At 52.3% G+C, this 230,686-nt stretch carries 213 protein-coding genes and 2 pseudogenes; 167 read left to right on the top strand and 48 right to left on the bottom strand.

Going from position 1 to position 230,686, the window contains the following annotated elements; translation table 11 throughout:
- The first annotated feature begins 86 nt into the window (after nt 1-86).
- The 20 genes from PCH05_RS01060 (at nt 87) to PCH05_RS00965 (ending at nt 21,632) form a co-directional block, all read left to right on the top strand.
- Complete coding sequence (locus PCH05_RS01060; protein WP_127599772.1) at nt 87-1,607, top strand: sugar ABC transporter ATP-binding protein; 1,521 nt, start codon at nt 87-89, stop codon at nt 1,605-1,607.
- 37 nt (nt 1,608-1,644) lie between these two features.
- Entirely contained in the window at nt 1,645-2,679 is a 1,035-nt protein-coding gene (locus PCH05_RS01055; RefSeq protein ID WP_246049310.1) for an ABC transporter permease, read from the top strand.
- A gap of 3 nt (nt 2,680-2,682) precedes the next feature.
- Nucleotides 2,683-3,666 (top strand): ABC transporter permease, encoded by a 984-nt coding sequence (locus PCH05_RS01050; protein ID WP_127599768.1) that lies wholly within the window; start codon nt 2,683-2,685, stop codon nt 3,664-3,666.
- 95 nt (nt 3,667-3,761) lie between these two features.
- Nucleotides 3,762-4,832: a rhamnose ABC transporter substrate-binding protein gene (gene rhaS, locus PCH05_RS01045; protein WP_246049319.1), complete on the top strand. Its 1,071-nt coding sequence runs from the start codon at nt 3,762-3,764 to the stop codon at nt 4,830-4,832.
- A 115-nt stretch (nt 4,833-4,947) separates the two neighbouring features.
- Nucleotides 4,948-6,207 carry an L-rhamnose isomerase gene (rhaA, locus tag PCH05_RS01040; protein ID WP_127599764.1) on the top strand — a complete coding sequence of 420 codons (1,260 nt, stop codon included), beginning with the start codon at nt 4,948-4,950 and terminating at the stop codon, nt 6,205-6,207.
- Between the two features lie 35 nt (nt 6,208-6,242).
- The gene (locus PCH05_RS01035; protein WP_127599762.1) at nt 6,243-7,715 is read left to right on the top strand and encodes a rhamnulokinase; all 1,473 of its coding nucleotides are present in this window, start codon (nt 6,243-6,245) and stop codon (nt 7,713-7,715) included.
- Between the two features lie 41 nt (nt 7,716-7,756).
- Nucleotides 7,757-8,077: an L-rhamnose mutarotase gene (locus tag PCH05_RS01030; protein ID WP_164766496.1), complete on the top strand. Its 321-nt coding sequence runs from the start codon at nt 7,757-7,759 to the stop codon at nt 8,075-8,077.
- Between the two features lie 135 nt (nt 8,078-8,212).
- Nucleotides 8,213-9,712 carry a spore germination protein gene (locus tag PCH05_RS01025; RefSeq protein ID WP_307719494.1) on the top strand — a complete coding sequence of 500 codons (1,500 nt, stop codon included), beginning with the start codon at nt 8,213-8,215 and terminating at the stop codon, nt 9,710-9,712.
- Nucleotides 9,709-10,845 carry a Ger(x)C family spore germination protein gene (locus PCH05_RS01020; RefSeq protein WP_127599756.1) on the top strand — a complete coding sequence of 379 codons (1,137 nt, stop codon included), beginning with the start codon at nt 9,709-9,711 and terminating at the stop codon, nt 10,843-10,845. The genes PCH05_RS01025 and PCH05_RS01020 overlap by 4 nt, the downstream gene beginning before the upstream one ends.
- Nucleotides 10,772-11,647 carry a GerAB/ArcD/ProY family transporter gene (locus PCH05_RS01015; protein ID WP_127599754.1) on the top strand — a complete coding sequence of 292 codons (876 nt, stop codon included), beginning with the start codon at nt 10,772-10,774 and terminating at the stop codon, nt 11,645-11,647. Before PCH05_RS01020 ends, PCH05_RS01015 begins: the two co-directional genes overlap by 74 nt.
- Nucleotides 11,648-11,996: 349 nt before the next feature.
- Nucleotides 11,997-12,557, top strand: coding sequence for an ECF-type riboflavin transporter substrate-binding protein (locus PCH05_RS01010; RefSeq protein ID WP_127599752.1), 561 nt, complete (start codon nt 11,997-11,999; stop codon nt 12,555-12,557).
- A 38-nt stretch (nt 12,558-12,595) separates the two neighbouring features.
- A complete protein-coding gene (locus PCH05_RS01005) occupies nt 12,596-14,302 on the top strand; it encodes an ABC transporter ATP-binding protein (protein WP_127599750.1) in 1,707 nt (568 codons plus the stop codon).
- Nucleotides 14,295-15,125 (top strand): energy-coupling factor transporter transmembrane component T family protein, encoded by an 831-nt coding sequence (locus tag PCH05_RS01000; protein ID WP_127599748.1) that lies wholly within the window; start codon nt 14,295-14,297, stop codon nt 15,123-15,125. Before PCH05_RS01005 ends, PCH05_RS01000 begins: the two co-directional genes overlap by 8 nt.
- Nucleotides 15,126-15,170: 45 nt before the next feature.
- Complete coding sequence (locus PCH05_RS00995; RefSeq protein ID WP_127599746.1) at nt 15,171-16,139, top strand: quinone oxidoreductase family protein; 969 nt, start codon at nt 15,171-15,173, stop codon at nt 16,137-16,139.
- 159 nt (nt 16,140-16,298) lie between these two features.
- On the top strand, nt 16,299-16,988 hold the full coding sequence (locus PCH05_RS00990) for a response regulator transcription factor (RefSeq protein WP_127599744.1): 690 nt from the start codon (nt 16,299-16,301) through the stop codon (nt 16,986-16,988).
- Nucleotides 16,981-18,084, top strand: coding sequence for a sensor histidine kinase (locus PCH05_RS00985; RefSeq protein ID WP_127599742.1), 1,104 nt, complete (start codon nt 16,981-16,983; stop codon nt 18,082-18,084). Before PCH05_RS00990 ends, PCH05_RS00985 begins: the two co-directional genes overlap by 8 nt.
- A gap of 85 nt (nt 18,085-18,169) precedes the next feature.
- Nucleotides 18,170-18,961 (top strand): COG4705 family protein, encoded by a 792-nt coding sequence (locus PCH05_RS00980; protein ID WP_127599739.1) that lies wholly within the window; start codon nt 18,170-18,172, stop codon nt 18,959-18,961.
- A 40-nt stretch (nt 18,962-19,001) separates the two neighbouring features.
- Nucleotides 19,002-19,760, top strand: coding sequence for a TrmB family transcriptional regulator (locus tag PCH05_RS00975; RefSeq protein ID WP_127599737.1), 759 nt, complete (start codon nt 19,002-19,004; stop codon nt 19,758-19,760).
- 156 nt (nt 19,761-19,916) lie between these two features.
- Nucleotides 19,917-21,086 carry an MFS transporter gene (locus PCH05_RS00970; protein WP_127599735.1) on the top strand — a complete coding sequence of 390 codons (1,170 nt, stop codon included), beginning with the start codon at nt 19,917-19,919 and terminating at the stop codon, nt 21,084-21,086.
- A 24-nt stretch (nt 21,087-21,110) separates the two neighbouring features.
- Nucleotides 21,111-21,632: a hypothetical protein gene (locus PCH05_RS00965; protein WP_127599733.1), complete on the top strand. Its 522-nt coding sequence runs from the start codon at nt 21,111-21,113 to the stop codon at nt 21,630-21,632.
- Between the two features lie 114 nt (nt 21,633-21,746).
- Here the strand turns inward: PCH05_RS00965 and kduD are convergent, their stop codons facing one another.
- From kduD to kduI, 3 genes are all read right to left on the bottom strand, one after another.
- Nucleotides 21,747-22,499 (bottom strand): 2-dehydro-3-deoxy-D-gluconate 5-dehydrogenase KduD, encoded by a 753-nt coding sequence (gene kduD / locus PCH05_RS00960; RefSeq protein ID WP_127599731.1) that lies wholly within the window; start codon nt 22,497-22,499, stop codon nt 21,747-21,749.
- Nucleotides 22,500-22,529: 30 nt separating this feature from the next.
- Entirely contained in the window at nt 22,530-23,294 is a 765-nt protein-coding gene (locus PCH05_RS00955) for a DeoR/GlpR family DNA-binding transcription regulator (RefSeq protein WP_127599729.1), read from the bottom strand.
- Between the two features lie 68 nt (nt 23,295-23,362).
- Entirely contained in the window at nt 23,363-24,196 is an 834-nt protein-coding gene (kduI, locus tag PCH05_RS00950; protein WP_127599727.1) for a 5-dehydro-4-deoxy-D-glucuronate isomerase, read from the bottom strand.
- 408 nt (nt 24,197-24,604) lie between these two features.
- On the opposite strand from kduI, the gene PCH05_RS00945 reads away from it, so the two are divergent.
- From PCH05_RS00945 to PCH05_RS00845, 21 genes are all read left to right on the top strand, one after another.
- The gene (locus tag PCH05_RS00945) at nt 24,605-27,154 is read left to right on the top strand and encodes a diguanylate cyclase domain-containing protein (protein ID WP_127599725.1); all 2,550 of its coding nucleotides are present in this window, start codon (nt 24,605-24,607) and stop codon (nt 27,152-27,154) included.
- Nucleotides 27,155-27,443: 289 nt separating this feature from the next.
- Nucleotides 27,444-28,634, top strand: coding sequence for a glycine C-acetyltransferase (locus tag PCH05_RS00940; RefSeq protein ID WP_127599723.1), 1,191 nt, complete (start codon nt 27,444-27,446; stop codon nt 28,632-28,634).
- 37 nt (nt 28,635-28,671) lie between these two features.
- On the top strand, nt 28,672-29,634 hold the full coding sequence (locus PCH05_RS00935; RefSeq protein ID WP_127599721.1) for an L-threonine 3-dehydrogenase: 963 nt from the start codon (nt 28,672-28,674) through the stop codon (nt 29,632-29,634).
- A 257-nt stretch (nt 29,635-29,891) separates the two neighbouring features.
- Nucleotides 29,892-31,688: a S9 family peptidase gene (locus tag PCH05_RS00930; protein WP_127599719.1), complete on the top strand. Its 1,797-nt coding sequence runs from the start codon at nt 29,892-29,894 to the stop codon at nt 31,686-31,688.
- 284 nt (nt 31,689-31,972) lie between these two features.
- Nucleotides 31,973-33,079 (top strand): GntR family transcriptional regulator, encoded by a 1,107-nt coding sequence (locus PCH05_RS00925; protein ID WP_246049309.1) that lies wholly within the window; start codon nt 31,973-31,975, stop codon nt 33,077-33,079.
- A gap of 419 nt (nt 33,080-33,498) precedes the next feature.
- Complete coding sequence (locus tag PCH05_RS00920) at nt 33,499-34,920, top strand: ABC transporter substrate-binding protein (RefSeq protein ID WP_246049318.1); 1,422 nt, start codon at nt 33,499-33,501, stop codon at nt 34,918-34,920.
- 89 nt (nt 34,921-35,009) lie between these two features.
- Nucleotides 35,010-37,961: an extracellular solute-binding protein gene (locus tag PCH05_RS00915; protein ID WP_127599714.1), complete on the top strand. Its 2,952-nt coding sequence runs from the start codon at nt 35,010-35,012 to the stop codon at nt 37,959-37,961.
- Between the two features lie 82 nt (nt 37,962-38,043).
- Nucleotides 38,044-38,952 carry a carbohydrate ABC transporter permease gene (locus PCH05_RS00910; RefSeq protein WP_127599962.1) on the top strand — a complete coding sequence of 303 codons (909 nt, stop codon included), beginning with the start codon at nt 38,044-38,046 and terminating at the stop codon, nt 38,950-38,952.
- A 3-nt stretch (nt 38,953-38,955) separates the two neighbouring features.
- A complete protein-coding gene (locus PCH05_RS00905) occupies nt 38,956-39,828 on the top strand; it encodes a carbohydrate ABC transporter permease (RefSeq protein ID WP_127599712.1) in 873 nt (290 codons plus the stop codon).
- Between the two features lie 15 nt (nt 39,829-39,843).
- The gene (locus PCH05_RS00900) at nt 39,844-41,901 is read left to right on the top strand and encodes a YIP1 family protein (RefSeq protein ID WP_127599710.1); all 2,058 of its coding nucleotides are present in this window, start codon (nt 39,844-39,846) and stop codon (nt 41,899-41,901) included.
- Between the two features lie 22 nt (nt 41,902-41,923).
- Entirely contained in the window at nt 41,924-44,527 is a 2,604-nt protein-coding gene (locus PCH05_RS00895; protein ID WP_127599708.1) for a DUF5696 domain-containing protein, read from the top strand.
- A 1-nt stretch (nt 44,528) separates the two neighbouring features.
- On the top strand, nt 44,529-45,428 hold the full coding sequence (locus PCH05_RS00890) for a carbohydrate ABC transporter permease (RefSeq protein WP_127599706.1): 900 nt from the start codon (nt 44,529-44,531) through the stop codon (nt 45,426-45,428).
- A gap of 16 nt (nt 45,429-45,444) precedes the next feature.
- Nucleotides 45,445-46,398, top strand: a complete 954-nt coding sequence (locus PCH05_RS00885; RefSeq protein WP_127599704.1) for a carbohydrate ABC transporter permease — start codon at nt 45,445-45,447, stop codon at nt 46,396-46,398.
- 21 nt (nt 46,399-46,419) lie between these two features.
- Nucleotides 46,420-47,448, top strand: coding sequence for a family 20 glycosylhydrolase (locus tag PCH05_RS00880; RefSeq protein ID WP_164766495.1), 1,029 nt, complete (start codon nt 46,420-46,422; stop codon nt 47,446-47,448).
- A gap of 58 nt (nt 47,449-47,506) precedes the next feature.
- Nucleotides 47,507-50,305, top strand: coding sequence for an alpha-mannosidase (locus tag PCH05_RS00875; protein WP_127599700.1), 2,799 nt, complete (start codon nt 47,507-47,509; stop codon nt 50,303-50,305).
- Nucleotides 50,306-50,533: 228 nt separating this feature from the next.
- A complete protein-coding gene (locus tag PCH05_RS00870) occupies nt 50,534-52,366 on the top strand; it encodes a sensor histidine kinase (RefSeq protein ID WP_127599960.1) in 1,833 nt (610 codons plus the stop codon).
- On the top strand, nt 52,359-53,948 hold the full coding sequence (locus PCH05_RS00865) for a response regulator transcription factor (protein WP_127599698.1): 1,590 nt from the start codon (nt 52,359-52,361) through the stop codon (nt 53,946-53,948). The genes PCH05_RS00870 and PCH05_RS00865 overlap by 8 nt, the downstream gene beginning before the upstream one ends.
- 169 nt (nt 53,949-54,117) lie before the next feature.
- Nucleotides 54,118-55,509 (top strand): carbohydrate ABC transporter substrate-binding protein, encoded by a 1,392-nt coding sequence (locus PCH05_RS00860; RefSeq protein ID WP_127599696.1) that lies wholly within the window; start codon nt 54,118-54,120, stop codon nt 55,507-55,509.
- A 118-nt stretch (nt 55,510-55,627) separates the two neighbouring features.
- Nucleotides 55,628-56,512 (top strand): carbohydrate ABC transporter permease, encoded by an 885-nt coding sequence (locus PCH05_RS00855; RefSeq protein WP_127599694.1) that lies wholly within the window; start codon nt 55,628-55,630, stop codon nt 56,510-56,512.
- Nucleotide 56,513: 1 nt separating this feature from the next.
- Nucleotides 56,514-57,404 (top strand): carbohydrate ABC transporter permease, encoded by an 891-nt coding sequence (locus tag PCH05_RS00850; protein ID WP_127599692.1) that lies wholly within the window; start codon nt 56,514-56,516, stop codon nt 57,402-57,404.
- A 132-nt stretch (nt 57,405-57,536) separates the two neighbouring features.
- The gene (locus PCH05_RS00845) at nt 57,537-59,294 is read left to right on the top strand and encodes a glycoside hydrolase family 35 protein (RefSeq protein WP_127599690.1); all 1,758 of its coding nucleotides are present in this window, start codon (nt 57,537-57,539) and stop codon (nt 59,292-59,294) included.
- A 75-nt stretch (nt 59,295-59,369) separates the two neighbouring features.
- Here the strand turns inward: PCH05_RS00845 and PCH05_RS00840 are convergent, their stop codons facing one another.
- The 5 genes and pseudogenes from PCH05_RS00840 to PCH05_RS00820 form a co-directional block, all read right to left on the bottom strand.
- On the bottom strand, nt 59,370-60,038 hold the full coding sequence (locus PCH05_RS00840; protein WP_127599688.1) for a hypothetical protein: 669 nt from the start codon (nt 60,036-60,038) through the stop codon (nt 59,370-59,372).
- Nucleotides 60,039-60,152: 114 nt separating this feature from the next.
- Nucleotides 60,153-61,049, bottom strand: a complete 897-nt coding sequence (locus tag PCH05_RS00835; protein ID WP_127599686.1) for a cation diffusion facilitator family transporter — start codon at nt 61,047-61,049, stop codon at nt 60,153-60,155.
- Nucleotides 61,050-61,357: 308 nt separating this feature from the next.
- Nucleotides 61,358-62,542, bottom strand: coding sequence for a hypothetical protein (locus PCH05_RS00830; protein WP_127599684.1), 1,185 nt, complete (start codon nt 62,540-62,542; stop codon nt 61,358-61,360).
- Nucleotides 62,543-62,684: 142 nt separating this feature from the next.
- Nucleotides 62,685-63,332, bottom strand: coding sequence for a metal-dependent hydrolase (locus PCH05_RS00825; RefSeq protein WP_127599682.1), 648 nt, complete (start codon nt 63,330-63,332; stop codon nt 62,685-62,687).
- Nucleotides 63,333-63,483: 151 nt separating this feature from the next.
- Nucleotides 63,484-63,708: pseudogene (locus tag PCH05_RS00820) on the bottom strand (helix-turn-helix domain-containing protein); the annotation flags it as partial.
- Nucleotides 63,709-64,015: 307 nt separating this feature from the next.
- Between PCH05_RS00820 and PCH05_RS00815 the strand changes: the two are divergent.
- From PCH05_RS00815 to tdh, 20 genes are all read left to right on the top strand, one after another.
- A complete protein-coding gene (locus tag PCH05_RS00815; RefSeq protein WP_127599679.1) occupies nt 64,016-64,747 on the top strand; it encodes a tyrosine-protein phosphatase in 732 nt (243 codons plus the stop codon).
- 51 nt (nt 64,748-64,798) lie between these two features.
- Nucleotides 64,799-65,545, top strand: a complete 747-nt coding sequence (locus PCH05_RS00810; RefSeq protein WP_127599677.1) for a YveK family protein — start codon at nt 64,799-64,801, stop codon at nt 65,543-65,545.
- Between the two features lie 13 nt (nt 65,546-65,558).
- Nucleotides 65,559-66,215: a CpsD/CapB family tyrosine-protein kinase gene (locus tag PCH05_RS00805; RefSeq protein WP_371860498.1), complete on the top strand. Its 657-nt coding sequence runs from the start codon at nt 65,559-65,561 to the stop codon at nt 66,213-66,215.
- A 241-nt stretch (nt 66,216-66,456) separates the two neighbouring features.
- A complete protein-coding gene (galU, locus tag PCH05_RS00800) occupies nt 66,457-67,356 on the top strand; it encodes a UTP--glucose-1-phosphate uridylyltransferase GalU (protein ID WP_127599673.1) in 900 nt (299 codons plus the stop codon).
- A gap of 19 nt (nt 67,357-67,375) precedes the next feature.
- The gene (gene wecC / locus PCH05_RS00795) at nt 67,376-68,641 is read left to right on the top strand and encodes a UDP-N-acetyl-D-mannosamine dehydrogenase (protein ID WP_127599671.1); all 1,266 of its coding nucleotides are present in this window, start codon (nt 67,376-67,378) and stop codon (nt 68,639-68,641) included.
- Nucleotides 68,642-68,881: 240 nt separating this feature from the next.
- A complete protein-coding gene (locus PCH05_RS00790; protein WP_164766494.1) occupies nt 68,882-70,630 on the top strand; it encodes a heparinase II/III family protein in 1,749 nt (582 codons plus the stop codon).
- A gap of 30 nt (nt 70,631-70,660) precedes the next feature.
- Nucleotides 70,661-71,995, top strand: a complete 1,335-nt coding sequence (locus PCH05_RS00785) for a hypothetical protein (RefSeq protein ID WP_488168503.1) — start codon at nt 70,661-70,663, stop codon at nt 71,993-71,995.
- Nucleotides 71,992-73,110: a glycosyltransferase family 4 protein gene (locus PCH05_RS00780; protein ID WP_127599665.1), complete on the top strand. Its 1,119-nt coding sequence runs from the start codon at nt 71,992-71,994 to the stop codon at nt 73,108-73,110. Before PCH05_RS00785 ends, PCH05_RS00780 begins: the two co-directional genes overlap by 4 nt.
- Nucleotides 73,100-74,575: a lipopolysaccharide biosynthesis protein gene (locus PCH05_RS00775; protein ID WP_127599663.1), complete on the top strand. Its 1,476-nt coding sequence runs from the start codon at nt 73,100-73,102 to the stop codon at nt 74,573-74,575. Before PCH05_RS00780 ends, PCH05_RS00775 begins: the two co-directional genes overlap by 11 nt.
- Nucleotides 74,576-74,895: 320 nt before the next feature.
- Nucleotides 74,896-75,720: a GNAT family N-acetyltransferase gene (locus PCH05_RS00770; protein WP_164766493.1), complete on the top strand. Its 825-nt coding sequence runs from the start codon at nt 74,896-74,898 to the stop codon at nt 75,718-75,720.
- A gap of 111 nt (nt 75,721-75,831) precedes the next feature.
- Nucleotides 75,832-76,989, top strand: a complete 1,158-nt coding sequence (locus PCH05_RS00765; RefSeq protein WP_246049307.1) for a hypothetical protein — start codon at nt 75,832-75,834, stop codon at nt 76,987-76,989.
- Complete coding sequence (locus tag PCH05_RS00760) at nt 76,986-78,221, top strand: glycosyltransferase family protein (protein ID WP_127599657.1); 1,236 nt, start codon at nt 76,986-76,988, stop codon at nt 78,219-78,221. Before PCH05_RS00765 ends, PCH05_RS00760 begins: the two co-directional genes overlap by 4 nt.
- 466 nt (nt 78,222-78,687) lie before the next feature.
- Nucleotides 78,688-79,677 carry an O-antigen ligase family protein gene (locus tag PCH05_RS00755; protein WP_371860500.1) on the top strand — a complete coding sequence of 330 codons (990 nt, stop codon included), beginning with the start codon at nt 78,688-78,690 and terminating at the stop codon, nt 79,675-79,677.
- On the top strand, nt 79,574-80,962 hold the full coding sequence (locus tag PCH05_RS00750) for a glycosyltransferase (RefSeq protein ID WP_127599653.1): 1,389 nt from the start codon (nt 79,574-79,576) through the stop codon (nt 80,960-80,962). The genes PCH05_RS00755 and PCH05_RS00750 overlap by 104 nt, the downstream gene beginning before the upstream one ends.
- Before the next feature lie 166 nt (nt 80,963-81,128).
- Entirely contained in the window at nt 81,129-81,470 is a 342-nt protein-coding gene (locus tag PCH05_RS00745) for an acyltransferase (protein WP_218030505.1), read from the top strand.
- 98 nt (nt 81,471-81,568) lie between these two features.
- Entirely contained in the window at nt 81,569-82,669 is a 1,101-nt protein-coding gene (locus PCH05_RS00740; protein WP_127599649.1) for a right-handed parallel beta-helix repeat-containing protein, read from the top strand.
- 28 nt (nt 82,670-82,697) lie between these two features.
- Nucleotides 82,698-83,906, top strand: coding sequence for a beta 1-4 rhamnosyltransferase Cps2T (cps2T, locus tag PCH05_RS00735; protein WP_127599647.1), 1,209 nt, complete (start codon nt 82,698-82,700; stop codon nt 83,904-83,906).
- Complete coding sequence (locus tag PCH05_RS00730; RefSeq protein WP_127599645.1) at nt 83,887-84,987, top strand: glycosyltransferase; 1,101 nt, start codon at nt 83,887-83,889, stop codon at nt 84,985-84,987. Before cps2T ends, PCH05_RS00730 begins: the two co-directional genes overlap by 20 nt.
- The gene (locus tag PCH05_RS00725; RefSeq protein ID WP_127599643.1) at nt 84,965-86,251 is read left to right on the top strand and encodes a glycosyltransferase; all 1,287 of its coding nucleotides are present in this window, start codon (nt 84,965-84,967) and stop codon (nt 86,249-86,251) included. Before PCH05_RS00730 ends, PCH05_RS00725 begins: the two co-directional genes overlap by 23 nt.
- A 48-nt stretch (nt 86,252-86,299) precedes the next feature.
- Nucleotides 86,300-87,400, top strand: coding sequence for an L-threonine 3-dehydrogenase (gene tdh, locus PCH05_RS00720; RefSeq protein ID WP_127599641.1), 1,101 nt, complete (start codon nt 86,300-86,302; stop codon nt 87,398-87,400).
- A 167-nt stretch (nt 87,401-87,567) separates the two neighbouring features.
- Here the strand turns inward: tdh and PCH05_RS00715 are convergent, their stop codons facing one another.
- The 4 genes from PCH05_RS00715 to PCH05_RS00700 form a co-directional block, all read right to left on the bottom strand.
- A complete protein-coding gene (locus PCH05_RS00715; protein ID WP_127599958.1) occupies nt 87,568-88,572 on the bottom strand; it encodes an ABC transporter ATP-binding protein in 1,005 nt (334 codons plus the stop codon).
- Between the two features lie 46 nt (nt 88,573-88,618).
- Nucleotides 88,619-89,419 carry an ABC transporter permease gene (locus tag PCH05_RS00710; protein WP_127599639.1) on the bottom strand — a complete coding sequence of 267 codons (801 nt, stop codon included), beginning with the start codon at nt 89,417-89,419 and terminating at the stop codon, nt 88,619-88,621.
- On the bottom strand, nt 89,416-90,192 hold the full coding sequence (locus PCH05_RS00705) for an ABC transporter permease (RefSeq protein ID WP_127599637.1): 777 nt from the start codon (nt 90,190-90,192) through the stop codon (nt 89,416-89,418). The genes PCH05_RS00710 and PCH05_RS00705 overlap by 4 nt, the downstream gene beginning before the upstream one ends.
- Before the next feature lie 143 nt (nt 90,193-90,335).
- Nucleotides 90,336-91,151, bottom strand: a complete 816-nt coding sequence (locus PCH05_RS00700; RefSeq protein ID WP_127599635.1) for a hypothetical protein — start codon at nt 91,149-91,151, stop codon at nt 90,336-90,338.
- Between the two features lie 372 nt (nt 91,152-91,523).
- Here PCH05_RS00700 and rhaD point away from each other — a divergent pair, with 372 nt between their 5' ends.
- From rhaD to PCH05_RS00685, 3 genes are all read left to right on the top strand, one after another.
- On the top strand, nt 91,524-92,357 hold the full coding sequence (gene rhaD / locus PCH05_RS00695; protein WP_127599956.1) for a rhamnulose-1-phosphate aldolase: 834 nt from the start codon (nt 91,524-91,526) through the stop codon (nt 92,355-92,357).
- A gap of 349 nt (nt 92,358-92,706) precedes the next feature.
- Nucleotides 92,707-93,966, top strand: a complete 1,260-nt coding sequence (locus PCH05_RS00690) for an MFS transporter (protein ID WP_127599633.1) — start codon at nt 92,707-92,709, stop codon at nt 93,964-93,966.
- 313 nt (nt 93,967-94,279) lie between these two features.
- Nucleotides 94,280-95,704, top strand: coding sequence for an NAD-dependent succinate-semialdehyde dehydrogenase (locus PCH05_RS00685; RefSeq protein WP_127599631.1), 1,425 nt, complete (start codon nt 94,280-94,282; stop codon nt 95,702-95,704).
- A gap of 109 nt (nt 95,705-95,813) precedes the next feature.
- Here PCH05_RS00685 and PCH05_RS00680 read toward each other — a convergent pair whose 3' ends face one another.
- From PCH05_RS00680 to PCH05_RS00665, 4 genes are all read right to left on the bottom strand, one after another.
- The gene (locus tag PCH05_RS00680) at nt 95,814-96,998 is read right to left on the bottom strand and encodes a peptidylprolyl isomerase (protein WP_127599629.1); all 1,185 of its coding nucleotides are present in this window, start codon (nt 96,996-96,998) and stop codon (nt 95,814-95,816) included.
- 190 nt (nt 96,999-97,188) lie between these two features.
- Nucleotides 97,189-98,199 carry a stage V sporulation protein AD gene (gene spoVAD, locus PCH05_RS00675; RefSeq protein WP_127599627.1) on the bottom strand — a complete coding sequence of 337 codons (1,011 nt, stop codon included), beginning with the start codon at nt 98,197-98,199 and terminating at the stop codon, nt 97,189-97,191.
- Nucleotides 98,200-98,206: 7 nt separating this feature from the next.
- Complete coding sequence (gene spoVAC, locus PCH05_RS00670) at nt 98,207-98,689, bottom strand: stage V sporulation protein AC (protein WP_127599625.1); 483 nt, start codon at nt 98,687-98,689, stop codon at nt 98,207-98,209.
- Between the two features lie 14 nt (nt 98,690-98,703).
- Nucleotides 98,704-99,564, bottom strand: coding sequence for a DUF421 domain-containing protein (locus PCH05_RS00665; protein ID WP_127599622.1), 861 nt, complete (start codon nt 99,562-99,564; stop codon nt 98,704-98,706).
- A gap of 130 nt (nt 99,565-99,694) precedes the next feature.
- Here PCH05_RS00665 and PCH05_RS00660 point away from each other — a divergent pair, with 130 nt between their 5' ends.
- From PCH05_RS00660 to PCH05_RS00650, 3 genes are all read left to right on the top strand, one after another.
- Nucleotides 99,695-99,901 (top strand): DUF1657 domain-containing protein, encoded by a 207-nt coding sequence (locus tag PCH05_RS00660; protein WP_127599620.1) that lies wholly within the window; start codon nt 99,695-99,697, stop codon nt 99,899-99,901.
- A gap of 177 nt (nt 99,902-100,078) precedes the next feature.
- Nucleotides 100,079-100,729 (top strand): phosphatase PAP2 family protein, encoded by a 651-nt coding sequence (locus PCH05_RS00655; protein ID WP_127599954.1) that lies wholly within the window; start codon nt 100,079-100,081, stop codon nt 100,727-100,729.
- 134 nt (nt 100,730-100,863) lie between these two features.
- Nucleotides 100,864-101,928, top strand: coding sequence for an AI-2E family transporter (locus PCH05_RS00650; protein WP_307719493.1), 1,065 nt, complete (start codon nt 100,864-100,866; stop codon nt 101,926-101,928).
- 198 nt (nt 101,929-102,126) lie between these two features.
- On the opposite strand, the gene PCH05_RS00645 is transcribed toward PCH05_RS00650, so the two are convergent.
- Entirely contained in the window at nt 102,127-102,630 is a 504-nt protein-coding gene (locus PCH05_RS00645) for a CDK-activating kinase assembly factor MAT1 (RefSeq protein ID WP_127599616.1), read from the bottom strand.
- A gap of 252 nt (nt 102,631-102,882) precedes the next feature.
- On the opposite strand from PCH05_RS00645, the gene PCH05_RS00640 reads away from it, so the two are divergent.
- Nucleotides 102,883-103,932, top strand: coding sequence for an aromatic acid exporter family protein (locus PCH05_RS00640; protein ID WP_127599614.1), 1,050 nt, complete (start codon nt 102,883-102,885; stop codon nt 103,930-103,932).
- Nucleotides 103,933-104,013: 81 nt separating this feature from the next.
- On the opposite strand, the gene PCH05_RS00635 is transcribed toward PCH05_RS00640, so the two are convergent.
- The 5 genes and pseudogenes from PCH05_RS00635 to PCH05_RS00620 all read right to left on the bottom strand — a co-directional run bounded on the left by PCH05_RS00635 (nt 104,014) and on the right by PCH05_RS00620 (nt 106,769).
- Entirely contained in the window at nt 104,014-105,102 is a 1,089-nt protein-coding gene (locus tag PCH05_RS00635) for a sensor histidine kinase (protein WP_246049306.1), read from the bottom strand.
- A 1-nt stretch (nt 105,103) separates the two neighbouring features.
- Entirely contained in the window at nt 105,104-105,802 is a 699-nt protein-coding gene (locus tag PCH05_RS00630) for a response regulator transcription factor (protein WP_127599610.1), read from the bottom strand.
- Between the two features lie 27 nt (nt 105,803-105,829).
- A complete protein-coding gene (locus PCH05_RS27860) occupies nt 105,830-105,955 on the bottom strand; it encodes a hypothetical protein (protein WP_281278726.1) in 126 nt (41 codons plus the stop codon).
- Between the two features lie 39 nt (nt 105,956-105,994).
- Nucleotides 105,995-106,087 (bottom strand): annotated as a pseudogene (locus PCH05_RS28070) (hypothetical protein); the annotation flags it as partial.
- Nucleotides 106,044-106,769, bottom strand: a complete 726-nt coding sequence (locus PCH05_RS00620) for a D-alanyl-D-alanine carboxypeptidase family protein (protein ID WP_164766491.1) — start codon at nt 106,767-106,769, stop codon at nt 106,044-106,046. The gene PCH05_RS00620 and the pseudogene PCH05_RS28070, both read right to left, overlap by 44 nt.
- Before the next feature lie 200 nt (nt 106,770-106,969).
- On the opposite strand from PCH05_RS00620, the gene PCH05_RS00615 reads away from it, so the two are divergent.
- Entirely contained in the window at nt 106,970-108,793 is a 1,824-nt protein-coding gene (locus PCH05_RS00615; protein ID WP_127599604.1) for an adenine deaminase, read from the top strand.
- A 205-nt stretch (nt 108,794-108,998) separates the two neighbouring features.
- Nucleotides 108,999-111,356, top strand: coding sequence for an RNA polymerase recycling motor HelD (gene helD, locus PCH05_RS00610; protein WP_127599602.1), 2,358 nt, complete (start codon nt 108,999-109,001; stop codon nt 111,354-111,356).
- Between the two features lie 83 nt (nt 111,357-111,439).
- Here the strand turns inward: helD and PCH05_RS00605 are convergent, their stop codons facing one another.
- On the bottom strand, nt 111,440-112,375 hold the full coding sequence (locus tag PCH05_RS00605) for an AraC family transcriptional regulator (protein WP_127599599.1): 936 nt from the start codon (nt 112,373-112,375) through the stop codon (nt 111,440-111,442).
- A 136-nt stretch (nt 112,376-112,511) separates the two neighbouring features.
- On the opposite strand from PCH05_RS00605, the gene yicI reads away from it, so the two are divergent.
- Both yicI and bcbE read left to right on the top strand, forming a co-directional pair.
- Nucleotides 112,512-114,830: an alpha-xylosidase gene (yicI, locus tag PCH05_RS00600; RefSeq protein WP_127599597.1), complete on the top strand. Its 2,319-nt coding sequence runs from the start codon at nt 112,512-112,514 to the stop codon at nt 114,828-114,830.
- A gap of 166 nt (nt 114,831-114,996) precedes the next feature.
- On the top strand, nt 114,997-116,268 hold the full coding sequence (bcbE, locus tag PCH05_RS00595; protein ID WP_127599595.1) for a bacillibactin exporter BcbE: 1,272 nt from the start codon (nt 114,997-114,999) through the stop codon (nt 116,266-116,268).
- Between the two features lie 97 nt (nt 116,269-116,365).
- On the opposite strand, the gene PCH05_RS27130 is transcribed toward bcbE, so the two are convergent.
- The gene (locus tag PCH05_RS27130) at nt 116,366-116,527 is read right to left on the bottom strand and encodes a hypothetical protein (protein WP_164766490.1); all 162 of its coding nucleotides are present in this window, start codon (nt 116,525-116,527) and stop codon (nt 116,366-116,368) included.
- Nucleotides 116,528-116,734: 207 nt separating this feature from the next.
- Between PCH05_RS27130 and PCH05_RS00590 the strand changes: the two genes are divergently transcribed.
- The 5 genes from PCH05_RS00590 (at nt 116,735) to PCH05_RS00570 (ending at nt 122,799) form a co-directional block, all read left to right on the top strand.
- Entirely contained in the window at nt 116,735-118,801 is a 2,067-nt protein-coding gene (locus PCH05_RS00590) for a bifunctional aldolase/short-chain dehydrogenase (protein WP_127599593.1), read from the top strand.
- 148 nt (nt 118,802-118,949) lie between these two features.
- Nucleotides 118,950-119,699, top strand: coding sequence for a (Fe-S)-binding protein (locus PCH05_RS00585; protein WP_127599591.1), 750 nt, complete (start codon nt 118,950-118,952; stop codon nt 119,697-119,699).
- On the top strand, nt 119,677-121,182 hold the full coding sequence (locus PCH05_RS00580; RefSeq protein ID WP_127599589.1) for a LutB/LldF family L-lactate oxidation iron-sulfur protein: 1,506 nt from the start codon (nt 119,677-119,679) through the stop codon (nt 121,180-121,182). The genes PCH05_RS00585 and PCH05_RS00580 overlap by 23 nt, the downstream gene beginning before the upstream one ends.
- Nucleotides 121,179-121,904, top strand: a complete 726-nt coding sequence (locus PCH05_RS00575) for a LutC/YkgG family protein (protein WP_127599587.1) — start codon at nt 121,179-121,181, stop codon at nt 121,902-121,904. Before PCH05_RS00580 ends, PCH05_RS00575 begins: the two co-directional genes overlap by 4 nt.
- A 127-nt stretch (nt 121,905-122,031) precedes the next feature.
- On the top strand, nt 122,032-122,799 hold the full coding sequence (locus PCH05_RS00570) for a DeoR/GlpR family DNA-binding transcription regulator (protein WP_127599585.1): 768 nt from the start codon (nt 122,032-122,034) through the stop codon (nt 122,797-122,799).
- A gap of 166 nt (nt 122,800-122,965) precedes the next feature.
- Here PCH05_RS00570 and PCH05_RS00565 read toward each other — a convergent pair whose 3' ends face one another.
- Both PCH05_RS00565 and PCH05_RS00560 read right to left on the bottom strand, forming a co-directional pair.
- Nucleotides 122,966-124,840: an LTA synthase family protein gene (locus PCH05_RS00565; protein WP_127599582.1), complete on the bottom strand. Its 1,875-nt coding sequence runs from the start codon at nt 124,838-124,840 to the stop codon at nt 122,966-122,968.
- 117 nt (nt 124,841-124,957) lie between these two features.
- Nucleotides 124,958-125,578 (bottom strand): TetR/AcrR family transcriptional regulator, encoded by a 621-nt coding sequence (locus tag PCH05_RS00560; RefSeq protein WP_246049304.1) that lies wholly within the window; start codon nt 125,576-125,578, stop codon nt 124,958-124,960.
- Between the two features lie 151 nt (nt 125,579-125,729).
- On the opposite strand from PCH05_RS00560, the gene PCH05_RS00555 reads away from it, so the two are divergent.
- The 5 genes from PCH05_RS00555 (at nt 125,730) to PCH05_RS00535 (ending at nt 129,331) form a co-directional block, all read left to right on the top strand.
- Nucleotides 125,730-126,614, top strand: a complete 885-nt coding sequence (locus PCH05_RS00555; RefSeq protein WP_127599578.1) for an ABC transporter ATP-binding protein — start codon at nt 125,730-125,732, stop codon at nt 126,612-126,614.
- A 1-nt stretch (nt 126,615) separates the two neighbouring features.
- Nucleotides 126,616-127,428 carry an ABC transporter permease subunit gene (locus tag PCH05_RS00550; RefSeq protein WP_127599577.1) on the top strand — a complete coding sequence of 271 codons (813 nt, stop codon included), beginning with the start codon at nt 126,616-126,618 and terminating at the stop codon, nt 127,426-127,428.
- Between the two features lie 46 nt (nt 127,429-127,474).
- Nucleotides 127,475-128,218 carry a nucleotidyltransferase family protein gene (locus tag PCH05_RS00545; RefSeq protein WP_127599575.1) on the top strand — a complete coding sequence of 248 codons (744 nt, stop codon included), beginning with the start codon at nt 127,475-127,477 and terminating at the stop codon, nt 128,216-128,218.
- Nucleotides 128,219-128,312: 94 nt separating this feature from the next.
- Entirely contained in the window at nt 128,313-128,774 is a 462-nt protein-coding gene (locus tag PCH05_RS00540) for a DinB family protein (protein WP_127599572.1), read from the top strand.
- The gene (locus PCH05_RS00535; protein WP_127599570.1) at nt 128,771-129,331 is read left to right on the top strand and encodes a GNAT family N-acetyltransferase; all 561 of its coding nucleotides are present in this window, start codon (nt 128,771-128,773) and stop codon (nt 129,329-129,331) included. The genes PCH05_RS00540 and PCH05_RS00535 overlap by 4 nt, the downstream gene beginning before the upstream one ends.
- A gap of 98 nt (nt 129,332-129,429) precedes the next feature.
- On the opposite strand, the gene PCH05_RS00530 is transcribed toward PCH05_RS00535, so the two are convergent.
- Entirely contained in the window at nt 129,430-130,407 is a 978-nt protein-coding gene (locus PCH05_RS00530) for a quinone oxidoreductase family protein (protein ID WP_127599568.1), read from the bottom strand.
- Between the two features lie 224 nt (nt 130,408-130,631).
- On the opposite strand from PCH05_RS00530, the gene PCH05_RS00525 reads away from it, so the two are divergent.
- The 10 genes from PCH05_RS00525 (at nt 130,632) to PCH05_RS00480 (ending at nt 141,579) form a co-directional block, all read left to right on the top strand.
- Nucleotides 130,632-132,728 carry a glycosyltransferase family 39 protein gene (locus PCH05_RS00525; RefSeq protein ID WP_127599566.1) on the top strand — a complete coding sequence of 699 codons (2,097 nt, stop codon included), beginning with the start codon at nt 130,632-130,634 and terminating at the stop codon, nt 132,726-132,728.
- Between the two features lie 14 nt (nt 132,729-132,742).
- Complete coding sequence (locus PCH05_RS00520) at nt 132,743-133,705, top strand: glycosyltransferase family 2 protein (RefSeq protein WP_127599952.1); 963 nt, start codon at nt 132,743-132,745, stop codon at nt 133,703-133,705.
- Nucleotides 133,706-133,712: 7 nt separating this feature from the next.
- Nucleotides 133,713-134,591 (top strand): UTP--glucose-1-phosphate uridylyltransferase GalU, encoded by an 879-nt coding sequence (galU, locus tag PCH05_RS00515; RefSeq protein ID WP_127599564.1) that lies wholly within the window; start codon nt 133,713-133,715, stop codon nt 134,589-134,591.
- A 118-nt stretch (nt 134,592-134,709) separates the two neighbouring features.
- Complete coding sequence (locus PCH05_RS00510) at nt 134,710-135,660, top strand: GNAT family N-acetyltransferase (protein ID WP_164766489.1); 951 nt, start codon at nt 134,710-134,712, stop codon at nt 135,658-135,660.
- A 138-nt stretch (nt 135,661-135,798) separates the two neighbouring features.
- Entirely contained in the window at nt 135,799-137,658 is a 1,860-nt protein-coding gene (locus PCH05_RS00505; RefSeq protein WP_127599560.1) for an anaerobic ribonucleoside triphosphate reductase, read from the top strand.
- A 65-nt stretch (nt 137,659-137,723) separates the two neighbouring features.
- A complete protein-coding gene (nrdG, locus tag PCH05_RS00500) occupies nt 137,724-138,215 on the top strand; it encodes an anaerobic ribonucleoside-triphosphate reductase activating protein (RefSeq protein WP_127599950.1) in 492 nt (163 codons plus the stop codon).
- 248 nt (nt 138,216-138,463) lie between these two features.
- Entirely contained in the window at nt 138,464-139,381 is a 918-nt protein-coding gene (locus PCH05_RS00495; protein WP_127599558.1) for an EamA family transporter, read from the top strand.
- Nucleotides 139,382-139,605: 224 nt separating this feature from the next.
- A complete protein-coding gene (locus PCH05_RS00490; RefSeq protein ID WP_127599556.1) occupies nt 139,606-140,130 on the top strand; it encodes a GNAT family N-acetyltransferase in 525 nt (174 codons plus the stop codon).
- 39 nt (nt 140,131-140,169) lie between these two features.
- Nucleotides 140,170-140,604: a hypothetical protein gene (locus tag PCH05_RS00485; protein WP_164766488.1), complete on the top strand. Its 435-nt coding sequence runs from the start codon at nt 140,170-140,172 to the stop codon at nt 140,602-140,604.
- Between the two features lie 105 nt (nt 140,605-140,709).
- The gene (locus tag PCH05_RS00480; RefSeq protein ID WP_127599552.1) at nt 140,710-141,579 is read left to right on the top strand and encodes a GNAT family N-acetyltransferase; all 870 of its coding nucleotides are present in this window, start codon (nt 140,710-140,712) and stop codon (nt 141,577-141,579) included.
- A gap of 18 nt (nt 141,580-141,597) precedes the next feature.
- Here PCH05_RS00480 and PCH05_RS00475 read toward each other — a convergent pair whose 3' ends face one another.
- Entirely contained in the window at nt 141,598-141,795 is a 198-nt protein-coding gene (locus tag PCH05_RS00475) for a hypothetical protein (RefSeq protein WP_127599550.1), read from the bottom strand.
- Nucleotides 141,796-141,908: 113 nt separating this feature from the next.
- On the opposite strand from PCH05_RS00475, the gene rpiA reads away from it, so the two are divergent.
- Both rpiA and PCH05_RS00465 read left to right on the top strand, forming a co-directional pair.
- The gene (rpiA, locus tag PCH05_RS00470; RefSeq protein ID WP_127599548.1) at nt 141,909-142,583 is read left to right on the top strand and encodes a ribose-5-phosphate isomerase RpiA; all 675 of its coding nucleotides are present in this window, start codon (nt 141,909-141,911) and stop codon (nt 142,581-142,583) included.
- Between the two features lie 123 nt (nt 142,584-142,706).
- Nucleotides 142,707-143,171, top strand: a complete 465-nt coding sequence (locus tag PCH05_RS00465; RefSeq protein WP_127599546.1) for a MarR family winged helix-turn-helix transcriptional regulator — start codon at nt 142,707-142,709, stop codon at nt 143,169-143,171.
- 106 nt (nt 143,172-143,277) lie between these two features.
- Here PCH05_RS00465 and PCH05_RS00460 read toward each other — a convergent pair whose 3' ends face one another.
- Nucleotides 143,278-143,577, bottom strand: a complete 300-nt coding sequence (locus tag PCH05_RS00460) for a hypothetical protein (RefSeq protein WP_127599544.1) — start codon at nt 143,575-143,577, stop codon at nt 143,278-143,280.
- A gap of 28 nt (nt 143,578-143,605) precedes the next feature.
- Nucleotides 143,606-144,466: a helix-turn-helix transcriptional regulator gene (locus PCH05_RS00455; protein ID WP_127599948.1), complete on the bottom strand. Its 861-nt coding sequence runs from the start codon at nt 144,464-144,466 to the stop codon at nt 143,606-143,608.
- Nucleotides 144,467-144,607: 141 nt separating this feature from the next.
- Between PCH05_RS00455 and fabF (PCH05_RS00450) the strand changes: the two genes are divergently transcribed.
- The 3 genes from fabF (PCH05_RS00450) to PCH05_RS00440 all read left to right on the top strand — a co-directional run bounded on the left by fabF (PCH05_RS00450) (nt 144,608) and on the right by PCH05_RS00440 (nt 147,163).
- On the top strand, nt 144,608-145,846 hold the full coding sequence (gene fabF, locus PCH05_RS00450) for a beta-ketoacyl-ACP synthase II (RefSeq protein ID WP_127599542.1): 1,239 nt from the start codon (nt 144,608-144,610) through the stop codon (nt 145,844-145,846).
- A 105-nt stretch (nt 145,847-145,951) separates the two neighbouring features.
- Nucleotides 145,952-146,347, top strand: a complete 396-nt coding sequence (locus tag PCH05_RS00445) for a zinc-ribbon domain-containing protein (RefSeq protein ID WP_164766487.1) — start codon at nt 145,952-145,954, stop codon at nt 146,345-146,347.
- Nucleotides 146,348-146,446: 99 nt separating this feature from the next.
- A complete protein-coding gene (locus PCH05_RS00440) occupies nt 146,447-147,163 on the top strand; it encodes a class I SAM-dependent methyltransferase (RefSeq protein ID WP_127599538.1) in 717 nt (238 codons plus the stop codon).
- Nucleotides 147,164-147,229: 66 nt separating this feature from the next.
- On the opposite strand, the gene PCH05_RS00435 is transcribed toward PCH05_RS00440, so the two are convergent.
- Nucleotides 147,230-148,429: an MFS transporter gene (locus tag PCH05_RS00435; RefSeq protein ID WP_127599536.1), complete on the bottom strand. Its 1,200-nt coding sequence runs from the start codon at nt 148,427-148,429 to the stop codon at nt 147,230-147,232.
- A 203-nt stretch (nt 148,430-148,632) separates the two neighbouring features.
- On the opposite strand from PCH05_RS00435, the gene PCH05_RS00430 reads away from it, so the two are divergent.
- The 5 genes from PCH05_RS00430 (at nt 148,633) to PCH05_RS00410 (ending at nt 153,126) form a co-directional block, all read left to right on the top strand.
- Complete coding sequence (locus tag PCH05_RS00430; protein WP_307719492.1) at nt 148,633-149,076, top strand: GNAT family N-acetyltransferase; 444 nt, start codon at nt 148,633-148,635, stop codon at nt 149,074-149,076.
- A gap of 68 nt (nt 149,077-149,144) precedes the next feature.
- Complete coding sequence (locus PCH05_RS00425) at nt 149,145-149,765, top strand: RNA polymerase sigma factor (protein WP_246049303.1); 621 nt, start codon at nt 149,145-149,147, stop codon at nt 149,763-149,765.
- Nucleotides 149,738-150,094, top strand: coding sequence for a hypothetical protein (locus PCH05_RS00420; RefSeq protein ID WP_127599532.1), 357 nt, complete (start codon nt 149,738-149,740; stop codon nt 150,092-150,094). Before PCH05_RS00425 ends, PCH05_RS00420 begins: the two co-directional genes overlap by 28 nt.
- Nucleotides 150,072-152,366, top strand: coding sequence for a carboxypeptidase-like regulatory domain-containing protein (locus PCH05_RS00415; RefSeq protein WP_164766486.1), 2,295 nt, complete (start codon nt 150,072-150,074; stop codon nt 152,364-152,366). The genes PCH05_RS00420 and PCH05_RS00415 overlap by 23 nt, the downstream gene beginning before the upstream one ends.
- Before the next feature lie 127 nt (nt 152,367-152,493).
- Nucleotides 152,494-153,126, top strand: a complete 633-nt coding sequence (locus PCH05_RS00410; RefSeq protein ID WP_246049302.1) for an SGNH/GDSL hydrolase family protein — start codon at nt 152,494-152,496, stop codon at nt 153,124-153,126.
- 73 nt (nt 153,127-153,199) lie between these two features.
- Here the strand turns inward: PCH05_RS00410 and PCH05_RS00405 are convergent, their stop codons facing one another.
- The 3 genes from PCH05_RS00405 to PCH05_RS00395 all read right to left on the bottom strand — a co-directional run bounded on the left by PCH05_RS00405 (nt 153,200) and on the right by PCH05_RS00395 (nt 156,467).
- The gene (locus PCH05_RS00405) at nt 153,200-153,865 is read right to left on the bottom strand and encodes a tetratricopeptide repeat protein (RefSeq protein WP_127599526.1); all 666 of its coding nucleotides are present in this window, start codon (nt 153,863-153,865) and stop codon (nt 153,200-153,202) included.
- Between the two features lie 42 nt (nt 153,866-153,907).
- Nucleotides 153,908-155,893, bottom strand: coding sequence for an elongation factor G (locus tag PCH05_RS00400; RefSeq protein WP_127599524.1), 1,986 nt, complete (start codon nt 155,891-155,893; stop codon nt 153,908-153,910).
- A 139-nt stretch (nt 155,894-156,032) separates the two neighbouring features.
- A complete protein-coding gene (locus PCH05_RS00395) occupies nt 156,033-156,467 on the bottom strand; it encodes a hypothetical protein (RefSeq protein WP_127599522.1) in 435 nt (144 codons plus the stop codon).
- Nucleotides 156,468-156,683: 216 nt separating this feature from the next.
- On the opposite strand from PCH05_RS00395, the gene PCH05_RS00390 reads away from it, so the two are divergent.
- The 7 genes from PCH05_RS00390 to PCH05_RS00370 all read left to right on the top strand — a co-directional run bounded on the left by PCH05_RS00390 (nt 156,684) and on the right by PCH05_RS00370 (nt 161,075).
- Nucleotides 156,684-158,354, top strand: coding sequence for a glycoside hydrolase family 13 protein (locus PCH05_RS00390; protein WP_127599520.1), 1,671 nt, complete (start codon nt 156,684-156,686; stop codon nt 158,352-158,354).
- 133 nt (nt 158,355-158,487) lie between these two features.
- A complete protein-coding gene (locus tag PCH05_RS00385; RefSeq protein WP_127599518.1) occupies nt 158,488-159,078 on the top strand; it encodes an HD domain-containing protein in 591 nt (196 codons plus the stop codon).
- A gap of 193 nt (nt 159,079-159,271) precedes the next feature.
- On the top strand, nt 159,272-159,454 hold the full coding sequence (locus PCH05_RS00380) for a helix-turn-helix domain-containing protein (protein ID WP_246049301.1): 183 nt from the start codon (nt 159,272-159,274) through the stop codon (nt 159,452-159,454).
- Nucleotides 159,455-159,465: 11 nt separating this feature from the next.
- A complete protein-coding gene (locus PCH05_RS27855) occupies nt 159,466-159,594 on the top strand; it encodes a hypothetical protein (protein ID WP_281278725.1) in 129 nt (42 codons plus the stop codon).
- Between the two features lie 62 nt (nt 159,595-159,656).
- Nucleotides 159,657-160,463, top strand: coding sequence for a glycoside hydrolase family 25 protein (locus PCH05_RS00375; protein ID WP_164766485.1), 807 nt, complete (start codon nt 159,657-159,659; stop codon nt 160,461-160,463).
- A 117-nt stretch (nt 160,464-160,580) separates the two neighbouring features.
- Entirely contained in the window at nt 160,581-160,691 is a 111-nt protein-coding gene (locus PCH05_RS27540; RefSeq protein ID WP_201452276.1) for a sporulation protein YjcZ, read from the top strand.
- A 138-nt stretch (nt 160,692-160,829) separates the two neighbouring features.
- On the top strand, nt 160,830-161,075 hold the full coding sequence (locus PCH05_RS00370; RefSeq protein WP_246049300.1) for a YczO family protein: 246 nt from the start codon (nt 160,830-160,832) through the stop codon (nt 161,073-161,075).
- A gap of 128 nt (nt 161,076-161,203) precedes the next feature.
- Here the strand turns inward: PCH05_RS00370 and PCH05_RS00365 are convergent, their stop codons facing one another.
- The 3 genes from PCH05_RS00365 to PCH05_RS00355 all read right to left on the bottom strand — a co-directional run bounded on the left by PCH05_RS00365 (nt 161,204) and on the right by PCH05_RS00355 (nt 162,910).
- Complete coding sequence (locus PCH05_RS00365) at nt 161,204-161,533, bottom strand: SPW repeat protein (protein WP_127599513.1); 330 nt, start codon at nt 161,531-161,533, stop codon at nt 161,204-161,206.
- Between the two features lie 189 nt (nt 161,534-161,722).
- Nucleotides 161,723-162,016, bottom strand: a complete 294-nt coding sequence (locus tag PCH05_RS27535; RefSeq protein ID WP_176587446.1) for a hypothetical protein — start codon at nt 162,014-162,016, stop codon at nt 161,723-161,725.
- A gap of 300 nt (nt 162,017-162,316) precedes the next feature.
- Nucleotides 162,317-162,910, bottom strand: coding sequence for a hypothetical protein (locus PCH05_RS00355; RefSeq protein ID WP_127599511.1), 594 nt, complete (start codon nt 162,908-162,910; stop codon nt 162,317-162,319).
- A 153-nt stretch (nt 162,911-163,063) separates the two neighbouring features.
- Between PCH05_RS00355 and PCH05_RS00350 the strand changes: the two genes are divergently transcribed.
- Nucleotides 163,064-163,303: a hypothetical protein gene (locus tag PCH05_RS00350; RefSeq protein ID WP_127599509.1), complete on the top strand. Its 240-nt coding sequence runs from the start codon at nt 163,064-163,066 to the stop codon at nt 163,301-163,303.
- A gap of 209 nt (nt 163,304-163,512) precedes the next feature.
- Complete coding sequence (locus PCH05_RS00345) at nt 163,513-165,069, top strand: FAD-dependent oxidoreductase (RefSeq protein WP_127599507.1); 1,557 nt, start codon at nt 163,513-163,515, stop codon at nt 165,067-165,069.
- A 116-nt stretch (nt 165,070-165,185) separates the two neighbouring features.
- Here PCH05_RS00345 and PCH05_RS00340 read toward each other — a convergent pair whose 3' ends face one another.
- Nucleotides 165,186-165,728, bottom strand: a complete 543-nt coding sequence (locus PCH05_RS00340; RefSeq protein WP_127599505.1) for a hypothetical protein — start codon at nt 165,726-165,728, stop codon at nt 165,186-165,188.
- Between the two features lie 152 nt (nt 165,729-165,880).
- Between PCH05_RS00340 and PCH05_RS00335 the strand changes: the two genes are divergently transcribed.
- A complete protein-coding gene (locus PCH05_RS00335) occupies nt 165,881-166,213 on the top strand; it encodes a WGxxGxxG family protein (RefSeq protein ID WP_127599503.1) in 333 nt (110 codons plus the stop codon).
- Nucleotides 166,214-166,334: 121 nt separating this feature from the next.
- Here the strand turns inward: PCH05_RS00335 and PCH05_RS00330 are convergent, their stop codons facing one another.
- Nucleotides 166,335-167,159, bottom strand: coding sequence for an alpha/beta hydrolase family protein (locus tag PCH05_RS00330; RefSeq protein WP_246049299.1), 825 nt, complete (start codon nt 167,157-167,159; stop codon nt 166,335-166,337).
- Nucleotides 167,160-167,691: 532 nt separating this feature from the next.
- Between PCH05_RS00330 and rsmD the strand changes: the two genes are divergently transcribed.
- Nucleotides 167,692-168,306, top strand: coding sequence for a 16S rRNA (guanine(966)-N(2))-methyltransferase RsmD (rsmD, locus tag PCH05_RS00325; RefSeq protein WP_127599499.1), 615 nt, complete (start codon nt 167,692-167,694; stop codon nt 168,304-168,306).
- Nucleotides 168,293-168,793 carry a pantetheine-phosphate adenylyltransferase gene (gene coaD / locus PCH05_RS00320; protein WP_127599497.1) on the top strand — a complete coding sequence of 167 codons (501 nt, stop codon included), beginning with the start codon at nt 168,293-168,295 and terminating at the stop codon, nt 168,791-168,793. The genes rsmD and coaD overlap by 14 nt, the downstream gene beginning before the upstream one ends.
- Here the strand turns inward: coaD and PCH05_RS00315 are convergent.
- Nucleotides 168,790-170,022, bottom strand: coding sequence for a nucleoside recognition domain-containing protein (locus tag PCH05_RS00315; RefSeq protein WP_127599495.1), 1,233 nt, complete (start codon nt 170,020-170,022; stop codon nt 168,790-168,792). The two genes, coaD and PCH05_RS00315, sit on opposite strands and share 4 nt — an antisense overlap.
- A gap of 114 nt (nt 170,023-170,136) precedes the next feature.
- Here PCH05_RS00315 and PCH05_RS00310 point away from each other — a divergent pair, with 114 nt between their 5' ends.
- Nucleotides 170,137-171,168: a SepM family pheromone-processing serine protease gene (locus PCH05_RS00310; RefSeq protein WP_127599493.1), complete on the top strand. Its 1,032-nt coding sequence runs from the start codon at nt 170,137-170,139 to the stop codon at nt 171,166-171,168.
- Here the strand turns inward: PCH05_RS00310 and PCH05_RS00305 are convergent.
- Nucleotides 171,165-172,403 (bottom strand): nucleotidyltransferase, encoded by a 1,239-nt coding sequence (locus tag PCH05_RS00305; RefSeq protein ID WP_127599491.1) that lies wholly within the window; start codon nt 172,401-172,403, stop codon nt 171,165-171,167. The genes PCH05_RS00310 and PCH05_RS00305 overlap by 4 nt on opposite strands.
- Nucleotides 172,404-172,590: 187 nt before the next feature.
- Here PCH05_RS00305 and PCH05_RS00300 point away from each other — a divergent pair, with 187 nt between their 5' ends.
- The 12 genes from PCH05_RS00300 to ftsY all read left to right on the top strand — a co-directional run bounded on the left by PCH05_RS00300 (nt 172,591) and on the right by ftsY (nt 185,105).
- Complete coding sequence (locus tag PCH05_RS00300) at nt 172,591-173,100, top strand: YceD family protein (protein ID WP_127599489.1); 510 nt, start codon at nt 172,591-172,593, stop codon at nt 173,098-173,100.
- A gap of 64 nt (nt 173,101-173,164) precedes the next feature.
- A complete protein-coding gene (gene rpmF / locus PCH05_RS00295; RefSeq protein WP_036645943.1) occupies nt 173,165-173,338 on the top strand; it encodes a 50S ribosomal protein L32 in 174 nt (57 codons plus the stop codon).
- A 207-nt stretch (nt 173,339-173,545) separates the two neighbouring features.
- A complete protein-coding gene (fapR, locus tag PCH05_RS00290) occupies nt 173,546-174,124 on the top strand; it encodes a transcription factor FapR (RefSeq protein WP_127599487.1) in 579 nt (192 codons plus the stop codon).
- 1 nt (nt 174,125) lies between these two features.
- The gene (gene plsX, locus PCH05_RS00285; protein WP_127599485.1) at nt 174,126-175,127 is read left to right on the top strand and encodes a phosphate acyltransferase PlsX; all 1,002 of its coding nucleotides are present in this window, start codon (nt 174,126-174,128) and stop codon (nt 175,125-175,127) included.
- Between the two features lie 4 nt (nt 175,128-175,131).
- On the top strand, nt 175,132-176,121 hold the full coding sequence (locus tag PCH05_RS00280) for a beta-ketoacyl-ACP synthase III (protein WP_127599483.1): 990 nt from the start codon (nt 175,132-175,134) through the stop codon (nt 176,119-176,121).
- Between the two features lie 48 nt (nt 176,122-176,169).
- Nucleotides 176,170-177,093, top strand: a complete 924-nt coding sequence (gene fabD, locus PCH05_RS00275; RefSeq protein ID WP_127599481.1) for an ACP S-malonyltransferase — start codon at nt 176,170-176,172, stop codon at nt 177,091-177,093.
- A gap of 48 nt (nt 177,094-177,141) precedes the next feature.
- Nucleotides 177,142-177,891 carry a 3-oxoacyl-ACP reductase FabG gene (gene fabG / locus PCH05_RS00270; RefSeq protein WP_127599479.1) on the top strand — a complete coding sequence of 250 codons (750 nt, stop codon included), beginning with the start codon at nt 177,142-177,144 and terminating at the stop codon, nt 177,889-177,891.
- 99 nt (nt 177,892-177,990) lie between these two features.
- Nucleotides 177,991-178,224 (top strand): acyl carrier protein, encoded by a 234-nt coding sequence (gene acpP, locus PCH05_RS00265; protein ID WP_019638123.1) that lies wholly within the window; start codon nt 177,991-177,993, stop codon nt 178,222-178,224.
- A gap of 138 nt (nt 178,225-178,362) precedes the next feature.
- Nucleotides 178,363-179,601, top strand: a complete 1,239-nt coding sequence (fabF, locus tag PCH05_RS00260; protein ID WP_127599477.1) for a beta-ketoacyl-ACP synthase II — start codon at nt 178,363-178,365, stop codon at nt 179,599-179,601.
- A 12-nt stretch (nt 179,602-179,613) separates the two neighbouring features.
- Nucleotides 179,614-180,312, top strand: a complete 699-nt coding sequence (rnc, locus tag PCH05_RS00255) for a ribonuclease III (protein WP_127599475.1) — start codon at nt 179,614-179,616, stop codon at nt 180,310-180,312.
- A 171-nt stretch (nt 180,313-180,483) separates the two neighbouring features.
- Nucleotides 180,484-184,053, top strand: a complete 3,570-nt coding sequence (gene smc, locus PCH05_RS00250) for a chromosome segregation protein SMC (RefSeq protein WP_127599473.1) — start codon at nt 180,484-180,486, stop codon at nt 184,051-184,053.
- 35 nt (nt 184,054-184,088) lie between these two features.
- On the top strand, nt 184,089-185,105 hold the full coding sequence (gene ftsY / locus PCH05_RS00245; RefSeq protein ID WP_127599471.1) for a signal recognition particle-docking protein FtsY: 1,017 nt from the start codon (nt 184,089-184,091) through the stop codon (nt 185,103-185,105).
- Between the two features lie 130 nt (nt 185,106-185,235).
- On the opposite strand, the gene PCH05_RS00240 is transcribed toward ftsY, so the two are convergent.
- The 4 genes from PCH05_RS00240 to PCH05_RS00225 are packed head-to-tail and all read right to left on the bottom strand — an operon-like array spanning nt 185,236 to nt 187,959.
- Nucleotides 185,236-185,439, bottom strand: coding sequence for a hypothetical protein (locus PCH05_RS00240; protein ID WP_127599469.1), 204 nt, complete (start codon nt 185,437-185,439; stop codon nt 185,236-185,238).
- 14 nt (nt 185,440-185,453) lie between these two features.
- Entirely contained in the window at nt 185,454-185,876 is a 423-nt protein-coding gene (locus PCH05_RS00235; protein WP_127599467.1) for a hypothetical protein, read from the bottom strand.
- A 33-nt stretch (nt 185,877-185,909) separates the two neighbouring features.
- Entirely contained in the window at nt 185,910-186,911 is a 1,002-nt protein-coding gene (locus tag PCH05_RS00230) for a polysaccharide pyruvyl transferase family protein (protein WP_127599465.1), read from the bottom strand.
- A gap of 28 nt (nt 186,912-186,939) precedes the next feature.
- The gene (locus PCH05_RS00225; protein WP_127599463.1) at nt 186,940-187,959 is read right to left on the bottom strand and encodes a glycosyltransferase; all 1,020 of its coding nucleotides are present in this window, start codon (nt 187,957-187,959) and stop codon (nt 186,940-186,942) included.
- A 314-nt stretch (nt 187,960-188,273) separates the two neighbouring features.
- Here PCH05_RS00225 and trhA point away from each other — a divergent pair, with 314 nt between their 5' ends.
- The 11 genes from trhA to PCH05_RS00170 all read left to right on the top strand — a co-directional run bounded on the left by trhA (nt 188,274) and on the right by PCH05_RS00170 (nt 198,136).
- Nucleotides 188,274-188,921: a PAQR family membrane homeostasis protein TrhA gene (gene trhA / locus PCH05_RS00220; protein ID WP_127599461.1), complete on the top strand. Its 648-nt coding sequence runs from the start codon at nt 188,274-188,276 to the stop codon at nt 188,919-188,921.
- A gap of 159 nt (nt 188,922-189,080) precedes the next feature.
- Nucleotides 189,081-189,437, top strand: a complete 357-nt coding sequence (locus PCH05_RS00215; protein ID WP_127599459.1) for a putative DNA-binding protein — start codon at nt 189,081-189,083, stop codon at nt 189,435-189,437.
- A 24-nt stretch (nt 189,438-189,461) separates the two neighbouring features.
- A complete protein-coding gene (gene ffh / locus PCH05_RS00210; protein ID WP_127599457.1) occupies nt 189,462-190,844 on the top strand; it encodes a signal recognition particle protein in 1,383 nt (460 codons plus the stop codon).
- Nucleotides 190,845-190,887: 43 nt separating this feature from the next.
- Nucleotides 190,888-191,160, top strand: coding sequence for a 30S ribosomal protein S16 (gene rpsP / locus PCH05_RS00205; protein ID WP_127599456.1), 273 nt, complete (start codon nt 190,888-190,890; stop codon nt 191,158-191,160).
- A gap of 22 nt (nt 191,161-191,182) precedes the next feature.
- Entirely contained in the window at nt 191,183-191,413 is a 231-nt protein-coding gene (locus PCH05_RS00200; RefSeq protein WP_127599454.1) for a KH domain-containing protein, read from the top strand.
- Nucleotides 191,414-191,712: 299 nt separating this feature from the next.
- On the top strand, nt 191,713-192,231 hold the full coding sequence (gene rimM, locus PCH05_RS00195) for a ribosome maturation factor RimM (RefSeq protein WP_127599452.1): 519 nt from the start codon (nt 191,713-191,715) through the stop codon (nt 192,229-192,231).
- A 4-nt stretch (nt 192,232-192,235) separates the two neighbouring features.
- Nucleotides 192,236-192,985, top strand: coding sequence for a tRNA (guanosine(37)-N1)-methyltransferase TrmD (gene trmD, locus PCH05_RS00190; RefSeq protein WP_127599941.1), 750 nt, complete (start codon nt 192,236-192,238; stop codon nt 192,983-192,985).
- A gap of 65 nt (nt 192,986-193,050) precedes the next feature.
- The gene (locus tag PCH05_RS00185) at nt 193,051-194,406 is read left to right on the top strand and encodes a dipeptidase (RefSeq protein WP_127599450.1); all 1,356 of its coding nucleotides are present in this window, start codon (nt 193,051-193,053) and stop codon (nt 194,404-194,406) included.
- 303 nt (nt 194,407-194,709) lie between these two features.
- A complete protein-coding gene (locus PCH05_RS00180) occupies nt 194,710-195,669 on the top strand; it encodes a GNAT family N-acetyltransferase (RefSeq protein WP_127599448.1) in 960 nt (319 codons plus the stop codon).
- Between the two features lie 37 nt (nt 195,670-195,706).
- On the top strand, nt 195,707-197,854 hold the full coding sequence (locus PCH05_RS00175; protein WP_246049316.1) for a metallophosphoesterase family protein: 2,148 nt from the start codon (nt 195,707-195,709) through the stop codon (nt 197,852-197,854).
- Between the two features lie 33 nt (nt 197,855-197,887).
- Nucleotides 197,888-198,136, top strand: coding sequence for a hypothetical protein (locus PCH05_RS00170; protein ID WP_127599444.1), 249 nt, complete (start codon nt 197,888-197,890; stop codon nt 198,134-198,136).
- Between the two features lie 55 nt (nt 198,137-198,191).
- Here the strand turns inward: PCH05_RS00170 and PCH05_RS00165 are convergent, their stop codons facing one another.
- Both PCH05_RS00165 and PCH05_RS00160 read right to left on the bottom strand, forming a co-directional pair.
- A complete protein-coding gene (locus PCH05_RS00165; RefSeq protein WP_127599442.1) occupies nt 198,192-198,740 on the bottom strand; it encodes a winged helix-turn-helix domain-containing protein in 549 nt (182 codons plus the stop codon).
- A gap of 95 nt (nt 198,741-198,835) precedes the next feature.
- Entirely contained in the window at nt 198,836-200,119 is a 1,284-nt protein-coding gene (locus tag PCH05_RS00160; RefSeq protein WP_127599440.1) for an MFS transporter, read from the bottom strand.
- Between the two features lie 415 nt (nt 200,120-200,534).
- On the opposite strand from PCH05_RS00160, the gene rplS reads away from it, so the two are divergent.
- The 9 genes from rplS to PCH05_RS00110 all read left to right on the top strand — a co-directional run bounded on the left by rplS (nt 200,535) and on the right by PCH05_RS00110 (nt 208,598).
- Nucleotides 200,535-200,879, top strand: a complete 345-nt coding sequence (rplS, locus tag PCH05_RS00150) for a 50S ribosomal protein L19 (protein ID WP_127599436.1) — start codon at nt 200,535-200,537, stop codon at nt 200,877-200,879.
- Between the two features lie 153 nt (nt 200,880-201,032).
- Nucleotides 201,033-201,653: a signal peptidase I gene (lepB, locus tag PCH05_RS00145; RefSeq protein WP_127599434.1), complete on the top strand. Its 621-nt coding sequence runs from the start codon at nt 201,033-201,035 to the stop codon at nt 201,651-201,653.
- A 50-nt stretch (nt 201,654-201,703) separates the two neighbouring features.
- Entirely contained in the window at nt 201,704-202,570 is an 867-nt protein-coding gene (ylqF, locus tag PCH05_RS00140) for a ribosome biogenesis GTPase YlqF (protein ID WP_127599939.1), read from the top strand.
- Nucleotides 202,571-202,735: 165 nt separating this feature from the next.
- Nucleotides 202,736-203,908: a polysaccharide deacetylase family protein gene (locus PCH05_RS00135; RefSeq protein WP_127599432.1), complete on the top strand. Its 1,173-nt coding sequence runs from the start codon at nt 202,736-202,738 to the stop codon at nt 203,906-203,908.
- 115 nt (nt 203,909-204,023) lie between these two features.
- Nucleotides 204,024-204,644, top strand: a complete 621-nt coding sequence (rnhB, locus tag PCH05_RS00130) for a ribonuclease HII (RefSeq protein WP_127599430.1) — start codon at nt 204,024-204,026, stop codon at nt 204,642-204,644.
- A gap of 79 nt (nt 204,645-204,723) precedes the next feature.
- On the top strand, nt 204,724-206,679 hold the full coding sequence (locus PCH05_RS00125) for a TP0910 N-terminal domain-containing protein (protein WP_127599428.1): 1,956 nt from the start codon (nt 204,724-204,726) through the stop codon (nt 206,677-206,679).
- The gene (locus PCH05_RS00120) at nt 206,676-206,981 is read left to right on the top strand and encodes an EscU/YscU/HrcU family type III secretion system export apparatus switch protein (protein WP_127599426.1); all 306 of its coding nucleotides are present in this window, start codon (nt 206,676-206,678) and stop codon (nt 206,979-206,981) included. Before PCH05_RS00125 ends, PCH05_RS00120 begins: the two co-directional genes overlap by 4 nt.
- Nucleotides 206,975-207,361 (top strand): YraN family protein, encoded by a 387-nt coding sequence (locus PCH05_RS00115; RefSeq protein WP_127599424.1) that lies wholly within the window; start codon nt 206,975-206,977, stop codon nt 207,359-207,361. Before PCH05_RS00120 ends, PCH05_RS00115 begins: the two co-directional genes overlap by 7 nt.
- A 211-nt stretch (nt 207,362-207,572) precedes the next feature.
- Nucleotides 207,573-208,598: an alpha/beta fold hydrolase gene (locus PCH05_RS00110; RefSeq protein ID WP_164766484.1), complete on the top strand. Its 1,026-nt coding sequence runs from the start codon at nt 207,573-207,575 to the stop codon at nt 208,596-208,598.
- A 98-nt stretch (nt 208,599-208,696) separates the two neighbouring features.
- On the opposite strand, the gene PCH05_RS00105 is transcribed toward PCH05_RS00110, so the two are convergent.
- Complete coding sequence (locus PCH05_RS00105; RefSeq protein ID WP_127599421.1) at nt 208,697-210,286, bottom strand: YifB family Mg chelatase-like AAA ATPase; 1,590 nt, start codon at nt 210,284-210,286, stop codon at nt 208,697-208,699.
- A 313-nt stretch (nt 210,287-210,599) separates the two neighbouring features.
- On the opposite strand from PCH05_RS00105, the gene PCH05_RS00100 reads away from it, so the two are divergent.
- The 20 genes from PCH05_RS00100 to PCH05_RS00005 all read left to right on the top strand — a co-directional run bounded on the left by PCH05_RS00100 (nt 210,600) and on the right by PCH05_RS00005 (nt 230,624).
- Nucleotides 210,600-211,073, top strand: a complete 474-nt coding sequence (locus PCH05_RS00100; RefSeq protein ID WP_127599419.1) for a MarR family winged helix-turn-helix transcriptional regulator — start codon at nt 210,600-210,602, stop codon at nt 211,071-211,073.
- A gap of 197 nt (nt 211,074-211,270) precedes the next feature.
- Entirely contained in the window at nt 211,271-212,431 is a 1,161-nt protein-coding gene (gene sucC, locus PCH05_RS00095) for an ADP-forming succinate--CoA ligase subunit beta (protein WP_127599417.1), read from the top strand.
- Between the two features lie 36 nt (nt 212,432-212,467).
- Entirely contained in the window at nt 212,468-213,397 is a 930-nt protein-coding gene (gene sucD, locus PCH05_RS00090) for a succinate--CoA ligase subunit alpha (RefSeq protein ID WP_127599416.1), read from the top strand.
- Nucleotides 213,398-213,512: 115 nt separating this feature from the next.
- The gene (dprA, locus tag PCH05_RS00085; protein ID WP_127599414.1) at nt 213,513-214,631 is read left to right on the top strand and encodes a DNA-processing protein DprA; all 1,119 of its coding nucleotides are present in this window, start codon (nt 213,513-213,515) and stop codon (nt 214,629-214,631) included.
- 145 nt (nt 214,632-214,776) lie between these two features.
- Nucleotides 214,777-216,879 carry a type I DNA topoisomerase gene (gene topA, locus PCH05_RS00080; RefSeq protein ID WP_127599412.1) on the top strand — a complete coding sequence of 701 codons (2,103 nt, stop codon included), beginning with the start codon at nt 214,777-214,779 and terminating at the stop codon, nt 216,877-216,879.
- Nucleotides 216,880-216,913: 34 nt separating this feature from the next.
- Nucleotides 216,914-218,248, top strand: a complete 1,335-nt coding sequence (trmFO, locus tag PCH05_RS00075; RefSeq protein ID WP_127599410.1) for an FADH(2)-oxidizing methylenetetrahydrofolate--tRNA-(uracil(54)-C(5))-methyltransferase TrmFO — start codon at nt 216,914-216,916, stop codon at nt 218,246-218,248.
- 26 nt (nt 218,249-218,274) lie between these two features.
- The gene (hslV, locus tag PCH05_RS00070) at nt 218,275-218,817 is read left to right on the top strand and encodes an ATP-dependent protease subunit HslV (protein ID WP_127599407.1); all 543 of its coding nucleotides are present in this window, start codon (nt 218,275-218,277) and stop codon (nt 218,815-218,817) included.
- A gap of 12 nt (nt 218,818-218,829) precedes the next feature.
- Entirely contained in the window at nt 218,830-220,233 is a 1,404-nt protein-coding gene (gene hslU, locus PCH05_RS00065) for an ATP-dependent protease ATPase subunit HslU (protein ID WP_127599405.1), read from the top strand.
- A gap of 498 nt (nt 220,234-220,731) precedes the next feature.
- Nucleotides 220,732-221,139, top strand: coding sequence for a flagellar basal body rod protein FlgB (gene flgB, locus PCH05_RS00060; protein ID WP_127599403.1), 408 nt, complete (start codon nt 220,732-220,734; stop codon nt 221,137-221,139).
- 7 nt (nt 221,140-221,146) lie between these two features.
- Entirely contained in the window at nt 221,147-221,602 is a 456-nt protein-coding gene (flgC, locus tag PCH05_RS00055) for a flagellar basal body rod protein FlgC (protein WP_127599401.1), read from the top strand.
- Between the two features lie 41 nt (nt 221,603-221,643).
- Nucleotides 221,644-221,955, top strand: coding sequence for a flagellar hook-basal body complex protein FliE (gene fliE, locus PCH05_RS00050; RefSeq protein WP_127599399.1), 312 nt, complete (start codon nt 221,644-221,646; stop codon nt 221,953-221,955).
- A gap of 38 nt (nt 221,956-221,993) precedes the next feature.
- Nucleotides 221,994-223,568 (top strand): flagellar basal-body MS-ring/collar protein FliF, encoded by a 1,575-nt coding sequence (gene fliF / locus PCH05_RS00045; protein ID WP_127599397.1) that lies wholly within the window; start codon nt 221,994-221,996, stop codon nt 223,566-223,568.
- A 12-nt stretch (nt 223,569-223,580) separates the two neighbouring features.
- The gene (gene fliG, locus PCH05_RS00040) at nt 223,581-224,597 is read left to right on the top strand and encodes a flagellar motor switch protein FliG (protein WP_127599395.1); all 1,017 of its coding nucleotides are present in this window, start codon (nt 223,581-223,583) and stop codon (nt 224,595-224,597) included.
- Nucleotides 224,590-225,438 (top strand): FliH/SctL family protein, encoded by an 849-nt coding sequence (locus tag PCH05_RS00035; protein WP_127599393.1) that lies wholly within the window; start codon nt 224,590-224,592, stop codon nt 225,436-225,438. The genes fliG and PCH05_RS00035 overlap by 8 nt, the downstream gene beginning before the upstream one ends.
- Nucleotides 225,425-226,744 (top strand): flagellar protein export ATPase FliI, encoded by a 1,320-nt coding sequence (fliI, locus tag PCH05_RS00030; RefSeq protein WP_127599391.1) that lies wholly within the window; start codon nt 225,425-225,427, stop codon nt 226,742-226,744. Before PCH05_RS00035 ends, fliI begins: the two co-directional genes overlap by 14 nt.
- Nucleotides 226,745-226,754: 10 nt before the next feature.
- The gene (fliJ, locus tag PCH05_RS00025; RefSeq protein ID WP_127599389.1) at nt 226,755-227,198 is read left to right on the top strand and encodes a flagellar export protein FliJ; all 444 of its coding nucleotides are present in this window, start codon (nt 226,755-226,757) and stop codon (nt 227,196-227,198) included.
- A gap of 46 nt (nt 227,199-227,244) precedes the next feature.
- Entirely contained in the window at nt 227,245-228,171 is a 927-nt protein-coding gene (locus PCH05_RS00020; protein ID WP_246049298.1) for a MotE family protein, read from the top strand.
- 44 nt (nt 228,172-228,215) lie between these two features.
- Nucleotides 228,216-229,667, top strand: coding sequence for a flagellar hook-length control protein FliK (locus tag PCH05_RS00015; protein WP_246049297.1), 1,452 nt, complete (start codon nt 228,216-228,218; stop codon nt 229,665-229,667).
- 16 nt (nt 229,668-229,683) lie between these two features.
- Nucleotides 229,684-230,244: a flagellar hook capping FlgD N-terminal domain-containing protein gene (locus PCH05_RS00010; protein ID WP_127599387.1), complete on the top strand. Its 561-nt coding sequence runs from the start codon at nt 229,684-229,686 to the stop codon at nt 230,242-230,244.
- Nucleotides 230,241-230,624 (top strand): TIGR02530 family flagellar biosynthesis protein, encoded by a 384-nt coding sequence (locus PCH05_RS00005; protein ID WP_127599385.1) that lies wholly within the window; start codon nt 230,241-230,243, stop codon nt 230,622-230,624. Before PCH05_RS00010 ends, PCH05_RS00005 begins: the two co-directional genes overlap by 4 nt.
- Nucleotides 230,625-230,686 lie beyond the last annotated feature (62 nt).

Genomic DNA, 230,686 nt, shown 5'->3' with positions numbered 1-230,686 from the left:
AGATTTGTCACCTCTGCATGACGGGAATAAAGCGCTATCATAAACCTACGCACAAGAGAACAGCTTCTGGTATAGGGGGGACCGTCATGTCCGAATACGTGCTTGAGCTTAAAGGTATCACCAAAATCTTCCCCGGCGTCAAGGCGCTGGATGATGTCTACTTTAAACTCCGGCCGGGCGAAATTCACGCCTTGATGGGCGAAAACGGAGCCGGCAAATCCACCTTCATTAAGGTGATCACCGGCGTGCATGCGCCGGACGGCGGAGAGATGTACCTGAACGGGAACAAAGTATCCTTCAAAAATCCGACGGAGGCGCAGAAAGCGGGCATCGCAGCCATCTATCAGCATGTTACATGCTACCCTGACCTGAGCGTGACCGAAAATATTTTCATGGGTCATGAAATGACGTCGAAGGTGACCAAGCGGATTTTATGGAACGAGATGCATGCGGAAGCGCAGCGGCTGCTGTCGGAGCTCGGAGCTTCATTCAGCCCGAAAACGCAGATGGGTGCGCTCAGCGTAGCCGAACAGCAGATCGTGGAGATTGCCAAGGCGCTGTCGATGGACGCGAAGATCATCATTATGGATGAGCCGACCGCCGCCCTTACGAAAAACGAAAGCGAGGATCTGTACCGGATAGCGGAACGGCTTCGCGATAAAGGAAATTCGATCATTTTCATCTCCCACCGGTTTGAGGACATGTACCGGCTGGCGAGTATGGTGACTGTGTTCCGGGATTCCAGATACATCGGAACATGGAGAGTCGACGAAATTTCGAATCCGGATCTGATCGTGGCCATGGTTGGACGCGAAATTACCCAGCTGTTCCCGAAAAAAGAAACCGAGATTGGCGAAGAGCTGCTGCGGGTGGAGCATTTGGGGAGGACCGGTTATTTTGCTGATATCAGCTTCAATCTGCATCGAGGTGAAATTCTGGGGCTTACCGGCTTGGTTGGTTCAGGACGAACGGAAGTATGCGAATCAATCTTCGGCATTCACCGCTACGACCAAGGAATGATCAGCTTCAAAGGAAAAAAGCTGCGGATCAAGAATCCGCTGCAGGCGATGGGGCTTGGCATCGGCTACTTACCGGAGGACCGGCAGAAGCAAGGCCTGGTGCTGCAGTGGAGCATCGCCCAGAACATTACGCTGCCCTCCCTGGAGAAGTATGCGGCAAAAGGCATGCTTAGCGGGAAGCTCGAAGCCCAATCATCCAAAAGCCTGGCGGAAAAGCTCGGTGTGAAAGCCGGCAGCGTATTTGATCTTGTCAGCTCGCTGTCGGGCGGCAACCAGCAAAAGGTGGTTTTCGCCAAGCTGCTCACCGCCGATCTGGACGTGATTATCCTGGATGAGCCGACCAAAGGCGTCGATGTCGGGGCGAAATCGGCGATCTACGATATCATCAGCGAGCTTGCCGGCAGCGGATACGGCATTCTGTTGGTTTCGTCCGAAATGCCTGAGATCATCGGGATGTCCGACCGCGTTGCCGTCATGAGGGAAGGACGCATGACCGCTATGCTGGAGCGGGGCGAGCTGACGCAGGAAGCGATTTTGAAAGCCGCCATGGTCGATGCGGATGCGATCCATGGTCCTGTAAGCCTGTGAACAAGGAGTGAGACTAACGAATATGAGGCATAAGGAAATGAATTCTGATCTGGCGCTCGGGCAGGCGCCGAAGCAGCAGGCGGGCAAAGCTTCCCTTAGCGCGAATTTTGCCAAGTTCAGGGAGATGGGACTGCTCGTCTTTATCATCCTATTGTGCGTAGGCGTTCAACTGCGGAACCCGAGCTTTCTGACTTGGGAAAATATCAATGATATCGCGACGAACACGGCGATCCTGGCGATCCTGGCCGTAGGCATGATGCTCGTCATTATTACCCGGGGCATCGACTTATCCATCGGGGCCACGCTGGCACTGTCGGGCATGACCGCGGCGCTGGCCGTCAAGGAGATGCCGGATCTGCATCCGCTCCTGGCCTTGCTGCTCGGCACGGCGGTGGGTCTGGTCTGCGGCATGGTGATCGGACTTTTGGTCGCCCGCATCGGCATCCTGCCCATCATCGCGACGCTCGGCATGATGAACGTATTTCGGGGGTTGACCTATGAAGCGAGCGGCGGGAAGTGGGTCAGCGCCCACCAGATGCCGAACTCCTTCAAAGGAATCGCCTCCGGCTCGCTGTTAGGTATCAATAACTTGATTGTCATCGCCGTCCTGATCTATATTGCGGCCTATTATTTCGTCAATCATACGCGTACCGGAAGACGGATCTATGCGGTGGGGAGTAACCCGGAATCGGCCGAAATCAGCGGCATCAAGTCCAAACGGATTCTATGGCTCGTCTACTCCGTCATGGGCGGCTTGGCGGGACTCGCGGGCGTGCTCTGGGTATCGAAGTTTGCATCCGCTCAAGGAGACACCGCATCAGGCTACGAATTGAACGTCATCGCGGCCTGCGTGTTGGGCGGGGTCAGCATCGCCGGCGGCTCGGGCAAAATCTCCGGGATCATTCTCGGCTCCGTGCTGCTTGGCATTCTGAACAATGCGCTGCCGATGGTGAATGTGTCGCCGTTTTGGCAGAACTGGATTCAAGGGATGATCATCGTGATTGCCGTGATCATCAATGCGTTGGTTAAGCGCGGAATCGACCGCAATAACCTGATAAGGAGGAAGATGTAAGTCATGGAACCCCGAGTGCTGCATAATGACAAACCTTTCACCCTTAAAGGGTTCTTTCTTCAGTGGGAATGGCTGCTCGTTTTGCTCTTTCTCGCCGTGATCGTCCTGAACGTGAACCTGTCGGACTACTTCTGGGATTATGACAATCTGCGGGATGCCACGATGGGATTTCTGGACAAAGCATTCATCGTGCTTCCGATGGCGCTGATTATTATCATGGCGGATATCGATATCTCCGTCGGCTCCATCGTGGCGCTGTCATCGGTCATCATGGCTGATCTATATAAGCACGGCGTGCCGATGTGGCTGGCGATGATCATATGCCTGCTGGTGGGGACGGCTTGCGGAGCCATCAACGGACTGCTGATTGTGAAATTCAAAGAGCTGTCCGCGGTCATCGTCACGCTGTCGACGATGATCATCTACCGGGGCATCGCCTATATTTTGCTTGAAGATCAGTCTGTCGGCAAATTTCCGGCATGGTTCAAATATTTGGGATGGGGTTATGTCGGCGGCATCCCGTTCATTCTGATCGCATTTATCGTCTGTGCACTTCTGTTCGGTGTTCTTCTTCACAAGACGAAATTCGGAAGACGCGTCTACGCCATCGGCAATAACCCCACCTCCAGCCGCTACTCCGGCGTGCGGGTAGACCTGATCAAGGTGATCGTGTTTACGCTTGCCGGATTCATGGCAGCCGTGACCGCATTGTTCCTGACCTCCCGGATGGGCAGCACCCGTCCGAACATTGCTTCGGGCTATGAGCTTGACGTCATCGCCATGGCCGTACTCGGCGGGATCAGCACGGCTGGCGGTAAAGGACGGATGCTTGGCGCCGTACTGGCGGTGTTCCTGATCGGTTACTTGCGCTATGGGCTTGGGCTCGTCAATGTATCGGCACAATCGCTTCTGATTATCATCGGTCTGCTTCTGATTGTGGCCGTTATGGTACCGAAGCTGAAGCTCAAACTGAAACTGAAACGTTAGAACCGCATGCATGACCGAGTTACTCTTCAGCCGTTTCCGGCTGATTGGTATATGAAGATGATCCATTTTTTAAGGGGGAAAACAAATTGAAAAAGATGCTCACGTTAGGTTTAACGGCAGTCATGGCCCTCTCGCTGATGGCGGGATGCGGCACCAAGGATGGAGCAAGCTCAGGAAGCGATAACGGCGGCTCCGCCAAAACGGCGGATGCCGGTGGAAGCGGGGATACAGGCGGTAAGAAAAAATTTGCCATCATCTTTAAAAATACGGGGAATCCGTATGGCGAAAAAATGATGGAGGGCTTCAAGAAAGCCATTGAAGAAAAAGGCGATGAAGCCATCCTCAAGGCTCCGGACCAACCGACAGCCGAAGCGCAAATCCAGATGATCGAAGAACTGATTTCCCAAAAAATCGATTCGATCTCCGTTGTCGGCAACGATCCGGATGCGCTGCAACCTGCGCTGACGAAGGCCATGAATGCGGGCATCAAAGTGTCCTCGCTTGATTCCGCCGTCAATAGTGAAAGCCGTCTGACGCATGTCAATCAGGCGGATCCGGAACGCATTGGCCGGACGTTGATCCAGGGCGTATCCGAAATGATCGGCGGCGAGGGCGAAATTGCCATCTTGAGCGCAACCTCCCAGGCGACGAACCAAAACACGTGGATCGAATGGATGAAAAAAGAGCTGGAGGACGCCAAATACGCGAACATCAAGCTGGTTAAAGTGGCATACGGCGATGATCTGCGCGACAAGAGCGTTTCCGAAACGGAAGCCCTGCTGAAATCCTATCCGAATTTGAAGGCGATCATCGCGCCGACGACCGTCGGCATTGCGGCTGCGGGCAAAGTTCTGACTGACAAAGGCTTAAAGGATAAAGTCAAGCTGACGGGCCTCGGTCTTCCAAGCGAAATGGCCGAATATATTGAAAGTGGAATTTGTCCATGGATGTATCTCTGGAATCCGATTGACGTCGGCTATCTGGCCGGATACACGGCCGAGTCCCTCGTGAAAGGCGACATTACGGGCGCGGTAGGAGAGAAGTTCACGGCAGGCACACTGGGTGAAAAGGAAATCGTTGCCGATGGCGACGGAACCCAGATCATGCTGGGCGATCCATTCAAATTTGATGCAAGCAACATTGCGGAATGGAAAGACGTTTACTAAGCCTCTAACGCAAGGAGAGAGAGTGGATGGCTTTCCACTCTCTTTGTCATCGCAAGCGAGGGAAAACAACAGGAAAGCATAGAACAGATCATGACCACATCCGGGAGGGTTCAAGATGTCGAACGAGATTGAAACCGCTTATAAACAAGCAAGAGAGCAGTACGCCAAGCACGGCACGGATACGGACCTGATCCTTGAGCGGCTGGCAAAGATCAAAATTTCCGTCCACTGCTGGCAAGGAGACGATGTCCGCGGGTTTTTGTTTCAGGATCAGGATTTGAGCGGCGGCATTTCCGTAACGGGCAGCCACCCGGGGGCAGCGCGGAGCGCAAGCGAGCTGCGCCAGGATCTTGAAGAGGCCTTCAGCATGATTCCGGGCAAGCATAAAGTCAATCTGCATGCCATTTACGCGGATACAGACGAAAAACCGGATCTGAATGAAATCAAGCCGCATCATTACGAGCCTTGGGTCGCATGGGCGAAGGAGCAAGGGCTGGGACTTGATTTCAACCCGACCTGCTTCTCGCATGAAAAATCGGAGGACGGCTTCACACTGAGCCATCCGGATGAGAAGATCCGTAAGTTTTGGATCGACCACTGCAAAGCGGCCCGCCGCATCGGGGCTTACTTCGGCGAGCAGCTCGGGCAGACCTGTGTGACGAATATCTGGATTCCGGACGGATACAAGGACAATCCCGTGGACCGTATGGCGCCCAGAAAACGGCTCTTGGATTCGCTGGATGAAGTGTTCGCGGAACCGCTGGATTCCGCCTACAATCTGGATGCGGTCGAAAGCAAGCTGTTTGGCCTCGGATCGGAAGCCTATGTGGTCGGATCGCATGAATTCTATATGGGCTACGGCATCAAGAACGATAAGCTGATATGCCTGGATGCCGGCCACTTTCATCCGACCGAGACCCTTTCCGGCAAGCTGTCCTCGCTCGCGCTGTTTACCAGCGGCCTGCTGCTGCATGTGAGCCGCCCGATGCGATGGGATAGCGATCATGTCGTCGTCATGGATGACGAGACGCTCGAAATTGCGCGGGAGTTGGTACGGCATGAGCTGCTGGATACCACGCATATCGGGCTGGACTTCTTTGACGCCAGCATTAACCGGGTGGCGGCCTGGGTTATTGGAACCCGCAGCACGATTAAAGCGCTGCTTCGCGCCATGCTCGAGCCGACCGAAATGCTGAAGCAAGCCGAACTGGAAGGGGATTATACCACGCGCCTTGCGCTTACCGAAGAGTTTAAAAGTTATCCTTTTGGCGCGATTTGGGACTATTACTGCCTGAAATCCGGCGTGCCGGTGCGTGAAACCTGGCTGGATCAGGCGAAGGAATATGAGCGGAATGTGCTTTTGCAGCGGGGATAGAACGCCTCATAGGAGGTTGAGTGGGAGGCGTATTCATGAGCATTATTGCATTTGATCTGGGAGCCAGCAGCGGCAGAGTCATTCTCGGCCGCCTGAAGGGAAGCCGGATCGAGACCGAAGAGATTCACCGTTTCGCGAATGGTCCCGTTAACCGTGCCGGCCATTTGCATTGGGATCTGGACCATTTGTTTACTCAGATGCAGCTGGGCTTGGCCAAGGCGAAAGCGCTGGGTAGCGAGCCCAGCAGTCTCGGAATCGATTCCTGGGCGGTCGATTACGGATTAATAGGGAACGGCCGGCTCCTGCAGGCGCCCTATCATTACCGGGATCATCGTACGGACGGGATGATGGATCGCGTCACGGCAAAGCTCGGCAAAAGCGAGATTTTTGGAAGAACGGGCATTCAGTTCCTGCCCTTCAACACCATCTATCAGCTGGCGGCCGGGATGGAGCAGGAACCGGAGCTGCTGGCCGAGGCGGATCGTTTCCTGATGATCCCGGAGCTGCTGAGATACCTGCTCACTGGAGAGATGATCAGCGAATTCACCAACGCGACCACCACCCAGCTGATTCATGCATCCACGCGCACATGGGATGATGAATTGATATCCCGGCTGAGTCTGAAAGAGTCTCTGTTTGGGCCATTGGCAATGCCCGGTACGCCCGCAGGAAGGCTTACAACTTCCATCGGAGCCGAAACCGGATTGGGCAGGGTCCCCGTGTTTGCCGTCGGGGAGCATGACACCGCATCCGCGGTAGCGGCGGTGCCAGCTGCGGAACCAACCTTTGCCTACTTAAGCTGTGGGACATGGTCCCTGCTGGGGACCGAAGTGGATCAGCCGGTCACAACCCGCAGGGCCATGGAGCTGAACTTCACGAACGAAGGCGGCGTCGGGGGCAAATATCGGCTGCTGAAAAATATTATGGGCTTATGGATTCTGCAGGAGCTGAAGCGCGAGTGGGACGGGAAAGGTCAAACCTATTCTTTCGCGGAATGGGTGGAGCTTGCCCGGCAAGCGCCGGCCTTTGCGGCCTGGATCGACCCGGATGATCCGGTCTTTCTTGCTGCCGGTGATATGACCGTCCGCATCCGGGAGTTCTGCGTGAGCACAGGGCAAAGAGCGCCGGAGCAGCCGGGCGAGCTTGCGCGCTGTATCCTCGAAAGCCTGGCTTTGCAGTATCGGCATGTACTGGAGCAGACCGAGCAATTGTCCGGTCAGCATTATCCGGGGCTTTACATGGTAGGGGGCGGCATTCAGAACGAGCTGCTGTGCCAGTGGACCGCGAACGCTTTGGGCAAGCCGGTATGGGCCGGCCCGATCGAGGGAAGCGCCATCGGCAATTTGGCCGTGCAGTGGATTGGCGCCGGCGTGATCCGGGATCTGGAAGAAGCGAGAGCCATCATCCGAAGCTCCTTTGCGATCAAGGAATACGAACCCCGGGAGGTGGCGACGTGGCAGGAGGCTTATGCGCCTTTTAGAGATATGTCTCGAAGCCACAAGCCATGAGACATCGGAAAGGATCTGGAGAGAACAAGGAGGAATCGGCTATGGAGCATGTTTCATTCGTGCTTAGAATCGATCCCGCGGACGAAGCGGAATACTTCAGCCGGCACGGGCGCGTGTATCCCGAGCTTGAGGAAGCATTTCGGCAGGTCGGGATTCACCGGTATCATATTTTCTATCATGAGGGACTGTTGTTTGCTTACATGATGGTGGAGGATTACGAAGCGGCGATGAAGACGCTGGCGGATCATCCCGCTAATGCCAAATGGCAAAATTTCATGCGTGATATGCTGCTGCCATGGGAGAATGGGGAGACATCCAAACCCATCAAGGAAGCTTATCGTTATGTCCGCCCTGAAGCTTGATCAAGAAGAAAGCCGTCCGGAAAGCTCCGGGCGGCTTTCTTTTTTCTTGGCTCATGCACCTTTCCGATGACCGGACCCTGTCCTGTTAAGGAAACAGGTGCATGGAATTCCGAATAATTCCTAACCGGATCAGCCATGCTAGAAACAAAATTCGGAACAGGTCAGGGGGCAGGCTCCGTGATGAATGATGCGAAAGAAACCGTTTCTTCGCAAATGAAAAATCTGCTTGCAACAAGCGAGGATGTCGTATTCCAGCCGTTCCATGTCCATGGCCGGTCCTGCACGCTGATATATATTTGTTCCATCATCAATATGTCCATGATGCAGGAGAAGATCGCCGAGTTTCTGATCGAGGAATCGGCCATGGCGGAGGCGGCGGAGGATTGGGCCGCCCGGATCGAAAGGGGAACCTTTTTTCCGCTCCCGTCCACCAAGGCTCGGACGTTGGAGGAAGCCCTCAACCAGCTTGTTCAGGGAAAGGTCATCCTTTGCCTCGACGAGAGCAGCGAAATCTTCATGTTTGACTTGGTCAAATACGAGAAAAGGTCCGTCACCCAATCCCAAAACGAAATGGTGGTCATCGGTCCTCAGGAGGCATTCATTGAGGACATCGAAACGAACCTTTCTTTGCTGAGGCATAAAATCAAGCATCCGGACCTGAAAACCGTCCGTTATGAAATCGGCAGATACACGAAAACCATCGTTTACGTGGTATATCTTGAAGGGGTGTGCGAGCCGAAGGTCGTTACGGAGCTGGACCAGGAGCTGCGGAGCATAGACACCGACGGTATATTCGGCATCAGTTATATCGCCGAGCAGATGAAAAAGGGGAACCGCACGCCCTTCCCCCTGTTTCACTATACGGAGCGGCCGGATTCCGTAGCCGCTTCGCTGCTTGAAGGGAGGGTAGGAATGATGCAAGACGGAACGCCTTCCGCGCTTATCGTTCCGGTTACCTTCTTATCCCTGATTCAATCCTCGGAGGATTATTATCAAAGCTTCTGGTCCGCGAGCTGGATTCGCATGATCCGGATCTTTTTTTTCGTGTTGTCGATGCTGCTCCCTTCGCTGTACGTCGCCATCACGACCTTTCAGCCCGAAATGATTCCGACCGACCTGCTGCTGACGATCACGGCGGCAAGGGAAAACGTCACGTTCTCCGCGCTCACGGAAGCCTTGATCATGGAGCTCACGTTCGAAGGATTGAGGGAAGCCGGGACCCGGATCCCCAAACCCGTCGGACAGACGATCTCCGTTATTGGCGCCATCGTGATCGGTCAGGCGGCGGTGCAGGCCGGGATCGTGTCATCCCCGATGGTTATCGTCGTCTCGATCACCGGCATCGCTTCCTATATCATTCCTCACTTTGAACTGGGGCTCGCGCTGCGCCTGCTGCGGTTTCCGCTCCTGCTGGTCGGAGGTACGACGGGGCTGTTAGGGGTGTTTTTGATGACGTTTCTCGTATTCGGCCATCTGGCGAATCTGCGGACATTCGGTTCTCCCTATATGCAGCCGCTTGCTCCCCTGATTTTTAAGGACTGGAAGGACATTTTCGTGCGCGTACCTTCGCCCGCGATGAAAAGCCGCAGCTCAGCTTACACCACTCGCAACGTGAGGAGACAAAAAACGAAATGAGATGTTGGAAACGGCTGCTGCATGCCATCATGTGCGCCGGATTACTTCTGCAAACCGGCTGTTGGTCTAAAGTGGAAGTGGACGAGGAGCTTTTTGTTCTGGCGTTGTTTGTGGATAAAGGGGAGAAGCCCGGCACAGTCGAGGTGACGATCAGCAGCCCGCTGCCCAACCGCATGATGTCCGGTCAACCGGCGAGCGGCGGGAGCAGCGGAAAATCTTATACCATGGTGACCCGAACCGATCTGACGCTGCCCGACACGATCCGATCCATTCAGAAGGATTTGACGCGGCGCATAAACTTTGGGCATACTCGCGAAATCGTTGTCGGTAGGGATTATGCGAAAGACGGGATCGCCGATTTGTTGGACTGGATTCATATGGAGCCGAGCCTCCATATCAGCACGTTCCTGACGACGGCCCCGGGAAAAGCGAAGGAAGTCGCTAAACTGACCCCAGTTTATGAGCAGCTGCCGTCCGAGGTGCTGCGGAAGATGATGATGCAGCATACGCTATTCAGCACCAAGCTAAAGGAAAGCCTCATTGCCCGCTTTTCGAAAGTCGGCTACGCAACCAATCTGATGTATATGACTGAAGCACCGTTGGAGAGCGATGACGATTCATCCCAACAATGGGCGGGTATTCAGGGAGCAGCCGTTTACCAGGAGGACAGGCTAAGCGGAACCCTCCCTTTGCGAGAAGCCAGAGCGCTAGCCTGGGGGAGCGGCACGTTGGGGAAACAGGTATACACGGTTTACTGGGATGAGGGCAAAAGCCATGCCAGCGTTCTGTTTACGAGCTTCGACGCGCACCGGAAAGTGAACATGACGAAGCAAGGTCCTCAGTTCACGATTTATCTGCAGGCTACCGGAAACATGGTGAACCGGATGGACGCCAAGCATCGCAATGCCACGGAGATGACTCAACTCGTCACCGATCTGTTGAACAAAAAAGCGGTGGAGGAACTGGAATCCGCCATCAACATGACACAGGATATGAGAGCGGACGCGCTTAAGCTGGGGCTGCTGCTCGAATGGAAATATCCCGGATATTGGGACCGGGATGGCCGGCAAGTGGGGGCATCGGATCTTCCTTGGCATTCTGGTGCTCTGGAGCATTTATTACGTATCTCTTGATATCGAGCAGTTTACCTTGTTCTATGAATTTCTGTACATGCGGGACACGCCTCAATGGTTCATACAGCTGCTGATTGGCGTGGCTATATGTCTGACGGCGCGCTGGGGGTTCACGACGCTGGTGTATATTGCGGATGGCTTGTTCATCATCATTCTGGTATCCATCATTTTTCTGATCGTCATGCTTTCGGGAGATGCGGAATTTCAGATGATGTCGGCTTTGTTTACACATATCGATATCCGGAGGGTTCCTTATAATGTCGTCAACATTCTCTGCTGGATCGGGGAGTGGTTCGTATTTCTTTTTATGACACCGCAGTTTTCCTTCGATAAAAGAATGCTTCGCAACCTGCTGCTTGCTAACGCGCTGGTTATACTCGCCGTGCTGTTCACGTGGATGCTCGTCATTTTGAATTTCGGACCTCATTACGGCAGCCAGTTGAAGTATCCCATTCTGCAATTGATCCGCAGCACCTCCTTTACCGGATTGGTCGGCAACGCCGATCCCATTTTCATCGGCCTATGGATTACTTCAATGCTTGTCCATGACGCATTTTTGGTCTATGTCGGCGTATCGTGCATGGGCCGTCTGTTCAAGATCGAGGAGCATAAGCCATTGATTACGCTGCTCATGGGTACGGTTACCGTTACGGCTTTTCAGTATACGCGCAACCCGACGATTTATCAGAAGGTTGAATCAGAACCGGGATTCATCGTGTTTTGGATGATCATCAACGGTATTCCGGTGTATTATTTGCTGCTGAGCACGATTCGCAGCCGCCTGGGAAGCAGGAAGGGTTAGCGATCGAGGTGTCCGATGTTTATGAAGGCAGGATGCATACAAACGAGGGTTCGTCATGGGACGGACCCTTTTTCGTGCGTACAGATGCTCCGGCAGGATGATTCCAAAGGCAAACAATAGAGTTTAAAAACATATTTCCGATGAGTTAAATGGGTATTTGAAAGAGGAACAGCAAGATATTCGCTTCTATCAACGCTTTTACACCGAAAAAATTAGATGTGTTTTCCAAAAAAATGCGTTGCCTTCATCCTTCGCTGCCCTTATATTAAGAGTACGATTAACGTTTAATGTTCGCTTCTGGGGCATGAACGATGGTTGAATACATCTGTTTCGGAAAGGTGGCTCCGCTTTGAAAAAATCCATTTTTCAATTAAACACACGAACTGTGGTGACCATAGGCATCGGCGCGGCTCTCTATGGAGCGACCAGCTTTATCGGCATTCCCGTGGGACCCGATACTTCGCTGCGGCCAGCGATTGCGCTGCTGGCGATTTTTGGAGCCCTGTTCGGTCCGGTAGTCGGCTTTATCGCCGGGCTCATCGGCCATGTATTAAACGATGTGCTGACAAGCGGGACGGTATGGTGGGGCTGGGCGCTGGGCTCGGGCATTACCGCCGCGTTTATGGGACTCATTTATGTATCCAAGGGATTCGATCCGCAAAACGGCGCCTATAAAGGCAAACATATCGGTTTGTTTATTTTCTACGGGATCGTAGGTATCATCTTGTCCCTGCTGTTCTCCGGCTGGTTCGATATCGCCTTCATGGGCGAACCGTCCGACAAGCTGGTTGTACAGGTCACTGCGGCTTCGATTTCGAATATCATCGTATTCCTGGTGCTCGGCGTGCCCGCGGTGATCGGTTTTGCGAGAAGAAACGCCAAAGTCAGCAATTTGAGCGTCAATGAGTAGGCGCGGTCAACGCCGAAAGATAGGAGTTTTAAAAGTTTATGCAGCCAATCATCTCGTTTCAACAATATGGATTTAAATATAAAAATCAGTCGGAGCCTACGCTGAAGGACATTACGCTGGATATTTATCCGGGTGAGAAAATCTGGATCGCCGGCCCCAGCGGCTCCGGCAAATCGACACTGGCCCATTGCATGAATGGGCTTATTCCTTTTACATACGGCGGAGAAGCGACAGGAAGCTTGAGGATTGGCGGTCAGAACCCGGCCGAGCGGAGCATTTTCGAGCTAAGCCGTGTGGTCGGCACCATTTTGCAGGACCAGGATGCCCAGTTTGTCGGGCTGAACGTGGCCGAAGATGTCGCTTTTGTCCTGGAAAACAAGGCGATGGACAGACCGCAGATGAAGCAAGAGGTGGAGACGGCGCTGAACCTGGTCGGCATGCTCGATTATATCGAGCACAGCCCGTATGAGCTCTCCGGGGGGCAGAAGCAGCATGTATCGCTGGCGGGTGTATTGTCCACCGACGCCGAGGTGCTCCTCTTCGACGAGCCGCTTGCGAATCTTGATCCGGCCAGCGGCCGCAAGGCCATGCAGCTTATCGACGATATCCACCGCAAGAGCGGAAAAACCGTCATCATGATCGAGCACCGCGCCGAGGATGTTCTGCAGCAGGCGGTAGACCGGATCGTGCTCATGAACGAAGGACGGATCGTCTCGGTCGGGACGCCGGATGAGATATTGTCCTCCGGCATCCTGCGCAGCTATGGCCTTCGGCCTCCGCTGTATGTCGATGCGCTGGAGCTTGCAGGCGTACCGATAGCGGAACTGAAAGGACTAAGCTCTCCGCGGAAGCTGGATATGCCCGGATTGAAGGACAAACTCGACGCGTGGAGCGAACAGGCGGGGATGAAGGAGGAAACTGCGATTTCCCCGGCGTTGCTGGAAGTGCGTGATATGACTTTCGGTTATGATCCGCTTCATCCGGTGATCGACCGGGTTTCCCTTCAGGTTGGATCGGGCGAAATCGTAGCCTTGCTCGGAAACAATGGAGCGGGGAAATCCACGCTTTCGCAGCTGATTACGGGAATTTTGAAGCCGCAGTCCGGCGGGTTGTTCTACGAGGGTCAGGACATGGGCTCCTGGTCAATCCGCCGCCGCGGCGAAGCGATTGGTTACGTTATGCAGAATCCGAACCGGATGATCACGCAGCATATGATTGCCGAAGAGGTTGGACTCGGACTGAAGGTCCGCGGCCTGAGCGCAGCGGTAATCAAGGAAAAGGTCGAAGCCGCACTGCGGATTTGCGGGCTGTATCCGTTCCGTAACTGGCCGGTTTCAGCCCTCAGCTACGGGCAGAAAAAACGACTTACGATCGCATCCATTCTGGTGCTGGAGCCCAAAATCATCATTTTGGATGAACCGACCGCAGGCCAGGATTATGAGCATTACAAGGAGTTTATGGATTTCATCGCATCCTTGTCCCGCCGCGGCATGGGGTTCTTGCTCATCACCCATGACATGTATCTGGCACTGGAATATGCGCCGCGGGCCGTCGTTCTAAGCGGCGGACGCGTCATGGCGGAGGATTCGGTGACGGCCGTGCTCGGCAGCCCGGACATTACGGAGGCGGCCCATCTGAAGGAAACCTCGCTATCCCTGTTTGCCAAAGCGAACGGTTTGGCTTCGCCGGAGAAGTTCGTGCAGGCCTTTATCAACGAAGAGAAAAAGGGGAAGGGCCATGAATAGAACGGGAAGCCTCTATGTAACGGGGAGCTCGCTGTTTCACCGGCTGGACGGAGCGGTCAAGCTGGTGTTGTTTATGGCCTGGACGGTCATGACTTATATGTTTTTGGATCTGCGTGTGTTCGTGCCGATGCTTGCGGTTGGCATTGTGCTGTTAATTACCGCAGGTATTCCTTTTAAAAGAATGGCGTTTTTATTCTGGCTGATGATTATTTTCACGGTCCTCAACGCCATCTTTATCCTGCTGATCACGCCGACGTTTGGAACGAGGTTAACCGGGACGGATACGCCGGTCATTCCGGTCGGCTATAACACGATCAACGCAGAGACCTTATTCTACGTATTGACGCTGTCCGCGAAATACCTGACGCTGCTGCCGATTTCGATCCTGTGTATCTTCACGACGCAGCCCAGCGCCTTTGCAAGCAGCCTGAACCGCATCGGAATTCCGTACAAGATCGCTTACGCCGTGAGTATCGCCCTCCGGTACATCCCGGACTTGACGGAAGAATTCCGAAGCACCCTGAATTCGATGCAGGCCCGCGGCATGGGGATTTCCAAGGAGGACGGCAGCATCAAGCAGCGGCTGCGCAATTTGGCGGCGGTGGTGGTGCCGGTCCTCCAATCGGCGCTGCACCGGATCGATTCGGTCACGAATGCGATGGAGCTCAGGGGATTCGGGACGCAAAAAAAGCGCAGCTGGTATAGCGGCAAAGACATGGAACCGATGGACTGGACGTTTGCAGTCTTGGCGCTAGTCCTTCTGGGTGTGGGAATTTGGCTGAAGGTCGCCATGCTGAAGGGCTTTTGGTATCCATTTTCATAACATGGTACAATGATCGGATCTGATACCAGAAGAGGGGGCACGCGCATGAAAGCATTAGTATTCGACCGTTTTGGCGGACCGGAAGTGCTGGATTACAGGGAGATTCCGGATCCCGTAGTGACCGGCGGCCATGTGATAGTGAGTATGAAGGCGATCGGCCTGAACTTTGCTGATATTTACCGCAGAAAAGGGAATTACCATCTGCAAGGAACACCTCCATTTATCCTTGGCTATGAAGGGGCAGGAGTAGTAGAGCAGGTAGGTCCGGGGGTCGATGGCCTGCGTGCGGGCGACCGGGTTGCGTTTACCGATGTACCGCATGCCAATGCGGAGAAGGTGCTTGTCCCCGCGGATCGCGTCATTCCTTTGCCGGATGACATTTCGTTCGAGCAAGCTTCTTCCGTCCTGCTGCAGGGACTCACGGCCCATTATCTGGTCCATGACAGCTACCGGGTGAAGCCGGGGGACGAGATCGTTGTTCATGCGGCTGCAGGAGGCGTCGGACAGCTGCTGACACAGCTGTGCAAAGCGAAAGGTGCCCGTGTCTTCGGCCTGACTTCGAGCGAAGACAAGAAGAAGGTGGCGCTCGCCGCAGGTGCGGACGAAGTGATGCTGTATCATGAGGACTGGACGGGCGCTGTACCGGGGTGGTCCAAGGATGGCGAGGGTGCTGACGCGGCATATGACTCTGTCGGGTCCACGCTGATGGACAGCTTCTCCGTCGTCCGGACCCGGGGCGCTGTCGTCTTTTACGGCATGTCGGGCGGCGACCCAGCGCCGGTCGATCCGAGAATGCTGATGGATACTTCCAAGACGCTCACCGGCGGCGATCTGTGGAACCATGTCACTACCAAAGAAGAGCGCATTCGACGTGCGGACGCCCTCTTTGCCGAGATTCGGGAAGGCCGGCTGCGCTTGTCGGACCCGTCGTTATATGAGCTGCGGCAGGGCGCGGAGGCCCACCGGTTTCTGGAAAGCCGCCAAAGCACCGGCAAGATTCTACTTATACCATGAACGGGGATTGCCGGCCTCTTCGCCCGTTACGCACGGGTTGAAGGGCTGTGTATTCAACTGCAATGAACGGCTCGCTCATGGCCGCTGGAATGGTCGGATTCCAGCGGCTTTTGTCATGCTCAGACCTCTTGTGTTAAGTTGTTAGGAGGAGGAGATATCATGAGTCGTATTACCATTTTGATCGCGGATGATGATCCGGAAATCGCAGACCTGATCGCGCTGCATCTCGAAAAGGAAAAATATCATTGCATTAAAGTACATAACGGACAGGATGCGATTCAGGCCGTCCATACGCAGCCGGTGGATCTGGCGATTTTGGATATCATGATGCCCAAGTTCGACGGTTACGAGGTGACGAGACAAATCCGGGAGAAATATTATTTCCCAATCCTGTTTTTGAGCGCCAAAGCCTCGGATCTGGATAAAATAGAAGGCTTGGTACGCGGGGCGGATGACTACATGACCAAGCCGTTTAACCCGATGGAGCTGGTCGCGCGCGTGAACGCGCATCTTCGGCGCACGGAGCAGCTGACCCGAATGGCCGCTTCGAGCAAGCCGATCATTGAAGTGGGCGGTCTCGTCATTTATCCGGAGCAGCGTTCCGTCGACCTGTATGGCAAATCGATCGAGCTTACGCCGAAGGAATTCGATATTTTGTATCTGCTGGCCAGACATCCGAAAAAGGTGTTCAGCGCCGAAAACATATTTGAGCAGGTATGGGGCGAGGATTATTTCGAAGGAGGAAACACGGTGATGGTGCACATCCGTACCTTGCGCAAAAAGCTCGGAGAAGATAAAAACAAATTCATCAAAACCGTTTGGGGGGTAGGTTATACGCTGCATGCGTAAAATCATAAACAGCTTTCGAACCCGCATGATCCTGCTCTTGATGCTCAGCATGCTGGCATCCGGAGGGATTACCTTCGGGATCTATAAAGTGCTGCAGCTTTATTACCGGTCTGAGGTGCTGTATGAGAATCCGTTGACCCGGATCCGGTATTTCATGAGAGACGTCGGCGACGTAAACGCGTTTCTGATTATTTTCGTCCCGCTGGCCATCCTGTTTTTTTTCCTGTTTACGAAGTCTTATGCCACCTATTTCAAGAAAATATCGCAAGGCATCCATCATTTGGCGGAAGGGGATTTTTCGCACAAGGTTCAGATTTCATCCAAGGACGAGTTCGGCAAGATCGGGACGGACATCAATCTGGCGCTGCAAAAACTGCAGGAAGCGATCGAAAAAGGGAATGAAGCGGAGCTCAGCAAGGATCGCCTGGTTCTGAACCTTGCGCATGATCTGCGCACGCCGCTCACCTCGGTCATCGGTTATTTGGATTTTATTTTACGGGACGACGGCATATCGGCAGAGCAAGCCCGGCATTATACGAACATTGCCTATACCAAATCCCGGCGTTTGCAGAAGCTGATCGACGAATTGTTCGAGATTACGCGTATGAATTACGGCCGGATGAATCTCGACAAGCAGCCGTTAGACATCAGCGAGCTGCTGATGCAGCTATGCGAAGAGCTGTTCCCTGTGTTCGAAAATAGCGACATGACCGTTCATGTAGAAACAGATAAGCCGTTGAACATCGCCGGAGACGGCGAGCTCATCGCGCGCGTATTCGAAAATCTGCTGACGAATGCGGTTCGCTACGGAAAAGAAGGCCGAAGCATTCATATCCGCGGGTTTGTCGACGGCAAGGATGTGGTCGTTCAGGTGATCAATTTCGGACCGAGCATCGATCCGAAGGATCTTCCCCATATTTTTGACATGCTGTATACCGGGGATGAGTCAAGGACGCATACGACAGACAGCACGGGAATCGGGCTGTTCATTACCAAAAATATCGTGGAACAACATGACGGGACGGTAACTGCCCAAAGCGATCCGAAGAGGACCGTGTTTGAAGTCAGGTTTCCGTTGCTCAACATGAATATGTAGACCAAGATCACGAATTCTCATGAGGTTCTCATTTTATGCATGTATCTTTAGGGAAAATGCTGAGATTCATGAGGAGGATGATCGTATGGGTGATCGTAGTCTTCAACAGGACAACCTGCTGCTCAACAAAGTTCCGCAAGTCACGATTTTTTTCTGGATCATCAAAATTATGGCGACAACGGTTGGCGAGACAGCTGCAGATTTCTTGACCTTCAATCTGAACTGGGGGTTATCAACCACTTCGATTGTGATGGCCATCCTATTGCTGGCGGTACTGTTTTTTCAGATCAGAAGCGGAAAATATGTTCCGTCGCTTTACTGGCTCACGGTCGTTCTGATTAGCGTAGTGGGTACACTGGTGACCGATAATCTGGTCGATCATTTCGGCATGCCGCTTTCCACGGCCACGGTCCTATTTAGCGTAGCGCTGCTTGCCACCTTTACGGCATGGTATGCGAATGAAAAGACGCTATCCATTCACGCGATTAACACACGCAAGCGCGAGCTTTTTTATTGGCTGACGATTCTATTTACATTCGCTTTGGGAACAGCTGCCGGCGATCTCATGGCGGAGGGGCTGAATTTGGGTTACATCGTTTCCGCTATTATTTTTGCAGCGCTGATCGGAGCGGTCACATTTGCTTTTTACCGTTTCAAGCTCAATGGAGTCTTTGCCTTCTGGTTTGCTTACATTCTTACCCGCCCATTCGGTGCCTCCGTAGGCGATTATTTGTCTCAAGCCCGGGATGATGGTGGGCTGGGTCTTGGCACCACGGTCACCAGTATGGTGTTTCTCGTGATCATCCTCGTCCTCGTTGTCTATCTGACGATTTCGAAGGTGGACGAACTGAACATTTCTCACAATCCGGATTTATGATACAGTAATACCAAGTTCGATAGATCGGGGTTGGAAGAGGTTGCTGCAAAAATTCGGATTCTCTCAATATGAAAGCAAAGTATACGAATCCCTCGCTGCGACGATGCAGCCGATGGATGCGTCGATGATCGTAAAGCAGTCGGGCGTGCCGAAAGCGAAAATATACGAGGTCATTTCCCGGATGGTTGAGAAGGGGATGGTGCTGGAGTCGATATCGGAGAAAAAAAAGCTGTATACGGCTTTGGCGCTGCCGCTGGTCATCGAAAAGCTGACGGCCGAGTTTCAATCCGACATTCAGGAGCTGGAGCAGCAGAGACTGCAAAAGGAGATCGTGGATGACCGGGTATGGAGCCTGAAGGCGGATGCTTCCATCGAAGCGCAAATCCGGCAGCTGCTGCTGGAGGCGAAGGTGTCGATCCGTTACTCGTCCTGGAAGGATGACTTTCAGAAGTGTTTACCCATTCTGGAGGAAAAGGAACGGGCAGGCATTCAGGTGGAGGCGCTGGCTGTCGGGGAAGTGCTGTGCAGTCTGAAGAACCTGGTCATTATGGAGCCGAGTGAGGAGCATGTGTCGCTTGAACGCTTCAGACTACTCATTGTCGATGATGCGGAAGTGGTCTTTGCTGGCGTGGAACAAAATGCGTGGCAGGCGATCAAGACGAGGTCGCAGCCCTTCGTCAGGGTATTCACCGACTACTTCTACCATGACATGCTGCTGAGTAAAATCACGAACAGATACAAGGACATACTCATGAACGACAAGGAAATCATGAACCAGCTGCTGCAGCTGCGTTACTAAGAAGGCTGCGCCCATTCCGGTATGGCGGATAGAGAACATTCTCTATCCGTTTTTTTTGTGTCTGAAATTTCTCCTTGAACCGGCTATGTTTATAAGTTACTATTACGGTAGTAACCAATGAGACAACATCTTAGAGAAGGGAGCATCCTTAGGCAAATGAACTATAAAATTTACATTTTGGCTGTCGCCTGCTTTGTTACAGGCATGGTGGAGCTGATCGTCGGTGGGATTCTTGATCTGATTTCGGGTGATCTTCATATTTCGTTAAGTGCGGCCGGACAGCTGATTACGCTGTACTCCATTGTGTTCGCGTTGTCGGGCCCGCTGCTGCTGACGGCGACCGCGCGCATGGAGCGGAAGAGACTGTATCAATTGGCCCTGCTTGTTTTTATCGCCGGTAATGTGCTCTCCTCGTTAAGCCCCAATTTTACGATGATGGTCATGGCCCGGATTCTTTCGGCCGCGAGCAGCGCGCTGATTACCGTCCTGTCGATCACAATGGCTTCACGGATGGCGGAAGAGCCTTATAAGGCCAGAGCGATCGGCGTCATCTTCATGGGTGTCAGCGGCTCGCTCGTGCTCGGAGTACCGATTGGCATGATGCTCGGCAATGCATTCGGATGGCGGGCTCCGTTTATGATGATCACGGCCTTGGCCGTCGTATCACTGATCGCCATATCGCTGTTGATCCCCAAAACACAGCCGGAGGCGGCTATTCCGCTGCGGCAGCAGCTGGCCTCCCTGAAGAACGGCAAAATCATTTTCGGCCAGCTGATATCGGTACTGATGCTGACCGGTCATCTGACGCTGTATGCGTATCTGACGCCGTTTCTGCAGGAAACGCTGCATTTGGGAGCCTCGGCGCTCAGCATGTTTTATTTGATCTTCGGAATCGCCGCGGTTTTGGGCGGCGGCTTAGGCGGTTGGGTCACCGATAAATTCGGTGCGGAAAAGAGCATTCTGTCCATCGTGAGCCTATTTGCCGTGGTGATGTTCCTGATGCCGATTTCGACCTTTTCGGTATACATCTGCCTGATTGTCATGATTGCATGGAGCGCCTTAAGCTGGTCGATCTCTCCATCCCTGCAAAGCTATTTGATCCAATCAGCGCCCGAGTCGGCGAATATCCAGCAAAGCTTGAACAGTTCGGCCTCCCATGTCGGCATCGCGCTCGGCTCGGCAATCGGAGGCATCGTCATCGATGGCGCCTCGGTATATTACAACGCTTGGGCCGGTGTCATCTTCGTGATTTTGGCTTTGGGCTCCGCCCTGCTGTCGATCAAGTGGAAGCGCCGGCGCCAAGCCTCCGAAACCCCGGCATCCTAGTCTGTAATATTCGAGGTGGGAAAAATGAACGGAGCCTATCTGTTCGAATCGGCCAAATGCATGGCCTTGACGCTTCAGCTGATGCAGGGCGGTCCGGTAAGTGATATGGATGATGAACAGGGCATGAACCATGTGTATTCGGTGAATGAATACAAGACGGAAATGAAGCGGACGCATATACCGGCGGTCTCCGCTTCTCCCGTAGATCAAGCATCGGTGAGGGGACAGGGAGAAATCAGCCGCGATTCCCTGCTCGAGTTCTATGAACAGCTTGCCTTGCTCCGCAAGGATCCCGTAATCAACCGACTGCTGGCTACCGGGGAGTTTCGGCTGGCAGCGCCGGAAGATGCCCATGTCTTTGCATATGAACGGGCACTAAGCGGTAGGCGCTTCTTGATCGCAGCCAACTGGAGCAAGGAAAATCAGGCTTATGCGCTGGATAAAGATTTTGAGGCCGGCGACATTCGGGTGTCGGTATATCCGGAAGTCGTATTATCCCAGTATATGCTCCTGCGGCCATACGAGGCATTCGCAGTTCTGATATGAGACGACTGGTTGTTGTCTAAGAGCAGCAGGGAACTTCGATTGTATTTGTCTCTTTCACACAACGAAAAGACCGTACCCTCCGGTAAGAGGGTACGGTCTTAGTTTTGCACTTCTTTATCTCGCCATCCAGCCGCCGTCCACGCAAAGGATATGCCCGTTGACATAGTCCGATGCGGACGAAGCGAGAAACACGGCCGCACCCTGCAGGTCTTCAGGCGTTCCCCATCGTCCGGCGGGAATGCGTTCGGTGATGGAGGCCTTACGTTTCTCGTCAGCCTGAATCTGGGCCGTATTGTCGGTAATCATATATCCGGGAGCAATGCCGTTAACCTGGACGCCGCTTGCGGCCCATTCGTTGGCAAACGCTTTGGTCAGACCGGCCACGCCGTGTTTGCTGGCCGTATAACCCGGCACATTGATGCCTCCCTGGTATGACAGCATGGAGCAAATATTGATGATTTTGCCGCTGCCGCGTTCAATCATATGTCTGCCGGCCATCTGCGAAAGCAGGAAGACGGTGTTCAGATTCAAGTCGATGACATCGAACCAATCCTTCTCGCTATGGTCCTTGGCAGGCGTGCGCCGGATCGTGCCGGCGTTGTTGACGAGAATGTCGATTTGTCCCGTAAGTGTCAAGGCCTGATCGAATATGCTGCTAAGACGGGTGGCGTCGCTCAGGTCGGCTTGGATGGCAAGGGCCTTGCGGCCCATGGCCTCGGCCATGTCGACAGCCTCACGCGAAGAACTCCGGGCCACGCATACAATGTCAGCCCCTGCTTCGGCCAGTCCGACAGCGATGCCTTGTCCCAAACCGCCGGATGTACCGGTGACCAGCGCCGTTTTGCCCTTGAGATTAAACAGATTCATATCGTTATCCGCTCCTCCAATAGGATGGGATCAATGGACGCCGCTCAGTTCAATCGGAACATCGGCGTTTCGGAACTGCGCAAGCGTGTCTTCCGGCAGCCCATTGTCCGTAATCAGCGTGCTTAGCTCATGCAGCTCGGCAAAGGTGCGGAGCGCAGTCTGTCCGAATTTATGGTGATCGATCACCGCGATCGTTTCCCTTGCGGTATCGATCAGCGCGCGTTTGAATGCAATTAATTCGCCGGTATATATCGTGAGTCCATGCTCCAAATGTACACCGGTAGCTGATATGAATGCCTTATGAATATTGAGCTCCTTCACGTACGCGACGGCTTCCGGGCCGGTCAGCATGTTGCGGACCCTATAGCCTCCGGGAACGACGAGATTGACTTTATCTTTTTTGGACAGCTCGCTGATGATGTAAACGTCATTCGTGATCACCGTCAGCCGTTGATTGGGCAGAAGGCGGGCAATCTCAAGCGTGGTGCTGCCGCCGTCCAGTGCAATGACATCTCCCGGGAGAATTCGTTTGATGGCTTCTGCCGCGATGCTTCGCTTCATGTCCAGATGTCGCGACAGCGGCTCCTTCGAAGGCAGAATGCCGAATTGGTCCGCCTGGGCAAGCACGGCGCCGCCATGAATGCGGCGGATCAGCCCCTGCTCCTCCAGCCGGGTCAGGTCTTCACGAATCGTTTTGCCCGTGACGTTCAGGATGTCGCTCAGTTCGGTCACGGAAACCTCTTTGTTGTTCAGCAGGACTTCCATAATCTTCTCGTGCCGCAGGATCGGATTCATATAAACAAGCCTCTTTTCAATCAGGGTAAACAAAGTTTTCAGTTCCATTGATATCGGAACGCATATTGCTATTTTAATGCCTTCATATCAACGGGGTCCATATCGGAATAAATTTTGTTGTCGCCGGCCATGCCCCAAATAAATGTATAATTGCTCGTGCCGACTCCGCTGTGGATGGACCAGCTTGGCGAAATGACGGCTTGCTCGTTCCGCATGACGATATGCCGGGTTTCAGACGGTTCGCCCATCAGATGGAAGACGACTGATTCATCAGGAAGATCAAAGTACATATATGCCTCCATCCGCCGGGGATGTACATGGGCGGGCATGGTGTTCCACATATTCCCGGTTTTGAGCAGGGTCATACCCATCACGAGCTGCGAGCTTTGAATGCCGTTCTGGTGAATGAAACGGTAAATGGTGCGGTCATTGGAATTTTCGATCGAACCGAGATCCGCCGATTCGGCATCGGCCAGCGTCGCTTTTTGTGTCGGATATGCCTGATGCGCCGTTGCGGAGTTCAGATAGAACTTGGCCGGATGCGAGGCATCCACGCTTTTGAAAATAACCTCTTGATTGCCCATCCCGACGAATAGGCACTCCTTGTGATCCAGCGCGTAGTCCTTCCCTTCAACGGTAACGATGCCTTTACCTCCCACGTTAATGATTCCGATCTCGCGGCGTTCCAGGAAAAAGCCGACGCCGAGCTCTTTAACATCCGTGTCCAGTTTGATCTCCCGGCTTACAGGATGGGCTCCGCCTATAATAAGACGGTCTTCATGGGTGAGTACCAGCTCGAGTCGGTCAGGTGTAAATAACACAGGGATATGAAACTCTTCGCGCAGGCGCTCCGTGTCGAATTGTTTAACTTCCCTGGGATGCGAAGCATATCTTCTTTCCATGAAAGACACTCCTTTTTAAGTTCATTTATGTTCATATAAGTTCATAATAAACCCTATTTTGAACAGAATGCAACCTCTTTTTCAGATGAATTCAAGTATGAACCGAGTATCTGATAGACATTTTTCCCATGCGGATGCTCGTGAAATGCCTCAAGAGAATAGGAACAAAGATGTCATTGCTCCGAGTATTTGATAAAATATTTATTTGTAGCAGCCAGAGATCATTTGCGGATCGCCCGGAGGCAGTCTCTCCCATGAGTTCAATGGTTCCTTCAGCTCAATTTGACACGGGAAGACGAGGTAACTTCCGGAATCCGAAAAACGTTTGAGTTTATGTATAACTGCTGATATAAGACGGACGGCTTTTGACCGCAAAAAAAATAATATATTAGGAAAGGTTCTGGTACGATGCCAAACCAGCCGAGAAAAGAAAAGGATTTGTTAAACCGCACCTTGCTGACGGAAGGGGATTTCTTGTTAAAAGGCTCCGTCGACATCACGAATTGCGACAAGGAACCGATCCATATCCCTGGAAGGATCCAGCCGCACGGCATGCTGCTGGCCGTCTCGAAGGAAGCCCGTCACGAAATTGTCCAGTGCAGCACCAATGTAGAGGCTTTTATCGGTATCCCGTATGAGGAGCTGCTCGGCATGTCCATCGAGTCGATCATCGGGTCCAGGCTGCAGGAGGACATGCTGGAGAAGATCCAAAACATGAGCGCCGAGCCTTCGAAAGTCCACTATATGAATTTCCCCATCGATGTGGCCGGAGAAGCTGTTGACTTTTACGGTATTCTTCACGAAAGCGACGGTCTGATCATCCTGGAACTGGAGCCTGCCTGCGAAGATTCCGGGCCGATGCTGAACGACTTTGAAATGATCCAATCCTTTTTCGGAAAAATGAAACAGACGGACAGCCGCGAGGAAGCCAGTATGCTGGCGGCGGAACAGATCAAGGAAATGCTCGGCTACGATCGGGTCATGATTTATGAGTTTGATTCCCGGTGGAACGGCAAGGTGATCGCCGAAGCGAAGGAGGAGGGGCTTGAGCCGTATCTCGGTCATCATTATCCCGCTTCCGACATTCCCAAACAGGCCCGGGAGCTGTATTTGCGCAATTGGCTGCGGACGATCGTGGACATGGATTATACGCCGGTGGACATCGTGCCTGCCTTGCATCCTTCCACGGGAAAGCCGCTCAATCTAAGCTTATCCGTTCTGCGCAGCGTATCCCCGATGCATATCGAATATATGAAAAATATGGGCGTCGGCGCGACGCTGACCATATCGCTGATTCATGAAAACCAGCTCTGGGGAATGATCGCCTGCCATCATCATTCCAGAAAATACGTCTCGCACAGAGTTCGCAATTTATGCAATTTTCTTGGGGCCTTTTTTTCAAGCGAGCTATATCAAAGGGAACAGCTGGACGATTTTCAATCGGAATTGTCGCTGAAAACGTTGGCGAACCGGATCTCCAGCATCTTTATCGGCAACACGTCCGCAAGCCGCGTCATCAAGCAGATTCGGGAAGAAGAAGCGAACATTCTCGCGATGATGGACGCCGCAGGCGCCGCGGTTCATTATCATGGACAGCTCGTACTGCTTGGGCAGACGCCTTCGTCGGCTGAGGTGCGCGGGCTTGCAGATTGGATCGCGGAGCGTTTGTCCGATTATTCGTACCATTCCTCCTGCCTGAGCCTCGATTACGAACCGGCCAAATGGTTCAAGAAAGAAGCTTCGGGCGTTATGCTTATGTCTCTGTCTCCGGACGCCCAAGACTATATTGCCTGGTTCCGGCCGGAAGTGATCCAAGTCGTGAAGTGGGCCGGCGATCCGGAGAAAGCCGTGCTGAAGGAGACGGACGGAGACCGTTTGTCTCCGCGCAAATCTTTCGAGCAGTGGAAGCATACGGTGGAGTCCACGTCGCTCCCATGGAAGGCTCGGGAGCTGCGTACACTAACGGACTTGAAGTCGGTCGTTCTGATACGGACGGAGAATCAGATGCGTCAAGCCGAGGAACAGGCGAAGCAAAACGCACGCATCATGAGGGAAAACGAGAAGCGTTATTTGCAGCTGATGGATATTTCGCCTACAGCATTTTTCGCGCTGACGGACGGAGAGATCGTGTATGTGAATCCTTGCGCGCTGGCGCTTTTTAAAGCAGACGGGCCTGAGGCGATGATCGGACGAAGATGGGCCTCCCTCGCTTCAGACGCTTCGAGGAAAAGCCTGCTGCGTTCCATGATTGGGCTGGAGCATTCCGTCGAGCCGCTGGCAACCGTGGAGGAGGAGTTTATGGCTCTGGATGGTAAGGTTCTGCATTTGGAGATCAGCATGGCTCATGTAAACTATGCGAATAAGCCCGCGATTTTTGCGATTGTGAGGGAGATGTCGGCGGATAACGCCCCATTCGGGGATTTTTACGAGGTCTCGGGCCAGCTAGAGCATTTCGTGAACACGGATACGCTTACGGACGTTCCGAGCCGGCGTTATTTCGAAAACTCGCTCAGCCGGGAATGGGAGCAATGCAAAATCCACGGCGCGCCAATCTCTGTCATTATTCTTGATATCGACAATTTCGGGACGTATAATATGCTGTTCGGAGTTCAAGGCGCCGATAACTGCCTGCAATGGATTGCCGACGTCCTGAATGCCTTCGGCAGCCCGAAAGGCGCTGTCATCGCCCGCTTCAATGGCGGTACCTTCGCGCTTCATTTAACGAATACATCCCTGGAGAAAGCGATGGATATTGCCGAACAGATCCGACAGGCTGTTCTTTCGATGCAAATTTCTTTGAGTCTGTCCGGCTCTCCGGATTACTTGACGGTCAGCCTGGGCGTGAGCTCCGCGCTGCCACACCACCCGGGGAATTCCTCCCGGCAGCTGGTGAATGAAGCGGAAAAGGCTTTGATAAAAGCGAAAAATGAAGGTAAAAATTGCGTCGCCATGCTGTAAATAACAGCGTTTCAGCATCCATATCAATCTTTTTATGCGAAGCAAGCCCCCGTGCCCGTCAATAACGGAGCCGGGGGCTTGTAGTATATAAACAGCAGAAATGCTCATCTTACGATTAGGACTTTTTTAATGATTCATAAAATTTTATGGATTTTGATGTCCGTGGTGGATGTACAAATCAATTAAAAGATGCTACATTGAAGATAAATAATCTCTTGTAACGTAAGGGTTTTTAATAATATTAATGTCCTCTGTATGGAGACAACTGTATATTTAGGAGGGATTCGCCATGTCCAGTCATGCATTGAATCAGTTTTTAACGGAGAATATCGAGGATTTGAAGAGCAAGGGGTTATACAACGTCATTGACCCGCTGCAGGGTCCAAACGGCCCGACTATTCTCATTGAAGGAAAAACATTGATTAATCTGTCCTCCAACAACTATCTGGGATTGGCTACCGACGAGCGTCTGGTGGAAGCATCGGTTCAGGCAACGAAGAAATACGGTGCCGGTGCCGGCGCTGTCCGAACGATCAACGGAACGCTGGATCTTCATCTGGAGCTCGAACAGAAGCTGGCCGAGTTCAAGCATACGGAAGCGGTTATTACCTACCAATCCGGATTTAACTGCAACATGGCTGCCATTTCCGCGGTCATGGATAAGAACGATGCCATTCTGTCCGATGAGCTGAACCATGCTTCCATTATTGACGGATGCCGTTTGTCCAGAGCCAAGACGATCCGTTTTAAGCATTCGGATATGGAGGATCTGAGAGCGCAGGCCAAGGCAGCCAAGGACTCCGGACTTTACAACAAAATCATGGTCATTACCGACGGCGTGTTTTCCATGGATGGCGACATCGCGAAGCTGCCTGAAATCGTGGAGATTGCCGAAGAATTTGATCTCATCACGTATGTGGATGATGCTCATGGATCCGGCGTTCTAGGCGGAGGAGCGGGTACGGTGAAGCATTTCGGTTTATCGGATCGCATTGACTTCCAGATTGGCACGCTCTCCAAAGCGATTGGCGTTGTCGGTGGATACGTGGCCGGTACGAAGAAGCTTATCGAATGGTTAAAGCTCAGAAGCCGTCCATTCCTCTTCTCGACGGCGATGCCGCCCGCATCGGTAGCTGCATGCATTGCTTCCGTGGATATTCTGATGAACGACAGCACCCTGATCAAAAAGCTTTGGGAGAACGGCGATTTCCTGAAAAGCGAGCTGAAGAAGCTTGGCTTTGATGTTGGCCATAGCGAAACGCCGATCACGCCTTGCATCATCGGTGACGAAGTGAAGACGCAGCAGTTCAGCAAGCGTCTGTATGAAGAGGGCGTTTACGCCAAAGCGATCGTCTTTCCAACGGTCCCTAAAGGAACCGGGCGGATCCGCAACATGCCTACGGCGGCCCACAGCAAAGAGATGCTGGAGCAGGTTGTTTCCGTCTACGAAAAGGTAGGCAAGGAACTGGCCATCATCTAAACCGTCTGCCGGGAAGCCATATGGGGAGGAATAACAAATGAAAAAAATTTTGGTGACAGGCGCATTAGGCCAGATTGGATCGGAACTGGTCGCCAAATTGAGACAAATATACGGGGCGGATCAAGTTATTGCCACCGATGTGAGAAACAACGGGCATGAAATCACGAGGTCCGGGCCTTTCGAAACGCTGGACGTGACCGATGGCAAGGCGATGTTCGAAATGGCGAAGAAGCATCAGGCCGATACGATGATTCATCTGGCCGCGCTGCTGTCCGCTACGGCGGAAGAAAAGCCGCTGTTGGCCTGGAATCTGAATATGGGCGGACTGGTGAATGCGCTGGAAGTATCTCGAGAGCTCGGATGCCAGTTTTTTACGCCAAGCTCCATCGGAGCATTTGGTCCTTCGACGCCCAAGGACAACACGCCGCAGGATACGATTCAGCGTCCGACAACGATGTACGGCGTCAACAAGGTGTCCGGCGAGCTGTTGTGCGACTACTATTTTCATAAATATGGTCTCGACACCAGAGGCATCCGGTTTCCTGGACTCATCTCCTACGTCACCCCTCCGGGCGGGGGCACGACGGATTATGCCGTCGAGATTTATTATGCGGCGGCGAATCAAGGACGTTATGCTTCATTCATCGATAAGGGCACCTATATGGATATGATGTACATGCCGGATGCGCTCCATGCGATCGTGCAGCTGATGGAAGCCGATGCTTCCAAGCTGCAGCACCGGAACGCGTTCAACGTAACCGCGATGAGCGTGGACCCGGAAGCGATTTCGGCTTCGATCCGCCAGGTGATGCCTTCCTTCGTTCTGGAGTATGAGGTTGATCCGAAAAGGCAGGCGATCGCCGAAAGCTGGCCGAATTCCATTGACGCCTCGGCAGCGGCTCGTGAATGGGGCTTTAAGGCGAGCTATGATCTGGATGCGATGACCAAGGATATGCTGGCTCAGCTGAGCTCGAGAGAAAGGCTTGCCAAGAAAGCATAGACGATCTATCGAAAAAGTTGTTTTCATATAAGGCGGTCTGCCTCATCCGACGCGGGATGATGGCAGACCGCTTTTTGGGTTTGTTTTCCTTTCTGAAACGAGACCTTGTACCCATGAACCTTGGTCTATGATTTATCCTGGATATGGATATGGATATGGAAATGGAAGCGACAGGTAACTTATAATGGAGTTTAAGCCTTCGCGTATGCGTATAAAGCCTGGGCTTAATTTCCGGGAGATGAGGAGTTGTTTGTTCCATGATACGATTTCCGAAGCCAGATGTAGAGCAATTTTTCCAGACCTATTTAATCCGTTCCTTCGGCGTGAGCAGTGACGAGTCAAGGCTCGTATTCAGCAGCACGATCAGCGGCAAATTCAATTTATGGGCTATGGATTTGCAAGGGGAGACCTCCTATCCGTTCCCGCTCACGTATAATGATCAGATGTGCAGCTTTATCAAGCTGGATCCGCAGGGAAGGCATATATTGACGGCGTTTGACAACGACGGAAATGAGAATTACCAGCTGAATGCCCTGAGGTGGAACGGCGGCGAGCCGTTGCCTCTGTTCGAAGGGATATCTCCGGAAGATAAGCATGAATTTGTTCATCTCTCCGAGGACGGCAAGCGGATCTATTATTCGACGTCCAAAGATAATCCTAATTATCTGAACTCGCGCGTCTACCATCTGGAGACAGAGGAAGACCGGCTGCTGATCGAAGGCAGAGATACGACGACCGAGCTCGCTGCCGTGAGTCCGGATGAGCAAACGCTGGCCTATACTAAAATGTATGCGAATACATATTATGTGAGTTATATCCTTCGGCCGGACGGACAGGAGATCTGCTTGACGCCATCTCCGGAGCAGGTGCATACTGCGGGAAATGTGCAGTTTCTGGACAATGAAAACGTCATTTTTGCAACGGATTTCGACTCGGAGTTTACATATTTGGCCCATTTCCATATCCCTTCGGGAACCTTCAAGCAGCTGCGCGGGATTGACAAGGAGTCGGTATCGCTGCTCCGCCTGCACAAGGAAACAGGCACGGTGTACATCATTACGGAAAAAGGCGTGGAAGACCGGCTTTACGCCTATTCGCTGGAGAGCGGCGAGCTGGAGCCGATTCCGCTCCCGGTCGATATCCTTGAGCAGCTGGTGGTTGCCCGTTCCGGTCAAGTATACGTATTGGGACGCGGCGCGGTGAAGCCGCTCAATATTTACCGCTATGACGGCAGCCGCTGGGCGATGCTGACGAAGAACGTCATGACCGGGCTTGCGGAGGAGGATATGGTGTCGCCGGAGGTGGTAACCTACACATCCTTTGACGGCATGCAGATCGAGGCGCTGCTCTTCCGCGCGAAGGAGCAGCATGCGAACGGCTGCACGGTATTCTGGCCGCATGGAGGTCCGCAGGCTGCGGAGCGCAAACAGTTCCGTGCGATGTTCCAGTACATTATTGCCCGGGGCTACAACATTTTTTGCCCGAATTTCCGCGGCAGCACCGGTTATGGCAGCTCATTCGTCAAGCTGGTGGAGCAGGATTGGGGAGAAGGCCCGCGCAAAGACTGTCTGGCCGGCATGGATTGGCTGTTCGAGCAGGGCATTTCGAGCCGGGACCGGCTATTCGTGCTCGGCGGCAGTTACGGCGGTTATATGACGCTGCTGCTTGCCGGCCGGAATCCGGAATATTTCAAGGCGGCGATCGATATTTTCGGCGTGAGCAATCTCTTTACCTTCTACAACTCGGTGCCGGATCATTGGAAGCCGATCATGGAGCAGTGGCTTGGCGATCCGCAGCGGGACCGCGAGCGGTTCATCAAGGATACGCCGATTACGTATCTAGACAACATGGTGAACCCGATGCTGATTATTCAGGGGGCCAACGATCCGAGAGTCGTCAAGGCCGAATCCGACCAGATCGTCGAGGCGCTGCGGGCGAAAGGCCGTGACGTGGAGTACATCGTCTTCGATGACGAAGGCCATGGCATTACGAAGAAGGCTAATGAAAAGATCGCTTACGCCCGCATGGTGGAGTTCCTGGACCGCTGCCGGTAAAAGAGTCGTTTAAAGTCACAAGCTGATGATGCACCCTGGTGAGAGCTCATATTCATCGGCAAATGCACAATGATTTATCTTGAACAACTATATATCTGCTTCTTCTGAAAATGGAGGCCGCTATATGTCTAACGATATAGAATGGCCTCATTTTTTGCATATTTGGTATATTTGTTTGCACGTGTGGTCAATAATTTGATATAATCAATTCGAATATGTGAATAAAGGGACAGACTGGACGTGAGTATATGCAGTCAAACCACAAACCATTGTACATGGTTATCATGGAAGATTTGAAAGAAAAAATACTTTCCGGTGAGTATAAAGATGATCAGCAGCTTCCGACCGAGGTCGAGCTCGCCGAGCAATCAGGCGTCAGCCGGATTACATCGAAGCGAGCCTTGATTGAGCTTGAGCGGGAAGGCTTGATCTACCGCAAGCGCGGCAGCGGCAGCTATGTCAAGAAGCAGGAGCAAAGAAGTGCATCAGGGGAGCACGTCGCGGCTTCTCAGACTCCGATCATCTCGATGGTTTTGCCTTATATGGCGACGAGCGAGCTGGATTTCATCAAGGGAGCAACCGATTATTTGGATACGAAGGGGTATTACCTCAGCATCCATAACAGCAATTGGAGCAAGGACAGAGAGCGCGAATTTTTGTCCCGCATTCCGAAAAACGGGGCGAGCGGCATCATTCTGTATCCGATCAGCACGATCAGCAATATCGACATGCTGAACGCGCTTTATTGGAATGAATTTCCGCTCGTCATGATCGATCAGTATGTCGAGAGCCTGCCGATCACGAGCGTTGTATCCGACAATATCAGCGGCGGTTATTTGGTCGCGAAGAAGCTGATTGAGCTCGGGCATGAGCGGATCGCTTTTGTGTCGAGCATCAGCATCGAATTCCGAAGCTCGGTGCGGGACCGGTACCAGGGCTACTGCAAAGCGCTGCGGGATCACGGGCTTACTGTCGATCCGGAGCTTGTCATCGCGGATTTTTACCGCGAAGCCGATCAGGATACGAGCAACACCTTTTATAAAAACATGATTCGGCGGATCATGGATCTTGGCGTGACGGCGGTGCAGGTGGAGCATGACCATCTGTCCGTCGATCTGCTGAGAAGCGCGCTGGAGCTGGGAATTCAAGTGCCAGGCCAGCTGTCCATCGCCGGATTTGATGATCATATGATATCCAGCCTTGTTGAAGTGCCGCTGACGACGGTGGCCCAGGATTACAATGAAATCGGACGCAAAGCAGCGGAGCTGATCGTACAACAGATCGAAGGACAGGATAAGGCTCCCGAGCAGGTCCTCATTCCGGTCAGACTGATCGAAAGATCCTCCACGGCCGTATTGTCGGAAGCCTATTCCGTCCAGGAACAGATGTAGACCGTTAAGCTGCGTAACGAAGACCAGTCCTCTTGAGGGCTGGTCTTTTTTGGCCTTTGTTACCCTGTAGTTCGAAGGTCATCCTCATGTTAGATATAATTAATAAACCATTATTTAATAATAAGATATATTCACTATTTACAAAATATAGGCGCCAGATTATAATAACTCGTGTAAGCGGTATATAAGATATATCTAATATGATATATGAAGCTACATATTCTGATGTTTTTCTCTCAGGATGCAAGCGTATCGCTTATTTGAAGAAGGCGTTTATGTAAGCGCATTCTTTTTGATGGATTTTGGATGACGGCAAAGGGGTGATCGGTTTTATTGCTTAAGGTTTCATTGGTCTTTTCTGTATTCAGGTTCAACAATTCAATCCGAAACGGAAAACGGGGGATGAACGCGTGAAGAAAATGAAGGTACTCTCCATGCTGCTCGTAGTCATGCTTTTTGTATTTACCATTGCCGGCTGCTCGGGCGGCGCCAAAGAAAGCAGTTCCAATGAAAGCAATAAAGCCGCGCAGCAGGAGCCTGCGAAAGAGGCGGAAACAGAGCCTGCGAAGGAGCCTGAGAAGGATCAGGCGGCTGCGCCGGAAGAGCCGAAGATCGACCTGGGCGGCGACACGATCAAGATCGGCGTATGGTACGACGATGCCGACCCGAGACAGGTGAAGGAAAAAGGCCCGGCGGAAGAAGAGCAGATCAAACTGATCGATGAAGTGGAAAAGAAGTACAACTGCAAAATCGAATTTGTGAAATTCGGCGATTACGGCAAATACGTTGAAAACTTCACCACGACCTCCCTCTCCGGCACGCCGTTTGCCGATATCGTCCTCCTGGAGCTGTTCTGGGCTTTCCCGACGCTCGCCAACAAGGATTTTATTCAGCCGGTAGACGACAAGCTTGATCTGAACGATCCGAAATACATCGATTGGATGAAAAAGGGCGGCAGTTTTAAAGGCAAGCAGTATGGCATGACCGACTCTTCTCCATCGCCCTACGGCATTTTCTACAACAAAACACTCGTGAAGAAGCTGGGTTTGGAAGATCCGTATGAATTGCAGCAAAAAGGCGAATGGACGTGGGATACATTCCGTGATTTCGCGAAAAAAGCAACCAAAGACACCAACGGCGACGGCAAAACGGACATTTATGGCATCGCCGGAGCTTACGGCAAAATCAACTCCTTCACGGAGCAGCTGATTTACTCCAATAAAGGCTCGGTCGACAAGGATGCGGAAGGCAACATCAAATTTTCGCTGAACAGCGAAAATTCGATGGAGGCGCTCCAGTTCGTATCCGACCTGTATAACAAGGATAAATCGATCATGCAGCCGATTCCGGAGGATGCGAGCAAGGAGTTCGTCGCAGGCAAGGGCGTCATGTACGGCGGATTCAGCTGGGAGCTGGGCGGATTGCTGGACAACATGAAAAACCAGGAAATCGGGTATGTCTTCTTCCCGAAAGGTCCGAAATCGGATAAATACGTGTCTTATACACCTTTCGGCAATATGTTCATGGTAGCCAAGTATTCCAAGCATGCAGATGTGGCCGCGAAAATTATGGATGAAATCAGCCTGCATGATGCCGGCAGAAAGCTGTCACAGCAGTCGTGGGAAAGCTCCTATCCGAACAAGGAGTCCCTGGATACGCGCAAGCAAATGGCTGAAAGCATCGACTACATTTCGTATTACGCGATTCCAGACGGCGGCAAGCTGTTTGAAGGCGTCGTCAAGGATATCACGACAGGCAAAATCTCGCCGTCCACCGCAGTCGATAAAGTCAAACCGCAGTTCGAAGCCAATATCAACAAGCTGCTTCAGGACAGCAAGTAAGATCCCGGAAGCATAGCAGCTCTGAGCCCTACCCCTGTATCATCGATGGCGGATGAGCAGGGGTGCGGCCCAAGAGAAAGGGGGAGCTCATGCAAAGACCGATATTCAAGGCAGTATCCATGCTGCTTCTAGCGTCTCTGATCGCAGGCATTGCAGCTATTGGACAGGGTGCATCTTCCCGCGAGGCATCCGCTTCGTCCGCGCAAGCGCCGATGCAGCTGGACCTTAGCGGAATCAAAGCATCGATAAAACCTGGCGGATACGAAGAGTACATGGCGAAGCATAAGTCGGCCGCCGCTGCGGGCGAAGATATCGTCATCGAAGGGGATGCCTTCAGCAAGTCTGAAGGAATGGACGTTTCCTTGCTGCAGGACCATGAAGGCATGAAGGGAAGGTCCATTCTCACCCGGGATTCCGGTACGGTAACGTGGGACTTCGATGTGAAGCAGGCCGGGCTGTACAATATACGCTTGAATTACTACACGGAACCGGGAAAGGATTCGGATATTGAACGGGAGCTGGCCATCGATGGAACCGTTCCGTTTACGGAAGCCAAAAGCCTGGTGTTCAACCGGGTATGGAAAAATGAATCCGGCACGTTTGAACAGGATGAACGGGGCAACGATCTTACGCCGGCCCAGGTGGAGGAGCATTTGTGGCAGGAAACGGCGCTCAAGGACAGCACTGGGGCATACGAGGAACCGTTTTTGTTTTATTTTTCAGAAGGCAGGCATCAAGTGTCTCTGACTTCGATCAAGGAACCGCTGGTCATCCGGCAAATTAAAATATCGGCGCCCTCCCAGGTGCCGGCATACAAGGACGTCGAAGCCGCGTACGCGCAGGAGGGGCTGAAGCCGACATCAGGCGTATTCATCAAAGTCCAGGCCGAGCAGGCTCTCTATAAATCTTCTCCGAGCCTTCTTCCTTACAACGACCGGTCCAATCCTGCTGTGGAACCTTATCATGTCTCCAAGCTGCGCAACAACGCCATGGGCGGATATGCCTGGAGGCTGCCAGGCCAGTGGTTGGAATGGGAGATTGACGTGCCGCAGGACGGTTTGTACCAGATCGCTTTTAAAAATCGGCAAAATTATCTGCGGGGTCTTTCCGTGCTCCGTTCGATTTACATAGACGGTAAGCTGCCGTTCAAGGAAATGCAGACCGCCATGTTCCCGTACGGGAGCGGCTGGCAGATGAACCTGATCGGGCCCGGCGGCAGCGAGCCGTATCTGTTTCATTTGACCCCGGGCAAGCACCGGATCCGGATGGAGGTTACGCTCGGCGATATTGCGCCGATCCTTCGTTCGGTGGAATCCGCCATCCTGGACTTGAACGCGATGTACCGCCAAATCATCAGCTACACCGGCACGGTTCCCGATACGTTCCGGGACTATAACCTTGAGCAGCGGATTCCGGAGATGACCCGGGTATTCCGGGAATCCAGCGAGCAGCTGTACAGCATCGCCAAATCGATTGAAGGCCCTTCCGGACAGAGCGATGAACGGACATCGATTATCAACACGGTTGCTTATCAGCTGAAAGATATGGCGGATAAACCGGAATCCGTGCCTTCGCGCATCGAGGCGTTCAAGGCGAACGTTGGGGCGCTGAGCTCCTGGATGCTGACCGTGAACGAGCAGCCGCTGTCCCTGGATTACCTGATCGTGAGCTCGCCGGGAAGCAAGCTGCCTCAGCCCCAGGCCGGCGCGTGGAAAAAGCTAACCTCCGGCACGGAAGCGTTTTTCGCTTCTTTTTACGAAAATTACGATGACTTCTCGAGCAGCAGCGACAGCAGCCATACCGTTACCGTATGGGTCAGTTCCGCGCGGGATCAGGCGCAGGTCATTAAAAGGCTGATCGACGATCAATTCACGCCCAAAACCGGCATTCATGTCAATCTGAAGCTGGTCGCGTCGGATGTTATTCTTCCATCAACGGTGGCAGGCAAAGGGCCGGATGTCGCGATGCAAATCGGTAACGATTTGCCGGTGAACTACGCGAGCCGCAGCGCGCTGCAGGATTTGTCCGCTTTCCCCGATTTTGAGACGGTGAAAAGCCAGTTTAACGCGAGCGCTCTCGTGCCTTACGAATACAGAGGCTCTTATTATGCGCTGCCGGAGCAGCAGACGTTTCCGATGCTCTTTTACCGGAAGGACATTCTAGAGGATGAGCTGCATCTGAAAGTACCGCAAAGCTGGGATGACGTCTACGAAATGCTGCCGGTGCTGCAGAAGCATAACCTGCAGTTCGGCCTGCAGCAGAAGCCGCTGGATTCCCTCGGCAACGAAGCGGCGAACACCAATATCGCCACGATGCCGCCAAATCCGGCCTTCGCGATGTTCCTTTACCAGAATCAAGGGCAATTTTATAAGGATGGCGGCGCGGCCGTTGATCTCGATTCGGAAATCGGAATCAAGGAATTCAAGCAGTGGACGGATTTTTATGTCAACTATAAGCTCCCGATCAGCATCGACTTTGCCAACCGTTTCCGTACAGGCGAAATGCCGATCGGCATCATCGATTACACGATGTATAACAAGCTCAGCGTGTTTGCGCCGGAAATCAAAGGGCTGTGGTCTTTTGCGCCGGTGCCCGGCTCGCTGGGGAGCGACGGCAAGCTGCACCGGGAAACAGGCAGCGGTGGCTCGGCTACCGTCATGTTCAAGCATACCGCGAACAAGGATGCAGCGTGGCAGTTTATGAAATGGTGGACCGGCAAGGATACGCAGATTGCATATGGCCGGCAGATGGAAATCCGGATGGGGGCTTCAGCCCGTTATCCGACCGCCAACAAGGACGCGCTGACCCAGCTTCCATGGCCGACCCAGGATCTGCGCAAGCTGCAGGAGCAGATGCAGTGGGTGCGAGGGATTCCGGAGGTTCCCGGCGGCTATTTGACCGGGCGGAACATCGACAACGCCTTCCGGCGCGTCGTCGTGCAGGGTGAGGATCCGCGCGAGACGATGGAAAATTACGTCCGGGCGATGAATGAGGAAATTACGATCAAGCGAAAAGAATTTAATCTCCCTACAGAGAAATGAGGGACTTTCCATGAAGCAGCAGATTGCCGAACGTCCCGTCATCACGGGGGCGAACGTCCCCGGCCGCGGCGCGCCGGGGCGCATGCTACGGCGCAGGGCCGCGCGGGTATGGACGGAAATGAAGAAGAACAGGCATGCCTATGTGCTGATGGCGCCTTACTTTATTATTTTTTGCACCTTTACGGTCATTCCGGTGCTTTTGTCCTTTATCCTTAGCTTCTCGAATTTCAATCTCCTGGAGCCGCCCAAGTGGATCGGCTGGCAAAATTACGCGAGATTGTTCGTGCAGGACGACATTTTTCTCATTGCCTTGAAAAATACGCTGCTGTTCGCAGCGATCACAGGTCCGATCAGCTATATTGCCTGTTTCATGTTCGCCTGGCTGATCAATGAGCTTCCACCGAAGCTGAGGGCGCTGCTGACGCTGGTGCTGTATGCCCCGTCCATATCGGGCAACACGTATTTGATCTGGACGCTGCTCTTCGCGGGCGATTCGTACGGCTTCGCCAACTCGTTTCTCATGAAATGGGGCTTTATCATGGAGCCGATCCAGTGGCTTCAGGATTCCAGGTACGTGCTGATGATTCTGATCCTGGTGCAGCTGTGGCTGAGTCTTGGCACCTCCTTTCTGGCCTTTATCGCCGGACTCCAGAACGTGGACCGGACAATGTATGAAGCGGGAAGCATTGACGGCATCCGTAACCGCTGGCAGGAGCTATGGTTCATTACGCTGCCGGCCATGCGGCCGCAGCTGATGTTCGGCGCGGTTATTCAGATCGCTTCCGCGTTTTCCGTGGCGGAAATTTCGATCTATCTCATCGGTTTCCCGAGCGTCGATTACGCGGCGCATACGATCGTAACGCATCTGGTCGACTACGGCACGATCCGGTTCGAAATGGGCTATGCCTCGGCGATCGCCACCGTCCTGTTTACGATCATGCTGACGGTGAACCTGGTAACCCAGAAGCTTCTTGGAAAAGTAGGTGAGTGACGCATGAAAATGGTTCTGAAAATACCGAAACGGCTTAACCGTTCGTTGGGCGTGGATCTGCTGCTGTTCGTGCTGCTGGGCGGAGTGGCCTGCTTTATGGCGCTTCCGCTTGTATTTACCATCAGCAACGCATTCAAGCCGATCGATGAGATTTTCACCTTTCCGCCCAAGCTATTCGTACGCAATCCCACATTCAAAAACTTTACCGATCTGGTCGGCATCTTCAGCGATTCCTGGGTACCGTTTTCCAGGTATGTATTCAACACGTTTTTCATCGCCATCGTCGGGACGGCGGGACATGTGATTTTGGCCTCTGCGGCGGCGTATCCGCTTGCGAAGCTCCGGTTTCCGGGCAAAAAGCTGATGTTTAACATCGTCGTGCTGTCGCTCATGTTTACGGTATATGTGACGCAGGTGCCGAACTACATGATGATATCGTATCTGGGCCTGATCAATACCTACTGGGCGATTCTGCTTCCGGCGTTCGGGATGACGCTCGGGCTGTACCTGATGAAGCAGTTCATGGAGCAGATTCCCGATGCGCTGCTGGAGGCGGGAAAGATCGACGGGGCCAGCGAGTACCGGATATACTGGCAGATCGTTATGCCGATCGTCAGACCCGCATGGCTCACGTTGATCATCTTCTCCTTGCAGAACCTTTGGACCAACGGTTCGGTGACGAGCCACAAATATATTTACAGCGAGCAGCTGAAAACCGTGGACTACGTATTCGGTCAGATTCAAAACGGCGGTCTGGTGAGGACGGGTCCGGTTGCGGCGGTGACGCTGCTCATGATGATCGTGCCGATCACCGTGTTCATCGTCACGCAGAGCAGCATCATTCAAACGATGTCCACATCGGGCTTGAAGGAATAACGGGGGGACAGGCAGATGAAGAAAGGGTTCGCATTATTCTTGGTTGTGCTGCTGCTGGCCGCGGGTACCGGTGCCGCGCCGGTATCCGCCGGCGATGCCTATAACTACTCCTACTGGGGAACCCCGGTTCCGGCGCCGGAGCCCTATTCGCTGGATCAGGTGCTGTACGGCAGCGACTGGAGCATCGGGGCGCTGTCCTCGCCTCAGGACATGTATGCCGGAGAGGATGGACGTCTCTATATTGCCGATACCGGCAACAGCCGGATCGTGATATTGGACCGGGATTTCCAGCCTGCCGGCATCATTTCGAAGTTTGAGCATGACGGCAAAGAGGACGCTTTGAACCAGCCTCAAGGGGTGTTTGTAGATACGGATCAGCATATTTATGTCGCGGATACGGATAACCGCCGCATCGTTGAGCTGGATTCGAACGGAAAGCTGGTGCGGGTCATGAACGAGCCGAAGTCGACCCTGCTCCGCGAGGGCTTTCAGTATCTTCCGGTCAAGCTGGCGGTGGATAAGGCCAAACGGCTGTACGTGATCAGTCAAGGCAGCTACGAAGGCATTATGGAGTTCGACTCGGACGGCGTATTCAACGGATTTATCGGGACCAACCGCGTCAAGTTCAGTCCCGCGGACCTGTTCTGGAAGCGGGTCTCGACCAAGGCGCAGCGTGATCAGATGCAGCAGTTCATTCCGATTGAATTCAACAATCTGGACGTGGACGAAAACGGCTTTATTTACACGTCCACCTCGGAGGAGAATTCCGATCAGCCGCTGAAGCGCCTGAATCCTTCCGGCACGGACGTCCTGCGCAGTAAAGGTTATTTCCCGCCGAAAGGAGACGTTGGCAACCTGGAGGGCGGAAGCATGACCGGAAGCTCCATATTTGTGGACGTCATTCCGGATCAGGGCGGCATGTATAGCGCGCTGGATTCGAAACGGGGACGTATTTTCACCTACGACAAGGACGGCAATCTGCTGTATGAATTCGGCGGATTAGGAAGCCAGCAGGAGAACTTCCGGACGCCGTCCTCGATTGAAATGCTGGGAGAACGGCTGCTCGTGCTCGACAAGGACAACAACCGGCTTTCGGTGTTCAGCCCGACGACTTACGGCAGCCTGATCCGCGGCGCGGTGAAGGCGCTGAATGAAGGCAAATCCGAAGAGTCCACGGCAGACTGGAAAAAGGTACTCCAGCTCAATGCCAACTTTGACGTCGCCTACATCGGCATCGGCAAGTCGCTTCTGAAGCAGGGGGACAACCGCGAAGCGATGACCTATTTCAAGCTCGGCAACAGCCGCGAGTATTACTCCGAAGCCTTTAAGCGGTACCGCAAGGAAGTGGTGTTCGACCACTTCGGGACGATCGTGCTCGCGCTTGTACTGTGCATCGCGGTCGTGATCGCTGGCGTCAAGCTGGCGAACCGCAAGACCCAAGGCCAATTTTACCGGGAGTTCGGCATTATCCGGAATCCGTTTTATACGATGCTTCATCCTTTTAACGGGTTCTGGGAGATGAAATATGAGCGCAAGGGCAGGCTCAGCGTCGCCTTTGTCATTATGGTGCTGCTTGTGGTGGCCATGATCGTAAAGCGCCAGTTTAACGGCTTCGTCATCAATTTCAACAACCCGGAGCAGCTGAGCAGCCTGGATGAGCTTAAGTTCATCGTGCTTCCTTTCCTGCTCTGGTGCATCGCCAACTGGTCGCTCACGACGTTGATGGACGGGGAAGGCAAATTCACCGAAATTATCATCGCGACGGCTTACTCTTTACTGCCGCTGGTGCTGATCTATTTTCCGCAGGTTCTCTACAGCAATGTCATCACGGCGGATGAGAGTTCCTTTTATTATTTGCTGAATACGATCGCCATGATCTGGTTCGTCTGGCTCCTGTTTACGGGCACGATGACCGTCCATCAATATTCGGCAGGAAAAACGGTTATCACGATGCTGCTGACGCTGGTCGTCATGGGGATCATCATTTTCCTCGGCGTATTGTTCTTCAGCATGCTGCAGCAAATGATCAATTTCGTCAGCTCCATCTACAAGGAAATTTCATTCAGGATGTAGCCGCCATAAGGAGGGATGGAACGTGGGCATACGCAAAAAACAAGCCGCAGGCATCCTGTGCGCACTGATCCTGGCTGCGGGTATCGCCGGTACCGGCCTTGGCGCGGTGCAGGGCGAGGGGAATGCTGCACCCGAAGCTCCGCTAACCGAAGCCGCGGGTTCTTCAGCCCAGGGTCAGGACATGGCGCAGTCTTCAGAGCGGGTGGCCGAGGCGCCGGCGGCGGGGCTTCCGGCATCCAAGAACACGCCACAGGAGCTGGAAGCGCTGGCCACCATGGAAAAGGCAGCAGAGAACGACCGCTTAAGCCTTTACGTGAATAAGGAGACCGCCGAAATTGCCGTGCAGGAAAAGCAGAACGGTTATATCTGGTTCTCCAATCCGGCCGGACGCAGTGAAGATCCTAAAGCGTCTCCGCTGTATCAGTCGGAGCTGTCCGCGCAGGTACTGCTAACCTATTACAACGATAAGGGGCAGATCAACGCGTTCAACAGCTATGACGACAGCGTCGCCAAAAAGCAGTTCAAGGTCACGCCTCAAGATACCGGCATCCGTGTGGATTACCATATGGGGAACGTGGCCCAATCCTTCGCCAACATACCGAAGGCGATCAGCCAAGAGCGTTTTGAAAAGGAAATTTTGGAACGCATTCCGGATGCGGATCAGCGTGAGGACGTAAAGTTCAAATTCCGCCTGGATGCAAAGAAACAGGTGTATGAAGTCCGCAAGCTTCAGGATTACGTCGCGGAGGAGCTCTCCGCCGTTTTGGAGGCGGCTGGTTACACGGCAGAGGATGCGGCGCAGGACAACAAGGAGAACGGGGTGGGAGAGGCAGCCGCTTCCGAGGAGGCGGAATTCACCGTACCCGTTGTATATTCGCTCGATGGCGGTAACCTTGTCGTCACCGTACCGGCCAAGGAGCTGAAATCGAGCAAATCCTATCCGATCGCGTCCCTGCAGATTTTGAAATTTTTCGGCGCGGCGGATACCGGCAAGAAAGGATACATCTTTGTGCCCGACGGTTCAGGCGCCCTCATTCATTTGAACAATCAGAAGCTGAACGCGGAGCCTTACAGCCTGCCTGTGTATGGGAATGACGGCACCTTCGACGTGAAGGAGCGGATTCAGACGAATGAGGCCTCCCGTCTTCCGGTATTCGGCTTGAAGCAGAATGATCACGCGCTGCTTGGCATCATCGAGGACGGCGAAGCCGGTGCAAGCATCAGCGCCGATATCAGCGGCCGCAATGATTCCTATAATACGGTCAGCAGCAAATTTCAGGTTACCGCTATGGATTATTACACCTTGTCCTCCGGTACCAAAACCAGCGCGGTTCCGATGTTTCAATCCGGCAGGTACCAGGGCAGCCTTCAGATCCGCTATGCGTTTCTCTCCGGCAGTTCCGCGGATTATACGGGCATGGCCACCGCGTACCGGATCTATCTTGCAGACAAATTCCAGCTGAAAAAGCTGGATGCTTCAACCCCGGCTCCGTTCGTGTTGGAGCTGGTGGGCGCTTTCCGTAAAAGCAAATCCATCCTCGGCATTCCTTACGAAGCCACGGAGTCGCTAACGACCTTCAGCGAGGCCGAAGGAATCCTCGGGCAGCTGAAGGAGGCAGGCGTCGCCAGCATTGATCTTCGGCTTGTCGGCTGGTTCAACGGCGGCATCCGCCATGCGTCCCCGTCGGATATTTCCGTCACCGGAGTGCTGGGAGGCAGGAAGGGTTTCCTGAAGCTGGCCGACTATGCGCAGAAGAACGGAGTCAGCTTGTTCCCGGATGCCGCCTTTGTGGAGAAATACAAAGGCTCGTCCGGAACGGCAACGCTTTTGGACCGCAGCAAGGCGGCGGTGTATGCCTATAATCCGGTCACTTATGCCAAGGATACAAGCAGGTTTTCCCATTATATCCTGTCTCCGCGCCAGCTGCCGAAGCAGGTGGAAGGATTCCTGAAAGATTACGCCAAACTGGGTGTTCCGGGTCTGTCGCTGCGTGATCTAGGCCGGGAGGTCAATTCTGACTTTGATCCCGGCCATCCCGTCAGCCGCCAGGATTCGCTGTTGACGTCGGTGAAAGAAATGGAGCTTTTGCGCCACGGCACAGGGCCGCTCATGGTCGACGGCGGCAACGCCTACAGCCTGCCATACGCCGGAATCGTCGTGAATGCGCCGGCACGCAGCAGCCGGCTGAATATCACCGACGAGGAAATTCCGTTTTACCAGATTGCCCTGCACGGTTACGTCGATCTCGCGGGCGCCCCATACAACATGGATGCGCTTCAGAATCCGCGGCTTTCGATGCTGAGGTCGCTGGAAACAGGGTCGATGGTGTACTATCAATGGTTCGCCAGCGATGCTTCGAAGGTGAAGGATACGGACTACAACGGCATGTATGCGCTCAATTACCGGGATTGGTTTGAAGAAGCAGTAAGGCTGTATCAGGAAGCCGGTCCGATCCTGTCCAAGGTTCGGGATCAGGCCATCACCGGCCACAGCCTGGTTGCGCCGGGCGTTGTCAGGACCACCTATCAGAACGGGGTAAGCATAACGATCAATTACAACGATACGGCGGCAGCCGTGGACGGCCTGCAGCTTCAGCCGCAGAGCTATCATGTAGGCGGTGAATAATATGTTCAGAAAATCTCTTACCTTGTCCCAAAAAAAGCAGTGGTACGGCGTCTTGTTCGTAACGCCGCTTCTCCTGGGTCTTGTCATGCTGTTTCTGCTGCCGCTCATCCAGTCCTTCCGGTTCAGCCTGAGCTCGATTCATCTGGTCGAAGGCGGCTTTGCCGTCGATTATAAAGGCTGGTCCAACTACAGCCAGCTGTTCACGACCAATCCGGACTATCCGCGGAGGCTGACGGAGTCGGTCATCAACATGGTCGTCAACGTGCCGATCATTATCATCTTCAGCCTGTTTGCGGCGGTGCTGCTGAACCAGAAATTCCGCGGCCGGGCACTGGCCAGGGCGATCTTTTTCCTGCCGGTCATTCTAGCCTCGGCAGCGATCGCGAATCTGGATATCAGCAGCTTTGTCGGAGGCGCAAGCTTGTCCGGTACAGGCGGAGGCGAAGGCGGCGGAGGCCTGCTGCAGAGCTTCGAGCTGAAGAAAATGCTGACCGAATCGGGCCTCGCTCCGGTATTCGTCAACTACATCACCGGAGCGGTGGACCGCATTTATGAAATTATCAGCTCCTCCGGCGTGCAGATCCTGATTTTCCTGGCCGGACTGCAGTCGGTGTCGCCTGCCTTATACGAGGCATCGCGCATTGAAGGTGCGACCGGCTACGAAATCTTCTGGAAGGTCACCTTTCCGATGATGACGCCGCTCATTTTGACCAATATCGTGTATTCGATCATCGATTCGTTCAGCCATAATTCAATCAATTCCCTGATTTCCGAGACCGCGTTCAAATCGTTCGAGTTTGGCCAAAGCGCGGCCATGTCCTGGGTCTATTTTGCCGTCGTGACCGCGATTCTGGGCATTTCAACGGCGATCATTTCCAGAAAGGTGTTCTACTACGACTGATAAGGAGGAGAAGGCTATGAAATCGCCTGCCGCATACGCGGACATCATCCAGTACCGATTCAACCCTCTGGAAAAATCCAAGCTCTGGCTCTGGATCGTGGTGCGCACCGTCCTGATTGCCGGGTTCTGCTTTATCATCTTGTTCCCGCTTTTCTTGCGCCTGTCGGTGGCCTTCCGCAGCAAAGTCGATATTTATGACCCGACCGTGCTCTGGATCCCCAGACATTTCACGTTCGATAACATCAAGATTGCCATGGAAGCAACCCATTATTTTTCGGCGCTCCTGAATACGTTTCTGATCTCGGCAGGGACAACGGTCGTTCAGCTTGCTTCCTGCGCACTAGCGGCATATGCCTTTGCCCGGTTGAAGTTCAAGGGGAGCGGCCTGCTGTTCGGGCTCGTTATTTTTACGATCGTCGTGCCGCCGCAGACCATCATGATTCCGCTGTATCTTACGTACCGCTATTTTGATTTGTTCGGCCTGATCAAGCTGTTTACGGGCAAATCTAGCCTCAACCTGATTGATACGTTCTGGCCGTTTCTCATTTCGTCGTCTACCGCCATGGGGCTGAAAAATGGGCTGTATATCTATATTTTCCGCCAGTTTTTCCGGGGAATCCCGAAGGAAATCGAAGAGTCGGCGTTCGTGGACGGGGCGGGCGTGCTGAAGACCTTTTACCGGATCATGCTGCCCAATGCGGTGCCGGCCATCGTCACCGTGGTGCTGTTTTCGTTTGTATGGCAGTGGAATGACAGCTATTACGTGTCGCTTTTCCTGAGCAAGGTCAAGGTGCTGTCCACGCAGCTGATGGACATGGGCTCGGCGCTCGGCAAGGAACCGGATCTGGTCTATCAGTCCATGCTGCTGAACACCGGCGTGCTGCTGCTGACCGCGCCGCTGATAATTTTATATTTGTTTGTGCAGCGGTACTTTGTCGAAAGCGTAGAGCGCACGGGCATTGTCGGCTAATTTCGAGACAGGGGGATGAACATGGGAAATCTAACGACGGAGACGCTAAGAGGCTTTCACCTGCGCTTCAGCAATCATGAAGAGATGGAGCTTTTGAAAAAGGTGATTACGGACGCGCTCGTTCCGATGGGGGTGAACGTGCTCATTCTTGAGTGCAATACCGGATTTCAATTCACTTCCCATCCGGAGGTGGCAGGCGGTTCGCTGACACGAGAGGATGCCAGGGAGCTCTCCCGTGTATGCAAGCAGAGCGGTATCCGGCTGATTCCGCTGTTCGAATGTTTGGGGCATCAGGGCTGGGGCGGCGGACGAAACTCGCTGCTCCAGGCTTATCCGGAATTCGATGAGACGCCGCATGTACCGGCAGATGCCAAGTGGCCGGAATTTTACTGCCCGAGCTGGTGTCCTTCGCACCCGGACGTAAACCGGATCGTGTTCGATCTGATGGATGAGCTGCTTGAAGCATTCGAGGCGGATGCGCTCCATGTCGGCATGGATGAGGTGTTCGCGATTGCCGATGAGCACTGTCCGCGCTGCAGGGGGAAGAAGAAGGATGAGCTGTTCGCGAAGGCGGTCAACGATTATTACGGCCATTTGATCGTAAAACGCGGTGTGCAGATGCTGATGTGGGCAGACCGGCTGATCGACGCGAACGGCATGGGCTATACACAGTGGGACGGGGATGTGTATGGGATCTGGCCGGCGGTGGACCGGATTCCGAAGGATATTATTCTCTGCGATTGGCATTACGACAAGCTGGATCAATATCCGTCGGTCGGACATCTGCTGGAGAAGGGATTCACCGTATGGCCGTCGTCCTGGAATATGCCGGAGGCTGCGCTGGACTTGCTGGAACAGTCGTATGCTCAAGCAGGGAAGCTGGGTGCGGACGAACGGATGCCCGGGATGCTGGTGACGGGGTGGAATGCAACCGGACGTACATTGGCGGCCGCGCTGCTCGGCGAAGGCAAGCTTGGGGAGGATCAGGGCAATATCCGGGGCATCGCCCAGACCCTGCAGGCGGTCATGGAGCGGCTCAAGTCGAAATAGCAGAAAAATGCAGCAAGCCTAAAGACAAAAAACACGGGCGAGAATGGGGAGCAGAATATTGACACAATCCAAGACAGTACATATCATTTCGCATACGCACTGGGACCGGGAATGGTATCTGCCTTATGAAAAGCATCATGTGCGGCTGATCCGGCTGATGGACACCTTGCTCGCTGCGCTGGAAGAGGATCCGGATTTTAAAAGCTTTCATCTCGACGGCCAGACGATCATCCTGGAGGATTATTTGCAGATTCGTCCGGAAAAGAGGGTGCTGCTCGAGCAGTTCATCCGGGAAGGCCGCATTCACGTCGGCCCATGGTACGTTCTGCAGGATGAGTTTCTGACCAGCAGCGAGGCCAACGTGCGCAATCTGCTGTACGGTTTTCAGGATGCCGCCAAGTTCGGCGCCGTGAGCAGGACCGGATATTTTCCGGACTCCTTCGGCAACATGGGGCAGGCTCCGCAGCTTCTGCGGCAGGCCGGCATCGGAAACGCCGTGTTCGGCCGGGGCGTCAAGCCGACCGGCTTTAACAACGAGGTGAGTGAGTCGGCTGCCTATGAATCTCCGTATTCGGAAATGATCTGGGAGGCGCCCGACGGCTCGCGCGTGCTTGGCATCCTTTTTGCGAACTGGTACAGCAACGGCAACGAGATTCCGGCGGATCCGGCCGAGGCGCAGGCATACTGGAATCGGAAGCTGAAGGAGGCGGGGAGCTTCGCTTCCACGCCGCACTTGCTCCTGATGAACGGATGCGACCATCAGCCGGTGCAGCGGAACGTGACGGATGCCATCAAGACGGCAGAAAAGCTGTTCCCGCAGCACCGCTTTATCCATTCCAACTTTACGGAATACATTGAAGCGGTGTCCGCCGCCGTTCCCGAGAACCTGTCGGTCGTACGCGGCGAGCTCCGCAGTCAGCATACGGACGGCTGGTCCACGCTGGTCAATACGGCATCCTCACGCGTGTACCTGAAGCAGTTAAACAACCGGGGACAGACGCTGCTCGAGAAGGTAGCCGAACCGCTGGCGGTATTCGCCCACCTGACGGGAAAAGCGTCGTATCCGCATCATCTGCTGGAATACGCCTGGAAAACTTTGATGCAAAACCATCCGCATGACAGCATTTGCGGCTGCAGCGTGGATGAGGTCCACGAGGAGATGGTCACCCGCTTCGCCAAAAGCAGGCATGTTGCAGAAGCCATTGCTGGTGACAGCCTGGCCGTATTGGCGGAGGAAACGGATACTCATATGGTGGCTAAGTTTCTGCAGGCGGATGAAGGGGCATATCCTTTTGTCGTGTTCAATACGACAGGCTGGAAGCGTTCGGGAATGGTGACGGCGGATATCGAGCTTGAGCGAATATATTTCGGCAGCGGCCAGAGCTTTCCTGTGATGAAAAACAAGCTTCGCCAGCTACCGCTAGGCCAGCTTCTCCTGCTTGATCCGGATGGGGCAATCATTCCGTTCAGCTATGAGGACCAGGGCATCGCGTTCGGTTACGACCTGCCGGAGGACCGCTTCCGCCAGCCTTATTTCACGAGAAAAATCACATTGATGTTTGAGGCGGAGGACGTGCCTGCTCTCGGACAAAAAGCGTATGTTCTGATCCGGGGCGGACAGGAGGCTGACACAGCCGGAGATGGCTCCGCAGCCGATCCACCCAAAACTCACCGTCCCGCCTCGCTCGTGACCGGCCGGCGCAGCATGGAGAATGAATATTTGGCGGTGACCATCGAGGCTAACGGGTCTGTCACGCTCAAGGATAAAACGACGGGAAGCACCTTCAGGGACCTGTGCATCTACGAGGATTCCGGCGATATCGGCAACGAGTATATGTACAGACAGCCGGACGGGGATGTGCCGATCACCACCCGAAACGCCCTCGCTTCCATCAGCCTGGCTGAGGATGAACCGTACCGGGCATCTTTTGACATCCGGCATACGCTTCATCTTCCGGTGTCCGCCGAAGACAAACTCGGCCAAGAGCAGCGTGAGCTGGTATGGTTTACCGGACGAAACGCATGCCGATCCTCGAAGACCCTGGAATTTTGCATCCATACCCGAGTTACGCTCGAACGCGGCGGAAGAGGTCTGGAGGTGGAATCGTCGTTCGTCAATGAAGCCGATGACCACAGGCTGCGCATGCTTTTTCAGACGGGAATTGCCTCACCGGTACATAAGGCGGACTCCGTCTTTGAAGCTGCAGAGCGGAGCAACCTGCCGGCAGCGGAATGGGCGAACCCGAGCAACTGTCATCATCAGCAGTCGTTTGTTTCGATCCGGGATGAACGTCATGGTTTGACGGTTGCCAACCAGGGTCTGCCGGAATATGAGATCATTCCGGATGAGACCCCGATTATTGCCGTGACGCTTCTGAGAGCGGTCGGCGAAATGGGCGATTGGGGACATTTTCCGACGCCCGGCGCACAGTGCCACGGCAAGCATACGGTCCGGCTGAAGGTCATTCCGTTCGGAGAGTCCTCCCGGGAGGGCGGGATGGGGCCGATCGACGAGACTGTCTCCATGATTCATGCACAGCAGTTTCAGGTTCCTTGGTCTGTGCAGCAAACGGGAGTTCATGGCGGCAGCCTTCCGGCCGTCCATTCTTATCTGGACTGGACAGGAGAAGACTTGATCTTCTCGGCGCTGAAGATGTCCCGGGATACGGGCTGCATCATTGCCCGCTGGTATCATATCGCGCATTCGGCAAGCACACTGACCGTTAAGCCCTCGTTCATGTTCCGTGAGGCAAGGCGGAGCAATATCATGGAGGCTCCGCTGGAACCGTCCAGCCTGGATGCAATCACGGTGCGGCCGGCGGAAATCATCACGCTCAGCCTGGCCCTTTCGGAATAAGCATTCGCATGATCGTAAGCCTCCTAACCGCAGCGGAAAGCATACGCTTTCTCGCCTGCGGTTTCTTTCGTTTCAGGCGGATCTCGTTTCGGCGCCAGGCAAGGCAAACTGTTTGTGGTCCGTCCGCGGGTACGCCAATCTCAGTTGACTGATTTTGACGGACGCAGTTATTGTATAGGTACAACTACGGGCTGAAGCAGTCCGGTTGAGGACATAACCCATAAGGTGATGAAGGTGCATAAGGACTCGTTCTATTCCCGGCTTAAAAGCAAGTCTTTCATTCTCAGGCGGCTGTCAATCAAGAACAGGCTGCTGGCAGCCTTTATCGTTACCTCTCTGCTGCCGGTCGTGTTCGTAAGCGTTTACTCCAACATGAAATACGAGACCTCGGTGACGAATAAAATCAGCGCCTATTCCATGCAAATCCTGGATGAATTGTCGCAGAACGCGACGCGTGAGCTAGAGCAATACGAGACATTAAGCGAGAATATTATCATTAACCATTTGATCCAGAACGGGCTGCCGAAGTTTGACGCGATGAGCGACTATGAGAAAAATCAGCTTCAGACCCAGATCGGGGATGATTTGGGTCAGCAGATTTTCCAGCTTGGAAATATCAGCAACGTCATGATCCTGACGAACAGCGGTGAGTCGTTTTTTGACCTTGGCTTCGAGCTGTATCCGGCGAAACAAATCCAGTCGATGCTCGAAGAGACGAAGAAGTCCTTCGGGAACGCTTATTGGACGTACCTGCGCTCGGGACGCGGAACCAACACGATTGCGCTCAGCCGCCGGATTTACGCGGAGGATAAGCTGAACAAGCAGCTCGGGTATCTGATTATTTTTATCGATGAGAAGGTATTCTCCCGTAATATTTACAAATTCGTCAACCTTGGCGCAGGAAGCAGCATTTATATCTCCGATGCGGGCGGCATGGTCATTTCCTCCCTGACGGACGACATCCCCAAAGGAAACCCTTTTGCGGAAAAGGAAATCTTCAGTCCGATCGACAACCAGTTTCATCTGGAGCAAAAGCTGACGGCATTTCATGCGGACGTGAACAACCATCCGTTTTTGGTGGCGAGTTCCTATATCCGTTCGGCCAACTGGTTTTTCGTCGGGATGATTCCGCAAAAGTTTATTTTGTCCGAATTGTCGGACATGCGGCGCAATATCGTGATCATCTGCCTGGTCGTGCTATTGCTGTCCGGCATGATTTCGACGTGGATCTATTTTACGATCAGCAATCCGATGCGCTCCCTGCTGATGTACGCCAAGCAGATCCGGATGGGAAGGCTGGAGGCGGCGACCCTGACCCGATCCGCCTATCCGGACGAAATGGATAAGCTGACGGAGACGATCGACGGCATGGTCGAGCAGCTGAAGCATTTGATCGGACAGGTGCAGTCGGAACAGCAGGCCAAGCGGGATGCGGAGCTGAAAATGCTGCAGGCCCAGATCAATCCGCATTTTTTGTTCAATACGCTGAATTCGCTGAAATGGAGCGCCATGCTGGGCGGCAACGAATCGGTCACAAGCGGCATCGAATCGCTGTCCGAGCTGCTGCGCAGCACGATCATGGTGAAGGACGAGTTCATCACGCTGCACACGGAAATCGCAAATCTGCTGCATTATGCCACCATACAGCGCATCCGTTACGGCGATTCTTTTGTGCTGCACACGGAAGTGGAAGAGGAGTTATCGGGCTTCCTGGTTCCGAAATTCATTTTGCAGCCGATTGTAGAGAATTCCATTTTGCACGGAGTGGGGGACGGCGAAAAAAGAGTCGGCATTTGGGTGAAGGCAACCCGCCAAAATCATGTGCTGACTATCAGCATCGCGGATAATGGAAAAGGGTTTGACATGAATCATGTGAAAGCCAAGCGTGAATCCCATTCCAAGCTGTCGGGACTCGGCATGGCCAATGTGGATGAGAGGATCAAGCTGCATTTCGGAGCTGCCTTTGGACTCGTGACATCCAGCGCTGTCGGCGAGGGTACGAAGACGGTGATTACACTTCCGGTATATACGAACGAGGAGGATTTGGAGCGATATGTATAAAGTACTGATCGTCGATGATGAAATGATTGTCCGTCATGCCGTGAAAACCCTGATTCGTTGGGAAGGCAGCCAGTTCGTGTACGCCGGCTCGGCGGCAAGCGGCACATCGGCGCTGAAACTGATGCAGGAGACACCGGCCGATATCGTGATCACGGATATCAAAATGCCGGATATGGACGGCATCGAGCTGATCAAGCAGCTGATGTCCACCGGATTTGACGGAGAGATTTTGGTGCTCAGCAATTTTAACGATTTTGAGCTTGTGCGGGAAGCGCTGAAATGCGGTGCGCATGATTATATGCTGAAGCTGACGCTCAAAAGCGACAGCTTTATGCAGACGCTGGGGGAAATCGCCCTGAAGCTGAACGCGAGAAAAGGAAGGGCAGAAAGGGCAACTGAACCTGCGCTGCCCGTCAAGCGGCAGCCGGACCGGATCCATGAGACACTGGCTTTCCTGTACCGTTCCGGCGAAGAGGCAGGCAGGTCCGGGATCGAGGCCGCCGAAAACATATGGCTGCAGGAGCACGCGGTCTATACCTTCGGCATACAAGTGACGGCCGTAAGCGAACTCAGGGATGAGGGCTCCCTTAAGCACTCGCTTAGCCAGCTGTGGAGCGACGTATATCCGGGAAGCACCTGGCAGTGCGCCGTTGCGGGCGAAGATCATAGCTTTCTGATAGCCGCTGCTTATCCGTCAGCGTCGGGAGCGCCGGAGCCGGCGGAGATGGCGGAAAGAATCGCCAGCCTATCCGCGATGTACTACAGCATGAAGGTGGACATTATTTACGGGAACAAGGCTGTGCATCCCATGGGTTTAGCGGAGGAGATCCGGCTATGCCGGGAAGCGCAGGTTCTGTTTTTCTATAAGACGTCGGGCCCGCTGTGCCAATCGAACCGAAGCGCAGCCGTTGACGAGGATTCCGGGTATTCGCGGCTGGAGGCGGAATGGCTGGAGGAAATCGGCAAAGGGCATCCGGAGTTTATCGTCAACTGGGAAGCCCGTGCCCGCCAGATGATTCAGGAGGGGGGCGAGCGCCGGATGTATCCGCGGGTGGTTAAACGGGTGATCTGCGAGGGCATGTGGACTGTCAGCCGCAAGCTAGGGCTTGATCAGCATCGCGGCTTCGATCCTTCACTCTGGCTGGAGAAAATGACAAAAGCTGGCACGGATACGGAATTGTCAAGCGTTGTCGGGGAGCTTGCGCAGGAAGTTCTAACTCATGCCGGAAACGGGGCGGGCGTGCGCGCGAACCGGGCAGAGGTGCGCAAGGCACTCGTATTTCTGGAGGAGAACTACCGGAGGTCTGTCTCCATTCATGACGTGTCTGTGCACGTGAACCTGTCGGAAACGTATTTATGCCAGATTTTCAAAACGGATACGGGCAAAAGCATCATGACCTATTTGAACGAGCTGCGCATGGCCAAAGCGCATGAGCTGTTATCCTCCGGCCAATGGCTGGTGAAAGAAGCGGCGGCAGAGGTAGGCATTCACGATCCTTTTTATTTCAACAGGCTGTTCAAAAAGCATTTTGGCGTGCCGCCCAAGCAGGTCAAGCCGAAAGAAACTCCAGATATGAAGTGACGTAATGCGGAAACTGCAGCATTTTAAGCAAGAATCATAAAATCGTCCATTTCTATTGTAAACGCTTACTGAAAATGCTTAAAATCGTCCATGACATTCACAGGGATTCTCCATTTGGCAGGGCTTTCAGCGGGGGTATAATGACAACAAATATAAAGGAGGTCATGTAATGAAGTGGAATAAGATTTTATCCGCTGTAAGCGTTTGCGCTTTGTCGGCATCCCTGCTCGCGGGTTGCGGCAGCAGCACTTCGGATACGGGAACCAAAGATGCTGCCGGAACGAGCGAGGGCGGATCCAAAAAGGTGGAGAACGGTGAGCTGAACATCGCGGTATTCCAAGGAGGATACGGACGGGAGTATTGGGATCAGGTGTCGGAAGAGTTCATGAAGGATCATCCCGGCACGAAAATCAATATTACGGCCAGCCCCAAAATCGCTGAGCTGGTTCGCCCCAAAATCGTAGCGGGCAACCCGCCGGATTTGATGTACATCGCCGGCGGAGACAACCTGCCGATTCTGGACGGATTGATCAAAGATAACGCGCTGACGGATCTCAGCGATATTTTCAATACGGATGACGGCAGCGGCGCATTGAAGGACAAAATGCTTCCGGGCGTGCTTGAATCCCGCTCAATGGCTCCATACGGCGATGGCAAAATCTATCTGGCGCCTTTTAACTTCGGCGTCCTGGGGCTTTGGTATAACAAAACGCTGTTCGATGGAAAGAGCATTCAAATGCCGAAAACATGGGATGAGCTGTTCGCGATGAATGCCACGGCCAAGGATAACGGCCGAGCGCTCTTTACCTATCAGGGGCTGTATCCCGGCTACCTGGACGAAGTCATCATTCCTTCCATTTATGACCTTGGCGGGCAAAAAGCGCTGGACCAATTCTTCGATTACGACCCTGAGTTCTGGAAGAGCGACGTATTCAAGCAGGTATGGGGCAATATCCTGAAATTTGCTACCGAGGACAACGGACTGATGAAAGGCACGGTCGCCTTGAATCACACCCAGGCACAGACCGCATTCATGCAGGGCAAAGCGATGTTCATTCCGAACGGAACATGGTTCGAGGATGAAATGAAGGATGCGCCGCGCGAGGACGGCTTCCAGTTCGGCTTCCTGGGCATTCCGTCGTTCCAGTCCGGCAGCAGCGTCAAGGCGATGAGCCAGATCGAGCAGATCGTCATTCCGGCGAAAGCGAAAAATCCGGAGCTGGCGGCCGAATTCCTGAAATACATCTACACCGACAAAAGCATCAAGCTGAACGCGGAAAAATCCAAAGCGGTGATGGCCGTTAAAGACGCGGCGGATTTGGCGAAGCCTTATATCTCGGAAACGACGTATAACGTATACAAGGCCGTGGACAACGGCATGGAGCTCGTCAACGGAACCTTCAAGACGGTAGCCAAAGGCAGCCGGTACAGTCCGAAGGATGAGGTCTACAAAACGATCTCCTCCTTGATGAACAAGCAAATGACTTTGGAGCAATACAGCGACAAGATGTACAAAATGTACACCGAGGTCAGCAAGGAACTGAAGGACTCGGCGGAGTAATTCTCCCCTTCATCATCATGGAAGCTTACATTCAGACATAAGAGGCTGGCGGCACCGGACCGGTTCATACCGGCCGGGGCTGGTACGGCCCAGAACCCAAGTGAAGGAAGTGGAGAGAATGACTTTAAAAGCACGGCGGCGCTTTTTCATGGCCGCCTGTCTTATTCCCGGCCTGGTCATGTTCATCTTGTTCAAGCTGTATCCGGCTATGCAGGTATTCTACAAATCCTTTTTCCTCTGGACGGGAATCGGGGATAAGCCCAAATTTATCGGCATCAAAAATTTCGTGGACATGTTTCATGACGACGTGTTTCTGCTGTCGCTCCGGAATACGGGATTTCTGATCATCATCGTTCCGATCTTCACCCTTTTGATCGCTCTTGTCAACGCGTCGATTCTGACGCGGACCAAGCTGAAGGAAAAAGGGCTCTACCGTACGCTGTTCTTTTTCCCGAGCATCCTGTCTTTTGTCGTCATTGCGATTCTGTGGTCATTTATTTACCATCCCACGATCGGATTCCTCAACTCCGGCATGGAAATGCTCGGACTCGGGGATTATGCGATGGCTTGGCTCGGCGATTCCCGGACCGTGCTGTGGGCGCTGGCCGTGACGCTGATCTGGCAGGCAGCCGGTTACTACATGGTCATTTACATGGCGGGAATCGACAGCATTTCGCCGGATCTGTACGAGGCGGCCAGCATCGACGGGGCGACTCCGTTCAAGCAGTTCATTCACATTACGATCCCGATGCTGTGGGAGATTATCCGGATCACGATTATATTCAGCATCAACGGGGTGCTGACGATTAGCTTCGTCATCGTTACGATCATGACGGCGGGCGGACCGGATCGCCATTCGGAAGTCGTTATGACGTATTTGTACCAGCAGGCGTTTACGAATTCCAATTTCGGGTACGCGATGGCCATCGGCGTGTTCGTATTCCTGTTCTCCGTGATCCTGTCGCTGATCAGCAACAAACTTACGGAAAGGGGATCGAACTGATATGGCACAACCTCAGACTACAGCGGCCGTTCCTTCCCGCAAAGCACAGCCGTCCGTGAAACCGCTCATTATTATCCGGAACTGGCTGCTCCGCATCCTGCTTATCATCCAGGCGCTGGTGGTTGTCTATCCGCTGCTGTGGAACGTACTGGCTTCCTTCAAAACGAACGCGGAGGTGATGGAAAGTCCGTGGAGCCTCCCGAAATCGCTTCAATGGGACAACTACGTCCGGGCATTCACGTCCGCTAAAATCGGCGATTACATGCTGAACTCTGTTATCGTTGTCGTGCTGTCGATGGCAATGCTGATTTTGATGGCCGTGCCGACGGCGTACGTGCTCGGACGGATGCGTTTCCGGGGACAAAAGCTGATCTCCAACGTGTATATGGCGGGTTTGTTCATCGGAGCGGTCTACATCATCGTGCCGCTGTTTATTCTGATGAACGATCTGCATATGCTTGATAACCGTTTTTGGCTAAGCGCCGTGTATGCGACGGGAACGTTGTCCTTCTCGGTTTATCTGTTGACGGGCTTCATGAAGTCCATCCCGCCGGATTTTGAAGAAGCGGCCATGATCGATGGCTGCGGCTACTTTTCAACCCTGTTCCGGATCATCATGCCGATGGTCCGTCCGGGCATCATCACCATGGTCGTGTTCAGCTTCTTAGATTTCTGGAACGAATACGTGCTTGCCATGACGCTCGTGACCAGCGATGCGAAAAAGACCATTCCGATCGGTCTCAGCAATCTGATGCAGGTGCAGCAGTTCGCCACCGATTGGGGATCCTTGTTCGCGGGACTCGTCATCGTGCTGATTCCGACGGTCATCATTTACGTGCTGCTGCAGAAGAAATTGACCGAAGGCATGATGCTGGGCGGAGTCAAGGGCTAGGCAGCAACAGACAGGAAATATATTCAAAATATGCTATCCCCTTAGCCCTGATTCTGGTTTATAATTGGCCGGACAGGGCTAATGGCAAGAAAAGGGACAAAGCAGGACATCACAAGGGAGAGATCAAGCGAAATGGCAGAGCTAAAGGTTCAAGGAAACGATTTTGTATATGAAGGGAGTCCCCTGCGCATATTTTCGGGCTCTATCCATTACTTCCGTGTCGTTCCGGAATATTGGCGCGACCGGCTGCTGAAGCTGAAGGCCTGCGGATTCAATACGGTGGAGACGTATGTGGCCTGGAATATTCATGAACCGGAGGAAGGCCATTTCGTATTCGACGGTCTGGGCGATATCGAGGGATTTATCCGGATTGCCGGCGAGCTCGGCCTGCATGTCATCGTGCGCCCGAGCCCTTACATCTGTGCCGAATGGGAGTTCGGCGGGCTGCCGGCGTGGCTGCTCGCGGATTCCTCCATGCAGCTTCGCTGCTTCGACCGTGCCTACCTGGACAAGGTGGACCGGTATTTCGACGAGCTGCTGCCGCGGCTTGCGCCGCTGCAGTGCACGAACGGCGGTCCGATCATCGCCATGCAGATCGAAAACGAATACGGCAGCTACGGAAACGACAAGCAGTATTTGAATTATCTGAAGGAAGGCATGCTCCGCAGAGGCATCGACGTGCTGCTGTTCACTTCGGACGGGCCGGAGGACCATATGCTGCAGGGAGGCATGGTCGACGGCGTGCTCGAAACCGTTAACTTTGGCTCACGGGCCAAGGAAGCTTTTGAGAAGCTGCGGGAATATCAGCCGGAAGGCCCGATCATGTGCATGGAATTTTGGAACGGCTGGTTCGACCACTGGATGGAGGAGCATCAATCCCGTCCGGCGAACGATGTGGCGGAGGCGCTGGAGGAAATGCTCCGCGAAGGGGCTTCGGTAAACTTTTACATGTTCCACGGTGGAACCAACTTTGGCTTCTACAACGGAGCGAATCATATTCAGCGTTATGAGCCGACCGTAACGAGCTATGATTACGACACCCTGCTCAGCGAAGCCGGAGATCCGACGCCAAAGTTTTATGCGGTCCGCGAGGTGCTCTCGCGGTATAGCGAATTGCCGGAGCTGGAGCTGCCCGAACCGATCCTAAAAAAGGCATACGGCGAAGTGGTTATGACGCAGCAAGCGGGATTGTTCGCCAATTTGGATGAACTGTCTCTGCCTGTCCGCCGGGCATGCCCGGAACCGATGGAGAAGATGGGGCAAAGCTACGGTTTTATCCTGTACTCCACACGCATCAGCGGTCCAAGAAAAGGCTTTGAGCTCGTGCTCCAGGATGTTCGTGACCGCGCGCTCGTATTTGCGGACGGCCAATACGTTGGCACGGTGGAACGCTGGAATCCGGCAGGTATTCCGCTCGAAATACCGGCAGAGGGGCTGCAACTGGACGTACTGGTCGAGAATATGGGCCGCGTCAATTACGGACCATTGATGAGGGATCCGAAGGGGATTACCGAAGGCATCCGGCTCGGCAACCAGTTCCTGTATGATTGGACGATCCGCCCGCTGCCGCTGAGCGACTTGTCGGGGCTATCGTTCCTGCCGCTGCATAGCGGGGAGGGGGAGATTCAAGCCGCGGCTCCGGCGTTCTATAGAGGGACGTTCGAAGTAAGCGGTAAAGCGGATACCTTTCTCCGTCTCGACGGCTGGAAGAAAGGCGTCGTGTACGTGAACGGCTTCAACCTCGGCCGCTACTGGGAAGCCGGACCGCAACGGACGCTGTACATTCCGGCGCCGCTCCTCAAGGAAGGAAGCAATGAAATCACCGTCTTTGAGCTTCACGGCATGAATCGTCCCGTCGTCCATTTGGTGGACGCACCGGATCTCGGCTAGAATGCACGCCAATAAAGGGCTGCTCCCCGGGTCAATAATCCTTGACCTCCAGGAGCAGCCCTTTGGCGTCTCTCGTTATTTCGTCGACGTTCCCGGTTCATCTTTGTTGATCGCGATGATCCCGAATTTGTCCTTGGTATCGGGCGATGCCCCAAACCAGATTTCGCCGTTGCCGACCATGACGCCTTGGTCATTCACGAACAGCGTGTTCAGTTTCTGATCCGCCAGCGCCTTCTTGACGGGATCGGTCATGATCTGGTCGTAAGCGGCCAAAAATCCCGTCTTATCCTTATAGCTCCGGCTTGATCCGTTCTCGTTCACCCGCAGGGGATAGAGAACTGCATCCGCGACCTGTTCCTTGTTCCCGTTCGCGACGGCCTTCTGCACTTTTCCGAAGAACTCGTTGAATTTGTCCGGATCATCGATGCCCGCGGTCTTATAAGGATTGCCGCCCGCTGGCGTCTGAGGGTTGTCCGGCGTTTCCGTCTTAGGGACGGTGACCGGACCTGCGGCGTCCTTGTTGCTGCCCCCGCCCGCCGCGTCTTCTTCGGGCTCCGATGCCGTCTTGGAATCGTTGACGCTATTTTCTACCGGCTGGCCGGAACCCGTGTCCGCGGCTTTCGTGGAGGAGATGGCATTTTTGTCTCCGTCGCCGCAAGCGGATAAGGCCATGCTCAGGCTCAGCGCAAGCGCTGCCGACAGTATTTTGACCGGGAATTTTCCCGGACGCGTGTTCGAGTTCATAGAAATTATCCTCTCTTCGCATGATGTATTTTTGCAAGGCTGATCTTAAGTTCGTTGTATATATTAAAAAATAACCCGTCCCACATATCTTAAACATGGGACGGGTGTATGCCGTTACTCTTCTTCTTCGCCGTCTTCATACCACGGGTTCAAATGCACCATCACGTCTCCGACCAGCTTCATGCGCTGCATGATCGTCTTTTTGACCTCGCGGCTGACGTCATGTCCCTGCTTGACCGTGAGCTGATTGGGTACGGATACTTTGACGTCGACGATAATGGCGTTGCCGAGCTCCCGCGCCCGGATGCTGTCCACCCGTTTGACGTTGGGGACGGAATAAATGATGGAGCTGAGCTGGGCAAGCTGTTCGTTCGTCACATTTTTGTCCATCAAAATATCAATGGCTTCCTTGCCCATTTTAAAGCCGAGGCGAATGACGAGATAAGAGACGATAATGCCGGCGGCAGAGTCGCCGTATTCGGTATAAGCGATATGGTAATGGTCTCCGATCAAGGCGATGCCGATGCCGACAAAAGCGGCGGCGGATGCGTACACATCGGCAATATGATCATAGGCGGTAGCGATCAGGCTGCGGCTGTTTTCCGCTCGGCCGATCCGGATGCAGTACATATAGAGGGCCTGCTTCCAGATCAGGGAAACCAAGGCTGCGAGCAGGGCGATCCAGCTGGCATGGGCGGGCGGCTCGAAAAAGGATTCGACCGATTTATATACCATGAGCAGCGCAGCCGCAATCAAAATAAGCGCAACCATGCCGGAGGCGATGGCTTCGGCTTTACCGTGTCCGTACGGATGATCTTCATCCGCGGGCTTCCTGGAGACCAGCGCGGAAGTGAGTGCGGCAATGGTAGCCACCACATCGCCCGCATTATGGATGCCGTCCGCCACGAGAACTTTACTGTTGAAGACCAGGCCGGTAACTATTTTCAAGATGGTCAGCAGCACATTGCTGATCAGACTGATCCATACAGCAAAAATGGATTTGTTCGCCACGGGTTTAATCTCCCTTTACATGTAGAATGAGCGTACGCAAATAACAAGGCAAGCCATATGTATGTATTGCTGGACGGGGGCCTGATAAGATCGTAAGCTCCCTGTTCTCTATAGAATAACCTATTTCGCTGATCTTTTAACGTGCCTGTTCCCCAAGTACAAAGTATTCAGCATCCAAATAAATTATATACGTCAGTGATATGTACTAAATCAAATAACAAAAAAACTCTCCGATACGCCGCCGCACATTCCTATAGAAAGGAAATGGCGTAAAAAGCGCTGGAGAGCCGTTTGACGTGAAACGGGAGTCACGGTTGTTTCAGGTATCCGATCTTAATCAACGTGGATGTTCCATCCGCTGTACCGATGAGCAGCGCAGAATCCTTTTGCTCCGCGTTCGATAAGGGAAGAATGAGCAGTCCGCTGTTGAAGGTTGCCCGGTTGATGGCTTTATCCCAGACTGTGATGCCGTCATCACCCAGCTTCCAAACATATTGCTTGGAAACCATGCCGTGCCAATCCTGATTGACCGTTCCGGTGGCGATATATCCGCCTTCAGGGGCAGGCTGAATATCGTTGATCATGCTCCGGTCCAAGGAGGGATCCGGTTGCTGCATCCACTTCAGCGATCCGTCCTTCCGCACGCTCATCACATAGCCAGTCGTCAAATAACGATAGCCACCATCCGGATTCGGGTGGTTATAAAAGCCGGCCAGAGCGAGATCCCCATCGCTTCCTTCAGTTAGACCGGTGATCCATAAATTTTGGCTATCCTCGGATGGATCAATCCGCTGCTGCCAGACGGGCTGCAGATTTGATTTCCATTTTGCGACGAAAATCTGCTCCTTGTCCCCTTCGGAGAACGATTCAGCAGAAAGGGCGAATCCGCCGTCCGATAGTGGCGTTAACGTATCCACGTTATCAAACAGGACGCCGGGAACTTCCAATTCGTTTATAACTTTGCCGCTGGCAGAGAAATGGATCAGCTTTAACTTGCTTGCATTCGGCGTTTCACTAGGCGCTGTCACTGCTGCAATGCAGCTTGCATCCTGCAGCTGAACAGCAGAACGGATCATTCCGGGTGTATCGGTGGAAGGGGATTCATAATTCCACTCGGCTTTTCCTGTCGGCCCGATCTTCATCACGACATTTCCGCCGGCAAGCAGAAAACCTTGATCTTGCGTCCGTTGAAAGGAAGTTATCGTTTCAAGATTTTGCTTGGAAAACGTGGAAACCGGCTTGATCTGACCATAAGCACCGATCGCTGTTACACGGACCAGTCCGTCTTGAATCGCGGCAAACGTCAGCTGATGATCCTCATGCTCAAATACGGCTCCATCCGGCAGTTGTAAGTCTGAATACGAGAGCATTTCAGGCGGCTGTAAGGATTCCGCTTGAACGGGGAGCGAGAGCGGGAACAAGGCGATCGCTGACACGGCGGCCAGCAGCAGCTTTCTGGATGTTGCTATGCTTGATTTCTTCCAATTGCGCATTTCAGATCACTCGCTTCAAGTCAGTTTTTGCCCGGGCTCATTCTATTATGTGCCTCGGCAAAACCGGCTTCAAGCGCAATTAGTCTTGACTTGACCGGGCGGATCATCGAACCATCGGACCGGTAGATTGGAACTAGGTCCTTTAAGCGAGCGGCAGTTTAAAAGACTTCTTGAAGAGGGGATACAGCCACTTCACGCCGCTGGGCGTGAGGGTATCGGCAAGCAGGTGGGACATGTATCCTAGTGCCGCCACGAGCATAATGCCTTCCAGCTGCAGCTGATGCTGAAGCCCCGAGCCGATGGCGGTCCATAAGCCCAGCGCCCAGATCGTATGCGTCATGCCGCGGTGCTTTAACCACGGGGCGACGGCAATGAACAGGCCGAAGCCTTCGAGCCACATCCATAAATGGGACCAGCCGGTGTACAGCAGCAGACAGCCGATCAGGCTGACGAGAATATTGCGCATCAGGCCGTCTTTGATAATCAGGCCGAGCAAAAACAGGCTCAGCGCGGCGAGCGAATATTCGAGGACAAAAAATCTCTCCGCGACGTACAGCCAGGCGAGAATGACGATCAGCAGCAGACCGGACCAATACAGCATTTCCCGCAGCCATTTGGAAAATTGGCCGATCCGGGAGCTCAGCATGCTGGGTCCATCCAAATCGGGGCTGAGCGCAGACAGCGCGGAAACCGCAATATAGAGCGCGGCATGTTTCAGTGTGAACGGATAATGGGCGGCAGCGGCCGCTCCGATGGCTACACCGATAGCCAAATGTGTAGAACCTTTCATTCTTCCTCCTCTGACTGACATAAGATGATGTTGATGCAAACATATGTTTGCTGTCCTATTATACATGCAGATGCCTTACTTATGCAAAGCTCATCCAAAAATGATTCCTTCGAGTATGTACGCTCTGCGGCTAAGATTCTGAAAATTTCGGATCCGGGTCTGCAGCAGCCCGGGGCATGTCTCTCCTTCCCAGCAAATAATCGATAGAGACTTGAAACAGATCCGCCAATCGGTTCAGAGTGTCATAATCCGGCTTCCTTCGGTTTTTTTCATAATGAGACAACGCGGCTCTGCTGATTCCGATCGAAGCGGATAATTCCTCCTGCGTCCAGCCTTTCTGCTCCCGAAGCTCCGCAATCCGGTGACCATACTCCATTCGTTCCCACCCTCCGTATACGATTCCAAGTCCTAGTTAAATAACTCTTGACATGATACAAAATGTATCGTAAATTAACAGTGTCGTCAATAGTTTAATTGTTTTTTGAAACCATTTTCCTAAAAAATCAGGTTCTACACCCCCTTGAATAACAGGGATGTTTGCCTAATGGCGCAAGGAATGGCCTTGATAAGGATGCTCGCGGGGACTCTTCAAATTTCATTGGTAATCAACAAAAAATGCTGTCGAAAAAAATGATACATATTGTTACATTTTGTATTTCAGAAAAAGAACAGGTGTTGATGAGATGATTGATACCCATTGCCACATCATACCGGGGGTGGATGACGGACCGAGCACATATGAGGGAGCGCTACGCATGGCGGCAGCGGCTGTGAAGGAGGGAATACATACCATCCTTGCCACGCCGCATCATGCCACCAAGAGATATACCAACACGGCGCGGAAAATTCAGCGGCGGGTTACGGCTCTGAACGCAAAGCTAAACAAAAACAAAATTCGCTTACAGATCTATCCCGGACAGGAATACCGGCTCTCTGAAAACTACCGGTCTGAACATAGGGCCGGGCGACTACTGACACTGGCTGGAAGCTCCTACTTGCTTGTCGAACTGCCTTCACGTGGAATACCGAAGTATTTTCATGAATTTCTGTCTTATATGAAGCAGCAGGGGGTACATGCCGTAATCGCGCACCCGGAACGGAACCTTGGCATCATGGGCAATCCGGATCAGGTGCTGGATTGGATCGAAGAGCATGGCGTCCGACTGCAGGTTACAACCCAGTCGCTCATCGGTTTCTTTGGCGAGGAGGTGCAGAAGACGGCTTCCTATTTATGCAGGAAACGCTGGATTCACTTCATTGGAAGTGATGCGCATAACACGGTCAGAAGAAGCTTTTACACAAAGGAAGGATATGACGCACTTGAGAGGCTGTGCGGGCCAGCCTATTTGCAGGCGCTGCAGCATCACGCAGCCCAAATCATTGTCGGGGGTAAAATAGGCAATCTGCATACCTAGTTACGGGGAAATAAGCCGCCCGGGTTCAAATGAAGAGTTGGGGGAGTCCTAATGGAACTGAAGTTAATGATCCAAATGCTGAAAAAAAGGCTGTGGTTGATTATCGCTTTTGTGGTGGTTTGTACCGCAGGGGCAGGGCTGTACAGCAAATATATGATGACGCCGGTGTACCAGGCCGAAAGCACATTGATTGTGAATAAGATGAATTCGGACCAAGGGGCACGCGGTTTAGATTTGAATGAGATCAATTCCAATATTATGTTGATCAATTCCTACAAAGTGATTATTACGTCGGCATCCATTATGGACAAGGTAGTGCAGCAGCATCCCGAGCTAAAGGCCACATCCCAGGAGCTGATTGACCGGCTGCAGGTCATTACCGTTCAAAATTCACAGGTGATAACTCTGAAAATGAGGGACTCGTCATACGACCGCGCCATGAGTATTGTGAACGCCGTTTCGAAGGTGTTTAAAGAAGAAATACCTCAGATAATGAAGGTCGATAACATTTCCATCCTGGATACCGCCAAGCCGCAAAAGAATCCTACTGTAGTTAGCCCGAGACTTAAAGTGAATATGGCTGTTGCTTTTGCAGTTTCATTTCTGATTGTTGTCGGTATTGTGCTTTTACTCGAATACCTTGATGATACGGTGAAAAATGAATACGACGTTGAACGGTACCTGGAGATGACCACGCTTGGCGCAATTCGAAAAATGAAGAAAAGTGATCTACGGACGCGCTCCTCGGCCGGAACCAAAAAACAGGCAGGTGAAAATTATGCGCCGCTCAGCCAGTAAGAGCAAACTGATTATGAACACCAACCGCAGATCCAATATCTCCGAAGGATATCGCAACCTCCGTACAAACATTCAGTTTTCAGGTTGGAATCATAAGCTGCAGGTTCTGTCCGTCACCTCTACCCAGGCAGGGGAAGGCAAGACAACCACGATCAGCAATTTGGCAGTCGCCTACGCGCACGAAGGGAAAAAGGTGCTTCTGATCGACGGCGATTTGCGGCATCCTTCCCTGCAAAGTATGTTCAATGTATCCAACCGCTTAGGCTTATCCAACATTTTGGCGAATCAGTGCACCTATGGCGAAATATTGCACCAGACGGAGATCGAGAACTTGTTTCTCGTCACGGCGGGTCCCGTGCCTCCGAATCCGACGGAGCTTCTGTCTTCAGAAAAGCTAAAGGAAATCATCGATTTTTGGAAAGAAGAATACGACATGATCTTGATAGACACGTCTCCGGTTATGGCAGTTGCGGATGGATTGATCGTGGCTTCTATTAGCGATGGAGTGATTTTGGTAGTGTATGCGGGTAAGGTGAAACGGGATTATATCAGAAAAACGAAGGAAAAGCTGGAGCTCGCTAAAGCCAACATTCTCGGCGTCGTTCTGAACAATAAAAAATACAGCAAGTCGGAAGCGCATCAATACTACTATTACGGACTTCCCGAATAGTTGTTCATCTCGGCTGTGCAGCCGAAGGTTATGTCTACTGCACCTTTATCACGGTAGGCACTCGATCATGCTGTGGGTATGAAAATACCTTAGACGTCAATCGTCGAGAGTGTGATGTGAGGCCGGGTTAGATGCCCGATTCATACTTCGCTTGAAGTATGAGCTATGTGATAGCTGGACATGGAGCTCATACTTTAATCCATTTCTAGAATAGAATGCAGAACCAAAGGGGGAATAGGCTGTGAACAAAGTCCGAAAAGCGATTATTCCGGCAGCGGGTCTTGGGACTCGATTTCTGCCGGCAACCAAAGCGATGCCTAAGGAAATGCTGCCGATCGTCGACAAGCCGACCATTCAGTACATCGTGGAAGAGGCGATTGCTGCAGGAATTGAGGATATTATCATCGTGACGGGAAAAGGCAAACGCTCCATAGAGGATCATTTCGATCATTCGTTAGAACTTGAGCTTAACTTGCTGCAGAAGGGCAAGCTGGAGGTCCTTGAGTCGGTTCGGCGCTCTTCAGCGGTCGAAATTCACTACATCCGCCAGAAAGAAGCCAAGGGTCTCGGGCATGCGATATGGTGTGCGCGGAATTTTATCGGCAATGAGCCGTTTGCCGTGCTGCTAGGTGACGACATTGTAAGGTCGGAGGTACCTTGCATTGGACAGCTTGTTGCCCAATATGAAACTTACGGGATCTCTGTGATTGGAGTCGGGCCTGTTCCAAACGATCAGACTCATCGTTACGGTGTCATCGATCCGTTACATACCCTTGACCATGCAGGTTCGGCCTTTGAGCTCCGCAGAGTCGTGGAGAAGCCAAGCCCGGGCGAAGCGCCCTCCAACCTGGCCATCATCGGTCGCTATGTGCTAACGCCAGAAATATTCGGATATTTGGAACGTCTTGAGGCCGGATATGGCGGGGAAATCCAGCTGACAGACGCCATTCAGCAGCTTATCGAGAAAAAGGGCTGCATCGGTTATGCATTTGATGGAGAACGATTTGATGTCGGCGAAAAGCTCGGCTACATTTTGACCACCATTGATTTTGCTATGCATCAGGAAGAATTGAGACTTCCCCTCCTCGCAGCGATGGACCGTATTTTGCAGACGGAAAAACAAGGGAAGGCATTATATTGAGAAAAGGGAAGGGACTCCAATGGTAAATAAAGTTTGTGTGGTTGGACTCGGATATATCGGGCTCCCGACGGCCAGTCTGCTGGCAACAAGCGGTTTTATGGTACACGGCGTCGACATCAATTTACATACTGTTGAAGGGATAAATCAGGGGAAAGTACATATCACGGAGCCGGACTTGGATTATGCGGTTCAGAGCGCCGTCCAAAGCGGCCGCCTGCATGCTTCCACGATTCCGACGGAAGCGGACATCTTTATACTGGCTGTACCCACTCCCTTCCGGGAAAACAACAAACCCGATCTGACTTATGTGGAGCAGGCGGTAAGGGCTGTGATTCCTTTTCTTAGACCTGGAAATCTTGTTATTCTCGAATCGACCAGTCCGGTGGGGACGACGGAGCGGGTCGCAGAATGGATTTTGGGAGAACGGAAAGACCTGAGTATTTCCGAATCGGATTCTGCCTATAACCGAATTTTTGTGTCTTATTGTCCGGAGCGGGTACTCCCAGGTCAGATTCTACGTGAATTGGTAGAGAATGATCGGATTATCGGAGGCATTGATGAGGCTTCCACCCGGTGGACTGCGGATTTTTACAAACATTTCGTCAAAGGCTCCATCCTTGAAACCAATGCCCGCACGGCCGAAATGGCCAAGCTGACGGAGAACTCATTCCGGGACGTGAACATTGCATTTGCGAATGAACTGTCGCTGATATGCGATCAACTGGATATTGATGTGTGGGAGCTGATCCGACTTGCTAACCATCATCCTCGTGTCCATATCCTTCAGCCGGGCCCGGGAGTAGGAGGACATTGCATTGCGGTCGATCCTTGGTTTCTGGTTGATGCAGCGCCCGAACAGGCTAAGCTGATTCATACGGCAAGGATCGTGAACGACCATAAGCCGTGGTACGTCGTGGAAAAGGTACTTCAACTTGCTTCGAAGCTACGATCGCCGGTGATTGCCTGTTTGGGCTTGGCCTTTAAAGCTAATATCGAAGATTTGCGCGAAAGTCCGGCCATGGCGATTGTCGAGCATTTAGCCAAAACTGGAGCTGCGACTTTGCACGTAGCCGAGCCCCATATCGGGGAACTGCCGGACAGCCTGCACAGCGAGAATGTGTTTTTTACGGAAGCAGAGGAAGCCATACGCCAATCCGACATTGTGTTGCTTCTTGTGAACCATGAGGCATTCCGAATGATCAACATGGATCTCCTGCAGGAAAAGATCGTTGTGGATACCAGGGGATTCTTTCTGCAGACTCCCCGTGTGGAAGTGGGAGTGTGACGAATGTCCACGGTTCAGCATAAAATCAAGCGGCTCAAGGAGATGCCTCTAGGAACTGCCGTTAAAAAAATTGCGGGAAAAGCGATACAGGAGGCGCGTTTTGTTTATAGGCAGTATCGTATCCGGCGATCCCCGATATCACTTCATCCCAAACTGTTTCGTTCTTTTGAAACTTCAAGCCGCTTTCTCTTGGACCCTTCAAAACGCGAGCTTTATCGAAAACAGCTGATCTCTGGGGGGATGGACAAGGAAATTATCCGGGATGCGGATAGGATCTGCAATCATATCTTTGATCTTCTCGGTTCCGGAGACATTGAGCTTGGACCTTCTCTGCCTTGGCATGAGGATTTCAAGACGGGATTCCGGTGGGAGAACAAATTTTATAAATGGATTAAAATCGTTGACCTGGATAATGCTGCGGACGTGAAGGTTCCCTGGGAGCTTTCGCGTTTTCAGCATTTTTTTACACTGGGCAAAGCCTATTGGCTGACAAACGACGAGAAGTATGCTTATGAATTCCGGTCAGAAATCGAAGATTGGATTATGCGAAATCCTGTGGAAATGTCGATTAACTGGACCTGCGCAATGGATGTGGCGATTCGGGCAGTAAATTGGATATCCGTCATTCCTTTTTTCATGCATAGCCCTTCTATCCCGAAATTCTTCTGGGAGAACTTGCACGCCTCATTATATTTACATGGTGTGTTTGTTCGCGCTAATCTGGAAAATACAGGGGAACATACGGGGAATCATTATACCGCGAATTTAGCCGGATTGGTCGCTCTTGGATTATACTTTGAGGGTTTTCGTATTCTGCAAGGTCAGTCTTCAGGCAGCGATCCTGCGGAGTGGCTGGCGTTTGGCAAAGAGCAGCTAGAGAAGGAGATGTTCGTTCAGAGCAATGAGGACGGTTCGAACTATGAAGCCTCCACATCCTATCATCGCCTGGTCGCGGAAATGTTTATGGTCACCACGATGTGGTGCTCGCGAAACGGTCTCCATTTCTCGGACGGCTTTATAAAGCGTTTGGAGAAGATGCATGAGTTTATGCTTCGAATCATGAAGCCGGATGGCTCGACCCCAATGATCGGAGATGCAGATGACGGACGGTATTTAATCGTTTCACACTATGGAAATTGGGTCCGTAATGATTTCCGTCATCTGCTGGCTATCGCAGGAGAATTCTTCGATCGGGATGATTTCAGAAGCGCGGGGCTCTGCTGCTGGGAGGATGCGCTTTGGATGACCGGTGGATTTAAGCCTGTGTCCGTACAAATGCATGACGATCGAACATCTGTAGCCTTTCCGGACGGTGGGTACTACGTGCTGCGAAGCCCGGAAGCTTACTGCCTGATCAGGTGCGGAGAGCTTTCGTTCCACGGTCACGGGGCGCACAGCCATAATGACCAGCTTAGCTTTGAATTGAATGTGAAGGGACTGGATTTCATCGTGGATCCCGGCACTTGTGTTTATAGCGGCGACTATCATCTGCGCAATCTCTTCCGGAGCACGGCGATGCATAATACGCTGCGTATTGGTGGGAGAGAGCAGAACGATTTCGATGAGAAGGAGCTTTTTCTAATGAGAGAGCAGACCTTTGCCGTCTGCGAGGGATTTACGGATCATGAATTTACAGGAAAACACCAGGGATATCTTGGGAAGCTGGGAATTACGCACAAAAGGAATTACAAACTTCATGGTTCGGTTATGCAAATCGATGATTTGCTGTTGGATGCTTCCGGAATGGAAGTCCGGAAGCATTTTACGGCTGCCTTCATGTTAGCAGCGGGTGTCAGGCCTGTACGGAGGGAGAAGGGGTGGCTGCTGCAGCATGAGGATGTTACCGTGACCTTGCTTTTGGATGATACAGTGAAGTCCGAAATCCAGCTCTCATGGCTTTCCAATCAATATGGAGTGCGTACCTCGACCCGAATGCTTGTTGTGACAGGTTTTAATTCATCATTACGTACCACTATTCGGTGGGATTAGAACGGCATAAAGGAGTGATTGCCATTGAGTATGACCAAGGAAATCGCAAAAAGAATCTTGTCTTACGCTCCTTACCGTTTCGTTAATGTCGGCAGGGAGTTTTCGCAGTGGCTGGCCAAATTCGAAAATACAAGAGAAATGAGTAAAAAGGAACTGCAGGACCTTCAATGGAAGTCTCTGACCTCGATGGTCAGAGAGGCCTATGATCAAACTCATTTTTACAGGGATTTATACCGGGAGCATGGTTTTCATCCGGATGATCTGAAGGATTGGTCAGATGTCAATCGCATTCCCATTATCAATAAAGAGATGATTCGAGCCGCAGGCAAAGACGTCGTATCCAGAAAATATTCCTTGAATCGGCTCAAGCCGGGAACAACGAGCGGTACGACCGGAAGCTCGCTTACCTTTTATTCAAATCGGATGCTGGAGCAGCGGGAATGGGCCGCGACTTGTTTCCTTTGGGGAGATGTCGGATACCGCCCGGGGGATGGGCGCGTGGAGCTGAGGGGGCTAATTACGGATGAAAGAGTCTGCATTCCGGATCCATATCACCGGATTATCCGAATCAATGTAGCTCGAATGAACAAGGATAACGTTGGGTGGATCATGGAGCAGATCCTTCAATCAGGCTATGAGTTTATTCATGCATACCCGTCATCTTTAAGCCTACTTTCCAAACTGCTGCTCGAAACCGGTCTGATTGGATATTACGAGCCTAAGGCACTGCTTATCGTATCCGAAATGCTTCATACTTTTCAAGAGCTTCAAATCCGGAAGGCATTTCCCGGAGCCCCGATTCATGTCCACTATGGTCAATCCGAAAAAGTCGTAATGGCCGGAAGAGTGGAGCATTCACCGTATCATTTTTTACCGCTGTACGGATTCGTGGAGCAGCATCCCGTAACCGGAGGCGTGATTGGCACATCACTCATTAACGATGTGATGCCTATAATTCGATATGAGCTTGCGGATGCGGTTCCGGGCTTGGTGGATTCCGAGGAAGGCCCGCATTATATGTTTCCCAGCGTGTCTTCCATTGACGGCAGAATCTCGGAAATCATGTACAAACCAAACGGTGATATGGTATCTTCCGCCCTTCTAGCCATTATGGTGCGAGGTCTCTCCACCATCACTGCATGTAAGTTCATCCAGCGTAAATACGATGAAATCGATATTATTGTGGAGTCCGCTGAACCGGGACATATGGTGATGGACGAGATGGAAAAATGTATAAGCAAACTGTATGCCATTTTCACGAATGCAATGAAATTTAAGGTTGAGATCATGGAGCGGATTCCCAAAACGGCCGCTGGAAAGCTGAAATTTGTGGAAGTGCTCATGGATCAGGAGGAAGTGAAATGAAGATCGTTTTGATCGGTCCTGTTCCACCGCCCCTCGGAGGAATATCTGTTCACATCGACAGGCTTTGCAGCATTTTACATGATGAAGGTATAGACTACGTTGTTTACAATGAAGCCAAGGTGAGTGATTCTGCAAGGCATATTCATTCCATTACGAGTTTTAAAAGATTCATGTGCAAGGTTCTCTTTATTAGAGGGGACCTATTTCATTTTCATACGATCGATAGAAGACTCCGTATGATGCTGGGGTTGTACGCACTCGTCGGGAAAAAGATAATGCTTACGGTTCACGGAGACAGCCTTGCCTCCCAAATCGATCATTCCCGATTCATCTCCCGCTGGCTGCTGATCAGAAGCTTGAAGTCGATCGATTATATTGCATCGGTAAGTGAATCGACGACTCAAAAGCTGTTGGATATGGGCTTGGATGAGAATAAGGTACGAACTCTTCCGGCTTATATCCGCCCCCGGGTAAGTCAGAAAGATATGGTGAAAATACCGTCCGAGGTAATCGGATTCATGGAAGATGCGGAGATCGTGATTAGTGCAAATGGTTATGTCCGTTTCTACCGGAACGAGGATTTATATGGCTTGGATCTATTGATCGAGCTGATGAAAGAGCTGGTATGCATTTCCCATCATATCCGGCTTGTTTTTGCTGTCATGGGGGTTCCCGAGCAAAGTATCCTTGAGCGGGCGTATTATGATCAGTTAAAGGATCGGATCAAGGGATATGGCCTGGAGAATCATTTTTACTTTTACGAGGTCATAGATGCCCCCTTCTATCCTATTCTTATGAAAAGTCACCTCTTTGTACGTCCGACATGTACTGATGGTTATGGCGTGTCCATTGCTGAAGCCCTTCAGTGCTCCGTACCTTCGATAGCAAGCGATGTTTGCGAGCGGCCGCAGGGAACAATAGAGTTTCAATCCCGGAATTCGAAAGATCTCTTCGCAAAAGTGATGCATGTACTGAATCATTATGAAGCCTGCAAACGGGACGCCGGAAACGTCCGGATGGAGGATTACGGCCCGAAGCTCATCGAAATTTATCGCCAAATTACCGGTAAGGAAGGGAAAAACCGCGGTGCGGTGAAGTGGGGTTATGGAAAGTAAAACAATTCGCTCGAACGGCTTGGTCTATTTTTGCTTTGCTTTGCTTGGACAGTTCATGAATTTGATCTTGATTCCTTTATATACCCATAATCTTTCGCAAGAAGCGTATGGACAATACGATCTGATCATGAGCATTCAGCAGCTGCTCGCTATCGGAATTACGCTGGGTGTTTATTCAGGTATGGTAAGATATTTCAACGAATTTGAAAACCATAATCAATTGAAGAATACCACGCTCACCTTTTCGTTTGTTTGGGGCGCAGGCGTAACCGTTTTGATGTGGGGAGTCAATCCCATCCTGTATCCTTGGATATTAGGCAGAGGAGATTCGCATCATTTGTATCTTCCTTTCGTCGTGATGAGTTCCGTTCTAGCCTGCTTGAACCTGATTTATTCGAGCTACTTTGCCATGCAGTTCAAAGCTTTACTGTCGGGTCTGGTTCAGCTCGCCGCATCGCTTGCCACGCTGCTCTTTGCGCTTTATTTTTTTCTGGTATTAAAATGGGGGATAATCGGGATCCTGGGCGCGCAGTTGCTGGGTAACGGTACCGTGTTTATGATCATCCTTGCATTGGATTGTCGCCGCTTCAGAGCCAGGATGGATCCAAACCAACTGAGGAGCATGCTGAAATATGGCACGGGCCTTATGCTTGGCAATATTTCGGGATGGGTGCTTTCGCTTAGCGACCGTTTTTTAATCAAGGGCTTTATGAACCTGTCACATGTGGCGCTCTACGCGATCGGTTATAAAATTGGAATGCTCATCCAGCCTCTATTTATTAATCCGTTTGCATCCTTATTTACACCGTTCAAGTATGCTGTTTATAAAGAAGCGGATGGTCCGGCCCGAATCATCAAGATGTTTCGGATGTATAACTTTATCGGATGGCTTGTTGTGCTCATGCTCTCTCTATTTGCCAATGTGACCGTCCGTATTGCTGCCACAAATGCTTATGAGGCTGCGGCCTTTATTGTCCCTTTTATTGCTTTTTCCTATTATCTATCAGGTGTGATGAATTTTTATTCTCTCGGGCTTCATATTGCGAACAAGATGAAAATCAACACGGTATTGATTATAAGTACTGCGCTGATCAATGTACTCTTTAACTTCGTTTTCATTCCGGTGGCGGGAATTTATGGATCTGCATTTTCAACGGTAATTTCGTATGCGGTGGCAAACGGACTCTACTACTATTATGGTTCAAAATACTATTCCATCGGTTTGGGTCCGCTACAGCCCTATAAATACCTGATCATTTGCCTTCCGTTGTATGGGGTTTATCTGCTCTATATGTCTGTCATCCATTCGCCGTTTCTTGAAATTGTGTTCAATGGTGTTCTTAGCATAGCGTTCATTGCGCTTAGCCTTTGGTTTGGATTCATATCCAAAGAAGAACTGACAGGCCTTCTCGGGCGTTTCTTAAAACCGAAACCGGTGCAGGCGATTACCGGAACAGAGGCGTAAAATTATTATAAGGAGCCAATGAATTAAAGATGAGCATTCAAATTATCCAGAGTCTGGAAGGATTCAGGAGCTTGAAGACTGAATGGGAAAGGCTGGAGAGGCTGAGTCCTGAAAATTCTTATTACAACACTTTTCGGTTTAGTTTTTCCTGGTGGCAAACGTATGGAAAAAACGATAAATATGAACTGTTTATTATTTGCTGCTTCAGGGATAGTCTGCTTGCGGGAATTGCACCGTTGATGATTAGGAAGTCGGATAAAAAGGTGTTCAAGCACAGCGTTTTGTGTTTTATAGGCAGAGGCGATTATTTTAACTTTATTGTGGATTCGGAAAAACATTCTCCGCGTACGGTGATCAAGGAGCTGTTCAGTTCCATAGAAGAGCATGCAGGCAAGTGGGATAAAATTGAATTGTCGCATTTGTCCAAGGATAGTACGCTGCTGTATTATTTGCTGCGGCATAATCGATATAACAGCAGCATCAGCTATTTGACGACATGTCCTCAGATTAATTTGAAATCATTGAAAACCTCCAGACAGGAGGAGCGTCAACCTTTAAACACCAAGGCTAGGTATAAGCTTAATAAATTGCGCAAGGATATCGGTTACGAGTTTAAGCTGACCAGCGGCAGCGAAAATGAAGCTATTTACAATAGGATCTCGCAAGTTCATAAGAATGAAAAGATGTATCTCCTTCAAGAGAAAGGAAGATTGGAAAGAAAAAGTATTTTTGAAGGACAAAATAATGAAGATTTTTATAAATGCATGTTTCATGAAAATGAACATGTTATCGTTGCCTATCTTGAAAGTGATCAAGGATCGATTATCGCGTATCAGGTGCATTATTTGATGAATGGCGTGCTTTATGGCTGGAATACAGGCTATGATCCCGCATATGCCCAGTATGGGGTATTCGACGTTCTCATGCTAGAGCTGATCCGAACGCTGCATGATCAGGAGCAGATAACAACGATTGACATGGGTGCAGGCAGCTATCCCTGGAAGTATAAATGGACGGATCAGTTTGTCGTGACCTATTCCTTTACACTCTGGAACCGCAACAGTCACTGGGCAAGATTGGTCGAACTGCTCGTTCAAACCCGGAGAGGGATAAGAGCGGCGAAAGGAGTGGATAAGGTACTGTGACGAATACTTCGAAGCTCGGGAAGACTGAAAATATTCACACAGGTAAGGGGAATAGTGATGCGGATTTCGATATGTAAATGGTTTAATAATGCCGAATCACCCGTCATATTTATGATCGATGATTTATGTAATACATGGGTTGATACCGGAAATAAAGGATATAGGGAATGGGGGGATGACTGGGGTTTCTTCAAACGTGAAGAAAAGTCATCCTTTCGTTATTTGAATGAACAAATTCTTGCTCTCTTTCCCGAAGTAAAGGTGACATTCTTCGTACCGGTAGGTATCCGAGCTGGAATTAGCGTTCATCCGTTGTATCAGCAAATCTCGAGGCCTTTGGATGCAGATGAGGAAAGCAGAGGGTTTTTCAAATTCATACATCAGCATCCGAAATTTGAGCTTGCCTATCATGGTACGACTCATGGAAATCCAGGTGAAGCGGCGCGGGATTTTGTACAGGAATGGCATACATTTCACACCATTGAAGAGGCAGTGGAAACGATCCGTGCCGGCCTGGTGACTTTTCAAAATGCAGCCGGAGAAAGGCCTTCGGGCGGGAAATACTGCGGTTATGCAGGGAGTAAGCTGGCCGACGAAAGCATTGATCGCTCAGGCTTTACTTGGTGGTGCCGGTATTGGAACCACGGATATGAGGACATGGGCGATGGACCGGACTACGGTGAGGATGCGGACCCGATTTCCCGGTATGAAATCAAGCGTTTTGGTGCGAATGGCGTGATTGATATCCCTTCAACGGTTAACGGTGGATTGTTAAGAGGGCTGACAAGTCCGGATTATTCGTTCAAAGGAATCGCCAAGAGAGCATTGAAGAGACCACTGATTCGTTATCGGCTGCGTAAACTTGATTACCTGCTGAAGCATCGCCTCGTCATCAGCATTCAGGAGCATATCGCTCCATCCAGAGATGACGGCAAAATACAGCATCCGAATATCTTTCATGATCGAAACAGTCTGGTCGAGATATTTCGTTATCTGGCCACTAAAAAGGTATGGTACTGTACCGGGACCGAGCTAGCAGACTATGTGAATCTCCGTGATCATATAAAATTGGTTCAGATAGATGAGTCCGGTTTTGAACTCGTACATGATCTGCGGTATGAGAATTGGCAAATATCGCTTCAAGTAGAAGACAGCAAAGGAATGCATATTCTTGCACCCGATCACCGAAAATTCGCTGTATTGCAGGGCGCGGTGAACTTGCCCGTCATGCAAGGCAAATACCTTTTGCAAAGAGGCGGAGTCTATTGAAGCAGATTATTATTGTGATCTCCGATTATCGTGAAGGTCAGCCTGTAGTAGCTTCTGTAAGGTACTTAGGTCTGATGAAACATCTGGCTGACAAGTATGACATTATTGCCATTCATAACCGGAAATACGGTGAATCTCCTGTCCCTTTTGCCACAGAGAGCTACACGTTTGTTACATTGGATAGCCGGTTTTCAAATCTTTCTGAAGCGCATGGCAAGCCGGCGCGCTCTGGGATCGGTAAAAAATATTTAGGGAGGATTATCCGCAGAAACTGGATTGTGAGTTCTTGGGCTAATTATAAGTTTAGTAAATTTACTTTCAGAAGGCTGAACCGAGATCTGTACCAAAAATTATCTTCAATGACCGAAAAAGAGGTAGCGGCGATCTACACGACGATTCCCGATGTATATGGTTTGTATCTCGCGGAATATTTGCAGCAGCTTCTACCATCTGCGGCAACCATTATCGAAATCCGAGACATTCTGAATCACGATATTGGGCAAGGGCAACCGCGATTCATTCTCAAGCGGGTCGAAAACAAATTGTCCATAGCGGACGGTATTGTCGCCGTATCCGCGGGGATTCAACAATACTATCGGAAGCAGCATCCAAGTATGGACATTGAACTTATCCGTAATGGATTTGATGAAGAATACTTTTATGATTGCAGCTATAGAGGCATCAGAAATTCGGGGGATCAGCTGATCTTATCGCATATCGGCTCCATTTACAAAGGAAGAAGCATTCGAGTATTTGTCGAAGGTTTATCATTGTTTCATCAACAGACCGGAATCAAGGTTGTGTTTCAGGTGATAGGCCTATTGGATCGAAAGGCTTATGAAGACATCCACAGTTTGAAAATTCCAGGTGAAGGGGTGGAGGTGCGAATCATGGGAAGCGTTGATCATGAAACAGCCGTGTCATTGCTTACTGCTTCAGACATCGCGGTCATTCTTACCCACCCAAACGGGAGCCATTATGCAATTCCCGGTAAAACCTTTGAATATATCGGAGCATGCAAGCCGGTACTGGCTGTTACGAAAGATGAGGAGCTCCGATCGCTCATTAGCGGCCGATACGGCGAATGTGCGGTACATGACAGTGCGGAAGTAGCGGATACGCTCCAGCGTATGCTCCAATTGACGTTTGATTTTTCCGAACGAATGGAGTTCGGCAGAACGCTGCAAGCGGAGCGCATTATCAGATTTATGGATCAGAAAATAAAACGTTAAGAGGGTTATTATGTATTTAATCATGATTCTGCTTTCGTTGCCTCTTTTATGGGCAGGCGCCCTGTTAATGATCCATGTGTTCAAAGGAAGCAGTATGCACGCTGCCGTGCTCGGCTTTCTCATACTTGCATTTGTCAGCAGCATTCGTTTTAACACAGGATACGAAAGCATTTATATCGATTTAACGTTGGTTGTGTTATTTGTTTTCAATAGTGCGCTGTGTGTTCATCTGCTGCTTCGGAGCAAACTGGATATTCTGACGACAAGCTTCGAACATCGGAAAAGGGCGAATATCATCTTGATGTTATCGGGAGGTATTCTATTTCTGCTCGCGCTGCAGGGAACCGTTGTTGACTTGTATGACATTAGCCAGTATGCATTTCATGTAAATGTGTATGTGAATCTGTTTTTTATGGCCCTGATGTTTTATTGTTTTACTTTCATGCGTTTCCAGTCCTCAACGTTTATGAAAATCATAGCTGTATATTCATTGTTCAATTCATTTCTCGGTGTATTTCAATATATTTTTAATCGTTCCTTTTTACTTTTTAGCACCAGCGAAAACATTAATTACTACGAAGGAGCTGTGGTTTCGAAGCGCGTGTTTGGATTTGTTGGGGCGAGTAATGGAGCAGGGAATCTAGGGGCGATCCTCTTTTCGGTGCTTCTTTATTATTTCATTAAAAAAAGAAACTTTCTAAGTCTGTCGGCACTGCTTATGAATCTGGTATTTGTACTGCTGACTTTTACGCGGATCGGCTATTTATCGATTTGCATCCAGATGCTGGTATACCTTGTTTCATCCCATAAGGGAAACATCCATCATTGGCTGAAAAGATGCTTGATAGGTATAGCGACGATCTTAGCTGCTTTTATTGCGTTTCAAGTTTTCTATAAAGATATTTATCAGGTGCTGTTTGTCGATCGGGGGGATACGCAGTCAAACCGTTTTAGTCAGTTTTCTGAAGCGATTATTGTAATGAAGGATCATCCTTGGTTTGGCATAGGAGCCGGGCAATATGTGTCTTACGTCGAAAATCACTATGGACTCGAAGATATTGTGCTGCATTCGCAGTTTCTGAACATCCTTATTGAGCAGGGCATATTCAGCTTTGCTTTGTTTTTATTGATCTATTTTTTATTATTTATCTGGAGCCTGAAGGTATACAAGGGAGAAGCCTGGTTCCCTGTATCGCTTATGCTGGGGAATTTTATAACCGTTAATTTTAATCCAAATCAATACTACAGCATTTGTATCTATACCTTTTTTATATTGGCATATGGGATGATTTTTTTGGGGAAATCAGATGACCGAAACGAGGCTGAATTGGACAGGAGGCTAGCACTTTTCAATGAAAATTTTACACGTTTCCCTGGGACTGCCACCCTACCGAACAGGTGGTCTAACGAAATATTGCCTGGATCTAATGCTGACACAGCAAGAATTGATGCATGAAGTGCTACTTCTGTATCCAGGACGTTATACATGGGGGAACGTACAGATTCGCAAGGATCACTCCTATCATGGTGTTCAAGTATATGAGATCATCAATCCATTACCGGTTCCATTACTGGGGGGAATCAGCAAGCCGAAGGAATATATGAAAATGAGGGATCAACCGGAATATTTGCGATTTCTGCAACAAATAAAGCCGGATGTGATCCACTTTCATACATTGATGGGAATCCATAAAGATTTACTTACAGCAGCACATAGACTTAACATACGTACGTTGTTCACGAGCCATGATTACTTCGGTATTTGCCCCAAAGTGAATCTGATCGATTTAAAAGGGGCGCATTGCAGCGACTATGCGGATGGAAGAAAGTGCGTAGACTGCAATGCCGGTGCCTATAGCGGACTCACCATCTATATCATTCAAAGCAAGCTGTATCGTCTCATGAAAGACAGCAAATTAGTCAAACGGATACGAATGCATACTAAAAAGATGTACCGGGCAAAAATGGATGCAGCCGGTAGATTCGCTTCAGAGAAGCCCAATCCTTTCTATTATTATGCAAAATTGAGAACGCATTATTTGGAGATGCTTAAGTCGATCGACTTTTTCCATTTTAACAGCGAGTTAGCCCAATCCATTTATCTTCAATATTTGGATGTTCAAGGGAAGGTCATCCCAATTATGCACCGAGATATCAAGGATCAACGGAAGCTAAAAGCTCCACGGAGAGAAGGTTCTCCCATTATTTTGGCCTACATCGGCCCGATTGAACATTATAAAGGCTTTTACCTGCTCTTGGAGAGCCTGGCATATTTGAAGAGCATAACATCAGCCGGATGGCGTCTTCATATCTACGGTAGCGGGTCAGCAGAGGAGTACGAGGAGATCTCCGAACAAGTCACGTTTTTCGGCACTTACCGCTATGACGAACTTGAAACGATATTTGAAAACATTGACCTATTGATTATCCCGAGCATTTCAATGGAGACTTTCGGCCTGGTCGGAATAGAGGCGTTATCCTATGGCGTGCCTTTGCTGGTCTCCAACCATGCCGGAATCCGTGATCTTGTACGAGATGGTGTTAACGGAATCATATTTGAACCGAACGTACGTGATCTTGCAGCCAACTTGCTGCTCATTTTGGAAAACAATGAATTGTTAAGCGGATTGAACAAGAATATTGTCGAGTCGGAATTTACATATTCCATGGACGGACATGCAAGGGAGATCATTCAACAGTACGACCATTTGCTAAGCTTGGAGGTCCAGAACTGTGATTAAGCTCGGCTGGCAGAAATTTAACAGATACGTTTCCCGGATGCTTTGGCATAGCGCGGTAAATGGGTTCGCTGCTTCTTTTTTGGTACCATGTCGCATCCGATGCTTTGTATATCGTCTATGCGGACTGCCCATTCAGACGAACGGGATTATGCCGGGAACCTTTTTGATGTGGAAGTCGATTGAAATTGGCGAGAGGTCGTTCATTAACCGCCGCTGCTTTTTCGATGCAGGCGTCCGGATCGGTGAGGATTGCGATATTGGATTTGAAGTCATGTTCTGCACGTCCACACATCAGCAAGGTACCCATAAAAAGCGGGCTGGCATCTTTGAAGGAAAGCAGATTCATGTTGGCAATGGTTGCTGGATTGGAGCAAGAGCTCTTCTTCTCCCCGGCGTTATTGTGGGTGATGGCTGTATTGTCGCGGCAGGTTCCGTCATTACCAAAGACTGCTTGCCAAACGGACTATACGCCGGTGTTCCTGCTAAAAGGATTAAGGATTTAATATAGATGAATTGTACGAGATGGATGTCCATTTCCTTAAGCAGGGTGACAAAATATATTAATAAAGAAAGGTGGATGATGTATTAACATAAGGAGGAAAGGGCATGCCGGAAATCAATATCAAGCAGTATGGGGCTAAAGGAGACGGACTCACGGACGATTCGGCGGTATTTCAAAAAGCTGTAGACAGCTTTAAGACAACAGGCGGAACACTCATTATTCCGGATGGGACGTATAAAGCCAGCTTTACAATAAGCACATCCAACATTTTTGTTCAGGGAACGGGTATCATCAAAGGCTCCATTAATTTGTACGGTCAGGTTTCCTTAAATGATCGATATGCAGGTTCCGGAAACATTCGGATCGAAGGCATTACTATTGCTGGGGATAAGGTACGAAACGGTATCAATTGCAAATGGTTTTTTGGAGTACGGATTTCAAATGTCAGATTCGTGAATTGCTTGAAGGCCGTGAACTTTGAGAAAGTGGATAAAACCCAGCACTGTTCCCGCTTCGTCATCTCGGAGAATCATTTGATCGACTGTAATTATGGCCTGTATGTCGATTTTATTCAACCAACGGACGGCGGAGAGTTTGGTGTAGGCGACGTGCACTTCTCCAATAACATGTATGAAGCACGAGCAAATTATCAGGGTGGATTCGGTAATGTATATCATATTTGGGCTAATGGTCTGGATGGGCTGCTATGCAAGGGGAACACCTTCTTTTTCGGTCATACGGGCGCTGAAAAATCCAATATTTACATTGACGGTTTCAACTGGCTGATCGTTGAAGGTAACAATCTTTTCGAAGCTCCTGAAAACGGCATCACTTGCAAAAATGGCAGTAACATGGTGATCACCAATAATAACGTTGCCTGGGCTAAAAAATACAGCATTTATCTGTCCAACATTCTCTGCGGAATCGTGAGTACCAATAATCTGAGTTCTAAAATTGGGGAGGATATACCAAACGTCGGCGTGTATGTGGAAAAAAGCCCTTATTTTCTCGGTAATATTTCCAATAATAATATTTTCTTCCCGGGGCTGTATGCCATCCAGGTTAAAGACAGCTCTTACGTTAATATTAATGGAAATGTGGGCAGAGGCCAGTTCGGGAAAGCCCAAGCCGTAAAAGTGGATACACCGACAACCAGTATCATGGTCGGTCAGAACTCCAACCAATTTACGTATTTCAAATCCTAAATCCATGATAAAAAGTTGAGGTTTTTATATGACAAAGCATGTTTTTATAATTGGCTCGAAGGGAATTCCGGCAAAGTATGGCGGATTCGAGACATTTGTCGATCAGTTAACGGCGCGGAAGACGAACCAGGATATACGGTATCATATTGCCTGCATGAGCGATAAGGATGGGGAGTTTGAGTACCACGATGCAAGATGCTTTCAGATCAAAGTGCCACGTGCAGGTAGCGCCAAAGCTGTGATCTACGACTTGCTGAGCTTGAAAGCATGCTTGCGTTATATTCGTCACAACCAACTTTATAACAGCGTCGTTTATGTGCTGGCCTGCCGGATCGGGCCTTTTTTTTATGCCTATAAACGTGCCTTGGAAAAACTGGGAGTACAGGTCTGGGTAAATCCTGACGGACATGAATGGAAGCGCGGAAAATGGAACAAGGCGGTCAAAATGTATTGGAAAATATCCGAAAGGCTAATGGTCAAGCGGGCAGACTTGCTTATCTGTGATTCTAGGGGAATCGAACAATACATACATCGCGACTATGCCAAATATCATCCACGAACCAGCTACATTGCATACGGCGCCGATCTCGAGAAATCCACGTTAACGGATCGTTCCGTGCAGCTGAAGAACTGGATGGATTGTCATGGCATTCACGCTGGCGAATATTATTTAATCGTCGGAAGATTCGTGCCGGAAAATAATTACGAGCTGATCATCAAGGAATTTATGAAAGCCGGCACCGAAAAATCACTGGTGATCGTTACGGGTACGGATAACAACCCTTATTATGAAGAGCTGGCTGCAAAAACCGGTTTTAAAAAGGATGAGCGTATCAAATTTGTAGGAACCGTTTATGATCAGCAGCTTCTCAAAAAAATAAGGGAGCTGGCTTTTGCCTACTTGCATGGACATGAAGTCGGAGGGACGAATCCTTCCCTGCTGGAAGCGCTGGCTTCCACCCGGTTAAATCTGCTGTATGATGTTGTCTTCAACCGGGAGGTTGGAGCAGAAGGAGCCCTTTATTTTACCAATGAACCGGGGTCATTGGCCGCACAATTAGAGCAAGCGGATGAATATTCAGAGGAGCTTCTTCAAGCCTTTGAAGAGGCTGCGAAAGAACGGATTCGTACGCATTACTCATGGTCATTTATCGTTAACCGATATGAAAAACTTTTCACGGAAGATCGGGTGGAGGCAGCAGAGGAGGCTCAAGTACGTGAAGCTGTTAATGTGTGAATATATGGATTACGATACGGTTTTTCAGGTTGGGAGCCATTATTTTGCGAGAGAATTTGCGAAGGATGGGGCACAGGTTCAATGGCTGAATCAGCCGGGACATTTATTTAAGCGGAAAACGAATTATACGGTCAACGATCAGCTGAATATTTACTATCCTAAAGGGAGCTTGCCCTACTGCAGGTATCCGTTGTTAAACAGCAAACTGTGGGCCAAATACTACTGGAGGTCTGTTCCTGGTTCTATCAGCCGGGAGATTAGGCAATCGGAGCATGATGTACTGTGGATGACGAACGTGAAGATGTTCTACAGTACCGATAAGCTCAAGTACCGCTACCTGATTCATCGGATGGCAGACAATTTTTCCGGGTTCAAGGGAGCTTACCGTAATATGCTTTATATGCAGTCCGAGCTGGTCAGAAAATCCAATCTTGTCATTGTCACCGCCAAAAACCTGGTGGCCCAAGCCCGGAATTGGAATCGCAACGTCCTTTATCTTCCGAATGGGGTAGACATCGAGCGCTTCAAACAGAATGATCATCCGATGCCCGTCGAATATATGCCGATTGCAGACCGTACCAAAGTTGTATATGTTGGCGCTTTGGAAGAATGGTTCGATTATGATTTGATGCGTTACGCTGTTCGTGAGCTGAAGGAAACGGCATTTATTATCATTGGCGGCACGAACGATAAAATAGAAGCAATCGCGGCTGATTATCCCAATCTGATTCTTCTGGGCAGGAAGGATCATCATGCTATTCCCGCATACATCAAGTCGGCAGATGTCGGAATCATGCCTTTTCTGAGCAATAAATTGACGAACAGCATTCATCCGCTGAAGCTTTACGAATACTTTGCTGCAGGGATACCAGCGGTGTGCACCCGGCTGGATGAAGTAGAGCAGATGAATTCGCCTGCTTTCTTATATGATTCGAAAGAAGAGTTTGTAGACATGATTAAGCATGCATCCCTTAGTTCAGCCAAGCCGGAGCAGTACATCTCATATGCCGAAAAAAATACCTGGAAAGAGAGATTCCAAACCATAAAGGAGTTTATCGATGAAGGTACTGTTAATCAATAAGTATTTCTATATAAAAGGCGGAAGCGAGACGTATTTCTTCGGCTTAAAACAAATGCTGGAGGAGCATAACCATACGGTGATTGAGTTCAGCATGAAAGATGAAAGGAATGAGGACAGCTCGTACGAGGGGTATTTTGTCTCACATATTGATTATGAACAGAACGGATCGCTCCTCGCCAAAATGAAGAACGGGCTGAAGCTGATCCATTCCAAGGAAGCCTTCAGTAAGTTATGCAGGCTTATTGAAGATACTAGGCCGGACGTAGCCCATGTTAACTTGATTTATCATCAGTTGACTCCCTCTGTGTTGTTGGCTTTGAAAAAATACGGCATTCCCGTAGTGCTTACATCTCATGACTATAAATTGATCTGCCCCAACTATAAGCTTTTTAATAACGATCAAATCTGTACGAAATGCATTGGCGGAAAGTACTACAATTGTTTTCTGGGGAAATGCCATAAGGATTCAAGATCTTACAGCCTGCTGTTGACTATGGAGGCTTATTTCCATAAATTTCGAAAAACCTACCAGATCGCTGATGTGATTATTTGTCCAAGTGATTTTATGTACAACATGCTGCTGGAAAGTGGATTTTCTAAATCGAAGCTGACCCATATACCCAATTTTGTTGCACAGGATTTCACGAGTCACGACATAAATCTATGTGCAGAAGGCAAGGGTGATTATTTTTTATATTACGGCCGATTGTCGAAGGAAAAAGGGTTGGACCTCCTGTTGGACAGTATGAAGCTGCTGAAGGATGGGAACAGGCTTATTATTGTAGGAACGGGTCCTGAAGAGGGACATCTGCAGGAGCGGGTTAGGGATGAACGCATCGCTAATGTTCGTTTTACAGGATTTAAATCCGGAGAAGAGCTTAACAGGCTTATTCGGGAAGCGAAGGCTACGATAATACCATCCGTTTGGCATGAGGTATTCGGACTGACTATCGTCGAATCTTATCAACTCGGAACGCCGGTCATCGGATCTCGGGTCGGGGGAATCAGCGAACTGATCGAAGATCAAAAATCCGGATATTTGTTTAACGGAGGCGATGCCGGGGAACTGGCTCAAGCTATGCAGGAACTAAACCGGTTAAATAGCGAAGCTTACCGACTCATTCGCGGCCATTGTTTGAGCAAAGCTCAAGAATACGGGGCTCAAGCGTATTATCAGGCAATCATCGTTATTTATGAAAGATTGCAACTTATAAATCAGAATCGGACCGCTGGTGTAGGACCGGAGATACTGAGCGGCAGCTAGCTGAACATTTTATACGAATAATCGCTATAGATTGGTGGTGTGTTCATCATGAAAAAAACCATGACCGGCCTCGTCAAGGAACACCTCGCCCCAGGCGCGGTGTTCAAGGAGGTGCCCGTTCCGGAGATTGGTCCGGACGAGGTGCTGGTAAAGATCAAAGCTAGCTCCATATGCGGGACGGACTTACATATTTATAATTGGGATGCGTGGGCTGAAAAAGCGGTCGTGACCGGTAACGTATTCGGTCATGAATTTGCGGGGATTGTCGTTGAAGCCGGGGCTCAGGCTGGCCGTGTGCGTATTGGCGATCACGTGTCTGCCGAAGGCCATATGGTATGCGGAACCTGTAAGGCATGCCGCACGGGCAACGCTCATGTGTGTCATCATACCCGCAGCTTCGGAATCACCGCGCCGGGATGCTTTGCGGAGTATGCGGTCGTGAAGGCGGGCAGCATCATTCAAAATGATCGGGATATGCCCTTTGAGCTTGCCTGTCTGCAGGATCCGCTGGGCAATGCGGTACATACGGTGCTTTCGGGAGATATCGTCGGCAAATCCGTTCTGATCGTGGGGGCGGGACTGATTGGGCTTATGGCAATCTCGGTAGCCAAAGCCTGTGGTGCCGGCCTGGTCATGGCGGCGGACGTTCACCCCTACCGTCTCGGGTTGGCCCGTCAGATGGGGGCCGACCTCGTGTTTGACAGCTCCAAAGTAAGCCTGCCGCAGGCTGTCCAAGAAGCTACCGGAGGCGAAGGGGCCGAGGCTGTGCTTGAAATGTCGGGTCACCCGAATGGAATCCGGGACGGGTTCGAAGCGGCAGCTCGGGCGGCACGCGTCTCCCTGCTTGGAATACCTACCCAAGATGTCGCGATGGATCTCGGGCAGATTATTTTCAAGGGAATCCGCGTCGAAGGAATTACCGGCCGCCGGATGCATGAAACCTGGTACCAGATGAAAGGGCTGCTGCGGAGCGGTAATTTAGGATTGGATAAGCTCGTGACGCACACCTGCTCACTAGACCGATTCGAGGAAGCATTTGAGCTTATGCGGAGCGGAGACTGCGGCAAAATCGTTTTCCTGAATGAGCGGAGCAACCACTTTGAAGCGGTACGGCAGGATCCGGCCGGGCAAACGCTGCTGCATGTGTAACGAATAAGAGCGTGCCATTGACCTGTTGGGGGCTGTGGCACGCTCTTTTTTTGGGTGTCCGGTTCACGGCAGTTTAAAATTCATGATCAAACTTGAGAAGCAGCCGCTCGTACTTCCGCCCAATGATATGGCGCTTTCACGAGAACTGGGCATGCTCTTTGCGTACCTTAGTACACCCGATGAATCACATCCTCGAAATCCGGCTCCTCCATATGAATGTCCGCGACCTCTCCCCAGCTGCCAACCACCCGCAAAATGTCCATGGCTTTGACCTGCTGCCTGTTGGCTTCGATATGTACTTCACAGCCGTCAGCGCGAATGATGCGAAAGGTGTGCTTTTCATCCAAACCCAGCTCGATGGGAAGGCTAAGCCCCTTCGGTACCGGCAGTTGAACGGGGCCGTGAAACGTAATTTTGATCCGCGTCGGCAGCCCTATTTTATCCCGCAGCTGCACGATCGTTCCTTCATAGCTGAGCTGGCCGTGGTTGATGACCATCACCCGGTCGCACAGCTGCTCGATATCATCCATATCATGGGTGGTGAGCAAAATGGTTTTGCCGTACTCGCGGTTCAGCTGCTTCAAAAAGCCGCGGATACTGCGCTTGGCGCTTACATCCAGGCCGATGGTCGGCTCGTCCAGAAACAGCACATCGGGATCATGCAGCATGGAAGCGGCGATATCGGCCCGCATGCGCTGTCCGAGGGACAACTTGCGGACCGGCGTCAGCCAGAATTCCTTCAGGTCGAGCAGCTCTGCAAGCTCTCCAAGCCGTCGTTCCTTCTCAGCCGCCGATACCTTATACATATGGGCGAGAATGTCGTATGAGTCCTTGACAGGCAGGTCCCACCACAGCTGGCTGCGCTGGCCGAACACGACGCCGAGCCGTTTGGCAACCTGCCGCCTTTGCTGATGCGGATCGAATCCGTTAATTTTCACGTTCCCGGCGGAAGGGTGAAGGATGCCTGTCAGCATCTTGATCGTCGTGGACTTGCCGGCGCCGTTCGGGCCGATATATCCGACGAAATCCCCTTTTCGGATCGTAAAGTTAATATCCTTCACGGCCTCTTTCAGCCGGTACTCTCTGGTAAATAACGTTCTCAGGCCTGCAAAGCGGCCTTCCTTGACCACTGGTGTGCGGAAGCTTTTATGCAATCCCCGGACCTCGATCATGGCTTCTGATTCTCTCATCTTGCTATTCCCCTTTCCTCTTCCTTCTTTAGCTTCCCGTGCTTTGATAGCGGGTCAGTCCGAATTTCCACAATTTCAGGCTTAAGGCAAGGCAGATACCTGCGATCAGGGCCGTGCCATAGAGCAGCCATGACCCGTACTCGCCTCGCAAAATAAAGAGAGAGGGGACATAGTTCACGAATCCGACCGGAATGACAATGAGCAGGATCGAACGAAGCCAGGACGGATAAAGCACGAGGGGATAGCGGACAGCGGTTTGCGCGGCATCCTCCGTAAGCGTTTGCAGCTCGTTAATTCTGGTGATCCAAAAACCGACGGCTGCCGTGGCCAGCCCGATCGAAAACAAAATGACGGCCCCGGTAACGATAGCCAGCAGCGTATACGGCACGACGACCCAGGTAATCTGGCCGCTGTCCATAAGCCCATGGATCGTCCAGATCAGAATCGTACCTCCTTGCAGCAGTTCTCCCGGCATCAAGCGGATGTTCTGCGACATCAGCCCCATCAATATCGGGACCGGCCGCGTCAGCAGCTGATCGAGGTCGCCGGTGGTCAAATAGGTTTCCAAATGGTGGACATCGCTTGCAAAGGTGCGGTAAAGCGTTTTGGAGAGCGTCATAACGGCGAAAAGATATCCGACTTCATGCAGCGACCAGCCTTTGACCGCCCCGAACTTGTTCAGCACGATCGCGATCATGAGAAACTCGGCAATTTGAATGATAGCGGCGAGAACCGTTCCAAGCATGAAATTCAGCTTGTACTGCATGCGGCTGCGTACGCTTGAACGGATCAGCACCGCATACAGACCCAGCCAATATTTGATGTTCATCCGCCCTGCACCTCCACTTTCCGCCTGACGATGACGGTAACGAGCAGACTAAGCAGCGTGAAGATCAGGCACCAGCAGAGTGAGCCGAGCAGCATGCCGCCTTGCTCATACCCGAGATATATCCGGGTAGGGACGTACAGCAGATAGGGATAGGGCGACAACCAGCTTACCGTCTGCAGCCAAGACGGAAGCCATTCTACTGGAATGAAGAAACCGGCTAGCAGGTTGATCAGCGCTTGATGAACCCAGTACAGCCAGCTGGATTCTGTCGTCCACAGCGAAGCGGCGCCAATGATGTAATTGACGCAAATGGACATGTACGCGGCTGCGGCCAGTGCGGCGAAAGCATACAGCAGCGTTGTCCAATAACTGGGCAGGGACAGCGAGAACACGAGCATGTACAGAACGTAAATGGGGAGCGATTTATATACGAACTGGTATGCGATCTGTCCCCATTCCCTGCTCATGTACAGAACAAACAAATGGACGGGCCGCATCAAATCGAGCGAAATCTGGCCCGTCCTGACCGCCTGCTGCATGCCGAGTCCGTTGGTTATGAACCCGGTCACCCACAGCGAAGCCTGGGTAAAAGCGATGTAGCCGATCATGCCGTGCACGCCGTACTCTCCAAGCGGTCGGTCGGCTCCGATGCCGATCCAGATACAGGCATAGAGATAGCCGAAGAGAGCGCTTGCGACATTGTGCAGCATGTGCGCGCCGCGGTAATGCAAATTGCGGGCGTACGCTTTTGAAGCCAAAGTGAAATAGAGCATTGCACACCTCCGATAAGTTTTGTGGCGACGGGAGTCCGTCAACTTCAGTCAAGGCGAACGAGTGAGAAGGACTCCATCATACCAAAATCTGGTTTTGGCCGCAATCAAAACTTTCAGACTATGCATAGCCCGTGAAAAAGAGCTTAGGAGGTTAACTGAGCTTTGGCATGTTGCAGAATGCTGCCGATCTGGTTTTCAAGCGCAAGTATTTTTTGCTTTTGAACCTGGATCTGCTTCAGCTGGTTGACCAGGTTGTTCAGATCGGTGTGGATTTTTTTTGCATCTCCGACTCTGATGGACTGGGTAACGCTTTTCCACAGGGGACTGACGTTTTTATTCAGAATCGTCGCCGTGCTTTTCTCGGCTTTGATTTTCGTGCGGAGCGGATCCGCGCTTCCGAGGAGCGTCCGGATTTTTTTCTGTGACGCTGTTTTTTGGGTTTTGGCCGCAGAGAGTGCCTGCTCCTTGTTTTGGATATCTGCTTTTGCGATCTGAACGGCAATCTTCATGGTGTCGGCCTGGGCTTTGAGTGCGGAGCTGAGCTGCTTGTTCTTCAGCTTGCCCGCGGTCGAAATTTGCTGGTTCAGCGCGGTGTACATCGATAACAGAGGCTTGTATTTGTCTTTGGCCGCTTTGACGGCCTGCTCCAGCTTCGCGATTTTGTCGGCATCGATCGTCTTGATCTGTTTGGTCAGGGCCGATTGGGTTTCCTCATTTTTGTAATGAACCGTGCTGATGTTCTGATCCAGCTGCTGCAGCTGGGACTGCAGGGATGTAAAAGAGCTGTACAGTGCTTCCAGCTTGCTGCGAAGAGCGCTGTCCGCAGCGGTGGCACGTTCGATTGCAGTCTGCTGCGAAGGGGACCACTGCATGGATGCCGCGGCATCGGCTGGCAGGGAGAAAGCAAGGGTCAGGGCGAACATGAAAGGCAGAATGGGAAGCTTTGTGAATGGCTTCATAACATCAGGCTCCTTTGGATGGAATTTGAGGACGATCAGCCCGTAAAGACAGGAAATGGCATGCAAAAAAGCACCCGCTAAGAGAGGCATGGACTGCCGCTCCTTACGAGTGCTTCAACGTAAGTTGATCGCCTTATTAAATTGTCATCAATATACATGATATGGATGATACTGTCAATATTGAAAATATCACATGGTAGGATAACCTGTCGTTTTCTCTGATAACGACACTAAACGGACATATAAAGTACATAAACAAAAATAAAACAATATAAAAATCTTTGTTTGTGTTGACTACTCGTCATGAGCGCAGTACGATGAGGATGTCAATAAAGATGAAATTTAAAGGAGAGGCTTGCTGTGAGCACTTCGATGATTGAACTGAACCGGGATGAGCCAGCGCTTGACATTCCATTCATCCGGGAAATGGCGGAGATCACGTATCATATGTGGAAATTTGGCTGGGATGAGCGCAACGGGGGGAATATCAGCCGTATTTTGGATGAAGCGGAGGTCAGCCCCTATATCGATCTTACCGGGACCGGCCGCGTCATCCCTCTGACCTTCCCGGTGCCTGAGCTTGCGGGTAAACTATTCGTCGTCACCGGATCGGGCAAGTATTTCAGGAATGTGATTTCGGACCCGGATATCAACCTGGGTGTCATTCGGGTGACGGCAGACGGCGAGCATGTCGATGTTTTGTGGGGATTTAGCGGCTACACCATCCCTACGAGCGAGCTGGCATCGCATTTCATGAGCCATATTGAGCGCTTGAAGGTAGACCCGAGCCATCGGATCGTGATGCATACGCATGCGACAAACGTGATCGCGATGACGTTTGTCCATGATTTGGACGAGAAAAAATTCACGAAGACCCTGTGGCAGATGTGCACCGAATGCATCGTCGTTTTTCCGGAAGGCGTGGGGATGTTGCCGTGGATGGTGCCAGGAAGTGCCGAAATCGGGCGTGAAACCGCGGAAAAGATGAAGGACCGGCGGGTGGTGGTCTGGCCGCATCACGGCATCTTCGGCAGCGGGGCCACGATGGATGAGACGTTCGGACTGATCGAGACGGTAGAAAAGGCCGCCCAGGTATACATGCTCGCAGCAGGTCACGGCATCAAGCAATCGATCAGTGATCGGCAGCTCGCCGATCTTGCGCAGGCCTTTGGAGTTACGCCGGCTGAAGGAATTCTTCAGACTTAATCGCGGTATTTTTGAGAGGAATAAGGAAGCTACAGCAGCAATTAAATAGATGAAAATATGACGGAGCGGCGCAGCGATTGCGGATGCTCCTTTTTTTGATTCGGAACGCTGCGGATATTTCCGAATGCCGGATGCTTAATTTTGAAGCGTATCCATGACCTTAAAATATAACGTTTTCGATCCGCTATTTCTACGTGAACTTCCACAATTATTTTTGTAATCCGAAGGGGCGGCAGGCGTATTGACTTGGATACCTTTGCGAGTAGAATGTTGAGCAAAGAGAAGCAAAAGTTGGCATTTTGGCAGCCTGTTTGAAACCAACCCCTGTAGCTTCAAAGGAGAGTACATCATGATTTCATTGAGACCGAGGCAGCAGTATCCGCGAAAGCGGTCCGTGCAGCGCAAAAATCTAAGAATCGCCACCATGGAGGGTGTTCCCGCCGTGATGTTTCAGACGCTGCTTGGCGGGCAGTTTCTTACAGGCTTTCTGCTGTATCTGGGAGCGAGCTCAAGCGAGCTTGGCTTCGTCCTGGCGATTACGACGTTTGTGAACATCGCGCAGCTTTTCGCTGCGTTTTTGATCCAGCGGCTCAAGAGCCGCAAGTGGACACTCGTATGGTTCGTGGCATGTCATCGGATTCTCTGGGGCGCCACGGGTCTGATCCCATTCCTGTTTCCAAAGCCGTATTGGGTCGCAGCATTTATCGTACTGTATACGCTTGCCTTCATGTTTAATACGGTCGGGGGCATATTATGGAACTCGCTGATCAGTGATATCGTCCCGGCTCGCGTCAGGGGCCGCTACTTCGGCATACGCAACACCATGCTGAACGCGCTGGGAACGCTGGTCATGTACGCGGGCGGGATCATTCTGGACCATGAGCCGGGAGGCAAAGGCTTTCTGATTCTATATATCATCGTCTGGATATGTATTGCCGCGAATATCGCGATGTTCTTCATGTATCCGGATATGCCGTTTGAGCGGTCCTCAGAGAGCAAATTCGTGCCCATGATGAAGAAACCGCTGAAGGATAGTGCCTTTCTGAAGGCTACGCTGTTTTTGGGAGGCTTTTTGTTTCTACAAAATCTGGTGGTGCCGCTGTATTCATATGTCATGCTGCAGCTGCTGCATATCAACTATCAGACGCTGTCGCTGCTGAATGTCGCCCAGACCGTCTTTATGATGGGAAGCTTTTATATTTGGGGAAATCTGAACGCCCGCTACAGCAACCGGCGGCTGCTGTTCTGGACGCTCCCGATTATAGCGCTCTCCTGCCTGATGTGGGGGCTGTTATCGGTGCTGCCGATGTTCCTCGTACTCGCTCTCGCACATGTCATTTTCGGCATTGGGGTTGGCGGCTTCAACCAGCTTGCATTCAATTTCATGATCGGCGATACGCCGAAAAGAGAACGTCCCATGTACATGGCGATGTACGCGGCGATAACGGGCGTTGCCGCTTTTTTCGGGCCTCTGATCGGGGGGAGCGCCCACGAGCTGATACAGCATTGGCCGGTGTGGACGCAGGTTTACGGCATGCAGCTGGTCGTTGGGGTCGCGATGATCGTGGTAACGGTAACGATGGGACGGCGGATATTGAGAGATTCGTAGGGAGGCGCGGCGGCGATCCTAAGGTTGCTCCAAACAAGGAAGAAAAGGCTTGCATCCGGTCCGAAAGGATCGGATTTTTTTAAGATTATAAAATTTATAAATTTCAGCGAAGCTGAACCATTCTATAATCGCAAGAAAAACTTCAACTAAACGCGATCTGTCTTCTTTGAAGGTACGTAGACGTTTTTCTTATGAAAACTGGGTTTTCATTTTCATGGATTTGACGCAATAAGCCGTATTAGGGGTATATTGATATAGGAGCAAGCTATATATTTTTCATCGGATTCACCTTTAGGAAAGGGGAGACTTACGGATGTATATCCAGAAAATCTATATTAATGGCGAGTGGAGAGATCGTGCTGATAAGCTGGAGGTACGGAATCCGGCTACGCTGGAAGTGATCGGATCCATACCCAGAGGGGGTGCGGCGGAAGCGGAAGCTGCGGTCGATGCGGCGCATGAGGCGCTGAAATCATGGTCGGCCAAGACGGCCAATGAACGCGGCGGGCTGATGATGAAATGGCATAACCTGATCGAGGAGCATACCGATGAGCTTGCACGGATCATGACGACCGAGCAGGGCAAGCCCCTTACAGAGGCGGCTGGTGAAATCGCCTATGCCAACAGCTTTGTATCCTGGTATGCGGAGGAGGGCAAACGCGTTTACGGACAAACGATTCCGGCATCTTCACCGAGCAAACGGATTTGGGTGCAAAAGCAGCCGGTCGGCGTCATCGCCGCGATCACGCCTTGGAATTTCCCGGCGTCCATGATTACGCGCAAGGTAGCTCCGGCATTAGCTGCAGGCTGTACCGTCGTGCTTAAACCATCGGAGGAGACGCCGTTTACCGCCCTCAAGCTGGCTGAGCTGGCAGGGGAAGCCGGCATTCCGGCGGGCGTCATCAATGTGGTGACGGGGGACGCGGCTCCGATTGCCGAAGCCTGGCAAAAAGACGAGAGGGTCCGGAAAATTTCATTTACGGGCTCGACGGCTGTAGGCAAAAAGCTGATGCAGGGTGCAGCGGAAACGGTCAAAAAGATTTCGCTCGAGCTGGGGGGCCACGCCCCATTCATCGTAACGGCGCAGGCCGATCTGGATAAAGCGGTGGATGGCCTGATGGCCTCTAAATTCCGTAATGGCGGACAAACCTGCGTTTGCACCAACCGGGTATACGTCGAGGAATCCATCGCCAATGCGTTTTCGGAACGGGCCGCCAAGCGGACGTCAGAGCTCAAGGTCGGAAACGGGCTGGAGGAAGGCGTGGACATCGGTCCGCTGATTAACGCGAAGGCTGTTGAAAAGGTTCAGCGCCAGATTGAGGATGCCAAGGCCAAGGGCGCAAAAGTGCTGGCCGGCGGTAACGCCGTAAAGGATGCCAAAGGGTATTTCATGGAGCCCACGGTTCTCATGAATGCAACCGATGAGATGGAATGCATGATCGAGGAAACCTTCGGGCCGCTAGCCCCGATCACGACCTTCCGTACGCTGGAAGAAGCGGTTCAACGGGCTAACCACAGCCCCTACGGCCTTGCCGCCTACGTGTTTACGGAGAATATCAAAGAAGCCTTATACGCCGCGGAAGCTCTGGAATACGGTATCGTCGGCGTCAACGACCCGCTTCCGTCCACGGCGCAGGCGCCGTTCGGCGGTTATAAGCAGAGCGGTCTCGGACGCGAAGGCGGTCATTTCGGCATCGAGGAATATCTGGAGATCAAATATGTATCCCTCGGGCTGTAAAACTAACTAAATTGATCCATTCCGATTCCATACGGGAGGAATTGGATCAGCCATTTCAATAAAAAACGGATGCACCCTGAATGGGATGCATCCGTTTTTACTTCGTGTATTATTTGCTGCTTGTGGAAGAGTCCGTTTTGCTTGCGTCTGCTTTCTTCTGCTCTTCTTCCAGCTTATTCGTAATTTTCGCTTTTGCTTTCACGTCGGAAAGCCATGTTGGAGCCTTGGTCATGATCGCTTGATAAATCAGCGTTTCCTTGATATCGGCTTTCTTCTCATCCAGCGTAGCTGTGTGAGCCGCTTTGTAGCCGGTTCTCTTGATGATATGGTAGCCGGCATCCGTTTTAACAACACCGCTCAGTTCGCCGTCTTTCAGAGCGAAAGCGGCATCCTCGAACTCTTTGTACATTTGGTTGCGGCCGAAGTATCCGAGATCGCCGCCGTTAGCCTTGGAGCCTGGGTCCGTCGATTTTTCCTTTGCCAGCGTGGCGAAATCAGCGCCGTCTTTCAGCTGCTTCAGGAAGGCGTCGGCTTCTTCCTTGGTTGCCACCAGGATATGGGAAGCTTTAACCTGCTCCGGTGTATCAAAGGAAGCTTTGTTCTCTTCGAAATACTTCTTCACGTCATCATCGGTTACTTTAACGTCAGGCTCGAGCAGCTTGCGCAGCTTAACCTGCATGTCCATTTGCTTGTCGAACTCTTCCATGGTGAGGTTGTTTTGGGCCAAAGCCTGTTCGAAAGCTTCATCGGAACCATAGTTTTTCTTGATGAAGTTCTTTTCTTTCTCGATATCGTCCTGCGTGACCTTGATGCCTTTTTTCGAGGCTTCTTGGTTCACGAGCGTTTCGGAAATCATGCCGTCCAGCGTTTGGGAGCCGCCGGCTGCAACGAGCTCGTTATAGAGCTTGTCCTTCGTAATTTTTTCGCCGTTGACCGTAGCCACGGCTTCGCTGTCTCCGCCGCTTGCAAACGGAGGCTTAATCAGCACGATCACCAGTACAATGGCGAGTACCAGAGATACGATCATCCAAACCTTGCTGCCCATACCCGCGGAAGGAGCCGGTGTTGGCGGCACGGCAGCCGCTTTGGGTTTAACCGGTGCAGCTGGTGATTTATCTTGTTTGGCAGGCGCCGAAGTTACCTTGTCTGTCTGTGCAGGAACTGGCGTTTCTGCGATAGGCTTGTCCGTAGGAGCCGGTTCGGTCTGTTCTGGATGTTCCTGAGTGTCCCCCGATTGTTCTTCCGGTGTGAGTCCTTCTTCGTTATTCAATGATTCTCTTTCTTTGTCTGACATTAAATCTAACTCCTCCTTTGATATGAACAATAACACTTATGGGTATCACTTTACCAGATTCGGCTGAAATAATCCTTAAGAAGACATAAATTGTGGAGGAAAATTTTTAATGCAGTTTTAAGAATCGGCAAAAAAACAGGCTGTCTCCCCACAGGAGAATGGGAACAGCCTTGTTTTTCACGTGTTTTCGTTATTTCTCGCGTTCAATCGACACCGCGTGCGCAATGCAGGGGATCGTCTCGTTCTGCTGAAAGGAAAGCGGGGAGAGCAGCGCACCGGTGGCGACGACCAATATCCGGTTCAGCTCGCCGCGGCGCATTCGGTTCAGCAGGTGGCCGTAGGTGACAACAGCCGAGCAGGCGCAGCCGCTCGCGCCGGATTGAACGTTCTGGGTTTCGTAGTCGTAGATCATCATGCCGCAATCGGAATAGGTCGTCTGCTCGATCGGAAATTGATGCTTCTTGAACAAATCACAGGCGATTTCATAACCGACCTTGGACAAATCCCCCGTAACGATCAGGTCGTAATAGCCGGGCTCGATTTGCAGATCGCGGAAGTGCGCCTCGATCGTGTCAACGGCAGCCGGCGCCATCGCGGCGCCCATATTAAAGGGATCCTTGATGCCCATATCGACGACCCGTCCGATGGTGGCGGAGGTGACGTAAGGACCGTTCCCTTCCTGCCCGACGACGGCCGCGCCCGCGCCCGTGACCGTAAACTGGGCGGTAGGAGGCTTTTGCGATCCGTATTCGGTCGGATACCGGAACTGCTTCTCCACGCTGGCGTTATGGCTGCAGGTTGCCGCCAAGGTATGCTTGGCCCCGCCGGAATTGACTACATAGGAAGCAAGCGCGAGACTTTCCATGGAGGTGGAGCAAGCCCCGAACAAACCAAGATAAGGAATCGTCAGCGTGCGGGCGGCAAAGCTGCTGGAAATAATCTGATTCATCAGATCGCCGCCGAAATGAAATTGGATTTGGCCTTCGGTCAATCCGGCATGCTGGATTGCCATTTTGGCCGCCTCCTCCAGAAAAGCCTTCTCCGCCTTTTCCCAGCTGTCTTGTCCGAGATACAGTTCTCTATGAACGATATCGAAATCCTCCGCGAGCGGACCTTGCCCTTCGAAAGGGCCCACCGACGTGGCGGCCGAGAGGATGGAAGGCTTGTTTTCAAAAATCCAGCTTTGATGGCCTTTCAGCATGATCGGTTCAACCTCCTACAATGTTGGGATCGAAAATAACGTAGGCGATGCCGACGGCAAACGCGGCGACCGTGCCGAAGACGATGACCGGTCCGGCAACCTTGAATATGCTGCCGCCAATGCCGAGGACGATGCCGTCCCGGCGGTATTCAATCGCCGCGGAGGCCATGGCGTTCGCAAAACCCGTAACGGGTACGGCCGTACCCGCGCCCGCCCATTGGGCGATTTTATCGTATACCCCGAAGCAGGTCAGAATGACCGAAATGAGAATCATGACGCCTACGGTCGGACTGGAAGCTTCCTTCACGGAGTAGCCGCCGAAATGGACGAACGACTGCTGGACGATTTCTCCGATCAGGCAGATCAGCCCGCCGACCAGAAAAGCCCGGTAGAGATTTTTGAACGTGAACTTGCTCGGCTCGCGTTTTTTGGCGAGTGCCTGATACTCCTGCTGCACAGGGGTTAGCTTCTTTTTCGTTTTACTGACCACGATGTGTTTCCCTCCTAACGCGTTAATAGCGGCCTGACGTCAGAGATCACCTGCTCAAGCTGAATGGAGCACTGCTCGTACAACGATTTTGCCTCCGGCCGGTCCGTCGAAAGGCCGAACATTTCCAGATCCGCCTGGCATTTTTTTAATTCGGCAAACAGGGTTGCCTTTTGCTGCGGCTCGGGTACTTTGATTTGATCGTCAAACAGATCAACATATAATTGCCCATAGCTGTCGACCTGACCGACGTATACGTTATCCAGCGAAACGCCGATTTTTTCAAGCTCCGTATGAATCCATTTGCGGTTGAGTCCCCGGGTTGCCAGCGGCTCATCCATCACTTTGCCATCGAGGATGACCGTTTGCGGCTCCGATTCGGGACCAACCTGGATGCCCAGATGTGTCGGGGATAGAGGCTGGTTTTGCTTTTTGAGAAGCACGTTGATTTCGCCGTTTGGCTCCATGATCGCGAATTCGACCTCGGCGGCTTTGAAGACGTCCTTGCCCCGGAGCTGCTCCAACAGCTCCTCGTTGGTGAGGCGTTCCTTTTTCAGGTTGTCCTCGAGGATTTTTCCGTCTTTGATCAAAACGGTGCTTTTACTGTCGATGAAATCGCGCGCTTTCTTGCTTTTGAGCTGCAGAAACTCAATGCCGAGCGATACAAGCACCCATACCGACAAGGAAATGATCCCCAGATACCATGTCCCCTTCACGTCCAGCGAGATGGTCGCAGCCAGATCCCCGATCGTGATGCCCGTTATATATTCGAAGAAGGACAACTGGGATATTTGCCTTTTTCCGAGCAATCGGGTTAGGGCGAACAACACGACGACGGCTGCCAAAGTACGGGTAATGACCTCGACCCATTCCGGCATTTTGCATAACCTCCATTTCAGTCTGAATAATCAAATTATTTACTTCTCCCATGATTTTTATGAATTTTTTCACTTCGTGCAGGTTAGATTAATTTTCGTACTTATTCTGCAAAGGAGGTGAGAACGAACCATGACAGTGTCTTCCCAGGTTAAAACGACTCTCGCTTCTCTGAAGAGCGCACAAGCCAGCTTGGAAACCTTCGCGCTGAGCACGCAGAACCAAGAAGCCAAGAACCTGTTCACCAACGCTGCCCAGCAAACCCAGCAAATCGTACAGCAGGTGGAGAGCAGAGTTCAACAGCTCGAAAACGAAGAGCCACAGTACAAAGGCTTCTAGGCCTGACGAGAGTCTTGTTACATACAAGACAACCTCATCGAAAGAGCACCGGCGCTGCCGGTGCTCTTTTTTTTTGCGGATTTTTAGGGCAGAAACAGACTGCGAGCGTGACAAAGGGATAAGCTTTATGGATAATAGAAAGGATAAATCCAAAAGCTGGGAGGATATTCCCTATTGATGAATTCGAAGCGCAATCGGCTGAAAAAGCTGACCCTAACCAGCCTGATTCTGGGCTGTCTATTTATCGTGATCACGATATGTATCGAAACGAATCATATTGCTTGGTTTGACAATGCGGTCATTTCCGCGGTCCAAGGCCTCGAGAGCCCCTGGCTGACCAAGGTCATGAAGTTCTTCACCTTTATCGGCTCGTCGCTGATGGCTACCCTTCTGTCGGTGGTCGCTTTCTTCTTTCTGATGGTTGTTTTGAAGCACCGCCGCGAATTGATTTTGTTCTTGGTATCCGTGGGCGGTTCCGAACTGTGGAACATCATTCTTAAAAATTGGTTTCAGCGGCAGAGACCGCATACGCACCGCTTGATCGAGATTTCCGGCTTCAGCTTTCCCAGCGGGCATTCCATGGCGGCCTTTGCGTTATACGGCACGTTGACCTTCCTGCTGTGGAGGCATATTTCTTCCTTTGCATGGAGAATGGTCATGATCGCGGCCGGCGTGGCTCTTACGGCACTTATCGGCATCAGCCGGATTTATCTGGGGGTCCATTACCCGAGCGACGTCCTTGGAGGCTATCTGGCAAGCGCCACATGGCTGATGATCTCCATCGCTTTGTTCGAACGATACTGGAGACATCCGAAAAATAGGATGTGATTTACGCTGAAGAGCCCACAAAACTTGCATGAAAATGGTGTACTCGCGTAATATGATGTCATAGAGACTTTTGCAAAATTCAGGAGAGAAACTTTAGAGATTAAAAGGAGTCTGGTTGCGAAAAGATGACGTCTATGAAAGAATTTCTTCACCTTCCCGCAGTTAAAAAAGGCGTGGTACTCATCCTGCTCGTACTGTTTCTTTATTTATTCCGAAGCATGATGAACCTGATCCTGATCACATTCATCCTGACCTACCTTGTCAACCGGGTTCATTCGTCGCTGACCCGCCGATTGACGAACCGGATGGGGATCAGCAGGAAAATAGCGCTAATCCTGATTTACGCTGTTTTCGTTGCTCTGTTATCGGTCGGTACGTATCAATACGCCCCGAAGCTTATTGGCGAGTTGAACGGATTGATCAAGCAGGTTATTTACTTCTACAGTAACCCGCTGGTTCTAACGGACAATAAAGTGATGAATTATATTTTGGACTACATCCACAAGATTGATTTCGCTGCTTATCTTAAGCAGGGGTACAGTCTGGTGTCCAATACGATCTCGAACATCGGCAAATTCAGCTTGAATATTGCCCTTGCCATTATCATGAGCTTGTTCTTTATGCTTGAAAAAGAGAAAGTGACGAATTTCACGGAAAAATTCAGAACCAGCAAGCTATCCTATGTATACGATGAGCTTGCCTATTTCGGGAAAAAATTCACCTTTTCCTTTGGAAAAGTGATCGAAGTACAGTTTCTGATCTCCGTGATCAATGCCTGCTTCTCGACGTTGTTTTTGTGGATCATGGGCTTTCCGAACCTGTTCGCGCTGGGGCTGATGATCTTCCTGCTCGGTCTGATTCCGGTGATGGGGGTTATCGTTTCGCTCGTCCCGTTATGCGCGATCGCCTTCGGCATCGGTGGGATTCCCAAGGTAATTTATATCTTGATTATGGTGGCCGTCCTGCACGCCTTCGAGGCCTATGTCATGAATCCAAAGTTCATGTCGGACAAAACGCATCTGCCGATTTTTTATACGTTCGCCGTACTGATCGTTTCTGAGCATTTCTTCGGGGTATGGGGACTCATTCTCGGCGTGCCCGTGTTTATGTTCCTGCTGGATCTGCTGGATGTCCCCGTGAATCATCCGCCCAAAGAGCCGATTCCGGTTCAGGAAAAGACGAAGCCTAAAAAGGGATAACGCGACGTGTCCATCCTGCAGCCTGTAGATCCGCATAACAAAAATCCTAACGCCTAGGCCGTTAGGATTTTATTATAATATCAGAAAGTATAAGCTACTGTGTCATGGCTTCCTGATATTGCAAGAAAAACTGCCGCTGAACGCGGTCTGTCTACTGAGAAAGTACATCGATAGATGTTTTTCTTGTGCGGTAAGGCATTAGATTTCAGAGTGAGTAGACGGCAATCGGCGGTCTTGATGCGGATGGTAAACATGCTGCGTGAAGCGTTTCAGGGAGCCCGGAAGCTTCTTCTTCAGCTGATCCGCCTGCTGCTGCGTCATTTTACCGGCTTTGACCGCACTGTCGAGTTTAGCGCTTTGGACGGCAGTAAGCTTTTGCACGAATTCTTCGGCGTCCCAGTTCTTTTTCTCTTTGGCGATCTGCTGGAGCGACTTGCCCTGCTTCCATTCCTTTTTCAGATCCTGTTCGGTCATACCGAGCAGCGCAGCCGCATCCTTAAACAGAACGAATTTGCGTCCATGATGCCCATGCCGTCTGTGGCGGCTTTCGTCCTGCTTCTCTTTCTCAGCCGGGGGAGACATTTCGGGCGTTGCTGCACGGGTATCTGGAGCCGCTCCGGCTGTATGAGCAAAGGAGAATCCTCCTGCGGCCAAAACGCAGGAAAGAGCTCCGGCCAGAAGTGTTTTTTTGAATAGATTCATCTTGTCACCTCGTTGATGTTATGGTTATTCTTTCATATTCTGTATTTATTATGGGCTTAAATGGATAAATCATACTCCGTTCCGGAAAAACGGGGGAGAGCCGCCGGATTGCATCATTACGCTCAAGAGCGGGTAATATTTCGTATAACAGGAATGATTGACAGACGGCTGATGCATAAATTGATGTGAAGAGGCCTTCTGTAAAAGTACGCTGTTAATGTCTTTTAGATATAGAATGGAGGAGATGCAGCCTTGACTTTCGGAGCGCGTATGCTGAAGACGGGAATCGCCGTCACGCTCGCACTATATATCAGCATGTGGCTACATTTATCCTCGCCGGTTATATCGGCTGTAGCCGCCATATTCGCGATGCAGCCGTCCATATACCGTTCCTGGCGGTATTTCCTGGATCAGCTCCAGACCAATACGCTGGGAGCCGTGCTGGCCCTGATCGCGGGCTTGGTATTTTCCAATGAGCCTATCGCAGTGGGTCTCGTATGTATTATTGTCATTATGATTTGTTTAAAGCTGAAAATGGGCGATACGATCGGATTAACCCTGGTCACGGTCATTGTAGTCATGGAAGCATCCGGGCAGTGGCAGTTTGCCCTCACCCGTTTCTCGCTCAGTTTGATCGGCATTGTGTCGGCGTTCCTGATCAACGTCCTGCTATTTCCGCCGAAGCCGAAAATGCAGTTTACGAGCCAAATCCAGTCCACCTTCAACCAGATGTCGCTTTTGATGCGGACCGCCATATCCGACGAGATCAAAGAGAACATTTTCCGGGATAAGAAAAGGGGGCTGGAGGATTCGATCAAATCGTTGTCGGACAAGTACAAGCTGCTGGAGGAAGAGCAGAAGAAGCTGAAGCGCGCGAAATTCAGCCAGACCCGGCATCTTGTCGTGTACAAACAGATGCTGAACACGCTCCGCAAGGGCAGAGAGGTGCTCGATGCGGTGGAGGAGCATTATTTTCAGTCCGAGCGGTCAGCGGAGCTGGATCTGTTTTTCGATCAGCAGCTGGAAAAGCTGATTAAGCTGCATGAATATGTGCTGCTGAAGTTCGAAGATAACTTGAAGCCGGGGAGCGTGGAATCGAGCCTGCTGCTGGAGGAAAGTGATGCTTTCATCCAACATGTGCTCGAATATGCGGCCGGGCAGCCGGAGTACCGGCTGAGGCTGACGATCGTCGCCTCCACCATGTATGACTATGGTTACCAGCTTGAACGCTTGAACCGTCTGGTGGAGCACTACCATAAATCGGATGACGAAGCGCTATGGCTGTCCTGGCTGAAGCGATAGAATCGCTGCCGAATAAAAGAGGCTGTCCCTGCGGGTCTGAACGAAGACCCTGGGGCAAGCCTCTTTTTGGTGAGCCGGTAATTACTGGAGGGGAAGATGCACGATAAATTCGGTTTGCTGGGCGGAGCTGACCGCTGAAATGCTGCCTTCGTGAAGCTCGACGATGCTTTTGACGATCGCAAGGCCCAGGCCGGCGCCGCCGGTATCGACGGAACGGGATTTTTCCACGCGATAGAAGCGGTCGAATATATACGGCAAATCCATGGATGGAATCGGCGCGCCGAAATTGATAATCCGGACGACGCCCTGTTTGCCCTCTCTGGCGACATGGACTTCGATTCGCTTGCCGTCTTTTCCGTACCGCATTGCGTTGGTGATCAGGTTTTCGAATGCCTGCATGATCTTGTCGCCATCCGCATGAATGAAGAGCTTCTCCTGCGGCGTGACCAGCCGGATCTCCATCTTGTGATGGTGGAGCTGCAGCGTAAACTCCGCCGTAAGCTGCCCGATCAGCTGAACCAGATCGATGGAGGTGCGGTTCAAGGGGATTTGGCCGAAGCCCATTCGCGTATAGTCGAACAGATCCGTCACCAGCCGGTTCATGCGCTTGGATTTTTCATAGGCGATATTGACGTAATACCGCAGCTCGACTTCATCCTTGTATTTGTCCTCCTCGATCAACCGCAGATAACCGATAATCGATGTCAGCGGGGTGCGCAAATCATGGGACACATTCGTGATCAGCTCATTTTTGGCTTGGGTGGCCATACGTTCCTCATGGATGGAATGCTGCAGCTGCTTGGCCATCGCATTGATCTGATCCGCAAGCATGCCGATTTCGTCATTCGAGCGGACCTGTATCCGTTCATCCATATTGCCGTCCGTCATGCGTTTGACGCCGGTAATGATCCGTGTTAGCTTCCGGGTCGTGCCCCAGCTCAGCAGCATGACGTAGAAAATAAACAGTAAAATAACGACAACGGACTGCCATAGCGAAAAGCCGACGACACGGTTCAGGCCGATGATTTTCTCCACCAAGGGATACAGCTGCTTGAAATTCGAATAGTACATGTTGTTGAGTACCGTACGCAAAACAAACAACGTGATAAAGGTCAGGGCAACGCTGAAAAAGAACAGCAGAATGATTTTCCACTGCAGCTTGTTAAACATGCTACGCATCGATTTTATAACCTACTCCCCACACGGTTTGTATCAGCTTATAGCCAAGCTCCTTTTCGAGCTTGTCGCGCAGATTGCTGATATGCACCATGACCGTATTGTTGGACACGTAATACTTTTCTTTCCATACCCGTTGGAAAATTTCCTCTGCGCTAAAGACGCGGCCGGGATGCGAAGCAAGCAGACCCAGAATATCGAACTCCCTTCCGGTCAGCTGCACATCCGTGCCGTCGGCTGTCACGCGATGCGTGCTGCGGTTGATCTCGACGCTTTGAATGCGGAGCACCGAATCATCGGCCGGCCGCGACTCCGAATTGTATTGGAACGTCCGGCGCAGCAGCGTTTTGACCCGGACGGTCAGTTCGAGCGGGTTAAAGGGCTTGATCATATAATCGTCGGCGCCGGTCATGAGGCCGAGGATTTTGTCCATATCCTCGGTTTTGGCGCTGAGCATCAGGATCGGAATAACCGAAGCGCTGCTGCGCACCTGCCGGCAGACTTCGAGTCCGTCCACTTTGGGCATCATGATGTCGAGCACGATCAGATCAAATGCCTGCTCCGGACGGCCTAACAGCTCGAGCGCCTCCTCCCCGTCATGGGCGCATACGATTTCAAAGCCTTCATTCTTTAAGTAAATGGAAATCAAATTGGCAATTTCTTTATCATCGTCCACGACGAGTATATTTCTCATTTCATATCCCCCAAGCCGTTTCTTTCATTAATGGACGGTTTGCGCCGACCGGTTCAGCCATCTGCCGAGAACTGCGCCGCTGCCGTTGTCGAAACCGTAGTTGAACAATTTGGCGGCGTCCTCAAAGCGTTTTTGGGTGTCTGAAGCTCCCATGACCACCGCGATGAAGCGTTTGCCGTCCCTTTCAGATGTCCCGGTAAAGCAGTAGCCCGCCCGCTGGGTATATCCGGTTTTGAAGCCGTCATTGCCGTTGTATGCGAAGCGCTCTCCCGGCCAGCATCGAATTGGTTGTGTGCAGCGTAAGCTCAAGTTCCGGAATGTATATATCCGTTTTTTCGGTTACTTTCAGTATTTCCGGGTACGTGCGAATCAAATAACGGGCCATTTTGGCCAGATCCTTGGCGGTCATTTGCGTTTCCCCTTCCGAGGCAGCCGATTGGAAAGGCGTCAGATCGGCGGATGACAAGCCCGTTGCGTTCGCAAATATAGTATGGGAAGACAAGCCGATGTTACGGGCCATCGCGTTCATCTGCTCCACAAAGGCCTGCTCGCTGCCTGCGATATGCTCGGCCAGGGCTATGGCCGCGTCATTCGCGGAATGAATAACCATCGCTTCGAACATCGTCGAAAGGGGGAGCGTATCGCCTGGGCGCAGCCCGATTTCCGCACCGGTCACATTGGCTGCATAGCGGCTTGCCGTCACCGGCTCGTCCCATGCGTTATGGCCCTCATGAATATTTTTGAGCACGAGCAGCTCCGTCATCATTTTGGACATGCTTGCCGGAGGCAGGGCCGCAGAGGCGTTATGTTCATAATATACTTTACCGGTCTGTACATCCATAAGCACGGCGGCGGTTGCATCAATTTTGAAAAGGGGAAAACGTACCAGAACAGCCGATACGGCTAGGATGATGACGAAAAGCAGCGCCAGCGCAATCGCAGGTTTGATTTTGTTTTTTTTCTTCATGGCTCTCATATCACAATCTCCGTTTCTGTTTATTCGTTTTGTACCATTGTTATCAGCATAACCATCAGTTTTTAAATGCCTACTAAGAAACTCTTAAGAAATTTTAAAGATTTGATTTTTCTTCCCGAGCGGTTGTATGATGGTGTGAACTAAGCAAGACGTGGCAATATACAGAAGGATATAGATGATGGAGGGTTTACATGAAAACAGCAGCATGGGAGAGACGTCCCTTCGCGGAATGCGTGCCAGAGCTGGTGGCAGCGGCACGAGGAGATGTCAAGGCAAGTTTGGTCATTCAAAACGTCAGATTGGTGAATGTGGTATCCGGAGAAATCCTGCCGGGGATGTCCGTTGCGGTTAAGGATGCCCGAATCGTCTATGTAGGGCAGGATGTGAGCCATACGATCGGCGACGATACGAAAATCGTAGATGCCGGTGGAAAATATGCTGCACCGGGCCTGCTTGATGGCCATTGCCATATCGAAAGCACGCAAATGACGGCTACGGAGTTTGCCAGAGCGGTGCTGCCGCTGGGGACGACCGGGGGCTTTTTTGACGCGCATGAGATTTCGAATGTGCTGGGGCTTGAAGGACTGCGGTTTATGCTGGAAGAGGCCAGATCAACGCCGCTGGCCGCGTATATGCAGGTTGCCTCGTGCGTGCCTTCAACCCATCCGGGACTGGAGACGACAGGCGCCTTCATCGGACCGGAAGAGGTTGCTGAGGCTCTGTCATGGGGGGATGACATGATTGGCCTCGGAGAAGTAATGAACTTCCCAGGCGTGGTGTATGGCGACGAGAAAATGATCGGTGAAATTCAGGCGACGCTGCGGGCCGGCAAACACGCCGACGGCCACTTCACCTGGAAATCCGACGATTGGCGTCTGCCTGTATATGCGGCCAGCGGCGTCAATGGCGATCATGAATGTGTGACTGCCCAAGACGTGATCGAACGTGTGCGTCTGGGAATGTATGCGAAAATGCGCCAGGGATCGGCCTGGCACGACGTCGCCGCCACCATCAAAGCGCATACCGAGGGAGGCATCGATACCCGCCGGATGTTGCTGGTAACCGACGACCGCAGCTCGGAATCGCTGATGAACGAAGGGCATATGAATTTTGTCGTGCGCCACGCGATCTCGCAAGGCGTCAAGCCGGTCACCGCATTCCAAATGGCGACCATCAACACGGCGGAGCGTTTCGGCGTGTCCCGCGACATCGGAGCTATTGTGCCGGGAGCCTTTGCGGATATTATTTTGCTGGACGGCAACTTGGCAGACGTCCATGTCGTGATGACGATTGCCGCCGGCAGAATTGTTGCCGAAAACGGACGAATGACCGCCGAGTGGGAGCGTTATGATATTCCGGCTGAGGCATGCCGGACGGTCAAATTAGGCCGGAAGCTGCAAGCAGAGGACTTTGTCATCGGGGCGCCGATCGACGAGGGGAAAGCGGAGATCCGCGCGATCGCAGTGGTTGAGAATCATGTGGAGACCATTGAAAGACGGGTCCGGGTAGACGTGGTAAACGGCATCGTGCAGTTGAACCCGGCCGAGGACTTATGCAAAATGGCGGTGTTCGAGCGTCACGGCAAAGGCGGCGGCCATGCGGCGGGCGTGCTTGCCGGGATCGGCTTCAAGAAGCCGGCGGCCATTGCAATGACCGTGGCGCATGACAGCCATAACCTCACAGTGATCGGCAACGATGACGAGCTGATGGCCCGCGCCGGCAACAGGGTTGCCGATATGCAGGGCGGCGTCGTGATGCTCACGGAGGATGGCATCGCGGAGTTTCCGCTAACGGTGGGAGGCATTATGTCGAACGAACCGTTCGAGACGGTTGCCCGCCAGTCCGAAGGCATCAGCCAGGCGTTGATTCACGCGGGCTGCCCGTTGAACAATGCCTTCATGACCTTGTCTCTGCTGGCGCTGGTCGTGATTCCGGAAATCCGTTTATCCGACAAAGGATTGGTGAAAATCACTTCAGAAGGCATTGATATCGTGCCGCTGTTTACAGGTCAATAAACTTTTGACAACGGCTCACATTCATTTGCATATATAACTAAAAAGGGGAGCCATCGGCTCCCCTTAACATGTTTGATTTTCAGTTTATTTCTTGATAAAATAGATCATATGACCCTATAATCGGGTACAAATCACAACGATTCCTTTTTGATTATACCATCAATCAAAAAGGATGTCAAATATAAATTAGGGGTTGAAGACAGGCATGGACTTGAAGGATCAAGATTGGCAGTACGAACAGGAACGTGTCGATAGCGTTACCGGCAAAATAGCCGCCCGCAAGGGAACGCTTGAGGCGGACGTGGGCCTGGTTCGGGGCGATGTGGTCGAGCTGCGCAAAGATTTCTGGGATGAAGTCAGAGTCAATTTCAGCAGCTCGGATGATCTGGGCGAAACGTCCACCAGCTTGCGTCAGCAGTCCCAGGTATTGTCCGAGCGGGAACGTGCGCATTTACAGGCATCCGAAACACTGAAGAAGCTGCGGCTGCTGGAGAAATCCCCTTACTTCGGCCGGATCGATTTTACGGAAGAGGGGCAAGAAGGAACGGAACAGATCTATTTGGGCATTGCTTCTTTTCTTGATGATGATCAGGAGACATTTCTGGTATATGATTGGCGCGCGCCGGTATCCAGCCTGTATTACGATGGAGCGCCGGGTCCGGCCACCTATCAGACCCCAAGCGGAGAAATCGGCGGGATGATGGAATTGAAACGGCAATTTGTCATCCGGGACGCTCAAATCAAGGTCATGTTCGATACGGGCGTTACGATCGGCGACGAGCTGCTGCAGCAGGTGCTAAGCCATTCCTCCGATAATCAGATGAAAAGCATCGTTGCTACGATCCAGAAGGAGCAAAACGCGGTCATCCGCAACGACAAGAGCCGAATGCTTGTGGTGCAGGGTGCGGCCGGAAGCGGAAAAACCTCGGCGGCGCTCCAGCGCGTTGCTTATTTATTGTATAAATACAGGGAGACACTGAAAGCGGATCAAGTGCTTCTGTTCTCCCCGAACCCGATGTTCAACAGCTATGTATCAACGGTGCTGCCGGAGCTCGGAGAAGAAAACATGCTGCAGACGACGTTTCAGGCTTACTTGGAGCATCGGATCGGCAGGGAGTTTGATCTCGAAGACGTGTTCTCCCAGATGGAGTCCATTCTGAAATCAGAAGAAGGACCGTGGCTGAGAGTCAAGCGGGCATCGATTGCCTATAAATCCTCAACACAGTTTCTGGATGCCATCCGAAGCTATAAGGATCACTTGGAGCAAGCCGGCATGAAATTCAAGCCGATCCGCTTTAAAGGCCGTCTGATCGTCTCAGAGGAGACGATGCGCGAGAAGTTCTACAGCTACGATTCAGCCATAAGGCTGGCCAACCGGGTTGATTTGATGCGGGACTGGCTGCTCAAGGAGCTGGCGCAGTTCGCCAAAAACGAGCGCCAGGCTCCTTGGGTGGATGAGCAGATCGAGCTGCTTGATCCGGATGAATACCAGAAAGCTTATACGCGCATCCGCCGCAAACAGGCGGGGAAGAAGCAGGACACCTTTGACGACCACGACCGCGAGCGCAGCTTGTTGGCCAAAATGGTCGTGAACGAGTGGCTGAAGCCCGTGCGCAAGTGGATCAAGCGCATGCGTTTTATTGATGTCAAATCCATGTATGAAACGCTCTTAACCGACAAGGACTTATTTCTTAGCGTCAGCGGAGGCCGGGGGCTGCCGGAGGAATGGGAAGCGATGGGCGGGCATACGCTGGAACTGATCCATGCAGGAAAGCTTGCATACGAGGATGTGACACCTTATTTGTATCTTCAGGACCTGCTGAAGGGCTTCCAGATCAACAGTGTGATTCGCCATGTCTTCATTGATGAAGTACAGGATTACTCTCCGTTTCAGCTGGAATACGTCAAAAGGATTTTTCCGCGTGCCCGGATGACGGCTTTGGGGGACCTGAACCAGGGGATCTATGCGCACACGGATGTGCTCGGAGGCAGCCTTGAATCGCTGAAGCAGCTGTATGGGGCGGAGGATACAGAGGTTATTTCGCTAACAAGGAGCTATCGTTCGACGCTGGAAATTGTTGAATTTACGCGCGGCATGATGCCGGGAGGCGAGTCGATCATTCCATTCAACCGTCATGGGGAGAAGCCGATCGTGCAGGTGGCTGACAGCAGGGAAGCCCTGCACCGGAGCATCGTGGAGGATATCCGGAGCCTCAATGCGAGAGGATATGAGCATACGGCGATCATTTGCAAAACCGCGGAGGAATGCGAGCAGGTGTATGCGGCGCTCAAAGATGAGCTTCCGATGAAGCGTATCGCCAAGACCACGCCCCAGTTCGTCACGGGCACGCTGGTGATTCCTTCGTATTTGGCGAAAGGCGTCGAGTTCGATGCCGTTGTGATTTACGATGCTTCCCAGGAGGTGTACCGCAGGGAATCCGAACGCAAGCTTTTTTATACGGCTTGTACGCGTGCGATGCACCAGCTGCACCTCTACAGCCTGGGCCAGCCATGCCGTTTTATCCGGGATGTCGATCCAAGCAAATATATGCTTCAATCCTAGCCGCCGGCTGGACGTAAAGCCCTCAGAGACTTGAAGTCTCTTGAGGGCTTTGTTATTTGCATCACACCGATCGGCGCTATAATTTATTCGTTCATGGGGTGTGGAGCCGGCTCGGTCAGAATGACGGCGGCTTTATCGCTGAAAGGCTTGCGGTATGTAGACGGAGTGCAGCCCTTCCACTGTTTGAACACCGTAATGAAGTAGCTCAGGTTGTCGAAACCGGTTTCCATCGCGATGTCCACGATTTTCATGCGGCTGCTTTCGAGCAGTCTGCTCGCCTTCAGTATCCGGTAGTAATTGATGTATTCCACCGGGCTTTTCTGGGTGAGCTGCTTGAAAAAACGGCAAAAATGCCCTTCGCTCATCCCCGCGATCCCGGCCAGTTCCTTCAATTTAAGCGGCTCGGCATAATGTTCATGGATGAAATTCAGAACGATTTTCAGCTTGTCGACCTTGTCGGGATTCCCTGCGGCTTGCTGCCGGTTTGTACTTAAAGGGATGGAATGCGCATAGATTTGCGCGAAAATGGCATACAGATTCGCTTTGGTGGACAGCTCAAAGGCAGGCGATTGCTTCTCGTTGTCATTCAACATTCGGTCGATTGCCCCGAGAATGTCTTTTTCCCAGGCTTGTTCGCCCTGGATCACCGGATGCGGCTGAAAGCTTTGATCGAGAAGGGGACGGATGTATTTTTCCTGAATGACGTCAAAATCGGGACTGGCGAGCATCTCGGGTTTGAATACGACGGCGGAGAAAACGCAAGGTGCCTCTCCATCCAGGATGCCGGCATGAAGCTGGCCGCTGTTCACGAACAAAGCCTGCCCCTCCTGAACGTTGTAATAAGCCGTATCCAGCTGGAAAATCGCCTTACCTTTGCGCACGATGATGAATTCCATTTCATCATGCCAGTGGCAGTCCAAAATGCGGTTTCCGCTCAGCTGCTCGATGTTGGGATAGATGCTGACCGGATACATCGGATGGCCGTGTACGCGGTTCTCCCGGAGCATTTCTCGATTCATGAAGGACACCCTCTCGCTTGTTAATTAAAACATGCATATTTTATCAAAATATTGATATTAATCATCAAAATAGTATGAGAAATATAATCGTAACATCAATATTATTATATTATACAAAATTGCGGGAGGGTTCCAGATGAAATTTACGGACGGTTATTGGCAAATTCGTGAGGGATACGATGTTCAAAATCCGGCAGACATTCGGGATATTGCGCAAACAGCCGATTCCATGACGGTTTACGCGGCAACGAAGGTGATTCATACCAAAGGGGATACGCTAAACGGGACTCTGCTTAAAGCCACGTTCAGCTCCCCGATGCCGGATGTCATCAAGGTCAAGTGGAATCATCACAAGGGTCAAGTGCATCACGGTCCTGATTTTCACATCAACGAACAGTCGGCAGATGTTCACATCGCAATTGGCGAGGATCAGGCAGAGCTGGTCAGCGGTGGATTAAGCGTCGTTGTAAATCGCAAGCAGGGATGGGACATCGACTTTTTATACGAAGGTAAAAGACTGACAGGGAGCGGCTGGCGGGCACCCGCTTATATCCGCGATCCGGAGAAAAAAGCATACTACCGCGAGCAGCTCGATCTTGGCGTTGGCGAATACATCTACGGATTGGGCGAGCGCTTCACGCCCTTCGTGAAAAACGGACAAATCGTGGAAACCTGGAATGAAGACGGCGGAACGAGCAGTGAGCAGTCCTATAAAAATATTCCGTTTTACCTGTCGAACAAAGGCTATGGTGTCTTCGTGAACCATCCGGAAAGGGTTTCCTATGAAATCGCCTCGGAGAATGTTTCCCGCGTGCAGTTCAGCGTCGAAGGGGAATCGCTGGAATACTTCATTATCGGCGGCGGCAGTCCGAAAGCCGTGTTGGACAATTATACGAAGCTGACAGGCAAGCCCGCGCTTCCGCCCGCTTGGACCTTCGGCTTGTGGCTGACGACGTCCTTTACGACGGATTATGACGAAGCGACCGTGAATCATTTCGTGGACGGGATGGCAGAGCGTGATTTGCCGCTGGCGGTATTTCATTTCGACTGCTTCTGGATGAGGGAGTATCAGTGGTGCGATTTCGAATGGGATAAGGATATGTTCCCGGATCCGGAAGGAATGCTGCGGCGCTTGAAGGATAAGGGGCTGAAAATCTGCGCTTGGATTAATCCGTATATTGCTGAAAAATCGTACCTGTTTGATGAGGGCATGGAGCATGGCTATCTCGTCAAACGCGCTGACGGCAGCGTTTGGCAATGGGATCTGTGGCAGGCGGGCATGGCGCTAGTCGATTTTACGAATCCGGATGCCGTGAACTGGTACAAGAGCAAGCTGGAAACCTTGATCGATCAGGGTGTAGACTGCTTCAAAACGGACTTCGGCGAAAGAATCCCGACGGACGTCGTCTACCACGACGGATCCGACCCGCAGAAAATGCATAACTATTACACGTACCTGTACAATAAAGCTGTATTCGAGCTGCTGGAAGACAAGCTCGGCAAGGGGGAAGCGGCCTTGTTTGCCCGTTCCGCAACGGTCGGAGGCCAGCAGTTCCCGGTTCACTGGGGAGGGGACTGCTCCGCCACGTACGAGTCGATGGCCGAAACCCTCCGCGGCGGATTGTCGCTGGGTCTATCCGGCTTCGGCTTCTGGAGCCATGATATCAGCGGCTTCGAAAACACGGCACCCCCGGATATTTACAAGCGTTGGGTACAGTTCGGATTGCTGTCTTCCCACAGCCGCCTGCATGGAAGCACGTCTTACCGTGTGCCATGGTTGTTCGACGAGGAGGCGGTGGATGTGGTCCGCGCGTTTACCAAGCTGAAATGCAGTCTGATGCCATACCTGTTTAACTCCGCGGTGGAGTCCACGCAGCTCGGCTTGCCGATGATGCGCGCCATGATGCTGGAATTTCCGGAGGACCGGACCTGTGCGACGCTGGATACGCAGTACATGCTCGGGGACGCTTTTCTGATCGCCCCGATCTTCAACGAGGAAGGCGATGTGGAGTATTATTTGCCGGAAGGCACCTGGACGAACTATCTGACGAACGAGATCCGTGAAGGCGGACGATGGTACCGGGAGCAGCATGGCTACATGACGCTGCCGATGATGGTGAAGCCGAATAGCCTGGTTGCGGTTGGGCATGTAGATAACCGTACCGATTATGACTTTGCGGATCAGGTTACGTTTCATGTGTTCGAGCTTGCCGACGGCGCTTCGGCTCAGGCGGAGGTCGTCAGCGTGAAAGGCGATAAGGAAATGTCGGCTTCGGCTGTCCGCGCCGGCAATGTCATTGAGCTGTCTGCCATAGGCGGCGAAAAGCCATGGTCCTTCGTGCTAAGGGGAGTAAATGATGCCGTTACGGTGGAAGGCGGCATATCGGAGCCCTGCGAGCATGGCATCCGAATCATTCCTGAAGAAACCGCGAAAATCGTGCGCGTTATCCTTTAAATAAGAGGAAGTTTCCGTTTGAGGCAGGACGCGGTAGAACAAGTGCAACGCTTTTCATGGAATCGGTATGATGAATTCTTATGACCGATAAATGTCTGCATAGTTGCGCGTAAAACAAACCACACTATAAATAACGAGTCATTATGAACGTAAAGGTGGTTTGGTCATGGAAGACAAGAAGTGGGATTTAGCTGCGCTTGCATCGATTCCTTTGATCATGACGCTCGGGAACTCCATGCTGATTCCCATTTTGCCGCAAATTTCGCAGCAGCTGCATGTTGGCGCTTTTCAAGTTAGTATGCTCATTACCGTATATGCGGTTGTAGCCATTCTGCTGATACCGATCGCAGGCTATTTGTCGGATCGCTTCGGGCGGAAAACCGTAATCATTCCAAGTTTGATCATCGCTGCCGCCGGTGGAGCGCTGTCCGGAGTAGGGGCCTGGATGACGGACGGCCTTGCTGCCTACTGGATTATCCTCGGCGGTCGTTTTTTGCAGGGGATCGGTGCAGCCGGCGCGTTTCCGATTGTTATCCCGCTGGTCGGCGACATGTTCAAGGAAGAGGATGATGTGAGCAAGAGCCTGGGCATCATTGAAACCTCCAACACCTTCGGGAAAGTGCTTAGCCCCATCCTTGGAGCCGCGCTTGCAAGCCTGCTGTGGTATTTGCCGTTTCTCAGCATACCGGTGCTGTGCATCATCTCGCTGCTGCTTGTCCTGTTTTTTGTCAAAACTCCGAAAAAGAAAAATGATAACGATCATTCGATCAAGCAGTTTTTGGCCGATACGAAAAGCATACTGAAGGAAAAAGGAAGATGGCTGTACGCCATTTTTGCCGTCGGCGGCATCAGCATGTTTATTTTATTCGGCGTGCTTTTTTATTTGTCGGAAACGCTGGAGAGCAAATACGGTCTTCACGGCGTCGTCAAAGGCCTCGTTCTTGCTATTCCTTTGGCTGTACTATGTCTGTCATCCTTCGTTGCCGGCAAAATCATCGGCAAGAACAAAAAACGCATGAAATGGACCGGCTTTGCAGGGATGGCGCTATCCACCATCTGTCTGGTCATTACCGGATTCAGCAGCCAAATTTATTTTGTGGTGACGTTTTTTTCGCTTTGCGGAGCGGGGATCGGCACAGCGCTGCCATGCATGGATGCCCTGATCACCGAAGGCATTGAGCAGAAGCAGCGGGGAACGATCACTTCCCTATACAGCAGCATGCGCTTTATCGGAGTATCGCTCGGGCCGCCGGTCGTATCGCTTTTGATGAAAACAAATCATTGGGTATTGTTCGGTGTCATGGCTGTCGTAGGAGCGGTCGGCGGACTTCTGACGCTGTTCGCGGTCAAGCCCGAAGAGAACAATACGGATAAACCGACGGAGCGTACCGCCACGCCGCAATCCGGCATCGTAATGAAGCGGGCTAAGGCTCGCTGAAAAAAAGTCCCGGGAAACCGTCATGTCTCACGGCTCCGCAGTATACACTATAATGATGTCCCTGTCCCTTGCGCCATTGTTTCACAGGCATACAGCATCAGACCGCCTTGGAACGCCGCCCGAAGCCCTTGGCCGTGGAGAATGCCGTGTTTGAACGATTGGCTTGCCGGTGCATTCGGATAAGCAGTACATCCTCAATTAACTTGTTGAATTGTTCGTTCACGTACATCGAACCCGCATACCATGCCGGTTGTTGCACAGTAGTTCATACAGGCAAGAGTCCCCGAGCTCCAAGGGGAGGGACATCTGATACGAAGACCCGCATTTGCGTGGTCTTTTTTTTGTATTTTTAAATTTTAATAAATGGGTATTAAAACAAAAATATATCTGATATAATCAAATAAATTCAAACTAAAACAGATAAAAACAAATTAAAACAAACAAACTTACGGGAGGCCATTCATTCATGGTACAAAGCCGATGGAATCAAGAAGAAGCATCCAAACAACAACCGGGCGTTGATGAGCTCGTATACCGCTCCAATCGGATTGGCAGCGACCGCAGCGTATGCAACTGGGGAGGAGGCAACACCTCTTTAAAAACGGTCGAGAAGGATTTCCGGGGCCGGGATGTGGAAGTGATGTGGGTCAAAGGCAGCGGTTCCGACCTTGCCTCCATGAAAGCGCAGCATTTTACCGGGCTTCGGCTGGAGGATATCAAGCCGCTGATCGAGCGCGAGGAAATGCCGGATGAAGAAATGGTCGCTTATCTGTCGCACTGCATGATGGACAGCAAGCATCCGAGAGCATCGATCGAGACGCTCCTGCATGCATTTCTGCCTTATCCGCATGTCGATCACACCCATCCGGATGCGATCATCAGCCTCTGCTGCGCAGACAACGGCAAAGAAATCGCCAAAGAGATTTACGGCGACACGTTCGTGTGGGTGCCTTATATCCGTCCTGGCTTTACGTTGTCCAAAATGATTGCCGAAGGCGTCAAAACTAATCCGAACGCCCAGCTCGTGCTGATGGAAAAGCATGGTCTCGTTACATGGGGGGAAACGTCCGAAGCATGCTACAATCAGACGATTGCCATGATTCAAAAGGCGGAGGCATACATCAACGCCCGCATTCAGGAGCCGCAGGTTTTTGGCGGAAGCCGGGTAGAAACACTGCCTGAGGAGATGCGCAAGGCGATACTTGCCGAGGTCATGCCTGTCATCCGCGGCGCGGTCAGCAACGGTAAAAAAATGATCTGTACGTACGATGACGGAGATGACGTGCTTCAATTCGTGAACAGCCAGCATGCCAAGGAGCTTTCGCAGGTGGGGGCGGCATGCCCGGATCATCTGGTCCATACCAAACGCGTTCCGCTTTTCGTGGACTGGACGCCAACCGCAGACGGGGCAGCATCCCTCAAGGAGGCTGTTCGTGCCGGAATTGAAGCGTACAAAGAAGAATATAAAGCTTATTTTGACCGCAACAAGCATGATGGGGACATCATGTTCGAAGCCGCGCCGCGCGTGATTCTCATTCCGGGCATCGGCATGGTGAATACGGGAAAAAGCGTAGCGATGGCCGGTGTCAGCGGCGCGCTCTACCACCGGGCAATTGCGGTGATGAAGGGCTCCACGGCACTTGGCGAATTTGTATCCTTGAACGAAAATGAATCCTACAACGTGGAATATTGGCCGCTTGAGCTTTACAAGCTGACGCTGGCTCCGGCTGAAGCGGAATTCTCCCGCAAGATCGCCTTCATCACCGGCGGCGCGGGCGGCATCGGCAGCGAAACGGCTCGGCGTTTCGTATCCGAAGGTGCCCATGTGGTTCTGGCTGACCTGAACCTCGAAGGTGCGGAGAAGGTGGCCGCGGAGATTAACGCGCAGTATGGTGAAGGCCGGGCTAAGGCTGTCAAAATGGACGTGACCAGCGAAGAGATGGTGATTGCAGCCATGGGTGAAACCGCGCGCGCATACGGCGGCGTGGACATTATCGTCAACAACGCGGGCCTAGCGACCTCCAGTCCGTTTGACGAAACGTCGCTCAAGGAATGGAACTTGAACATGAACGTGCTGGGCACAGGCTACTTCCTCGTGGCACGGGAAGCGTTCAAGCAGATGAAGGAGCAGGGGCTGGGCGGAAGCATGATTTTCGTCGCCTCGAAAAACTCCGTTTATGCCGGCAAGAACGTTACAGCCTACAGCTCGGTGAAGGCGCTTGAAGCCCATCTGGCGCGCTGCATTGCAGCCGAGGGCGGGGAGCACGGCATTCGCGTGAATACGATTCTGCCGGATGCCATTTTGCAGGGCTCGGCGATCTGGAATTCCGGATGGCGCAACGAACGCGCGGCTGCCTACGGCATCGAGCCGGATCAGCTGGAGGAGCACTACCGCAAGAGAACGACGCTCCTGGTGAACATTTATCCAAAAGACGTCGCGGAAATCGCGTTCTTCGCATCGTCCAAAGCCGAAAAAACGACGGGCTGCATGCTTACGATTGATGGCGGCGTTCCGGCAGCATTTACGCGATAATCGGGTCTTATGATGACGCAATCATCCGATTGAACGGCAAGGAACCAATCCCCGACATCCGTCATGGCCGGGGATTGCTTTCTTTCTAGAATTGACGGTATCTAAGCGGAGATCGTTTTTACGAGGGCAAAAGGAGGAGAAGCATGAGATGAAAGTGTCGCTTTTTATTACCTGCATCAGTGACGCGCTGTTTCCGCCGATTGGAGAAGCGATGGCTCGGCTGCTTGCCCGCTACGGGGTTCGTCTTCATTTTCCCGAAGTGCAGACCTGCTGCGGACAACCGGCTTTTAACAGCGGCTACTGGGATGAAGCCAGAGCTTCGGCCCAAACTATTTTGAAAGCGTTTGACGACAGCGATTTCGTGATCGCGCCTTCGGGCTCGTGCACAGGCATGATTCATCATTATTATCCGAAGCTGTTTGAACATGACCCGGAACTGCTTGAAAAAAGCCACCGCCTCAAAGAAAAGACCTATGAATTTACCCAATTTCTCGTGCAGGTGCTGGGCGTAACCGATGTCGGAGCCTATTTTCCGCATAAGGTGACCTATCATCCGTCCTGCCACGGCTCGCGCCTGCTTGGTATCAAGGAGGAGCCGATGCAGCTGATGAGCCATGTTGAAGGCATGGAATTCGTCCCGCTTCCTTATGCCGAGGATTGCTGCGGATTTGGCGGCACGTTCGCGATCAAGATGAGCGAAATTTCGGGAGCGATGGTGGAAGAGAAAAGCCAGCATGTGCTGGAAACCGATGCCGAGGTGCTGGTGGGCCTCGACATGGGCTGCCTGCTCAATATCGGAGGCAATCTGAAATTTCAAGGCAAGCCGGTCCGGGTCATGCATTTGGCAGAGCTGCTGTATGAGGGGGTGAAAAACCGTGAGTACGCCGCAGGGGTCTAACGTCAAGGATCGCGCCAAGACAGCGCTGAAGGATGAATTTTTGGTCGATGCAGTCAAATTTACGACCGAAAGGCTGAAAAACAGTAAAAAGGCGGCAACCGCCGAGAACGGCAACTGGGAGGAATGGCGGGAGCGCGGACGTCAAATCCGCCTCCACACGATTGCTCATCTGGATTATTATTTGAGCCGGTTTGTTGAGAACGCCCGCGCGCAGGGCGTGCATGTCCATTTTGCGCCGGAAGCGAAGGATGCCGCCCGGATTGCTCTGGAAATCGCCGAGCATCAAGGCGCGAAATCCGTCGTGAAGTCGAAGTCCATGGTTTCGGAGGAAGTGCATATCAACGAAGCTTTCGAGAGCATTGGGATTGAATCCATCGAAAGCGACCTGGGGGAATACATTATCCAGCTGGCCAATGAACCGCCTTCCCATATCATCATTCCGGCGATTCACAAAAACCGTCATCAGATCGCCGAGCTGCTCTCCAAAGAAGCCGGCGAGACGCTGGAGCCGGAAACGAAAATTTTGGCCGGATTTGCCAGGCGCAAGCTGCGGGACAAATTTCTTGAAGCGGATATCGGGCTGACGGGGTGTAACTTCGGAATTGCCGAAACGGGCAGCGTCGTCATATTTGAAAACGAGGGCAATGCGCGCATGGTCAGTACGGTGCCGAAAACCCAGATCACGCTGATGGGGATGGAGCGTCTGATTCCTACCTGGGACGATCTGGAGGTTATGGCGACGCTGCTGCCGAGATCGGCCACGGGTCAAAAGCTGACGATGTACATGTCCGGCATTACGGGGCCAAAACGGGCACAGGACGGCGACGGTCCGGAAGAAATGCATATCATTATCGTTGACAATGGACGCTCGCTCCAGCTCGGTGATCCCGAATTCCAGGAGCTGTTGAACTGCATCCGCTGCGGTGCTTGTCTGAACGCTTGTCCGGTATACCGGCATATCGGCGGCCATTCCTACCCTGGAACCTACAGCGGGCCGATCGGTGCGGTTCTGACGCCGGCGCTGAACAAAAATGCAGGGGAATGGCAGGATATCGCCAATGCATCCAGTCTTTGCGGCGCCTGTTACGAGGCTTGTCCGGTGAAAATCCCACTGCATGATATGCTTGTGTATTTGCGCAACCGCAAAGTGGAGCGGGGATATACGGCAGCGGGAGAGAAAATGGCCATGAAGGGCTTCAAAATGCTGATGAAGAGCCACAAACGGTTTCGGAAGGCGGTCAAAGCGGGGCAAATCGGTCAAAAGCTATTGGTCCGAGACGGTTATATCCGTTCCCAGATCGGACCGCTCGGCGGGTGGACGGCATACCGCTACATTCCGGAGCTGCCGAAGCAGTCGTTCCGGGAGCAGTGGCCGGATTTGGTAACTGAGGTGGAAAAGTCGGTTCAGCCGATGGCAGCTGACGTGAAATTACGGATGGAACAGATTGTGAAAGCACGCGGGAAGGGTGGACAGCACGCATGAGCATATCCAATCCGGAGTTTTTAGCAAAGCTGAAGCAGGAATCGCTGGAAGCGGAAAAACGGTTTATCGGCAACATAGCGGGCAGGTTGGGCCGGTCAGCCACCGGACCGGCGCCCGAGCATCCCTTCCGGGGAGCGCCGGACTTCTGGACCTCCTACGAGCTGGACCGGGAGCAGCAGATCTCCCGTTTTATGAGCAATTGGCAGGCAGCCGGTGGTTTTGCCGAACGTGCGTCCGGCATGTCCGAGGTCTCCGAGCGGATCTGCCGTATTCTCGGTGAGCTGAATGCCGGATCCACGATCCGCCAGAACCTCACGGAACTTGCGCAGCTTGGGCTTGAGGAGCGACTGCCGGAGCTGCGGCATGATGCCTGGAACGGGCTTCAGACCGGGGCGGCGCTAAGGACCGCAGAAAAGGCCGATGCCGGCATCGTGCTGGCGGACTATGCCGTGGCCTATACGGGATCTATCGTTGTGACCTCCTCCATGGATAAAGGACGTTCTGTGTCGCTGTTGCCCAACATTCTGATTGCCGTCATCCCGGCAGAGCGCATGTTTACCCGTCTCGGAGAAGTCATGGGGCGGATCGCGGCGATACCGGGCGAGCAGTTCCCTGCAGGCGTGCATTTCATCTCCGGCCCGAGCCGATCTTCGGATATCGAGAATGACCTGACCATCGGGGTGCACGGTCCGGGCGTAGCGTATGCGCTGATCGTTGGGTAGATTTGGAAGGCGCTGTTATTTTCTCCGCGGAGGGCATCTTCGATCAATGATTTTACGCCGGTAGACTTTTAAAATATAATGGAATCATATGCGCCGGCCCAGAAGCCGGCTATGAAAGAGGGTAGCTATGTTAGTAGCGGAGAGATACGATAAAATCGTGGCGCTGGTGAACGACCGGGGAAGCATCCGCGTATCCGAGCTGAGCGAGTTGTGCAGCGTTACGGAAGAAACGATTCGCCGTGACCTGGACCGTCTGGAGCAGCAGGGCAAGCTGCGGCGCAGCCATGGCGGTGCCGTCAGCGTCAAGGATGCGCAGGCGGAGACGCCGTATTTTGAGCGTGAAGTGATGCATCAGGAAGAGAAAAAGCGGATTGCGAGGGCCGCGGTCGCTTTGATCGAGCCCTACGACCGGATCGCGCTCGACGCCAGCTCGACGGCATGGTACATGGCATCGATTCTGCCCGATATCCCGCTGACGGTGTTGACCAATTCCGTTAAAGTGGCCTTGGAGCTGTCGTCCAAGGAGAAAATCGAGGTCATTTCGACCGGGGGCATCTTGGCTTCCAGATCGCTTTCTTATGTCGGACCGATGGCGGAGCGAAGCCTCGAAGCCTATTACGTCGAAAAAGCTTTCGTTTCCTGCAAGGGCGTTCACCTCGAACGGGGAATCAGCGAATCGAACGAGCTGCAGGCTATGGTCAAGCACAAGCTGATCAAGCAGGCGCGCAGCGTATACATTTTGGCCGACGCGAGCAAAATCGGCGTGCAGGCTTTTACCCATGTGGCCGGGTGGGAAGATATCGATGCGATCATTACCGACAACCATGTCGGAGCGGAAGATGCGAGGCTGCTGCGAGAAAAGAACCTTCAGCTGATCGTGGCGGAAGAGGCTTGAGGGCAGCACGCATGAGAGACATGGGCAAACTTCAAAGAGGCTGCGTTCTCAGACGGATATTAGTCGGAGGAACAGCCTCTTTTGGGTTTCCTAATACATTAATCCTGCAACCAAAAAACCTCAAGATCCCCGGATCGGGACTTGAGGTTTTGATTTTGACAACGGCTTACCGCTTAGGCAGAAGCTTGACGTATTCGTCGGACAGCTTCATTTGCGCCAGATTATAATCATAATCTGATTTATATTTGGAGAAATCAGTGACCGGCTCCAATGTGTCGAGGTTGACGGCACTACCTTCCTCGAACGTCTTGCCTGGAACGTATAATATTTCATTGTTAAAGAAGGAGCCTGTTGGCAGATAATATCGCATACCGATGACATTGTTGTCGATGTTCAGCAGGTCATGGCCGAAAGCGGTGAATTTCTCGTCTTTCAGCGATATGCCCAGCAGGTTGGCAAGCGTAGGCAGAATATCGAGCTGACCGCCCACCTGCTTCACTTCTTGCCCTGCTACGCCCGGTACGTGGATCAGGAGCGGAATGTTGAAGCGGGTGACGCGCGGATCATATTTGATGCCCAGCGCGTTGCTCACCATATCCGGATCATTATCCTGCGGCTGCAGACCAAAATGGTCACCGTAGATGACCAGCACCGTATCGTCCCACATGCCGTTTTGCTTCAGCTGGTCGATGAAGGTTCCGATGGCGTAATCCGTGTAATTGATAGCAGCCAAGTAATTGCCGAGCTGCGTACCTTTCAGTTCCTCCGGCAAGGTGATCTTCATACGGTCTTCGGGAACCTTAAACGGAAAATGGCTGGATACCGTGACGAACTGCGCATAAAACGGCTTGCTTTCCTGATGGAGCTTGGACAACGTCTGGATTCCGAAATTGTACAGTTCCTCGTCCGAGGCGCCGAATTCGTTGAAATGATCATTTTTGTAATACGGCTTGTCGTAATAATGCGTAAAATTCAGAGCCGGATACAGCTTGTCCCGATCCCAAAATTTAACGTCATTGACATGGAACGTGTCCGCCTCGTAGCCTTGTTTTTCCAGGATGCGCGGCATGCTTGGGAGCTCCCGGTCACCGTAGCCCGTCGACATGGCGATCGCGGCCGTCGGATAGATGGAGGTGTTGCTCATGAATTCCGCGTCCGAGGTGTTGCCTTGTCCGATCTGCTGGAATACTTTGGAGAAGTAAAAGCTGTCTTTGGCCAAGCCGTTCAGAACGGGTGTCAGCTCCTGATGGTCCAGGGACAGATGGATCGGGAAGTTCTGGAACGCCTCCATTTGAATAACAATAACGTTTTTGTTTTTGGCTGCACCGAAAAAGCTGGGTTCTTTTTTAGGATTTTCCTGATATTTGAACGACGCTTCCTTGGAATTGATTTTATCCACGGTCTCCTCGATATTGCCGGTTGCAACAACCGCGGCTTCCTCTTTGGCCTTAATGCCTGCGGCAACCTGGTAATTGAAAAAGCCCAGATGCTCGGCCTGCAGCACTTCGTTGGTGATGGTGCGGTCCTGGCGGATGAAGGTTACAGATGTGACCAATGCGATAATGCCGAGGGCCATGGGCCATCTTCTGTGCAAGGGCGTCGAAAAGCTTAGACGCCGCTTCATCAGCTTGCCGACGATCCAGACGATGGCGATGACCACGACGTCAACGAAGAAGAGGTAGTTAGCCGGTTCGATCGTGGACTGCACGCTGTCCTTGATTCCCATGACCTGCTTCAGCTCGGACAATGCCGTGTATGTCGGTACGGTATTGAAATGCTGAAAATACAGCGCCGAAGCGAAAAAGATGAAGGAACAGAGCAAATTAAAGATCCAGTAAACGATCCCCTTTGCCTTGGAAGGCGTCACCAGCTCAATAATCGAGAGAAGCACGAGCAGCGACGCGGCGTCTGCGAGGATACGGCTCCACAGAATCTCCCCGAAGAAAAAGTAGCGCAGAAGCAGGAGCTTCAGCAGCATAAGAATAAAAAACCCGATGAAGGGGGTCTTTGAACGCGTTGTACGTAACGAAAAGTCTATCATGCCGACTCCTTTCCCAATGCCTTGTTAATTATTTCCTAAATTAGTACCATCCATTACTATATAAGTTTTTTTACACAATGAAAATACTAAATTAACATAGATTTAACAATAAGTTAATCACTTTTGGCAGTCCGGACCACATATGCCATAAAAAAATACCTGGACCATTTCCTCGATGAGCTTATCCCGGTTATCGTTGAATTGTAAGGATTCCATCATCCGATAAGAGGACTCGTTCAGCATATTCAAATACAGCATCACGGTTTCGACGGATATATGCTCCGAAATTTCGCCTTTGGCTTTGCTCGTGGTAATGAGCTCAACCACCATCGGCACGCTGCGCTCCTCGTAATTTTGCTGCACGAAATTCCGGATTTCGGAGTCCTCCTGCATCAGCTCGGCAATCACGGACGGGTGAAAGATGTGCGAGGTTTTCTTTTTTTGTAAAATGATATACTCGATCTTTTCCTTCAGCGTCCCGCTTCCTCCGACCAAAGCTTCAAATTCCTCCATGCTCTTCTCGATGTAATCCCGGAAAACCTCACGGATTAAAGCTTCCTTGCTGCCGAAATAGTTATATATAGTCACCTGGGAAACGCCGGCTTCCCCTGCGATATCCGCGATGCGAATCTGCTTTACGCTGGAGGAGGACAGCAATTGAAGCGTAGTCTCCTTAATTCTGTTCTTGATCTCGTGTGCCCTGCGTTCAAATCCGTTCATGCTCCATGTCTGCTCCATCTCCCGGCCTTAGCCGTCTAATAATGAAATTATATCATAATAATATTTCATAACTATATTGACGGGTTCGAGACGGCGGCGTATGATCTGGTTGTGAAATATTTGGTTTTAATTATTTCATAATTATGTTCCCGATTGGGAGGCGCAGACCATGCTTACTGTTTCGCATGTCACGAAGGTTTTTCCAGGCGGTAAGGGGATTTACGATGTCTCTTTTACGGTGGAGCAGGGCGAGGTGTTCGGATTTCTCGGACCCAACGGCGCCGGCAAGTCCACGACGATCCGCCACATCATGGGCTTCATGAAACCGGAGAAGGGCTTCGTTCAGATCAAGGGATACGACACCTGGAAGGATCAGGGACGTTTTCAGAAGCTGATCGGATATCTGCCGGGAGAGATAGCTTTTATGGAGGGAATGACGGGGAAAAGCTTTCTGGATTTTATGGCCACCTTGCGAGGTGGCGTCAACGAGCAGCGGCGGGCCGAGCTTGTGGAAAGACTGCAGTTCGATGACCGCACGCCCATCCGCAAAATGTCCAAGGGCATGAAGCAAAAGGTCGGCATCGTTGCCGCATTGATGCATGAGCCGGAAGTGGTCATTTTGGATGAACCGACATCCGGACTCGACCCGCTGATGCAGAAGGTGTTTATCGAGCTGGTTCTGGAGGAAAAGGCGAAGGGGACCACCTTCCTCATGTCATCGCACAGCTTCCCGGAAATCGAACGCACTTGCGACCGGGCGGCCATCATCAAGGACGGAAAAATCATTGCCGTCAAAAACATTCACGAACTGCAGGCGGTTCAGCGGAAGCTGTTTGAGGTCACCTTCGAGCATGAAGCAGACCGGGATGCTTTTCTCGCTAGCGGCCTGAAGATCGATTCTTATAAAGATAAGCAGGTGCGTGTCGCGGTTCAGGGGGATTATAACCGTTTTGCCCAAGAGACGGCCAAATACCGCATCCGCAGCATCGATGTTTTTTCGCAGAACCTGGAAGATATTTTTATGGATTATTACGACCGGGGAGGAAGGGAATGACATGAATATGCCGTTATACGCACAAATGATGAAAAGCCATCTGCAGACGATGGCGAGCTATGCATTTGGATCGGCCTTTTATATCCTGCTCATGTTTTGGATTTATCCAAGCATGGCAACGCAGTCGGAGAATCTGAACGCGCTGCTGGAATCGATGCCTCCGGGACTCAGCCGGGCGTTTGGCCTTGAGAACGGATTCGGAAGCGTTGACGCCTTCATCTCCGGCGAATATTACGGCCTTTTGTTCGTGCTTATTCTTTCCATCTTCAGCGTGATGACCTCCACCCAGCTCATGGCGCGTCTTGTGGATCAAGGAGCCATGGCTTATCTGCTGTCCGCGCCGACAACCCGGGTCAAGGTCGCTTTAACACAGGCTATCGTGCTGCTGACCGGGCTGCTGATCATTACGGCGGTAACAACGCTGGCCGGTTACGGAGGGTACGCCTGGTTTATCGGGGATTTGAACGATTTTAACTCGAGCAACTTTTTGCTGCTGAATGTGGGGGCTTTGTTGCTTTTCTTCGCGGTATGCGGCATCAGCTTTTTCATTTCGGCCGTCTCGAACGACGAGAAAAGGGCGCTGGGCATTTCCGGGATCGTCGTTTTCGGATTGTTCAGTCTGAATCTCGTAGGCAAGATCAGCGAGAAGCTCTCGTGGATGCAGCATATTTCGTTATTTTCGCTATTCAATCCGGCTGGCATCGTCAAAGGCACTGTGAACTGGGGGCCGACCTGCGGGATATTGCTGGGTGCAGGATTGGCCGGCTTCGCAGCAGGAATGATGTTATTCAAAAAAAGAAGCCTGCTGCTGTAATTCAAGCTATACTAGGGAGCAGAAGAATGATTGACAGGAGGACCCTATGAAAGCACTCATTCTGGCTGCGGGTTATGCAACAAGGCTGTATCCGCTGACCTTGAACACGCCGAAATCCCTGCTCCCCATGGGCGATGTCACGATCATCGACTTGATTATCGGGAAAATGGAGGAGGTACCCTCCATCGCGGAAATGATCATTGTTACGAATTCGAAGTTTTATGCGGCGTTTGAGAAGTGGGCTGCGTCCCGTTCGTTCCGAAAGCCTGTAACAATCATCCAAGACGGCTCCATGACGCAAGATGACCGGCTTGGGGCGATTGGCGATATCCGGTTTGCGATCGAAAGCGAAGGGATCGACGAGGATTTGCTTATCTGCGCCGGGGATAACGTATTTACGTTTGATTTGAACTCGTACGTGGAGTTTTTTAAGCAGCAGCAAACCGACTGCATTCTGGTGCAGCATCTGGAGGATGCGGAGGAGCTGGGGAGAATGGGCGTGGTTGAGCTCGATGGGCAGCAGCGAGTGTTATCCTTTGAAGAAAAGCCGGAACAGCCCAAAACGGATATCGGCGCTTTTGCAGTATATATTTATCGGAGAGAGACGCTGCCTTTGTTCAAGTCGTATCTGCTGGAAGGGCATCCTTCCGATGCGCCCGGATATTTCCCGGAATGGTTGTCGCGAAAAAAGGATTTGAAGGCCTTCTTTGCGGAGGGCAACAGCTATGACATGGGCACGCATGAGGCATATCGGAGTCTTCAGGACCTGTTGAACAAACAAGACTTGTGATCGAACAAATGTTCTTGTATAGGGCTCGTGGAGATGGTATGATCAGGAAGGAAAGTACAACCCCATTCTGGGAACATGCAAAGGAGAGATACCCATGGTTTCGAAGCAGGAGAAGTTGGAAGCCTTCGCTGAGCTGGTTGCATTCGCAGAGGAGCTGGAGCATCTGCCGGAGGAGCAGTGGAGCGGATCTATTGCCGAAGGCAAATGGTCGCCGCGCGACATAATTAGCCACATGATGCTGTGGGACAATTATTTCCTTGAACATGCGGTGCGTCCAATGGCCGCGCATCAGCCGCTGACGCTGAAGAATCTGGATTTCGACGAGTTCAACAGAGACGCTGCCGTGTACGGACTGACCCAAAGCAAAGCGGACCTGATCCGGCAGACGGTGGAAACGCGCCGCGAACTGCTGAATGTGCTGCAGGGAATTCCGGAAGCCGAATTTGGCATCAAGCATGGCGGCGTCATGTCTGTAGACGAGTACTTGATTGATTTTTATGAGCATGACCGGCATCATATGGGACAGATTCGAGCATACATAGAGGGTCAGGAATGATCCGATTCAAACAGGATGATCTTGAGGTCAGGTCCATGGAGGCGGACGATGCCGTGCTGCTTGCAAAGTGGCTGAGCGATCCGGAGGTCCTTCAATATTATGAAGGGCGCGACCGGCCGCATGATCTGGAGCGGGTGTACGAGCATTTTTACCGGGAGGACAGCGAATCGATCCGAAGCATCGTGATGTATCGGGATGAGCCGATCGGCTACATCCAGTACTACGAGATCGATGAAGCGGAGCGGGAGCTGTACGGGTACGCGAAATCGGAGCGAATCTTCGGCATGGACCAGTTCATTGGTGAACCCGGCTTCTGGAACCGGGGCATCGGAACGCGGCTGATTCAATCGATGGCGTCCTATTTGCTCGATAGCTTGAACGCAGACCGGATCGTCATGGATCCGCAAGAATGGAACCACCGGGCGATCCGGGTGTACGAGAAATGCGGATTCGTGAAGAAAAAGCTGCTTCCGCAGCATGAATGGCATGAAGGCGCCTACCGGGACTGCTGGCTGATCGAGCGAAGCCAAAATGCGTCCTGCGTAGATGAAGCATAATTCATGGAAGAAGGGATGTTCCTAAGGTCCGCACATGCGGACAGAGAGGAGCATCCCTTTTGCAATCTATGAGAACCATACCGATCATGGCAGGAGATTTATAGAAACAAGATCACTTTACCTGTGCTTTTTCGGCTTTCCACCCATTCATGAGCCATAGGCGCTTCGTACAGCGGAAACCGTTTGCCGATATGTACCTGAAGCTTGCCCGTTTCCATCAGGCGGAAAACGAGTGCCGCGGTGCTCCGCAGAGAGTCGGGGCGCTCTTTACGCGTTGTTCCAAGACTGTAGCCAAGCACGGAGCGGCAGCTGGCATGCAGATTTCCGGTATCGATGCGGCCGTATTCGCCGCTGGAATTGCCGAATACCACGAGGCGGCCGTACGGTGCCAGCGCGTCCATGCCCGCTTGTGTCAGCTCGCCCCCCACGGAATCCAGAACGATGTCTGCGCCGCGGCCCTTAGTCCAATGTCGCACCTGTTCTGCTAACGGCTTTCCGCGTTCGAAGCAGAGCACGTGATCCGCACCGGCCTCAAGAGCTGCCTTTACTTTGCTTTCGCTGCCGACCGTGCCGATCACAAGACCCGCACCGAGGGCTTTGGCAACTTGAATCGCCGTCGTTCCGACGCCTCCCGCTGCAGCATGAACCAGGACGCTTTCACCGGGCTGCATTCGGGCTACCTCCCCAAGAAGCTTGCAGGACAGGAAGGATACGATGCCGCATGCTCCCGCTGTCTCGAGGTCAACCCGATCCGGAACGGCAAAGGTGAGGTTTTCATCGGCAGCGATATATTCGGCGTAGGAGCCGTGAGGCGGGAAGGCCAGGACGCGGTCGCCTCTGCGGAAAGCCGTGACCTCATCGCCAATCTCCTCCACGATTCCCGACGCTTCGAGCCCCGGCACAAACGGAAGCTTCTCCGCTCCTTTTTTTCCGTAACGGGATTTAATATCCGCATAATTAACGCTGGTGGTATGTACGCGAATCAGAACCTGCTTCGGAGAGATGACGGGCATATCAATCTCTTTGTATTTCATGTTCTGAGCAGAGCCCAGCTCTTCAACCACGATGGCTTTCATTAAGGCCACCTCCTAATTGTTTTATTCGACAAACGTTTTATTAGATGAAACTAAGTTTCATAATACATCCATTTGATCCTATTCACCAGTAAAAAAAGTATCTCAGAGGCCTAGAGAACCTAAGGAACCGGTTTTCGGAACCGTTTAAGGTTGGCTTAAGTTTGGAATTTCATAATTACCTCCATAAGGAATCCATATCAAGTAATGGAGACAGGAGGAAACCCATGGGCACCACAAAATCCAGACACCGGATCGATGTCATGCTTGTTATCGCAGTTTTGCTTGCCGTATTTTTCAGCGTTTACGGAATATGGGACGACCAGTTTGTGAATGCCTACTATACGTCGGCAGTAAAAAGCATGCTTCAGAGCTTTCATAATTTCTTTTATGCCTCGTTTGATCCAGGCGGCTATGTAACGGTGGACAAACCGCCTGTGGCTTTTTGGCTGCAGACGCTGAGCGCAATGTTATTCGGCTTTCGCGGCTGGAGCGTGATCCTGCCGCAGGCGCTCGCCTATATCGGATCAACGCTGATGATCTACGTCTTGATAAAACCGACATTCGGTATTTGGGCCGCGAGATTGGCCAGCCTTGCGATGGCTTGCATGCCGGTGGCTGTGGCCGTTGCCAGAACCAACAATGTGGACAGCCTGCTTGTGTTTACGCTTTTACTCGGCATCTGGATGCTGTTTCGGGGAATCCGGCAAAAGAAATCCGGATGGATTCTCGGAGCCTTTGCCATGGTCGGCGTAGGCTTCAATATTAAAATGCTGCAGGCTTATATGGTCGTTCCGGCATTTTATCTGCTTTATTTGCTGAGCTTTCGAACCGGTTGGAAGAAAAAGTGGATCACGCTTGCCGGAGCGACCGTTACCCTGGCGCTTGTTTCCGTGTCATGGGCGGTGATCGTGGATTCCGTCCCGGCGTCTGAACGCCCGTATATCGGCAGCAGCCAGACCAATTCCGTATTGGAGCTTGCGTTCGGTTATAACGGAGTTTCGAGGCTGACCGGCAATCGCGGAACCGGCGGGGGCATGAATCCGGGTGATGGGGGAAAGGGATTTAGTCCCGACGAACAAACCCAGCGGAGCGGATCGAACACGGTTCAGAGCAGCACCAACGGTCCCGGGGGTACAGCACCGGGTAATTTGAATGGTGATGGGCCAGGCAGTTCCGGCCGAGGATTCTCCGGCGGGCCCGGAGGTGGCATGCCGCCGGGCATGAATGGACGAGGCGGAGCAGGCGGAGGGATGTTCAACACCGGTTCGGCCGGGCCGCTGCGGCTGTTCCAACAGGAATTGTCCGGCCAGGCAAGCTGGCTGCTGCCGTTTGTCCTGATGGGCAGCATTGCCCTTCTCGCCGGGTGGCGCTGGCGGCAAGAAATGACGGATGGGCAGAAGGAAACATTGTTCTGGTTGGCTTGGTTAATCCCGGTCATGGGATTTTTCAGCATCGCCGGATTTTTTCATCAGTATTATCTGGTCATGATGGGTCCGCCAATCGCAGCGCTGACGGGTGCAGGGTGGAGCTCCATGTGGAAGGATTACCGGAGCAGGGAAGGTTGGAGGAGCTGGCTGCTGCCTGCAGCCATCTTAGGTACAACCGCATTTGAAGCTTTTATTTTACAAGCTTATACCGATCAGATTGGACCGCTCCTGTTGATCGTGACGTTGGTTGTCGGTATCGGATCGGCTGCACTCCTGGTGATCTACCGAAAGGCGGAGCGCCGAACGCTAGCCCTGGCTGCAGCGGGTTTGATTTTACTGCTCCTTGCCCCGGGTTACTGGTCCGCAACGCCGATTATATATGGACAATCCAGCCAGCTGCCGGCCGCAGGCCCCGGGGAGTCCAAAGGCGGGGGACGCATGACCGGCACCGTGAACGAAGCGTTACTGGAATACCTCACCGAGCACAATACCGGCGAGAAATACCTTTTTGCCGTTAGCAGCGCGCAATCAGCAGCTCCCTATATCATCCGGACCGGAAATGCCGTCATGGCGATGGGGGGATATTCAGGCTCAGATCCGATCTTAACCGTTGATGGCGTGAAGAAGCTGGTACAGGATGGGAAGATCAAATATTTTCTGTTATCCGGCCAAGGCCAAGGCGGCATGGGACGGGAAAGCAGCTCGGACGTAACCGCATGGATTAAAGCCAATGCGACAGAGGTGCCGGCTTCGGAATGGGGCGGTGGCTCAGACAGCGGCCAAACGAATGGTGACAGCAGCGGCAGCGGAAGCTCCGGCGGAGGATCGTTCCGGGGCGGTATGGATGGCGGTACGACGCTTTATGAAATCCAATCGGGAGCGGGAGAAGAGTGAACCTCGTGGATCAAATACAAAACGTCCGATATTCCGTCGTTATTCCTGTCTATAACGAAGAGGAGGTTATACGTGAAACCTATTGGCGTTTGAAAAGCGTCATGGATCAAACCGGCGAGAGCTATGAACTGCTGTTCGTCAACGACGGCAGCCGCGATCAGACGGCCGAGCTTATTGTCGCCATGGGCGAAAAGGATCCGAGTGTTACGCTCATCCAGTTTTCCCGTAATTTCGGTCATCAGGTTGCCATCACGGCGGGCATGGACTATGCCCGGGGCGACGCAGTTATCGTCATCGACGCTGATCTTCAGGATCCCCCCGAGCTGATGCTCGACATGATCGCCAAATGGAGGGAAGGCTATGATGTCGTCTATGCAAAGCGCTCGGAGCGTAAAGGTGAAACCTGGTTCAAGCGGCAAACGGCAAGCGCCTTTTACCGAATATTGAAGCGGATGACCGAGATTGACATCCCTCTGGATACCGGTGATTTCCGGCTCTTGGACCGGAAAGTATGCGATGAAATGAAGCGTCTTCCCGAAAAGAACCGCTATGTACGCGGTCTGGTCAGCTGGGTTGGCTTCCGGCAGACGGCCGTGGAATACGTCAGGGATGAACGGTTTGCAGGCGAGTCCAAGTATCCGCTTAAAAAAATGCTGAAGCTGTCCATGGACGGCATGACATCCTTCTCCTCCAAGCCGTTGAAAGCAGCAGGAATAGCAGGCGTCTTGATCTCTGCAGCCGGGTTTGTATATTTGCTGGTCGTGTTGATCGAAAAATGGTTTACCCGCGTCACGGTACCGGGATGGTCATCGCTCATTGCTCTTCAAATCATATTCAGCGGCTGTATTCTGATGTTCCTTGGCGTGATTGGCGAGTATTTGGGGCGAATTTATGATGAAGTCAAGCAGCGGCCCCTGTATATCGTCAGCTCGGTATATACGAAAAAATCGGAGGATCAGCCAGCGTTAAGGAGATGAGCATCACATGAAAATCAGAAAAGCGGTCATACCCGCCGCCGGCCTCGGCACGAGATTTCTTCCGGCAACGAAGGCACAACCGAAGGAAATGCTCCCGATCGTCGATAAACCGGCGATTCAATATATCGTTGAGGAAGCGGTGGAAGCCGGCATCGAAAGCATCATTATCGTCACCGGACGCAATAAAAAATCGATCGAGGATCATTTTGACCGGTCATTGGAGCTCGAGCAGATGCTGCAGGAAAAAGGGAAATGGGAGCTGCTGGATGAAGTCGCAAGTATCAGCGAGATGGTGAATATCCATTATATCCGGCAAAAAGAACCGCTGGGTCTGGGACACGCGATCTTATGCGCCCGGCAGTTCATTGACGACGAGCCGTTCGCGGTTCTGCTGGGAGATAACATCATGCTGTCGGATCCGCCTGCGCTCAAGCAGATGATGCATGCTTATGAGAAATACGAAAAGCAGATCGTCGGCGTCAAACCGGTTCCCCGCAGCGAAACGGGAAAATACGGCATTATTACCTATGACAAATACGGGGATCGGATCTACCGGGTGACGGACCTCATCGAAAAGCCCGATCCGGCTGACGCGCCCAGCGATATTGCGGTTATGGGGCGTTATATTTTGAACCCCTCCATATTTCCCGAGCTCGAAAAAATCGAAAAAGGAGCCGGCGGGGAATATCAATTAACCGATGCTCTGCGCCGGTTATGCTCAACCGAAGGGATATGCGCCCTGGAGCTTGAAGGGCAACGGTTCGATATCGGCGACAAGATCGGCTATGTTCATGCCGTGCTCGAAATGAGCCTGCAGCGCGAGGAGCTGCGCGGGCCTGTACTGCAGTATTTATCAAGCATCATGGAGAGGGAAGCCCTCAAATAAGGCTATAGGAAACCAGTTAAGCTCCGGAGAATTTCTCCGGAGCTTAACTGGCATGAAAACGGATAGCCGGACCGTAAACTATAAGAAAACCTACCAATTGAACAGAAGGAGGTCCGGCATGAACAGAAAGGATGGGCTTGAAGCAAGCCCGCACGGGGAGCCGACCGAATCCATATGCATTTGTGAAGCTGCACCGGAAGAGTGGGAGTGCTACCTGCACATTTACGCCAAGCCGATGGCTGCGGGGATCGTGTTGCCGCGGGACATCGCTTCAGTTCTGCCTGCAGGCGTCATGCCTTACTGGCTGAAAAGAAACGGCAGAGTGATCGGCGGCGCAGCTCTTTCCGGCAGTGAAATCCGGGATTTGTTCACGATCCCACCCCATCCGGTTGATCCCCGGTTTATCCTAGCTGTGGTCGAGGCGATCCGGCAGACGTCAAGAGGAAGGGGATCGCTTGGAATCCGGGCCTATGAAGTCTTCGCGGATCAGGAGGAGGCCTATATGCGAGCCGGCTTCTATCCCGCTCCCCACCGGCATCGCTGGATGCAGCGGCCAACGGAAGAATATGACCTCCAATCGATGGGCAGCACAGCAAGTCACGCTGTGGAAGCCCGTATGGAAGGCGGAGAACGCAGGCTTGTGCTTGAACGGGAGATCGGGTTGTTTTTGTTCAAGCATGCGTGTTTTGAAGAGGGAAGTAAGCAGGAGGAGGCTACTTTTGCAGGCGTGCTGTCCAAGCTCAGGCAAGATAGTGCCTGCATGACAGAGGAGACGACGCAGGCCTCGAGTCTGCTGTATGATACGTCGACGCGCGCATTAATCGGGGTCTGTGTCATCGGCATGCAGTCCGGCTGTCCGTCGATTCAGCAGCTAACCGTCATGAAGGCATACCGTGGTCAGGGCCTGGCGACCCGGATGGTGCAAAAAGCGCTGACGATGTTAAGAAGACAGGGGCAGCCGCTGCTGCGGATCAGAGTCATGCACGGGCATCCGCATGAATCCTTGTGCTATCAGCTTGGTTTTATGCCGGGTCCCCTGTTCATTTCAGTCATGACCAAGCATGTCTGAGCAGTCCAAACTGAATTGCTGCTCATTCTTTTTTTTGGCTGTGACAATATATATAGTGATGATAATCGGAAATATATACTATATATAGTGCTTGGCGAAAATCAAACCAAGCATGATCACAGTGAAGGAGGAACGTTAATGAGCCCATTCAACGTAGGTCCGGAGCCGTTATGGCAATCCATTCATGAGATGATTCACGCCGGCAACATGGATTTGCTGCAGGAAAACGCCAACGTGGACGGAAGGTCCCCGATGGGTCTAATGGGGAAGATCGGCAGCGAGAGCGCCAGATTATACGCCATCCGGCATTTGTTGTCTCCGGAAATCAGAGAAGCTGTAAACGGAAATATTATATATCCCCATGATCTCGATTTTTACGCGGCCGGAACGACGACCTGCTGTCAGATTCCGCTAGGCAAGCTGCTGCGGGGAGGCTTCAACACGGGGCATGGCCACATGCGGGAGCCTAAGGATATCAAGAGCGCGCTTGCGCTTGCGTCTATTATTTTACAGGCAAATCAGAACCAGCAGCATGGCGGACAAGCGTTTCCGATGTTTGATGCGGATTTGGCGCCCTATGTGCAGAAAACCTATGAAAATAAGCTGCGCATGCTGGAGGAGCTGCCTCTGGCCGAGCACTATGACCGTCAACAAAAGGCCTGGAGCATGACGGAAAGGGACGTCTTTCAGGCATGCGAAGCCTTCATCCATAATGCGAATTCGATGCATTCGCGCGGCGGGGGACAGGTCCCTTTTATTTCGATCAATTACGGTACGGACACCACCCCATGCGGCCGCATGCTCGTCAAACAGCTGCTTCTGGCTACGCAGCGAGGACTCGGGCATGGAGAAACGCCGATCTTCCCCATTCAGATCTTTAAGGTGAAAACGGGCGTGAATTTCCGGCCCGAGGACCCGAATTATGATTTGTACCGGCTGGCTCTGGAGACCACCGCGCAAAGAATGTTTCCGAATTTCGCCTTCCTGGATTCCCGTTTCAACAAGATGTACGATCAGGGAACGCGCGAAAGCGAGGCGTGCTATATGGGCTGCCGAACCCGGGTCATGGGCAACGTGAACGGGGAAGAGAATGCGGTCGGACGAGGGAATCTCTCTTTCACCACCATTAATCTGGTCCGGCTGGCCCTGATGTCCTCGTCTCCTGCGGATTTTGAAGCCCGGCTCGAATGGGCGATGGATCTGGCGGTCAGGCAGCTGCTGGAACGATATGAATACCAGTGCGCAAAATCGTCCGGAAGCTTCCGGTTTCTGTATTCCCAAGGGGTATGGCGGGGAGGGGAAAGGCTCGCTCCCCAGGATGGGTTGGAATCCGTGCTGCGGCAGGGGACGCTGAGCGTCGGGTTTATCGGTCTGGCGGAAGCCTTGACTGCTCTCTACGGACAGCATCATGGACAGGATCCGGAGCTTCAGCGGCAGGGACTTACCATCATCGGCGCGATGCGGCGCCGGATGGACTGTGAAACGGAGGCAACCGGATTGAATTTTTCCCTGATTGCCACACCGGCGGAGGGGTTGTCCGGCAAATTCGTGAAAAAGGACCGGCGCGATTATGGCACGATATCGGGCGTGACCGATAGAGACTATTACACCAATTCATTCCATATTCCGGTCTATTACCCCATTACGGTCGTTCAAAAAATCGCCTTGGAAGCTCCGTATCATGAGCTGTGCAACGCAGGGCACATCATTTATGTCGAGCTGGATGGGGCTGTCATACATAATACAGCCGCCTTGGACCGGATTGTCCGCTGTATGGCGGAGCATCAGATCGGTTACGGCTCGATCAATCATCCGGTGGACCGCTGCCGATCCTGCGGGCACACCGGAATCATCGATGGTGACTGCCCGGTTTGCGGCAGTCCGGATGGACAAGTGGAGCGGATCCGCCGCATTACGGGCTATTTGGTGGGGGATATGGATAAATGGAATCCGGCCAAGCGCGCCGAGGAAGCGGACCGGATTAAACACGGAAAGTGAGGGAGACGCGTATGCGATGTCCGAATGCAGGAGCTCCTGCTGCGGAGCGGCGGAATCAGAGCGGGGTGTGGGTTATGGATATCATTCATGACAGCGCGGTCGATGGGGAAGGCTTGCGTACCGTTATCTTTTGTGCCGGCTGCCCGCACCAATGCGCCGGCTGCCATAATCCCGAGTCGTGGAGCATGCGAAGCGGCAGGCTGCTTGCGATTGAAGACGTCGTGAACGAGGCGGGCAGCAATCCCCTGACAGATATTACCTTATCGGGCGGGGATCCCTTCATTCAAGCTGCAGGCATGGTCCGCGTCGCCGGCGAGCTGCGCCGAAGAGGCAAGCATATTTGGGCATACACGGGTTATACACTGGATGCGCTGCGCAGCAGCCCGGATCCGGATCAAAGGGAGCTTCTGGCCTGCTGTGACGTGCTTGTGGACGGCAGATTCGAGCTTTCGCAGCGGGACCTGTCCCTCTCTTTCCGCGGCAGCCGCAACCAGCACATCTGGAAGCAAAGCCAGGGGGACTGGGAAGATGTCTCCCATGTTTATTCCAAACCGTAACCCGGCCATGTGCTTTATTCTGCTAACGTAACTCATTGACGCTTATAACATAATGATTTAGAATTTCATTTCGAAAGGTTCAATTCAACATCACGATTGTGCAGCATCCGTTTTTAAACTCCGATTCGTTCGCGAGTGGCGAAATTTTAACGGCGGCCCCAAAGGGTCATCGGTTTCGTTCGCCCCCTGTCCTAACCGACAGGGGGCTTTTGGTTGTTGCGCTATATTGGCATCAGGAGGTTATCCATTTGAACAAGCTCAAATACTCGCTGCTCATACTGATTGGTGCATGCAGCTACGGCGTGCTTTCCTCTATTATGAAGGTCGGCATGAAGGAAGGTTTCACGGTCAGCCAAATGCTGGGAGGCCAATATGTTTTTGGCTGGTCATTGCTGCTGGTGCTGATGCTGATATTCTCCCGGAAAAAGATTGCCCCGAAGCAGTGGCTTGCACTTCTTGCGGTTGGCATTACCATGAGCGGCACGTCTGTCTTTTACGGCAAAGCCGTTGAGCGGCTGCCAGCTTCGATTGCCGTGGTGCTGCTGTTCCAATTCACATGGATCGGCGTATTGATGGAAGCCGCCGCGGATCGCCGCATCCCAAGCCGCAGCAAAATCATCTCCATTGTGATTTTGATCCTCGGAACGCTGCTTGCGGGAGGCGTCATCGGAGAAAGTACCGGTCCGCTGGACACGAAGGGCGTTGTTTACGGTCTGCTGGCCGCGTTCACGTTTGCGCTGTATATGTTTGTCAGCGGACGCGTCGGTACGACGGTTCCTGCTTTTAATAAAAGCTTCTTCATGACAACGGGCTCGGGCGTCATCGTATTATCGGTCTTCTCTCCCGCGTTTTTGTGGGATGGGGCTTTGGGAGCGGGACTGTGGAAATACGGCCTGATTCTTGGTATTCTCGGCATCCTGATTCCGGTGCTCTTTTTCGCGATCGGTATGCCGAAGGTAGGCTCCGGCACAGGCGCGATCCTGGGAGCGGCCGAGCTGCCTGCGGCGGTTGTGGCATCCGTGCTGCTGGTCCACGAGCATGTGAGCAGCCTGCAGTGGTTCGGCATCGTGCTTATTTTCATCGGCATCGCCATCCCGCAGATCCGCTTATCGAGAAAAAAGAGGCCGCCGGTTTACGAGCAATCGGAAAGTGCGGCGCATCTATAGATTTTTAACGGAATGCAAGATTGAGCTTTACGGTACAGGGTAATGTAAACGTATAGACATCTCTTCTTTTTTTCAGCCTCGGCACTTAGCCGAAGGCTGTTTTTTTTGTATAATGGAGTCAGTAAGAAGGGGGCTGGTTTGCAATTATATATGCAATAACTGCATTTCCACTGTAAGGTAATCAAAGAAGCTTCGATTTCACCAAAATATGGAGGGAATTTCTTATGATTATCAGACAAATGCATGCCGATGAGTCGGCGTTGATCCGCCAGATCGACAGATCCGAAACGATCGGCAAAATCTATAAAATGAACGGCGGAGAGCTTGAAGCCGTGGCGGCCGGGCATGAATGCGGGACATGGGATGAGGCGCACACCGCTGAAATGATCGAGCGTTTTGAAAAGGAACTCAGGAGCGGAGGCATCGCTTACGGTGCTTTCGACGGAGATACGCTGGCCGGCTTCGGCGTCCTCGGGCACCGGTTTCGCGGCGAACAAATGGACCAGCTTCAGGTGGACCTGATGTACGTGAGCCGCTCTTATCGGAGACAGGGCATCGGTACGCGGATTATGGAGGAGCTCGGCAGGGAAGCGAAACGCCGCGGTGCCTCTTACCTGTACATATCTTCCACCGAAACAGAGTCGGCGGTGAATTTCTACATGGCAAGCGGCGGCCGAATCACCGACAGGGTGGACGAGGAGTTGTTCCGTATGGAGCCGGAAGATATTCATATGCTGAAGAAGCTGTAGCAAGCCTGAATATTGAAATGATTGGATGAAGGTGAAGAATTGATTGTAACTATCGGATATGTACTCGGAGTATTGATACTCGCGGCCGCGGGTTGGCTTGCCTGGAGAAACTCAAGAATTATTGCCGACCAGCGGAAGGCGAAAGGGGCGATCCCGGCGGTTTCGTCTTACACGGTGCAGGTGACAAGGCAGTCGGATGGCAACGAATCCGCACGCATGACGCCGCTGCTCGAGGCCGTTTATCAGGAGCCGCAGGGAAGTGTACGCGTCTCATTGTGCAGAGTGAACGGAACGATCAGCGAGCTGAAGCTGGATCATGCCGTGCAGATTATGGAGCATACCTGCTCCGAATTTTCGCTCAAAGGAGAAGCCGTCAACATTGCGCCCTTTCGCGAGTCCGTGAGAAACGAAGAAGAAGACGCGGCGCTCTCCCGGCTGGAGCAAGCGTTAACGTTCCAGCGGACGCAGGCTTGAATATTCGGCTTGTGAAGCGGCGAACCGTAATGAGAATCCGATTCCCGTGTAATTCGACTTTCCAATACATGGTTAAATGAAGAGAAACAGGAAGGGGCAGAGGAAATGCAGGTGAAGAGATTTACGGATTCCAGCATATTTCTGGAGCATGTGGAGGCCGTCCTGATGGAAGAGGAGCTGCTGAATAATCTTCCGCTTGGCGTGTTATACAGACTGATCGAGGATGAACGCAGCCCGGATACTTATTTCCTGGCTTCGGTCGACGAAGGGGATCAGCCGCTGCTGATCATGCTTCAGACGCAGTCCCACCTGATTCTCAGCGCATCTTCGGATGCCGCTTCGGAGAAGCTGGCAGCCTGCTGTGATGCTGCCGCAGCCTATATCAGCCATCTGAATGATGTGCATATTCCTGGCATCATCGGCATTCGCCGTGTGGCAGATGCGTTCGCTGAAGCTTGGAAAAGAAACGTCAAGCAGGATTACGAAACAGAGATGGATCAGAGAGTGTATGGCTGCAGCGAGGTCAAGCCGGTCCCGGTCAGCCCCGGAAATTGCCGGCTGGCCGCGCATACCGATGCTGCGCTCATTACCACGTGGATACAGGAGTTTTGCGAGGAAGCGCTCGGGGGGATCAGCGAGAAGGCAGCCGAGGGAATGGCTCTGAGCGGAATCGACCGTTCGGCCATTGTCGTATGGGATGACGGAGGGCCGGTTTCCATGGCGCAAAAAACACGCCCCACCCGGCACGGCGCCGTTGTAAACATGGTCTATACACCCCGCCACTTTCGGGGAAAAGGCTATGCCAGCTCCTGCGTGGCCGCTTTGACCCGCAGCATACTGGACGGTCCCGGGAAATTTGCTTCCCTGTATACGGATCTAAGCAATCCGGTTTCGAATCGCATTTATATGAATATAGGATATGAGCCGCTGGCGGATTCCGTTGTTTACGTATTCCGGGCGCATGCTTCGTCCTAGCAGCGGCTCGGACACTGACTACATGTGATAGCTGCCGCTTGGCTCGTTCAGTACCCATTCGAGCATGCTGATCATGTCCTCAAGACGCAGCAGCTGCGCATTCAAAGAATCATGCAGCGTGCTCTCCGGACGTGCAGCCTCAAGGCGTGTCAGCAGCGATTTTTTCTGCAGGGTCAGCTCATTGATTTTGGATTGGATCTGATTTTCGGTTCTCATGTATGAATTCCTCCAGGAGTTGTCATCTTATGTCTGATTATAGCAGGTTGCAGCGAGGAACCCTAATCAACTTACAAGATTGATCGAAATCTCGATAGAGGAGCGTGGAGAATATGAATCTGAAACAATTGGCCGCGGAAAAAGCGGTGGAATACGTGAAGGATGGCATGCACGTCGGACTTGGGACGGGCTCGACAGCCTATTGGGCGATCCTGAAAATTGGAGAGCGGGTCAGAGAGGGGCTGTCTATTCAGGCCGTGGCAACCTCGAAGGCATCGGAAAAGCTGGCGAAGGAGCAGGGCATCCCGCTGATCCCTTTTGACCGGATCCAAGGGCTTGATCTGACGATCGACGGAGCCGACGAGCTGGACCGCGGTCTGCATCTGATCAAGGGCGGCGGAGGTGCGCTGCTGCGGGAAAAGATCGTCGCCTTCCACAGCAAGGAGTTGATCATCATCGCCGATGAGAGCAAGCTCGTGGACAAGCTCGGCACTTTTCCGCTCCCGGTTGAAATGGTGCCTTTTGCCTATGAATGGACGATGGCATCCCTGGAGCGTCTGGGGGCAAAGCCCATGCTGAGAACGGATGACGAGAACATTTACGTCACGGATAACGGCAATTACATTGCCGACTGCCGCTTCGGTGAGATCGATAACCCGAATGAGCTGCATCAAAAGCTTCTTCATCTGCCGGGAGTGGTCGATAATGGCCTTTTTATCGGACTCGCAACCCGGGCCGTGATCGGGCACAGCGACGGCAGCGTGAGCGTCGTGGAACGTGAAGCCTAAAAAAAAGGGGAATGAACAAGCGTTACAAAAACCTTCAACCGGTGTTATACATCATGAAAGATTGACAATCAGGCAGCTTTCCATTATCTTTGCATTAAGATAGTACGTTTGGAGGTTTCTTGTATGGCAGGTAAAACAAATGACGACTTGTCCCTGGAATTATTTATTGTACTCGCACGTGCCTATAATTCGGTGGTGGCCCATTCCACCCGCGACATTCAAAGCCATGGCTTGAATACGACCGAGTTCGGCGTGTTGGACCTGCTGTATCACAAAGGCCCACAGCCTTTGCAGAAGATCGGTGAGAAGGTGCTGATCTCCAGCGGAAACATTACTTACGTCGCCGATAAGCTTCAGAAAAAGAATCTGCTCGCCCGCAGAGCGTCTCCGGATGACCGCCGCGTGATTTTTGCGGAGCTGACCGAGGAAGGCCGTGCGTTCTTCGAAAAGATTTTTCCGCATCATCAGCAGGTGCTCGTGCATGCCGTCGAAGGCCTTGGCATGGAGGAAAAGCGGCAGGCTGTCGAGCTTTTGAAGAAGCTCGGGCTTTCCGCCGAGGATAGCTTCAAATCCGGCCGCGCCGAGTAGCTAAGAATGCCTGTAACGGACAGACGGTAACCAAAAGTAAACCATAAAAAACAGCCCTGACACCGCGGCAAGCGGGTGGACGGGCTGTTTTTTATGGGTAAATAGGCTACAGCTTGAACCGCATCACGTGCTCCTCGTAACCCTCCTGGGTCAATATTTCTTTTTGCTTAGGGCCGATCAGGTCAAAGTGGGGAAAGGGATCGCGATTGTGGATATAACGGGAAGGCAAATCATGCTCCTCACACCAACGTTTGAGCCGATCCAGATTTGCGCATCCCACTTTGGTAACGGTCGTGATGCCCGGAAAACGGGGATCCAGCCAATAATGCGTCAGAAAAGCAATTTCTCCGCGTTCGACCGCCTTTTTCCAAGCGTTAAGCTCCTGCCGGTTTATGCCGAAAGCCATGGCTCATCATCCTCATATCGTATCGAAATTAGTCCTCGGTCCATCCTTCATCCGATGAATTCATCAGTCGTCTCAGCTTGGCTTCGGTGGAAGAACCGGCGGCCGGGGTGTAGACGCTGCAGCGCAGGTCGGCGCCGCCCTGAACCTGAAGGGAAGTCAAATCAAACAGCATTTTTCCCATTTTGGCATGCCGGAATTCGATCATAACCTCGGGAGCGCTGCTGACCTGGCATTGCTTCCACAGCGGGAGGAACCCGGGGTCGACCTGCTCCATCTCATGCACAAACTCTTCATACCATGCATCCTCCACGTACTGGCCGTAATAAGAGCGGAAGATCGAGAGGAACCCCATCACAAAATGCTCCCAGTTGACGGCCAGGCGCCGGAATTCTTTTCGGGTAAAGAGCAGCCGGATCATGTTCCGCTGGTCCGCCGGAATGCGGTCGAACGAGAGGAATACATGAGCCGCGGCCTGGTTCCAGCCGACAATCTGGCAGTGTCGGTCGGATATGATGGTCGGACAGTAATAAAGCCCGTCAACCATTTTTTGCAGCGAAGGGCTGATCGTCGGCTCTTCCTGCTGAATCATCGCCGTACCTGACGAGGTTTCCATGGCCAGCGAGAACAAGTATTTCCGTTCATCCGCGGTCAGTCGAAGCGCCGCAGCAGTGCAATCCAGGACGGAGGAGGAAACCTTGATGTCCCGTCCCTGCTCCAGCCAAGTATACCAAGTACTGCTGACACCGGCGAGCTGGGCAACCTCCTCGCGGCGCAGACCGGGTGTTCTTCTGCGGATGCCCGGCGGCAGGCCGACGGATTCCGGCTGGATTTTGGCGCGCTGGGAGGTCAGGAACGCGGATAGCGCCTGTAATCGGGTATCTCGGTTCAAGCGGATGTCACCTTCCTTCATGATTCAGAATCTAATCATTTTACATAGTATTCATTATACTAGGATAAATAACAACTTGTAATAGGATAACAGCTATGAAAAGATAATGCCATAACCGGAATGTTCAAGGAGGAGCATGTAATGGAAAGAGTTGTGATAACGGGAAGAGGTTTGGTTTCACCGCTGGGCAATGACGTTTCGACTTTTTGGAATGCGATGCTGCAGGGGAAGTCTGGAATCTCAACGATCGATTCATGGGATACATCGCAAATGAAGACACATATCGCGGGCATCGTCCGCGATTTCGACGGAGATGCACGCTTCGGCAAAAAGGAGGCGCGGCGAATGGACCGCTTCTGCCAATTCGCGGTGGCTGCGGCCGAGGACGCCATTTCGGATGCGGATCTGGATCTTGAGCGGACGGATAAAGAGCGCATCGGCGTATACGTCGGTTCTGGCATCGGCGGCATCTCGACATTGATGGAGCAGGAAGAACTGCTGCGCCGCCGCGGCGCGGCCCGGGTCAGCCCGCTGCTCGTGCCGATGATGATCTCCAATATGGCGGCTGCCATGATCAGCATTCGGACGGGCGCGCAAGGGCCGACTCTATCGCCAGTAACCGCATGCTCCATCGGAAATACGGCGATCGGGGAGGCGTTCCGTCTCATCCGTTCAGGCGGGGCAGACGTGATTATTGCAGGCGGTGCGGAAGCGGCCATTTCGGAGATTTCGATGGCGAGCTTCGGCAATGCGACCGCCCTATCCACTTGGGATGGAGACCCGGCACTCGCAAGCAGACCGTTTGATGCAGGCCGCGACGGCTTTGTCATGGCGGAAGGCGCCGGTATCCTGGTGCTCGAAAGCTTGTCTCATGCCCAAAAGCGCGGTGCAAAAATCTATGGTGAGGTGACCGGCTACGGGGCGACCTCAGACGCCTACCATGTTGTTGCTTCTCATCCAGAGGGACGGGGAGCTTACCAGGCGATGAAGCAGGCGCTCACGGAAGCCGGCCTCGAACCGGGCCGGATCGACGTCATCAGCGCGCATGCCACCAGTACCGAAGTCGGCGACCGTTCGGAAATGATGGCGATAAAGCGCCTATTCGGCGAGGAGGCGTACCGGATACCGGTGACGGCGACCAAATCGATGCTGGGCCATATGTTTGGGGCTGCGGGTGGTGCCCAGGCCATCGCGCTGCTGCAGATGATCCTGGACGGCAAAATTCCGCCTACCATCAATCAGGAAACCCGCGATCCCGAGTGCGATTTGGATGTGGTGCCGAATGTAGCCAGGGACAAAGAGGTGAATGTCGGCCTATCCAATTCCTTCGGCTTCGGTGGTCATAACGCCGTGATCGTGCTTCAGAAATTCGTGCCATAATGTTGGGTGCTATTACCATTTGAATGGAATTCTTTTACTCAGAAACCTTCCAGGCTGACGCTTCTCTTGTATAATAAAGGAAGTATATGGATGGGAGGGGACGGAATGCCAGTAAAAATATGCCCGGAATGCGGCGTATCCAATTCGGAGCATGCAAAAGCGTGCAGCGTATGCGGAGCTTCGCTCCACCAGGTGAAAAAGGTGCGGAGTTTGAATTCCGGATTACATGCTTCACCGGAAGGTGAGAAAGAGCGGACCGATGGATATCGTCCGGTGTATCCCCGATCCTCGGGAAAAACTCCGGCTTCGTCCGCTTCCGGATGGCTCAGCCTGCTGCTCGTCATCGCAACGGTCATATACCCCTTTGTCGGCATGATTGTCGGCGGGGTTATCGCATTCAGCGAAGACAAACCGAAGCGGGCCCGGGGAGAATTCCTGCTGCTTGTCAGCCTGATCATTTGGGGAATCCGCCTCATTGTTATTCCATTATTTTCGAAGTGAATTTCGGCGCTTGAAGAACTCCTTTGTCCGAACGATTAGTTTTTGATGAAATTTGGGTATATCTCTATTAGTCCTTACCAGATGAATGGAGGTATACGCATGAACGGCGAACGTTTTGAAGAGGCAAGACAGTCGGAAGCGGATTATCATCAGCGCTTTTACGAGAATAACGATCTATTTGAGAAGGGCACCTGGATGTCGGAGCCAGGGCCGGTCGTCATGGAAATGCTGGAGCGGCTGCTGCTGCATCAGGAAGACTTGGCGGTGCTGGATTTGGGCTGCGGGGTCGGCCGCAATACGATACCGGTCGCCGAGCGTTTGAAAGGCTCGCTGAGCAGGGTCAAGGGAGTCGATCTGTTGGATGACGCGGTTGAGAAGCTTCGCAAGAATGCCGAGGAATTCGGCGTGGCCACGCTGATTGATGCCGAAGCGGCCGATGTGGGGCAGTATCCGATACCCGAAGGCTTTTACGATTACATTCTTGCCTGCTCCTGTCTCGAGCACACATCTTCCAGGGAAGCACTGAAGCGCACGCTCGCTGCCATGAAAGCGGGAACCAAGCTGGGCGGAATTCATTGCATCACGATGAGCACCGATGTGGAGGAAGTGGACCGGGAAACGGGACAAGCCGGCAAAGGCCTGATTGAGCTGAACATTCCGCAGTCGGAGGCCATGGACCTGCTGGACCGGACCTATGCAGAGTGGAACGTGCTTATGAAGCAGACCGTTCCCCAAAGTATTCCGGAAGAGAAGGACGGCCGCTCGATCGACTTCAGATGCAATCTGATTACTTATGTCGCGCAAAAAATCAAATAAGCAAACCAAAAGCAGCCCTGTTGTGGGGCTGCTTTCATTGTTGAAAGGCGTATCGTCATCCGAAGCTTAAACCGCAGCTTTTTGATGATGGTGGAGTTTGGCCAGCAGCATCGCCAGCAGCAGCGCGACGATCAGGAAGCTGGCGATCATGCCGACGACGCCGTGCCAGCCGTAAGCGCTCCAGAAGGTGCCGCCCAGCGTGCCTCCGACGCTCGAGCCTGCGTAATAGAAGAACAGATACAGCGAAGAGGCTTGCGCTTTTTCATGCTTCGCGCGAAGACCGATCCACGAGCTTGCGATGGAATGCGAGCCGAAAAATCCGAACGTGAATATGATGATGCCGGCAATCTTGACGACGAGCACGGGACTTAACGTCAGCAGCGCGCCGCAGAGGAAGATGAGAAGCCCGATCCATAGCATCAGCGGTCTTCCATGCGTATCGGCCATTTTGCCCATCCAGGTCGAACTGAACGTCCCTGCTATATAAACGATGAAAATAAAGCCCACCAGCGTCTGGCTCAGGGAATAGGGCGGCGCGATCAGCTGGTATCCGATATAATTGTACAGGGACACGAAGCTTCCCATCAGCAGGAAGCCGAGCGCATATAGAATCAGCAGTCCGGGATCCTTGAACTGGCTGCCAAGCGAACGCAGCAGCGATCCGAACCGGAGCGGCCGGGCTTTAAAATGGCGGGACGGCGGCAGCAGGAGCATGAAAACGATGCTGAATACGAGTCCGAGGAAGCCGATGGCGATGATGGCGATCCGCCAGTTCCAGAGATCGGTCAGGACGCCGGTGATGACCCTTCCGCCCATGCCTCCGATCGAATTTCCGCTGATGTACAGCCCCATGACGGCTCCCAGGCTGGCCGGCGCGATCTCTTCGCCCAAATAAGCCATGGCGATGGCCGGAAGTCCGGCCAAGACGACGCCGAGGATCATCCGGAGCACCAGCAGGACATGAAAATTGGGAGCCATGGCGGTGACCAGGGTCAGGATCGAGGCCGCGATCATGGCGACGATCATAATGGGCTTGCGTCCCCAGGATTCGCTCAGAGAACCGACAATGATCATACTGAAGGCCAAAATCAGCGTTGTCAGCGACAGCGACAGGCTGGCGGTTACCGGGGCGATGCCGAATTCCTTGGAGAACTCGGGCATCAGCGGCTGGGTGTAATACAGAATGGCAAACGTGTTAAAGCCTCCGGCAAACAGAGCCAGGCTCGTTTTTCGGAAAGCGGAGGTTCCGTGTTGAATATAACTCATGATGCAAAGCCTCTTCCTATGAAAAAAGTTTGAAAACAAAGCAATGACTTTCTTCTCCAAGTGTACGCCTACCGCTAATCGATTTTCAATATCGGTATGGCATGCCAATCATGCCCGAATACTATGATTCGGAATAAAAAGTTGAAATGTTTCGCCCAAAAGGTTACAGTAACGGAACGAAAAGCTGTATAAACAAAGTGGATATGGGGGTCGTAGTGATGCTGTTGAATATCAAATCATACATACGCCGGCCGGAGGTGGCCGAGCTGATTTCCTATGCGGTGTTTCCGGATGATCAAGCCGTGGAAAAAGCGATCCGCGAATACGAAAGCCACGAATCGTGGCAGCTGGTCGGCTACGAGGACGATAAGCTGATCGTGGGCTTGGCGGGATATGAAAAAAAGGACAACGAGGTTATTCTTCATCATATTGCAATCATTCCTGAAAATCGCGGCCTCGGCTATGGCAGAGGGATGATTTTGGAGATCATGACCAAGGAAAGACCTCAACGCGTCATTGCGGAAACCGATGAAGAGGCCGTGGATTTTTATCGCAATCTCGGATTCATCGTACAGAGTCTGGGGGAAAAGTACCCCGGCGTCGAGCGGTTCCGGTGCGTATATGAGGTGGAGGAGGAAGCGGAATAGCTTCAGCTTGGCAGTGATCATCCAGAAACGGCTTCTTCGGGAAGCCGTTTTTGTTTTTTATTTCAAACATGCAACCGGAATCCGTTGAGAAGCATCTGTATAGCAGGGGGGAGGAAGGCGGACTGGACATGATACCTGGATTAATGCAGAAGGACGAGGAAGCACTGCGCAGGCTGATGCAGGTTTATGGCGATGAATTGCTGCGCACTGCGTATTTGCTGCTTCGCGACCGGCAGGCGGCAGAGGAAGCCGTGCAGGACAGCTTTATCGTCGCTTTTGAACGGATCGGGCAGCTGCGGGAGGAGGCCAAGCTGAAGAGCTGGCTGATCCGAATCGTCGTGAACCGCTGCCGGATGAGACAGCGCACCTGGAGCTTCAGACATTTGTTCCCCTCTGCCCAGATGGAGAATTGGCTCGCAGAGGAAAAGCAGGCGGGGCCGGAAGAGGAGCTGCTGCAGCAATTCAAGAGCGGTACACTTACCCAAGCCATACATCAATTAAACTACATATACCGGGAGGTGCTGGTGCTTCATTATTTTCAGGAGATGAGCGTTGCGGAAATGGCGGAGCATCTGCACCTGAGCGGTAACACGGTCAAGGCCAGGCTGGCTAGAGGAAGGCATGCGCTAAGACGGATACTGGAAAAGGAGGAGGATTTCGAATGGAGCAGGAACAGCAGTTCAACCTAAAGGAGCAGCTCGAGTCGGAATTATCGGGTCTGCGGTTCACTAGAGAGGCGGAAGTCATTCAAAGAACCCATCCGGTAACCTTCCGCGGCCGTCTGCGGGCCTTCTGGAATAAGGAACTGGAGCTGCCCGTGGTGCCGCTGGGAACGGCGTTTGCGCTTCTCCTCACCTCGACTTTTCTCTATCACGCGGTGCGCCATCCCAAGTCTGGACCTGAGATGTCCGGTGAAGTACCGCAGCAGCGGGAGCTGGTGAAAAGCGGGGGCAGCATTTACTGGAAGGATGAAATTGAAAGGAGATTGCCGCATCATGAGAATCCGGATCAAGGTTAAGCATCTGGTATACGCTGTAGGATTGTTGATGGTGCTGATCATTGCCTTCAATTATGGTACGCCCGCCGGTAAAAAGCTGGCTGAAGCCGGACCGGGAGCAGGCGGGGCGGATGCGGCGGTAACGAAAGCCCGGATTTTGCAGAAGATAGATCTGGCGAAAGCGGATAAGAAGTTAGAGCTCATTAAAAAGTTCATGATCGATGGCAGCGATGCGACGTTATCAAGGGCTTACGAGACTTTCATCGGTCCAGGAGGATTCTATGAGAGCCATGCGGCCGCGACGGACGAGAACGCGATCCCCCGGTTTGGCATAGAGGAAAAGGCTCCTTATCTCGAAACGTATGTGAAGGAAGCTGCTCCGGATACAAACATGGGAAATGCGGCGCTCATGCTGTCCCTTTATTATGAAGGGGCCGGACAAACGGCCAAAGCCCAGCGAATGCTGGAGGATGCCCGTAAAAGTCTCGCGAACAACCCTGACATGAAAAGCGGGTATGCGATGAAAGAGCTGACATACCGGGAGGCGAAGCTTGCTGCGGAGCAGGATCAAGGCGAGCTGCTGGATCGGCTGATTGCAGAGCTGGTCCGGAACAATATCAGGCCGAAAGACTTGGATCTGGACGGCAGGCTGGCCTGGCTGAAGGTTGACATGGCGCTTCGGCAGGGCAGCGTTTCACATGCGCTTGAGACTTTGAATGTGGAGGCATCCGCCAACGAGAAGGATCTGCATGCGGCCGGTGAAATGGGCAAGCCGGAGCGGGCCGTCCAGGCGGAAAATGTTCAAAGCATCCGGGCTAAGCTGCAAAAAGCTGCGGATCAAGGCATCCAGGAGCTGGCGGACGTATCCGGAACGCTTACGCGCGCGGATGGCACGCCGCTGGCCTACGCCGGCGTTTTCCTGCGCAGCAGAAGCCAAGTGAACAGCAGCATTACGGAGAACGAACCGTACCAAACCATGACCGATGCCAAAGGGCGGTATGACTTTAAAGGCGTGCTTCCGGGAGCCTACCAGATCCATATCGGGCTGAATCTGGATCAGATCAGCGGCTGGACCTGGCCGGGACCGTATGACGATTGGATCGATGTGAAAGGACAGCAGCACATCACCCGGAATATCGTGTTCCAGCGTTTGCTTGAGCTGAAGTCTCCGGTGAACAATGAAGTCGTGAAAGACAAGGAGATCACGTTTGAATGGGAGCCTGTGCCGGGGGCGACTTATTATAACATCAAACTGGGCGTTCAGTTCGACGGAGGTTCCAGCGGAGCCTTCTTGAAGGGCGGTATACGCGGCTCAAAGCTGCAAGTACCGACGGAGGAGCTATACCAGCTTTCCGGAGGAATCGTTTCCTCGTCGGCCGGGAATGAAAAGCTCCAAATCGTTCCGAATTCGCTCCTTGAATTCAGCAATCCGGAGGCGCAGTTCAATTGGAGTGTCGAGGCATTCGACGAGAAGGGAAACATGATTACCCGCAGCGACGGTTACCGGCTTGGAGCCGCCTTGACCGGCAAGCTTCCGTTTTTTTACCTGAAGGAGCGATCCCTGACCCAAGCTGACCGCACGCTTCTTGCCGGGGATTTGGATGCCGCGCTGAGTCAGTATCAAGAGGATTACAGGAGAAATCCTCTGGACACGCACAGCCTCCACATGATCATCCGGGTACTCGAAGGCCTGAATTCTTTATCGGGAATCGATAATCAAGATCAGGCTAAGGAACAGTCGGCGCGGCTCGAACAGGAGGAGCAGAAATATCTGAAGCAGATGGTCAGCCTCTATCCAACCAGCGAGTCTTACGCAAAAATTGCAGGCTATGAATTCAAGCAGGCGAACTGGAATGCGTATAACGAGCATTACTCGTTGTGGGAAAAGACCAACGATATGCGGGATACGAGTTATATGACAGGGATTCACGGTATTGCGCTCATGAAGCAGGGGAGGATGGAGGAAGCCGAAGCGTTCCTCATGGATTCCCTGCAGCATGATCTCAGCCACCGGTTTATTGGAGCTTATCTGGCCTGCGAGTTATACCTCGATGGATCCTTGAAGCATGCGGCTCAGCTTGCGGAACAATTTCCGGATCGTTCCCGTTCGGACACATCGCTCGATTGGACGGAGCTGGTCGACGCGATGATCAACGAAGCGGCAAGCACATCCGCATATCCACGCATGCTCCAGGACAACATCGCTTCTGCGATGCAAACCGGGAAGTATGAGGCTCCGGCGGGGCACCTCGCGATGAAGGCGTTCTTGAGAGCGGTGATGGATGTCCGCTGACAAGCGCTTGGGCCGCCCGTTTTCATGAGAGTCTCCCTTTCCCTGAGCTTTGTCCCTTTCACTTTTCCATGATCGTTCATACACTGCTATGAATGAGTAAAGGGAAAACGAAGAGGAGGCGAAGATTGTGGCGGTTCCTTACACGGCAGTCGGCGACTCACTGACCGTCGGTTTCGGAGCCATGCCGGGGAACGGTTTCGTGCCGGTCTATCGGGGCATGGCGGAACGGAGAATCGGGGAGTTTGTGTCATACGAAAATTTGGGGGTCAACGGGCTTACGTCTTCCGAATTGTACGCGAACATGAAGCGGAGCCCCCAGCTTCGAAACTCGCTGAAGGAGGCCAGGATCATCACCATTTCGATCGGGGGCAATGATCTGATCCGGGCGGCCAAGAGCGCTCCTCCGCAAAATATTGCACAGCATTTCAATAAGGCGCTGTCGCAGTGCCAGTCCAATTTCTCAGGAATCATGCAGACGCTGAACCAGCTGAAGCAGGGCTCCAGATCGCCTTACATCGTGCGTGCCGTCGGCCTATACAACCCGTATCCTCAGGTCGAAGCGGCTACGCAGTGGGTACAGCAGTTTAACCGTTATGTTAACGGGTACTGGGGTGGAAGCTATGCGGCAGCCGAGATTTTCTCGTCCTTCTACGGGCGCGAACATGAGCTGCTGTCCTTCGATCATCTCCATCCCAATGGCAAAGGATATAAAGTGATCGCGGAACAACTGGGGCGGCTCGGATATTACCCGTTGGCTTGATTTCCCCGGTATGAAAACAAAAAACAGACCCTTTGAGGTCTGTTTTTTTGTTAGGTAACCGTCAGCGGCGGAGCTATTTTCTCATCATGCTAAGAACGGCCCATTTCCGCTCCTGGCGTTTTTTGTATTTGGGAAGGGAACGATAAATGTTGATGGATTCCTGAAAAGCAGCCTTGGCTTCAGCCTGGCGGTCCAGCGCTTTGTACATCATGCCGAGCAGATAATAGCCTTCACAGGAGGATGACTGAATTTCCTGGAAGCGGTGCACGTATTCCACGGCCTTGTCACGATCGCTGTTTTTGTAGACATCGGCGAGCCGAAGGTACGGGCGCCCGTATTTGACCCGCGGGTTGATCTCCAGCGCTTTCAGGATATAAGCTTCGCCTTTTTGAATGTCTCCCTGCCTTACATATACCGTACCGAGGTCATCCCAAAATTCGGCGGAATCCTCGGATTGAGAGGCGATGGACTCCAGCAATTTTTGCGCTTCGGCATCCTTTTTCCGTTCGATCAAAAGTCTTGCCAGCTCATGCTTGGAAGAAACGTCGTTTGGATTCATGCTGATTTGGGTGCGCAGCCTGGAGACCTGCCCCATTCGTTTAAAGGGCTTGGTCAAGCTTGGAAAGACGCCGACAAAACGTCTGTCCAGCAGATATACGATCACCAGTAAGACAAGGATGGCCAGGAAGGGATTTCCCAGCAGTCTCCATAATAGAATAAATCCGAAAATCTTACCCATAAGGTCCTCCTCTATATCATGATTCCTCGTAACTATGTCATGTTATGATGTCGACAAAGCGCTGCGGACGCTAAGAATATATTTCGATTGGTCCAGCGGGTTTACGCCGTACCGCTTCCGTTCCGCGCGGACATCCGGCGGGCAATCCTGATAACCCGTAAATGAAGTGGCCATGACGCCCTTGCCGCCGGTCATCGACCGGAGCCTGACGGGATATTCGAGGGATGTTGCCGCCGGAATGATCCCCTCGATCACGCATCGGCCGTGCATGACCGAAGGTGCCTCGAATTCCGCCCGCATCTGTACCAGCTCGCTTAATATTTTTCCGCCGAATTCTTCCGGAACGGTAATCCGGAAACGGAGCATCGGCTCCAGCAGTGTGGTGCCCGTGCTTGCCAGACCGTTCATGATGCCCATGGGCGTAGCCACGACGAAATCCAGCGGATGGGTATGCCAGACATGATGCTCCCCTTCGACTAGGGTTACTTTCAAATCCGTAACTTCCCATCCGAGCAAACCCTGCTGCAGGGCTTCGGGGACACGGCGCTCCACTTCGTTCTGGTAGCTTGGAAGCAGATGCTCGCTCCGCACGACCGAGCTGTACACGAGGCCGCTCCCGCGGGGCAGCGGCCCGATGGCAAATCGCAGAATTGCCCAGCAAGGCTTGGGCATCGTGTATGCAATGAAGCCTTCGCCGGCTTGCGCTGGCGTTTCCTTGTATATGACGGACGGTTGACCGAACTCCGCCTGCAGGCCGAACCTCGTCTGCAGCAGGCTGGCGAGGATTTCGAGCTGGATCGTGCCCATCACCTTGACATGCAGCTCGCGCTCGGACTGCAGCCACTGCAGATCGAGGAGTGGATCCTCCTCGGTCAGCTCCTGCAGTGCTTCCACAAGCTCCGGGTACCGTGCTTCCTCTCCCGGCTTAACCTGGACCGTCAGTAGCGGAGTGGCTAATGCGTGATAGGGAGGAACTCCGGCGGAGGTCCCCAGGATGTCGCCGATTCGGGACTGGCTCAGTCCATAAACCGCAGCAATGTCTCCAGCTTCGATCTGGCCGAGATCGGTATGCTTCTGGACGCTCATTTTGCGAATTTGAGTTACTTTTTCTTGTACGCCGCGCGTCAGATTGACGACGGCATCCCTGTTTTTCAATGCCCCCTGATACAGCCGGACGAAAGCGGTGCGCCCCATCAGCTTATCCCGTTCAATTTTGAAGATGACGCCGGCCAGATCGTTCTCCGGGTCTCCGCCTGGCCCCGGCAAATATTCGATTGCCGCATCCAGCAGCTCGCGAATGCCGATGCTCCGCTGCGAGGAACCGAAGCAAACCGGAAATGCCCGGCCGCTGCGGCTCAGGCTCGCCAGTTTTTCCTTCAGCTCTTCTGTCGAGACGTCCTCGCCGTCAACAATCCGTTCGAGAATGCCTTCATCCAGGTCCGCAATCGTATCTGTCACCAAGCCGCGGTTGACGCCAGTTTCGTTATCTTTCTCGTCTATGGCCCATATCGGCATGATTCCGGTGAACAGTTCGCCTTCCCCGTCCGGCGCTTGCAGAGGCGCGATGTGCACGGACAACAGCCGCTTGATTTCCTCCACGACCTTGGGAACGCTAACGCCTATACGATCCATTTTGTTGATATAAATCAATGTAGGGATGTGCATCGCCCGCAGGGCCTGCCATACCGTTTCCGTCTGGGACTGCACACCCTCTGCGGCGGAGATGATCAGAATCGCACCGTCCATGACGCGCATGGAGCGTTCGACTTCCGAGAGGAAGTCGACATGTCCCGGCGTATCGACGAGATTGACCGCGATGCCGTTCCACACGAGGGATGTGGCCGCCGAACGTACGGATATCCCGCGCTCCCGCTCGACGTCGAGGGAATCGGTCTGTGCCGTCCCTTGATCCACGCTTCCCAGCGCTCGGATCGCGCCGCTCGCGAACAGCATATGCTCCGTCGTGGTTGTTTTGCCTGCATCGACATGCGCGAAGATGCCTATATTTCGAAGTTGTTTGGCTGTCATAAGCTTATGTAACACTCCATCGTTTTTTTTGGTTGAAATGCTTAAGATCGGATAGCTCGTTTGATGTTTTCACCATTATAGCATGCCGAATCAAGCCAAGATGGAGTTCGCGAAGCGGTATCGGGACTCCCGCTAAATATTATTTTTTTGAAATTTGGTATACGAACTTCCAGTAAGCCTTCTGGCCCGAATATCGGCCTCTGTTTTCCGTCACCGTAACCTTTAATTCGATAGTGCTTGTTTTCTGGCTGAGCGAGGAGATCTGAATGGTTTTGCTGGCGGTTCCGATATCCGGAACTTTGTCTTGTTCTTCTGCATAGGCTTCGAGCTTAATGGATTTAGGATTTTGGAGCGTGATGCTTTCGCCGACCTCTATGGGCTTTTGATTGACCGATGCCTCGGTATACCATTCGTTGCCGACGTGATTGTTCTCGATGAGCTGCACGCTGACAAGCTTTACGGACCATGGGCTGGTCTGTGCCGTTTTAGCGTCCGCTTGCATATTTCCTCCAGCCAAAACGACGGTTAAGCCAAGCAGCAGCGCCAAAACGAAGCGGGATAATCTTTTGTACATCCGTGTTCATCCTTTCTAAACCGTTTCATTATCGCGGAAATAGTCCACATAGAACTATAGCCCAAGTTGTTAAAATATGCCATAATTTGTTTCATTTAACCGGAATCAGGTTTATATTTTCCCCCTTAAACGTTAATATCGTATATCGTTTTCGGCGGATGGGCGGAGTAGCATAGAAGGGGAACAGCAAACGGAAACGAGAAGGGAGCAGCTAGAATGGAACGTGCCTTTTGGAAGGAAGCGGTCGTATACCAGATATATCCTCGAAGCTTTAAAGACAGCAATGGAGATGGCATCGGGGATCTTCAAGGGATCTGTTCGAAGCTCGACTATTTAAAGGAACTGGGTGTGGACGTCATCTGGCTATCGCCCGTCTACAAATCCCCCAATGACGATAATGGATACGATATCAGCGATTACTATGACATTATGGACGAATTCGGAACCATGGAGGATTGGGAGGAGCTCTTGGCAGGGCTGCATGCCCGCGGCATGAAGCTGATGATGGACTTGGTCGTCAACCACTCGTCGGACGAGCATGCGTGGTTCGTCGAGTCCCGTTCATCGAAGGACAATCCGTATCGCGATTATTATATTTGGCATCCCGGCAAGGAAGACGGCTCAGCACCGAACAACTGGACCTCCTTCTTCAGCGGCTCGGCATGGCAGCTGGATGAAGCGACAGGAGAGTATTACCTGCATTTGTTCACGAAAAAGCAGCCTGATCTCAATTGGGAAAATCCGAAGCTCCGAAAGTCCGTATACGATATGATGAGCTTCTGGCTGGACAAGGGCGTTGACGGCTTCCGCATGGACGTCATCAATTTAATCTCCAAGGTTCCCGGCCTGCCTGATGACGGCAAGGAAGGACTCAGCGACGGCAGCCCGTATTATATGAATGGTCCGCGCATTCACGAGTTTTTGCAGGAAATGAATGCGCACGTTCTGTCCCGGTACGACGTGATGACCGTCGGCGAGGCACCGGGAGTCACAGTGGAGGAAGCGATTAACTATACAGGGAAAGACCGTCATGAGCTGCAGATGGTGTTCCAGTTTGAGCATATGGACGTGGACTCCGGCGCGAACGGCAAATGGGATTTGCAGCCATGGACGCTGTCCAAGCTGCGCGGGGTGCTGCATAAATGGCAGACCGGCCTTGCGGAGGATGGCTGGAACAGCCTGTACTTGAATAACCATGATCAGCCGCGGATGGTATCGCGGTTCGGCAATGACAAGGAGTACCGCGTCGAATCGGCCAAAATGCTGGCCACCCTGCTGCACACCTTGAAAGGGACGCCTTATATATATCAAGGGGAAGAGCTCGGGATGACGAACGTGAAGTTCGCGAGCATCGAGGAATACCGCGACGTGGAAATCCATAATATGTACCGCGAGCAAGTCATAGAAGGCGGTGCCGATCCGGGCACCATCATGCAGGCGATCCAAACCAAAGGCCGCGACAATGCGCGCACGCCGATGCAGTGGAGCGCCGAAGCGAACGCAGGCTTTACCACCGGTACTCCGTGGATTGGTGTGAACCCCAACTATACCGTAATTAACGCGGAGGAGGCGGTTGCCGATCCCGGATCCATCTATCATTACTACCGGCAGCTGATTGCCCTGCGCAAGCAGAACCCGGTGATGGTTTATGGCGATTATGAGCTGATTATGCAGGATCATGAGCAGATTTATGCTTACACGCGAACGCTGGCAGAGGAAAAATGGCTTATCGTCCTGAACTTTACCGGACATCCGGTTGCACTGGAGCTGCCGGAAGGATTAAGCTCGGAAGGCGGGGACATCGTGATCGCAAACTATCCGGTGGAGGGAATGGATTCCTCGCAGCTTCGTCCATTCGAAGCGAGAGTATACAGCTTGAAAGCTTAAGACACGAAACGAGGATGCCGGATTCCCTATTGGGAAACGGCATCTTTTTTGATATCAGATGAATGGATAATCTCTTGGTTAAACTTGTGGTAAAGTTTTTATAGCTAACATACCGAAGAAGGAGGAAATACATATGAATGGGCGATTAAGCAGTCAGCTCGAGTTTATTAGGGAGGTTGACCGGCTGAAGACCATCTTCCGTCAAACCTATCTGATGGATGCTTCCCGTCGCGAAAATGATGCCGAGCACTCCTGGCATATCACATTGATGGCTTGGCTGCTGGAGGAGCATGCGGCACAGGGGCGCGTGGATATTCTTCGGGTTATGAAGATGCTCCTGATCCATGACCTGGTCGAAATTGATGCCGGAGATACGTTTGCTTATGACATCAAGGGCCAGGAAGGGAAATTCGACAGAGAAAGAGAGGCAGCCACACGGATATTTGGCCTTCTGCCCGCCGAGCAGTCCGGTGAGCTGATGGAGCTTTGGCTGGAGTTCGAGCAGGGGGAGACTCCGGAAGCCCGGTATGCCGCGGCGATGGACCGGATACAGCCGCTGCTGCATAATTACTTCACCCAAGGAAAAGCATGGCGGAAGCACGGCGTGACCTTGGGCCGGGTGCAGGGCCGAATCCGCTTTTTGGAGGCGGATCTGCCGGAGGTCCATTCGCTGGTGACAGAACTGTTAGAGGATGCCGTGGAAAAGGGCTATTTACTGCCATAGGGACCACAAAAACAAGTCTATATAACTACGTGATCGACTCCTATCCAAGGAAAATGTATTTATTTACCAAAATAAACAAGGGTCTTTGGAACTATTTGTGCATTAGGGATGAAAAGATGAAGGCCATCCGCCGATAAATGTAGTGAGGTGATTACGGATGGCCAAAAAAGGACAGACTTTCTGCTCTTACAGTTTGGATACCAAGAAGAAGGCTGTGGACATGCGTCTTCAAGGGATGACCAAAAAGCAAGTGGCTGAAGCATTGGGAATCGCCGATATCGGCCGATTGAAGGTATGGATGAGAAAGTACCGAGAACAAGGGGATACCGGTTTGATAGACCAAAGGGGTCGCTCCAAAGAAACGCTTCATATTTAAAGCAAAGATGAATGCTTAATACAGCAAAGAAAAAGAAGCCGGATATCCCGGCTTCTTTTTTTGTGGGCCGCGAGCGATCCGTGGCGTTTGCCTTTTTTGCGGATCAGGGAGGTTCGTCCATACAGGACAATGATCATTAAACATATGTATACGAATAAGAAAGAGGACTCAAGCAGCTCTACTCATAATGGAGGTGGATGCGGTGCAAAGCCGTAGCGACAATCATGCCAAAGGCATCGACGTATCACACTGGCAGGGAATCATTGACTGGAAGCAGGTCAAGAATGCAGGATATTCCTTCGTGTTCCTGAAAGCGACGGAAGGGGCGAAGCTGGTGGATGACCGGTTCAGAGCAAACGCCCAAGGCGCTAAAGGAGCCGGACTGCTGACGGGAGTCTACCATTTGACCCGTGCCAAGATACCCCAGGACGTCAGCGCGGAGCTGGAGCATTTCGTGCAGGTCATTGAAAGCGCCGGCGGTATTGATTCGTTCAAGCTGCCGTTCGTACTCGATATTGAAACCAAAGAAGGGGGGACGCGGGCGAATATTTCCGCGATAGTCCATGAGTGGATCCGGCAGTTTAAGCTGCGCACAGGCAAAGTCCTGATGATCTATACCTTCCCGAGTTTTATTGACTCCTCGCTCGACAGCACGTTCGGAAACGTACCGTTATGGTATGCCTATTACAGCAGCGGTTCCCCGGCCAACAAGGGCGGCTGGAACGCATGGGAATTTATTCAGTACACCAACAAAGGCAAGGTCGCCGGCATCAATGGCGATGTGGATTTGGACGAATACAAAGGAAGCGAGGCGGAACTCATGGATGCATATCAATCCACCAAGCCACAGCCCAATATTCCTGCTTGGAAAGAGGCCGGCAGACAATGGCTCGTCGAACATGCGGGCATCAGCGCCGATTGGAAGGCGGATGATCCGGTTGATATCGGGACGCTCGGAGCCATTTTGACCAAATATGCCGCAGCCGCAAACAACAAAAAGGATCAATAAGACAGGCAGATGACCTTGAAAATGGGCGCCTCGAAGTCGTGAAATGGGGAGGAGTCTATGCCAAATATCCCGTATACGACATATTTTAGAGTATGCTACAGGGAAGGAGGGAATGGAATGAGCGGAGTTGTTGGCGGAGTTGGTTGTTACAATCCTTTCGCTTCTACAGGTGCCATTTTGGTTCTCTTTATCTTGCTGGTTATTATTACGCGTTCTTTCTGGTTGTAATCGATTTGATTCTCCTATAGATCGCAGCTTCCCCCGAATCGCCTGACTGCGGCTTGCTGAATGCCGTGGCGGGCGGTTTTCTATTTCTTGATTCAATCTCTCCAGTTCGGGTATTCCTAGATCAAGAGGTGAAAAGAAATGGAGAACAAAGAAACGGTTCAGGAACCCGTGAATCGATCCGAATTGAAAAAACAGAAGCGGATGGATCATCCCGAGCAATATCCGACCGAGAAGGAAAGCTTGTTCGATCGTTTCGAAAGCGAACGCAACGTGGATCCGATCCCCGTAGAAGAGCTGAATGAACAAGTCAAAGACGAGCGCGATAAGGAACATACCAAAGACACGTCTTCGACGGAGAAAAAGTACAGCGCTGATTACGATTAAAAAAGGAGATGCCGGACTAAAAGCCCGGCATCTCCTTTTATTGCTGTGAAGCTTGCGCGGTACACAGGTGAAGTGGACGCTCCTGTTGGCTGAAAGCCGCTTTCTTCAGCTTGCGATCGTGAGCCTCATTATGAATCTTTTGCGGATAATGTAAATAGATTGAGAAGAACCGTGACCGCACCCAAGATGATGCTGCTCCACATCACGTTGGATTCAACGGTATAAACGAACGGAAATACAATAAACCATACACCGGCCAGAAGGGAAATCCAGTTTTGCCATGAACCCCATCCCGAACTCGAGAAGGCCCATAAGGATACGATCAGCTGAACCGCTCCGACGATAACACTCGTCCAAAGCGCTCCCTTGTCGTCCGAGTATCCCGCAATCCAGGGAGCAATGATAAACCAGATACCGATCAGGGCGACAATGGTATTATCGACGCTTCTTAACTTCATCCACACACCTCCGTTTAAAATCGATGCCAACATGAGGGTACGTAAAAATCATATGCTGTAAAATAGGGATCATTACAACAATATGTAATTGAGGACATTACAAATATCTATCAAGCAGCCCTGGAATCTCAGAAAACCATGTATTCACGTTAAAATAAAAAAGGCGGCAGAAGCCGCCTTTTGTCCCATCTAAGATCTGGAACGCCGCGGGCCTCGTGGTCCGCCGCCGTGATGTCCGCCGCCTGGTCCGCCAGGTCCACCGGGACCTCCGGGCCCTCCAGGTCCGCCGGGTCCCCAAGGGCCATGATGACCAGGTCCTCCAGGTCCACCAGGGCCGCCAGGGCCGTAATGTCCGCCCGGATAGCCTCCCGGAAAATTGAAATACCACCACGGGAAAGGGGAAGGGTAGGGATAGGGATAATAGGGATACGGATAAGGAGTGGGGTAATAGGGCGAGGACGGGATGTATGGATTGTAAGACATGCGCATTCCTCCTGCACTAACGATTTATAACAGGGTATGCGTACCGAATCATTCGTGATCATAGCCCGGTAAAAATGGGCGGGAGCCGGAAATTGATTTTTTAACTGAATTTAATGATGCCATAAGGAACCTTTCATGTTTCAGGGGGCTTGGTCCTGTATATTTATATGTATAACCCCCTTTGATATATAGTACGGATTTGACCCTGTCGGTAAACAGCCGGCGGGGTCCTTTTTTTGGGGGGGATAACGAAAACGGATATGCCATGTTGACAGGCATATCCGTTTTATTCGTTATCAGCTATTTTTGGTAAGCTCTCATTTTTAAATGGTCTTTGTGAAGAAGCGACTTGAATAGATGCGGATGTATTTTATACCAGGTTGCATGTTGAAAAACGGCCGCATAGTTGTCTACCGGCAGCGTTAGAGCGTCCTGTCCCTTTTGCAGATCCGCGCGGTTGATTGCAATTCGCACCAGTTCTTTGTTTACCGGCTTCCCGCTTGGCGGTGCAGGATTACCAAACAGGCAAACCTCCACGGTACCGATTCCGTCATTCTCAAGCAGGATATGGCTGTATGCCAGAAGCGTCTCCGCGGTATCTAACATCAGCTTATCCGGATCCTCCACTTCATGGCTCAGATTCACCGTGACCGTTTTGTTGTTGGCCCCCTGGAGCTGAATGTCCTTGGCCTGTGCGATGCCGATGACCCCTCTGCCGGAAGCTTCGGCGAGAATGAGCTTGACGTTCTCGCGGGTGACTTCAGCCTTGGACCAGACTTCCTTTTTCTGCGCTACGTTCACCTTAGCCGGCTCGGAATTGCGCGAGCAGGAAGCCAGCAGGAAGCACGCGGCAACCATCATGCATATAACCTTAAAAGGCGATCTGGGCTGCAACTTCATCCCCCTTTCTTTAAGCATGATACAAATGAAGTCTATCAGAACCGGACCCGGAATGGAATACATTAACCATTTATGACAAATTAGACAAAATACCGTTACAATTCTTTAAACTCTAGCATTTACTAATGCTAGAAAGGGGGGAACCCAATGAAGAAGCATTCGTTTGCACGAGACCGTGTCATCAGGCTCCGCAGAGGCCAGTCGATCCGGCTGGTGTGCGGAATTCCGATTTTTACCCGCCGCATTGCGCTGCATCCGGGCGAATTCGTGGTCGCAACCTGTAACGACAGCCCGAATGTAATCATCGTGGGCTGCCAGTCGTTTGACCGGCGAATCCGTGTTCATCTTTTTCCCGGCCAGCAATTAATCGTGAGCTGCCACCGTTAAGGTAAATCCGATCTGAAACAGCGGGCGCCGGAAACCTCCGGCGTCTTTAATTTGATTTGTGGATAATATTTTCATTTTGCTCCAAAAAGGTGTACATATTCTCCAATTGATTTTATAATACCAATGATCAGTTGAATTAGCAGAAATCGGAAACTGCATTATGGTCTTCTTGGGCATTACAAAACTTCATGGAACAGGAGTGATGAAGCATGTTTGATTTGATCATTTTCGGCGGAGGATTGGGCGGCTGCGCGGCGGCGATGTCTGCATGCTCAAAGGGCCTGAAGGTACTCATGACAGAGGAAACCGACTGGATCGGCGGTCAAAGCACGTCCCAGGCCGTACCTCCGGATGAGCACCCTTGGATCGAGGATTTCGGCTGTACGGCGAAATACCGCCAATACCGCGATGAGATTCGGGCATTTTACATAAAAAATATGCCGATCAGCGCCAATGCGCGAACGGACGGCTTCAATCCGGGAGCAGCAATCGTCAGTAATCTTTCGCATGATCCGCGCGTCTCCGTCCATGTGCTTAACGAGATGCTGAGTCCTTATCTGTTGACGGGAGGGCTTACGCTGCTGCTGGAGACCGCTGCCGTTTCAGTGGCGAGAACGGGAAGGGAGCTGCACAGCGCCGAGCTGGTATCCCTGCGCAGCGGAGAGCGCATGACAGTAGAAGGACGTTATTTTATAGACGCGACAGAAACGGGAGACCTTCTGCCACTGGCTTCCATGGAATACGTCACAGGCTCTGAGAGCCGGGCGGAAACGGGGGAAGCGCATGCGACGGAAGAAGCGGACCCGAACAACATCCAGGGCTTTACGCATGTGCTTGCCTTCGAATACGACGAGAATGGCAGCCATGTCATTCCGAAGCCTGAAATGTACGATTTCTGGAAGGAATACCAGCCGCCGCATTGGCCGGACCAAATGCTCAGCCTGACCGGTCCGCATCCGGTTACGCTGGAACGCAGGGAGTACGCCCTGTTTTCCGACGGCAGCAAGTTCCCGTTGTGGAATTACCGCAGGGTGTATGCCAAAGATCAGTATGATATTCAGGACGCGAATGACATCACGCTGCTCAATTGGCCGCAGAATGATTACTTCATCGGAAATATTTACGAAGTGTCCCTGGAAGACAAGCGAAAGCATCTGCATGGCGCCCAGCAGCTCAGTTTGTCTTTGTTCTACTGGCTGCAGACCGAAGCGCCAAGACCGGACGGAGGGAAGGGTTATCCAGGTCTGAAGCTCAGGGGCGACGTGGTCGGAACGCCTACCGGCTTCGCCAAAGCGCCGTATATTCGAGAGTCCAGGCGCATCAAAGCACTCTACACCATTACCGAGCAGGATGTGTCCCCGGCGAGCCAGCCGGCCAAGTCCGCGCTGAAATACGAAGACCGGGTTGGAGTGGGGTCGTACAGCATTGATCTTCATCCAAGCTTCACCGGCGTCTGCTACGTGGATATTCCGGCGCTACCGTATCACATTCCGCTCGGAGCCCTCATCCCCCGGGATATGGACAATGTGCTTGCCGGGAACAAAAACATCGGCACCACGCATATTACGAATGGCTGCTACCGCCTACATCCGACGGAGTGGAACATCGGCGAGGTATGCGGAGAGCTGGTGGCGTATTGCATCCGGCATGGCCAGAGGCCGGCAGCGGTAAGAGAGAACGAAAGCTCGCTGCGAGAGTTCCAGCAGATTCTTAGGGAAGCCGGTGTGCAACTGGAATGGCCGGATGCCTTTTATGAAAAGCGGTAAAACCTCGGGATAATGATGCTGGCTTATCTGCAACCATTGGTCGAATTGAATTGGAGAACGCAAAAAGTCTGCTGCATGTTCAGAAATGCAGCAGACCGCTTTAACGCCAGAATCGTTTATTGCAGGAAAATGGCAAACGAGCAGTCAAGCAGCAGCATACGTTGAAGATTCCCATTTTCATCAAACATCGAAGAAATCGTATAGAATTTGTCTGCATCTTTTGCAATGATTCTTGAATATCCATCCATAAATTTATTGGTGTTCGTATCGTAAACATAGTCTAAATTCGATTCAGAAGGACTTGACATATATTTATCTCCGTATGCTTTGACTACGGTTTGTTTCGGCATGCCGATTTGAACATCATGAGTCGTTTTATATTTTCCCTTGGATTCTGCGTCCAGAACAACAGCTGCAACGTTGCCGTTTCTATAAAAAACAGAGACGCCTCCGTCATATTTGAACATCCCCATATCAGAATTCTCGCCGCTGCCCAATACCTTTTCAGCGTCCTCCCTGCTCATTCCATAATAAACTTTCTTGCCGCCATTCATTTTAATGATGCCTAGATCCTCTTTGGAAATCCCCTCGGCTTTCTTACCGCCACATCCTCCCAATATGAATAAAAACACAAGTGTAAGCAGCATCCACTTATTCATCGCTTTCCCCCTTTTTAGCAACTCCATTTCCCTGATTTTACCATGCGACAGGAATCGCGCCAACGGCATGGGGTGGTTTTCCCGCCAGCCGCTGTTTTTTACTTGGTTCCGGGAGGTTTTGCATAGGAGAAGATGACGCGGGGAATCTTAACATGGAAAATACCATTCTCGGAGGTGAAATGAACATGAGAAGACAAGCTGCAGCCCTGCTGCTGTCCGCCAGCATCTGCCTGATCCTCGCTGCTCCGGCTATGGCGGAAGGCACGAACGACGGTATGCAACATCCAATGAACGAAGTTCATCAGACCGGTACGACGATAAATGAAAACGTGAGGGATTTGAAGCATGATGTGAAGCGGGATACGATCCGCACCAACTCCTTTGACGACACCGGCATCCACAGAACGAATTGGGGTTGGCTGGGATTGATCGGTCTGGTTGGTTTGGCGGGGTTGATGAACAGGAACCGCGAGCCCAGACGCTGAGGTTTACAGACGAACAATTGGAGTTCGTATGACAGCGGAAAGACAGACATAGCTTTAGTACATCGTCCAGCTTTGATATTCAAAGGAAAAGCACTTCCGGATTCGCGCCAGAAGTGCTTTTTCAATGCGTCCGGATCCATGCAAACATCCGGCTGATCGCCAGCATATGCATATCCTCCGGCATATGATGCCCATATCCCTCGTACCAGTGCAAATCGACATCCGCACCGAGCTCCTGCAGACGGTGGTACATTCGCAGCGCATGGCTGGGGTGGACTTGTTCATCTTCGCTTCCTTGGATAATCAGAACGGGACAATGAATGAGCCCCGCCATATGGACGGGCGAACGGGCCTCATAGGCTTCCGGCACCTTCGCGGGATTTCCGACGACCCGCTTGAGCATGCGCCGGAGATCGACGCGCTCCTCATAGGTTTTGGCCAGATCGGACACGCCGCCCCAGAGGACCAGCTGCCGGATATATTCCGTATGCGCCGCTGCGTATGATGCGTTCACCGAGCCGCGGGAGAAGCCCATCGCGGCCATTCGCCCCGAATCGATAAACGGAAGGGCTTCAAGCAGCCTGCAGGCTGCTGGCACATCCTCCATGTCTCCGCCGCCGAATTCATCCCGTCCTTCGCCGCCCTGCGTTCCCCGGTACACAGGGGCAAACACGACGAATCCGCTGCGGGAAAAACGCTCAAGCCACTCCGTCTTGACCTGGCCCACTCGTCCGATTCCCCCGCGGCAATAAATAAGCACGGGCCATTTTTTTGCGTTAATATCCTGCGTCTCCCGCTCCAGATTGCGCGCAATGACCTGCAGAGGCATGTCTTCGCCGCCGTAGAATCCCTGGACCATCTCCTCGAGCCGCACCGGATCGATCCCGAACCCGTAGGGTAGGGAGAGGTATCCTTTGACTTTATAGTCTCCCGAACGATACGTCATATGAATCATCATATCTATCAGCTGCCTTTATTGTTTGTGTGTCAGACTCCATTTTAATGGAAAAGCGGGGGGACTAAACGGATAAACCCGCGAAATAGCTTCCTATGAAAAATCCCCTCCAAGTAGAACTTTAGCGCTCTTCAACAGCACTTGTCTACTCCAAGGGGATCATACGGAAAATGGCGCTCCCTATCCTAACAGGCAAAAAAAAGAACAAAAACCATCGTATACCCGATACGACGGCTTTTGTTCGGAGCCCTCTTTCGAGAGCCCCTTTCATGGGAGAGGAGAAACCGGACGAAGAGCTTATGGGGAAACGTAAGCTTTCCGCGGTTGTCTACGACATTCGTTGATGTCGATAGTTAAAGCATTCCCCGGATAAGCCGTTTTATACATCCTCTGCCAAAAATAGATGGCCAAGGTTCCATTTTTCAAAATCGGTGCGGTTGTGGTACGATATCGTCAGAAATAGACAGGATTCGCAAGCGATGAACTGTTGCAGACAACTGATTTTGGAATGGGTGAGAAAGCGATGAGAGTGGTATCGGGCAGCGCCAAGGGAAGACCGCTTAAAGCGGTGCCAGGCACGGGAACCCGTCCGACGACGGATAAAGTGAAAGAAGCGATTTTTAGCATGATTGGCCCTTATTTTGACGGGGGAACGGCCCTCGATTTGTTTGCGGGCACAGGCGGCCTGGCCATAGAAGCGCTGAGCAGAGGCATGGACAAGGCCATTTTGATTGATATGGACCCGAAAGCGATTGATACGATCCGGGCCAATCTAAAAGCAACAAGGCTGGAGGATCAGGCAGAGGTATACCGCAATGAAGCGGAGCGGGCGATCAAGGTGCTGGACAAACGCGGGGTTTCCCTGGATGTTGTTTTTTTGGACCCGCCATACCGTATGAAGAACGGGGACAAGCTGATGGACTTGATGCACGAAAAAGGAATGCTGAACCGCGGAGCGACGATCGTGCTTGAGCATGAGTCCGGATACGAATATCCGGGCGATTTCGGTCTGTTCTCCTGCGTCCGTCATGCGGAGTATGGGGAAACGGCGGTTTCCATATATAAATATCAAAAAAACGAATCGGTCTTGTCCGAAAGCGAGGCCGCCGAGGAGGATGGAAATGATGTCAACCCATAAGCGCGTAGCGGTATACCCGGGCAGCTTTGATCCGGTCACGATGGGGCATTTGGACATTATCCAGCGTGCGGCGAGGCAGTTTGACGTACTTGTCGTGGCGGTACTGAACAACCGGAGCAAGCAGCCGCTGTTTTCAATCGAAGAACGGATGGAGCTGATTCGCCGGGTGACGGCCCACCTGCCGAACGTGGAGGTGGACAGCTTCCGGGATTTGACGGCCAATTATGTCCGTCAGCGGAACGCGCAGGCCATTGTGCGCGGCGTTCGGTCGGTGACGGATTTTGAATACGAACTGCAAATGGCATCTACCAATCACAAGCTGAATCCGGATGCCGAAACGGTCTTTATGATGACGAACCCCAAATATTCCTATTTGAGCTCCAGCATTGTCAAAGAGATTGCGGCATTTCACGGCGACGTGAAGGATCTGGTTCCTGTGGAAGTGGAAGAAGCGATCCGACTCAAATACAGCGCATCTGATCTTTAGCGGGAATGTTTACGGACGGACAGCAGCAGCATAAAAATCGTGGAGCAGCCGAGCATGATCAAGAGAAGCATACCCTGCCACTGAAGCATTTGAGGGATGACTTTCCACAGGTTGAACACCGCGCCCGAATTTGCCGGAAGCTCCCCGCGGCTGTTGAATACGGAGCTGGCGCTTTCCGGAAGAAAGCGGACGAGCGGCCAAACCAGCCAGGTTATCGCAAAAGCAAGCACACCATGAAACAGGCGGACCAAGGTGAAATGGGGCCACCGGATTCCGGTGTTTCGAAGGACCGACATTGACTGCAGGATAGCGCTGATTCCGCTAAAACCAAGCAGGGCGGACATGACGGACCACTGCAACCTGCCTTCCATAAAGGAGGCAGCGCTCAAATCCTTGGCACCGAGATGGACTTCAAACAGCCCCGACAGTCCGTAGGATGGAAATCCGTCCGGCACGAGCCGGCTGACGATTTGGATGACGACGGCAAAAATAATGATGTAACCCCCGACCATCATCAGCGTCTGGACCGCATGGGTTACCGAATCTCCGAGCAATCTGCCGAAGCTGCGGCCGTCCTTGGCATGGGCGCGCTTGGCCGACTGCAGGGAACGGTAGAGCAGGGAGCGGCGCTCTTGCTCTTTGAAGGGTTTATTTGCAAGTGGGGCCTCGGCAGATGTTTCTGCGGGCCGGCCCTTTTCCGATGTTCTGCCCAGAAGGAGAAACACAAGCAGACCGGAGACCCAGTGAATTAGAAGGATGATATACCCCGCCGCCGTTTCGTGCATCAGACCGGTTGCGATCACGATCAGAATCAGCATGGGATTGCAAAAGTGGGTCAGCGCTGCGAGCTTGCCTGCGTCCTTGGCGCTCAATTCTCCCTGGTCATGAAGCTGGCGGGCTGCCTGGGCGCCGCCGGGAAATCCCGTCGTCATTCCCATGGCGAGCACCCAGCCGCCAATGCCGGGAAGCTTGAACAGACGGTTCATGAATGGTTCAAGCCAGACACCGAGCGCATGGACCCAGCCATAAGCGATGAGAATTTCGGACAGCATAATAAAGGGCAGCAGCGCGGGGAATACGATTTGCCACCATAGCTGCAAGCCTTGCAGAGAAGCCTGGAAGGCCGGGGCGGGATTACTGACAACGGCAGCCACCAAAGCAAGGGAGCCTGCGCCAAGCAGAAAAGTGGCCGAAGCGGGCGCCAAGCGGAGAGGGGCTTTTTTTTTCATGATTTTCACCTCTTCTGAGTAAACATAGCTAGTACACAATCTATGCTGGGAAGACAACCATAAGACCAGGGGAGCAGGATGGGAATGAGAGAAGGAAACAAGTTGCGAGGAACGATGAGAAAACGGGAAGGGCTGCGCCTGATCTCCTACCTTTTCATGGTAGTTCTGCTGGTATACGTAACGGTCTATATGCCGACGCCGTACATTATTTACCAGCCTGGCAGCGCGGATGAAGTGAAACCGATGCTTTCGGTTCCCGACGGAGATCATCAGGAGAAGGGCTCGTTCATGATGACGACGGTTTCGGCCAGCTACGCGAACCTGGTCATGCTGATCGCTTCGGCGTTCAATCCGAATGCAGAAATCGATCAGAAGGAGGCCCGCCTTGGCGATAAAAGCGAGGACGAATACGCGGCGGAGCAGGTCTACCTCATGAGCGACTCGCAGTCTTCCGCGATGGAAGCGGCATATCATGAAGCTCATATTACGTACAGCATCGTTCCCCAGTACTTATTTATTTTTTCTACGCCAGAGGGAGACGAAGCCCGTAAAAATTTCAAACCCGGCGACCGGTTGTCCGAAGTGGACGGGAAACCGATGACGGACAACGAGAGCTTAAGCAAGCTTTTGAAGACGAAAAAGGTGGGAGACCAGGTTAACGTCAAGCTGATCCGCGGCGGCCAGACTTTAGAGGAACGTGTCAAGCTCATTGAGCTGAAGGACAAGGACACGAACCAAACGCGTCCCGGACTCGGCGTCACGATCGCGACGATGCAAAGGGTTGAAGCGAAGGATCCGGGCCTGCAGGTTAATTTTGAAAATACCCGGGTCGGAGGTCCTTCCGCGGGGTTGATGTTTACGATGGAAATCTACAACCAGCTGACGGACGGCGATTTGACCAAAGGCTACCAGGTGGCCGGCACCGGAACCATTGATAAGGACGGCAAGGTAGGTCCGATCGGAGGGGTTCAGCATAAAATCGTCGCGGCAGACCGGAAACATGCGGAAATCTTCTTCGTGCCGAAGGACAACTATGCCGAAGCCAAGGCCAAGGCGGATAAAATAAAAACCGGCATGAAGCTCGTGCCGGTAAATACGCTTGAGGATGCCATTGCGTATATGAATGGCCTGAAAGCCAAATCTTAATCGAATCGGCGAATCGGCGCTTCGAAGTAATCACGGAACGTCTGGCGTACGTCTGGAGCCGGATAGGCGTTCGCATAAGCCGCCGAAACCCGCAGATCCAGCTCCAGCTGCGGATGATCGAAAGATGAAGGCTTGACGAGCACCGGCAGGGCGGCCGTTTTCTTCATCGTTTTCAGCAGCCCTTGTCCGGCGCGGCTGAAGCCTAACACGCGGATGTACCCGGGTCCTGCGGCGAGGGCGGCAGGCGACATTTCCGCCTTGGTGTGGCGCAGCAAAATATGGGTGAGCATCCGCTGCAGCTTCGTATGGGTGTAGCGCTTGGTCTTCAGCGCTGCCAGCAGCGCTTCCGTAGTCGGCTGCTGTAAGGCGTAGAGCGCCCGCTTCAGCCGGTGCTCCAGGCCCTCTGTGACCTCATGCAGCGTTTCCAGCTCCTGCACGGAGCTGGTGAGCAGTAGATGCATCAGCGGCCCGCGAAAGGATTCCCAGGTTACAGGACCGCGGCCTTCCCGGAATTCGCGGCTTAGGATGCGAAGCGTTGATTCCGGGAGATACGGGGCTGCTGCATCCAAATCCTGCGTCAGCAGCATGCGCCGGACCGCGGTAGCGCTGGCGATCGCCGAGTGGCTAGGCATTTCGTCATGATACCCGGCATGGATTCTCGGGATGGTGAAGGGACGAATCGCGCTTTTCAGCCGGTGCAGCGCGATCAGGTAGTGAAGCCCAAGCGTATGATTCGGCTTCTGGAGCATTTGAAGCAGCTCTTCCTCGCTGCCGCCTATGCCGGCCGCGGCTGCGGCGGCTCTGCTGTATGCGGCAGGATAATTCATTCCTTCACGGAGATGAATGCTGATTCGCTCCTGGAGCTCCGGGCTTTCGTCTGCAAGAAGACGGGAGACGGGAAGCAGCAGATCCAGCGAACCGCTTTCCGTACCGAAGCATAGGCTGTCCACGACGCCGGTGGCATGAAGAAGGGCGACACCGCCGTAAGCGAACCATTCCGCGGGCTGAACCGCGTAGGAAACCGGCAGCTCGATTACGAGATCGGCACCCATGGCGAGCGCCATCTCGGCACGGGCAAACTTGCTGACGATGCCAGGCTCGCCGCGCTGGAGGAACGGTCCGCTTAACACGGCCACCGAATGCTCGGCGCCCGTTATTTCCTTGGCTCGGGTATAATGATGTACATGACCGTTATGTAAAGGATTATATTCAACGATTAGTCCGACAGCTGACACCGTTTGTTCAACTCCATCCTGCGCTTGATTTCTATACAATATATCATAAAAGCTAGCAAGCCCTGCAACAATAGGTACTGCGGGTTCGGAATTTCACAACCGTTCAAACAGCAAAGTAAAGGTCAAACTATTGACAAAGCTTCCCGAAAATCGGTATAATAATTTTTGTTTGTTTGGAGTGATACTTATGCACTTTCAATTTAGAAAAATGGCAGCCAGCAGCGAGCCGCTGCAGGTCCGTCAGCAAGTGGATGTAAGCCGTTTAGTTCAAGGGCTTGGCGATATCAAGGTGCCTCAGCCGCTTCTAGCGGATCTGAAAGCAACTTATGTCGGTCAGGATGCGGTGGACGTGCAAGGAAAGCTCTCGGTAGAGCTGGACATGTCCTGTTCCCGCTGCTTGAAACCATTGCATCAGCATCTGAACATTCCATTCCACGAGCAGTTCAAGCTTGTGAAGCCGTCCGAAGAGACGGATAACGAGGATGACGACACGATTTACGTGAATGATGAAAATGTGGATCTCGTTCCGTACGTGGAGGAATCATTCGTGCTTCATATCCCGATGACCGCCGTATGCAAGGATACTTGCAAGGGCTTGTGCCCGAACTGCGGAAAGGACTTGAACGAAGGCACCTGCGACTGCGACACGGAAGTGGTTGATCCACGGCTTGCGGCACTAAAAGATTTTTTCAAATGAGCATGCAAGTATTTACACCGGGGGTCTCATAGCCTGCGGTTTATTGAAATAAGGAGGTGGGAACATGGCAGTACCTCAACGGAGAACGTCCAAAACGCGTCGTGACAAACGTCGTACTCACTTTAAACTGGCAGTGCCGGGCATGGTGAAATGTGAACAATGCGGAGAATTGAAGCTTGCTCACCACGTATGCAAAGTGTGCGGAACGTATAAATCAAGAGAAATTATTTCGCAGTAATGCGAAAGATCAAGTAGTACTTCATCTAGTGGTGAGGTGCTATTTTTTTTGTCCGCTCTTCCTTTTTGGCTTGCCATGCTTTATACTGTTTTAGTACCAGGTTCTAAAATGATTCGGAAAAATCTTTAATTTGCAGCCCTACCATGACGGCCCTCAAAAAGCCGATTTGATAAAAAGAAGACATTGGAGGTGCCTCTGATCGAACGGTTGCCCAAGAAACAGCGACATCAGCATCTATTGAAACTAATTGAAGATAATCCGTTTGTGACGGACCGCGAATTAACCCGCGAGCTGAAGGTCAGCATTCAGACCATACGGTTGGACCGAATGGAGCTCGGGATACCGGAGCTGCGGGAACGCATGAAGCAGATGGCCGAGCATTCGTACGACCAGGTCCGTTCGCTTCCGCTGGATGAGGTTGTCGGTGAGGTCGTGGACCTGCAGCTGGACAAAAGCGGCATCTCCATATTTGAAATTCGGGACGAGCATGTCTTTTCGCGAACGCATATTGCGCGCGGCCATTACGTATTTGCCCAGGCGAATTCCTTGGCGGTAGCCCTGATCAATGACGAGATTGCGTTGACCGCGTCGGCGGACATCCGTTTTTTGCGGCAGGTCCATCTGGGCGAGAAATGCATCGCGAAAGCATACGTGCGATCGATGAACGGGCATAAAGGAAAAGCTAAGGTCGAGGTGTTCACATACGTGGGCGAGGAAATGGTATTCCAGGGCAATTTCGTCATTTACCGGTCGACTGGGGAAGATAACATTGAAGGAGGAATGTAATATGCGGATCGCCATCGACGCCATGGGCGGCGACAACGCTCCCGAATGCAATGTTGAGGGAGCGCTTGCCGCTGCAGCACAGTGGAAAGATACTCATATTATTCTGGTAGGGGACGAATCGAAGCTTCAGCCTCTGCTCAGCAAAAACGGCGGGCAGCTTCCTTCCAATATCAGCGTCCGCCATGCAGGCGAGGTGATTGAGCCTGAGGATGAGCCGGTCAAGGCGGTGCGGCGCAAGAAGGATGCCTCGATGGTTGTAGCCGGACGCATGCTGAAAGAAAAAGAAGCCGATGCGATGATTTCAGCCGGCAACACCGGGGCTTTGATGACGACGGGCCTCTTGGTGGTGGGACGGATGGAAGGCATCGAACGTCCGGCCCTTGCTCCTATGATTCCTACGCTGGACGGCGCTGGCGTACTGGCGCTGGATCTCGGCGCGAATATGGACGCCAAGCCGGAGCATCTGGCGCAGTATGCGCTGATGGGCAGCTTGTACCGGCAGAAGGTAATGGGCGTCGACAAGCCGCGCGTCGGCTTGCTCAACGTAGGCACCGAACCGGGCAAGGGCAATGAGCTGACCAAGCATGCCTATCCGCTGCTCGAACAGATGCCGATTCATTTTGTCGGCAATGTGGAAGCGCGCGATATCATGTACGGCACATGTGACGTGCTTGTTTGCGACGGCTTCGCCGGGAATATTTTGCTGAAAGCCGTTGAAGGTACGGCCGGTGCCATGTTCAAGCTGCTCAAAGAGCAGTTCAGCCAGAATCTCAAAAGCAAGCTGGGGGCAGCCATCCTCATGCCGCAGCTGCGCGGACTCAAAGACAAGCTCGATTATAAAGAGCACGGCGGGGCACCGCTTCTGGGCCTCAGCGGCCTTATTGTCAAAAGCCACGGTTCCGCTGACGGCAATGCCATTAAGAACTCCGTCCGTCAAGCCAGAATCGCCATCGAAAATCAGTTGGTAGAGAGCATTTCAAACGAAATCAGGGGAAGAGAGTGACGATATGAACAATTTACGCCCAGTAGGGATCATCGGAACAGGAATGTATGTGCCGGAGAAGGTTTTAACCAATGCTGATCTTGAAAAAATGGTGGAAACAAACGATGAATGGATCGTTTCCCGTACAGGAATTCGTGAACGCCATATCGCGGCTCCGGATCAGGCAACCTCCGATCTGTGCTACGAAGCTGCGGTTAAAGCGCTGGCATCCGCGGGCATGACGGCGGATCAACTCGATCTGATTATCATCGCAACCGTAACGCCGGATACGTTCTTTCCTTCGACGGCCTGCATCCTGCAAGATAAGCTGGGCGCCAAACAGGCGGCGGCATTTGATTTGTCCGCCGCTTGTTCGGGATTCGTATACGGACTCGCGACCGCCCGTAATTTTATCAGTACAGGCATGTACAACAATGCGCTGGTTATCGGCGCCGACTGCTTGTCCCGGATTACGGATTATACAGACCGCAACACCTGTGTCCTCTTCGGCGACGGTGCCGGAGCTGTTATCCTCGGCGAAGTACCGGAAGGCCGCGGCTTCCAATCCTTCGACCTCGGTGCCGAAGGCGCCGGCGGCAGCTTGCTGAAGCTGGAAGCAGGCGGCTCGAGATTGCCTTCCTCGGCGGAAACCGTTGAGGGCAAGAAGCATTACATCTATATGAACGGACGCGAGGTGTTCAAATTCGCGGTTCGCGTCATGAACACCGCTACGGCGGACGTGTTGAAGAAAGCCGGCAAGACCAAAGAGGATATCGATTTGTTCGTGCCTCACCAAGCCAATATCCGGATTATCCAATCCGCGATGGAACGGCTCGATTTGTCTCCGGATAAATGCGTCATCAATGTGGACCGGTATGCCAACACGTCGGCGGCATCCATTCCGCTGGCACTGGTGGAAGCGGCCGAGCAGGGCCGGATCAACGAGGGAGATTGCGTGCTGATGGTTGGATTCGGCGGCGGTCTCACGTGGGGAGCATCCGTACTGATCTGGTAATTATCATTTCATTCTAATGGAACTATCGTATTGGAGAGGAGCCGGAAAATGGGAAAAACGGCATTTGTGTTTCCCGGACAGGGAGCCCAGTCTGTCGGTATGGGCAAGGATTTTTACGAGGCGGTTCCCGCTTCCAAGGAAATCATCGACAGCGCGGACCGCGCGCTTGGCTTCTCGCTGTCTTCGATGATGTTCGAAGGCCCGGACAGCGAGCTGAAGAAGACGTATAATACGCAGCCTGCGCTGCTTACAGCCAGCGTGGCTGCGCTGGAGGCATTGCGTGAGAAAGGCGTGACGCCTGATTATGTGGCAGGTCACAGCCTTGGCGAATACAGTGCGCTGGTAGCGTCAGGCGTTCTCCGTTTTGAGGACGCAGTCGCTACCGTCCGCGCACGCGGCGAATACATGGAGGCTGCCGTTCCAGGAGGGCAAGGCGCCATGGCAGCCGTCCTGGGAGCAGACCGTACAGCGCTTGAGGAGCTTTGCCGCAGCATCACCGAGGGCGGTCAGCTGGTGGAAATGGCCAACATCAACTGCCCTGGACAGATCGTGGTGTCCGGATCCAAGGAAGGCGTCGCTGCTTGCGGCGAACGCGTCAAGGAGGCCGGCGGCAAAAGAGCGATTCCGCTGGAAGTCAGCGGACCGTTCCATTCGTCCCTGATGAAGGAAGCGGCTCAGCGCCTGGCGGACAAGCTTGCTTCTGTATCCTTCCAGGAGCCTTCCGTACCCGTGGTGGCCAATGTAACGGCCCGTCCTGCGGAAGGCGCGGAGAATATCCGTACCCTCCTGGTGGAGCAGGTATATTCTCCCGTGCTTTGGGAAGATACCGTAGCATATCTGATTGCTGAAGGCGTGGACACGTTTGTGGAGATCGGACCGGGCAACGTGCTGACCGGGCTGATCAAAAAAATGGACAAGACCGTCAAGCTGATCAATGTGAATACGCTGGAAAGCCTTTCGGCTCAATTCTAGACCGATCGACTCAACAACACGTATACCCTGAAGAAAGGAGAATGTTGCATGTCCAAAGCATTGCAGGGACAAGCTGCGCTTGTCACCGGGGCCTCCCGCGGAATCGGACGCAGTATCGCGCTCGCGCTTGCTGAAGCCGGGGCGAATGTCGCCGTGAATTACGCGGGAAGCGAAGCTGCCGCCCAGGCAGTCGTCGAGGAGATCAAGCAGCTGGGCGTCGACGCATTTGCCATCCAGGCCAACGTGGGTCAATCCGAGCAGGCTGAGAATCTGATCAAAGAGGTCGCCGGCAAATTCGGCCGGATCGATATTCTGGTCAATAATGCCGGCATTACGAGAGATAACCTGATTATGCGCATGAAAGAGGACGAATTCGATCAAGTGATCGAAACGAATCTGAAAGGCGTATTCAATTGCCTTAAATCCGTGAGCCGTCCGATGATGAAGCAGCGCTACGGCCGCATCATCAATATTTCATCGGTTGTCGGCGTGCTCGGCAATGCCGGTCAGGCGAACTACGTTGCAGCCAAGGCAGGCGTAATCGGCCTGACCAAATCCTCTGCGCGTGAGCTTGCCTCGCGGGGCATTACGGTCAACTGCGTGGCTCCGGGCTTTATCGATACCGACATGACCCGTGAGCTTACCGATGACCTGAAAGACAAAATGATTCAGGATATTCCGCTTTCCCGTCTTGGACAGCCGGAGGAAATTGCCAAAGTTGTGGTTTTCCTGGCTTCCGAAGGGGCATCCTATATGACAGGACAAACCCTTCACGTAGACGGCGGCATGTATATGTAATGCCCCAAACAGGCGAAAAAGCCTGAAAGAGAACCGTTTTCATAGCCTCTGGCATTTTGAAAGCTTTTCTCGTATAATACCAAAGAGGAGGTGAACCGGATGTCCGATGTATTGGAGCGTGTAAAACGCATCGTCGTGGATCGTTTGGGTGCTGACGAAGCTGAGGTAACACTGGAAGCATCTTTTAAAGATGATCTTGGTGCTGATTCTCTCGACGTTGTTGAACTAGTCATGGAATTGGAAGACGAATTTGATCTGGAAATCTCTGATGAAGATGCAGAGAAAATTACGACCGTAGGTGAAGTTGTAAATTACATACAATCTCATACCTAAGTCATTTGATAAGTCCCGTACTGCTCTACAGGCGGGACTTCTCCTCATTTTTAAAAGTTATAGGGCAATACCATGAATATATATTTGCATCGAACAATGTTGCATTGGTACATGCAGTCGATATAGAGGTGAATGTATTTGAATCATAGAGTGGTTGTAACCGGTATGGGCGTTGTAACGTCTCTCGGCCATGACCTGGACACGTTTTGGAATAACTTGATGGCTGGCAAATCCGGCGTTTCCCGGATTGAATCCTTCGACGTCAGCGAATACCCTACGCAGATCGCGGCTTCCGTCAAAGACTTTAACCCGGAAGAATTCATGGACCGCAAGGATGCCCGGAAAATGGACCGTTTCGTCCAGCTTGCCGTGGCTGCGGGCAAATCCGCGCTTGAGAACAGCGGCCTTGACATCCAGAAGGATGCCGACGCTAATCGCGTAGGCATTTCCATCGGGTCCGGCATTGGCGGACTCGGAACATGGGAAGACCAGCACAATATTTTGCTTGAAAAGGGCCCTAAACGCGTGAGTCCTTTCTTTATCCCGATGATGATCGCCAACATGGCTTCCGGCCAATTGTCCATCATGCTCGGAGCGAAGGGACCGAACACTACGCCGGTTACGGCGTGTGCAACCGGATCGCATGCGATTGGCGATTCCTACAAGCTTATTCAGCGCGGTGATGCCGATGTAATGATTTGCGGCGGAGCCGAAGCGACGATTCGTCCGACGGGTATGGCCGGCTTCTGCGCCATGCGTGCAATGTCGACGCGGAATGACGAGCCTGAAAAGGCGAGCCGTCCTTTCGATACGGGCCGGGATGGATTCGTAATGGGTGAAGGGGCAGGCATTCTCGTGCTTGAATCCCTGGAGCATGCGCAAAAGCGCGGCGCTCACATTATCGCGGAAGTGCTTGGGTACGGTCTCAGCGGAGATGCTCATCATATGACTGAGCCTGATCCGGACGGACCGGCACGCTGCATGGCCATGGCGATGCGCGACGCCGGAATTCAGCCGGAGGAAGTGGACTATATTAATGCCCACGGAACTTCGACGCCGGTAGGCGACCGTTCCGAGACCATTGCGATCAAGAAGGCGCTCGGAGACCATGCCTACAAGGTAGCCGTGAGCTCGACCAAATCCATGACAGGCCATCTGCTCGGCGCCGCCGGCGGCGTGGAAGCCGTCATTTGCGGTTTGTCGCTGCAGAACCAAAAAATCGCGCCGACGATTAATCTCGATGATCAGGATCCGGAATGTGATCTGGACTATGTGCCGAATCATCCGCGCGACGCGAAGCTTGACATTGTAATGTCCAACTCTTTTGGCTTTGGCGGCCATAACGCCACGATTATTCTTAAAAAATTCGATGAGTAAGGGGACGATTTGTTGAGTGGAGATCTGAAGCAGTTACAGCAGAAACTTCAAATCCAATTTCACAATCGGCTGCTGCTGAAACAGGCCTTTACCCACGCTTCTTATGTCAACGAACACCGCTTTAGCCAGCAGCAGGATAATGAACGCCTCGAATTCCTGGGTGACGCCGTGCTGGAGCTGACGGTATCCGAATATTTGTATCAACTTTTTCCGAACCGTCCTGAAGGTGAGCTGACGAAGCTGCGCGCGGCGATTGTCTGCGAGCCGTCGCTCGTGAAATTTGCGGAGAGCCTTGAATTCGGGCAGTATGTGCTGCTTGGCAAAGGGGAAGAGCTGACCGGCGGGCGTACCCGCCCGGCTCTGCTTGCGGACGTGTTTGAATCGTTTGTCGGAGCACTGTATCTCGACCAAGGCCTGGAAGCAGCCCGTTCGTTTTTGCAAACGTACGTGTTTCCGCTGGTCGAAGCGGGCGGCAATTTGCAGATGAGCGATTTCAAGACCGAACTGCAAGAATTGACGCAGCATCATAACATGGGCGCTCTGGAATACCGGATCGTTGAAGAACGGGGTCCGGCGCATGAGCGCGAGTTTGTCTCCGAGGTTTATATGGGCAATGAGCGTGTGGGAAGAGGATCGGGCCGCTCCAAAAAAGAAGCCGAGCAGCAAGCTGCTGCAGTCGCATTAAAGCAGCTGAAGCTGGCGGGAAATTGACGGCTCCTGTGTAAATAGTCAAGGACAAACAAAGAGCAAAGAGCAGTCGCACTTGATGAACGGCAGTAGCCTTCAGACTGCTTTTTGCTCTTTATTCGTTTGTACTTCGGGCTATTCTCCACCAGGAAGCAGGGTTATGGTATTATAAGGTTTAGAGGTGATTTGGGAAAAATGTTTTTGAAGCGGATTGAATTAGCGGGCTTTAAATCGTTTGCCGACAAAACCGAAATGGAATTTGTCCGCGGCATCACGGCGGTTGTAGGTCCGAATGGCAGCGGCAAAAGTAATATTTCCGACGGCATCCGCTGGGTTCTTGGAGAACAGAGCGCCAAATCGCTGCGCGGTGGAAAGATGGAGGACATTATTTTTGCGGGGAGCGATGCGCGTAAAGCCGTGAATTTCGGCGAAGTGTCGCTGACGCTGGACAATGAAGACCATGCTTTGTCCCTGGATTTCAACGAGGTCACGGTTACTCGGCGGGTACACCGCAGCGGGGATAGCGAATATTTTATTAACAGGCAATCATGCAGACTTAAAGACATTACCGAGCTTTTCATGGATACCGGTATCGGCAAAGAAGCCTATTCCATTATCGGACAAGGCCGGATTGAGGAAATTCTGAGCACGAGGTCTGAAGACCGCCGCGGTATTTTTGAAGAAGCATCCGGAATCGTTAAATATAAGTCCCGGAAAAAGGATGCGGTACGCAAGCTCGATGAAACCGAGCAAAACCTGCTCCGCATTCACGACCTGGTGACGGAACTGGAAGACCAGATCGGACCACTCAAGGAACAGTCCGAAAAGGCGATTCATTTCAAGCAGCTGCGGGAGCAGCTCAAAACCAAAGAGATATCGCTGTATGTATACCAGATCGAGCAAATCCATGCGGCCTGGACCGAGGCGAACGCGAAGCTGGCGGTATTGCAGGCGGAGCAGCTTCAGCTATCGACGGTCGTATCTGCGCATGACGCCAAGCTTGAGAGCGACCGTGCGGCCCTGCGCAAGCTGGAGACGGAGGTCGAAACGCTCCAAGGCGAGCTGCTGCAGTACAGCGAGGCTTATGAGAAGAGCGAAGGTTATGCCGAGGTGCTGCGTGAACGCAAGCGGAATCTGGAGGCCAACCGGGAGCAGCTTCTTGGTACGCTCAATGCCGGCGACGAACGCTTTGAAGATCGCAAGGCGGAAATCGAGCTGCTGAAAACCAAGCTGGAGGCTTCACAAGATGAGCTGAAGCAGCTGCGCGATCACTTGTCGGCCGAGGAAGCGAAGCTGGTGGGTCTGACGGGCGGCATCAGCCAAAAGCAGGAGGAAAGCCTGAAAGGCAACCTGCTCGAGCTGATGAACCAGATGGCACAGGCCCGCAACGAAATCCGGTATACGGATCAGCAGCAGGAAGCGCTTGCCCGCCGGATGAGCCGGGCGGATGAAGAAACCGGCAAATGGGAAGGCAAGAAGGAAGAGCTGATGAGCCGCAAGCAGCAGCTCGACAGTTCAATTGAGAAGCTCGCTCAGGAAATCCGCGAGCTTCGCGGAAGCTACATAACCGAAAGCGAACGGTATCAGTCCCTGCAGCGGCTGCTCGATGACAGCCAGAGCATGCTCCGCAAATGGGAGCAAAAGCGTGAAGCGCAAATCTCCCGCCGTGACACCATGAAGGAAATGGCCGATGATTTTGACGGCTTTATGCTGGGCGTCAAAGAAGTGCTCAAGGCAGCCCGCAAGTCGGTGCTCAGCGGGGTTCATGGCGCAGTTGCCGATCTGGTTCGCGTGCCCGAACGGCTGGAGCTTGCCGTGGAAACGGCGCTTGGAGCCTCGCTCCAGCACGTGGTCATGGACAATGAGGCTGTGTCGCGTCAAGCGATTGCGTTCCTCAAGCAGCGGCAGCTCGGACGAGCGACGTTCTTGCCGCTGGATGTCATCCGCGCAAGGAATATTTCTTCGGGCGACCGCTCTATGATTGAAGGCGTCGAAGGCTTTGTCGGCATTGCGGCGGATTTGGTCAAATACGATGCCCAATATGCACCGGTCATTGGCAGCCTGCTCGGCAACGTCATCTTGGCGGAAAGCCTGGAGGTAGCGAATAAAATTGCTGCCCGCTGCCAGTACCGTTACCGTGTTGTTACGCTGGAGGGCGATGTGGTGAACGCCGGCGGTTCGATGACAGGCGGCAGTCAGCACAAGAAGAACAGCAGCCTGCTCGGACGCAAGCGTCAGCTCGACCAGCTCGATCAGGAGATTGTCGACACGGAAGCCCAGCTTCGCAAGCTGGCTCAAAGCATCCAGGATGTCAAAAGCCAGCTGGCCGATACCCAGGAAAAGCTGGATGAGCTTCGCCAGACCGGTGACGAGAAACGGATCGAAGAGCAGTCGGTCACAGGCGACTTGAAGCAGCTGGAGCATGAGCTTCGCCACGTTCTGGAGCAGGTCGAATCGGCAGGGCAGGAAAAATCCGGCTTTAACGAGGAGAATGAACAGCTTCAGAAAACACGTGATGAAGCCGTGAAACGGCTCGCGCAGCTGGAAGAGGAAGAGAAATCGACTCATCAGGCGATCCAGGCCGCGGAATTTGCCCGCAAGGCCAGCGAATCGGCCAAGGAAGAGCTGCAGACACAGTTGACCCAGCTTAAAGTCCGGGAGGGCAAGCTCGACCAGGAATGCTTCTCGCTGGAGGAGCAGCTGCGCCGGATGCAGAGCGACTTTAGCTCCCAGGACAAGGAGCTGCGGCAATCCAAAACGCTGCTGGCCTCGATCGAAGCGGATCTGGAGACGAATGCAAAGGAATCCGTCCAGCAGATCGAGGATTTGAACCGGTACAAGCTGAAGAAGGAGCAGGCTTCCGAGCAGCTTGATTTCAAGCGGGCAGCCCGGATGCAGCTTTCGAAGAAGCTTGAGCAGGATGAAAGCGAAACGAAAGAGCAGCGGACCCAGCTGAAATCCGTAGAAGATCAGCTCCGTCAAACAGAGATTGGCGTAAACCGCCTGGATGTAGAGCTTGAAAATATACTCAAAAAGCTGAGCGAGGATTATGAGCTGAGCTATGAGCTGGCTAAAATGAGATATCCGATTCCGCAGGATGTTCCGGCCGTGCAGGCCGAGGTGAAGGAACTGAAGCGGGGCATCACGGCCCTCGGCGACGTGAACCTCGGTGCCATTGAGGAGTATCAGCGCGTTAATGAGCGCTATCAGTTCCTCAGCGAGCAGAAAGAGGATCTGGTCGAGGCCAAAACCACGCTGTACGAGGTTATCCGCGAGATGGACGATGAAATGTCCAAACGGTTCAAACAGACCTTTGACGCCATCCGCCATGAATTCGGCACGGTGTTCGTGAAGCTGTTTGGTGGCGGGCGGGCCGATCTGGTGCTGCTGGATCCGGAACACCTGCTTGATACAGGCATCGATATCGTGGCCCAGCCTCCGGGCAAAAAGCTGCAAAACCTTCAGCTGCTTTCCGGCGGCGAGCGCGCTTTGACGGCGATGGCCCTGCTATTTGCCATTCTGCAGGTGAAGCCGGTGCCGTTCTGCGTGCTGGATGAAGTGGAAGCGGCGCTCGATGAGGCGAACGTTGTGCGGTTTGCCCAATATTTGCGTGAGTTCTCTGAGCAAACGCAGTTTATTGTCGTCACGCACCGCAAGGGGACGATGGAGGAAGCCGATGTCCTGTACGGCGTGACCATGGAAGAGGGCGGGGTATCGAAGCTGGTATCCGTCCGTTTGGAAAACGATGAAGCCGAAATCGCCTGACCACAGGCAAAGCCGATAAGAGATGGAGGAGACATATGAGCTTTTTTAAAAAGCTGAAAGAGAGCATTTCCAGCAAAACGGAATCCGTCACAAACAAGTTCCGCGACGGACTCGAAAAAACGCGCAAAGGTTTCGTTGAGAAAGTGACAGACCTGATGGTGCGCCGCAAAAAGATCGACGAGGAATTTTACGAAGAACTGGAAGAAATCCTGATCGGTGCCGACGTTGGCGTCAATACGGTCATGAACTTAATTGACTCCTTGCGCGCCGAGGTGAAAAAGCAGCGGATCGAGGATGCGGCCGAGCTGCAGCCGATCCTGTCGCAGAAGCTGATGGAGCTGCTGCGCGGAGATGATGACAACGGGATCCGGATGAATCCGGACGGCATCACCGTCATTTTGTTCGTCGGCGTCAACGGCGTCGGCAAAACGACGACAATCGGCAAGATGGCGCACCGCTTCAAACAGGAAGGCAAAAAGGTGCTTCTTGCCGCTGGCGATACCTTCCGTGCCGGCGCGATTGAGCAGCTGGAGGTTTGGGGCGAACGTGCAGGCGTGGAAGTGATTAAGCAGCATGCGGGTTCGGATCCTGCCGCAGTAATGTTCGACGCCGTTCAGGCCGCGAAGCAGCGTCAGGCGGATGTGCTGATCTGCGATACGGCGGGACGCCTTCAGAACAAGACGAACCTCATGGAAGAGCTGAACAAAATATTCCGCGTTATTCAGCGGGAGATTCCGGGAGCGCCGCATGAGGTACTGATGGTGCTGGATGCAACGACCGGGCAAAACGCGCTGAATCAGGCCAAGCTTTTCGGGGAGAAGAGCGGCGTGACCGGACTGGTGCTTACGAAGCTGGACGGAACAGCCAAAGGCGGCATCGTGGTAGCCATCCGCCAGGAGCTGAACCTGCCGGTAAAATTCGTGGGTCTCGGGGAAAAGATGGAGGATCTGCAGCCGTTCGATTCCCAGCAATTCGTGCATGCTCTTTTTGCCGGCTTGATCCAGGAAGAAGAGCAAGACGGATCCGAAGATCCGGACGCAACACAAGCGTAAGAAGCTCTACCCTAAGAAACTCTACCATAAAGTTGGATCGCCGAAGCTTCTTTTTAGGATCCCGCATTATTGAATACACCAAAAAGCACTGCCGTGACCGGCAGTGCTTTTTGCATTTTAAAAACGTAGATCAATCGGTAAGGACCCGCACAAATTCAATGGAGCGCAGCGGAATGAGCGCGATCTCACCTGGGGGGCCATACATGATCGGAGGGATTTTCATCATCAGGGAAGCCTGGTTGACGGAAACCAGCGTGCCTACGATCAAATCTCCTGTAGTCATGACTTCCACTTCGGAGCCGGTATAGCCACGAACCAAACTTTTGAAATCCATCTTTCATTACCTCCTTACTGAACCGAGTTGATATGGCTGAACGGGATGACGACAAGGTCGCCATTGGCTTCGCGCAGCTGCACGGCGTCCTTGAGGACCGCGATGACCGTTCCCTGCAGCGACGTTCCGGACGTTTCGATTCGGACCTTTGAACCCAGCTTCAGCTTCAGGAACGATTCAAGCTCCGGATTTGCCACCAGGCCGGTCAGGACTTGTTCTTCGAGCATTTGAACAGTAGCTTGAAGCTCATCCAACTTTTTAACCTTTTCCGAGAGCCGCTGGATTCGTTCCTTCAGGACGTCAAGCTCCTGCATATCCTCGTGAAGGTGATGCACCTGTTTTTTAAGATGCTGGATTTGATGCTCCAGATGGCGCAGCTGATGTTCCAGTTCCCGAATGATCGTGTACATAGGACTGTTTTTCCAAAAGAACCACATTGACACATCTCCTCCTTTAGCGGTTTTCTATTTTCAAAAAGCTTCAATTTCCTTTCTAAGCGCTGTAAGCTGCCGCAAGCTCTCATGCTCGGCTGAGCGAATCGAGGCAGCCTGCAGCTTCATGACGGAAGCGCCATGCATCAGAAACTCATCCACCCGTTCTCTGATCGATTCATAGGGCAGAAGGTAGTCACAGTAATACTGCTCCATGCCAAACGATTCGAGAAGGCTCCATACCTTGTTCATTTTGCTGAGGGCGAAAGCCGGTTTGCCGGCCCGCAGGGCGGCAATGGCCGGATGCAGCTTGAAGGTGATCAGGTAGTCCACATGCTGGATATAATTGTAGGTCAGATCGAGCTCCATTAGCATCGGAAGGGTTTCCGCCGAGGCATGGGGATTATTCGCCTTGATTCGACCGAGAAGCTTTTGGCAGGTGGACAGATCGGAATACATGTTGGTCGGGTGGTTGATGACGGGGATGAACAGCAGATGGTAGCCTTGGCTCAGCAGATGCATGGAGAGCCGGACCATATTTTCGAACGGAAATGAGGGATAGGAGAAGACACAAATACCAATCGTGGGGCGGTTGGAGTAGGGACGCAGCGGATAATGCTGCTGCTCATAAGCAAATGCGATATCCTGGGCATGCTCTACATGCGGATGGAATTTCGCTTTATCCGCGATGTTGGCAGATCTTTTATCGCGAAAAACCGCCCGCTGTGCATTGCCGATATATTCCCTATAACGTTCGACCTGCTCCCTGGGCCAGGTTTCTTCCGGGTACTGGTCCACGATGCCAACGCCGTATACCCACAGCGGATGATGGATTAGATCTTTCGGGAAATAGTAGGAGTTAAAGGAATATGGCGTGATTAAATCTCCTCCCCCGACAATCACCCGGTCCACCTCGGCCGGATTCATGTATCCGTTCCAAGGAAATACGGTATGACCATGGAAAATCTGCTGCAGCGTCCGCAAAAACAGATCATCGCCGAAGTTCCCCATGCCGTAGTAGCCGCAAACGGCAATTTTCATGGTTGTTTCCTCCTTTCGTGATGCAGCTTTACAGGTGTCTGCGCTTCAGAACCTCCATGATGACTTGATGGGCAGCCTCTCCCCGTTCTTCCCAGCGGTTCACACGGGCGAAGGCAATTCGCTGCTCGCGGGCAGCCGGGGCGTCCGGACGGGAGAGCATGGCACCGAGCTTCTCGATAAAATCGGCGTGCGTCGTCGCGGTCGTCACGTGAGGTTCCATCCGGATGCACTCGGGCAGGGCGGTCGAGAGTACAGGCACACCTGCGGCCATATATTCATAAGCTTTAACAGGATTTGTAGCGAGGGTAATGGGATGATATTGAAAAGGGATCAGCGCCACATCGATATGAGGAAGATAAGCCTTTAACTCCCCATGAGGCTTCTCGCCCAGAATATGCACGTTGGACAGCCGCGTGTAATCGGGAATGTCGCCATAGGGCGCTCCAATGGATACGAACTGAACGTCCGGGTAAGCTTTGGCGGCTTGGGCCATTAACTCATGATCGAGCCAGTACGCCCAGGCTCCGATATAAGCAACAATTTTTCCGGATGGGAAATCATGCGGTCGGTTTGCTGCGGGGATGTTGAAAAATCCGTTGTCCGCGCCGTTTGGTATCAGCGTCAGCGGTTTATCCGGATAGGCCAGGGAGAGGCGGGTGCGGATGCTTTCGGCCGTACAGACGAGATGATCGGCGGCATCCACCATTTTCGGCTCGTATTTGGCCCATTGCGGAAATTCGTCGCAGCAGTCATAAATTATGGCGTCGGGGCGGAATAATGAGGAGAGCCTTGTCCGCTGTCTGGCCCAGGTCGTCCAGCCGATTACCGGCTCCGTCTTTCTGAGATGGCGAAGCTTCTGTCTGACGAAGGCATGATGGTCGGTGAACAAAAATACATTGGGCTCGGCTTCCACGAATTCCCGGTCCAGAGGGGCGAGATTTTCAAAGAACACCTGGTGTCCTTTAGCCCCGAGCTGGGTGAGCAGCTGTTGAGGACGCTGTCTCATGTAGGTCCAGTTCATCGTTTTGGGATAAATAATGATAGCCACCGTGTACATACCTCCTTTCATGACATATCCGAAAATAGTCATTTTCGGGATCCCCGATAAAGCACCAGAGTCGACTTCAGCGCAAGGCGCCACTTGATGCGGGGGATTTTGTGAGTCAATGTACAATATATGTTTTGCGGCTCGGTTAGCTTGGATGCAGTTACTATTTTTAATTGATTTGATGCTTTCGCCCGCTCACGGTTCCCGCCTTGTCCCTCCATGATGAAGAACGGATCAGCCGGATGCGCGAGACTGGAAAAGGAAGGGGAGGAAAGGGTATAATGTTAAGAAAAGAAACAATGAGAGGATTACTCATGGCAAATACACATACCTACAGTCGGAAAGAAGAAGTGGCCAATGCCATTACACACGGAATCGGAGCGCTGCTCAGCGTCGCCGCACTCGTGCTGCTTGTCGTTTTCTCGACGATGAAAGGGACGGCATGGCATATCGTCAGCTTTTCGGTATACGGAACAACGATGCTGATCCTTTATCTGAATTCAACGCTGGTTCATAGCTTTAAAGAGGGCAAGGTCAAGGATCTGTTCGAGATTTTTGATCACTCGTCGATTTATTTGTTCATTGCCGGTACCTATACGCCATTCATGCTGGTGGCCGTTCGCAGCCCGCTTGGCTGGTCATTGTTTGGAACGGTGTGGGGCATCGCGATTCTCGGGTGCGTGTTCAAGGCTTTCTTCACGAAGCGTTTCTTGTTCATGTCCACGGTCTTCTACCTTCTGATGGGATGGATGGTGGTGATTGCCTGGGGACCGCTTACGGCAGCGATTGCGACGGGCGGGATTGTTCTCCTTGCGGTCGGGGGGATGCTTTACACGCTCGGCACTATTTTTTACGTATGGCGGGGGTTTCCTTACCATCACGCGATATGGCATTTATTCGTGCTCGGAGGAAGTATCGTACACTTTTTCGCTGTGCTGGTCTATCTGCTTCCGTGGTCTTGACCAACTGAATAGAGGGCTGAAGCGAAGGGAAACGGCGGCATACAAATCGTATGGGAAGATGACAAGGATAATTGCTTGACATCTTTCTTTGTTTTATGTATGATAATGAACGTTAATGAAGTGTAAAGTGTTTTTCCTTGACGAAGGGAGTGCCCCTGAATGAGTCAGGAGAATAGGCTCGAGAAAACGAACCGAATCAATCTTTTGTTTGACTTTTATGAACTCCTGCTGACGGCAAAGCAGCAGACGTTCCTCAAATATTACTTTCATGATGATTTTTCCCTTGGGGAGATCGCAGCCGAGTTTGAGATCAGCCGGCAGGCGGTGTACGAACATATCAAACGGGCCGAGCAGGTGCTTGAGCAGTACGAAGAGAAGCTCGGGCTTTTAAGAAAGCATGAACAGCGTGCGCAGCGGCTTGGAAAACTGCGTGAGCTGCTGGATGCCAGCACGATGGGGCAGGACCAGAAATCGAAAATGAGCGAAATTGTGGATCAACTTGAAGCATGGGAATAAAGCAAACGAAGGAGGTGGCGGTCCATGGCATTTGAAGGATTGACCAGCAGGCTGCAGAACGTATTCAGCAAGCTTCGCGGCAAAGGCAAGGTATCCGAGGATGATGTGAATGAGGCGATGCGCGAGGTGCGCCTTGCCCTTCTGGAAGCCGACGTTAACTTTAAAGTCGTCAAGGATTTCGTTGCCAAGGTGAAGGAGAAGGCCATCGGCACGGATGTGATGGAAAGCTTCACGCCTGGCATGGTCATCATCGACATCGTGAACAAGGAGCTCACCGAGCTCATGGGCGGAAGTCAAGCGAAGCTGTCGAAGGCTAACAAGCCGCCGACGGTGATCATGATGGTCGGCCTGCAAGGTGCAGGTAAGACCACGACATCCGGCAAGCTGGCAAAGATGCTGCAGAAGCAGAACCATCGGCCGCTGCTCGTGGCAGGCGACATTTACCGCCCGGCTGCGATCAAGCAGCTACAGGTGCTGGGTGAACAGATCAACGTTCCCGTCTTCTCGCTCGGTGACAAGACAAGCCCGGTTGAAATTGCGAAGCAAAGCTTGCAGCATGCCAAGGATAACGGCAACGATTACCTGATCGTGGATACGGCCGGCCGGCTTCACGTGGATGAAGAGCTGATGGAGGAATTGCGTCAGATCCACAGCGAGATCAAGCCGGATGAAGTGCTGCTCGTCGTCGATGCGATGACAGGTCAGGATGCCGTCAATGTGGCGGATACGTTTAACAAACAGCTTGAACTGACGGGCGTTGTGCTGACCAAGCTCGATGGCGACACCCGTGGTGGTGCAGCCTTGTCCGTTAAGGCGGTCACCGGATGTCCGATCAAGTTCGCCGCGCTTGGCGAGAAGATCGATGCGCTGGAGCCTTTCCATCCGGAGCGGATGGCTTCCCGGATTCTGGGCATGGGCGACATGCTGTCATTGATTGAGAAGGCACAGTCCAACATTGACACCGAAAAAGCCAAGGAAATGGAACGGAAAATGCGCAATGCGGAATTTACGTTCGATGATTTCCTGGAGCAGATGGAGCAGGTCAAGAAGCTGGGACCGATCGATCAGATCATGGATATGATCCCCGGCATGGGCAAGCTGAAGCAGACAAAGGACCTGAAGGTCGACGAGAAGCAAATGGGACGCATTGAAGCCATTGTTCGCTCCATGACCAAGGCCGAAAAGCAGAGTCCCGACATCATCAACCATAACCGCCGCAAACGGATTGCTACGGGCAGCGGCACCTCGCTCGCCGAGGTGAACCGTCTGATCAAGCAGTTCGATGAAATGCGCCGGATGATGAAGCAGTTCTCGGATATGATGGGACCGAAGGGACCTAAAGGCAAGGCACTGAAACAACTTAAAGGATTAGCCGGCAAAGGCGGAATGAAATTCCCGTTCCGTTAAGAGCCTGGGAATACATTATATTTTGTTGAAGGAGGTGAATTTCGTGGCAGTACGTATTCGTCTGAAACGCATGGGTGCTCATAAAGCTCCTTTCTACCGTATCGTGGTATCGGATTCCCGTTCCCCGCGTGACGGCCGTTTTATCGAAGAAATCGGTTACTACAACCCGGTTCAACAACCGGCTGAAGTGAAAATCGATGAAGATAAAGCTCTTGCATGGCTTCAAAATGGTGCGCAAGCTTCTGACACCGTTCGCAACTTGCTGAGCAAAGCGGGCGTAATGAAGAAGTTCCATGAATCTAAGCAACAGAAATAATGACTGATTGTGAGGGTTATCTATGGAAGAATTAGTTGGAGTTATTGCTAAGGCTTTAGTGGATCATCCCGAAGATGTGGCCGTGAAGAAGGTGGAGAAGGATCACCTGGTTGTCTATGAGCTGACCGTGCATCCCGAGGATGTGGGTAAGGTTATCGGCAAGCAGGGGCGGATCGCCAAAGCGCTTCGCACGGTCGTCACTTCTGCAGCAGTCAAAATGGATAAACGCGTAACCGTAGATATTATATCTTAAAGGTATACGGAGGGGGTTAGGATGCATTTCCTAGCCCTTTTTTAAAATATCAGAAGGTATAATATAAGCCGCGTCGGCTTGGGCCGGACTGCGGTTTGTAAAAACATCTTGAACGCGTTCTCAGCTACGGGATCATACGTCGATAGACGTTTTTTTTATATATGAATATAGAGACGGGAATCAGACCCGCTCATGAATGCACATCATATAAATGCTGTTCCCACGTTTAGGGGGCGAGCGTTTTTGTTGTCTAGTCCGAAGTAATTGGACCAGTAGCGATTCAAAGCCAGGAGGAAACTATGCCGCAACCATTGATGAATGTAGGCAAGATCGTAAATACGCATGGAATTAAAGGGGAAATCAAGGTTTTGCCCCACACGGACTTTCCGGAAATTCGCTTCGCCAAAAACACCGAGCTCCTGCTTGTGCAAGAGGACGGGAAGGCGCCGATGCCCGTAACCGTGGAATCCTCCAGATTTCACAAGAACATGTACATTGTGAAGCTGGTTGGGTACGATAATATCAACGAAGTGGAAAAGTTTAAGGGTAGCATGCTGAAGGTGACCCAGGATGAAATAGTGGAGCTGCCGGAAAACGAGTTTTATTTTCATCAAATCGTCGGCTGTGAAGTTGTGACGGATGAAGGGCAGGATCTCGGTGTAATCACGGAAATTCTCACCCCGGGAGCCAATGATGTTTGGGTTGTGAAGTCCCGGGACGGCAAGAGCGTTCTAATTCCGTACATCGACGATGTCGTGCTGGACGTCAACGTGAATGAGAAGAAAGTGCTTGTGCATTTGATGGAAGGACTGCTGTAGCATGATGAACGTGGATGTGCTGACCCTGTTTCCGGAGATGATGGACGGCGTCTTTCGCACGAGCATTCTGGGCAAGGCGCAGGAAAAAGGCATCGTCAGCCTGAATGCCGTGAATTTCCGGGACTATTCGGATAACAAGCATGGTACGGTGGATGATACGCCGTATGGCGGTGGAGGCGGCATGGTATTGAAGCCGGACCCGATATTCGCCGCCGTCGAGGATTTGTTATCCAAGACATCCGCCGCCCCGCGGGTTATTTTGATGTGTCCGCAAGGCGAGACCTTTACGCAGCAAAAGGCGGAAGAGCTGTCCGCGGAGGAGCATCTGATCTTTATCTGCGGGCATTATGAAGGGTATGATGAGCGGATTCGTGAACATTTGGTTACCGATGAACTGTCGATCGGCGATTACGTGCTCACCGGCGGCGAGCTGCCGGCAATGGTGGTGATCGATTCGGTCGTACGGCTGCTGCCCGGGGTCTTGGGCAATGAAACCTCGGCCGTAACGGATTCGTTCAGTACCGGACTGCTCGAGTATCCGCATTATACCCGTCCTGCGGAGTTCAGGGGCTGGAAGGTGCCTGATATTCTGCTTAGCGGTCACCATGCCAACATCGAGCTCTGGCGGCGGGAGCAGGCTCTCAAACGCACGCTGCAGCGCCGTCCCGACCTGCTTGAAAAAGTCGCGTTAACCGATCAGGACCGGAAGGTGATCCGGCGGCTGCGGCAGGAGCAGCAAGAGCAGCAGGAGTAAAACGACGGCAAGACCGGTTTCCGGCGCTGCCGTACGATAATGAAAAGATTTAAGGAGGAGTACCCATGGATTACAAAAAATATTTCCAAGACAATCGAGACAAGCATTTGAACCAACTAAAGGAATGGTTGTCCATTCCGAGCATCTCGGCGCTGTCCGAGCACAAACCCGATGTGAAAAAGGCAGCCGAGTGGCTGGCGGATACGATGGCCAAGGCGGGACTTGAAAATATCAAGATTCACGAAACGAAAGGGCATCCGATCGTGTACGCCGACTATTTGCATGCCGAAGGCAAACCGACGGTGCTCGTCTATGGGCACTATGACGTGCAGCCTGTCGATCCGCTGAATTTGTGGACAACGCCTCCGTTTGAGCCGGATATCCGGGACGGCAAGCTGTTTGCCAGAGGCGCGACGGATGATAAAGGACAGCTATTCCTACATATCAAAGCAGTAGAAGCGATTCTTTCACAGGAAAAGCAGCTGCCGGTGAACATCAAGTTCTGCATCGAAGGCGAAGAGGAGGTATCGAGCCCGAACCTTCCAGGCTTCCTGGAAGCCAATCAGGACATGTTGAAATCGGACGTCGTACTAATCTCCGACACGTCGCTGCTTGAAAAAGGCAGACCAGCGATCTGCACCGGGCTTCGCGGTCTGTGCTCGCTGGAAGTGGCTCTTCATACCGCCAATACCGATCTGCACTCCGGATCTTACGGCGGCGGCGTTCCGAACGCGCTGCATGCCATGGTCAGCCTGCTCAATTCTCTGCATGATGAAAACGGACGCGTCAGCGTCGAGGGCTTCTACAAAGGCGTGCTGGAGCTGACGCCGGAAGATCATGAAGAATTCCAAAAGCAATCTGTGGATGAAAATAAATTAAAGCAGGATCTTGGCCTGGACGAGCTCTTCGGCGAGGAAGGCTTTACTTTCGCGGAAAGAACCGGAGCGCGTCCAACGCTTGAACTGAACGGCGTTTACGGCGGCTTCCAGGGCGAAGGCAGCAAAACGGTCATTCCGAAAGAAGCGCATGCCAAAATTACATGCCGTCTGGTCGGGCACCAGGATCCGCAGGACATTCTCGACAAAATCGAAAAACACATTCATGCCCATGTGCCTACCGGCGCCAAAGTGACGGTTAAGCAGATGGAAAAAGGGAATCCGTTTACGATTGATCCGTCGACGCCGGTTCTGCAAAAGGCTGCCGCAGCCTATGAGCAGGTGTACGGAACCCGTCCGGTATTTACGCGTGACGGCGGATCGATTCCAATTGTCGAAACGTTCTCGCGCGTGCTTGAAGCTCCAGTCGTTTGCATGGGCTTCGGACTTCCGGATGAAAATCTTCATGCGCCTAACGAGCATTTCAATTTGGAGAACTTCGACTTCGGCCTCTTGACCATCGTGGATTTCCTGAAAAGAGTATAAAAGTTCTTGAAGAACGAAGCTGCCAGCTTGCGCGTGCAACCACCGTGGGCCTGGTCGCTTCGTTTTTTGTTATAATATCAGAAAGTATAAACTACAGAGCCAAGGCTTCGTGATATTGCAAGAAAAACATCCGCTAATGGCGGTCTGTCTTCTGAGAAATTACGTCGATAGACGTTTTTTTTATTTTCGCGCAAACGGTTGAAGCGGACCGGCTTTTAAAATATAATTTTGATAGATGAAATAAAATTTTAAACATTCAATACTACTTTGAAATAATTATTCTAACTTTCAGGAGGACTTATGATGAATATCATTCCATTACATGAGGATTGGCTGTCGTCCATGTGCAAGCTGTGGAACCAGGAGATCGGCGATGAATTTCCGATGCGCGAGCAGCTCATGCGGCAAAATACGTTTCAGGATGAGAACGTTTACTTGGAGGGCTCCAAGCTAGCCGTCGATGAGCAGGGTCAGCTTGCCGGCTTTGTGATTGCGAAAAAATGGCAGGAGCAAGAACGCGAAATGCGCCTTGGCGACGGCGGCGGCTGGATCCAGGCGATCGTAGTGCGCAGTGATGTCAGAGGCCGGGGGATTGGTACACGGCTCCTGGAGCAGGCCGAGCAGGCGCTGAAGAATGCGGGGGCGGAGCTGGTTTATGCGGGAAGGGATCCGTGGCATTATTTCCCGGGTATTCCCAAAGCACTGCCGGAAGCAAAAGGCTGGTTTGAGAACCGAGGCTACGAGCTGTTGTATGAAGCGTTCGATCTGGTAAATCAGACGAGCAGCGAAAACGAGCAGCACCCCGAATACAAGGAGGGCGCGGTTTCCCGCCTGCTGAATCCGCAGGACAAGGAAGAAATGCTGCGATTCTTCAAACGCTGCTTCCCCGGGCGCTGGTATTATGAAGCACAGTGCTATTGGGAACGCGGAGGTCAAGGGCGCGAGTTTGTCGGCTTGTTTAAGGGAGAAGAAATGATCGGTTTCTGCCGCGTAAATGATCCACAATCGCCGCTGATTGCTCAAAATACGTATTGGGCGCCTTCCTTCGACGGTCCGCTCGGAGGGATTGGTCCTCTTGGCGTGGACGATCGGTTCCGGGGCAAAGGCTACGGGCTGGCGATCGTTAAGGACGGCGTGGCGGAACTGACGCGCCGAGGCATGAAGCAGCTGGTCATCGATTGGACCGAGCTCGTGGACTTTTATGCAAAGCTTGGTTTTACGGTATGTCAAGGTTATGACCTTGCCAAAAAGACCTTGAAGTAGCGGACATTGAAAACATGGGGAGGAGGCGGGCGGCTTGATGCGACTGATCGATACGCTGACGGATCCATCCGGCATCAGAACGAGGGGCGTACGTGTGCAGGCGGTAAGCCACGGTATTACGAAAGCGGCGCCGCTGCCGAAGCGCTGGACGCTGACATCCCATGAGCGCGCGCTGCGGCTGTGGTATGACTTTAGCGACATGCCCGGCACCTCGGCGGTATATGCAGCTCCCCTCAATCCGGAGGGATGGGAGCTGCGGGGTCAACCGACGCGTATTGGCTGCTGGGCGCGCACTCCTTCTGCTGGACATTGGCTGCGGGCCACGATTACCGATGGCGACGGGACATCCAAGCCGTTGGACTTGAGCCCGCGCAGGGGCATCCGGCCGGGAGAATGGACGTATGTCTATGCGGATCTGCCCCGTGCGTTGAAGCGGCCGCTCGCCGTCTCGCAGCTGTATATGGTTGAAACGGAGACGAGCCGCAAACAAAGCGGGGTTTTGGAGCTGAGGGACCTGTGCGCCGAATATGAAGAGAGGCACGAGGATTGGTCCGGGCCCGTATGGGAGAACATGCTCCCTGAGGCGAAGGTTGCCTGCCGCCAGGATCATATTGATATCAGCGCACGGGTGATGGATCATGAATCGGGCGTAGATCCCGGTTCCATTCAGGTATGGCTGGATGGGAAAAGACTATCCCATCGCTTTGATCAGGAGACCGGCCGGGTATTGGCTAAAGTGGCCCATCTTGAAGTGGGGATTCACGAAGTCGTCGCAGCCGCTTCCGATCAGGCCGGTAACCTCTCGTCCCCGGCGGCATGGAGCTTCCGCGTGGATCTTTCCGAGGATCGGGAACCACCGGAGCTGCAGGTCATGATGCCGCTTGGCGGGATACAGACCAGGACATTAAGACCCCGAATCGCCGTGAAAGTCAAGGATGATCATTCCGGCGTGGACGCGGATACCATTCGGATGAAGCTGAACGGTCATGACGTTTCGTGTTTTTACGAGCATGGGGTTGCCTGGCATATGCCTGCCGCTGAACTGCCGGCAGACAGCTGCTATAGTGTCGTCTTAAGCGTGTCGGACAGGGCAGGCAACGGCAGGGAGATCGGCTGGAGCTTTCGTACGGGAGCTGCATGGGATGAGCCGGAGGCGCAAGCAAGCTATGAGATAACGGTCATCGGCGACGGTGGATACCTTAACGCGGATCTTGCCGTCAATGACAGCGATCTTCAGCTGCAGGAGCAGATTCGCCGCATCCGCAGGGAGCCATCCAGGCTTCTTTTATATACGGGCGATATCGTCGATTATGACAGCATGGACAACTATAGGATGGCCGCCGTGCGAATGGAGGCTTTCGGCCTGCCCTACGTTATGGCGATCGGCAATCATGAAGTCGCCGGGACGCGGAGCTCCGCGCATTATCAGCAGTTTTTCGGGGAAACCAATTATGTGCTGGATTACGCCAATCTCACCATTATAGGTGTCGATACCTCGTTGGGACATATTTCCTCGACTGATGCATCGCAGTGGATCTGGTTAAGGCATGTGCTGGCTGACGCGAAAGGCCGGCATATTCTGATGATGATGCATGTTCCGCCGGATGAAAGGGACGATAAAGGCAGAGATTTCTGTACAGGACACGGCTTTTTGGATGCGGAGGAAGCGCAGCGACTGTATGATTTGCTTGCGGCAGCGAAGAGAGAGCGGGCAGAGGGAGAACTCATCGTGTTATCCGGAGATTTCCATGTTTACTTGCAAAAGGAAATTCATGGTGTAAAATATATAACTAGCGGCGGCGGAGGCAAGCTAACACACATTCCTCCGCAGGACGGCGGTTTTTACCATTATTTGCAGCTGCGGGTAACCGGGGACCGTATGGAGATCCGGGTGATCCCGCTTCTTAGACGGCTGCGCATGGAAACAACGGATCTCCTGGAACCATTGTATCCGGGCGATATCGTCTCCATGCGGGCCACGGGGGAATTCGTCACACACGGGCTGCCCGCCATGAGCCTGCCGATCGGACGGCCGCTGCATTATAGCTGGAAATCCAGTGACCACCGAGTGGTGGAGATTTCGCCGGAAGGAGAACTGCATGCAAGGGAGCCGGGAGACGCGGTCATTACGCTTGCCTGCGGCGGCTGCAGCGCTTATGTCAGCGTGTGCGTGCGGCCGCGCTGAGAACACCGAACAGTCCGAAGGAGGAAAGTACCCATGGGATGGTTGGTATCGCTATGGAGATTTTTCGTTCCGAGGGAACGCACGCTCTTATTCATGACCTTTTCAGTGGATGATTATTCGAAAGTGAAGCACAAGCTGGTGATGAACGGCATTCCGCACCGTACGCGTGTCGGGAATTTTGCCGGAGAACGCAGCGGCTATCAAACCCGCAGATCTGAATATTCCATCTATGTGGCGTATGAGGACGAGGCTGCGGCAGTAAAGGCGCTGAACTCGAAATAGAACGAATAAAGGCATCCCTGGTCTTCCTGACCGGGGATGCCTTTTTGTGACTGCATCAGTCTACCGTTTTGGCAATTGTCGTGAAGATATCGTATTTGATCTGCTCGGCATGCTTACGCTTATGATGCTCATCAACGAAACGGTTGATCCACTCGAAAAATTCCTTCGCCTCGTCTTCCGTCAGGTAAACTTCCGAGTTGTTCAGGTTCCCGTAAGGCTTATCCTGGCTTTGGGCATTCAGAAATTTCTTCTTGTTGTCCTCGTACAAATCCGAAAGAAGCTTTTGTGTCTCCGAGATGAATATTTTTTTCGCGGCTTCGTCCGCGGCGTCATCCCGCTTGATCTGGACAGCGCCTTTAAAGGACTCATAATACTTGGCATTAATGCCGTTGATTTCTTTCGTGCTGATTAATTTCAATAATCCGATGCTTTCCAGCTTTTTGGCGTGATAGTACACCTTGGCCGGGACCTCGCCCATTTCGTCGGCGATTTCCTTTATCGTCACCGGATGGTCCATCCGCTGGAAATGACTTAATATTTTCATCCGGTATGGATCAGAATATATCCGTATTTCCTCGATCGTACTCAGTTCTTTCGTCTCCAATACAAACGCACCTCAACATTTCTTGCATTTTCACTAAGCCTATTATAAGGCCGGATGTCGTAAAGCACAAAGAATGTTTATGTCACAAATTCGACTTATACACTCATGAAGCTCTTTTGGGTGAGCAGCAGAAGCCCCGGAATGATCATCAAAATGCCGAAGATGAGGAACAAAAGCTCGACGCTGACCCAGGTTCCGGCAAACCCTGCGATCAATCCGCCCAGCGGGATGGTGCACGTACCCAGCATGCTGGACAGGGCACCGACGCGGCCGAGCATGTCGCTCGGCGTCACCTCCATCATAAAGGTGTTGATCGGCGTGTTGACGAACGAAATGGCGATCCCCATGCCAAAGCAAAATACGGTTGCCGTATACAGAGGGTAAGCTGACACGATGGAAGGAATGTACAGAAGGCCATAGCTGACGCCCAGCAAAAGAAATCCGAACACGATCATTCTGCTCTTTTTATGGCGATTTCCTTTTTGGCTGATCCACAACCCGCTGATAATCATGCCGACGACGAGGCTGATGCCCATCAGGCTGAGGCCTAACGGTCCGGAATGCAGTATTTCTTTGACATATACGGGTTCAAGCACGTTATAAGGCGTGAGGCAAAGATTGACGAAAGCCGCCGCGAGCAGGGTGAGCAGGATCATTTTCTGCCCTTTTACGAAGGCGAGGCCGGATTTGAACTCGGACCAATACGTTTTTTTCTGCTCTGACGCGGCCGGGGCGTCGTCGGAAGCATCAGGTCCCTTATCCTCCGCGCGGGTGCGTACCCAGAGAAAGAGGAAGGCGGCGATCAGAAACGTGAGCGCGTCGGTAATCATGGCGCCGGTAACCCCTATGACGGCGATCAGTCCGCCCGCGGCTCCAAGTCCGGCAAGCTCGGCCGTGCGCGCCGCGGATGATGTCAGGGAGTTGCCGCTCAGCAGCAGCTCCTTGGGAAGGATGCGCGGAACCAGCGACATCTCGGCCGGTGTGGAAAAGCACTCGAAGGATGAATTGATGAACGTAAAGATGAACAGATGCCAAGGCTGCAGGTAACCTGTAAAATACAGCATCGCGGTCAAAATCACCATGAGGCCGCGTCCGGTGTTCGCGATGATGACGATCTTTTTCTTCGACCAGCGGTCCACAAGCACCCCGGTAAAGAGGCTGAAGGCGATTCCCGGAATGAAATTCAGGGCAAACAGCGTTCCCATGAGCACCTCGGAGCCCGTCAGAACGTAAACCATCCAGCTGTAAGCGATGGAATCGATGGAATCACCGAAGCGGGATATGATTTTTGCGGCCATCATGACCAGATAGGATTTATGCGCGCCTAGTGCGCGGATGCCTTGCCTCGGCTGCGGCTCTGCCAAAACGGTTTCACTCATGAAAAACAACCCCATTCAATTTTTAATAACGTTCAATTAATTTTAACGTTAAATTTATTTTATTTATAATTCCGGAAAAATCAATAGCTAATTTGCATGGTTTCGAAATTTTTTTTGATGTCTCGGCCTTCACCGTGATCATCGTTTTTTACCTGCGCTCCGAGTTGAACTTCGGCTTCATCTATAGGACGAAATGAAGGGGGAATCTCAGGTTCGGCCGGGCGGCCCTCAGTGCTTGCAATGGCACCAGGCAAACGGAATGGGCTTGCTTCAGATTGTTGTTGCAAACAGCTGAACGGATGTGATACAATTAACGCTGTTGTGTGGAATACGGTGGTCCGCTGCGGATGATGAAGGAGAACGGAGGGTTTTCCGGAAGAGGCAAGAACACCTGTACGGAAGGAGGGAGTCCTAGATGAATATCCTACAAGCGATCACTCAAGAACAGCTTCGTAAAGATATCCCAAGTTTTCGTCCTGGCGACACTTTGAAAGTGCACGTTAAGGTAATCGAGGGATCTCGCGAACGTATTCAGTTGTTCGAGGGTGTTGTTATTAAACGTCGCGGTGGCGGAATCAGTGAGACTTTTACGGTTCGTAAAATTTCTTACGGTGTTGGTGTGGAAAGAACTTTCCCGATCAACTCGCCAAAAATCGAGAAAATCGAAGTGGCTCGCCGTGGTAAAGTGCGTCGTGCGAAGCTTTATTATCTTCGTGAACTACGCGGTAAAGCAGCGAGAATTAAAGAAATTCGCCGTTAATAAACGGACAACGTCAGAGGGCTTGATTTCAAGCCCTTTTCGTTTTAGGATAAAAATGTTGAGTGGGCTCCGTATAGGAGCTTTTCTTTTCGGCAAAAAATGAAAATGCGCTGAGCGTGGCGCATGCCAATTGCAAGGAGAGGACGGTGAAGTATGGAGCAGGACATTCAGAATGATGGTGTGGAGCTTCGGGAGCAGGAACATAAACCACCTAAAAAAGCGAAAAATGAAGTTGTGGAATGGCTTAAAGCGATTGTTATTGCTCTAATTCTGGTGGCTCTCATTCGCTGGCTTCTCTTTAAACCGTTTATTGTGGACGGGCCTTCGATGAAGCCTAACTTCCATACGGGAGAACGGCTCATCGTAAACGAAATTCTGTACGACATCCGTAAGCCTCAGCGCGGGGAAGTCATCGTGTTCCACGTTCCTTCGGAAGGCAAGGACTTCATCAAGCGCGTCATCGCCGTCGCAGGCGACACCGTAAAGGTGGAAGGCGATACGGTAACGGTTAACGGCAAGCCGGTGAATGAAACCTACATAAAGGACGCAATGGATAAAAGTCATAAAGCAGGTCAACTGTATAATGACAAGGATTTTCCGAACAGTGCGTTTCCTGATGGGAAAGTGCCGGCAGGTCATGTGTTCGTCATGGGGGATAACCGTTCCGACAGTACGGACAGCCGGATGATCGGGTACGTGCCGCTAAGCGATATCGTAGGTCGCGCAGATTTGATTTTCTGGCCGGTCAAGGACATACATTTGATCAAACATTAAACAATCCACCGATGCAGCGGCTGGTTGTAGGCAAAAATGAGGTGATGACGGTGACGATTCAATGGTTTCCTGGTCATATGACAAGAGCGCGCCGCCAAATACAGGAAAAGCTGAAGCTGATTGACGTAGTCATCGAGTTGATCGATGCGCGTCTTCCGCTGTCCAGCCGCAATCCGATGATTGACGAAATATTGCAGAATAAACCGCGCTTGATCATTATGAACAAGGCGGATCTTGCTGATCCTGCGGTTACAAAGCAGTGGCAGGATTATTTTAAAGAGCAGGGGCACCCGGCCTTTCCGGTGGATGCATCCTCGGGGACGGGCGTGAAGGACATTCCGGCCCAGCTTAAACTTCTTCTGAAGGAAAAAATCGACCGGCAGATTGCCAAGGGCATGAATCCGAGAGCCATTCGCGCGCTGATCGTCGGGATTCCGAACGTGGGCAAATCGACGCTGATTAACCGGCTCGCGGGACGCAGCATTGCTGCAACAGGCGACCGTCCAGGCGTGACGAAAGGCCAACAGTGGATTAAAGTAGGCGGCGAGATTGAGCTTCTGGATACGCCTGGGATTCTCTGGCCTAAATTTGAAGACCAGAATGTGGGCTACAAGCTGGCCGTGACAGGGGCGATCAAAGAAGAGATTCTGAATGTCGAGGATATTGCCTTTTTCGCGGTCAAGTATCTGGTCAGTTATTACTGGGATCCCTTCCGCGAGCGGTTTGAGCTGGATGACAGCACGCCGCATAATCCGGATGAGAGCGATGAGATTGTAGCCATCATGGAGGCCGTCGGCCGAAAACGGGGCTGCCTGATCAGCGGCGGAAGGGTCGATCTTGAAAAAGCCTCCCGCACCCTCTTGAGGGAGCTGCGTGCAGGTAAAATGGGACGTTTCTCCATGGAATCACCCTATTAAAGCGAACCTGATGACAAATATGAAGCTGTGTGCAAGCCGCCGAAAGGCGGCTTTTTTGTGCGTTGCAGCATAGATGAGGTTATAGGAAAAAAATGGGTGTAAACGATTTTGAGTTATGATAATCTGAGGGTGGGTTCCAGACTCATCAAATAAGGGGAGAACAGTTTGAAGCGGAAATGGCTGATGACGACCGGATCGGGTGTGCTGCTCGCTGCAGCGGTAAGCGGGGCTTGGATGATGGAATCGGCTCCGAATGTCTATTCTTCCAAACAGCCTGCCGGGGTAACAAAGACGATTTCAGTTCAGACGGTTAGTTATGAGAGCAAAGCGCCTGAGACGGCGGGTGCCGCTTCACAAGGGGCAGGGACGGCTGCGGCTGCACCGCAGTCCGAAGCCGGAGCACCGGGCAAAACCATGCCCTTGCAGGATACATCCTTTCAGAAGGAAAAGCCGGGGCAGATTTATTACCAGAACAAGGTGATTACGCTCATGTACCACGAGGTGACGCCGGGACAGAAGGATAAGCAAAGCCTGGACGCAAGCAAGTTTGAAGAACAGCTGAAGCTGATGAAGTCGAGCGGTTTTCAGTGGATTACGATGAATCAATATGTCGATTTTGTCCGGCATGCCAAGCCTGTCCCTCCGAATGCCGTGCTGATGACCTTTGATGACGGTTATGAGTCCTTTTATGATGATGTCTATCCTCTGCTTCTCAAATATCATGTACCGGCGACCAGCTTCCTGATCGTCAACACGATCGATAATCCGAAGCATGTCGGCATTCCGAAGCTGAGCTGGGAGCAGGTTCAGACGATGCATCAAAGCGGCGTGGATTTTTACAGCCATTCCTTCGACTCTCATGTGTATGCGCCTTTGGATGCGAAAGGAAATCGGTCCAAGGCCATATTAAGAGGACCCATTTATATCAAAGCACTCGGGCGCAAGGAGACGACGGAGGAATATGTAGCGCGCGTACGCCGCGATTTGGAACAGGCCAATGCGATTCTGAATGAAAAAATCGGAAACACGATGAACGTGATTGCCTTTCCGTACGGCGCATTTTCACCTGCTCTGCTCCGCGTATGCAAGGATCTGAACATGCCCGTCTCCTTCACCGTGCTTCCCGGCATCAACCGACCGGGAGGGCTTAACGGTTACCGGGTTAACGCCGGAGGTGCGGATAATGATCCGCAAGCGTTGATCGCGATGATGAAAAAAGGCGCGGTTTCCGCGGGGAAAAAGGCAACTTCAGGCAAAAGCGGGATATCCCATGCCTCCGGCAGCAAACCGGAGCCGCCTTCGGACCGCAGAATGACTCCCGGCTTGATGATGGATTAGCGGCATATCCTGGAAAATGGCATGCAGCCCGGCCCTGGATCAAGTATAATATTGTGAGCGTAACGAGTTACGAACCGGGGAGCAGCAGGGTCCGGGGAGAGCCGGGAGGAACAACATGACAGATTTATTAATGCATGAAAAAGAATACTGGGCCGAGTCCTATGAATATATTGCCGGTGTTGACGAAGTAGGCAGAGGTTGCTTGTTCGGTGACGTAGTCGCCGCTGCCGTCATTCTTCCGCCGGGGCTCATTCTGGAAGGTGTGGATGATTCCAAAAAGCTGAGCGAAAAAAAGCGGGAAGTCTTGTATGACGTCATCATGGAGCAGGCCGTTGCCATATCTGTCGGCTATGTGGACGCAGAGACCATTGACCGAATTAACATCAAGCAGGCAGCTCGGCTTGCAATGAAGAAAGCGGTGCTTGGACTGTCCGTCCCCGCGGAATTTTTGCTGGTGGATGCGGAAAAGGTGGATGTGGAGATGCCGCAGCTGTCGATCATTAAAGGGGATGCAACCAGCCAGTCCATCGCCGCTGCTTCCATCATTGCCAAAGTAACGAGGGACAGGCTTTGCAAGGGAGAGTGGGAAGCCCGCTATCCCGAGTACGGAATTGGAATACATAAAGGATATGCTACCAAGCTGCACCGCGAGCAAATTGCCGCGCTGGGCCCAACGCCGATGCACCGCAGAAGCTTCCTGAAAAATATGGAGGCCGTGCAGCAAACCTTGTTCTAATGACCTTTATTCATTGTCGGTAGGCTGGTGCCGATAAAGATACAAAAGAGGTTTGTTGAGGTTGGAAGGAGGATGAGGCGTGAATATCGGTTCGTTGATTCGAGGCCTGCTCGGCGAGACCAAGCCGGGTGATGCGAAGCAGCTGGATATGAAAACCGGCCAAGTGGTCAGGGGCGTGGTACTGAGCGTCTCAGAGGACGGTCAGGAGGCCGTGGTGCAGATTCAAGGGGTCAAGGTTAGGGCGGTGCTGGAGACGCCGCTGCAGGCTGGCCAGGCTACCCTGCTGCAAGTACAGCCTCCCATGGATAGCGGAATGATGGTTTTGAAACCGCTGGCCGACTCGCCGTATACCGCACTGCCTGCCCAATCCATGGCAGAGGTGTTGAACTCGCTAGGGCTTCCGGATACCCATGAAACCCGGACGATGGTACAGGCGATGCAAGCCAGCGGCGTGCCGCTGACCAAGGAAAACGCGGAGCTGTTCACCCGGATCATGCAGCAGAAGCCTGCATCGGTGCCGGCGGAGCAATGGATTCAGTCAGCAGCGATCGCTTTGCAGCGAGGGTTGCCGGTGACGGGTGAAAGCGTCCGCGGGCTGCAGCAGGCCGTTTTTGGAGCGCCAGTGCATGAGCTGCTGGCCGTACTGGACGAGCAGCTGCAGAACATGCAGGGCGCACCGGCCCCGAATGCGGCCGGCAAAAGCGCGGGGACATCGGCCACCGGGCAGGCTCAGCCTGCAGCAGGCGTGCCTTCGGATGTCTCCCCAGCAGAAGCGGGACGACTGGCGGATGGTGCCGCGAAGGGAGCCTCTGCTCCAACCAGTGCCGGTGCCGGCGCAGCCCCGGCACCGACCGGCGATGCAGGCAGCCTGCAGCCGCTGGTGGCCAAGCTGCAGCAGGTGCTGCAGCAGCTGCGCACAGCACCGCTCGCGGCCGCTGCGGGAGCGCAGCCCGCAAGCGCAGAGGCGGCCCGCTCCGCTGGAGAGCGGGCCCAAACGGTGCCGCAGCAGTCTGCGGCACCGGGAGCCTCCGGCAGCCCTGAGGGGCCGGAGGTCAAGCCGCCCGCATCCCCCGGCGCAGAGCCGTGGGTGGGGCGGATCTTGAAGCTGCTCGGTGCGGAGCACGAGCAGCAGGGCGTGCGCGGGGCGATGGCGCCCGCGCAAACGGAGGCCGCGGCGGGGAACGCGCGGCCATCTGCGGCTGCACCGGCCCATGGCCAGGGTGCAGCGCCGCAGGCAGCGGGCCAGGCGCAGCCCGCTGCTCCGGCAGGCGGCGGCACGGCTGAAGCCGCCGCAGCCGCTGCGCGGCAGCCCGCGCCTGCGTCCGCGGGCGGGGCGGGCCCGCAGCAGCCGGCCGCGGAGCTGGCGGCCGGGCATGATCCGCAGGCCCGCCAGCTGCATGCGGCGGCTTCCCATGCCGCGGCTGTTTCCACGTCGGCAGCAGAAACAGCCGGCGTCCGCACCGAGCATGCCCTGCAGAGCCCGGGCACGCAGGATACGCTTAAAGGCATTTTGCTGCAGCTTGTCAACCATGATGAAGCTCCGCCGCAGCTGAAGGAAGCGGCGCAGCAGCTGATTTCACATTTGACGGGGCAGCAGCTGCTGCTCAATACCGACCGCACGGCGCCTTTTGCGCAGATGACGATGTTCCTTCCGCTGAACGGACCGGACGGTCAGGAAACGGCATCCGTGCAAATCCAGTCCCGGCGGGGGCCCAAGGGCGAGCTCGATGCGTCCAACTGCCGCTTGTGGTTTGATCTGCAGATGAAGCATCTGGGGCAAACGCTGGTGGATGTGCAGGTTGTGGACCGGATCGTCAGTCTGAAAGTGCATAACGATCACGAATGGGCGGGGGAGCTGCTCGAGCATCACCGGGAAGATATTTCCGGGGCCATGGAGTCCATTGGTTATCAGCTGCTGACGCTGAAGGCGGAGCCGATGCCCCAAGGTGCTGCAGCGACGCAGGGGGCGGCGACCGCTGCAGCGGTGAACGAATACGTGCCGCAAGGTTATAAAGGGGTGGACTTCCGGGTATGAGTCATCCATCCAAGGAGCCGTCCCTTTCGATGAAAAGGGCGGTTGCTCTCAAATACGCGCCGGGAGAAGCCGAAGCTCCGGTATTGACCGCCAAAGGGCGGGGCAGAGTGGCTGAAGCCATTTTGGAAAAAGCCAAAGAACACGGGGTGCCCGTCCAGGAGGACGCCGCGCTTGTGGAGGTTTTGTCGAAGCTGGATCTCGACCAGCAAATACCGCCGGAGCTGTACCAGCTTGTGGCGGAGGTGCTCAGTTATATTTACCGCGCGGACCGGCTGGCACAGGAAAGGGAGAGCGAATGGTAGAACGGTTGAACCAGGGAAAGGCGAACCGCCGAGAGAAGGGGGCTGCCGCGGAACAAGCTGCGTGCGACTACCTGATATCGAGGGGTTATGTCATTAAGGACAGGAACTGGCGCTGCCGCAGCGGGGAACTGGATATCATCGCCGCATACGGCGATCTGCTGGTGATTGTCGAGGTGAGGAGCCGGAGTACGGGGACGCGCTTCGGCACGGCAGCGGAGTCCGTGGATTTCCGCAAGGTCAGCCAGGTGCGAAGCACCACCATGGCTTACCTTCATTATAAGCAGCAGGAGGACAAGGCGCTTCGTTTTGATGTGATAGCGATTGAAATGGATGGCGGAATGGGCACGGTTTCCCTGCAGCATATTGAAGGCGCCTTTTAGAATCGAATCTATGTTTTCAAGCCTGAGATAGCTATATTTTATTTTGCATACACCATCGGTTGACCGATAGCGACAAGACTTCCCTTGCTGTTTCCAGGGAGTCTTTTGCATGTAACCGGAAGGAATACATAAGCTGAATATGACACGGCGGGAACCCGCATAACAGTCTTCTTGAACCCCGGTAAGGATGTCCATGGAGGGGAATGGAACTATGTTTTTCACAAGAAAGACGCCTAAAATCAGCAGCAGCGCAAGGTCCGTATCCTGTTTGGAGAAGGTGCGGATCGGCGGCACCGAGCAGTGGCTTCTCATGAGGGGGAAGAGCGTCAGGCTGCCGGTATTGCTGTGGCTTCACGGCGGACCGGGCACCGCGCAAATCGGCTTTGCCCCAACGTTCCAGCGGGAGCTGGAACAGCATTTTGTGGTGGTGAACTGGGATCAACGCGGAGCGGGCTTGTCATACCATAGCGATATCCGTCCGGACTCCATGAACCTGGAGCAGTTCATTGCAGACGCCCGCGAAGTCACGGAATATCTCCAGGACAGATTTCGCCAGAACAAAATCTATATCGTAGGCCATTCCTGGGGGAGCATTTTGGGGGTCAAGCTGGCAGAGCGTTTTCCTGAGCTATATCATGCGTACATCGGGATCGGGCAGGTGACCCACATGATAAAAGGCGAGCGGCTGTCCTACGAGTACGCCCTGCGTCGAGCGCAGGAGACCGGACATGCGAAGGCGGTGCGAGAGCTTGCTGCGCTCGAACAAGACTACTTTAAGGATTATCGCAAGCTCAAGATTCAGCGCAAATGGCTTGGCGTGTTTAAAGGTGTGATGTACCGGCAGCCGATGGAGAAGGTGGTCGTTCCCCGGATGCTGCGTTCCTCGGAGTACAGCCTGATGGATATGCTGCGTTTTGTCAGAGGGGCTCGGTTTTCCATCAAACAGATGTGGCAGGAAGTCTGTGATATCGATCTGGAGGGTGTCACCAAGCTTCAAATCCCTGTATTTCTATGCATGGGAAGGCATGATTACAACACCCCGTTTGAGCTGGCGGAAGCCTTTTTCCATAACCTGCAGGCACCGATCAAGACCTGGGAATGGTTTGAAGAGTCGGCTCACTGCCCGAATTTTGAAGAACCGGAGAAGTTCAATAAGCACCTGATCTATCTGCTCCGCAAGGAGATGGAAGGGTTAGCGCGGCCGGGTGCGGAAGATGCGAAAATGAGGACTCCATAAGTCCTCATTTTCGTTGTTTTGTATTTACCTCCATAAAGGTTTCGCGGCGCCGGTAATGATAGAACAAGCATGTATACAAGCAGCGGAGACTTCGCCATTTAGGCCAAAGTCTCGACCTGCGGCCGATCCAGGTTCCGGTATTGGATGGCCTCGGCGACATGGACCGATTGGATTTCTTCTTGCCCATCCAAATCGGCGATGGTCCGCGCAAGCTTTAAAATGCGGTCGTAGGCCCTCATGCTGAGTCCCAGCGCTTCGATCGTCTGGTGAAGCATGTCCGCCGTACGGGAATCAAGCTTGGTGAAACGGCGGAGCGCACTGCCTGAAAGCTCGCTGTTCCAGCTGACCTGAGGCAGAAACTCATAGCGGTGGATCTGCCTGGCATGTGCATCAAGCACCTGGGCGCGCATGTCGGCCGATGACAGGCTGAACTTCTCGCGGGTCCATTCTTTCGGCCTTGGAACATCGACCTGCAGATCAATACGGTCGAGGAGCGGTCCGGAAATTTTGGAACGGTACTGGGCGATTCTGGCCAGGCTGCAGGTGCATGGATGGCCGGGATGATCGCTCCCGAGATATCCGCACGGACACGGATTCATCGACGCAGCCAGCATGAATCGGGCCGGAAAGGTATGCACTGCTCTCGCCCTGCTGATGGTAACCGCCTTGTCCTCCAGGGGCTGCCTGAGCACCTCGAGCACCTGCCGGTTGAACTCCGGAAGCTCGTCCAGAAACAGGATGCCGCGGTGGGCCAGGCTGACCTCGCCCGGCTTCGGAATCGTGCCGCCCCCGATCAATCCGCCCGCCGAAATCGTATGATGCGGCGAACGAAAGGGCCTGGTGCGGAGAAGCCCTGCCGCAGGCTCTTTCAATTTGCCCGCGGCGCTGAAAATTTTGGTCGTTTCCAGAGCTTCCTGCTCCGTCATGGGGGGGAGTATGGTGGGAAGCCGCTTGATCAGCATCGTTTTCCCGGTTCCGGGCGGCCCCATGAGCATGATGTTATGCATGCCGGCGGCAGCGATGGTGAGCGCGCGTTTGACATGATGCTGGCCGAGCACATCGGCGTAATCCTCTGTATGGAACGGCGCATCCGCCGAATATTGCACGGATTCTGTCCGCAATCCGGCAAAGGAAGAAATGCGGAGCGGACCGTTGTTATCCTTGGAGGCAAGTCCGGCCTCTCGGTCGCTCAAAGCAACCAAGTCATTCAAATGGCTGATTGCATAAATATTCATGTTTTCAATCAAATTGGCTTCAGCCGCATTTTCTCTAGGCAGCAGGACCGCTCCGAACCCATCCCGTTTGGCGCGGTCCACCATGGACAACACGCCGGTGACGGGACGGAGGCTGCCGTCCAGTGCCATTTCGCCGATCAGAAGCAGCTTTTCCTCTTGGGGAAGAATCAGTTGGCCGCTGGTGGATAAGATGCAGATGGCAATGGCCAGGTCGAAAGCGGAGCCTTCCTTTCTTAGATCTGCGGGCGCAAGATTGATCGTGATCCGCTGCAGGGGGAAAGTGAAGCCGCAGTTTTTGATGCCTGCCCGGACGCGCTCGATCGCTTCCCGGATGGCGGAATCCGGCAGACCGATAATAGAGGTTTGGGGCAGCCCGTTGGAGATGTCGACCTCGACTTGAATCAGCACCCCGTCAATTCCATACAGGCAAGCGCTGAACATTTTTCCATACATATCGAAAAAGCACCCTTTCTCTCCGGATCCAAGACAGCGCTGCCGCTAGTGCAGGCTTTCCTTGGGACGAAAAAAGGTGCTTCCTTATTTTCCTGGTTGATTTTGAACAAATTGTATGACCGCGAAGAAGAATTGTCAAGATTCAGCTGAAACATCCTGCAGTATATCATAGGGGCTTCCCTGTTTGAAAATGGCGGCAAAGTTGTAAAGTATTAAAAAGCGGACCGTGGAATTGCGGCACAATGCTTGGTCAGTTAATATTTTACGAAGCTTGTGATAATATTAGCAAATGAAGGCAGGTGATGGAAGTAACATGAAATCCAAGGAAATCGTACCACAGCTTCTGTTGGAAAACCAATTATGCTTCGCGGTATATGCTTGTTCGCGGGAAATAACGAAACTCTACCAGCCGTATCTGGATAAGCTGGGAGTGACGTATTCACAATATTTAGTGCTCATGGTGCTGTGGGAGAAGGAACAGTGCACCGTTAAGGAACTGGGAGAAGCGTTGTTTCTGGACTCTGGGACCCTGACCCCGCTTCTGAAGCGGCTTCAGGCTGCAGGACTTATCAACAGGGAACGTTCTGCCCAGGATGAGCGGAAGGTCAACATTACTCTGACGGAAGACGGGATGCGCCTGAAAGACGAGGCTGCCGGTGTCCCCGGCTCCATGCAAAATGACGTTTGCCTGGACGGGGAAGAATTCAACCGTCTGCTCAGCGAATTCAAAGATCTGCTGGATCGGGTGCATCACATCAACATGCGAAGAGACGGGAAAAACGGGTAATATCCACGAATAGATTACCATTAAATTCCAAACATTCTCTCAAACCGATTAAATCGATATCAAAAAGCTGTCGATGTTTACACAGTTTGTTAAGGTAAGCGTTTTAAAATCATGGTACAATAGCTTGGGTTTATATTATTTTCCAAAGAGATGATAACCCGCCTTGTAGCAGTCATGTTGATAGGAGGATTCCGTAAATGAATATCCATGAATATCAAGGAAAACAGGTGTTGAAGCAGTATGGAGTTGCCGTTCCGAACGGAAAGGTTGCTTATACGGTGGAAGAAGCCGTCGAAGCCGCAAAATCGCTCGGCAGCCAGGTTACGGTTGTTAAAGCGCAAATCCATGCAGGCGGACGCGGCAAAGCCGGCGGCGTTAAGGTTGCCAAAAATCTTGACGAAGTACGCGCTTATGCCGAAGAAATTCTTGGTAAAGTGCTTGTCACGCATCAAACCGGCCCTGAGGGCAAGGAAGTTAAACGTCTCCTGATCGAAGAAGGCTGCGATATCCGCAAAGAGTACTATGTGGGTGTTGTTGTTGACCGTGCTACCGGCCGCGTCGTTATGATGGGCTCGGAAGAAGGAGGTACGGAAATCGAGGAAGTGGCGGCAGCGACTCCCGAGAAAATTTTCAAAGAAGTCGTTGACCCGGCTGTAGGATTGCAGGTTTTCCAAGCCCGCAGACTTGCTTATGCCATCAACATTCCTAAAGAACTGGTAAACAAGGCCGTTCAGTTCATGATGGCCCTTTATACAGCTTTTGTGGACAAAGACTGTTCGATCGCTGAGATCAACCCTCTGGTTGTAACCGGTGACGGCAACGTCATGGCACTGGATGCGAAGCTGAACTTCGATTCCAATGCGCTCTTCCGTCATAAGGACATTCAGGAGCTGCGCGATCTGGACGAAGAGAACGAGAAGGAAATCGAAGCATCCAAGTACGACCTGAGCTACATAGCTCTCGACGGAAACATCGGCTGCATGGTTAACGGCGCAGGCCTGGCTATGGCAACGATGGACATTATCAAATACTATGGCGGCGACCCTGCCAACTTCCTCGATGTAGGGGGCGGTGCGACGACAGAGAAGGTAACCGAAGCATTCAAAATCATCCTCTCCGACGAGCAGGTTAAAGGCATTTTCGTCAATATTTTTGGCGGTATCATGCGCTGCGACGTCATTGCAGAGGGCGTTGTTGAAGCGGCGAAGCAGCTCGGCCTAACGCGGCCGCTGGTTGTGCGTCTGGAAGGAACCAACGTGGATCTCGGCAAGAAGATTCTGGCTGAATCCGGCCTGAACATCGTGCCTGCCGATTCCATGGCCGACGGTGCGCAAAAGATTGTCTCGCTCGTAAAATAGGTACCTTTAAAATCGAACAGGGGATGTGAACGAATCGTGAGTATTTTGGTAGATAAAAATACAAAAGTGATTACACAGGGCATCACCGGGAAAACGGCCCTTTTCCATGCAAAAGGCGCCCTTGATTACGGAACGCAAATGGTGGGAGGTACTTCCCCGGGAAAAGGCGGCACGACCGTGGATATCGAGCTTGAAAACGGTAGCTCCGTAAGCCTGCCTGTTTTCAACACCGTGGTTGAAGCCAAACAAGCTACCGGCGCAACGGCGAGCGTAATTTACGTACCGCCTGCATTTGCCGCAGATTCCATTATGGAAGCCGTTGAGGCTGAAATGGATCTGGTTATTTGCATTACCGAAGGCATTCCGGTGCTGGACATGGTCAAAGTTTCCCGTTTCATGGAAGGCAAAAAGACCGTCCTGATCGGACCGAACTGTCCGGGCGTCATCACGCCGGGCGAATGCAAAATCGGCATCATGCCGGGTTACATCCATACGCCAGGTCATGTCGGCGTCGTATCCCGAAGCGGAACCCTCACGTATGAAGCGGTTCATCAGCTGACAACCCGCGGCATTGGACAATCCACTGCGGTTGGTATCGGCGGTGACCCGGTCAAAGGAACGGAGTTCATCGATGTTCTGAAACGCTTCAACGAGGATCCAAATACCTATGCGGTCATCATGATTGGTGAAATCGGCGGTACAGCTGAAGAAGAAGCTGCGGAATGGATCCGCGACAACATGACCAAACCGGTTGTAGGCTTCATCGGCGGCGTGACAGCTCCTCCGGGAAAACGCATGGGCCATGCCGGTGCGATCATTTCCGGCGGCAAGGGTACAGCCAAAGAAAAAATCGCCAAAATGGAAGAGTGCGGCATCAAGGTCGCTCCTACGCCTTCCGAAATGGGCTCCACGCTTGTCTCCGTTCTTGAAGAACGCGGCTTGCTGGATAAATGCTTGACACATTAATCCGGTTTCGGGTTAAGATAGCTTCAAAGGTAAGCAACCTTTTATTCCTTCTGCAGGGGATAAAGGGTTGCTTTTTTGCGTTTCCATAAAAATGACGGGTGGGAAGGTGAGAGGCATGGATATTCGATGGCTGCTGATCGCAATGCATGAAACGAAAGGAATGGGCAGAAAGGGTATCAACCGCATCATCGCGGACGGTCTGCTGACAGAACACATCATTGATGGCGATGCCGGGTGGTGGGGAACGCTTGGATATTCCGTCGAATTATCGGAGCGTCTTGCGCGAAATTTGTCCAGGGAGAACCTTTCGGTACAACAGAGGGAAAAGGAACTTGATCCGCTCGTTCAAACCCTCACCATTCTGGACCAAGACTATCCCGCGCTGCTGAAGGAGAGCCCGGATCCGCCGCTGGTGCTGTATACCAGGGGAGATACCGGTCTGCTGCACCAGCCGGGAATCGCTATGGTAGGTACAAGGATGCCAACCGCTTATGGCAGGAAGATGGGAGAGGAACTCGCTCAAGGCCTGGTCATCAGCGGATTTGTGATCGTTAGCGGCCTGGCTAGAGGAATCGATAGCGTGTGCCATGAGGCTGCATTATCCGGCGGAGGAGGGACGATCGCAGTGATGGCCACCGGAATGGACATGATCTATCCGCCGGAGAACAGGGCGCTGTTTGCGAGAATCGCGAACGAAGGCTTGATCCTTACGGAATATCCTCGGGGGACGAAGCCTCATCCGGGGTTATTTCCGCAGCGGAACCGCATTATTGCCGGCTTGACGCTTGGTACGCTCGTGGTGGAGGCGGATGAACGCAGCGGTTCACTGATTACCGCCGATGCGGCCCTGGACGCGGACAGGGAGGTTTTTGCGGTGCCTGGACAGGTGACTTCTCCGAAAAGCCGGGGAGCGCTGAACCTGATCCGGCAAGGGGCCAAAATGATATGCGAAGCTTCGGACATCATCGAGGAGTTTGATTCATGGTTGCCAAACAGGCTTAAAAATACATACAATAAGGAACGTCAGGTAAAAGAAGGCTCCCTGAACGGGGAAGGTCATTTGACAACGGATGAACTGCAACTATACCATATACTGGAGCAGGGACCTCTCACGCTGGATGAGCTGCTGCAGCAAAGCCGGTGGGATTTTGGACATTTGCATTCAGTTCTGTTATCTTTAATCATAAAAAAGCAGATTACCCAATTACCTGGTGCGATATATAAGACCATATAACAAAAATGAACATGCATTCACTGAAGTCAGGGCCGCTTTTAGCGGATTGATTACCTGAAATACGAGAATCATTCCGCCTGTTTGGACGGCGGCTGATTCTTTTATATTCATGAAACGTTTGATTGTTGGAGAGGAGGATGAACCGATGGCTGATTCACTGGTGATCGTGGAATCGCCCGCAAAGGCGAAGACGATCGGCAAGTATTTAGGCAGCAAATTTATCGTAAAGGCTTCCATGGGCCATGTTCGCGATTTGCCAAAGAGCCAAATCGGGGTTGAAGTTGAAAATGAGTTCAATCCAAAGTACATTACGATCCGCGGAAAAGGTTCCGTGTTGAAAGAGCTGAAGGATGCCAGCAAAAAAGTCAAAAAGGTTTATCTCGCAGCTGACCCCGATCGTGAGGGCGAGGCGATAGCCTGGCATTTGGCGCATGCCCTGGAGCTGGATGATACGGACAGCTGCCGGGTCGTGTTTAATGAAATCACGAAGCAAGCGGTAAAGGATGCATTCAAGACACCGCGTAAAATTAATATGGATCTGGTCAACGCCCAGCAGGCGAGACGGATCCTGGACCGGCTGGTAGGTTACAAGATCAGTCCTTTATTATGGAAGAAAGTCAAAAAGGGATTGTCGGCGGGACGCGTCCAATCCGTCGCCGTCAAAATTATTCTCGACCGAGAAAATGAAATCGACGCTTTCGTGCCGGAGGAGTACTGGTCCATCACAGCCAAGCTCGCCAAGGGCAGCTCGGTGTTCGAGGCAAAGTTTCACCAGCTTGACGGCCAGAAAAAGGAGCTTTCCAAGGAAGCGGACGTCCAGGAGGTACTCCAGGCGATCAAAGGCGCGACCTTCAAAGTGGCTGAGGTCAAAGAGAAAGAGCGTCAGCGGCATCCGTCGCCGCCGTTTACGACCAGTTCCCTGCAGCAGGAGGCGGCTCGTAAGCTGAACTTCCGTGCAGCGAAAACGATGTCCGTTGCCCAGCAGCTGTATGAAGGCGTCGAGCTCGGCAAAGAAGGCACGGTCGGTCTCATTACTTACATGCGTACCGATTCCACGCGAATCGCGGTATCCGCTCAGGAAGAAGCGAAAGAGTATATTGAAGGGAAATTCGGCGGTTCATTCGCGCCGGAGAGCCCGCGCGAATATTCGAAGAAGGCGGCAAACGCCCAGGACGCGCACGAAGCGATCCGTCCCACTTCCGTGATGCGTGATCCCGAGTCCGTCAAACCTTTTATGAGCCGCGATCAGTTCCGTTTATACAAGCTGGTATGGGAACGCTTCGTTGCGAGCCAAATGGCTTCTGCCGTACTCGACACTTTGTCGGTGGACATCGCTGCCGGAAGCGCGGTATTCCGGGCAACAGGCTCGAAAGTGCGCTTTCCGGGCTTCATGAAGGTGTACGTCGAAGGAAACGACGACGGAACGACGGAGGAAGAAAAGTTTCTACCTGCACTGGCACCGGGGGATAAGCTGAAGAAGGAAGAGATTGATCCGAAGCAGCATTTTACCCAGCCGCCTCCGCGTTATACCGAGGCAAGACTCGTACGCACGATGGAGGAGCTCGGGATTGGCCGCCCGAGTACGTATGCTCCGACGCTGGAAACGATCCAGAAACGGGGTTACGTTGCGATCGAGGAGAAAAAATTCGTTCCGACGGAGCTCGGAGAACTCATCATCGAACAGATGGAGCAGTTTTTCCCGGAAATTCTGGATGCCGAGTTTACCGCCCATATGGAGGAAGATCTCGACCATGTGGAAGAGGGCTCCGAAGATTGGGTCAAGGTTTTGAAGGAATTTTACTCCTCCTTTGAGAAGCGGCTTGAAGTCGCCGAAGAGGAAATGAAAGAGATTGAGATCGCGGATGAGGTTTCGGATGAAATTTGCGACAAATGCGGCAAGCCTATGGTATACAAGCTGGGCCGCTTCGGCAAGTTTCTTGCCTGCTCCGGTTTTCCGGACTGCCGGAATACGAAACCGATTGTGAAGGATATCGGCGTGACTTGTCCAAAATGCAAGGAAGGCCATGTGGTCGAGCGCCGGAGCAAAAAGGGACGCATTTTTTATGGGTGTGACCGTTACCCGGAATGCGATTTCGTATCCTGGGACCGTCCGTCTAGCAAACCGTGCCCGAAATGCGATTCCTGGATGGTCGAGAAGCGGAACAAGCAGGGAGCCAGACTCCAGTGCACATCCTGCGATCATGTGGAAGAGATCGAGGATAACGAAGATAACGATGAGATTGTATAACAGCATGTGGCATGAATCGTAGGAGGTAATTAAATTGACTGAAGTACAACAGGTAACCGTCATTGGCGCCGGTTTGGCGGGCAGCGAAGCTGCCTGGCAGATTGCGAGCCGTGGCGTTCCCGTGAAATTATACGAAATGCGCCCGGTGGTCAAAACCCCGGCGCATCATACGGACAAATTTGCCGAACTGGTATGCACCAATTCGCTCCGGGCGAACGGTTTAACGAACGCGGTAGGCGTACTTAAAGAAGAAATGCGGATGCTGAATTCCATCATTTTGGGATCGGCGGATAAACATGCGGTGCCCGCCGGCGGTGCGCTGGCGGTCGATCGCGACGGATTCTCGGGCAGCATTACGGAAATTCTTCATAACCATCCCCTCATCGAGGTCGTAAACGAAGAAATTCAGCATATACCTGATGATGGGATTGTTGTCATTGCCACCGGACCGCTCACGTCCCCGGCGCTTTCGGCCGAGATTAAAGCGCTCATGGGAGAAGAATACTTCTATTTTTACGATGCGGCTGCACCGATCGTGGAGAAAGACTCGATCGATATGAGCAAGGTGTATCTTGCATCCCGCTATGACAAGGGTGAAGCAGCTTATCTGAACTGCCCGATGAATGAAGAAGAATTCAACGCGTTTTATGATGCTCTTGTATCGGCGGAAGTGGCACAGCTCAAGGAATTCGAGAAAGAAGTGTATTTCGAAGGCTGCATGCCGATTGAGGTCATGATGAAACGCGGCAAGCAAACGGCGTTGTTCGGACCGATGAAGCCGGTTGGTCTAGTGAATCCGCACACGGGTACGCTTCCCTACGCTGTCGTTCAGCTTCGCCAGGACAACGCTGCCGGAACGCTGTACAACCTTGTCGGCTTTCAAACCCATCTGAAATGGGGCGAGCAAAAACGCGTATTTTCCATGATTCCGGGTTTGGAAAATGCCGAATACGTCCGTTACGGCGTAATGCATCGCAATACGTTTATTAATTCGCCACGTCTGCTTAAAGCTACATATCAGCTCAAAACGAATGAGAACCTGTTCTTTGCCGGACAAATGACAGGGGTAGAGGGTTATGTCGAATCAGCGGCATCCGGGCTAATAGCGGGCATTAACGCTGCAAGAAAGGCTAAAGGGGAAGAGCTTGTCGTTCTCCCTGAAACCAGTACGATCGGCAGCATGGCGCATTACGTGACGAATGCGGATCCGGCGCACTTCCAGCCGATGAATGCGAACTTCGGTTTGCTGCCGTCGCTTGAGAAGAAGATTCGGAACAAAAAAGAGAAAAACGAGGCGCTTGCTAACCGCGCATTGGCCAGCATTAATGAGTTTGTCGAAGCTTACGGGGTATCTAAAGCGCAGGTGTGAAGTATAGACTAGGAGGCTTGACACGTATGGAGATGTCATTTCATGCAACGACGATTTGCGCCGTTCGCCACAATGGGAAAGCTGCCATCGCCGGTGACGGTCAGGTGACGTTCGGAGAAAATATGATCATGAAGCAGACCGCAAAAAAGGTGCGCCGCCTGTACAGAGGCCAGGTTGTCGCCGGTTTTGCGGGATCGGTGGCCGATGCGATAACATTGTTTGAGAAATTCGAAGGCAAGCTGGAGGAGCATCATGGCAATCTGCAGCGGGCTGCCGTTGAACTGGCCAAGGACTGGAGATCGGACCGAGTGCTGCGCAAGCTTGAGGCGCTGATGATCGTGATGGACAAAAGCGGGATGCTGCTGATTTCCGGCGGCGGAGAAATCATTGAGCCCGATGATGACGTGCTCGCCATCGGCTCCGGTGGCAATTTCGCATTATCGGCCGCACGGGCGCTCAAGCGCCATGCGCATGAGCTCGAAGCGAAGGACATCGCGAGCGAAGCCCTCAAAATCGCTTCCGAAATTTGTGTGTACACCAACGGAAACATCATCGTGGAAGAGCTGTAAAGGGGGATGCATATGGATAACCAGAACTTGACTCCGAGACAGATTGTCGCCGAATTGGATAAATATATCGTTGGTCAGAAGCAGGCCAAGAAATCGGTCGCCGTTGCCCTTCGAAACCGTTACCGCCGGAACCTTCTGCCCGATGAGGACCGCGATGAAATCGTGCCTAAAAATATTCTGATGATCGGGCCTACCGGTGTAGGCAAGACGGAAATCGCCAGACGGCTGGCGAAGCTGGTCAATGCACCTTTCGTCAAAATTGAGGCGACCAAGTTCACGGAGGTCGGTTATGTCGGCCGTGACGTGGAATCCATGGTCCGTGACCTGATCGAAACATCGATTCGGATGATCAAATCCGAACGGACGGAAAAGGTGAAGGACCGCGCAGAAGAACTCGCGAATGAACGGATCGTTCAGATTCTTGTGCCTTCGAGCCATAAAAATAAAAACCAGCGCAACCCGTTTGAAATGCTCTTCGGAGGAGCCAACGGCAATCAGCAGGAGCCGGAAGAAGACAAAGAGCGGGATAGCAACGTGGTGGAACAGCGCCGCCAGATGAAGTTTAAGCTGCTGTCGGGAAGCATGGAAGAAGACCTGATCGAAATTGACGTCGAGGATAATTCGCCGAACATGATGGATATGCTTGCCGGTCAGGGGAACGACCAAATGGGCATGAATATGCAGGAAATGTTCGGCAGCCTGCTTCCGAAACGGACGAAAAAGCGCAAGCTGCCGATCAAGGAAGCCCGCAAAGTACTGACGCAGGATGAAGCCACGAAGCTGATTGATATGGATGATGTGATATCCGAGTCGATCTACCGTGCAGAGCAGTCCGGAATTATTTTTATCGACGAAATCGACAAGGTTGCCAGCCAGGGAAAAGGAAACGGGCCTGACGTGTCCAGAGAGGGTGTCCAGAGGGATATCCTGCCAATTGTCGAGGGATCGACTGTGATGACCAAATACGGCCCTGTGAAGACGGATTTTATCCTTTTTATCGCAGCCGGTGCTTTTCATATCGCGAAGCCTTCGGATCTGATACCGGAGCTTCAGGGGCGTTTTCCGATCCGGGTAGAGCTGAACAGCCTTTCGCTTGATGATTTTGTTTCGATTCTAACCGAACCGAAAAATGCGATTACGAAGCAGTACAAGGACCTGCTCAAAACCGAAAACATTGAAATTGACTTCGCGCCGGATGCGATCCGGGAAATTGCCAAGATTGCGGCGTCGGTCAATGAGAACATGGAAAATATCGGTGCGCGCAGACTGCATACGATTCTGGAAAAGCTGCTTGAGGATCTCTCCTTTGAGGCGCCTGAGCTGACGCTGGAGCAAATGACGATTACGCCGGAATATGTGCGCGAGAAGCTGGCCGGAATCGCTCAGGACCGTGATTTAAGCCAATATATTCTGTAGTCACCGCCTTACGGCGCTTAAACGAATCCATACGATATGAAAATAACCCGGTCAGAAGCCTCAAAGGCATATATTCTGATCGGGTTATTTAGCTTAAAAGGCGGTAAAATGGAATCATTTTTGTATGGGACTAGGGCTTATGCATATTTATCTTTCGCAAATCTGAAAAACCGGGACTGTTCGTTTTCGGTTTTGGCGAAAAGTGGCGATGCAGAGTCGGGATCTGGACCTCTAATCCCTTATCCCGAGCAGTTTTAGGAATATCTTAACATAAAATAAGAAAAAAGCCCTTCTTTTGACTAAAAGATAGGGCTTTTTTCTTATTGTAATATAACCCAATCTCTAAGAAACTTAGGATATACGACAAGTTAGTAAATTTTTCTACTTAAGTCCTAGAAATTCTGTTTATTTTGAGTTCTTTTGTCGAAAAAAAACAGTTTTGAAAAAAACGGCTGCACAAAAAACTTTATACAAGTTATGGAAAAGGGGGACAGCAAAATGGATTTGTTGAACAGTACCAGTTTTCAACGCATGGAAGCTGGCCTGAAAGCGGCAAACATCAGGCAGAACGTCATTTCCAACAACATCGCGAATGAGGAAACACCTTATTTTAAACGGTCAGATGTATCGTTTGAAAGTCTGCTCCAGCAGGAAATGAATGGAACAATGCCCCAGCTCAGAGGAAAGGTTACGGACTCCCGGCATTTTGTCATAGGTCCTACAAGCTCGATACCGGATCCGGTCGTTACGGTGGACCAGTCAACGGCGATGAACAATAACCTGAACAACGTCGATGTCGACTCTGAAATGGCTAATCTGGCAGCGAATCAAATTCAATACAATTCTTACATCCAGCAAATGAACGAGCAAATCAAAATGATGCGTGTAGCGGTAGAAGGGAGATAAGAGTTAAATGAATTTGAACAGCAGCTTTGGCATTAGCGCATCAGGTCTGACAGCCCAACGCCTTAGAATGGACGTCATTTCCTCCAATATAGCCAATGCCGAAACGACGAGAGCGTCAGTGGTTAACGGCCAAGCCGTTCCCTACCGCCGCAAAATGGTCGTTTTTTCTCCGAATGAATCGAATTTTGCCAACATGCTTCAAGCCCAAATGAATGGAGATAACGCTTCTCCGGCTCGCGGGGTCAAAGTCACGGCGATCCAAGAAGATTCAACCGCATTCAAGCCGGTATATAATCCGAGTCATCCGGATGCGGATAGCGAAGGGTATGTATATATGCCGAACGTGGATATCACCAAAGAAATGGTAGATATGATCTCTGCCTCACATTCATATAACGCCAATGTAACTGCATTAAACGCTTCAAAAGCAATGATCATGAAGGCATTAGAAATAGGCAAATAGGTCCTGTTTTTTAAATTGAAAATATGTAAGGAGGGACATTGATGATTCAGAACACCATGTTTTCTACTCAATCGGTACAACCGCTGAAAATGCTTGAAAGCACGAAGGACAGCGGATCCACACCTTCAGAATCGCTCAGCAAGTTTGGTACTTACCTGGAGAATGCGATCAGCCAGGTTGCAGATCAGGAAAAAGCGTCCGAGGAGATGAGCAATAAATTTATGCTCGGCCAGGTGGATGTGGACCAGGTCATGGTTTCTTCGGAAAAGGCGCTGTTGAGTCTGCAGCTTACGGCTCAAGTCCGTAATAAGGTCATTGAGGCCTATCAGGAGATCATGCGCACACAGGTGTAACTGAATTTTGCTAAGACTCGGGTAGGGTGGGTGACGTTGTGAACGAAAGAATGGCCCAATATAAGGACAAGATCGTTCAATATTGGAATCAGTTCAGCAATAAACAAAAAATTATATTTTTCTCAACACTGGCTCTGATCTTCATTGCTATTGTGGTGCTGACCATGCAGCTTTCCAAAACGGAATATGAGGTTGCGTTCAAGGATTTAAACTCGAGCGACTCTGCAGGCATCATGAACTATCTGGATACAAACAACATTCCGTACAAGCTGAGTTCCGATGGCAAAACGATCTCTGTACCAAGTACGCAGGCCGCGCGCATTAAAGTGGATGTTGGCTCTCAAGGGATTGTGCAAAACGGTTCAATCGGGTTTCGCGCTTTTGACAGCACATCGTCCATAGGCACCACGGACAGCGAATTTAGCGTGAAGTACAACAATGCGTTAAACGGCGAGGTCCAACAGCTCTTATTGAGCATGAACGGGATTTCCCAAGCCAAAGTGCTCGTGACGCTGCCTAAAGAAAGCGTGTTTGCCGGAGCCGATGACCAGGAAAAAGGAAATGCCTCCGTCGTGCTTACGTTCAAGCCTGGATATCATCCGAATCAGGAAACGATCGATGGATATTTCAACCTCGTCAAAACGGCAGTTCCCAATTTGCCTATTGAAAATATTACGATGATGGAAGGCGACACGGAGCTCATGCCGTCAGCTAGAGGCGGACAAGGGACGCTCAGCAGCTCGGTAGAAGAAAACTTCGCGCTGCAAAAGAAATTCGAGAATGAAGTGCGCCAAAATGTGAGACAGTTCCTGGGCAGATTCATGGGACCGAATAAAGTCGATGTACTCGTCGTTTCCAAGCTGAACTTCGATAAAGTCCAAAGCAAAGAAAATATGGTTACGCCGGTCGATGCGGAGAACATGAAGGGCATCGAAATCAGCGTACAGGAAATTTCCAAGAACTACACGGGGAAAGCGAATCCGGATAGCGGTGTGGCTGGAACGGGACAAACCCAGGTTCCAACATATCCAAGCGGTTCGTCGACTGGTGATGTGACTTCCGAAGATCTGTCGAAGACAGTGAATTACGAAGTGAACCACATTACTAAGGATATCATTTCCAGCCCGTACTCTGTAAAAGATTTAACCATTAATGTGGCCGTTGAACCACCTACCGGACAAAAAACGGTAGATCAGGCGACAAAGGATTCCATTCAAAATATTTTGGTAAACATTGTTAGAGCTTCACTCGCGGATTCCGGTGTTACATATACAGACGCTGATCTTGCTAAAAAAGTTTCGGTATACTCGCAACCTTTTAGTGGTGAAGAAACCCAAACGAAAGGTTTGAATCTTTCCAAAGGAGTTCTGTGGGGCATTGGTCTCGCCGCGCTCGCTTTGCTCGCAGGAGGCGGATTCCTTATTTTCCGCCGACGCAAACAGAGAGAAGAAATGGAAGAGGATCTTCCGCTGCCGGCTCCAACAGAGTTCCCATCCATTAACATGGATAGTGTGACGAACGAAAGTCAGGTGCGCAAACAGCTCGAAACGCTGGCGAAGAAAAAGCCGGAGGAATTTGTCAATCTGCTTCGTACATGGCTTGCTGACGAATAAGAGGTGAATCCATTGGTAAAACCAAACAGCCAGGGGCTGAGCGGGCGGCAAAAAGCGGCAATCCTGCTCATTACCCTGGGTCCGGAAGTATCGGCACAAATTTTCAAACATTTAAGAGATGAAGAAATTGAACAGTTGACGCTTGAGATTGCGAACGTCCGCAAAGTGGACAGCGTGGAAAAAGACATGATCCTGGCGGAATTTCATCAAATCTGTATGGCTCAAGAATATATATCGCAGGGCGGTATCAACTACGCCAAGGAAATTTTGGAAAAGGCGCTTGGATCCCAGAAGGCGATCGAGGTTATCAACAGGCTGACCGCAACGCTGCAGGTGAGACCGTTCGACTTTGCCCGTAAAGCCGATCCGAACCAGATTTTGAACTTCATTCAAAATGAAAATGCCCAGACCATCGCCTTGGTCCTTTCCTATCTGCAATTCGAACAGGCGGCAGCGATCTTGTCTTCCTTGCCTCAGGATAAACAGGCGGATGTGGCCAGACGGATTGCGGTGATGGACAGCACTTCACCGGAAGTCATATCCCAGGTCGAGAAGGTGCTGGAACAGAAACTGTCCGCGACGGTTACGCAGGATTACACGAATGCCGGCGGCATCGAGTCGATCGTTCAAATTCTGAACGGCGTCGACCGTGGTACCGAGCGCACGATCCTCGATTCCCTGGAAATTCAGGATCCGGAGCTTGCCGAAGAGATCAAGAAACGGATGTTTGTATTCGAGGATATCGTCAATGTGGATAACCGCTCCATTCAGCGGATTATCCGCGATGTGGAAAGCGCGGATCTGCAGCTGGCCCTCAAAGTGGCGAGCGAAGAGGTTCGGGACGTTATTTTCCGCAATATGTCCAAACGGATGTCGGAAACCTTCAAGGAAGAAATGGAATTCATGGGACCGGTTCGGCTGCGTGATGTGGAAGAAGCTCAAACACGCATCGTAGGCACGATCCGCAGATTGGAAGAAGCCGGAGAGATTATCATTGCTCGCGGCGGAGGGGATGACATCATTGTCTAATTTGATTAAATCTTCCCAGTATGTTCCCGTTGAAATGCTTAAAAAGCTCGATTTGGGACATCGTTACGTTTCCTCGGATGACCAAGAGCATTCCTTAGAGGAGCAAACGGCAGAAACACCGATCATTCAAGCGGATGAAGAGTCGAAGCGCCTGAGCAAAGAGATGCTGGACGATGCCCGGGAATTCGCGGAACGACAGGTGCGCGAGGCTTCGGAGGAAGCCGAGAAGATGCTGGAAGAAGCCAAAGAGCAAATGGACAGCTGGTGGCAGGAACGCCGGCTTCAGGATGAGCATCTGGTGGAAGCCCTTAAATCGGAAGGATACGATACAGGCTATCGGGAAGGTTCGGAAAAAGCCATCGAGGATATGCAGGAGCAAATATCGCAGATGATGGAGGAAGCCCAAACCGTTCTGAAGCAGGCGTATTTAATGAAGGAACAGATTATTCAGGAAGCGGAGCCGTTTCTGGTTGAATTGAGCTGTGCCATCGCCGAGAAGGTCATCGATAAACAATTGGCGCTCGAAACCGACTATGTGATTGATTTAATCAAGAACAATTTGTCGCGTAAACGGGAGCAAGGCGTAATCACCTTGTGCGTCGCTCCGAAGTACTTTGCATTCGTACAGGCGGCACGGGAAGAACTGGGTGCTGCAATCGACTCCCAGGCGGAGCTGCAAATCCTGCCGGATTCGACCGTGCATGATCGGGGCTGTGTGATCCGTTCCTCATTCGGAAGCGTGGATGCAAGAATCGACACGCAGCTGGCCGAGATCAAGAAGGAATTGATCCGGATCGCGTTGGATGACGAGGAGCTGAGAAATCAGGATGAAGATGCTTAACAGCGGAAGATATATGGAGCATTTGCGCAACCTGGACCCTGTGAGAGTGAACGGTAAAGTCACCCAGGTCATTGGGCTGATGGTCGAATCCGAGGGGCCGGACGCAAGTGTGGGCGATGTCTGTTACATCTATCCGACCAAAAGCGTGAAGCCTCTTCAAGCTGAGGTTGTCGGTTTCCGGGACAATAAAGTGCTGTTGATGCCGCTCGGCGAATTGCATTCCATTGGTCCGGGATGTGACGTCGTCGGAACAGGCAAACCGCTGAGCGTGCAGGTAGGCTCGGAGCTTCTGGGGAAAGTGCTGGACGGTCTGGGACAACCTCTTGACGGTTCGCTGATACCGACACGGATGCCCTACAGTTCAACGTACAATGAACCCTCGAATCCGTTGAACCGACCGCGGGTCAAGGAACCGATCAGCATCGGCGTAAGAGCCATCGACGGGCTTTTGACGATCGGCAAGGGACAGCGGGTTGGTATTTTCGCAGGTTCCGGCGTCGGTAAAAGTACGCTGATGGGCATGATTGCCCGTAATACCTCGGCAGATGTGAACGTCATCGCCTTGATTGGTGAACGGGGCCGTGAGGTGCTCGATTTCATTGAAAGAGATTTGGGGCCCGAAGGCTTGCAGCGTTCCGTCGTAATCGTCGCTACATCGGATCAGCCGGCGCTTGTACGTATAAAAGGAGCCTTGATTGCAACGACGATTGCGGAGTATTTCCGCGACCGCGGCATGAATGTCATGCTCATGATGGACTCGGTAACGCGGTATGCGATGGCTCAGCGCGAGGTTGGCCTTGCGATTGGCGAACCGCCAGCGATGAGGGGATATACCCCATCCGTGTTCGCCAGCTTGCCTAAGCTGCTGGAACGGGCCGGAACCGGGCCGACAGGCTCCATTACCGCTTTTTATACAGTGCTGGTGGACGGCGACGATATGAACGAACCGATCGCCGATGCCGTGCGGGGGATTCTGGACGGACATATCGTGCTAGACCGCAACATTGCGAATAAGGGACATTTCCCGGCGATTGACGTTCTAGCCAGTATCAGCCGGGTGATGAAGGATATTGCCCCGGAAGAGCAGATTGAAGCGGCCGATAATCTAAAGCGTCTGATGGCCGTATACAAGGACTCGGAGGATTTGATCAATATTGGCGCCTATCAAAAGGGTTCTAATGAACAAATCGATGAATCCATCGCTTATATCCAGGATATTTGGGAGTTTACCAAACAAAAGGTGAATGAAAAGGTGACGCTGGAGCAGGTGCAAGAACGACTGATTGCCGAATTTTCGAGGAGATGACTCTTGAGGTATGAGATTTCAATATGCGTTTCAGAAAATCGTGGACTTAAAGAGCAACGAAAAAACTCAGGCCGAGTGGATGCTGTCCAGTGCCATTGGAAGATTGCAGGCTGAAGAAAAGTCGCTTTCCGATCTGCTGGACAACAGGGAACGGTTGGCGATTCAACTGCAGGAAGCTGCGGAACAGAAAGCTCCGGTTTCGAAAATTCGGGAGTATCAGATGTACGTCGAACATTTGGAGCAGTGCATCGTGAAAAAACACACGGATGTTCACCATGCGAACGTTAACGTGGAAATGAAAAAAAGCCAGCTTACCGATCGGGCGCTGGATGAAAAGGTATGGCTCAAGGCAAGGGATAAAGCGAAAAGTTCCTTTCAGCAAAGCATGCTCCTGAGGGAACAGAGTGAACTGGATGAAATGGCAACAGTAAGGTTCGCCATCAAGGCGAGATAAATGAAGCGTTTGGAAACCAAACTGTTGCCTCGGGGGTGGATGGATTTTGGCAGAAAAAGATTTTGAGTTGGAGAAGGAGTCTGCGGGAGGATTCGAGAGGTTTCTGTTTTTTATGATTCCTATCATTTTTACCGTCGTGCTCATTGGAGTCCTCCTTGCCTTGTTTAATATGGATGTCAGAAACAATATGCTCGAGTTCGCGCACAAAATTCCAATCGTGAAAAACCTGGTGCCTGAACCTGTCAAGGATCCCGAGAAGACGAAACTTCAGGATGCCAAAGATCAGGTCAAGAGCGCGAACGCGACGATTGAAGAGCTGAAGAGCAAGCTTGCGACAAAGGATGCAGATCTGAAAAAGGCCAAGGAAGAACAGACTCAGCAGGATCAGAAGCTGAAAAGCGTTCAGGAACAGCTTGATTCCGCGCAGAAATCTGCGACCGACACCGCTCAGCAAAATGCGGTTGATACGGACCCTTATGAAAAGCAGATCAAGGACCTAGCCAAGATGTATGCAGACATGAGTCCAAATAAAGCGGCTCCGATCATGCAGAATATGACGACGGAAGAAATGGTGCAGCTGCTGAGTGCCATGAAAAATGACAACCGGACGGCGATTCTCGCCAAAATGGATCCCAAGGTCGCGGCTGATGTGAGCATGAAGCTGAAGGATGCGGTATCTTCAAGCGACTTGGCGATCGCGGCCCTGCAATCTCGAATAGACAAGGATGCGGGGGCTAAAAAGGAGGCTTCGACTTCAGGTCTGGACAAGAACCAGATCGGTCAGACCTTTGCGGCGATGCCTGCTAATAGCGCAGCGGATTTACTGCTGTCCACGTACAAGATTTCTCCGGAAAAAGTGTTGACGATTTTAAACGCCGTAAATGATTCGACCCGTTCGGGAATTTTGGATGCGATGAGCAAAAAGGATGCCAAAACGGCGGCTGTCATATTGAATAAACTGATGACCAAATAGGGTGTGTTGCAGCCGATTTTCCGATTGAAAGGAGGTGAAAACATATGAGTCTGGTATTTCAAAATATTGCAGGCGGCAACGCCGGAGCAGGCAAAACCTCGGCAGCCGGTTCGAAGGCAGGGTCTGGCACGAATGCAGCCGCAACGGTTGCCGCTGCTGGAACATTCGATCAATCGCTTGCCCAGATGATGTCCGGCGAAGGAACACCGTCAAATGCAGCTGCCATCATCGGTTCAGGAACGCTGCTTGAAGGATTGATGCAGCTAGCGGGACTTTCGTCAACGAACGAGGACGGAGCCAGCGAGGGACAAACCGCGGCAGATCTTTTGCAAACGATGCTCGGCGGCACGGACAAGCTTGATGACGCGGTAGATTCCCATCCGGAGCTGTTGGCAGCTTTGCAAGGATGGCTGCAGCAAATTCAGAATTTGCTTGATCAGTCGGGACAAAGCCCGGACGTGAATCCCCAGGAAAACGCCAACGCTTTCACGGGGCCTTTGGCTGAAAGTCCGGCTACGATTCGTTTCGTGGTACAGGACGGGTTGGCCCAATTGGTCGGCATGCTTCAGCAAAAAGCAGAGGGGAATCAAAGTGCTCCGCTGCAAGCGATGAAGCTTTTGCAATCTTTTCAGGAAATCCTTGGTGATTTGCTTCCGGCGCAGCCAAAGCAGACTTCGGAGCAAACGACCGCAGCTTCTCGCTTAAGCCAAGTAAAAGCGGAGACCTTGTCCGCAGCTGACGCGAAACAGTCGAACCCTGTGCTGGAGTGGGTTCAGCAAAGACAGGAAAGCGGCGGTAAAATATCGCCATTGTTGTCCGCGCTTTTATCCAAAAACAATGCTTCAGGCAATGACCAGCCTTCTTTGATTAAGGCGGATCCAGCAGCAGCCGGAACGAATGCGCTACCGACTGACACGCAGGATCAGGCAAACGATATTTTTGCATCTCAACAAACGGTTACGGCCGGACAATTGGCACTGAGGCAGGGAATTCATGCGTCCGTCAAAGCAGATGCACCGGTTCCGGTGGAGAAGTTCTCCCAGGAGATGACCGGCTTTGTCGTCAGCAAGCTGGATTTCGTCAAACAGCAAGGAATTTCCGAGGCGAGAATCACCCTGTATCCGGAGCACTTGGGTCAGGTTGATATCAAGCTGACAATGCAAAATGGACAACTCGTAGCCCAATTTACAACGGAGCATGCGGCGACCAAGGATTTGCTTGAGCAGCAGATGAGTCAGTTGAGATCATCGCTTCAAACCCAGGGCGTACAGGTTGAAAAGCTGGTGGTGAGCCAAAACCAATCGCTCCAATCGCAAATGTATCATGATGGCCGTCAGCCGAACTCCGGACAGCAGCAGTCAAACCGCCGCTCGAAAGAAAAGGAAGCTCCTACGGATGACGCGATCAAAATCGCGGAAATGGGCGAGGAATTAAACGAATGGCTGGCTGAGCAAGAAGCGGCCCAGGGTGGCAATTCATTCACGGCCAAAGCTTAAGACGGAGGTGAAATAGATGGCTTCTGAAAATTTTTCAACAACGAATATTTGGCCGAATTACTCGGCTTCGAACGTTGCCAAGGCGAGCACGAAATCACAGTCCCTGGGCAAAGACCAGTTTCTGAGCATCCTGATTACGCAGCTGCAGAACCAGGATCCGATGCAGCCGATGGAAGATAAGGAGTTTATTGCTCAAATGGCTCAGTTCTCTTCCGTGGAGCAGTTGATGAACATTTCGAATCAGATCACGGCCATGAGCCAATCGCTTGGGAATGTATCGGGGCTGATCGGTAAAGAGATCACCTGGAAGGACGCAGGGAACTCGGAAAACGGCGGCACGGGTGAGCTGAAATCGGGCATCGTGGATTCGATCCTTGTGAAGGACGGCGTGCAGTATGCATCCGTCGGTTCCGTGGCGATTCCTTTGACCAAAGTACTGGAAATCAAGGAAGCGTCCAAAGAAGACGCAGCCCCGCCAACGGATCCAACGAATCCGGCAGACGGTGCCAATTCAAGCCAAGATAACAGCACGAATGCAAGCGACGGTGCAGCGGCTGGAAGCGGTGAATCCCAATGAGCGAACGATTGACCATAGGGCAGCTATATCCTTCGAAGATACTTCCCGCAGCGCAGAGTGCGGCCCAAAGGAGTTCGCAGCAGGAGAAAACCCAAGCTTCATTCAACCGGATTTTTCAGGATGAGCTGCTGAAGTTTAGCAATCATGCGGCCAAGCGGCTTGAACAAAGAGGCATCGAACTGAAGGGTGAGCAGCTAGCCCGAATTCAGAACGCTATTGATAAAGCGGCAGCAAAAGGCAGCAAAGAGTCGCTGATCCTGATGAAGGACATGGCGCTGATCGTCAATGTACCTAACCGGACCGTGGTGACGGCAATGGACGGCAGCTCCATCCAAGATAACGTGTTTACTCAAATCGATAGTGCGGTTGTCATATCTTGACCTGGCTGGCCCGACAGGAGAGCCAGTGGACTGCTGATCGACTGATGCGGTCCATGACCTAT

It is taken from the genome of Paenibacillus chibensis, assembly GCF_004001045.1.
Classification (GTDB): Bacteria; Bacillota; Bacilli; order Paenibacillales; family Paenibacillaceae; genus Paenibacillus_AQ; species Paenibacillus_AQ chibensis.
This window is presented reverse-complemented; position numbering and strand designations above follow the sequence as displayed.

Coding starts and splice junctions, on each gene's coding strand:
- PCH05_RS01060 (WP_127599772.1), top strand. CDS start 87: ATGTCCGAATACGTGCTTGAGCTTAAAGGTATCACCAAAATCTTCCCC.
- PCH05_RS01055 (WP_246049310.1), top strand. CDS start 1,645: ATGAATTCTGATCTGGCGCTCGGGCAGGCGCCGAAGCAGCAGGCGGGC.
- PCH05_RS01050 (WP_127599768.1), top strand. CDS start 2,683: ATGGAACCCCGAGTGCTGCATAATGACAAACCTTTCACCCTTAAAGGG.
- rhaS (WP_246049319.1), top strand. CDS start 3,762: ATGCTCACGTTAGGTTTAACGGCAGTCATGGCCCTCTCGCTGATGGCG.
- rhaA (WP_127599764.1), top strand. CDS start 4,948: ATGTCGAACGAGATTGAAACCGCTTATAAACAAGCAAGAGAGCAGTAC.
- PCH05_RS01035 (WP_127599762.1), top strand. CDS start 6,243: ATGAGCATTATTGCATTTGATCTGGGAGCCAGCAGCGGCAGAGTCATT.
- PCH05_RS01030 (WP_164766496.1), top strand. CDS start 7,757: ATGGAGCATGTTTCATTCGTGCTTAGAATCGATCCCGCGGACGAAGCG.
- PCH05_RS01025 (WP_307719494.1), top strand. CDS start 8,213: ATGCTAGAAACAAAATTCGGAACAGGTCAGGGGGCAGGCTCCGTGATG.
- PCH05_RS01020 (WP_127599756.1), top strand. CDS start 9,709: ATGAGATGTTGGAAACGGCTGCTGCATGCCATCATGTGCGCCGGATTA.
- PCH05_RS01015 (WP_127599754.1), top strand. CDS start 10,772: ATGGCCGGCAAGTGGGGGCATCGGATCTTCCTTGGCATTCTGGTGCTC.
- PCH05_RS01005 (WP_127599750.1), top strand. CDS start 12,596: ATGCAGCCAATCATCTCGTTTCAACAATATGGATTTAAATATAAAAAT.
- PCH05_RS01000 (WP_127599748.1), top strand. CDS start 14,295: ATGAATAGAACGGGAAGCCTCTATGTAACGGGGAGCTCGCTGTTTCAC.
- PCH05_RS00995 (WP_127599746.1), top strand. CDS start 15,171: ATGAAAGCATTAGTATTCGACCGTTTTGGCGGACCGGAAGTGCTGGAT.
- PCH05_RS00990 (WP_127599744.1), top strand. CDS start 16,299: ATGAGTCGTATTACCATTTTGATCGCGGATGATGATCCGGAAATCGCA.
- PCH05_RS00985 (WP_127599742.1), top strand. CDS start 16,981: ATGCGTAAAATCATAAACAGCTTTCGAACCCGCATGATCCTGCTCTTG.
- PCH05_RS00980 (WP_127599739.1), top strand. CDS start 18,170: ATGGGTGATCGTAGTCTTCAACAGGACAACCTGCTGCTCAACAAAGTT.
- PCH05_RS00970 (WP_127599735.1), top strand. CDS start 19,917: ATGAACTATAAAATTTACATTTTGGCTGTCGCCTGCTTTGTTACAGGC.
- PCH05_RS00965 (WP_127599733.1), top strand. CDS start 21,111: ATGAACGGAGCCTATCTGTTCGAATCGGCCAAATGCATGGCCTTGACG.
- kduD (WP_127599731.1), bottom strand. CDS start 22,499: ATGAATCTGTTTAATCTCAAGGGCAAAACGGCGCTGGTCACCGGTACA.
- PCH05_RS00955 (WP_127599729.1), bottom strand. CDS start 23,294: ATGAATCCGATCCTGCGGCACGAGAAGATTATGGAAGTCCTGCTGAAC.
- kduI (WP_127599727.1), bottom strand. CDS start 24,196: ATGGAAAGAAGATATGCTTCGCATCCCAGGGAAGTTAAACAATTCGAC.
- PCH05_RS00945 (WP_127599725.1), top strand. CDS start 24,605: ATGCCAAACCAGCCGAGAAAAGAAAAGGATTTGTTAAACCGCACCTTG.
- PCH05_RS00940 (WP_127599723.1), top strand. CDS start 27,444: ATGTCCAGTCATGCATTGAATCAGTTTTTAACGGAGAATATCGAGGAT.
- PCH05_RS00935 (WP_127599721.1), top strand. CDS start 28,672: ATGAAAAAAATTTTGGTGACAGGCGCATTAGGCCAGATTGGATCGGAA.
- PCH05_RS00930 (WP_127599719.1), top strand. CDS start 29,892: ATGATACGATTTCCGAAGCCAGATGTAGAGCAATTTTTCCAGACCTAT.
- PCH05_RS00925 (WP_246049309.1), top strand. CDS start 31,973: ATGGAAGATTTGAAAGAAAAAATACTTTCCGGTGAGTATAAAGATGAT.
- PCH05_RS00920 (WP_246049318.1), top strand. CDS start 33,499: ATGAAGGTACTCTCCATGCTGCTCGTAGTCATGCTTTTTGTATTTACC.
- PCH05_RS00915 (WP_127599714.1), top strand. CDS start 35,010: ATGCAAAGACCGATATTCAAGGCAGTATCCATGCTGCTTCTAGCGTCT.
- PCH05_RS00910 (WP_127599962.1), top strand. CDS start 38,044: ATGCTACGGCGCAGGGCCGCGCGGGTATGGACGGAAATGAAGAAGAAC.
- PCH05_RS00905 (WP_127599712.1), top strand. CDS start 38,956: ATGAAAATGGTTCTGAAAATACCGAAACGGCTTAACCGTTCGTTGGGC.
- PCH05_RS00900 (WP_127599710.1), top strand. CDS start 39,844: ATGAAGAAAGGGTTCGCATTATTCTTGGTTGTGCTGCTGCTGGCCGCG.
- PCH05_RS00890 (WP_127599706.1), top strand. CDS start 44,529: ATGTTCAGAAAATCTCTTACCTTGTCCCAAAAAAAGCAGTGGTACGGC.
- PCH05_RS00885 (WP_127599704.1), top strand. CDS start 45,445: ATGAAATCGCCTGCCGCATACGCGGACATCATCCAGTACCGATTCAAC.
- PCH05_RS00880 (WP_164766495.1), top strand. CDS start 46,420: ATGGGAAATCTAACGACGGAGACGCTAAGAGGCTTTCACCTGCGCTTC.
- PCH05_RS00870 (WP_127599960.1), top strand. CDS start 50,534: ATGAAGGTGCATAAGGACTCGTTCTATTCCCGGCTTAAAAGCAAGTCT.
- PCH05_RS00865 (WP_127599698.1), top strand. CDS start 52,359: ATGTATAAAGTACTGATCGTCGATGATGAAATGATTGTCCGTCATGCC.
- PCH05_RS00860 (WP_127599696.1), top strand. CDS start 54,118: ATGAAGTGGAATAAGATTTTATCCGCTGTAAGCGTTTGCGCTTTGTCG.
- PCH05_RS00855 (WP_127599694.1), top strand. CDS start 55,628: ATGACTTTAAAAGCACGGCGGCGCTTTTTCATGGCCGCCTGTCTTATT.
- PCH05_RS00850 (WP_127599692.1), top strand. CDS start 56,514: ATGGCACAACCTCAGACTACAGCGGCCGTTCCTTCCCGCAAAGCACAG.
- PCH05_RS00845 (WP_127599690.1), top strand. CDS start 57,537: ATGGCAGAGCTAAAGGTTCAAGGAAACGATTTTGTATATGAAGGGAGT.
- PCH05_RS00840 (WP_127599688.1), bottom strand. CDS start 60,038: ATGAACTCGAACACGCGTCCGGGAAAATTCCCGGTCAAAATACTGTCG.
- PCH05_RS00830 (WP_127599684.1), bottom strand. CDS start 62,542: ATGCGCAATTGGAAGAAATCAAGCATAGCAACATCCAGAAAGCTGCTG.
- PCH05_RS00825 (WP_127599682.1), bottom strand. CDS start 63,332: ATGAAAGGTTCTACACATTTGGCTATCGGTGTAGCCATCGGAGCGGCC.
- PCH05_RS00815 (WP_127599679.1), top strand. CDS start 64,016: ATGATTGATACCCATTGCCACATCATACCGGGGGTGGATGACGGACCG.
- PCH05_RS00810 (WP_127599677.1), top strand. CDS start 64,799: ATGGAACTGAAGTTAATGATCCAAATGCTGAAAAAAAGGCTGTGGTTG.
- PCH05_RS00805 (WP_371860498.1), top strand. CDS start 65,559: ATGAACACCAACCGCAGATCCAATATCTCCGAAGGATATCGCAACCTC.
- wecC (WP_127599671.1), top strand. CDS start 67,376: ATGGTAAATAAAGTTTGTGTGGTTGGACTCGGATATATCGGGCTCCCG.
- PCH05_RS00790 (WP_164766494.1), top strand. CDS start 68,882: ATGGACAAGGAAATTATCCGGGATGCGGATAGGATCTGCAATCATATC.
- PCH05_RS00785 (WP_488168503.1), top strand. CDS start 70,661: ATGACCAAGGAAATCGCAAAAAGAATCTTGTCTTACGCTCCTTACCGT.
- PCH05_RS00780 (WP_127599665.1), top strand. CDS start 71,992: ATGAAGATCGTTTTGATCGGTCCTGTTCCACCGCCCCTCGGAGGAATA.
- PCH05_RS00775 (WP_127599663.1), top strand. CDS start 73,100: ATGGAAAGTAAAACAATTCGCTCGAACGGCTTGGTCTATTTTTGCTTT.
- PCH05_RS00765 (WP_246049307.1), top strand. CDS start 75,832: ATGATCGATGATTTATGTAATACATGGGTTGATACCGGAAATAAAGGA.
- PCH05_RS00755 (WP_371860500.1), top strand. CDS start 78,688: ATGAAAATCATAGCTGTATATTCATTGTTCAATTCATTTCTCGGTGTA.
- PCH05_RS00750 (WP_127599653.1), top strand. CDS start 79,574: ATGAAAATTTTACACGTTTCCCTGGGACTGCCACCCTACCGAACAGGT.
- PCH05_RS00745 (WP_218030505.1), top strand. CDS start 81,129: ATGTGGAAGTCGATTGAAATTGGCGAGAGGTCGTTCATTAACCGCCGC.
- PCH05_RS00740 (WP_127599649.1), top strand. CDS start 81,569: ATGCCGGAAATCAATATCAAGCAGTATGGGGCTAAAGGAGACGGACTC.
- cps2T (WP_127599647.1), top strand. CDS start 82,698: ATGACAAAGCATGTTTTTATAATTGGCTCGAAGGGAATTCCGGCAAAG.
- PCH05_RS00725 (WP_127599643.1), top strand. CDS start 84,965: ATGAAGGTACTGTTAATCAATAAGTATTTCTATATAAAAGGCGGAAGC.
- tdh (WP_127599641.1), top strand. CDS start 86,300: ATGAAAAAAACCATGACCGGCCTCGTCAAGGAACACCTCGCCCCAGGC.
- PCH05_RS00715 (WP_127599958.1), bottom strand. CDS start 88,572: ATGATCGAGGTCCGGGGATTGCATAAAAGCTTCCGCACACCAGTGGTC.
- PCH05_RS00710 (WP_127599639.1), bottom strand. CDS start 89,419: ATGAACATCAAATATTGGCTGGGTCTGTATGCGGTGCTGATCCGTTCA.
- PCH05_RS00705 (WP_127599637.1), bottom strand. CDS start 90,192: ATGCTCTATTTCACTTTGGCTTCAAAAGCGTACGCCCGCAATTTGCAT.
- PCH05_RS00700 (WP_127599635.1), bottom strand. CDS start 91,151: ATGAAGCCATTCACAAAGCTTCCCATTCTGCCTTTCATGTTCGCCCTG.
- rhaD (WP_127599956.1), top strand. CDS start 91,524: ATGATTGAACTGAACCGGGATGAGCCAGCGCTTGACATTCCATTCATC.
- PCH05_RS00690 (WP_127599633.1), top strand. CDS start 92,707: ATGATTTCATTGAGACCGAGGCAGCAGTATCCGCGAAAGCGGTCCGTG.
- PCH05_RS00685 (WP_127599631.1), top strand. CDS start 94,280: ATGTATATCCAGAAAATCTATATTAATGGCGAGTGGAGAGATCGTGCT.
- PCH05_RS00680 (WP_127599629.1), bottom strand. CDS start 96,998: ATGTCAGACAAAGAAAGAGAATCATTGAATAACGAAGAAGGACTCACA.
- spoVAD (WP_127599627.1), bottom strand. CDS start 98,199: ATGCTGAAAGGCCATCAAAGCTGGATTTTTGAAAACAAGCCTTCCATC.
- PCH05_RS00665 (WP_127599622.1), bottom strand. CDS start 99,564: ATGCCGGAATGGGTCGAGGTCATTACCCGTACTTTGGCAGCCGTCGTC.
- PCH05_RS00660 (WP_127599620.1), top strand. CDS start 99,695: ATGACAGTGTCTTCCCAGGTTAAAACGACTCTCGCTTCTCTGAAGAGC.
- PCH05_RS00655 (WP_127599954.1), top strand. CDS start 100,079: ATGAATTCGAAGCGCAATCGGCTGAAAAAGCTGACCCTAACCAGCCTG.
- PCH05_RS00650 (WP_307719493.1), top strand. CDS start 100,864: ATGAAAGAATTTCTTCACCTTCCCGCAGTTAAAAAAGGCGTGGTACTC.
- PCH05_RS00645 (WP_127599616.1), bottom strand. CDS start 102,630: ATGAATCTATTCAAAAAAACACTTCTGGCCGGAGCTCTTTCCTGCGTT.
- PCH05_RS00635 (WP_246049306.1), bottom strand. CDS start 105,102: ATGTTTAACAAGCTGCAGTGGAAAATCATTCTGCTGTTCTTTTTCAGC.
- PCH05_RS00630 (WP_127599610.1), bottom strand. CDS start 105,802: ATGAGAAATATACTCGTCGTGGACGATGATAAAGAAATTGCCAATTTG.
- PCH05_RS27860 (WP_281278726.1), bottom strand. CDS start 105,955: ATGGGAGCTTCAGACACCCAAAAACGCTTTGAGGACGCCGCCAAATTG.
- PCH05_RS00620 (WP_164766491.1), bottom strand. CDS start 106,769: ATGAAGAAAAAAAACAAAATCAAACCTGCGATTGCGCTGGCGCTGCTT.
- PCH05_RS00615 (WP_127599604.1), top strand. CDS start 106,970: ATGAAAACAGCAGCATGGGAGAGACGTCCCTTCGCGGAATGCGTGCCA.
- helD (WP_127599602.1), top strand. CDS start 108,999: ATGGACTTGAAGGATCAAGATTGGCAGTACGAACAGGAACGTGTCGAT.
- PCH05_RS00605 (WP_127599599.1), bottom strand. CDS start 112,375: ATGAATCGAGAAATGCTCCGGGAGAACCGCGTACACGGCCATCCGATG.
- yicI (WP_127599597.1), top strand. CDS start 112,512: ATGAAATTTACGGACGGTTATTGGCAAATTCGTGAGGGATACGATGTT.
- bcbE (WP_127599595.1), top strand. CDS start 114,997: ATGGAAGACAAGAAGTGGGATTTAGCTGCGCTTGCATCGATTCCTTTG.
- PCH05_RS00590 (WP_127599593.1), top strand. CDS start 116,735: ATGGTACAAAGCCGATGGAATCAAGAAGAAGCATCCAAACAACAACCG.
- PCH05_RS00585 (WP_127599591.1), top strand. CDS start 118,950: ATGAAAGTGTCGCTTTTTATTACCTGCATCAGTGACGCGCTGTTTCCG.
- PCH05_RS00575 (WP_127599587.1), top strand. CDS start 121,179: ATGAGCATATCCAATCCGGAGTTTTTAGCAAAGCTGAAGCAGGAATCG.
- PCH05_RS00570 (WP_127599585.1), top strand. CDS start 122,032: ATGTTAGTAGCGGAGAGATACGATAAAATCGTGGCGCTGGTGAACGAC.
- PCH05_RS00565 (WP_127599582.1), bottom strand. CDS start 124,840: ATGATAGACTTTTCGTTACGTACAACGCGTTCAAAGACCCCCTTCATC.
- PCH05_RS00560 (WP_246049304.1), bottom strand. CDS start 125,578: ATGGAGCAGACATGGAGCATGAACGGATTTGAACGCAGGGCACACGAG.
- PCH05_RS00555 (WP_127599578.1), top strand. CDS start 125,730: ATGCTTACTGTTTCGCATGTCACGAAGGTTTTTCCAGGCGGTAAGGGG.
- PCH05_RS00550 (WP_127599577.1), top strand. CDS start 126,616: ATGAATATGCCGTTATACGCACAAATGATGAAAAGCCATCTGCAGACG.
- PCH05_RS00545 (WP_127599575.1), top strand. CDS start 127,475: ATGAAAGCACTCATTCTGGCTGCGGGTTATGCAACAAGGCTGTATCCG.
- PCH05_RS00540 (WP_127599572.1), top strand. CDS start 128,313: ATGGTTTCGAAGCAGGAGAAGTTGGAAGCCTTCGCTGAGCTGGTTGCA.
- PCH05_RS00535 (WP_127599570.1), top strand. CDS start 128,771: ATGATCCGATTCAAACAGGATGATCTTGAGGTCAGGTCCATGGAGGCG.
- PCH05_RS00530 (WP_127599568.1), bottom strand. CDS start 130,407: ATGAAAGCCATCGTGGTTGAAGAGCTGGGCTCTGCTCAGAACATGAAA.
- PCH05_RS00525 (WP_127599566.1), top strand. CDS start 130,632: ATGGGCACCACAAAATCCAGACACCGGATCGATGTCATGCTTGTTATC.
- galU (WP_127599564.1), top strand. CDS start 133,713: ATGAAAATCAGAAAAGCGGTCATACCCGCCGCCGGCCTCGGCACGAGA.
- PCH05_RS00510 (WP_164766489.1), top strand. CDS start 134,710: ATGAACAGAAAGGATGGGCTTGAAGCAAGCCCGCACGGGGAGCCGACC.
- PCH05_RS00505 (WP_127599560.1), top strand. CDS start 135,799: ATGAGCCCATTCAACGTAGGTCCGGAGCCGTTATGGCAATCCATTCAT.
- PCH05_RS00490 (WP_127599556.1), top strand. CDS start 139,606: ATGATTATCAGACAAATGCATGCCGATGAGTCGGCGTTGATCCGCCAG.
- PCH05_RS00480 (WP_127599552.1), top strand. CDS start 140,710: ATGCAGGTGAAGAGATTTACGGATTCCAGCATATTTCTGGAGCATGTG.
- PCH05_RS00475 (WP_127599550.1), bottom strand. CDS start 141,795: ATGAGAACCGAAAATCAGATCCAATCCAAAATCAATGAGCTGACCCTG.
- rpiA (WP_127599548.1), top strand. CDS start 141,909: ATGAATCTGAAACAATTGGCCGCGGAAAAAGCGGTGGAATACGTGAAG.
- PCH05_RS00465 (WP_127599546.1), top strand. CDS start 142,707: ATGGCAGGTAAAACAAATGACGACTTGTCCCTGGAATTATTTATTGTA.
- PCH05_RS00460 (WP_127599544.1), bottom strand. CDS start 143,577: ATGGCTTTCGGCATAAACCGGCAGGAGCTTAACGCTTGGAAAAAGGCG.
- fabF (WP_127599542.1), top strand. CDS start 144,608: ATGGAAAGAGTTGTGATAACGGGAAGAGGTTTGGTTTCACCGCTGGGC.
- PCH05_RS00445 (WP_164766487.1), top strand. CDS start 145,952: ATGCCAGTAAAAATATGCCCGGAATGCGGCGTATCCAATTCGGAGCAT.
- PCH05_RS00440 (WP_127599538.1), top strand. CDS start 146,447: ATGAACGGCGAACGTTTTGAAGAGGCAAGACAGTCGGAAGCGGATTAT.
- PCH05_RS00435 (WP_127599536.1), bottom strand. CDS start 148,429: ATGAGTTATATTCAACACGGAACCTCCGCTTTCCGAAAAACGAGCCTG.
- PCH05_RS00430 (WP_307719492.1), top strand. CDS start 148,633: ATGGGGGTCGTAGTGATGCTGTTGAATATCAAATCATACATACGCCGG.
- PCH05_RS00425 (WP_246049303.1), top strand. CDS start 149,145: ATGCAACCGGAATCCGTTGAGAAGCATCTGTATAGCAGGGGGGAGGAA.
- PCH05_RS00420 (WP_127599532.1), top strand. CDS start 149,738: ATGGAGCAGGAACAGCAGTTCAACCTAAAGGAGCAGCTCGAGTCGGAA.
- PCH05_RS00415 (WP_164766486.1), top strand. CDS start 150,072: ATGAGAATCCGGATCAAGGTTAAGCATCTGGTATACGCTGTAGGATTG.
- PCH05_RS00405 (WP_127599526.1), bottom strand. CDS start 153,865: ATGGGTAAGATTTTCGGATTTATTCTATTATGGAGACTGCTGGGAAAT.
- PCH05_RS00400 (WP_127599524.1), bottom strand. CDS start 155,893: ATGACAGCCAAACAACTTCGAAATATAGGCATCTTCGCGCATGTCGAT.
- PCH05_RS00395 (WP_127599522.1), bottom strand. CDS start 156,467: ATGTACAAAAGATTATCCCGCTTCGTTTTGGCGCTGCTGCTTGGCTTA.
- PCH05_RS00390 (WP_127599520.1), top strand. CDS start 156,684: ATGGAACGTGCCTTTTGGAAGGAAGCGGTCGTATACCAGATATATCCT.
- PCH05_RS00385 (WP_127599518.1), top strand. CDS start 158,488: ATGAATGGGCGATTAAGCAGTCAGCTCGAGTTTATTAGGGAGGTTGAC.
- PCH05_RS27855 (WP_281278725.1), top strand. CDS start 159,466: ATGCTTAATACAGCAAAGAAAAAGAAGCCGGATATCCCGGCTTCTTTT.
- PCH05_RS27540 (WP_201452276.1), top strand. CDS start 160,581: ATGAGCGGAGTTGTTGGCGGAGTTGGTTGTTACAATCCTTTCGCTTCT.
- PCH05_RS00370 (WP_246049300.1), top strand. CDS start 160,830: ATGGAGAACAAAGAAACGGTTCAGGAACCCGTGAATCGATCCGAATTG.
- PCH05_RS00365 (WP_127599513.1), bottom strand. CDS start 161,533: ATGAAGTTAAGAAGCGTCGATAATACCATTGTCGCCCTGATCGGTATC.
- PCH05_RS27535 (WP_176587446.1), bottom strand. CDS start 162,016: ATGTCTTACAATCCATACATCCCGTCCTCGCCCTATTACCCCACTCCT.
- PCH05_RS00350 (WP_127599509.1), top strand. CDS start 163,064: ATGAAGAAGCATTCGTTTGCACGAGACCGTGTCATCAGGCTCCGCAGA.
- PCH05_RS00345 (WP_127599507.1), top strand. CDS start 163,513: ATGTTTGATTTGATCATTTTCGGCGGAGGATTGGGCGGCTGCGCGGCG.
- PCH05_RS00340 (WP_127599505.1), bottom strand. CDS start 165,728: ATGAATAAGTGGATGCTGCTTACACTTGTGTTTTTATTCATATTGGGA.
- PCH05_RS00335 (WP_127599503.1), top strand. CDS start 165,881: ATGGAAAATACCATTCTCGGAGGTGAAATGAACATGAGAAGACAAGCT.
- PCH05_RS00330 (WP_246049299.1), bottom strand. CDS start 167,159: ATGACGTATCGTTCGGGAGACTATAAAGTCAAAGGATACCTCTCCCTA.
- rsmD (WP_127599499.1), top strand. CDS start 167,692: ATGAGAGTGGTATCGGGCAGCGCCAAGGGAAGACCGCTTAAAGCGGTG.
- coaD (WP_127599497.1), top strand. CDS start 168,293: ATGTCAACCCATAAGCGCGTAGCGGTATACCCGGGCAGCTTTGATCCG.
- PCH05_RS00315 (WP_127599495.1), bottom strand. CDS start 170,022: ATGAAAAAAAAAGCCCCTCTCCGCTTGGCGCCCGCTTCGGCCACTTTT.
- PCH05_RS00310 (WP_127599493.1), top strand. CDS start 170,137: ATGAGAAAACGGGAAGGGCTGCGCCTGATCTCCTACCTTTTCATGGTA.
- PCH05_RS00300 (WP_127599489.1), top strand. CDS start 172,591: ATGCACTTTCAATTTAGAAAAATGGCAGCCAGCAGCGAGCCGCTGCAG.
- rpmF (WP_036645943.1), top strand. CDS start 173,165: ATGGCAGTACCTCAACGGAGAACGTCCAAAACGCGTCGTGACAAACGT.
- plsX (WP_127599485.1), top strand. CDS start 174,126: ATGCGGATCGCCATCGACGCCATGGGCGGCGACAACGCTCCCGAATGC.
- PCH05_RS00280 (WP_127599483.1), top strand. CDS start 175,132: ATGAACAATTTACGCCCAGTAGGGATCATCGGAACAGGAATGTATGTG.
- fabD (WP_127599481.1), top strand. CDS start 176,170: ATGGGAAAAACGGCATTTGTGTTTCCCGGACAGGGAGCCCAGTCTGTC.
- fabG (WP_127599479.1), top strand. CDS start 177,142: ATGTCCAAAGCATTGCAGGGACAAGCTGCGCTTGTCACCGGGGCCTCC.
- acpP (WP_019638123.1), top strand. CDS start 177,991: ATGTCCGATGTATTGGAGCGTGTAAAACGCATCGTCGTGGATCGTTTG.
- smc (WP_127599473.1), top strand. CDS start 180,484: ATGTTTTTGAAGCGGATTGAATTAGCGGGCTTTAAATCGTTTGCCGAC.
- ftsY (WP_127599471.1), top strand. CDS start 184,089: ATGAGCTTTTTTAAAAAGCTGAAAGAGAGCATTTCCAGCAAAACGGAA.
- PCH05_RS00240 (WP_127599469.1), bottom strand. CDS start 185,439: ATGGATTTCAAAAGTTTGGTTCGTGGCTATACCGGCTCCGAAGTGGAA.
- PCH05_RS00235 (WP_127599467.1), bottom strand. CDS start 185,876: ATGTGGTTCTTTTGGAAAAACAGTCCTATGTACACGATCATTCGGGAA.
- PCH05_RS00230 (WP_127599465.1), bottom strand. CDS start 186,911: ATGAAAATTGCCGTTTGCGGCTACTACGGCATGGGGAACTTCGGCGAT.
- trhA (WP_127599461.1), top strand. CDS start 188,274: ATGGCAAATACACATACCTACAGTCGGAAAGAAGAAGTGGCCAATGCC.
- PCH05_RS00215 (WP_127599459.1), top strand. CDS start 189,081: ATGAGTCAGGAGAATAGGCTCGAGAAAACGAACCGAATCAATCTTTTG.
- ffh (WP_127599457.1), top strand. CDS start 189,462: ATGGCATTTGAAGGATTGACCAGCAGGCTGCAGAACGTATTCAGCAAG.
- PCH05_RS00200 (WP_127599454.1), top strand. CDS start 191,183: ATGGAAGAATTAGTTGGAGTTATTGCTAAGGCTTTAGTGGATCATCCC.
- rimM (WP_127599452.1), top strand. CDS start 191,713: ATGCCGCAACCATTGATGAATGTAGGCAAGATCGTAAATACGCATGGA.
- trmD (WP_127599941.1), top strand. CDS start 192,236: ATGAACGTGGATGTGCTGACCCTGTTTCCGGAGATGATGGACGGCGTC.
- PCH05_RS00185 (WP_127599450.1), top strand. CDS start 193,051: ATGGATTACAAAAAATATTTCCAAGACAATCGAGACAAGCATTTGAAC.
- PCH05_RS00180 (WP_127599448.1), top strand. CDS start 194,710: ATGAATATCATTCCATTACATGAGGATTGGCTGTCGTCCATGTGCAAG.
- PCH05_RS00175 (WP_246049316.1), top strand. CDS start 195,707: ATGCGACTGATCGATACGCTGACGGATCCATCCGGCATCAGAACGAGG.
- PCH05_RS00170 (WP_127599444.1), top strand. CDS start 197,888: ATGGGATGGTTGGTATCGCTATGGAGATTTTTCGTTCCGAGGGAACGC.
- PCH05_RS00160 (WP_127599440.1), bottom strand. CDS start 200,119: ATGAGTGAAACCGTTTTGGCAGAGCCGCAGCCGAGGCAAGGCATCCGC.
- rplS (WP_127599436.1), top strand. CDS start 200,535: ATGAATATCCTACAAGCGATCACTCAAGAACAGCTTCGTAAAGATATC.
- lepB (WP_127599434.1), top strand. CDS start 201,033: ATGGAGCAGGACATTCAGAATGATGGTGTGGAGCTTCGGGAGCAGGAA.
- rnhB (WP_127599430.1), top strand. CDS start 204,024: ATGACAGATTTATTAATGCATGAAAAAGAATACTGGGCCGAGTCCTAT.
- PCH05_RS00120 (WP_127599426.1), top strand. CDS start 206,676: ATGAGTCATCCATCCAAGGAGCCGTCCCTTTCGATGAAAAGGGCGGTT.
- PCH05_RS00115 (WP_127599424.1), top strand. CDS start 206,975: ATGGTAGAACGGTTGAACCAGGGAAAGGCGAACCGCCGAGAGAAGGGG.
- PCH05_RS00110 (WP_164766484.1), top strand. CDS start 207,573: ATGTTTTTCACAAGAAAGACGCCTAAAATCAGCAGCAGCGCAAGGTCC.
- PCH05_RS00105 (WP_127599421.1), bottom strand. CDS start 210,286: ATGTATGGAAAAATGTTCAGCGCTTGCCTGTATGGAATTGACGGGGTG.
- PCH05_RS00100 (WP_127599419.1), top strand. CDS start 210,600: ATGAAATCCAAGGAAATCGTACCACAGCTTCTGTTGGAAAACCAATTA.
- sucC (WP_127599417.1), top strand. CDS start 211,271: ATGAATATCCATGAATATCAAGGAAAACAGGTGTTGAAGCAGTATGGA.
- dprA (WP_127599414.1), top strand. CDS start 213,513: ATGGATATTCGATGGCTGCTGATCGCAATGCATGAAACGAAAGGAATG.
- topA (WP_127599412.1), top strand. CDS start 214,777: ATGGCTGATTCACTGGTGATCGTGGAATCGCCCGCAAAGGCGAAGACG.
- hslV (WP_127599407.1), top strand. CDS start 218,275: ATGGAGATGTCATTTCATGCAACGACGATTTGCGCCGTTCGCCACAAT.
- hslU (WP_127599405.1), top strand. CDS start 218,830: ATGGATAACCAGAACTTGACTCCGAGACAGATTGTCGCCGAATTGGAT.
- flgB (WP_127599403.1), top strand. CDS start 220,732: ATGGATTTGTTGAACAGTACCAGTTTTCAACGCATGGAAGCTGGCCTG.
- flgC (WP_127599401.1), top strand. CDS start 221,147: ATGAATTTGAACAGCAGCTTTGGCATTAGCGCATCAGGTCTGACAGCC.
- fliE (WP_127599399.1), top strand. CDS start 221,644: ATGATTCAGAACACCATGTTTTCTACTCAATCGGTACAACCGCTGAAA.
- fliI (WP_127599391.1), top strand. CDS start 225,425: ATGAAGATGCTTAACAGCGGAAGATATATGGAGCATTTGCGCAACCTG.
- fliJ (WP_127599389.1), top strand. CDS start 226,755: ATGAGATTTCAATATGCGTTTCAGAAAATCGTGGACTTAAAGAGCAAC.
- PCH05_RS00015 (WP_246049297.1), top strand. CDS start 228,216: ATGAGTCTGGTATTTCAAAATATTGCAGGCGGCAACGCCGGAGCAGGC.
- PCH05_RS00010 (WP_127599387.1), top strand. CDS start 229,684: ATGGCTTCTGAAAATTTTTCAACAACGAATATTTGGCCGAATTACTCG.
- PCH05_RS00005 (WP_127599385.1), top strand. CDS start 230,241: ATGAGCGAACGATTGACCATAGGGCAGCTATATCCTTCGAAGATACTT.